Source organism: Photorhabdus khanii NC19 (assembly GCF_000517265.1).
Lineage (GTDB): Bacteria > Pseudomonadota > Gammaproteobacteria > Enterobacterales > Enterobacteriaceae > Photorhabdus > Photorhabdus khanii.
This window is the reverse complement of record NZ_AYSJ01000017.1, coordinates 57,672-288,357: the sequence shown is the minus strand read 5'-3', so window position 1 is coordinate 288,357 and position 230,686 is coordinate 57,672. Positions and strand designations below refer to the sequence as shown.

The 230,686-nt window shown below is 46.0% G+C and carries 115 protein-coding genes, 2 tRNA genes and 13 pseudogenes (1 of these 130 running past the window's edge); 37 read left to right on the top strand and 93 right to left on the bottom strand.

Annotated features, from left to right (window positions below; translation table 11 throughout):
• Positions 1-68: 68 nt before the first annotated feature.
• Positions 69-977 (top strand): uridine diphosphate-N-acetylglucosamine-binding protein YvcK, encoded by a 909-nt coding sequence (gene yvcK, locus PTE_RS22045; RefSeq protein ID WP_036850754.1) that lies wholly within the window; start codon positions 69-71, stop codon positions 975-977.
• Here yvcK and uvrB read toward each other — a convergent pair whose 3' ends face one another.
• Positions 978-2,987, bottom strand: a complete 2,010-nt coding sequence (gene uvrB, locus PTE_RS22040) for an excinuclease ABC subunit UvrB (RefSeq protein ID WP_036850752.1) — start codon at positions 2,985-2,987, stop codon at positions 978-980. It abuts the gene before it with no gap.
• Positions 2,988-3,525: 538 nt separating this feature from the next.
• Positions 3,526-3,723, bottom strand: a complete 198-nt coding sequence (locus PTE_RS25900) for a hypothetical protein (RefSeq protein ID WP_036850750.1) — start codon at positions 3,721-3,723, stop codon at positions 3,526-3,528.
• Between the two features lie 754 nt (positions 3,724-4,477).
• Here PTE_RS25900 and PTE_RS22030 point away from each other — a divergent pair.
• Positions 4,478-5,092 carry a helix-turn-helix domain-containing protein gene (locus PTE_RS22030; RefSeq protein WP_036850748.1) on the top strand — a complete coding sequence of 205 codons (615 nt, stop codon included), beginning with the start codon at positions 4,478-4,480 and terminating at the stop codon, positions 5,090-5,092.
• A complete protein-coding gene (locus PTE_RS22025) occupies positions 5,093-5,986 on the top strand; it encodes a queuosine precursor transporter (RefSeq protein ID WP_036850746.1) in 894 nt (297 codons plus the stop codon).
• A gap of 269 nt (positions 5,987-6,255) precedes the next feature.
• On the opposite strand, the gene PTE_RS22020 is transcribed toward PTE_RS22025, so the two are convergent.
• The 6 genes from PTE_RS22020 to bioB form a co-directional block, all read right to left on the bottom strand.
• Complete coding sequence (locus tag PTE_RS22020) at positions 6,256-7,176, bottom strand: nucleotidyl transferase AbiEii/AbiGii toxin family protein (protein ID WP_036850744.1); 921 nt, start codon at positions 7,174-7,176, stop codon at positions 6,256-6,258.
• Positions 7,169-7,702 carry a type IV toxin-antitoxin system AbiEi family antitoxin gene (abiEi, locus tag PTE_RS22015; RefSeq protein ID WP_036850743.1) on the bottom strand — a complete coding sequence of 178 codons (534 nt, stop codon included), beginning with the start codon at positions 7,700-7,702 and terminating at the stop codon, positions 7,169-7,171. The genes PTE_RS22020 and abiEi overlap by 8 nt, the downstream gene beginning before the upstream one ends.
• A gap of 565 nt (positions 7,703-8,267) precedes the next feature.
• Complete coding sequence (gene bioD, locus PTE_RS22010) at positions 8,268-8,948, bottom strand: dethiobiotin synthase (RefSeq protein ID WP_036850740.1); 681 nt, start codon at positions 8,946-8,948, stop codon at positions 8,268-8,270.
• A complete protein-coding gene (gene bioC / locus PTE_RS22005) occupies positions 8,941-9,708 on the bottom strand; it encodes a malonyl-ACP O-methyltransferase BioC (RefSeq protein ID WP_036850737.1) in 768 nt (255 codons plus the stop codon). Before bioC ends, bioD begins: the two co-directional genes overlap by 8 nt.
• Positions 9,692-10,843, bottom strand: coding sequence for an 8-amino-7-oxononanoate synthase (gene bioF, locus PTE_RS22000; protein ID WP_036850734.1), 1,152 nt, complete (start codon positions 10,841-10,843; stop codon positions 9,692-9,694). The genes bioC and bioF overlap by 17 nt, the downstream gene beginning before the upstream one ends.
• A complete protein-coding gene (gene bioB / locus PTE_RS21995; protein ID WP_036850731.1) occupies positions 10,843-11,880 on the bottom strand; it encodes a biotin synthase BioB in 1,038 nt (345 codons plus the stop codon). The genes bioF and bioB overlap by 1 nt, the downstream gene beginning before the upstream one ends.
• A 94-nt stretch (positions 11,881-11,974) precedes the next feature.
• Here bioB and bioA point away from each other — a divergent pair, with 94 nt between their 5' ends.
• Positions 11,975-13,246, top strand: coding sequence for an adenosylmethionine--8-amino-7-oxononanoate transaminase (bioA, locus tag PTE_RS21990; RefSeq protein WP_036850728.1), 1,272 nt, complete (start codon positions 11,975-11,977; stop codon positions 13,244-13,246).
• A gap of 288 nt (positions 13,247-13,534) precedes the next feature.
• Here the strand turns inward: bioA and PTE_RS27410 are convergent.
• The 4 genes and pseudogenes from PTE_RS27410 to pgl all read right to left on the bottom strand — a co-directional run.
• Positions 13,535-13,654: pseudogene (locus PTE_RS27410) on the bottom strand (DUF6392 family protein); the annotation flags it as partial.
• Between the two features lie 100 nt (positions 13,655-13,754).
• Positions 13,755-14,012: a colicin E3-like toxin immunity protein gene (locus PTE_RS21980; protein ID WP_036850725.1), complete on the bottom strand. Its 258-nt coding sequence runs from the start codon at positions 14,010-14,012 to the stop codon at positions 13,755-13,757.
• A gap of 8 nt (positions 14,013-14,020) precedes the next feature.
• Complete coding sequence (locus tag PTE_RS21975; protein ID WP_071993023.1) at positions 14,021-15,595, bottom strand: S-type pyocin domain-containing protein; 1,575 nt, start codon at positions 15,593-15,595, stop codon at positions 14,021-14,023.
• A 332-nt stretch (positions 15,596-15,927) separates the two neighbouring features.
• Positions 15,928-16,914, bottom strand: a complete 987-nt coding sequence (pgl, locus tag PTE_RS21970) for a 6-phosphogluconolactonase (RefSeq protein ID WP_036850722.1) — start codon at positions 16,912-16,914, stop codon at positions 15,928-15,930.
• A 104-nt stretch (positions 16,915-17,018) separates the two neighbouring features.
• On the opposite strand from pgl, the gene PTE_RS21965 reads away from it, so the two are divergent.
• The gene (locus PTE_RS21965) at positions 17,019-17,837 is read left to right on the top strand and encodes a pyridoxal phosphatase (RefSeq protein WP_036850720.1); all 819 of its coding nucleotides are present in this window, start codon (positions 17,019-17,021) and stop codon (positions 17,835-17,837) included.
• A 130-nt stretch (positions 17,838-17,967) separates the two neighbouring features.
• Here the strand turns inward: PTE_RS21965 and modC are convergent, their stop codons facing one another.
• From modC to PTE_RS21945, 4 genes are all read right to left on the bottom strand, one after another.
• The gene (gene modC / locus PTE_RS21960; protein ID WP_036850717.1) at positions 17,968-19,032 is read right to left on the bottom strand and encodes a molybdenum ABC transporter ATP-binding protein ModC; all 1,065 of its coding nucleotides are present in this window, start codon (positions 19,030-19,032) and stop codon (positions 17,968-17,970) included.
• Positions 19,026-19,664, bottom strand: a complete 639-nt coding sequence (gene modB, locus PTE_RS21955; protein WP_241826139.1) for a molybdate ABC transporter permease subunit — start codon at positions 19,662-19,664, stop codon at positions 19,026-19,028. The genes modC and modB overlap by 7 nt, the downstream gene beginning before the upstream one ends.
• Before the next feature lie 70 nt (positions 19,665-19,734).
• Positions 19,735-20,505: a molybdate ABC transporter substrate-binding protein gene (gene modA / locus PTE_RS21950; protein ID WP_036850714.1), complete on the bottom strand. Its 771-nt coding sequence runs from the start codon at positions 20,503-20,505 to the stop codon at positions 19,735-19,737.
• A 249-nt stretch (positions 20,506-20,754) separates the two neighbouring features.
• Positions 20,755-20,889: an AcrZ family multidrug efflux pump-associated protein gene (locus tag PTE_RS21945; protein ID WP_071993025.1), complete on the bottom strand. Its 135-nt coding sequence runs from the start codon at positions 20,887-20,889 to the stop codon at positions 20,755-20,757.
• A gap of 183 nt (positions 20,890-21,072) precedes the next feature.
• Between PTE_RS21945 and modE the strand changes: the two genes are divergently transcribed.
• From modE to gpmA, 6 genes are all read left to right on the top strand, one after another.
• Positions 21,073-21,864: a molybdenum-dependent transcriptional regulator gene (gene modE / locus PTE_RS21940; RefSeq protein ID WP_036851022.1), complete on the top strand. Its 792-nt coding sequence runs from the start codon at positions 21,073-21,075 to the stop codon at positions 21,862-21,864.
• Between the two features lie 187 nt (positions 21,865-22,051).
• Entirely contained in the window at positions 22,052-23,527 is a 1,476-nt protein-coding gene (gene modF / locus PTE_RS21935; RefSeq protein WP_036850711.1) for a molybdate ABC transporter ATP-binding protein ModF, read from the top strand.
• 430 nt (positions 23,528-23,957) lie between these two features.
• Positions 23,958-26,279, top strand: a complete 2,322-nt coding sequence (locus PTE_RS21930) for a hypothetical protein (protein ID WP_036850708.1) — start codon at positions 23,958-23,960, stop codon at positions 26,277-26,279.
• Positions 26,280-26,323: 44 nt separating this feature from the next.
• Positions 26,324-27,070: a hypothetical protein gene (locus PTE_RS21925; RefSeq protein WP_036850706.1), complete on the top strand. Its 747-nt coding sequence runs from the start codon at positions 26,324-26,326 to the stop codon at positions 27,068-27,070.
• Positions 27,071-27,413: 343 nt separating this feature from the next.
• The gene (locus tag PTE_RS21920; protein ID WP_036850703.1) at positions 27,414-28,241 is read left to right on the top strand and encodes a CPBP family intramembrane glutamic endopeptidase; all 828 of its coding nucleotides are present in this window, start codon (positions 27,414-27,416) and stop codon (positions 28,239-28,241) included.
• 160 nt (positions 28,242-28,401) lie between these two features.
• The gene (gene gpmA / locus PTE_RS21915) at positions 28,402-29,154 is read left to right on the top strand and encodes a 2,3-diphosphoglycerate-dependent phosphoglycerate mutase (RefSeq protein ID WP_036850700.1); all 753 of its coding nucleotides are present in this window, start codon (positions 28,402-28,404) and stop codon (positions 29,152-29,154) included.
• Between the two features lie 628 nt (positions 29,155-29,782).
• Here the strand turns inward: gpmA and aroG are convergent.
• From aroG to nadA, 3 genes are all read right to left on the bottom strand, one after another.
• On the bottom strand, positions 29,783-30,835 hold the full coding sequence (gene aroG / locus PTE_RS21910) for a 3-deoxy-7-phosphoheptulonate synthase AroG (RefSeq protein ID WP_036850696.1): 1,053 nt from the start codon (positions 30,833-30,835) through the stop codon (positions 29,783-29,785).
• 260 nt (positions 30,836-31,095) lie between these two features.
• On the bottom strand, positions 31,096-31,821 hold the full coding sequence (gene pnuC, locus PTE_RS21905; protein ID WP_036850692.1) for a nicotinamide riboside transporter PnuC: 726 nt from the start codon (positions 31,819-31,821) through the stop codon (positions 31,096-31,098).
• A gap of 54 nt (positions 31,822-31,875) precedes the next feature.
• On the bottom strand, positions 31,876-32,916 hold the full coding sequence (gene nadA / locus PTE_RS21900) for a quinolinate synthase NadA (RefSeq protein WP_036850690.1): 1,041 nt from the start codon (positions 32,914-32,916) through the stop codon (positions 31,876-31,878).
• Positions 32,917-33,137: 221 nt separating this feature from the next.
• Between nadA and PTE_RS21895 the strand changes: the two genes are divergently transcribed.
• Positions 33,138-33,989, top strand: a complete 852-nt coding sequence (locus tag PTE_RS21895; RefSeq protein ID WP_036850687.1) for an aminoglycoside 6-adenylyltransferase — start codon at positions 33,138-33,140, stop codon at positions 33,987-33,989.
• A 126-nt stretch (positions 33,990-34,115) separates the two neighbouring features.
• Here PTE_RS21895 and PTE_RS21885 read toward each other — a convergent pair.
• From PTE_RS21885 to tnpA, 11 genes are all read right to left on the bottom strand, one after another.
• Positions 34,116-34,191, bottom strand: a tRNA-Lys gene (locus PTE_RS21885).
• 35 nt (positions 34,192-34,226) lie between these two features.
• Positions 34,227-34,302: transfer RNA gene (locus PTE_RS21880), tRNA-Lys, on the bottom strand.
• A gap of 147 nt (positions 34,303-34,449) precedes the next feature.
• On the bottom strand, positions 34,450-35,217 hold the full coding sequence (cpoB, locus tag PTE_RS21875) for a cell division protein CpoB (protein ID WP_036850675.1): 768 nt from the start codon (positions 35,215-35,217) through the stop codon (positions 34,450-34,452).
• Positions 35,218-35,226: 9 nt separating this feature from the next.
• Complete coding sequence (pal, locus tag PTE_RS21870) at positions 35,227-35,727, bottom strand: peptidoglycan-associated lipoprotein Pal (RefSeq protein WP_036850672.1); 501 nt, start codon at positions 35,725-35,727, stop codon at positions 35,227-35,229.
• Between the two features lie 44 nt (positions 35,728-35,771).
• On the bottom strand, positions 35,772-37,064 hold the full coding sequence (tolB, locus tag PTE_RS21865) for a Tol-Pal system beta propeller repeat protein TolB (RefSeq protein WP_036850670.1): 1,293 nt from the start codon (positions 37,062-37,064) through the stop codon (positions 35,772-35,774).
• Positions 37,065-37,197: 133 nt separating this feature from the next.
• The gene (gene tolA, locus PTE_RS21860) at positions 37,198-38,265 is read right to left on the bottom strand and encodes a cell envelope integrity protein TolA (RefSeq protein ID WP_036850667.1); all 1,068 of its coding nucleotides are present in this window, start codon (positions 38,263-38,265) and stop codon (positions 37,198-37,200) included.
• A 45-nt stretch (positions 38,266-38,310) separates the two neighbouring features.
• Positions 38,311-38,736, bottom strand: coding sequence for a colicin uptake protein TolR (tolR, locus tag PTE_RS21855; protein WP_036850664.1), 426 nt, complete (start codon positions 38,734-38,736; stop codon positions 38,311-38,313).
• 14 nt (positions 38,737-38,750) lie between these two features.
• A complete protein-coding gene (gene tolQ / locus PTE_RS21850) occupies positions 38,751-39,446 on the bottom strand; it encodes a Tol-Pal system protein TolQ (protein WP_036850661.1) in 696 nt (231 codons plus the stop codon).
• Entirely contained in the window at positions 39,446-39,847 is a 402-nt protein-coding gene (gene ybgC, locus PTE_RS21845; protein ID WP_036850658.1) for a tol-pal system-associated acyl-CoA thioesterase, read from the bottom strand. Before ybgC ends, tolQ begins: the two co-directional genes overlap by 1 nt.
• A gap of 116 nt (positions 39,848-39,963) precedes the next feature.
• On the bottom strand, positions 39,964-40,086 hold the full coding sequence (locus PTE_RS24725) for a cyd operon YbgE family protein (protein ID WP_083335169.1): 123 nt from the start codon (positions 40,084-40,086) through the stop codon (positions 39,964-39,966).
• Between the two features lie 84 nt (positions 40,087-40,170).
• Positions 40,171-40,575, bottom strand: a complete 405-nt coding sequence (gene tnpA / locus PTE_RS21840) for an IS200/IS605 family transposase (protein WP_023045406.1) — start codon at positions 40,573-40,575, stop codon at positions 40,171-40,173.
• Positions 40,576-40,633: 58 nt separating this feature from the next.
• Here tnpA and PTE_RS21835 point away from each other — a divergent pair, with 58 nt between their 5' ends.
• Entirely contained in the window at positions 40,634-41,860 is a 1,227-nt protein-coding gene (locus PTE_RS21835) for an RNA-guided endonuclease InsQ/TnpB family protein (RefSeq protein ID WP_036851020.1), read from the top strand.
• A 49-nt stretch (positions 41,861-41,909) separates the two neighbouring features.
• Here PTE_RS21835 and PTE_RS21830 read toward each other — a convergent pair.
• The 4 genes and pseudogenes from PTE_RS21830 to cydA form a co-directional block, all read right to left on the bottom strand.
• Positions 41,910-42,068: pseudogene (locus PTE_RS21830) on the bottom strand (cyd operon YbgE family protein); the annotation flags it as partial.
• Positions 42,068-42,184 carry a cytochrome bd-I oxidase subunit CydX gene (gene cydX, locus PTE_RS24200; RefSeq protein WP_021325053.1) on the bottom strand — a complete coding sequence of 39 codons (117 nt, stop codon included), beginning with the start codon at positions 42,182-42,184 and terminating at the stop codon, positions 42,068-42,070. The gene cydX and the pseudogene PTE_RS21830, both read right to left, overlap by 1 nt.
• A 12-nt stretch (positions 42,185-42,196) precedes the next feature.
• Positions 42,197-43,336 carry a cytochrome d ubiquinol oxidase subunit II gene (cydB, locus tag PTE_RS21825; RefSeq protein ID WP_036850656.1) on the bottom strand — a complete coding sequence of 380 codons (1,140 nt, stop codon included), beginning with the start codon at positions 43,334-43,336 and terminating at the stop codon, positions 42,197-42,199.
• Positions 43,337-43,353: 17 nt separating this feature from the next.
• On the bottom strand, positions 43,354-44,922 hold the full coding sequence (gene cydA, locus PTE_RS21820; RefSeq protein WP_036850654.1) for a cytochrome ubiquinol oxidase subunit I: 1,569 nt from the start codon (positions 44,920-44,922) through the stop codon (positions 43,354-43,356).
• Positions 44,923-45,592: 670 nt separating this feature from the next.
• On the opposite strand from cydA, the pseudogene PTE_RS24195 reads away from it, so the two are divergent.
• From PTE_RS24195 to PTE_RS23015, 3 genes and pseudogenes are all read left to right on the top strand, one after another.
• Positions 45,593-45,709 (top strand): annotated as a pseudogene (locus tag PTE_RS24195) (tail fiber assembly protein); the annotation flags it as partial.
• A 552-nt stretch (positions 45,710-46,261) separates the two neighbouring features.
• Positions 46,262-47,560, top strand: a complete 1,299-nt coding sequence (locus tag PTE_RS21815) for a phage tail fiber protein (protein WP_036850652.1) — start codon at positions 46,262-46,264, stop codon at positions 47,558-47,560.
• A 670-nt stretch (positions 47,561-48,230) separates the two neighbouring features.
• On the top strand, positions 48,231-50,012 hold the full coding sequence (locus tag PTE_RS23015) for a Hint domain-containing protein (protein ID WP_051477515.1): 1,782 nt from the start codon (positions 48,231-48,233) through the stop codon (positions 50,010-50,012).
• A gap of 224 nt (positions 50,013-50,236) precedes the next feature.
• On the opposite strand, the pseudogene PTE_RS25375 reads toward PTE_RS23015, so the two are convergent.
• Positions 50,237-50,415: pseudogene (locus PTE_RS25375) on the bottom strand (transposase); the annotation flags it as partial.
• A gap of 428 nt (positions 50,416-50,843) precedes the next feature.
• On the opposite strand from PTE_RS25375, the gene PTE_RS23010 reads away from it, so the two are divergent.
• A complete protein-coding gene (locus tag PTE_RS23010; RefSeq protein ID WP_051477514.1) occupies positions 50,844-52,631 on the top strand; it encodes a Hint domain-containing protein in 1,788 nt (595 codons plus the stop codon).
• A 66-nt stretch (positions 52,632-52,697) separates the two neighbouring features.
• Here the strand turns inward: PTE_RS23010 and sucD are convergent, their stop codons facing one another.
• The 8 genes from sucD to sdhC form a co-directional block, all read right to left on the bottom strand.
• Positions 52,698-53,573, bottom strand: a complete 876-nt coding sequence (gene sucD, locus PTE_RS21800) for a succinate--CoA ligase subunit alpha (protein ID WP_036850650.1) — start codon at positions 53,571-53,573, stop codon at positions 52,698-52,700.
• Positions 53,573-54,739, bottom strand: coding sequence for an ADP-forming succinate--CoA ligase subunit beta (gene sucC, locus PTE_RS21795; protein WP_036850648.1), 1,167 nt, complete (start codon positions 54,737-54,739; stop codon positions 53,573-53,575). Before sucC ends, sucD begins: the two co-directional genes overlap by 1 nt.
• 152 nt (positions 54,740-54,891) lie before the next feature.
• On the bottom strand, positions 54,892-56,115 hold the full coding sequence (gene odhB, locus PTE_RS21790; RefSeq protein WP_036850646.1) for a 2-oxoglutarate dehydrogenase complex dihydrolipoyllysine-residue succinyltransferase: 1,224 nt from the start codon (positions 56,113-56,115) through the stop codon (positions 54,892-54,894).
• 13 nt (positions 56,116-56,128) lie between these two features.
• The gene (gene sucA, locus PTE_RS21785; protein ID WP_036850643.1) at positions 56,129-58,936 is read right to left on the bottom strand and encodes a 2-oxoglutarate dehydrogenase E1 component; all 2,808 of its coding nucleotides are present in this window, start codon (positions 58,934-58,936) and stop codon (positions 56,129-56,131) included.
• Between the two features lie 266 nt (positions 58,937-59,202).
• A complete protein-coding gene (locus PTE_RS21780; RefSeq protein ID WP_036850641.1) occupies positions 59,203-59,919 on the bottom strand; it encodes a succinate dehydrogenase iron-sulfur subunit in 717 nt (238 codons plus the stop codon).
• 36 nt (positions 59,920-59,955) lie between these two features.
• A complete protein-coding gene (gene sdhA, locus PTE_RS21775; protein ID WP_036850639.1) occupies positions 59,956-61,722 on the bottom strand; it encodes a succinate dehydrogenase flavoprotein subunit in 1,767 nt (588 codons plus the stop codon).
• The gene (gene sdhD / locus PTE_RS21770) at positions 61,723-62,070 is read right to left on the bottom strand and encodes a succinate dehydrogenase membrane anchor subunit (RefSeq protein WP_036850637.1); all 348 of its coding nucleotides are present in this window, start codon (positions 62,068-62,070) and stop codon (positions 61,723-61,725) included.
• Positions 62,064-62,453: a succinate dehydrogenase cytochrome b556 subunit gene (gene sdhC / locus PTE_RS21765; RefSeq protein ID WP_036780848.1), complete on the bottom strand. Its 390-nt coding sequence runs from the start codon at positions 62,451-62,453 to the stop codon at positions 62,064-62,066. The genes sdhD and sdhC overlap by 7 nt, the downstream gene beginning before the upstream one ends.
• Before the next feature lie 876 nt (positions 62,454-63,329).
• Between sdhC and PTE_RS21760 the strand changes: the two genes are divergently transcribed.
• Entirely contained in the window at positions 63,330-64,616 is a 1,287-nt protein-coding gene (locus PTE_RS21760) for a citrate synthase (protein ID WP_036850635.1), read from the top strand.
• 1,531 nt (positions 64,617-66,147) lie between these two features.
• Here PTE_RS21760 and PTE_RS21755 read toward each other — a convergent pair.
• The 3 genes from PTE_RS21755 to PTE_RS21745 form a co-directional block, all read right to left on the bottom strand.
• Positions 66,148-66,795, bottom strand: coding sequence for a POTRA domain-containing protein (locus tag PTE_RS21755; RefSeq protein WP_339366735.1), 648 nt, complete (start codon positions 66,793-66,795; stop codon positions 66,148-66,150).
• A 624-nt stretch (positions 66,796-67,419) separates the two neighbouring features.
• Positions 67,420-68,163, bottom strand: a complete 744-nt coding sequence (locus PTE_RS21750; protein ID WP_036850633.1) for a type 2 GTP cyclohydrolase I — start codon at positions 68,161-68,163, stop codon at positions 67,420-67,422.
• 182 nt (positions 68,164-68,345) lie between these two features.
• A complete protein-coding gene (locus PTE_RS21745) occupies positions 68,346-68,555 on the bottom strand; it encodes a YbfA family protein (RefSeq protein WP_036850631.1) in 210 nt (69 codons plus the stop codon).
• A 247-nt stretch (positions 68,556-68,802) separates the two neighbouring features.
• Between PTE_RS21745 and PTE_RS25370 the strand changes: the two are divergent.
• Positions 68,803-68,990, top strand: a pseudogene (locus tag PTE_RS25370) (hypothetical protein); the annotation flags it as partial.
• Between the two features lie 87 nt (positions 68,991-69,077).
• Here the strand turns inward: PTE_RS25370 and PTE_RS21740 are convergent.
• The 5 genes from PTE_RS21740 to PTE_RS21720 form a co-directional block, all read right to left on the bottom strand.
• Positions 69,078-75,398, bottom strand: coding sequence for a S8 family serine peptidase (locus tag PTE_RS21740; RefSeq protein ID WP_036850629.1), 6,321 nt, complete (start codon positions 75,396-75,398; stop codon positions 69,078-69,080).
• A gap of 48 nt (positions 75,399-75,446) precedes the next feature.
• Entirely contained in the window at positions 75,447-75,968 is a 522-nt protein-coding gene (locus tag PTE_RS21735; RefSeq protein WP_036850626.1) for a DUF5625 family protein, read from the bottom strand.
• A 58-nt stretch (positions 75,969-76,026) separates the two neighbouring features.
• Positions 76,027-76,554 (bottom strand): DUF5625 family protein, encoded by a 528-nt coding sequence (locus tag PTE_RS21730; RefSeq protein WP_036850624.1) that lies wholly within the window; start codon positions 76,552-76,554, stop codon positions 76,027-76,029.
• Between the two features lie 99 nt (positions 76,555-76,653).
• Complete coding sequence (locus tag PTE_RS21725; protein WP_036850621.1) at positions 76,654-78,069, bottom strand: HlyD family type I secretion periplasmic adaptor subunit; 1,416 nt, start codon at positions 78,067-78,069, stop codon at positions 76,654-76,656.
• 124 nt (positions 78,070-78,193) lie between these two features.
• Positions 78,194-80,329, bottom strand: coding sequence for a type I secretion system permease/ATPase (locus PTE_RS21720; protein WP_036850618.1), 2,136 nt, complete (start codon positions 80,327-80,329; stop codon positions 78,194-78,196).
• 1,048 nt (positions 80,330-81,377) lie between these two features.
• Here PTE_RS21720 and PTE_RS21715 point away from each other — a divergent pair.
• The 8 genes from PTE_RS21715 (at position 81,378) to kdpE (ending at position 90,611) form a co-directional block, all read left to right on the top strand.
• Positions 81,378-81,758, top strand: coding sequence for a hypothetical protein (locus PTE_RS21715; protein ID WP_036850616.1), 381 nt, complete (start codon positions 81,378-81,380; stop codon positions 81,756-81,758).
• 82 nt (positions 81,759-81,840) lie between these two features.
• Positions 81,841-82,578 (top strand): cyclase family protein, encoded by a 738-nt coding sequence (locus PTE_RS21710; protein ID WP_036850614.1) that lies wholly within the window; start codon positions 81,841-81,843, stop codon positions 82,576-82,578.
• A 146-nt stretch (positions 82,579-82,724) separates the two neighbouring features.
• Positions 82,725-82,814: a K(+)-transporting ATPase subunit F gene (kdpF, locus tag PTE_RS21705; protein ID WP_036850612.1), complete on the top strand. Its 90-nt coding sequence runs from the start codon at positions 82,725-82,727 to the stop codon at positions 82,812-82,814.
• Positions 82,815-84,521 carry a potassium-transporting ATPase subunit KdpA gene (kdpA, locus tag PTE_RS21700; RefSeq protein ID WP_036850610.1) on the top strand — a complete coding sequence of 569 codons (1,707 nt, stop codon included), beginning with the start codon at positions 82,815-82,817 and terminating at the stop codon, positions 84,519-84,521. It begins immediately after the preceding gene.
• 32 nt (positions 84,522-84,553) lie between these two features.
• Positions 84,554-86,620 (top strand): potassium-transporting ATPase subunit KdpB, encoded by a 2,067-nt coding sequence (kdpB, locus tag PTE_RS21695; protein WP_036850607.1) that lies wholly within the window; start codon positions 84,554-84,556, stop codon positions 86,618-86,620.
• Positions 86,621-86,631: 11 nt separating this feature from the next.
• On the top strand, positions 86,632-87,213 hold the full coding sequence (gene kdpC, locus PTE_RS21690; RefSeq protein ID WP_036850604.1) for a potassium-transporting ATPase subunit KdpC: 582 nt from the start codon (positions 86,632-86,634) through the stop codon (positions 87,211-87,213).
• A gap of 9 nt (positions 87,214-87,222) precedes the next feature.
• On the top strand, positions 87,223-89,949 hold the full coding sequence (gene kdpD / locus PTE_RS21685) for a two-component system sensor histidine kinase KdpD (protein ID WP_036850601.1): 2,727 nt from the start codon (positions 87,223-87,225) through the stop codon (positions 89,947-89,949).
• Complete coding sequence (gene kdpE / locus PTE_RS21680; RefSeq protein ID WP_036850598.1) at positions 89,925-90,611, top strand: two-component system response regulator KdpE; 687 nt, start codon at positions 89,925-89,927, stop codon at positions 90,609-90,611. Before kdpD ends, kdpE begins: the two co-directional genes overlap by 25 nt.
• Before the next feature lie 60 nt (positions 90,612-90,671).
• Here kdpE and PTE_RS21675 read toward each other — a convergent pair whose 3' ends face one another.
• From PTE_RS21675 to seqA, 8 genes are all read right to left on the bottom strand, one after another.
• On the bottom strand, positions 90,672-91,493 hold the full coding sequence (locus PTE_RS21675) for a Cof-type HAD-IIB family hydrolase (protein ID WP_036850595.1): 822 nt from the start codon (positions 91,491-91,493) through the stop codon (positions 90,672-90,674).
• Between the two features lie 33 nt (positions 91,494-91,526).
• Positions 91,527-92,201, bottom strand: a complete 675-nt coding sequence (locus PTE_RS21670; protein ID WP_036850592.1) for a formyl transferase — start codon at positions 92,199-92,201, stop codon at positions 91,527-91,529.
• Positions 92,198-94,054 carry an aminotransferase class I/II-fold pyridoxal phosphate-dependent enzyme gene (locus PTE_RS21665; protein ID WP_036850589.1) on the bottom strand — a complete coding sequence of 619 codons (1,857 nt, stop codon included), beginning with the start codon at positions 94,052-94,054 and terminating at the stop codon, positions 92,198-92,200. Before PTE_RS21665 ends, PTE_RS21670 begins: the two co-directional genes overlap by 4 nt.
• A 111-nt stretch (positions 94,055-94,165) precedes the next feature.
• Positions 94,166-95,362, bottom strand: coding sequence for a SidA/IucD/PvdA family monooxygenase (locus tag PTE_RS21660; protein ID WP_036850586.1), 1,197 nt, complete (start codon positions 95,360-95,362; stop codon positions 94,166-94,168).
• Positions 95,355-95,750, bottom strand: a complete 396-nt coding sequence (locus PTE_RS21655) for a ParB N-terminal domain-containing protein (protein ID WP_036850583.1) — start codon at positions 95,748-95,750, stop codon at positions 95,355-95,357. The genes PTE_RS21660 and PTE_RS21655 overlap by 8 nt, the downstream gene beginning before the upstream one ends.
• The gene (locus PTE_RS21650) at positions 95,716-96,948 is read right to left on the bottom strand and encodes an MFS transporter (RefSeq protein ID WP_036850579.1); all 1,233 of its coding nucleotides are present in this window, start codon (positions 96,946-96,948) and stop codon (positions 95,716-95,718) included. Before PTE_RS21650 ends, PTE_RS21655 begins: the two co-directional genes overlap by 35 nt.
• A 734-nt stretch (positions 96,949-97,682) precedes the next feature.
• On the bottom strand, positions 97,683-99,323 hold the full coding sequence (pgm, locus tag PTE_RS21645) for a phosphoglucomutase (alpha-D-glucose-1,6-bisphosphate-dependent) (protein ID WP_036850576.1): 1,641 nt from the start codon (positions 99,321-99,323) through the stop codon (positions 97,683-97,685).
• Between the two features lie 56 nt (positions 99,324-99,379).
• A complete protein-coding gene (seqA, locus tag PTE_RS21640; RefSeq protein ID WP_036850575.1) occupies positions 99,380-99,904 on the bottom strand; it encodes a replication initiation negative regulator SeqA in 525 nt (174 codons plus the stop codon).
• Positions 99,905-100,134: 230 nt separating this feature from the next.
• On the opposite strand from seqA, the gene PTE_RS27405 reads away from it, so the two are divergent.
• A complete protein-coding gene (locus PTE_RS27405) occupies positions 100,135-100,215 on the top strand; it encodes a DUF7706 family protein (RefSeq protein WP_422615344.1) in 81 nt (26 codons plus the stop codon).
• A 203-nt stretch (positions 100,216-100,418) separates the two neighbouring features.
• Here PTE_RS27405 and PTE_RS26740 read toward each other — a convergent pair.
• From PTE_RS26740 to PTE_RS21595, 10 genes and pseudogenes are all read right to left on the bottom strand, one after another.
• Positions 100,419-122,046: pseudogene (locus PTE_RS26740) on the bottom strand (non-ribosomal peptide synthase/polyketide synthase); the annotation flags it as partial.
• Between the two features lie 209 nt (positions 122,047-122,255).
• Complete coding sequence (locus PTE_RS26895; protein ID WP_051477513.1) at positions 122,256-122,741, bottom strand: condensation domain-containing protein; 486 nt, start codon at positions 122,739-122,741, stop codon at positions 122,256-122,258.
• Positions 122,742-122,763: 22 nt separating this feature from the next.
• Positions 122,764-126,578 (bottom strand): annotated as a pseudogene (locus PTE_RS27400) (amino acid adenylation domain-containing protein); the annotation flags it as partial.
• A gap of 135 nt (positions 126,579-126,713) precedes the next feature.
• Positions 126,714-136,643 (bottom strand): annotated as a pseudogene (locus tag PTE_RS25495) (amino acid adenylation domain-containing protein); the annotation flags it as partial.
• Between the two features lie 1,188 nt (positions 136,644-137,831).
• A pseudogene (locus tag PTE_RS21625) lies at positions 137,832-146,967 on the bottom strand (non-ribosomal peptide synthetase); the annotation flags it as partial.
• 1,673 nt (positions 146,968-148,640) lie between these two features.
• Positions 148,641-149,607 (bottom strand): annotated as a pseudogene (locus PTE_RS24140) (IS30 family transposase).
• A gap of 186 nt (positions 149,608-149,793) precedes the next feature.
• A pseudogene (locus tag PTE_RS21610) lies at positions 149,794-150,886 on the bottom strand (ISAs1 family transposase).
• Positions 150,887-151,096: 210 nt separating this feature from the next.
• A pseudogene (locus tag PTE_RS21605) lies at positions 151,097-151,417 on the bottom strand (IS1634 family transposase); the annotation flags it as partial.
• 135 nt (positions 151,418-151,552) lie between these two features.
• Positions 151,553-151,927, bottom strand: coding sequence for a LecA/PA-IL family lectin (locus PTE_RS21600; protein ID WP_036850572.1), 375 nt, complete (start codon positions 151,925-151,927; stop codon positions 151,553-151,555).
• Between the two features lie 911 nt (positions 151,928-152,838).
• Positions 152,839-168,432 (bottom strand): non-ribosomal peptide synthetase, encoded by a 15,594-nt coding sequence (locus PTE_RS21595; protein ID WP_036850570.1) that lies wholly within the window; start codon positions 168,430-168,432, stop codon positions 152,839-152,841.
• Between the two features lie 1,224 nt (positions 168,433-169,656).
• On the opposite strand from PTE_RS21595, the gene PTE_RS21590 reads away from it, so the two are divergent.
• Together PTE_RS21590 and PTE_RS21585 are read left to right on the top strand one after the other, a co-directional pair.
• Positions 169,657-169,950: a type II toxin-antitoxin system TacA family antitoxin gene (locus PTE_RS21590; RefSeq protein WP_036836775.1), complete on the top strand. Its 294-nt coding sequence runs from the start codon at positions 169,657-169,659 to the stop codon at positions 169,948-169,950.
• Positions 169,934-170,449, top strand: coding sequence for a GNAT family N-acetyltransferase (locus PTE_RS21585; RefSeq protein ID WP_036850568.1), 516 nt, complete (start codon positions 169,934-169,936; stop codon positions 170,447-170,449). Before PTE_RS21590 ends, PTE_RS21585 begins: the two co-directional genes overlap by 17 nt.
• Before the next feature lie 148 nt (positions 170,450-170,597).
• On the opposite strand, the gene PTE_RS25885 is transcribed toward PTE_RS21585, so the two are convergent.
• The 13 genes and pseudogenes from PTE_RS25885 to rtxH form a co-directional block, all read right to left on the bottom strand.
• Positions 170,598-170,738 carry a hypothetical protein gene (locus tag PTE_RS25885; protein ID WP_157890178.1) on the bottom strand — a complete coding sequence of 47 codons (141 nt, stop codon included), beginning with the start codon at positions 170,736-170,738 and terminating at the stop codon, positions 170,598-170,600.
• Between the two features lie 1,101 nt (positions 170,739-171,839).
• Complete coding sequence (locus tag PTE_RS21580; protein WP_036850565.1) at positions 171,840-172,301, bottom strand: RES family NAD+ phosphorylase; 462 nt, start codon at positions 172,299-172,301, stop codon at positions 171,840-171,842.
• Positions 172,298-172,744: a type II RES/Xre toxin-antitoxin system antitoxin gene (gene parS, locus PTE_RS21575; RefSeq protein WP_036850563.1), complete on the bottom strand. Its 447-nt coding sequence runs from the start codon at positions 172,742-172,744 to the stop codon at positions 172,298-172,300. The genes PTE_RS21580 and parS overlap by 4 nt, the downstream gene beginning before the upstream one ends.
• Before the next feature lie 1,074 nt (positions 172,745-173,818).
• On the bottom strand, positions 173,819-174,091 hold the full coding sequence (locus tag PTE_RS21565) for a PAAR domain-containing protein (RefSeq protein ID WP_036850560.1): 273 nt from the start codon (positions 174,089-174,091) through the stop codon (positions 173,819-173,821).
• 3 nt (positions 174,092-174,094) lie between these two features.
• Positions 174,095-175,127 (bottom strand): annotated as a pseudogene (locus PTE_RS21560) (type VI immunity family protein).
• Between the two features lie 36 nt (positions 175,128-175,163).
• Positions 175,164-176,309: a DUF3396 domain-containing protein gene (locus PTE_RS21555; RefSeq protein ID WP_036850558.1), complete on the bottom strand. Its 1,146-nt coding sequence runs from the start codon at positions 176,307-176,309 to the stop codon at positions 175,164-175,166.
• Between the two features lie 15 nt (positions 176,310-176,324).
• Positions 176,325-177,680, bottom strand: a complete 1,356-nt coding sequence (locus tag PTE_RS21550) for a VRR-NUC domain-containing protein (RefSeq protein ID WP_036850557.1) — start codon at positions 177,678-177,680, stop codon at positions 176,325-176,327.
• A 2-nt stretch (positions 177,681-177,682) separates the two neighbouring features.
• Positions 177,683-179,797: a type VI secretion system Vgr family protein gene (locus PTE_RS21545; protein WP_036850555.1), complete on the bottom strand. Its 2,115-nt coding sequence runs from the start codon at positions 179,795-179,797 to the stop codon at positions 177,683-177,685.
• A 1,282-nt stretch (positions 179,798-181,079) separates the two neighbouring features.
• A complete protein-coding gene (locus PTE_RS26730) occupies positions 181,080-185,237 on the bottom strand; it encodes an alpha/beta fold hydrolase (protein ID WP_245219085.1) in 4,158 nt (1,385 codons plus the stop codon).
• Positions 185,215-192,861 (bottom strand): MARTX multifunctional-autoprocessing repeats-in-toxin holotoxin RtxA, encoded by a 7,647-nt coding sequence (gene rtxA / locus PTE_RS26725; RefSeq protein ID WP_245219084.1) that lies wholly within the window; start codon positions 192,859-192,861, stop codon positions 185,215-185,217. The genes PTE_RS26730 and rtxA (PTE_RS26725) overlap by 23 nt, the downstream gene beginning before the upstream one ends.
• Positions 192,862-193,546: 685 nt before the next feature.
• Positions 193,547-205,552 carry an MARTX multifunctional-autoprocessing repeats-in-toxin holotoxin RtxA gene (gene rtxA, locus PTE_RS21525; RefSeq protein WP_036850550.1) on the bottom strand — a complete coding sequence of 4,002 codons (12,006 nt, stop codon included), beginning with the start codon at positions 205,550-205,552 and terminating at the stop codon, positions 193,547-193,549.
• Positions 205,553-205,581: 29 nt separating this feature from the next.
• Positions 205,582-206,043: an RTX toxin-activating lysine-acyltransferase RtxC gene (rtxC, locus tag PTE_RS21520; RefSeq protein WP_036850547.1), complete on the bottom strand. Its 462-nt coding sequence runs from the start codon at positions 206,041-206,043 to the stop codon at positions 205,582-205,584.
• A 21-nt stretch (positions 206,044-206,064) separates the two neighbouring features.
• Positions 206,065-206,415, bottom strand: a complete 351-nt coding sequence (gene rtxH / locus PTE_RS21515; RefSeq protein WP_036850544.1) for a protein RtxH — start codon at positions 206,413-206,415, stop codon at positions 206,065-206,067.
• 346 nt (positions 206,416-206,761) lie between these two features.
• On the opposite strand from rtxH, the gene PTE_RS21510 reads away from it, so the two are divergent.
• From PTE_RS21510 to fur, 7 genes are all read left to right on the top strand, one after another.
• Positions 206,762-208,867 (top strand): peptidase domain-containing ABC transporter, encoded by a 2,106-nt coding sequence (locus tag PTE_RS21510; RefSeq protein ID WP_036850541.1) that lies wholly within the window; start codon positions 206,762-206,764, stop codon positions 208,865-208,867.
• Positions 208,860-210,215 carry an HlyD family type I secretion periplasmic adaptor subunit gene (locus PTE_RS21505; protein WP_036850538.1) on the top strand — a complete coding sequence of 452 codons (1,356 nt, stop codon included), beginning with the start codon at positions 208,860-208,862 and terminating at the stop codon, positions 210,213-210,215. Before PTE_RS21510 ends, PTE_RS21505 begins: the two co-directional genes overlap by 8 nt.
• A 2-nt stretch (positions 210,216-210,217) precedes the next feature.
• Positions 210,218-212,362, top strand: coding sequence for a type I secretion system permease/ATPase (locus PTE_RS21500; RefSeq protein ID WP_051477508.1), 2,145 nt, complete (start codon positions 210,218-210,220; stop codon positions 212,360-212,362).
• A 185-nt stretch (positions 212,363-212,547) separates the two neighbouring features.
• On the top strand, positions 212,548-213,516 hold the full coding sequence (locus tag PTE_RS21495) for a GlxA family transcriptional regulator (RefSeq protein WP_036850535.1): 969 nt from the start codon (positions 212,548-212,550) through the stop codon (positions 213,514-213,516).
• Between the two features lie 139 nt (positions 213,517-213,655).
• A complete protein-coding gene (gene ybfE, locus PTE_RS21490) occupies positions 213,656-213,943 on the top strand; it encodes a LexA regulated protein (RefSeq protein ID WP_036851002.1) in 288 nt (95 codons plus the stop codon).
• Between the two features lie 172 nt (positions 213,944-214,115).
• A complete protein-coding gene (gene fldA / locus PTE_RS21485; protein ID WP_036850533.1) occupies positions 214,116-214,646 on the top strand; it encodes a flavodoxin FldA in 531 nt (176 codons plus the stop codon).
• A 368-nt stretch (positions 214,647-215,014) separates the two neighbouring features.
• Entirely contained in the window at positions 215,015-215,461 is a 447-nt protein-coding gene (gene fur / locus PTE_RS21480) for a ferric iron uptake transcriptional regulator (RefSeq protein ID WP_021326440.1), read from the top strand.
• Between the two features lie 72 nt (positions 215,462-215,533).
• Here the strand turns inward: fur and PTE_RS21475 are convergent, their stop codons facing one another.
• The 11 genes from PTE_RS21475 to PTE_RS21425 form a co-directional block, all read right to left on the bottom strand.
• Positions 215,534-218,209 (bottom strand): beta-N-acetylhexosaminidase, encoded by a 2,676-nt coding sequence (locus tag PTE_RS21475; protein ID WP_036850531.1) that lies wholly within the window; start codon positions 218,207-218,209, stop codon positions 215,534-215,536.
• 828 nt (positions 218,210-219,037) lie between these two features.
• Entirely contained in the window at positions 219,038-219,784 is a 747-nt protein-coding gene (locus PTE_RS21470) for an SDR family oxidoreductase (RefSeq protein ID WP_036850530.1), read from the bottom strand.
• A gap of 54 nt (positions 219,785-219,838) precedes the next feature.
• On the bottom strand, positions 219,839-220,288 hold the full coding sequence (locus PTE_RS21465) for a cupin domain-containing protein (RefSeq protein WP_036850528.1): 450 nt from the start codon (positions 220,286-220,288) through the stop codon (positions 219,839-219,841).
• Positions 220,289-220,364: 76 nt separating this feature from the next.
• Positions 220,365-222,089, bottom strand: coding sequence for an FAD-dependent oxidoreductase (locus PTE_RS21460; protein WP_036850525.1), 1,725 nt, complete (start codon positions 222,087-222,089; stop codon positions 220,365-220,367).
• A gap of 57 nt (positions 222,090-222,146) precedes the next feature.
• Positions 222,147-223,814, bottom strand: coding sequence for an FAD-dependent oxidoreductase (locus PTE_RS21455; RefSeq protein ID WP_152963602.1), 1,668 nt, complete (start codon positions 223,812-223,814; stop codon positions 222,147-222,149).
• A gap of 40 nt (positions 223,815-223,854) precedes the next feature.
• Complete coding sequence (locus tag PTE_RS21450; protein WP_051477507.1) at positions 223,855-224,550, bottom strand: methyltransferase domain-containing protein; 696 nt, start codon at positions 224,548-224,550, stop codon at positions 223,855-223,857.
• A gap of 27 nt (positions 224,551-224,577) precedes the next feature.
• Positions 224,578-226,284 (bottom strand): class I adenylate-forming enzyme family protein, encoded by a 1,707-nt coding sequence (locus PTE_RS21445; RefSeq protein ID WP_051477506.1) that lies wholly within the window; start codon positions 226,282-226,284, stop codon positions 224,578-224,580.
• A complete protein-coding gene (locus PTE_RS21440) occupies positions 226,259-227,017 on the bottom strand; it encodes an iron-containing redox enzyme family protein (RefSeq protein ID WP_051477505.1) in 759 nt (252 codons plus the stop codon). The genes PTE_RS21445 and PTE_RS21440 overlap by 26 nt, the downstream gene beginning before the upstream one ends.
• 55 nt (positions 227,018-227,072) lie before the next feature.
• Entirely contained in the window at positions 227,073-227,861 is a 789-nt protein-coding gene (locus PTE_RS21435; protein WP_036850522.1) for a class I fructose-bisphosphate aldolase, read from the bottom strand.
• Between the two features lie 9 nt (positions 227,862-227,870).
• Entirely contained in the window at positions 227,871-229,178 is a 1,308-nt protein-coding gene (locus PTE_RS21430; RefSeq protein WP_081738293.1) for a 3-dehydroquinate synthase II domain-containing protein, read from the bottom strand.
• Positions 229,179-229,604: 426 nt separating this feature from the next.
• Positions 229,605-230,686, bottom strand: partial view of an MFS transporter gene (locus PTE_RS21425; protein WP_036850519.1) — the 3' portion only. Its footprint extends 436 nt past the window's final position; the window shows 1,082 of its 1,518 coding nt (coding positions 437-1,518); its start codon lies off the right edge, out of view; the stop codon is at positions 229,605-229,607.

Below are 230,686 nucleotides of genomic sequence, written 5' to 3'. Positions count from 1 at the left end.
TCGTGTTTTATAATAAATTACGCTAAAATTACTCGGTCAATATAAGTTCAGTCAGCAACAGGAATTCTATGCGAAACCGCACATTAGCCGATTTAGATCGGGTAGTTGCCCTCGGTGGAGGCCATGGCCTTGGGCGCGTTATGTCCTCTCTTTCATCATTAGGCTCTCGCCTGACAGGTATTGTCACCACGACAGATAATGGCGGCTCAACCGGCAGGATCCGGCGCTCTGAAGGCGGTATTGCCTGGGGAGATACCCGCAATTGTTTAAATCAGCTCATTACCGAACCCAGCGTTGCATCAGCAATGTTTGAATACCGTTTCGGTGGTAATGGGGAACTGGCAGGTCATAACCTGGGTAATCTGATGCTTAAGGCGTTGGATCATCTGAGTGTCAGACCTCTTGAAGCGATTAATTTAATCCGCAGCCTGCTGAAAGTGAATTCTCATCTTATTCCCATGTCTGAACAGCCAGTTGACCTGATGGCAGTAGATGATCAAGGCAATACCATCTATGGCGAAGTCAATATTGATCAGTTGCATTGTATTCCACAGGAGTTGATGATTTACCCTCCAGCTACGGCGACAAAAGAGGCGCTGGATGCTATCACTCAGGCGGACCTGATTATTATCGGGCCTGGAAGCTTCTTTACCAGTCTGATGCCATTACTTTTACTTGAAGATTTAACTCAGGCACTGCGCCGCAGCAACGCCAGTATGATTTATATCGGTAATCTTGGGAAAGAATTAAGTACCGCAGCCGCTGGATTAACACTGAAAGATAAATTGGAAATAATGGAAAACAAAATTGGCTGCCGGATAATCAACGCGGTCATTGTTGGCCCCTGTACAGATATCAGCGAACTTAGCGACCGGATTATTACTCAACAAATACTGGAAGCACAGGATATTCCCTACCGCCACGACCGTGAATTACTGCATCAGGCGTTAGAAAATACCCTGCAAAACCTTGGTTAATTAAGAATTGGCAATAAATTGCTCACGCAATGCCTGAACCTGATCCCGAACACTCGCCGCTTGCTCGAATTCAAGATCCTGCGCATGCTGGTACATTTTCGCTTCCAGCCCGCGGATTTTGTTTTCCAGCTCTTTGGCGGATAGCTTGCTAAATTCTTCCGGCGCAACCACCACCTTACTTCTGCCCTTCCCTTTGCTACCCGCAGACTGACCAATTTGCAGAATATCACTGATCTTCTTATTCAGACCTGTTGGAACAATGCCGTGCTCTTGATTAAATACTTGTTGTTTCGCACGACGACGTTCCGTCTCACCAATCGCTTTCGCCATTGAATCGGTGATCTTATCGCCATAAAGAATCGCCTTGCCATGCAAGTTACGCGCTGCACGCCCAATAGTTTGAATTAATGAACGCTCAGAACGCAGGAAACCTTCTTTATCAGCATCAAGAATTGCCACCAGAGAAACCTCTGGCATGTCCAACCCTTCTCTCAACAAGTTAATACCCACTAATACATCAAACTCACCTAAACGAAGATCCCGAATAATTTCCACCCGTTCGACAGTATCAATATCTGAGTGCAAATAGCGAACCCGCTCACCGTGTTCTTCCAAATATTCAGTTAAATCCTCCGCCATTCGCTTGGTCAGCGTAGTGACCAGCACCCGCTCATTTTTCACCGCCCGAATACGGATTTCAGACAGTAAGTCATCAACTTGAGTGGTTACCGGGCGAACTTCTATTTCAGGATCAAGCAAACCGGTAGGACGCACCACCTGTTCCACAACATCCCCACCAGATTTTTCCAATTCATATTTACCCGGTGTGGCCGAAACATAAATTGTCTGTGGAGCCAGTGCTTCAAATTCTTCAAATCTCAGCGGACGGTTATCCAATGCGGAAGGCATACGGAAACCATATTCCACTAACGTTTCTTTACGAGAACGATCTCCTCGGTACATCCCACCGATTTGCGGGATTGTCACGTGTGATTCATCCACCACTAACAGTCCATCAGCAGAAAGATAATCAAACAGTGTCGGAGGTGGTTCTCCTTCTGCACGTCCGGAGAGGTAACGGGAGTAGTTTTCAATGCCGGAGCAATAACCCAATTCATTCATCATTTCCAAATCAAACTGGGTACGCTGAGTAATACGCTGTTCTTCCAACAACTTACCGTTTGCCAACAGTACCTTGCGCCGTTCCTCAAGCTCAACTTTAATCTCTTCCATTGCCTGAATAATACGCTCACGGGGAGTCACATAGTGAGTTTTCGGATAAACAGTATATCGTGGAACATGATATTCAATTTGTCCCGTCAGCGGATCAAACAGTGATAGCCGTTCCACCTCATCATCAAATAACTCAACACGCAAAGCATGCTCATCAGATTCAGCCGGGAAGATATCAATCACTTCACCGCGTACCCTGAATGTCCCCCGCTGAAATGCCTGATCATTACGCGTATATTGCAATTCAGCCAAACGCCGCAGAATAGAACGTTGATCGATAATCATCCCATTGGTCAGGTGGAGCATCATTTTCAGGTAACTGTCCGGATCACCCAAACCATAAATAGCCGATACAGATGCAACCACGATGACATCCCGCCGCTCCAGCAAAGCCTTCGTGGCGGATAAACGCATTTGTTCAATGTGCTCGTTTATTGAGGCATCTTTTTCGATAAAAGTATCGGAACTGGGAACATAAGCTTCAGGTTGGTAATAATCGTAATAAGAAACAAAGTACTCCACCGCATTCTCTGGAAAAAATTCCTTCATTTCACTGTAAAGTTGAGCTGCTAGTGTCTTGTTTGGCGCAAGTACCATTGTTGGCCGGTTTAAATTCGCTATCACATTAGCAATAGTGAATGTTTTACCTGACCCCGTTACGCCCAACAGAGTCTGGTGGGCAAGCCCGTCCTCCAGCCCTTCCTGCAATCGGTGAATAGCCTCTGGTTGATCACCACCCGGTTGGAAGTCAGAATGTAATTTGAACACCTTACTCATAGATATCTCACTTTCCTGGCATTAAGCCGCCTATAATACTGGATAAAAAACCAGCTTCAAGTCAGTTTTGTAAAAACCGGCTCAATTTAGGCTATTTCCCTATTAATTAAATATTGGTTGACATCAAAATAAATACTACGTTATCCCCAAAATCACCTTGATTTTTTCATTTTTTATATGATCGACTGAAAGGTGACAACACAGGGCGTCATCACCGGCCAGACAAGGCTTGATTTTAGTTATCTTATTGATATTAAAATAAATTAAAACAAAGACGAGAATAACATCAACCTTGACGAAAGCCGCGTATTTTCTTGCGTTACGCAACTTTTCTAAGCCTAATACACAAGGTTATCCACAGGAATAGTGGATAACTCTACAAACCCTATTAGCTGTACGAGGTTGCAGCATCATTCCACAAAAGAGGTATCCTCTACCAGTAAAAATTTTTACTGTTTTTTGACCAGCAACAAACCATACCGACTTCGCATCAGAATTTTTATTCAATAGGAAATAACCGGTAAACAGTTTTCCAGTATCACACCTGTTTACACCAGAAGAGATGGTGATAATTTTTCACCTGAGCAGAAATAAAGTAAATATTTCCATTTCGATAATGAGATTCATTACTGTTTTCAGCAACAGTAGACTCGATATCACCAATAACATTTTTGGCTATACTAATAAGTACTTGCCAGAAAAATAAAATCACCTTATTGATATGAGTAAAACTCATCTTTTAACTAGAATATAAAGTATATCCTTGATAAATAGATTAATTCACATCAGCATTCCCCTATTCGACAAGATAAGCCCCATTAGGGAGCTTTAAAAAAAACGATAGATACAAAAATATCAGATCTACACTGCCCTGACAAAATGTCCAATATTCTGCTGGCTATTTTCGATCGAAAGACCTACTTTGTACCTATCATCCACAATTTTAATCTATTGCTGTTCCCAAGCATTTTTTATATTGTCATTTCCCGGTGATTTAACTGTGTTACCATTTAATCAATTTACTAATTGAAGTCCTAATGTTTATTTCACTTCCTTATCTTACGGTGGTTCCCTAGTGCTAAAAGAAATAACCAGTTTTTAAACTCGAAGGTTGAAGTAGCTCTTCCCCGAGGGATTTATAATAGGAATAATATTTTGGTTGATGCTATCCAACTGCCAGAAAACACATCAACACAACTTAACATTATTGTAATGGAGCCCATAAAGTCAACATAAAAAGAAACATAAAGTTCATTTTTATGTAAACTTTATAATGCATCTCACTTAATACTATGATTTAACTTTTATTTTTAAAATATAAATGTAACTCCATGCGCATCTTCTGACACAAGATGTGCTAATATGAATAGTCATAAAAATAACATATTAAAGTAAAATCAATAAACTATTACAATGAGTGGCTTTCTCATACTGGACAATATTATTGAGTAATATATAGTTATGCAGTAATTTTCACATAAAGGATTTTTATGAAAACGTCTAATGCACAGCGAAAAACAAATATCATTAAGAATATAGAATATTTAATACGTACCCGTGGCGAAACCAAGAGTTCCTTTTCCAATCGAACAGGTTTAACCCGTACTACCATTTATAAAATTCTGGAAGGACAAGTTAATAACGTTCAACAATCTACCATCCTCCGGATCTCCGATTTTTTCGGTGTTTCCTGTGAAGAAATAGAAAATTATGACCTTGAACAACTAGAACGCCTCAATGAAACGCTTTCAACTGAAGGTAATAAAAACCCGTCAGCCATCCCCATCATTCCACAATCTGAATTTTTATCTGTTTCCGGGAAAAAAATAGGTCAGCTTGTTACTGAGTACCCGTTAACCTATTTCTTTGGCGATGAGTCAAATATGTTGGCAATTAAAGTCGAATCGGAAATAGGGGATACATTTATACCCGGTGAGGTGATCATCATAAAACGCCCTCCCGCGTTAGTCACTAACACCCCATTACTGTACTACTCTCAGGAAATCGGGTTCTTTATCCGGCAAGAGAAAGATGATGACAGCATAGACAGAAGATACCCCAAATACGCTCAATTTTTAGGCTATATCGTAGGAGAAAGGCTATAAATGACAGCAAACCAGAAATTTAAGTTATTGGGATTTACAAGGTACGGTAAATTATCAGCAAATATCATGGTACTCGCGACAGGCAAGACCATTACTATGGGGCTGAAAGAGCTGGTTGATAGTGATATTTCAGAAGATCTGAGCAGGCATGAACTCAGTACGCTATATCGGAAATTATACAGCCACAGCAACATTGTCACAGCTTATGAACTCGGGGATCGTCATGAGCGTTCATGGCAAGCATATTTACTCATCAGCGTCGCACTCAGTGTTATTTATATTTTCTCCACAATATGTGGCGTGAAGCCCATTCATGTCCCTATTATTAATATCGTCACTCCACCCGGCGTCTTTATTTACCCAATAACTTTCCTTCTGGTCGATATTTTAAACGAATTCTATGGGTTACGTCTGGCAAGAAGAACGATTATTATCTCCTTTGCAGCGAATTTACTGTTTGTTCTGGGGCTTTGGGCAACCGCATTGATGCCAGGTGTTCCCGGATGGGAGTTTGGTGTCACTTATAGTGGGATAATTAATAGTATCGTCTCGGTATTACTGGCATCATCTCTTGCTTATTTTATCTCTGAGAATATAAATTCGTATCTTCTTTGCAAAATAAAGTCTCTTACAAATTCAAAGTATCTTTTCCTCAGAGTAATAACAAGTACGGTCATCGCCTCGGCATTCGACAGTATAATATTCTGCTCAATTGCTTTTTATGGAGTTCTCGGTATCGATATCATAAAAGAAATGATTATTGCCCAATTTATCATTAAAGTCGTTTATTCTATTCTGGGTGTAGGCCCTATATATCTGGTAAGAAAGATATTCAGGAGTTATATAAACCAACCCACAGATGCCACGGTTAATAAAAAACTCGCTGAAGTATAAATAGAAGGTATACCTTAACACATAGATGAAATATTTACCTACATTGAGAATAACCCCAATTATGGAGAAATATACTGATATGGAGAGCCTATTTCCTTAGCGTTTGTCAAATCCACGATCAATGAAGTTGGCACAAGATGATGTTCCTATCCATGCCTCATGCTGATTTGCGTGATTGCGTGTTAGGTATGACGATTATCCTACAGGTGGATCAGGTGACGAAAAAAAGCCCGAATACGTCGGGCTAAGAATGTTTACAGGTTTAATCGTTACATTTTGAATGGAACGGTACGGGTCCCCAACGAGTACAACCCTTTTTGCACAGTTGTTAGCAATTCTTTTAGGATCGTTGTGAGATAGTGTAAAAAAGGATCCTGCCCGATAGTTCTGTTGTAAACGGGCGCGGGAATAAATCGTTTCATTTCGGTCTGGAAGTTACCGGAAGCAATAAGACTGTCGATAGAGTCCAATCGTGCCTGAACGAGTTTGTAAAAATCAGTAATACGATAATCTGATAGTTTGCTCTTGATCAGGTCTAAATCGGGCTCAACATCTTGCTGTTTCAGCCACACCAAATCCCACATATCGCGATGGCGAATGTGAGATGTTGTCACAGGGAACGAAATCAACTTATCCGCCATGATTTCAACCAATGTCTCGACCGATACGATGGTTTCGGAGTAGCCATCAGGCAGCACGGAGTAATTCCGCTTTAATGAACGCGCATCTCTTGTATATGCCGGAACGTTGGCGATCTCAATTTTGATGCGTTGCTTTGGTAAATCTCTTCTTTCCGGGGCTGTTGTGACGGAGATTTGCCATTTATCGATTTTCACATCGGCATACTCCGGCTCCTTTCGAAGCTCATTTGGTTCCTTCACCGTGACTTCAATCCCATAACGCGCCCCCAGGTAACTTTCCACGCTCTCCTTAATCCTGCTCATGTCCGCTGAACAAAAGTCACGGCCACCAGCAAAATCCAGATCTTCGCTGAATCGGTTGGAACTATAGCAGAGTCTTAATGATGTGCCGCCCTGAAAGGTAATATCCCTGAGCAAACCGTCTTTAGCGAGGCAAAACAGAATGTCATAGTGCAGCAGCTCTTTCTCCACTACAGGCCTGATGTTGGCAAGCCCATCTTGGGTAATGACCTCATCGACAAGGGCGTTAAAATTGACGTGCTCAGGCATGCGCAAATTCCTCCATTTGAACCAGATGCATGTTTCTTCCCACTCTTTTCAAGTCACGAAGAGCGGTTTCTTTTCTTGCGATGCGCAGTGGCCCCCGGTTTTCCAATGTTCCTTTCAGAATTTCGCTTGGCTCCCTGCTGGTGTGGGTGATCTCAATAACTCCCCACGGCGTTTCAAACTCTCCCGACCTACCAGTAGACATAATCGTCAGTCGGTCGATAGGAATTTGTGAAATCAGGCCATACTGAGACAACGCCGATTCCAGGCTGACGTAATTGTATTCGCCACGACGGATATTTATTGCAATTGTCTCCAGCGGATAAGACCCCAGACCATCCCGCGCATACGCATAAACACCTTTAGTGATACGGACTAGCAGTCCAGCATTGATGAGGCGATCAATAGATTTTTGCAATGTCCGAGGGAGGTCGTCAGCAAAGATAACTTCCAAATCCCGCAAAAGGAAAATACGTTTTCCCATTTTGCTGAACTTATCTAATGTGTTAATTGCTGTAATCCTATCCATTCCATTATCTCCACAGCTATACCCTTGATATGGTTTTTTTGTGTGTAGATGGCTATCATACCAATTACATATCTACACAAAAACCCCTTTTATGGTTTTTTTGTGTAAAGATAGTATAATAAGGGGGAACGCGGCAGGGTTATATGATGATTTGAAAACCCGATTTGAACATGGGTATCCGGGGATAAGATTATGTGAAGAAACGGATCACTATTTGACCGAGGCTATTGCAGCATAAGTGCTCCATAGATTTTATGCTCTCGTGACTGCTCGCTGCCGCTCTACTCTACTTCACGTCCGGTTGCATGAGAGCCTGTGGGTGAGATCCCCTCAGGCCACTTCAACCTGTTGGTTGGCGGTTGGCTATTTTGATTTTACTACCGGGAAGTTCCGACTGGCATTGAAGTATTGGCGGTGTTGCATCAGACGCAAGATCCACATAACCATCGATAATGAAGAGCATAAAACGTGGGGTACTTTATTTAATTCGCGATAAAATAAGCAATTAAACTTTTTAATCAAATGCTTGAGTGAGTTACCCATAGATTTATGCTCTCCGAATAATTCAATTAACCAGTAATTTAAAATCTATATATTCACCTGAATAATTAAGATATTCTTGCGTTAAATGAGGAATAGTCCCCAATAAAGGCGCAGGCAGCATGCGTTTTAATGTCGCCAGATATTCTTTCTGACGCTGGCTTGCAGGTTCAACTTCATTCGCTATCCAACCCGCGAAATATAATCCTGAACCTCTGATAGCCTCTGCGGTGAGTATCGCATGATTAATACAGCCAAGTTTCACACCCACGGTCAGAATAACCGGTAATTGCTCTTTAATCACCCAGTCAGCAAAAGTCGCCGATTCCGATAAAGGAGTATGCCAACCACCCGCGCCTTCGACTAAAACCCAGTCGGCTTTCTTTTCCAGATGATGCAGCCCCGCAGACATAATAGAAAAATCAATAGGTTGATTTAAATCAGCGCTAACAATATGCGGTGATGTCGCTTCAACAAATACCAGCGGATTCACTTCATCATATTGTAAAGGCAAAGAACTGTTTGCCAATAATGCCAGTGCATCCGCATTACGGACACCTTCCGGTGTTATTTCACTGCCGGAAGCGACGGGTTTATAACCTGCTGTTTTATATCCTGCTTTAGTCGCAGCCTGTAGCAAAGCACAACTGACAACTGTTTTACCTACTTCGGTATCTGTACCCGTTAAAAACCAGCGCTTAGTCACGATAAATCACTCCAAAAACAACCTGATAACTGAGAGGTAAATGTTTATCTTCCCGTGGGTAAGCCTGCTCCAAAGCAGTCAACCGTCCACGGGTCATCAGCCCCTGCTGTCGTCCACAATGAAGATGAGTCGCCCCAATCCCTTTCAGGGAACCCAATAGCGGCAATATATGCGGATATTGTTGGCGGTAAACCTGACTAATAAGACGATGCCGGAAATCCTGACAGGCATCCTTAATCATCGGCTGTGGCAGAAAATGATTAATATGCTGATAGTTATCAACTGCACTCCAGGCTTGCTGCAATTCATGTAATGAACCTTTGGCCAATGTGGAAAACAGAATCAATCCTCCAGGGCGGGTTACCCGATAAAGCTCGGTTAAAACACAAGATAAATTATCGCACCATTGAACAACCAAATTACTGAAACAGATATCAACACTGCTGTCAGCAAGCCCTAAATGCTCAATATCTCCTTGCAGGTAATAATCTGCTGCTTGTCTTTCACGGGCATGAGCTAACATCCCCGATGCCAAATCAAGCGCGATAACCTGCCTCCCTTGTTGCCGCCAGCGGTGACTAAAAAAACCGGTACCACAACCAGCATCCAAAACTAACCTGCCAGAATGTCCACTGGCTTGTTGCATGAGGAATTCGCCCGTTTGCTGCTGTAATTTTGCTACTACATCATAATTAGCAGCAGCACGCCCAAATGCTCCGGCAATAGCCTGCTTATCGACAGATTCAGCTACAGAACCCATATAACGCCTCCGTCAATATATTAATATCTTGCTGCGTATGGCTGGCCGTCAGAGTAATACGTAATCTGGCACTGCCTGGCAGTACTGTCGGAGGACGAATCGCTTTAACCCAAATTCCTTTTTGTTGCAAATATTGAGATAAAGACACACTCAACTCATTATCACTCACAATCAATGGCTGAATCGCCGTAACTGAACCTGTCAGGTTGAATGGCAGTTTCTGTGCCTGCTGGCGGAAGTCATCAATATTTTGCTGCAACCGTTGGCGCAGCTCATCACCAGATTGTATCTGCCGGACCGCTTCAGAAATCGCCATTGCCTGCGCCGGAGGCATAGAAGTGCTGTAAATAAGATGACGGGCGTACTGAATTAGATATTCTGCCGTCTGCTCATCGCAAAGTACCGCCGCACCACTCAACCCAAACGCTTTGCCAAAAGTGACAATTAAAATCTCCGGTTTTACTTTCTGCTGCCAACAACTTCCCCGGCCCTGTTCACCACAGACCCCAATACCATGTGCATCATCCACCATTAACCAACCACCCGAAACACGGGTTTGCTGATAAATATCGGCCAGCGGGGCGCAGTCACCATCCATACTGAACACCCCCTCGGTCATCACCAGTGTTTTCCCAACACAAGGTTTTGCCAGTAAATCCGCAAGTGATTCAGGTTGATTATGGAGGAAACGACGTAGTTGAGCAGGTGAATGCATAGCAGCTTCCATTAATGAAGCATGACTCAGCCGATCGGCAATAATCCGATCCATTTTCGTCATTAACGCTGCAATTACCCCCTGATTAGCAGAATATCCTGAAATAAAGAGCAACGCTTTTGGATAACCCAGCCAGTCAGCCAATTGTTGTTCCAACTGCCGATGAGCGTTTGTATAACCCGTAATATGGCCTGAACCCCCACTGCCAACACCATATTGTTCAGCCCCTTGCTGCCATGCGGAAATGACTGCCGGACTTGCGCTTAACCCCAGGTAATCATTACTGGAAAAATTAAGATATTTGCCTTCATTGGTATACAGGAAACGCCCATCTGATTTCTGATTAACCTGCCGCTGACGCCATAGAGAAGAGTCCCGACGCTCAGACAATTGCCGGGAAAGATACGCTGACCAGTCCATTATAATGCCGCATTATAAAATTGTTCGTTATCGGCATTGATGATGGCTTCTGCCAGGTGCTGTTGCTGCTGATTATCACCGAATGCTGTTTGAGTCTGTTGAGGGTTAATACCCAATTTACGGAACAGTTGTAAATCCTTATCTTCACCAGGATTAGGCGTAGTCAACAGCTTACAACCATAGAAAATAGAATTGGCACCCGCCATAAAACACATTGCCTGCGTCTGCTCATTCATCTGTTCACGACCTGCGGATAACCGGACATGAGAAGCTGGCATCATGATCCTGGCAACCGCGATCGTGCGGATAAAATCAAAAGCGTCTACATCTTCGTTATCAGCCAACGGAGTGCCTTTGACTTTTACCAGCATGTTAATGGGGACACTTTCCGGTGGTTTTGGCAGGTTTGCCAGTTGTACCAATAACGCAGCTCGATCACGGATTTCTTCACCCAAGCCGACGATACCACCAGAGCAAACTTTTATTCCCGCATCCCGCACCTTATCAAGCGTATCCAACCGGTCCTGATAGGTCCGGGTCGTAATGATGTTGCCATAAAACTCCGGTGAAGTATCAAGGTTGTGGTTGTAGTAATCTAATCCCGCTTCCGCCAACCGCTGCGCTTGTGAACCCTCGAGCATGCCAAGCGTCATGCAGGTTTCCATCCCTAATGCTTTGACTTCCTTAACCATTTTTTCCAGATAAGGCATATCCCGTTCATGAGGGTTTTTCCACGCGGCACCCATACAAAAACGTGTTGAACCTGCGTTTTTAGCCTTACGGGCAGAATCAATCACTTTCTCCACCTCCATCAACCGCTCTTTTTCAAGACCAGTTTTATAGCGGGAGCTTTGCGGGCAATATTTGCAATCTTCCGGACAAGCACCCGTTTTGATGGAAAGTAATGTACTGACCTGTACCTGCTGCGGGTCAAAATACATACGGTGAATCTGTTGTGCTTGAAATAATAATTCGAAAAAAGGTTTATCAAACAGTTCTTGCGCCTGCTTAATTGTCCATTGCTTACGTTCAGTCACAATGACATCTCCAGTGTGAAAAAAGTCTCGTCAGTTTAAATAATGTCGTTATACTGTCAACTTATTTTAAATAAATTAGTTTACATATAGCCTTATGACTTCTTCCGATATTGAATTTGATCTGCGCCATATCTGGCATCCTTATACCTCTATGACCAAACCACTTCCGGTTTATCCTGTTGTCAGTGCCTCTGGTGTGGAACTGGAACTTACTGATGGCCGTAAGCTGATAGATGGCATGTCTTCATGGTGGTCTGCCATTCATGGATATAATCATCCGATACTGAATCAGGCAGCTAAGACTCAGATTGATAAAATGTCCCATGTCATGTTTGGCGGAATTACACATCCATCCGCAATCGCACTTTGCCGGCAATTAGTGGACATTACGCCACCATCGCTTGAGTGCGTCTTTCTGGCTGATTCAGGTTCTGTTGCGGTGGAAGTGGCCCTGAAAATGGCGTTGCAATACTGGCAGGCAAAAGGTGAGAAACGTCAGCGTATTCTGACATTACGTCACGGTTATCACGGTGATACGTTCGGTGCTATGTCTGTCTGTGATCCCGACAATTCGATGCATAATCTCTACAAAGGTTATCTGCCACCACATCTGTTTGCCGAATCACCTGAATGTGGATTTGATTCTCTTTGGGATGAACGGGATATCATTTCATTCCGTACTTTGCTGGAGCAGCATTCCAGTGATATTGCCGCGGTTATTCTGGAACCGATTGTACAAGGTGCCGGAGGAATGCGGATTTATCATCCTGAATATCTGCGCCAGGTCAGAATGCTCTGTGAGCAGCATCAGATTCTGTTAATTGCCGATGAAATTGCCACCGGTTTTGGCCGCACAGGAAAATTGTTTGCTTGTGAACACGCTGAAATTGAACCGGATATTTTATGTGTGGGAAAAGCGCTGACTGGCGGCTACATGACGCTATCAGCAACACTGACAACCCGTAAAGTAGCCGAAACGATCAGCAATGGTGAAGCTGGCTGTTTTATGCACGGTCCAACGTTTATGGGAAACCCATTAGCGTGTGCCGTAGCAGAAGCCAGTTTGAAATTGTTGCTAGAAAGCTCTTGGCAACAGCGCATTAAATCGATTGAAAGCCAATTAAGCACTGAGTTGATGCCATTAAAATTACATGTAAAAGTGGCTGATGTTCGGGTATTAGGCGCCATTGGGGTGGTGGAGATGAAACAACCGGTGAATATGGCGGTGTTACAACACCATTTTGTTTCTGAAGGTGTCTGGATAAGGCCATTTGGTAAACTGATTTATCTGATGCCACCTTATATTATTCAACCAGAGCAGCTTTCATGTCTGACAGAGGCTGTTTTCAAGGCAATTAATTTGTAATTTACTGTTAGTGATTTTCTCCCGCCACCCATTCTGCGGATATGGCGGGAAAACGCTTTAATACCCATCTGTTCGGATAATATTTTTTTACGTGCGGGTTTCTTTTAAACTCTCTATTAATGGTTTATGATTTTCGATTAAATAAAATTAACTCTCCTTTTGAAAAGCTGTATTTATTAAGTTAAATCCGTTCTTGATATAAAAGCTTTAATAGGGTTAATGTAATTTCTTTTAAATTCTTCCCCTCGCGATAAAACGCTAGCCCTCATCTTTTACCATTTATAATTAAATAACCTCATCACCCGGAAAACCATTTGGTTTAGTTTTATAAAGAATTAATCCCTCATCAAAAATTTCTTGATAAGATTTACCCAGACTATTTATTAATACTTCTACATTGACCATCATTAAATTCATACTCAAAATATGCCGTACAGTGGAACAAAAACTCTGTCAAACACGGATAGTGGTTTGTTGCTCACTATCCCACCATCCGCTGAATCTCTGTTCACCACAAGTCTCGATAATCAAAAGAGATTTGATAATCATAAGCTGATAAATCAATTTGATGACAAAAGTGAGGCTGTAAAGCGCTCACCCATTTAAATTCCACATCAAAGCCGCCGTTATTTATATTATCTTCTGTTGATATTCCCAATCCACTAGCCATAACATCAGCATTATCTCCAAAATCCTTGGAATACTCACACCCTTCCCCTAATTCTGTTTGTTTATTAAACCACTCCAATCTTAATTTCAATCCCATTATATACCTCACAAATACTGTTTAATGTTTCGTCCTTTGACAGCAGATTTTAACTCTTTCCCAGTCTTATAATCTACAGAGCAAAGGTGTTCACCATCACTTACCCGGTAAACCTCCAATTCACCATGTTGAGAGTCCCATTCATAAATTCGGCGGCCTTTGCTATCGATCCATCTATCTCGTTTACCACCTCCGCTTTGTTTTGGAGTTTTTTTCTTAGCTGACCGTAACCCAGAAACCCCAGTAATTTCCTCTGTTTTTGGGGCTGGATGATAGTCGTGTCCATCTTGAGGCAATCCATTTCTAGGTTTACTCAAATACACATATACCGGAGGCATATTCGGGATCGGGAAGATCAGAATATAATCGCGGAAATCCTTTTCTTCCGGCATCGGCAATGATTCAATATCACTGCCCACTTTTTCAGGGATTGGTAACACGATGATTTGCGACGGAATAAACGACCGTTCTTCATTCCCGGTATGGGCTGGAACCTGAAACTCCTGTTCGTTCGGCGTCCATAATATCGTTGGCCGATTTTCTCCCGGCTCCCAGAATTCATAATTACCGGTGGTCCGATTCAGCCTCATCATACGAACCGGCACTTTATCCAGACCACTTTCCGGGCCGACGTGATACCCCTGAACCGTCATCCTGCCGCTTTTTTCATCTCTGATCCAGCGGAAACGCACACGCGTCGGGGCTTTGCCAAACTGTTCAGCAATTTCACTCAGGCGATAGCAGTTTAAGTAGTCCTCTTCGCCTTCATTCAGTCTCGGTGAATAAAACAATCCCATTAACCCGACCGTCAACGGATTTGGGGCCGCCAGCCAACGCCCGGAGCTGGCAGCACCACCGCCAATGTAACGCATCACCAGCGCTTCGCCATCCGCTGCCACGCTTCGGGTGGTGGCCGCCACTGCCGTAGCCGCCGCTTCAGCCTGCTCCTTTCCACCACGAAACCACCGCTTATACCACGGCAATTTTTTATCCTGCGGCTTATCCGGTTCAGATGGGTGTTTTTTGCCCTGAGGAGGCGGTTCAGGCTTTTGCGCCGCTACCGGAGCGGGAGATGACGGCACCTGATATATCCCCATTCTGCCAAAGTTATTCGCGGGTTCAGCTTCGGTTCCGGCATCCGTACAGCCTTTGCCTCGCTGGCAGGATTTGGTAAACACCGGTATCGGTGGTGGCGGGGACTGCGTCACTGGCGGTTCGGGTTGAGCGCTTCCCGCTTCCTTCACCGGTGAAGAGACATTCTGCGCCGCCATATTAGCAGGCGCGACAGCCCGGTCAGCAGACTCTTCCTGCTTCTCATAACTGTCCATCACGGAATTAATCAGCCTGGCCCGACAGGGGCAGGTGCTGACACTATCTAATGTGCCCGCCAATCGTCGTCCCATGCTAAACATGCTGGGTACACCCCCGGCAATCATGTAAGTACCGGAATGTTTACCACAGGTGACGTGATCCCCTTCACGCGCTGTTGCCCGCCCGTTAAATGTCATGGTCTGGTCACCGGTGATAATGACGCCACCACAGGTCGTTTTATCACCAACGAGCAGATAATAGCCTTTTGCCATTCTATTTACCTCTCCATGGTTTTACAGTACGAAGAGTAGGTCTAACTGAAATCGTCATCATGTTCTTACCACTTATAGGCTAATAGATGATCAATAGTGCAATGGATTTCACTTAGAAAGATATAGGAATATTCCGAAAGTTATAGTAGTTAGGCCGATTAATTCTGGTAACTCATCATGTTTTATAACATTTTGAATACAATTTTTCAGCACAGGTGGGCATCACAAATCTCAGTTTAAAGTGCTGACCAAAAGGCCGGCACTTTGTCATTAATCTGAGATGTATTTACATCTGTCTATTATCGCCGTAACACACAGCAATTTTCTCAAACTCAAAGAGCTAACACTGTCACCCACATAGGCGCTTTACCAACGGGATAACGCGCTAACTCAGTTAATTTACCGGTATATTTATCAATAGCAGAAACCAAGATATGGTCAGATTTCTGACCGGATGCAATCAGGTATTTTCCACTATGGTCAATAGCAAAACCACGCGGCTGAGTTTCGGTTTTATAGTGCCCTGCCAAAATCAAATTAAAACCATCTTGTGAAATAATAAAATGGCTAATCAAACTTGTAGTACGATCACAGGTATAAAGGTGACGACCATCCGGTGTAATATGAATATCCGCCGACCAACGAATACCGGCCAAATCTTCCGGCAATGAATCAATGGTCTGAATAATCCGGTATTTCTCCCATTTGTGATAAACATCCACGGTAGAATCCAGTTCATTAATACAGTAAATCACCTGCTGATTCGGATGGAATGCCATATGACGAGGGCCAGCACCCGTTGCGGTAACAATTTCTTCAGCGCGCTTTTCTGTCAGATAACCCTCTTCTGTCATCTCAAAAATACGGATGCGATCTTCTTTCAGACAAGGTACTAATAGCTGTTTATTATCCCAATCAATATTGGCTGAATGCGGTGCTTGCAAGCCTTCAATAATCTGAACAGGCGCGCCTGCAATACCTTGCTCGTCAATTGGGCTGATACTCAAATTGTTATAACTGTAGGAAACAGAGAACAGAAAACAGCCTTGCCTGTCAGTAGCGATATGTGTCGGGCTACCCGGTATTGGTGAAATTCCCTGCTGTACCAGCTTCCCATCAGAACCAATCTGGTAAGTGACAATACTGAATTGTGGCCGGATCCCAACATAAAGATGCTTGCGATCCGGGCTAACCACCATTGGCTGTACTTCTCCCGGAACATCAACTGTCTGAATTAATGATAACTCACCTTCATTATTCAGGTTCCAAACATGAATCTGACGACTGTTTGGACTCGCGGTATAAACCACCTGTTTCATCTTCACTCCTTTAATTATTCGTTAAGCTCACCGTACAATTGGTTTAATTTTATTCAGTTCCAATGTAATATCTTTTACATTATATATAGTTATGAGGCTAATCTATGTCATATCGCGTCATTGTTTTGGATCTGGACGGTACGTTACTGAGTCCTCAAAAGAATATCCTGCCGGAATCACTCGCTGTACTGAATGAAGCCCGTAAAGCCGGTGTTAAGGTGCTGATTGCAACTGGCCGCCATCATGTCGCTATCCACCCTTTTTATCAGGCTTTGCAACTCGATACGCCTGTCATCTGCTGTAATGGGACGTATCTGTATGATTATCATGAGAAGAAAATATTAGCCTCAGACCCACTGTCATCTCAGGAAGCGATAAAAGTTCTCGCCCACTTAAGCAACACCGATATTCAACGTCTGATGTATGTGGATGATGCCATGTTATATGAAGAACTGCATGACACAATTACCCGCACCATGAAATGGTCTGACACCTTACCTGAATCTCAACGCCCAACTATGCGGCATGTCAGTAGTTTTCAGCATGCTATTGGTGAAGTGCAGTCTATCTGGAAATTCGCTACCTGTTCCCCTGATTTAGTAAAGCTACGTGAAGTGACTGAACAGATCGAAAATGACATCGGTCTTGCCTGTGAATGGTCATGGTTTGATCAAGTGGATATTACCAAAAAAGGCAACAGTAAAGGCATGCGTTTGAAACAGTGGATTGAATCACAGGGAATGAGCATGCAGGATGTTATCGCCTTTGGTGACAACTTTAATGACCTGAGCATGCTGGAAACCGCCGGACTCGGTGTTGCTATGGGTAACAGCGTCGATGCTGTCAAAGAACGGGCCGATTTGGTGACGCTGGATAATACTCAACCAGGGATCGCCGAAATTATTCGCAAACATGTCCTTTAATTTCTTGCCTGATTAACGATATCCATAAATCACACTCGGGGGCAATCCCGCATGGGAGCCCCTTGTTATTCCAAACAATCTTCTTTCTTCCAACTGACAACCTGTTTATTCATTTATGAAAAATCAGATTCTACAATTGCCGATTAAGAGAAACGCTCTTTATTTGGGCATACAACCATTGCCCCTGTCGCAAATTCAGTTCATCCTTTGCCCACGGAGTAATTCTTGCCCATAAACAATGACCACTCAGCGTCAGTTTGACATCGACCTGCCCATCATCATCAAAAAATTCAACCACTTTCACAGCCAAAATATTGCGGATACTACTACCGCGAGGCGGTTCCAGTACTAGTGAAACATCTGAAGCATCTATTCTGATACGCAAATCAGTTCCCGGTTGAGCATCAATTTTAGGCAGCCATAAAGCCTGATCAGCGAACGCCACCGCTGTCATTTCATAACGATTATGATGTTCAACCATTGAAACGTTCAGAATGCTGCTGAGCGTCTCTTTTTGTAACCAGGGACGCAGTGCGCTGCTAGCCCAAACCTCGGCTAATTTCCCTGTCGCCCTGACTTTCCCGTTATCCATTACGATCACATTTTCAGCCAGGCGAAGGATTTCATCCAAATTATGGCTAACATACAAAATCGGGATTTTGACATTTTGAGAAAGCCTTTCAAGATAAGGCAAAAGTTCGCGTTTACGCGGGAGATCCAAAGATGCCAATGGCTCATCCATTAACAGCAATTCAGGTGCCGTCAATAAAGCGCGACCAATAGCAACCCGCTGTTTTTCACCACCGGACAGGGTAAGAGGAAAACGGGATAGCAGGTGCTCAATTCCCAACAAATGAATAATGCTGTCAAACTCCGGTTTCATCACCGAAGACATTCCGTATTGCAGATTGCCTTTTACCCGGTAATGAGGAAACAGCCGGGCATCCTGAAAGACATAACCTATACGGCGTTGCTCTGGTGGCAAGCAAGTCCCTTTTTCAATATCCACCAATACATGATCATTGAGAACAACCCGCCCTTTCTGTGGACGTAGCAAACCAGAAATAACATTTATCAGTGAAGTTTTTCCCGCACCTGAAAGGCCAAAAACAGCCGTAATTCCCTCAGAGGGTAACTGCGTGTCAACCTGTAAATGAAGATCACCAAGTTGTTGTTCAAAATCCAGCTCTAACATGTTGCTCCCAGACGTTTCCTTCCCCAACGGGTTAGCCATTCAGAAATCATCAATGACATCAAAGCAAGAATAATGGCAATAATACATAAACGAGCCGCGGCAGTTTCTGCTCCAGGCGTCTCAATCAGAGTATACATTGCCAAAGGTATTGTCCGCGTTTCACCCGGAATATTAGATACAAAGGTGATGGTTGCACCAAACTCCCCCAATGAACGGGCAAATGCCAGAATAATACCAACAATAATCCCAGGCAAAGAGAGCGGCAATGTAATCGTAAAAAAGACCCTGAACGGATTTGCCCCCAAGGTACGGGCAGCCTGTTCCAACCGCCGATCAACACCTTCCAACGCCAAACGTATCGCCCTGACCATCAGCGGAAAAGCAACAACCGCAGAAGCCAACGCAGCACCACGCCAACTGAATGCAATGCTGATGCCAAACCAGTCATATAGCCATTCACCAATAAATCCACGACGCCCCATACTGATCAACAGTAGATACCCCACTACCACTGGCGGTAACACCAATGGCAGATGAATAATACTGTCAAGTAATGATTTACCCGGAAACCGGAAACGAACCAGAATCCATGCCATCAAGATCCCAAACGGCAAGCTAATTAACACCGCCATACCTGAAATTTTCAGACTCAGGATGATGGCTTGCCATTCATATTCACTTAATATCTCCAAAAGCCTATTCCTAAAGTGGGCGAAAACCGTAACGTTTAAAAATTGCAGCGGCCTCAGGGGTTTTCAGATAGTCATAAAAACCAAGCACTGCGGGATTATTATGAGCTTTGATGATCGCCATAGGATATTCAATAGGCTTGTGGCTCTCTGCCGGGAAAATCCCCACAACTTTGACTTTATCACTGGCAACAGCATCTGAAGCATAAACAATCCCCAATGGAACTTCTGCACGTTCCACCAGCGCCATACCACTGCGCACATTACTGGTGCGAGCCAGCAGAGGATTAACCGTCTCCCATGCCCCCAAATATTGCAGCGATTGTTTAGCATAGATACCTACCGGAACATGATCTGGATCACCGACGGCAAGACGGCCATCAGCCAATAAAGATTTCCATTGGGTCTCTTTATTAATGTTAATTTTATTAAGTTTGCTCTCTTTCGGTGCAATCAGAACCAGTTGATTTCCTAAAATAGTAAAGCGAGTTTTATCAATAATCAGTTTCTTCCCAGCAATGTAATCCATCCACTGTTGGTCAGCGGAAATAAAAATATCTGCCGGAGCACCTTGTTCAATCTGGCGAGCCAAAGTAGAAGATGATGCATAGGAAGCCACCACGTCACCTTTCTTTTCTTGCTTATATTGTATCGAAATATCGTCAAGTGCATTGGTCAGTGAGGCAGCAGCGAATACGGTGACTTTCTCCGTAGCCCATGCTTGCCACGTCAAAGTAAAAGAAACAATAACTCCCGCTAACAGTTTAGCAAAACTCTTCTTCATTTGTTTTCCACCTGCGTAATTACCAATTAGTTCGCTGTATATAACAAGATATAGCGCTGAATGGAAGACTATCTCATTAATAATCGGCAAATTGTGAGCAACTTTTACTATCTGATTTCATTTGAAGCAAAATGCTGTAATAGAAAAATAAGATAAATAAAATAAACTGATTATGATTAATTAAGACAAATTACCCGGTGAATCACCGGGTAATCAGAATGGCATCTGGTGTACAAAGAAATATTAGTTCTACTTCTCAGAATGACCAATACGGGAAATGATATTAAACAATTCCCCAAGGCCATAAATTAAACCCAAGATTCCGACCATCACTACCGGTACCATGACCAGGGCAAAGGCCATACTTTTAATCAATTCAAACATGGTAGCCTCACATAGTGGCTCATTAAATGAGCCGGCAACATAACACATTTTTAACCATAGCGGGTAATAGCGCTATAATTAGTACCATTCTAGACAAAGACAAACAACTGTAACCGGCTAAACGTGCGTTTTTCCCGGTTATCCAACAAAAATTTACGATTTTATTTCCTGAAAAAAACAATTATGCAAGCCGAAATTCTATTAACACTGAAATTACAGCAACGGTTATTCGCAGACCCACGCCGAATCTTATTACTGAAACAGATTAAAGCAACGGGTTCTATCAGCCAGGGGGCAAAGCTGGCTGGCATCAGTTATAAAAGCGCCTGGGATGCCATCAATGAAATGAACCAGTTAGCAGATGAAACAATGGTGGATCGTGCTACTGGTGGTAAGGGCGGCGGCGGGACGAATCTTACCCGTTATGGTGAACGTTTGTTACAACTTTATGATTTGCTGTCACAAATTCAACAAAAAGCCTTTGATGTGCTGAAAGATGATCTCCTTCCCCTCGATAGCTTATTGGCTGCGATTTCCCGTTTTTCTCTGCAAACCAGCGCCCGTAATCAATTCTTTGGCACAATTACTGACCGTGACCATAATCAGGTGCAGCAACATGTCCGCATATTGCTGGCAGATGGTCAAACATCACTGAATGCAGCATTGACAGAGCAGAGTGCTGACCGTCTGGATCTGATAAAAGGTAAGGAGGTATTGGCTTTGATTAAAGCGCCCTGGATAACATTGACGAAAGAGCAACTTCCCGACAATCATTTTGACAATGCCCTGACAGGCCAGGTTAGTAAAATCGAAACTGGTGAAAAGAGCACAGAAGTTCTTATCGTTCTTGATGGTGGTGAAACCCTCTGTTCTACTCTGACTAATCAAAACGCGGATAAACTGAAACTACACCTTAAAGATAAAATCACTGCTCTTTTCAATGCTGATCAAGTGATTATTGCAACTCTTTGTTAAAAATTGACACTATTATCACTGAATCATTCGGAATATCCGGGGACATTATGAAGTTGTGTACCTCACATATCCCCTGATATCTGACATTAAATGTTATTTGAAAGTTAATTAAAAGTTAATATTGACATTCAGCGTCATTCCGCTTATTTGTGAGAAGATATTTGCGTTGCTTAAAAAGGAATAAAAGATGTCTGAATTGCAAATAACGCAAGGCTGTTTCCGTTTAAGTGATACTCAAACCTTGCAATTACCGTCACTAAAAATTTCCTCTGGTGAAAATTGGGCTTTTGTTGGTGCTAACGGTAGTGGAAAATCATCATTGGCCCGTGCGCTGTCAAATGAATTAGTACAGCTTTCCGGCGAGCAAAATTGCTCATTTCGCACATGTGCCTGCGTCTCTTTAGAACAATTACAAAAACTGACTGAGGAAGAATGGCAACGCAATAATACTGATATGCTGAGTGACGATGAGGATGACACCGGCCTCACTGCGGCAGAAATTATTCAACTTCATCATAAAGATAATGAGCTTTGTCTGGAACTGGCAAAACAGTTCGGTATTATGGATTTACTTTCCCGTCGTTTTAAATATCTTTCTACCGGCGAAACCCGAAAGACATTGCTTTGCCAGGCATTAATGGCTGCACCTGATTTACTGATCCTTGATGAACCTTTTGATGGCCTTGATGCATTTGCCCGTGGTCAACTCGCTGAATTACTGGAAACATTGTCAGCAAAAGGTATCGTTTTGGTGCTTATCCTTAACCGGTTTAGTGAAATCCCAGGTTTTGTTGATCAAATTGGTGTACTGGCAGATTGCCATCTGACATCTGCTGGCATAAAAGAAAAAGTGATGGCAGATCCACTGGTTGCTCAACTGGTGCACAGCGAAAAACTTAACGGTATCCATTTACCAGAAGCGGATGAATGTCGTCTTGATGATCAGCTACCTCCTGACCAACCTTTAATTATCTTGCGTAATGGTGTGGTTCAGTATAACGAACAACCCATTTTGCACGGGCTGGATTGGCAGGTAAACCCGGGTGAACACTGGCAGATTATTGGTCAAAACGGCGCTGGAAAATCAACCCTCCTGAATCTGATTACCGGAGATCATCCCCAAGGCTACAGTAATGAATTGATTCTGTTTGGTCACCAGCGCGGTAGTGGCGAAACGATTTGGGATATCAAACGCCATATTGGCTATATCAGTCACAGTATTCATCTGCAATACCGTGTCAGTACCAGTGTTCGTAATGTGATTCTGTCCGGCTTCTTCGATTCAATCGGTCTTTATCAGGCAGTATCCGATCGCCAGCAACAACTTGCCGATGAATGGCTGGCTTTGCTGGGATTATCTGCTCAGATTGCCAACGGCCCGTTTCACAGCCTTTCATGGGGACAACAACGGCTGGTTCTGATAGCTCGTGCGCTGGTTAAACATCCGGCTTTACTGATTCTTGATGAACCTCTGCAAGGGCTTGATCCACTCAACCGTCAGTTAATATTACGTTTTATTGATATCATGATTGCTGACGGTGATACTCAGCTGCTGTTTGTTTCTCATCATCAGGAAGATGCTCCGCAATGCATTACTCACCGGCTGATATTTATTCCTGACGGTGACATCTATCGTTATAAAACAGAAAGAATCAATCATTAAAGTATTAAAATGAGATTAATACTGAAACAAAAGCCAGCATTGCAAAGTGTGCCTATGTCAACCTCGTAGCAATACATATGCAAGCATGCTGGCTTTATCTGTTCGTAATAATTTAAAGTGTCAAGAAAGTTAATTAACATAAAAATACCCGCCGTTAATCTTTTCTCCGTAAAATAATTTAATTTTATAAATGACAGATTTAACTATAAAAATATTAATCTAATATAGCCAAAAATAATGACAACAATCCCTTAGTCATTTACCTTTAAATGAAGACTTTATTCACTTAACAATTCCATTACATGATTACAATCATTATATAGACATTCATCACATTATTTAGATAGATTATTTAGAGAATTGGATTAGACTATTATTAAAAGTAGAGTGAAAAAATGTTTCCATCAGACCAAAGGTGGATTCCCTACTTATGGGGATACGATTTGAGATTGAAGCCCATTTTGATTGGTGCAAAATATTTGATGGCGAAATGCGTAGCCCAATGCAATGCCAGCTTGCTTTATTCAACAGTTATTCTCTAATCTATATTGATATGACTGCGAAACAGGCAGGGGCTGACAATCTCAATATCTTTAAATTACTCAACCATGCTTTTCATCTTGATTTACCTGAGCAAGAAGCGCCGCTATTAATACAGGATGCGGGGTTTTTTACTTTCTCCAATCATGCCACCCCACCAGAAACAGAGAAACTGTGTAATATTTTTCCACAAATACCTTTGCCAACGTCGGTGACAGAAACGGAAACTCCTGTATCCCATAGTTGTACCTTCTGGCTAACCTTGCGTTTAAAAGGCAATTATCTGTTTAACAACTTAATTGAGGTTGGTGTTAAAAATGGCGATCTGCCACAGGCAGACATCTCGCTAAACGGTCGCTTAATTAAGGGAATATCCGCAGGTGAATCAATTAAAAAAAGCCTCTACACTGTCGTTCTTCCTGACTTCAAACTATTTAATATTTTTGGCTTCAACAATTTAATACTTAAATATCAGTTTGATAATTACGCAAAATATGAAATAGAAGGCATTATCACATTAGAGTTGTTCCAGAAAACGTATTATTTTGACGGGGCTTTAAGTGCAGATGAAAAACAAGTACAGGCATCTTTACAAATCTGTCATAAAAGCTCAGAAAGTACTATTGTTAAGCCCTTTGACAGAAGAATGACTGGCGTCACATTTGATGATTTATCTTTTGGTATTGATTACACCTTTGCCGTGCCAGAAAAGAAACAACCTAAAGTTGGATTATATTGGGTAAAGGGAACCATTAATTATGCAAAACTACTGGCATTAAGTGGATCTATTTATCTGCTAGATAATACCCCCATATTGGCCTCAGTGGCTATTAATAAAGATTTATCGATACATGATATATTTGAGGCATCATTTTCTAGTCCTACTTTCTCCTGGCCGAGTGATTTTATTGATATCGTTTTTCATCCGGGGAGCAACCTTTATTACCGGCGCGAAACAGATGGAGATATTAAACAAGAAAATACGCTTATTTCCTCTTTAGCCGAAAAATCTCTGTTATTAAATCAGGATATCACCCATTATCAGCCAGGATTTCACCTTCATGCCCTGTTTGACATTACACTGATTGAAACTTTGAAGCTCAAAGGGGATATGCAAATTACCAAAGAAGGTGTCAATGCAAAGATCCAGATACTTAATCCGATTTCATTATTTGTACTGCAAATTACCGGTTTTGAGCAGGATCCCGGTCCTACCCTGTTTTTCTCTACTGTAAAAGAAAATAAAGCACCAAATGGCAAAGTGTTATTCAATAACAAACAGAATCACAACAATAATTCATTTATTTTACCTATTGTGCCGGAACTAGCCGCTGGCGTTTATACCTGGTCAGTAGCCGCTACCAAGCAAGACTTTACCAGCTCAGAAAGTCAATTACAGCAGTATCGTCTACCAATGCCGGAATTGGACATCAATTTAGAAATAAAACCCCTTATTAAAAGAGATATTGATCTTATATTGAAGTGGAGTCTGGTAACAGACGCCAGTCACTATAACGTACAAATCGAGGGCAATGGACAAACCGAAAATCTCTCAATTGCCGCTCCACAGAGTTCAATGACTATTATCTTTGATAAGCTGAAACCTGCCGGGCAATATCATTTTTCATTAGCAACATTGAACAACCCCGATTATATTGCCAGCGAATTTTGTCAGGTTCAGCAATGGTTACGTCTGGATACCCCTCAACAAATTCAGGCTAATTATCAATCTGGTGGCATAGAGATTCAATGGCAATGCTGTCCTGATATTACTCACTATTTACTCAGCTTACAGGATCCAAACCGTGCATGGATACAACAAACCGTGCATTCCCCAACTGGACAAGCCCGTATCGCTTTACCGCCGATCCCAATTGCAGGAACGTATCAACTCTATCTGGCTAGTATGCCGGATACTACCGCAACATCATTCCAGATCCCAAGTATCTGGAGTGATGGAGTAGCAATACAGGTGGCGATAACACCAGAACAAATTGCACAGTCGGCATATCAACAGCAGATGAGTGGCAATGATTGCGGAAAACTGATAATTGAATCCTTTCCTGATCTCAAGATGAATATGCTAGCAACAGCGATGGCACAAGCAGGCTATATAGCAGTAGAAATTGGGCGAGGACTAAAGTCGGCCTACCCATCCATCAGCGCCAACGAAATGGCAGCTGTCCTGCTAGAAATTTATGGTAGACAGTAATTGTTTCATGAGCTTATTTAATCGACAGATAAAGGAATATTGCTATGCAATCCCAAAAGCAACAGCAAGTTTCAACACAGCAAGCGATCATAAACCCTATTCAGACCAACAGTGCTGATCCATTGTCTAGTTTAAAACAAATAAATAGCAATACTATTGTTGATGCTCTATCTGGAGTCTATCAGAAAGCACTCAATGCAACCGATATCGCCGTTATTTTACGTCTGCTTGAGTTTCCTATTAGCGAGATTGCCATTGCACTGCACAATCACTTCCCAACGCTTCGCCCGCTAGAAGTTGGTCAAATGTTGCTTGATCCTAAAGTGTATCCAGCTACCACTCGCTCAGAGTTAGTCTCAGCCTTGGGTGGCGCTGGCTTTCAAGCACAAGAAATTGAATTAGCGGCCAATATTTTGTGTCCGGTAACCCTGTCTGTACTTGCGAATAAGCCTTGGCAGAAGAGCGGTGTGACAGTCAATACAAGTCAGACAACCACAATTACCTATCTCAGCGGTACATGGTCTTTTAACCCGCAGTACAGCCGTTGCCAGGCAGAAGGAGATAGGGCTCATATTGCCCAACAAGACTACACGTTACCAGGCCAGCCAGTAGGTGCACTGGTAGGCCGTGTCGGTAGAACAGTTTTTTTGATTAGTCGTGAAGCCAGTGTCCCGAGTGGGTTATCTGGTGAATTACAGCTTTGTATCAATGATGACTTAGAAGGGCGTTATGGTGCCGGATTAACAGATAATGAAGGTGCGCTGGAGGTTAAAATCAGTACGCGAAAATAAGCTAATAATTTGTACTAGATTCAAACCCGATCTGACAGCCACTAGTTATTTATATAAGTGGCTGATCTGTCGAATATCTTAATGAAGTTTATTCTCCATACCCTATCTAATCAGATCTAATGGTACATGCCAGTAATAAACCTTACAATACAGGCTCTTGTTAGACGAATTTTGACCAAAAAATAATTGTCACCAATGGTTTTCTTCTCCGACCAGTGAAAAAAACATCGCAATTTAATCATCTTACGTTACTATTTTTTGACCATTTAATAATAGTTCTCATCAATCTTTGATTTGCTTCTCAGATATTATCTTTTAACTTATTGAAAACAACAGGGCATATATGATTTGGGGTTTACTTGCCACATCGCTGGCGTTATTAGCTATACACCGCACTACTGCACTTATCGTTCTACTGGTCGCCATTGTTACTGGATTTGTAACGCAAGTTATGATTTATCCAGCAATTGCCACTATTGCAATTATTTTCGTGTTAGGTGCACTACGTATCTATTTTCAGCAAAATAACATCATCAAAATAACAACTGAGCTGCTATTGCTCGCCTTTGGTATCGCGTTATTCCTGCATCTGATCCCAGGTTTTCATAACCTGAAATATCTCGATAACATTCAAGTTGGTCCTCATAGTGCGTCATTCTCAATGTATTTCAACTTCGATAAGGCACTTATCCCTTTCCTTCTGCTATGTTGCATGCCTGGATTATTTACAACAAAACCACTGGCAAAGGCTCGCCCTTATGCGTGGATAATCTTGACTGTTGCCATTCCGGTACTACTCGGTATAGCAACAGCCTTGGGAGGACTTGCCATTGAACTGCATATGCCACAATGGTTGCCGATGTTTATTTTGGCAAATATTTTCTTTGTTTCTCTGGCAGAAGAAGCGCTGTTTCGTGGCTATATCCAACAAAGGTTGAGTCAGTGGATTAACCCCTATTTTGCCCTGATCATCACTGCCTTGATGTTTGGTGGCTCGCACTTCGCTGGAGGCCTATTACTGGTGATTTTCGCTACACTCGCAGGATTAATATACGGTCTTGCATGGATGTGGAGTGGCCGGCTGTGGGTCGCTGTCGGGTTCCATTTCGTCCTTAATTTGGTTCATTTGCTGTTCTTTACTTATCCCATCAAGTTAGTAACAGCACTATAACGTGTCAAACTTGCACGGTATATTTTCAGTAATTTGCAAAAAATTAAGGTTTTCAGGCAAATAACGTGATGGAACCAGACTATTGATTGCCGTTCTGGTGTATAGGGCAATATAATGCTCGCAGTTATCATTACGTTTGGTTTTTTAAGGAGTTTAAGCTATGGCTGTAACTAAACTGGTTCTGGTAAGACATGGTGAAAGCGAGTGGAACAAAGAAAACCGTTTCACTGGCTGGACTGACGTCGCTCTCTCTGAAAAAGGTCGCGCCGAAGCTCAACAAGCAGGCCAGCTACTGAAAGAAGAAGGCTTTGTTTTTGATTTCGCCTACACCTCGGTTCTGAAACGTGCTATTCACACGCTGTGGAACATTTTGGATCAGGTTGATCAACAATGGTTACCTGTTGAGAAAAGCTGGAAACTGAATGAACGCCATTATGGTGCTCTGCAAGGTCTGGACAAATCAGAAACCGCAGCTAAATACGGTGATGATCAAGTTAAACTGTGGCGTCGTGGATTTGCTATCACCCCACCAGATTTAACTCAAGATGATGAACGTTTTCCAGGTCATGATCCACGTTACGCAAATTTGAAACCAGAAGAGCTACCCGTGACTGAAAGCCTGGCAACAACTATTGAGCGCGTGATCCCTTACTGGGAAGACGTTATCAAACCTCGTGTTGCTAAAGGAGAGAAAGTGATTATCGCTGCTCACGGTAACTCTTTGCGCGCTCTGGTTAAATATCTGGACAACATGAGCGAAGAATCCATCCTTGAACTGAACATTCCAACAGCAGTACCTTTGGTTTATGAATTCGACGAAAACATGAAACCCATTAAGCATTACTATCTGGGTAATGCTGATGAAATCGCAGCAAAAGCCGCTGCTGTAGCAAATCAGGGTAAAGCGAAATAATTCATTACCGACAAATTGCTGATATCGCACTTTTTCAGCAAATATAAAAAACTGGAATCATTAATTCCAGTCAGACCGCAAACAAACCTCGTTTAAAAAAATGGGGTTTGTTTGTTTCACGATGAAAAAACATAACAATCGAATACAACATCAAAATTGAAATTCATACATCCACCATTAATTATTTTTTTGATTAAAAAGGTATAATAAATCAATAGAGTTATCAAGCTAATTAGGGATAATAATGGATAGGCCAGAGACTAATCCAATATAAGGACCAATTGCAGCACCAACATTGACCAAATAATATCGATAGTATTGTATTGATTCTCTCTCTTATTGATAGTAAACCTTCACTAGAAGAAATAATTTTAATAAAAATAATAATAAATGAAATTATTTCTTAAGATTATTGACCACAGTTGTTTTTATCTCTGGAGAGCGAGCCTTTCATTGCAGGAAAAGCGAAAATAACACCTTATCGGGCGATTAAATTGGCTTAATGAGGAAAATGGATTGCATTATGATTCACAATGAAAGGAACAAACCCCGTTATTTTTGAACGGGGTTTATCAGCAGTCTGAAACCGGAATCATAAATTCCGGTTTTTCACATCCGAAAAATGTTATCAGCCACGACGTGCTTTCACCGCCAACGATAATTGACGTAACAAGATTTCAGTGTCAGCCCAACCAATACAAGCATCGGTAATACTTTTACCATATACCAAGGGTTGATCACTCTCCGGGTCCTGATTCCCTTCTTCCAAATGACTTTCCACCATAACACCAATAATCGCTTTTTCTCCGACAGCAATTTGCTCACTGACATCTGAACACACATCCATCTGCTTTTTAAATTGCTTGGAGCTATTGGCATGACTGAAATCAATCATAATTCTTGCCGGCAAACTTGCTTTTTCCAAGCTTTGCTTCACAGCAATAACATGTTCAGAGCTATAGTTTGGCTCTCTACCACCACGCAGGATAATATGGCAATCAGAATTTCCACTAGTATTCACAATCGCGGAATATCCCCACTTAGTGACAGAAAGGAAACTGTGCGGTGAACCTGCAGCATTAATAGCATCAATTGCAACTTTTATCCCGCCATCAGTGCCATTTTTAAAACCAACCGGACAAGAGAGGCCAGAAGCCAGCTCACGATGGACCTGCGATTCCGTTGTACGAGCGCCGATTGCTCCCCAACTCATCAAATCTGCCAAATACTGTGGAGAGATCATATCCAGATACTCACCCGCAGCTGGTAGCCCCATGTCATTAATATCCCGCAACAATTCACGAGCCAGACGTAAACCATCATTAATATCAAAGCTGTGATTCATATGAGGGTCATTAATTAGCCCTTTCCAACCAATAGTTGTACGTGGTTTTTCAAAATAAACCCGCATGACTATTTCCAGATCGTCTTTTAGTTCTTCACGCAACTTATTCAACCGTCCAGCATATTCCATTGCTGCTTTAGGATCGTGAATAGAACAGGGACCAATCACCACCAACAGGCGATCATCTTCACCAGTTAGAATCTGATGAATAGTTTTGCGAGCCTTACGTACTGTAAATGCAGCCTTTTCAGTTGCTGGAAATTTTTCAAGTAGTGCTACAGGAGGTAATAATTCTTTTATCTCTTTAATTCTTATATCGTCATTCTGATAATTCATAACCCTCTCTCATCCACATCTTTGTATATTTGTTTAAAACAATCTTGTGATTTTAATCTAACTGTTAGAAGACAAACTGTAAATATTCTTTGTAGATAATAAATAAATCAGTGTTTAACTAAAGACATAGAAAAATATAGTTAAACGTGATCTGAGCTGTTTTTTATAATTGAAATATCTTTAGAAATGAGAATTATCAGAGTAAATCCCTAAAAATATGCCAGAGATCGACAAATCAATTCTCTGGCATCATTAAAAAATTATTCGATGCGGGATAATGGCTGCGAATGATTTTTCTTAGCTACCTGAATCCACAAACGAGAACCATTAAGTGCAATGCCAAAGAGAATCACATACTGCAATGACATCGCCAAAACGCCTTGATGGAAATAGATAACAACGCTTATCACATTGATAACCATCCATACCAGCCAGTTTTCAACATATTTGCGAGTCATCAGAATCATTGCCACAATAGAGAGCACCGTCATTGTCGAATCCCAGAATGGGAATGCATCAGGCTCCAATACCGGCATCTGAACATTAAAATCAAACTTTTGCATCATCGTAACGGCAATCTGAGTCAAAGAGCCAAAAATCCGATCAATATTAAAAGTCATAATAACAATCAATAGCATAGAAATTACACTAATTACTACCGCCTTATTCAAGCTTAACCAGCGTATTTTAAGTTCAATCTGCTGCTGATCATTAACCCTGCTCCAGGCATACCAACCATAAATATTTGCAGCAAAAAAGAATAATTGCAGCAATAAACTGGCATAAAGTTGAATTTGGAAGAAAATCACAGCAAATAATGTGACATTAATCAGTCCAAACAAATAGTTAATTATTTTTTCCTGACTTGCAAACCAAATACATAGCAAACCAGCAATCGTACCTACTGCTTCAATCCACGATAAATCATAACCGCCTTTTCCCAGTGGGATATTTACTAATATATTGTTAATACTGAAAAAATCCATCTGTTATATCCTATTATTATCGACAACAAAGAATGACACCCATTATTTGTTTTCCTATTTTAACCGAGTTGCAAAATCAAGCATCCTGTTTAAAGGAATAAGCGCCTTTTCACGTAACTCTGCTTTAACAAATATTTCATGCTGAACCCCACCCCACTCCAATCCCTGAACGATAGCTTGTAAGCCATTCATCGCCATCCACGGGCAATGGGCACAACTACGGCAACTCGCACCTTCTCCAGCCGTAGGCGCTTCAAATAACTGCTTCCCTGGGCAGACTTGCTGCATTTTATAAAAGATGCCTTTATCTGTTGCGACAATCAGCTTCTGATGCGGCAAAGACTGCGCTGCTTTGATTAACTGACTAGTTGAGCCAACCACATCAGCCAGATCAATAACTGCTTGTGGTGATTCAGGGTGAACCAATATCGCAGCATCGGGATGCAGACCTTGCATTCTCATCAAAGCCTGAGTTTTAAATTCATCATGGACAATACAAGCACCTTGCCAACAAAGAATATCGGCTCCTGTCTGTTTACGGACATAATTTCCCAAATGGCGATCCGGTGCCCAAATTATCCTTTGCCCCTGGCTATCCAGATGATCGATCAGCTCAACAGCAATACTTGAAGTTACAACCCAATCAGCCCGTGCTTTAACTGCTGCTGATGTATTTGCATAAACCACGACGGTACGATCCGAATTATTATCACAAAACTCAGTAAATTCTTTTTCAGGGCAACCCAGATCCAGCGAACACTCAGCTTCCAACGTTGGCATTAAAACCCGCTTTTCCGGATTGAGAATTTTGGCGGTTTCTCCCATAAATCGCACTCCAGCGACTAATAGAGTAGAAGCTGGATGATTGCTGCCAAAACGGGCCATTTCCAATGAATCTGCCACACACCCTCCGGTCTCCTCAGCCAAAGCCTGGATCTCTGGATCGGTGTAATAATGTGCAACCATAACTGCATCCTGCTGTTTCAGGAGGTGTTTGATTTTTTCACGGCAATATTTCTTTTCATCCTTACTGAGAAAAGCAGGTTTCGGTGGGAATGGGTAAATGGTTGAATTAAAATCAATATACTCGCTCATTACTCTGATTCTCTGTTTAGTATATAGTTTAAAAAAGCGATAAAACCGGTTGATTATCAAAAAATTCACGCAACTTTGTTTTATATACTAAACAAAATAACCAATTTACATCAATTTGTCGCGGAGTATTTTACCTGTTATAAGTTATTACATTACCTGCTAATTTATGAGATTAAGCTTATCCATCAATCATTACTAAAGTGAAATAGGAACTTCATATAATGGAAGACCCGGTAATTCTTCTGGAAAAAATCCTGACTTTTGCCCATAACGATCCCCGTATTGATACAGTTATCCAAACAGGTTCCCGTGCCAGAAACACACGTGTAGATAAATTCTCAGATCTGGATATAGAACTGATTGGTTCAGGAACAGATGAATTAATAGGCAACGATTTATGGTTTAAGCAGTTGGGTGACGTTATGGTTGCATTGCATCTGGCTAATGAAAAAGAGGGTGAACCAGATTGGCCAACTTGTTTGGTCGTTTTTAGCGGTGGTCGTAAGGTGGATTTCACACTGGCAAGTGTTGAACGCCTGAAAGATATGAAACAAAGAGGCTTAGATGAACTCTATCAACGCGGCTATAAGATCCTCCTTGATAAGACGGGCCTTACAAACGGGCTTCCTGAAATCACTCACCAATTGACTAAATCGCATCTGCCATCATCAGCAGAATTTAATGAAAACCTGCGCGAGTTTTGGTTCGAGGCAACACAAGTGCCTATTTATATCGCTCGTGGTGATTTATGGCCAGCAAAAATGAGGGATAATGAGATGAAAGAATTACTGCTGGCAATGATGGAGTGGTACGCCTCGATAAAAAGTGATGGAAAAATGGATGTCTGGTACAACGGCCATCATTTACATGAATGGCTGCCTGAGAAGTTCAGCAAACGTATTCAAAGGATTTTTGGCAGTTATGGCAAAGAAGAAGCAATACGTGCATTGCTAGAAACCACAGAGCTTTATGCGGAAATTTCTGCTGAAGTCGCTGAAATGAAGATATTTGAGTTCGATAGTGAGTTACCCGGTAAGGTTAGGAAGCATATTATGCAAGTTATTGGGAGGTAAGTTTTGAGGTGGTAAGGAGTGTAGGATTTCCAAGTGCGCTTACGCGTTGTTGATTAAAAGTCAACTGCTCTACCGACTGAGCTAACGACACATCCAGGGGATCCGTTTTTGAATGAAGCTCTAAGATGGTGGGTCGTGCAGGATTCGAACCTGCGACCAATTGATTAAAAGTCAACTGCTCTACCGACTGAGCTAACGACCCATCTAGGGAATTCGTTTTTGAGTGAAGCTTCAAGATGGTGGGTCGTGCAGGATTCGAACCTGCGACCAATTGATTAAAAGTCAACTGCTCTACCAACTGAGCTAACGACCCATCTTGTGACTTCTCTCGGCAACGGCGGCATATATTACTGATTTTTCCGCGTAGCGCAATGATTATTTTTTCAAATTACGTTTAAATGCCTATTAAACACTCAAACAACCCCGAAAATGTATTAATACTATCTTCCGGGGTCGGTAATTACAACGCAGAAAGCTTTTTTTCAGCCAGTTTGGCCGCACTCGAACCAGGATACTGTTTCATAACCTGCTGATAAACAGATTTAGCTTTATCCTTCTGGCCCTTGTCCTGCATGATTAAACCAACTTTATACAACGATTCACCACTCTTTTGAGACTTAGGGTAATCTTTTACTACTGTCGCAAAATAATAAGCAGCGTCGTCTTTCTTACCCTTGTTATAGTGAAGCTGCCCTAACCAGTAATTCGCATTAGGCATATAACTCGATTTTGGATAAGACTTCACAAAGCTCTGAAAGGCAGTAATCGCTTTATCATATTCTTTGGTATTCACCGCCAAAGAAACGGCAGCGTCATAATCACCCTTCTCGCTACCCGTACTGGTAGCTGAAGACGCCTGATTACCACTATTACTTGCTGCTGAAGATGCTGTATTTTTAGCAGATTTACTATCCGCAGAACGGGTAGCGCCTTCCAGTTGCTGATAAATATCCTTCTGCCGCTCTATAACCTGATTAAGCTGATACTGATTCTCTTGAATCTGCCCACGGAGCATGTCGATATCACGTTGAGAATCAGCAAGTTGTTGCTGGAGCTGGGTCAACAGCTGACTGTGAGCGTTAGAAATACGCTCTAATTGGGTAAGGCGCTCATCGGTAGAACCCGAGCCGACATTACTGATTGGCGCTTGGGCAATAGCGGCCCAGGGAGCCGCTACGCCAACCAATAACGACAGACCCAAAAAATAACGTCTGAAGTTACTGTTCATGAATTACTCTTAGTATGCCAATACTGCACGACGGTTTTTAGCATATGCTGCTTCTTCGTGGCCCAGTACCGCTGGTTTCTCTTTACCGTAAGAGACGATAGAGATCTGCTCACCGGAAACACCTTTACCTTGCAGGTACATTTTCACTGCGTTAGCACGGCGTTCACCTAATGCGATGTTGTACTCAGGAGTACCACGTTCGTCAGCATGACCTTCTACAACAACTTTATAAGATGGGTTGCTACGCAAGAATGCTGCGTGAGCGTCTAACAGCTGAGAAAAATCTGAGCTGATGTCGTATTTATCGAAACCAAAATATACAATGTTGTTGTTTTGCAACTCTTGCATTTGCTGACGAGCTAATTCTTCTGCTGACAGACCCGCATTAGTTTCGTTAACAGTGCCTACACCAGTCTGATCGTTATCAGCATTCTTGTTAGAACTACACGCTGCTACGGCCATAACGGGTAAAGCTAACATCAGCCCTTTTAGCACTTTGTTCAGTTGCATCTCTTTTGATCCTTTTTATAGTTTGCCATACATATTATTATGCATCACAGATACGGCGACCAGGCAGGAAATTTTACCTGTCCATCAGTCGCCGGAAGACGCGCTTTGAAACGCCCGTCAGTCGAAACTAGCTGCAATACAGTCCCCAACCCTTGGGTGGAGCTATAAATCACCATAGTGCCGTTAGGTGCGATACTTGGCGTTTCATCCAGGAACGTATCCGTCAAAGTTTGAACGGTTCCCGTTGCCAGATCTTGTTTAGCAATGTGCTGCTTACCACTCTCTGAGCTGACCATCATCACAAAACTACCATCGGAACTAACATCAGCATCCTGGTTTTGTGTGCCTTCCCAAGTGAGGCGTTGCGGAGCACCGCCATTAATATTGACTTTGTATAACTGCGGACGACCACCCTGATCGGAGGTATAGACCAAAGTCTGGTTATCCGGCATCCAACTTGGCTCAGTATTGTTACTGCGGCCATCTGTAACCTGACGGATCTGAGCTGAACCCAAGTCCATCACGTAAAGATTCAAACTACCCGATTTGGACAGGGCAAACGCCAACTTACTGCCATCAGGGGAAAATGCAGGTGCTCCGTTATGACGCGGAAAAGAAGCAACCTGACGTACTTCACCGCTGGCTAAGGTCTGAATAACCAAGGCAGAACGGCCACTCTCAAAAGTCACATAAGCCAGTTTAGCGCCATCAGGAGACCATGCCGGTGACATCAATGGCTCTGGCGAACGGTGAACAGTGAACTGGTTGTAACCATCGTAATCGGATACACGCAGCTCATATGGATATTTGCCGCCATTCGTTTTCACAACATAAGCCAGGCGAGTACGGAATGCGCCTTTAATGCCAGTCAGCTTTTCAAACGCTTCATCACTGACGGTATGCGCCGCATAACGCAACCACTGCTTAGTCACTTTAAGCTGATTCTGGGCAAGAACGGTTCCCGGAGCGCCAGCAGTATCAACCAACTGATAAGAAATCAGGAAACTACCATCCGCACTGGGTTGAATCTGCCCGACAATAACCGCATCAATCCCCAGTGCCGACCACGCAGCAGGCGTCACCTCAGATGCAGTCGTCGGTTGCTGTGGCATACGGCTGACATCAATAGGATTAAATTTACCGCTGTTGCGAAGATCCGCCCCAACGATCGCACCTATCTCTTCAGGTGCATTACCCGCCCCAGTCCATTTAAATGGCACAACACCAATAGGACGTGCAGAATCGACACCTTGTGTGATTTCAATACGAACTTCTGCGTGAGCAACAGCGGCCCACAACATCAAAATGCCCAGCACTACTTTAAAAGCCTGCTTCATCATCTCTCCCTTATCGCAGATGGAATGCCGCAATAATTCGCAGAATATTAACAAACGTCAACAAACAAAACCAGATAGCTTAATAACATTGAATGGTTTTGTTTGTTATTAATAATCTCTATAAATAACAATCTTATTGAGGTTTGAAATCAATCGGAGCATTCTTAAACACTTCGTAAATCTCTTTACTTGGTGGTTTCGGAATTTTCGCTTGTTTAGCTGCGGCTACCGCAGCCTGACACAGTGCCTGATCCCCGCCTTCTGGTTTTATATCTATCAGCAAACCATCAGGAGCAAGCTTAATCCGTAATGTACACATACGCCCACGATACATACTTGGATCATAAAACTTATTCTGTATTGCTATCTGAATCTGCCCAAGATAGTTATTAATATCAGAATTTGAAGCACCACTTTTCTTACCACCACCTTTACCCGCAGCAGAAGCCCCCCCCTGCTTTGGCGCATTAGAAGTTAAACCACCGAGTAAATCATCAACTTCACTTGCCTGTTTGGCGACTTGTGCCGCCGCTTTTTTCTTGGCGTCAGCGTCAGCTTTTACCTTAGCTTTTGCATCTGCCTCAGCTTTGGCTTTAGCATCCGCTTCAACCCTGGCTTTTGCTTTAGCCTCAGCTTCCGCTTTGGCTTTCGCTTCTTCCGCGGCTTTTTGTTTAGCAGCAGCGGCTTCAGCTTCTTTTTTAGCTTCGGCTTCTGCTTTTTCCTGTGCCTCAGCCTGATCTTTAATCAGTTTTTCTTTTTCAGCCTTAGCCTTTGCCGCAGCTTCTTCTGCCTGTTTTTGCTCTTCACGGGCTTTGGCAGCTGCTTCCACCGCTTGCTTTTTTTGTTCTTCCGCAACCTGTTGCGCTTTAATCCGCTCTTCTTCTACCGCTTTCAGGCGCTCCTGTTCCTCAGCCTGTTTTTCTCTCAATTCGGCTGCTTGCTGCTCCGCTTTCTTGTTACGTAACTGTTCTGCACGTTTAGCGTCAGCTTGCTGCTGCTGGTGTTGATTGTACTGTTGTACTACCGCATTCGGATCGACCATAACAGCGTCAATAACAGAACCATCCTGTCCACCGCCACCCATTTCAGTTTTTTGCGTCAGGGAACCCCAAATAAGTAACCCTATCAAAATAATATGCAACACAACCGAAACGATAACGGCGCGATTTAGCTTATTGTTTTGCCCGTTTGTCTTTCCCACGCTCGATATCCAAAATCTTTAAATAACAGCAACTGCCGGCCAGACTCAGATAGGCTGAGTCATTAAACCAACGGATTTCACACCGGCCTGATGTAACATGTTCAGTGCTTTAATAATCTCATCATAAGGCACTTCTTTCGAACCACCGATCAAGAAAACGGTTTTCGGGTTCTCTTTTATTCGGGCCTGCGCTTCAGCAATAATCTGCGGCTCAGGTAATAATTCCAGTCGTTCATGGTTAACTACCATAGTGTATTGACCAACACCAGAAACTTCCACGATGACCGGCGGGTTATCGGAGCTGGAAACCGTTTTGGAATCTACTGCATCCGGCAAATCAACTTCTACGCTCTGAGTGATAATCGGTGCTGTCGCCATAAAAATAAGCAACAAAACCAGCAACACGTCCAGTAAGGGAACGATATTGATTTCGGATTTCAGCTCACGCTTGCGACTACGAGTGCGTGCCATAGCCTCTCCCCTTACTATTTGTTTTCAGCTTTATTTTCAGCAGCGAAAGCCTGACGGTGCAAAATAGCCAGAAACTCTTCCATAAAGTTATCGTAATTTTGCTCCAGCTTATTAACGCGCTGATTCAGACGGTTGTATGCCATAACAGCCGGAATAGCAGCAAACAGGCCAATCGCCGTTGCAATCAACGCTTCTGCAATACCTGGTGCTACCATCTGAAGAGTTGCCTGTTTTACCGCACCTAATGCGATAAATGCATGCATGATCCCCCAAACGGTACCAAACAAACCGATATACGGGCTAATTGAACCCACTGTACCCAAGAATGGAATATGGCTTTCCAGTGTTTCCAGTTCACGGTTCATAGATATACGCATTGCACGTGAAGCACCTGTTACCACCGCTTCCGGCACATGGTTGTTTGCATGGTGCAAACGGGCAAATTCTTTGAACCCGGAATAAAAGATTTGTTCCGTTCCACCCAGAGAATCCCGGCGAGACTGACTTTCCTTATACAAGCGTGATAATTCAATACCCGACCAAAATTTGTCTTCAAACGCTTCCGCTTCACGGGTCGCCGTATTGAGAATTTTGGTCCTTTGAATAATGATTGCCCATGAAGCAATGGAAAAGCAGATCAAAATAAGCATGATCAGCTGCACCAAAAGGCCTGCCTTCAGGAATAAATCAAGAATGTTCATGTCAGTCACTACTTAAACTCCGCGACAATAGACTTAGGAAGCGCAATCGGCTTCATTTGAGATGTATTCACGCAGGCAATTAAAACTTCTGCGCTGTTAAGAATTATTCCGTTAACATCAACAATGCGTTGAATAAATGTCAAAGATGCTCTACGAATATCCGTAATTTCGCTCTCCACCTCCAACATATCATCAAGCCGGGCTGGGGCTCGATAATCAACCACTATACGCCGAACAACAAATCCAATTTGTTCATCAAGTAAACGCTGCTGATGAATGCCATGCTGACGCAACATCTCTGTGCGGGCCCTTTCATAAAAGGCGACATAACGGGCGTTATAAACTACCCCACCAGCATCTGTATCTTCGTAATAAACACGGACGGGCCAACGGAACAACGTATTACTCACTTTCAATCCTAAGTAAGGCGAATTAACGCTGCCACTATACTCAAGACCATGCAGCTTTGGAATAATGTGCAAATAAAAAATTTATTGGCTAAAAATCCCATAACATACAGAATTAACTAATAGAAGAAGTGGTACAAGCCCCAAATCAAAATTAAGAACGCAGGCAGAGGAAAGAAAAAGATACGCCAGACGATATTTCTTGGGTGAAAACCCATCCCGAAAGTTACACCTGTGCACACAGCCCATCTTTACCTCCAAAGGGTATTCCCGCCGACATCAGGCGGGAGGGGAATTTGGACGGGCTTGAAAAGCCCGTAGGATCATCAGCCACGCTGATGTTGAATGTATTGTTTCACCACTTCCAGCGGTGCTCCACCGCATGAACCCGCAAAGTAGGAGCGAGACCAGAGAACGGCCTTTCCGTATGCTTCGCGTAAGTCCAGAAACTCATTACGTAAGCGACGGGAGGTTACCGCTTTCAGCGAGTTAACCAATACCGATAGCTGAACGGTCGGGGGATACTCAATCAGCATATGAACATGATCTAAATCGCCGTGACTCCCTTTAAGTTCTGCGCCGAAGTCACGGCAGATTTCACCTGCATACTGATGAAAGGCTGAATAGTGTCGCTCGCCAAGAATCTTTCTACGGTATTTGGTCACAAACACAAGATGTACATGCAAAAGAAAGGCGGCATGTCGTGAACGATTAATTTTGTATTTTTGCATTGAAGTTAGCCGAAGGCACAGTAAAATAGAGAGTAAACCTACTACACACTGAATGATAATGCTAATACTGAAAGCCTACAAGTTCAGACTAGAGCCAACTGAAGAACAGTTGCCGCGTTTGCGGCAGTTATGCGGGTGTGCTCGTTTTGTCTGGAATCACGGACTTCAGGTAACAAAACACATTCTGGATTCCGGCGGAAAACTTCCCTCCGCGTTTGAACTCAACCGAATGCTCACGGGGTGGAAAAAAACACCGGAATACGCCTTCTTACAGGAAGCTTACACCGATAACCTTCAACAAAAACTTAAAGACTTACAGGGGGCATGGAGGCGTAGCTTCGATAAAACACTGGCAGCGAAAGCGCCTGTATGGAAACGAAAAAATGACGGCAGGGATTCAATCCGGTTCGTCAATTTTGAAAAATATTGTCTCCTTGAAAATCGCAGAGTCAGGCTGCCTTCTGGGCTCGGATGGATAAAGTTCCGGCAATCGCAGGAGGTGAACGGCAAAATCAAAAATGCCACGATCAGCCAGTCAGTGGGTAAATGGTATGTGTCGTTTCAAGTCGAGATAGAAGCCTCTGAGCCACACCACGAATCAACAACAATGGTGGGTCTGGATGCCGGGATATCGAAACTGGCGACGCTCTCAGACGGGACGATATACGAACCGGTCAACAGTTTTAAAACCCGCCAGCGCAAGCTGGCGAAGCGCCAGAGACAGTTAAGCCGCAAAGTTAAGTTCAGCGCCAACTGGCAGAAACAGAAGCGAAAAATTCAGCGTCTGCACTCGCATATTGCCAATATTCGCCGCGACTACCTTCATAAGACCACCACGAAAATAAGCAAAAACCACGCGATGATCGTGATTGAAGATTTGAAGGTCAGTAACATGTCGAAGTCAGCGAAAGGCACGGCAGAACAGCCCGGAAGGAGCGTTCGGGCTAAATCAGGCTTAAATCGCGCGATACTGGATCAGGGCTGGTATGAAATGCGCCGTCAGCTAGAATATAAGCAGCGCTGGCGCGGCGGTCAGGTACTGGCAGTCCCTCCGGCATACACCAGCCAGCGGTGCGCATGTTGCGGTCATACAGCGAAAGAAAACCGCATATCACAAAGTCAATTCGAGTGCCTTGAATGCGGATATACGGAAAATGCCGATATCAACGGAGCTCGTAACATTTTAGCGGCAGGACATGCCGTGCTTGCCTGTGGAGGGAGGGTGCAATCAGGCCGCCCGTCGAAGCAGGAACCAGACGCAGAGCGATCAGCCGTCGCCCACTAACGGGAATCCCCTCTTGAGTCACGAAGTGCGAAAGTGGGGGAGGATGTCAAATGAGTAAAATGCCTTGCCATAAGTGCAATGAACTGGTGTTTGCCGCAAAACGGGCGGGATCCCAGAAGACACAAGAAGCAAGCACCAACGCCATAATAAGGATAAGGCCCCTTACAGGACCTTTATCCATCAGCCGATAGCATTTATCTATCAACATTATTTCTCACTATTTTCAGCGGTTTTTTCCGCTTCATTATGCTCAAGTGCTAAGGCAGCGATGATAGCGAAACTACACGCCAAGAGCGTTCCGAGAATCCAAGCAAAATACCACATGCTCTGTGCTCCTTAGTACAGTGAATGTTTGTTATTTTCAATAAAGCTTTTGTCCAAACGCCCAAACATTTTGTAGTAACACCAAATGGTGTATCCCAGAATGATTGGGACAAAAATCAGTGCAACCACAAACATGACGCGCAGTGTCAACAAACTTGAAGTCGCATCCCACATTGTCAGGCTGACATTTGGATTAGTGATTGATGGCATAACAAATGGGAACATCGTCACACCACAGGTCATAATGATGCAAGCAATGGTCAGTGAAGAGAACAGGAATGCCCATCCTGCCCGATTCATACCGGTCATCAATATCGTCAGCAGAGGAGAAACAACACCCAGTGCCGGTAACGCCCACAGCCACGGATAGTGATTAAAGTTGGTCATCCAGGCACCCGCCTGATGAGCAACTTCTTTATGCAATGGGTTAGACTGAGCCATTGTATCCAAGCCGCCAGTCACAACATAACCATCAATACCATAAATCAGCCATACACCTGCCAGCAGGAAAGCAACCATTGTTACCAGCGCACAGATATAAGTGGCGGCACGGGAACGCAGACGCAGTTCACCGGTAGTACGCATTTGCAGATAAGTTGCCCCCTGAGTCACAATCATCATCAGGCTGATCACACCCGCCAACAAACCGTATGGATTTAGCAATCCGAAGAACGAACCGCTATAGAACAGGCGTAGTTGGGAATCAACGTTGAATGGCACCCCTTGTAACAGATTACCGAATGCCACACCGATAACTAATGGCGGAACGAAACTACCGACAAATATCCCCCAATCCCACATGTTGCGCCACTTACGGCTTTCCAGTTTGGAACGGTAGTCAAAACCAACCGGACGGAAAAACAGCGCGGATAACACCAGGATCATGGCGACATAGAAGCCAGAAAACGCAGCGGCATAAACCGTCGGCCATGCTGCGAACAATGCGCCACCGGCGGTGATCAGCCAAACCTGATTACCATCCCAATGGGGTGCTATTGAGTTAATCATGATGCGGCGTTCAGTATCGTTTTTACCGATGATACGTAACAGGACACCCACGCCCATGTCAAAACCATCAGTTACCGCGAAACCGATTAGCAACACACCAATCAGCAGCCACCATATAAACCGTAGTACTTCATAATCAAACATAAGTGGACTCCCGTTTATTACTGAGCATTGTGCGCCGAAGTTGTTTTCTGTTCAAAGTGGTAGCGGCCAGTATTCAGACTGCTTGGACCACGACGGGCGAATTTGAACATCAAAAACATTTCTGCGATCAGAAACAAGGTGTAAAGACCACAAATCAGCGCCATTGAGAACAGGATATCGCTGGCTGCCAAATTGGAACTCGCCACCGCTGTTGGCAAAACTTCACCAATCGCCCACGGCTGACGACCATATTCGGCCACAAACCAGCCTGATTCTATGGCAATCCACGGCAATGGGATGCTGTACAATGCTGCGCGCAGTAACCATTTTTGTTCACCAATACGGCCACGGATAACGCTCCAAAACGCCAGACCAATCAACAGTAACATCAGGAAACCTGCTGCAACCATGATACGGAATGCAAAATAGAGCGGAGCAACGCGAGGAATGGAATCTTTCGCAGCGGCCTTGATTTGCTCTTCGCTGGCATCAGTCACTTTGCTGGTATAACGCTTCAACAACATGCCATAACCAAGGTCCTGCTTACTTTCATTGAATGCGCTACGAACAGTTGGATCCGTGTTACCTGCCCGCAACTCTTCCAACAATTGATAAGCTTTCATACCATTACGGATCCGCAGCTCATGCTGGTCCATCAGATCACGCAGACCAATAACCGGGGTATCGACAGAACGGGTGGCAATCAGGCCCATGAGATAAGGGATCTGAATGGCATATTTGTTTTCCATTTTATCCTGATCCGGGATACTTATCAGTGTAAAGGCTGCCGGAGGTGGCTGAGTTTCCCATTCAGCTTCAATTGCGGCCAGTTTAGTCTTCTGTACATCACCCATTTCGTAACCGGATTCGTCACCCAGCACAATAACAGACAACACAGCGGCAATCCCAAAACTTGAAGCAATCGCAAATGAACGTTTAGCGAATGGAATATCACGACCTTTAAGCAGGTAGTAAGAACTGACACCAAGAACGAAGATCGCCCCCGTCACATAACCTGCCGCAACAGTATGAACAAATTTCACCTGAGCAACCGGGTTCAGTACCAATTCGGCAAAACTCACCATTTCCATACGCATGGTTTCAAAGTTGAAATCAGAAGCAATCGGGTTTTGCATCCAACCATTAGCAACCAGAATCCAAAGTGCAGAGAAGTTAGAACCTAACGCAACCAGCCAAGTTACCGCCAAGTGCTGTTTTTTACTGAGACGATCCCAACCGAAGAAGAACAAACCGACGAATGTGGACTCCAGGAAGAACGCCATCAGACCTTCGATCGCCAGAGGCGCGCCGAAAATGTCACCGACGTAATGAGAGAAATATGACCAGTTAGTCCCGAACTGAAACTCCATGGTCAACCCTGTTGCGACACCCAGAGCAAAGTTAATACCAAATAACTTGCCCCAGAATTTTGTCATATCTTTATAAATTTGTTTACCGGAGAGCACATATACCGTTTCCATAATCGCCAGCAAAAACGCCATGCCAAGCGTTAGCGGAACGAACAGGAAATGATACATTGCAGTTAAGGCAAACTGTAATCGTGACAGTTCGACAATATCAAACATCTTGACTCCTTGCTCCTAGCAGGAAAGCACCGGCTTGCGGCAACCTGGCTTCGTACAAGAACCTATTCAGAGTTCTAAACCGGAAACCTTATAACTACCAGCAATAAATGCCTCTAAAATAACAACTCATTACCAAGTGAATTAAAAACCTAATTAGACTAATAGTATAGTACGCTTATATTCCCATACAATAAATACGTTTTACGTGATTCAGATTAGAATTCTGAATGTAGGTCAATAATTGCAGTTATTGTTTAATGGGAACTTATTGATCAGGATCAATTTAAGCAAATTAGAAAAATAATGCTATAGTAATAACTTGATTTTAATAATTTTTTTCTGGTCAGTGTTAACTGTATTGTCTATTATTTCATTTTGGTTGGCATATTGTTAATTATTTGTTTCTTTAGATAATTGTTGATTTCCATATTGCTGTGAAATGACTTTTAAAATTAACTTTTTATTTTCATCCTTAAGAAAATATTGTTATTAACGTTGCATTAGCAGTGAGATAGCCACCATTTGACTGTCATTCAGATAGCAATAATGGCACGCAGCTTGAAAACTAAACTTCCTCCTTGTGACAAACCTCACCAAACTTAGGATAATGACTTAGTACCCCGATTCTCGCAGACCGGCACTTCCAGGCTCGCACCAGTCACCACCACAATACGCTGTTGAAACTAAGATGCGGTCAGAAGCTGAAAAAGCGTTGTTGCTGGACTGGAAAAAGCATTTGGTATTACTGAGTCGAGCTAATGTTTCATTGTCACAAAACATTAAATAAGCTTTCATAATTATGCTTCACTTCCAACTAGCCCTTGTGCACCAAGACATACAGCCTTTTCATCTAAACGGCCCGTGAAAACAGTGAGATAGGTTATAGAACCAATATTGTTCAAGAAGAAAACAAAATGCATAGGTGTATCGGTATTATGGAAAGCTATTTAATTGGTCTAAATGGAATTTTTGAGAAACTGAAGGCTTGGTATATGTATACTCATTAAATGAATAATTATTTTTTCTGGTCATTTACTTCAAAATTAAATCTTTGTAAAATTTTATTTCATTAATGTTTTCACTGTAAATTGATTATTAAATAATGCGGATATTATTGAGGGTGTTTTATAATAAGAAATTAAGAGAGATAACAATAATTTTTACATGTTGAATTTCTTATTTTCACCAATTAACTAAAAATAGTTAATCCTTTAAGTTATAAGAACATTTAATTATTAATCAACTGAACTAGACTGTAATTGATATGAATTATTGAAGTATTTTTCAATAATTCAATATGTTGATTATAAAATAATGTTATTTTATATAAGGAGTGTTTATGAATCAAAAAAATGATTTTAAATCTTTTTCTTTCGGCAAGAATTCTAATGTGTTGAGCCAAGGAGATTATGAAATTAATAAAAATTTGCAAGATGGAATTCCAGCAGGTGATATTTCCCCTTACATTCACTTGTTAAATAAGGTATTACGTCAATCGTCAACCATATCATCGGTGGTGGCTGATTTTATTGCAACACAATCTGGTGAGGATGTTCTGGATGATGGAGATAGAGATAAACTCACCGTGCAGTTAAATAAAGCGTTAGAAAAAGTAACCACAGCAAAAATTCCCAATGCCTCATTAACACAAAAGGGAATTGTTCAACTAACAAATGAAATTGGCGATAATGACACGCTGGCAGTGACACAGAAACTTGCTCAGGAAATAATAAATTCATTACGTAAAAATATTAATGAAAAAGTACCCAATACCCGAAAAATAAATGGGAAAGTATTAACCGGGGATATTACTATTGATGCTGAGGATGTAAGAGCGATATCAACAGATAATGTAATACATTCAATGAAACACGGTGATCTGGACGGATTGGAAAATCTACATAATGGTTGTTCCGGGTTTAACCCCTCCGCGTTGTTCCTGACTCAATATGGGCTGCCACGTGGCAACGGTGGCGTTCAATTAAGAATTAGCAATATGAATGGTAAATCAAGCGAGGGGGAAGACGATGTATGGAGCCACAGGCTGATTTTTACCCATTTTGGCGATACATATCGTACAGATCATATAAATGAATATTATAAACTTACACGTAAATTTTGGGACAATCTTAATGCCAGACCAGATTTTAATGGATACCTAAAAATATCCTCTCCGATAATAGAAATCTATCCTGATGGCACATTTTCAACTAATGAAGAATCAGAGGGAGCAGAAGTAACAAAAGAAGGAACAGGCATATACCGCATATCAAATATTTCAGGCTATAACACTGATGGCGCCTGGGGTGTGCATGGCGGTATTTCTGTTCCCCAAAACAATAATAATCTTGAATTGATTTTCGTTGACGATCATATCCAACCTGATGGTTCTATTATCATTGAAACCTGCCATCGCCAACATTCGCATTTACCTGAGAAATTTCAGAACTGGCGGCTCAAATCTGTTGATGATAATGGCAAACAGGTATTCTACCAAGATGGGGAACCCTGTGATATTTCTGAACATTGTCGTTTAGATATTCGCATCCAAATGCCAGAAGATTCACTCTGGAACTTGAAACGAAAGAAGTTGCAGGAAGAAATAGAAAGTATCAGCGTTTCCGGCAATAAATTGTAGTAACACGGGGCCGTATGGCCCCGTATCTTACTTTTTTGAACTTCAAGATAAGTAGCTGAAGTTCTTTTCATGCCAGTCAGGAATGATATAACAATGTGATGCCCAGTTTATCTCAGGTTCCTGTGGATGGAAATGGAACTTTACCGATACGAAACAATATCATGGTCATTATTATACTCGGCTCCGTGATCTGTCGAAAGCACAAATACAGTATCTACTTGCAGCAGTGAAAAATATAAGGAAAGTGTCTTTATTAATAGCACTTTATTACCTGTATATCCACCGGGCATCGTCTTCTATGATGAATGAAATTAAAAAAGTCCTACAAGAAAAACAGTGGGGTTTGTTAACAATTTGACATGAGAAACTTGACAATTTTTTACAAAGAACTATTAATTATAATACCATCTTTATTTAGTATCCATTTAATCCTGTAATACCAAAATGTTACATATATATTCTTAAAACTATTTGTCTAACTAAGAGGAGTTATTATGCATCTTTATCCTTACTCATAACTTTCAATATGAAATTACAACATTAATTCACTATCAGTTTAAGATTCAGTGAATAGTGACACTCTAATATTATATTTATATACAGAGAATATCATATAAAATATGTGTAATTCATTATTTATAAACCATTTATTACTTCATGGAATAAAATTATGACTCTATATAACAGAATATTTATTTTTTTCATCATGATGTTTGCCCCTATAATATCCTGCTTTGCGGATACCGAAATTAAGTTATCTGACGAGCAAAGTCAGGTTCTATCTCAGCTATTAGAGAAGATTGAACCTAATAAACCGACACCAATCGATTTAACTCAACCGGAAAATGAAAAAGGATATATTGCATTATTATATTCCCATGGTATTACAAAACAGACACATCCTGATATTTTTAAAGATATCGAGCTTATGAAGAAGTTAACACGTGAGAGTGGAAAATCGCTTGAATTAGAAAACTCGCCTACAGAGCCAGAAAATTATTTTGGTATTCCCAGAATAGTATTCTCCGAAGATTCCAAATCAATTTCAGCTCAAGTTTTTAGTTCCATATATTTTCCTCCTGTTACTACTTTAAGCAACGATACCATTAAAACTGACGCTCAAGAGACATCGTCACAGAATGGCATCACAGTTTTTGGCACAGACAAAAAGGGGAGGTTCAAAACAACCCCCATACACGTACAGGGAAAGGCAATCGACACAGAAATACGGGACTTTTCAATAGGTACCGCGGAATATAATCTTACTGCCTTGAAGCAACTTGATTCTATTTATGCTGTTGCCCGTTTCCAAGGGAAAAAAAACGGGATACCTATCACTACTAGACCAATATTAATTAAGTCAAATACACTAACAGACTTAGAAAATCCTTTTAAACACCTTCAGCCTCACACAATGAAGAACCACGCACCGACTCATGTAAAGCATCCATTAAATCCATTAAGATCGGTAATCGTTTGCTTAAATAGAGCAAACCCTGAACCAGGAACTCCTAATGAATGCGATTATGGTCCAACATCACCCGGTAATCCAACAATAAAGCTGGAAATAATAGGTGATATCACATTCAATAACCCTATAGCGATTGATGAAAAAGGGAAGCCTACAGCGGTTCAGGGAGAAAAACCAGAGGTAAGTCTGACACTAATTGGTCTTAATACTGGGGGGGCATGTAAAGTAAGAGGAATAGATAAAGGCATATTTTGGGAACATACAAAAGTCAATAATGATCCTGCCAAAGGTAATAATACAAAGTTATCATGGGATTTTTCTGAAAACACAGGTTACGCTGATTTTGGACCAATATGCTGGAAAAATAACGAAAGCTATGTACTAGACCTACAGGCTACTATTATGACAATGCAAGGTGATAATGTATTGCCTGTCCAGTTCCAGTATACCAATGACCCCAAGGCTATTCAGGCAGCTAAAACTAAGAAGGACGCATCACAATTCATCTATCCACCCATTCAAATCCAATATGGTTGTATTGCTGAAGGCACATTAATAGATATGGCTAACGGCTCAAAATGGAAAGTTGAAAATATACGCCCAGGCGATAAAGTTTTAACAAAGCAAGGAGGCATCTTACAAGTAAAAAGCCGTATTGTAGGTCACGATACTGAATTTATTGATTTAACTTACAATAATGGTGAGCAAGTTTCACTGACGCCAACACATCCTGTCTCAACATTACGAGGAATAGTCAAAGCCGAGGACCTTAAGGCCGGTGATACAATACATACACTTGATGGCCAAATTACCCTTACCTCAGTTAAACAGAGAAAATCAGAACCATCAAACGTGTATAATTTTGTCTTAGAAAAGACAGATAGCCAAAGTGAATTATTACCTGAAGATGCTGTGCTTTCTGCCGGTGGCATTTTGGTTGGCGATAATAATCTGCAAAGAAAAGTGTCGATATCAAATTAATCTCTCAGATTAATGACAAAGTGCTGACTTTTTTAGTCAGCACTAATTTCTAAGTAACGCATTTGTATTATTTTTATGGTTGAGAATGAAATCCAGCCAACGAAAAACAGCCATTATGAAAAATGTTCTGACTCCATTTTCCCTTAGGTTAATTTGATCACCTACAGATACACTATTGTGTCCCTATTGCACCAAATAACCTTCTATATCCAGAGGTAAAAACCACAAAACGTCGCGACCCGTAACGCTCTCTTCTTGGTATTTCTGGCTATTACTGCTAACAGACACAGTATCTGTACTTTCAGCAAGCCTAGGAGACGAGCATAACGGTACCCATGATGCGGCTTCGCATCCGCAAGACTCTGTTCTATCGTCTCCTTTACCGGGCGTACTTCTTTTTGCCCTACAGCGTCAACCGGTTTTCTCTAAAATGAAAGCTAGAAGAATACGGCAATAACACTTAATAAAGTGAAATAAAGAGTCCCACGAGAAAAATAGTGATATTTGTTAACAATCTGACATGAGAAACTTGACAATCTTTTACAAAGAACTATTAATTATATAAACGATTATAGCGTCACCTTTAGTATCTATTCCTCCTATACTATAAAAATATTATATATGGCGGATTCGACTAATAAGTGTAATTTTTCAGAAAGGCGGTCAGTTGATATAGTAGGCATCTTTACTACTTATCTTACTCATAATTTCCAAATTAAATTAATAAATTATCAGTTTAAAACAATAATGCGCTAATATTATTTTGACTAAAAAATAAAGTATATGTAATTAATTCCTTACAAAACCTATATTATCTCACAGGATAAAATCATGACTCTATACAACAGAGCACTTGTTTTTTTCATCATGCTATTTCCCCCCATAATATCATGCTTTGCTGATACCCAAATTAAGTTATCTGCCGAAGAAAGCCAGGCTATATCTCAGCTTTTAAATAGTCTTGAACCTAATAAACCCACATTGATCGATTTAACTCAACCACAAAACGAGAAAGGATATATTGCATTATTAAAATCCCATCATATTACAGAACAGACACATCCTGATATTTTTGAAGATATCGAAACTATGAAAGTACACCAAAATGCATTACTTAAGAATGGACAACGACTTGAAATACAAGATTCGGTTACAAAGCCAAAAAATTATATTAGTCATCCTAGAATAGTATTTTCCGAAAATAACAAATCAATTTCAGCTACTGTTTTTGCTTCCCTATATTTTCCTGGTTCTAATATTTCAAACAGCAATACAATTGAAACTAACGCTGGAAAGGCAAAGTTACAGGGCGGCCTCTCAATTATTAGCTCTGACAACCAGGATGTTAAAACACTACATGTATCCGTACAAGAAAATACAAAGAATAATGGGGTAAGGAACTTTGTACTATCCACCCCCGAATATAATTTTGCTACCTCTGGACAACATGATAATACGTATCAAGCTATTTCCTTTTTCCAAGGGGAAATAAATGGAATACCACTCAATAACGCGCCAATAGTAGAGAAGTCACTGCCGCTGCAAGACCTTGAAAATTCTTTTAGCAACTTTTTTCCTCAAAGTATGGAAAACAAAGCGCCAACTTATGTAAATAATTCACCAGAGAAAGAGAAACCGATAATCGTTTGCTTAAATAGAGCAAACCCTGAACCAAGAGCTCCTAGTGAATGTGATTACGGTCCTACGTCGCCAGGTAAGCCAAATGATCAGTCAACAATCAAACTGGAAATAATAGGTAATGTTACATTTAAGCACCCTATCGCCATTGATAAAAATAGGAAACCTAAAGCAGCTCAAGGGATTTCACCAGCGATAGATCTGACACTGGTCGGTCTCGATACTGGCGGCGCATGTAAATTAGCAAGAGATATAAATGAAGATACATTTTGGAAACATAAAAAAGTCAATAATGATCGTCTCAAAGGCAATAATACAAATTTATCATGGGAATTTTCTAAAAACACAGGTTACGCTGATTTTGGACCAATATGCTGGAAAAATAACGAAAGATATATACTAGACCTACAAGCTACTATTGTAACAGAGCAAGGTGATAACGCATTTCCTGTCCTGTTTTCTTATACCAATAACCCCGGTAGTGTGGAGAGCGCGTCACAACTCCTTTATCCGCCCATTCAAATCCAATATGGTTGTATTGCTGAAGGCACATTAATAGATATGGCTGACGGCTCAAAATGGAAAGTTGAAAATATACGCCAAGGCGATAAAGTTTTAACAAAACAAGGAGGTATCTTACAAGTACAAAGCCGTATTGTAGGTCACGATACTGAGTTTATTGATTTAATTTACAATAATGGTGAACAGGTTTCACTGACCCCAACACATCCTGTCTCAACATTACGAGGAATAGTCAAAGCCGAAGACCTTAAGGCCGGTGATACAATACATACACGTGATGGTCAAACTACCCTTAGCTCAGTTAAACAGAGAAAATCGGAACCATCAAACGTGTATAATTTTGTCTTAGAAAAGACAGATAGCCAACATGAATTATTACCTGAAGATGCTGTGCTTTTTGCCGGTGGTATTTTGGTCGGTGATAATAACCTGCAAAGAAAAGTGTCGATATCAAATTAACCAGCTTTTTTAACGATCTGAGGCCACTTCACTGTGGCCTCATAGATAAGCATCTCTTATCAACTCTTACTTGCCAACGAGTAAATCCTTCACAGCATCACCAATGTCTGCCAAGCTACGAACAGTCTTCACACCAGCGGCTTCCAGAGCAGCAAATTTTTCGTCCGCCGTTCCTTTACCACCTGCGATAATGGCGCCAGCATGGCCCATACGCTTACCTTTCGGCGCAGTCACACCTGCGATGTAGCCAACAACAGGCTTAGTTACGTGCTCTTTAATATAAGCTGCCGCGTCTTCTTCCGCATTACCACCAATTTCACCAATCATTACGATGGCTTCTGTTTGCGGATCTTCCTGGAACAATTTCAGGATATCAATGAAGTTAGAACCTGGAATTGGGTCACCACCGATACCTACACAAGTAGATTGCCCTAAACCTGCATCAGTAGTCTGTTTTACTGCTTCATAAGTCAGTGTGCCTGAACGGGAAACGATACCGACTTTACCTGCCTGATGAATGTGGCCCGGCATAATACCGATCTTACATTCACCCGGCGTAATAACGCCCGGGCAGTTAGGGCCGATCATACGAACACCGGCTTCATCCAGTTTCACTTTAACCGCCAGCATATCCAGAGTCGGGATACCTTCAGTAATCGTGATAATCAGTTTGATGCCAGCGTCGATAGCTTCCAGAATGGAATCTTTACAGAATGGAGCGGGAACATAGATAACGGAGGCCGTTGCCCCGGTTGCCTCTACCGCTTCACGAACAGTATTGAAAACAGGTAATCCCAAGTGCTCAGTACCACCCTTACCCGGCGTGACACCACCCACCATCTGGGTGCCATAGGCAATCGCTTGTTCTGAATGGAAAGTCCCCTGACTACCAGTAAAACCCTGACAGATAACTTTGGTGTTTTTATCGATTAAAATAGACATTATTTGGCCTCCACTGCGGCTACTGCTTGCTTAGCTGCGTCTGTCAGGCTGGTGGCAGCAATGATATTCAAACCACTGTCAGCCAGTTTTTTCGCCCCCAACTCAGCATTGTTCCCTTCCAAACGAACAACAACCGGTACGTGAACACCCACTTCTTCCACCGCACCAATAATACCGTCAGCAATCAGGTCACAACGGACAATACCACCAAAGATGTTAACCAATACGGCTTTCACATTTTCATCTGACAGGATGATTTTAAACGCTTCTGTAACACGTTCTTTGGTTGCACCACCACCCACATCAAGGAAGTTCGCGGGTGCGCCACCATGCAATTTAACGATATCCATCGTACCCATTGCCAAACCTGCGCCATTTACCATGCAACCAATGTTGCCATCCAACGCGACATAGTTCAGTTCCCACTGTGCCGCCTGCGCTTCACGCGGATCTTCCTGAGATGGATCATGCATTTCACGCAGTTCAGCCTGACGGAACAGTGCGTTACCATCAGCGCCCAACTTACCATCCAGGCAAATCAGATCACCCTGAGTCGTGATAACCAACGGATTAATTTCAACCAGAGCCAGATCGCGCTCCAGGAACAGATTTGCCAATCCTAAGAAAATTTTAGTGAACTGGCTGATTTGTTTACCGGTTAATCCCAGTTTAAATGCCAGTTCACGCCCCTGATAAGGCATAGGGCCAACCAGTGGGTCGATAACCGCTTTATGAATGAGTTCCGGAGTTTCTTCCGCAACTTTTTCAATTTCAACACCACCTTCAGTAGAGGCCATGAACACTACACGACGCGTACCACGATCAACCACCGCACCGAGATACAACTCCTTCGCAATATCAGTTGCCCCTTCGACCAAAATCTGGTGAACAGGCTGCCCTTGCGCATCTGTTTGGTAAGTGACCAGACGTTTACCCAGCCATTGTTCAGCGAAAGCGCGAATCTCTTCTTTACTGTTAACCAATTTCACGCCGCCCGCTTTACCGCGACCGCCAGCGTGAACCTGACACTTAACCACCCAAGGGCCAGCACCAATTTTAGATGCCGCTTCTTCTGCTTCACGCGGTGTAGTGCAGGCATAACCAGCCGGAGCGGGTAAACCATACCGTGCAAAAAGCTGTTTTGCCTGATACTCGTGTAAATTCATGATGTTCTATCCATAATCTAATCTGAGAAGAGCAATTGTCTTCTTATTTTTTTGTTACTTTGGATATAGCCAGTCCAAAGACTGGCTGTGCATGTACATTTGTTTACTTCAGACCGGGCAGATATTAGCGCGTATCTGCCCTTATTATGTTGCTATACGTCCAGCAGCAAACGTGCAGGATCTTCCAGCATCTCTTTGATGGTCACCAGGAAGCCTACAGACTCGCGTCCATCGATCAGACGGTGGTCATAAGACAGTGCCAGATACATCATCGGAAGGATCTCTACCTGACCATTTACCGCCATCGGACGATCTTTAATGGCATGCATGCCAAGAATCGCGCTCTGTGGCGGGTTAATGATCGGAGTAGACATTAAAGAGCCGAATACACCACCATTGGTAATCGTGAAATTACCGCCTGTCAGCTCTTCGACGGTCAATTTACCGTCACGGCCTTTGATAGCCAGCTCTTTAATACGTTTTTCGAGTTCAGCCATGCTCAGTGCATCCGCATCACGCAGTACCGGCGTTACCAAGCCACGCGGTGTAGATACCGCAATACTGATATCGAAATAGTTGTGGTAAACCACATCAGTGCCATCAATAGAAGCATTCACTTCCGGATAGCGTTTCAGTGCTTCGACCACCGCTTTCACATAGAAAGACATAAAGCCCAGACGCACACCGTGGCGTTTTTCAAACGCTTCGCCGTACAGCTTGCGCATTTCCTGAATCGGCTTCATGTTAACTTCGTTAAACGTCGTCAACATCGCAGTGTTGTTTTTCGCTTCCAGCAAACGTTCAGCCACACGCTTACGCAGGCGAGTCATTGGAACACGTTTTTCGCTGCGGTGTGGCAACAACGAATCCTGAGTAGAAAGAGAAAGTGGAATAGCTGATGATTGACTATCCACCTTTTTGTTATCAGCCATGTGTTTTTCCACGTCTTCGCGGACAATACGCCCACCAACACCGCTACCTTTAATCGCTTTGGCATCAAGATCATGCTCTGCAATCAGACGGCGAACCGCCGGGCTAAGTGCGTCGTTGCTCTCTTCTTCTAACCCCGCAGTCTGGCGTTTAGCCGAAGTTGCTTCCGTTTTTTCTTTTACTTCTGTCGGTTTACCCGTGCTATCGCCCAAACGGATACGACCAAGAAGCTGACTGGACAGAACGGTTGCATCTTTCACTTCCAAAATGGCTTCTAAAACACCGGCTTCACTGGCAGGCACTTCCAGTACCACTTTATCCGTTTCGATTTCAACCAGCACTTCATCACGTTCAACACGGTCACCCTCTTTTTTGTGCCAGACTGCAACAGTGGCATCAGCAACAGACTCGGGCAAAACAGGAACCAGAATATCTACGCTACTCATTTTCTATCCTTATTTATTCAACGTTCAGTGCGTCATTAACCAGCTCTTGCTGCTGCTGCTGGTGAACTGACGTATATCCAACTGCCGGGGAAGCAGACGCAGGACGACCTGCATAACGTAAAGAAGCCCCGAATGGGATCACTTCACGGAAGTTATGCTGACTGCAATACCAGGCCCCTTGGTTTAATGGCTCTTCCTGGCACCAGACAAAATCGTGTACATGGGCATACTGCTCCAACGCTGATTGAACATCCTGATGAGGGAACGGATACAGTTGTTCAACACGCACGATAGCGACATCAGTTTGTTTGTTCTTACGGCGTTGCTCCAACAGGTCGTAATAAACTTTACCTGAACAGAGCACAACCCGTTTAACACCTTTAGGATCCAGCGCATCAGCTTCACCGATAACTGTCTGGAATTTACCGTTAGCCAGTTCATCCAGGCTGGAAACCGCTAATGGATGACGCAACAATGACTTCGGCGACATAACAATCAACGGACGGCGCATACCACGCAGAGCCTGACGACGAAGCATGTGATAAACCTGAGCCGGCGTTGACGGTACGCAAACCTGCATATTCTGTTCTGCACACAGTTGCAGATAGCGTTCCAAGCGAGCTGAAGAGTGTTCAGGCCCCTGCCCTTCATAACCATGCGGCAACAACATAACCAGACCACACATACGGCCCCATTTCTGCTCGCCGGAGCTGATGAACTGGTCAATAACAACCTGTGCTCCGTTAGCGAAATCACCAAACTGCGCTTCCCAGATTGTTAAAGCGCGGGGTTCCGTTGTCGCATAGCCATACTCAAAGGCCAGAACAGCTTCTTCAGACAGAACAGAATCCCATACATCAAACGCCCCCTGACCGTTATGAACGTTCGACAGAGGCACATAAACAGAACCATTAGCCTGATTATGAATCACAGCATGGCGATGGAAGAAAGTACCACGGCCCGCGTCCTCACCAGACAAACGCACCGGAACACCTTCATCAACTAAAGTTGCGTAGGCTAACGTTTCTGCCCCACCCCAATCGAACAATTTACCGCCGTTTGCCATCTCTGCGCGGTCATTATAAATTTTCGCTACGCGAGAGTGCATTTCCACTTCTTCCGGGATAGAGCTGATACGTCGGCCCAGATCCTGCAAACGCTTAATATCGACTTTATGCGGATATTCTTCATCCCAATCGTGATTAAGATAAGGCTCCCATGTAAATGAGTGCAGCCCCATTGAGCGCCACTCTTCAACGACACAGTCACCACGGTCAAGAGCATCACGATACAAATTAACCATCTCAGTCACATCATCGACTGATATCAACTGCTCAGCAACCAGCTTGTCAGAGTAGATTTTACGTGGCGTTGGGTGCTTTTTAATTTTCTGATACATCATTGGCTGAGTCGCACTTGGCTCATCAGCTTCGTTATGACCATGACGGCGGTAACATACCAGATCGAGCATCACGTCACGTTTAAAGGCATTACGGAAATCCAGAGCCAAGCGGGTAACGAATGCCACCGCTTCCGGATCGTCTGCGTTAACGTGGAAAATCGGCGTCTGTACCATTTTGATGATATCGGTACAGTATTGTGTTGAACGGGCATCTTTCGGGTTCGACGTGGTGAAACCAATCTGATTGTTGATAACAATACGAATCGTACCACCCACTTCATAACCACGGGCCTGAGACATGTTCAGGGTTTCCTGCACAACGCCCTGGCCGGTAACGGCGGCATCACCGTGGATAGTGATTGGCAAGACCATATTGCTGCGGCCTTCATCCAGACGATCACGGCGGGCGCGTACTGAACCAATAACCACAGGGCTGACAATCTCAAGGTGAGATGGGTTAAATGCCAATGCCAAATGAACCTTAGCGCCCTCGGTGGCAAAATCAGACGAGAAGCCCTGATGGTATTTCACGTCGCCGGTACCAAGATGCTCTTTATGCTTACCGGCAAACTCATCGAACAGATCCGTCGGTTTTTTACCTAAGATATTAACCAGAACGTTGAGGCGACCACGATGAGCCATCCCCATCACAACTTCCCGTGTATCGTGCTTACCCGCATGACGGATAAGATCCTTCAACATGGGGATCAGTGCGTCACCACCTTCAAGAGAGAAACGTTTCGCTCCCGGAAACTTAGCGCCCAGATAACGTTCCAAACCTTCAGCCGCCGTCAGTTCCGCCAGAAAACGCTGTTTTTCCTCTGCGCTGAACTGAGAGCTGACGGTAACAGATTCCAGACGCTGCTGAATCCAACGTTTTTCTTCCGTATTGGTGATGTGCATATATTCAGCACCAATAGAACCGCAATAAGTGCGTTTCAGGGCTTCATACAAATCAGCCAACTTCATCGTTTCTTTGCCGAGAGCAAAAGAACCGACATTAAATGTCTCGGCAAAATCGGCTTCCGTTAGATTATGGAAAGCAGGATCTAAATCAGGAACACTATCCTGTTTCCATAATCCCAACGGATCAAGATTCGCATTTTGATGTCCGCGGAAACGGAATGCGTTGATGAGCTGCAAAACCTTAACTTGTTTTGCATCCATTGCCGGATCACTGACAGAGGAGTGATAACGCGTAGTATCTTTCGCAAGGCGGCGGAAGTAATCACGCGTCTGCGAGTGGAGTTGTTCACCGCTTAATCCCGCATTCGGCAATTGTTGGAAAATTTCTTTCCAACTTGCATCAACGGAGTTTGGATCGGTTATATAGTCTTCATAGACTTGCTCTATGTAAGACTGGTTTGAACCAGCCAGGAAGCTTGAATCCAGCCAGTCCTTCATTGCGCCGTTCTGCATTGTGATCCCTTAAGCTTTAAAAGCTTTAGTTTTCGCCGTGGTTAACTATTACCGCTTAAATGCGGTGTCGATAAAAGGTTCATTTGGACGTGCTTTATGCATGTTCTCTTTTGGGTTTCGGAACCCTTCAAGGAACCTTTAAAAACCGTTACATGGTTTTTAAAGGTTCCTTACCTCAAAGCTTTTGTCATCATTAGCAGTTGGCAACTCATCATTCTCAATTCTTTGTGCCCTCCGCAGATAAAACTGCGCGGAGGGCAAGCCAATTACGCGCTATGTTTTAACAACATAGATTTAATATGGCCAATGGCTTTTGTTGGATTCAACCCTTTAGGGCACACACTGACACAATTCATGATGCTATGGCAGCGGAAAACACTGAAAGCATCATTCAGCTTATCTAACCGTGAATCGGTTTCAGTATCTCGACTGTCGATCAGGAAGCGATAGGCTGCCAGCAACCCCGCAGGTCCGATAAATTTGTCTGGATTCCACCAGAATGACGGGCAAGAAGTTGAACAACATGCACACAGAATACATTCGTACAGGCCATCCAGTTTTTCCCTTTGTGCAGGTGACTGTAAATGTTCACGCGCCGGCGGGTTTTTACCGTCATTCAGCAAATATGGGCGAATCTTCTCATATTGTGCATAGAATTGCCCCATATCTACAACCAGGTCACGGACAACCGGCAAACCTGGCAGCGGACGGATCACAATTTTCTTGCTGCCACGCCGCAAAGCCGAAACCGGTGTAATACAGGCCAGACCATTTTTACCATTCATGTTGAGGCCGTCAGAACCACAAACCCCTTCACGGCAAGAACGACGGAAAGAGAGTGTCGGGTCCTGCTCTTTAAGCTGGATTAATGCATCCAGCAACATCATGTCACGCCCATCTTTTGCTTCCAGCGTGTAATCCTGCATATGAGGCGCGCTGTCAACATCCGGGTTGTAACGATAAATCGAAAATTCAAGCTTCATAATCTATTCCTTCGCAACTGGATCATCAGCAACTCATTAGTAAGTACGCGCTTTCGGCGGGAATGCTTCACGCAGTTTTGGCTGCATGTTGACATCACGACGCGTCATGGTCTCAGTTTGCGGCAGATAGAGGGTATGGCATAACCAGTTCGCATCATCACGATCAGGATAGTCGAAACGGCTATGAGCACCACGGCTCTCAGTACGGAAGTTAGCGGAAACAGCCGTAGAAAACGCCGTTTCCATCAGGTTATCAAGTTCCAGACACTCAATTCTCTGGGTATTGAACTCTGAGGAAGTATCATCCAAACGCGCACTTTTCAGCCGTTCACGGATAACTTTCAGCTCTTCCAAGCCCTTCGCCATTGCATCACCCTCACGGAATACCGAGAAGTTATTCTGCATACACGCCTGCAAATCTTTACGAATTCCCACCGGATCTTCGCCAGTACGGGTGCTGTTCCAACGGTTCAGACGTTGCAGTGATTGCTCAATATCAGATTCACTGGCTTCGCGGCTGGTGCCCTGCTCCATCAGTGACTCTTTCAGATGTAAACCGGCAGAGCGGCCAAACACCACCAAATCCAGCAGAGAATTCCCCCCCAGACGGTTTGCACCGTGAACCGATACGCAGGCAATTTCACCAACAGCGAACAGGCCCGGAATAACCACATCTTCGCCTTTCTCGTTAACAGCCAGTGCCTGACCGGTCACTTTCGTTGGGATACCGCCCATCATATAGTGGCAGGTTGGAATAACCGGAATCGGCTCTTTTACCGGATCAACGTGAGCAAAAGTACGGGACAGCTCAAGAATGCCCGGCAGACGAGATTCCAGCACCTCTTTGCCCAAATGATCCAATTTCAGTTTAGCATGAGGCCCCCAGGGACCATCACAACCACGGCCTTCGCGAATTTCGATCATGATGGAACGGGCCACCACATCACGACCAGCCAGATCTTTAGCATTTGGCGCGTAACGCTCCATAAAGCGCTCGCCATCTTTATTCAACAAATAACCGCCTTCACCACGGCAACCTTCGGTTACCAGAACCCCAGCTCCCGCGATACCGGTCGGATGGAATTGCCACATTTCCATATCCTGCACAGGTACGCCGGCACGCAGCGCCATACCAACGCCGTCACCGGTATTAATGTGAGCGTTGGTTGTCGATTGATAAATACGACCTGCACCACCGGTTGCCAGAATTGTCGCCTTCGCTTTGAAATAAACAACTTCACCGCTTTCAATCGAGATAGCCGTACAACCCACAATGCTGCCATCCTGGTTTTTAACCAGATCCAACGAATACCATTCAGAAAAAATAGTGGTATGATTTTTTAAATTCTGCTGATACAGGGTGTGCAACAATGCATGACCGGTACGGTCTGCCGCTGCGGCTGTACGTGCGGCCTGTTCACCACCAAAGTTTTTTGACTGACCACCGAATGGACGCTGATAAACCCGGCCATCATCCAAACGGGAGAATGGCAATCCCATGTGTTCCAGTTCCAGAATGGCTTCCGGGCCAGTCTTACACATGTACTCAATCGCATCCTGGTCACCGATATAGTCGGAACCTTTTACCGTGTCATACATGTGCCACTCCCAGTTATCTTCATGGGAATTGCCCAGCGCAACGGTGATGCCCCCCTGCGCGGATACAGTATGAGAACGAGTTGGGAATACTTTGGAAATCAAAGCACAGGATAATCCCATTTGTGAAATTTGCAGCGCGGCGCGCATACCCGCACCACCCGCGCCAATAACGACCGCGTCAAACTCTCTTACTGGCAGTTTCATCTATACACCCCACACCACAATTGTTCCGTAAATCAAGTAAGCCATCAATACAACGATAATTGCAAATTGCAACACTAAGCGCAGTGCCAGTGGCTTTACATAGTCAGTCAGTACTTGCCACATACCAATCCAGGCGTGAGCCAGGATGGAAAACAGTGCCAGCACGGTGAAGACTTTAGTGATGGATGAGGAGAAGAAACCACTCCAGACTTCATAAGTGATATCCGACGTTGTTGCGACGAAGACCAACATATAGAGAACATATAAAACAATAATGATTGCGGACGCGCGCAATAATAACCAATCATGGATACCCGTGCGACCTAATGCAGAAGCGTTACTTACCATACCAGTACTCCAGCCAGAATCGACAGAATCACAGCAATCCCGATTGCCACTTTGGCAGAGAGACTACCGACCGCTAAGTTTTCTTCCAAGTAGCCGAAATCCATCAGCATATGACGGATACCACCACAGATATGGTAAGCCAGTGCGGTCAGAATGCCCCACACGATAAACTTGGCGAAAAATCCCGTCATAATATCGGCGGCTTGCTGAAACCCTTCTTGCGAGGAGAGAGACATCCCTAACAACCAGAGGAGAATTCCTACTGCTATGAAAGTAATGACGCCAGAGACACGGTGCAAGATCGAGGCTATTGCAGAGACTGGAAAGTGTATCGTCTGCAAATCAAGGTTGACAGGTCTTTGTTTTTTCACAATTTTGCCCACACAGCTCTTTTATTATTTTCCTTCCTCCGGACCTGGGCGGAAATCAGACAGCGATAAGAGGATACAAAGACACAACATTTAATCAAGATGAAAGATCCTTCATGTTAAAAAATGTCGTGGTTTAGTTACGCTGGGTGCTCCTACAGCAGGGTAATCCGGAGACCTAGCGGCAGTATATGTGCTTCACATTATTATTACAATTCCAACACAATATGATTAGCTACATTTCCACTGAACAGTGATTAAGATCACGATTCAAACATATTGCACAAAATTAATTATCTTGTTTGACAAACTTTAAACATTTATCTTACATATATGGTTGAAAATACTTTTGAGATTGATTTCCGATAAGAGGAAAGACTTCACTAAAAGCTAAAGTTATGTAACTGTGTAGTCCACACAAATCATAATTTTTTTTGTAGTCATGCATAAAACATAACACTCAAAAACTCGCTAACAATCTGAAAACCATTGTCGTCCGGGGTGAGATTTCAGCCTTAAATGTGATATTGGCCTGATTTCAAATTTTCTCCGGTGGTACAGTGCCAGGGAGCACAGTATAAGAACCTATTCCGTTGGCATCATTGGCGTAGGCCATTCTTACCAATAAATTGAGGGCACAGATCGCGGGCAGAAACCGGAATATGCACGCAGTCTGTAAAAAGCGATTCACTCATAAATCGCTCACCGGCGCGGGCCATCCCAAAGTGCATTCAAAAGTTATCGCTTTTGTCAGAGCACTCTCCAGGTCCGTTTTTGACCACCAAGAATGGTCAATAAAATAGCCTCATGCCTGATGAAATAGGTTCTATACTGTATCTTTCTGCCGTGGTTGTTAAGAGTTATAAAAATGAAAGCGCTAAGGAGACTGTAATGGCAGATAACAAAGCAACTCTAACCCCCCCAAATGGTACAGTTGCTATTGAATTGGACGTGCTAACACCGACCCTTGGGTCTCAAGTCATCGACGTTCGTACTCTTGGCTCCAAAGGTTTTTATACCTACGACCCTGGTTTTACTTCCACAGCATCTTGCGAATCCAAGATCACCTACATTGATGGTAATGAAGGCGTATTACTTCACCGTGGTTTCCCTATCGACCAGTTGGCGATAAAATCCACTTATCTGGAAGTTTGCTACATCCTGCTTTATGGCGAAACACCCACACAAGAACAGTTTGAGAAATTCAAAAAAACCATTACCCGCCATACCATGATCCATGAACAGATCCATCGTCTGTTCAACGGCTTCCGCCGTGATTCTCATCCAATGGCAGTACTGTGTGGCGTCACCGGTGCTCTGGCGGCTTTCTATCACGATGCCCTTGATGTGAACAACCCGCGTCATCGTGACATTACCGCGTACCGTCTGCTGTCCAAAATGCCGACAGTGGCGGCAATGTGCTACAAATATTCTATTGGTCAACCATTCGTTTATCCACGCAATGATCTCTCCTATGCCGGCAACTTCCTGCATATGATGTTCTCCACACCATGCGAAGAATATAAAGTGAACCCAGTGCTGGAACGTGCCATGGATCGCATCCTGATCCTGCATGCCGACCACGAACAGAACGCCTCTACCTCAACAGTACGTACCGCAGGTTCTTCCGGCGCTAACCCATTTGCCTGTATCGCCGCAGGTATCGCTTCCCTTTGGGGGCCTGCACATGGCGGCGCAAACGAAGCTTGTCTGCGTATGCTGGAAGAAATTCAGTCAGTTGAACATATTCCTGAATTTATTGAACGTGCTAAAGACAAAAACGACGCTTTCCGTCTGATGGGATTTGGTCATCGTGTTTACAAAAATTATGATCCTCGCGCAACAGTCATGCGTGAAACCTGCCATGAAGTGCTAGATGAACTCGGCCTGAATGACAGCCTGCTGGAAGTTGCGATGGAGCTTGAACGTATTGCTCTGCACGACCCGTACTTTATTGAGAAGAAACTGTATCCGAACGTGGATTTCTACTCAGGTATCATCTTGAAAGCCATGGGTATTCCATCCACCATGTTCACTGTTATTTTTGCCATTGCCCGTACCATCGGCTGGATAGCTCACTGGAACGAAATGCATGATGACGGTGTGAAAATCGCCCGCCCCCGTCAACTCTACACCGGCTACACTCAACGTGATTTCCAAAGCCAGTTGAAAAAATAATAACAAAATCCGATTACGATTAAGGGCAAAGCTCTAACTTGATAGTTAGAGCTTTGGGCTAGACACTCACTGAGTACCGACGAGATCCAGATCGCAGCCTGCTGAAATCCGCATTATCTGTAATATCTTTATATTGCTTTGATATTTACCTGCTTCAGTTTTCAAACGTGATTTGATTGTTTAGTGGTGTGTTTAAATAGAAAGTTTTTAACTTTTTAAAAAGAGATTTATTTTAGCATAATAAATGGCATGTAATTTAGTCAATATCATTTTGAAAATGATTAGGGTTATCAGAATAAAATCGTTTATTTGTTAAAATAGACTCGCCATCTGATTTTAGATTTTCACTTAACCTCATTCACCTGTATCTATTTAAATTATGCTTAAATAAATCGGTTAATTCATTTAATAACGTTTTATTACATCAACAATATTGAAAAGTCTGGCTAATTCATTTGCCAGAAAGGTTATAATGATTAAACGGGTATTTAAGCGTTAAATCACATTAATGGTATAAAAAGAGGCATGATTTAAATCAAACCGTAGAAAAGCAATGCTATTGGATGGGGTAAAATAGTATAAAACAAGTTTAAGTAAGCGTATTTGATGTATCACGATGTTGAATAGCAAATACCATATAATAATGCTAAAAGCAATCCAGTTCGTATTAGGTTAAATGATTTATTTTCGACTTTTATTATTCTGGTTTTTTATAAACGATTATTTAACTGGTTGATAAAAATTTTAATCTCCAGTTGAAAGCATTATTAAAATCAGGTGATGTTTTAAATATATTATCTTGTTGATCTATTTTATGTTTTTATTTGCCTTTTTTACGGGAAATATAAGCTTTAATAAAGCCAATTCTTTTCTCATTTTTTACTGATAGATTTATGATCAGCAGGTTTTAAACTGTTATTAAAAACCATTTTTTAATCTTTGCTTTTTAACTGGTATAATAAGGTTTTAATCGTTGTTTTTACTGCTTTTAACACTTGCTTTTTATTAAGTTTAATCATCAGGGTATATTGTGTTTTATGTTTAATCAATGTTGATTATAGATACTCTTTTATATTTTTTCGGACAATAATTTTTTCTCATTGATTTATTTTTAACTTTCTTTTAATGGTTAATAGGCTTCGATTAAATTTAATTAACGTCATTTTAAAAATCTGCAAAATCCGTCTTTTATATAAAAGCTTTAATATTTCTGTTTTCGTGCTTTTAAATGGTCATGGCAGGCCAGATTAATATTAAATAAGCGAAGAATAGCATTGTCAATGAATACATTAAACATGACAGGGAATAAGTTGTTTTTAGTCACTCAATACCTTTTAAAAATCTGGCATTAACGGACATCTGTTTTTTTACCCTTAGTTAACTCATCACCGAAAAAGCAGTTTTCTGATCGCCAAAAAAGGGAAAACAAATAAAAAGAGAAAGTGCACTATGTTTAAAAGATGACAAACATCCATCTCAGGCCATTAACGGCATCGGCTGTTTTGTTCTGTCTCTTAACCGAGAGATCTGATTAAGAGACAGCAGAATAGCCCGGTTGCTTTCCCGGCTGAATATCAATGGTTACCTGCTGGGAAGGCAGGCGGTTCAGGCGTTCCATACCTTGTTCAATATCCCGCAGATTAAGCGTCTTGCCGATCATGCCCGGAAAGGCCATTTTGAGTGAGCGGGGTGTTTCATCATCAAGGCTGATTGACTCAATTTTGCCTTCATTCACGGCGATAGTGAGGGTACTGGAGGATAAATCCTGCTCTTTGAGGCTGGCATGGGAAGTGACATAACCCCGTTCGATATAGGCATTCGATACTTTACGCATCAGCCCATTAATGTCCTGCAAAGTTAAACAATGAGATAAATAAGGGTGAATCAAGTTCTGTTTGACTGACCTTGACAGGCTTTCAGCACCTTTAAACTCAATTTGGTGGATGGTATGGCAAACAGATCCTTGTGCACCGGGTGTTGGCTCGGATGGTGGAGATAAAGTGATGTTGTTGCGCAGCGCTTCCCGTTGCTGTTGGGCTTGCTGCAACACGGCTTTTTGTTGTTGCGTGATGGTTTCTTGATCCGCCGGGCTGACAGGGATTGAAGCCTGTGCCAGTGCGGAAATTGCCAGCAGGGTAAGCCCTGTCAGGCTTCGGTGATAAATGGATAATTTTCTCATAGATAATAGTTAATAATTTGATAGTGACATTATTAAACTATTCTAATATTGTATTAATTACCCATCTGAATGGATAGCGCAAAATGCGATCAAGATCTGGTTGTTTAATCCTGACAATGGGGAATGAAATGTATTAAATACCAGAAAGTGGTAATTAAGGATGGAGATAATTTTGTACATCAACAGCAGTCCTTTAAATTTATTAATGGTATTACGTCCCTAGCCCGGCAGGTGTGTAGCATTCTGCTTATGTCTTTGGGGATGTTTTTAAATGGGTTGGTCAACAACCTGAAGCTTTAACTTGATAGTTAGAACTTTTATTTAATTGGGGAAATGACTTAGTGGGAATTGAGGTTATACCAGCACGACTGAAATCATCGTAAAAATTGATCTCGCCATCTTCCTTGTGTATGCTCGTTTTTCAAGAGCGGATACACGCTATCCTACTCTCTAAATTATCAAACGTAGCCACCGCTTGCGTGTGTAGCCGGATCATTAGGATCAAAATTCACAATTCTATAAAGCGGATAGAACAACGTTAATTATGAAAATATGAAAAGTTTGTCAAAAGCTTTGAAGCCCACTCTGGTGGGCTTCGTTTATTTCCGTGTCAGAAAAATTTGCTTAAGCCGGATTGGGAATATCAATAAAAGTCACATCCAGCCCATAATTATTAGCCAACCACTCCCCCAGTGCCTTAACACCATAACGCTCAGTGGCATGATGGCCTGCCGCATAAAAATGCAGCCCCATTTCGCGGGCGATATGCACAGTCTGCTCTGAAACTTCACCGGTAATAAAAGCATCAACACCAAATTCAGCCGCCGGTTGAATAAAGCTCTGCCCACCGCCGGTACACCAGGCAAGAGTGCGAATTTCTGCGGGTGCATTATCACCCACATGCAATGCCTTACGGCCCAGCGCCTGTTCAATGCGTGAAGCTAACTCAACCGGCGTTATTGGCTGATCAAACTCCCCATACGGCACGAATGGTTCAATCAGACCGACAACTTTCGCCCCCATCTTCTGGGCCAGTTGCGCGTTATTTCCCAACGATGGATGAGCATCCAGCGGTAAATGGTAGCCATACAAATTAATGTCATTGCAGAGCAACGTTTTCAGACGACGATGTTTCATGCCACGAATCACCGCGGGTTCATTTTTCCAAAAATAGCCATGATGAACGATAATCGCATCAGCCTGATGGCGAACCGCTTCATCCAATAACGCCTGACAAGCGGTGACACCGGTAACGATCCGCTGAATATGAGCACGCCCTTCAACTTGTAAACCGTTGGGCGCATAATCCTGAAACTCACCAACATTCAGCTCTTGGTTAATCACATTTTCCAGCTCAATATTATGCATCATATTCGTCCTGTATTTGGTTGTGTGGAAGTACCATACCCATCTGCACCAGCCATAGCAATTGAGCTTTGTGATTTTTCCGATTCCGGTATAAAGCAAAACGCCTTGCCAGAATAAACAGGCAAGGCGTTTAACTATTTAACTCTCTATCAACAGCGGAAAACCAGATTTTCCGCCAAACATCAGTTAGTTCTGACTTGAGCAACCAGCTCGGATTGCTCTAACCATACAGGCTTATCGCTGGTTTTTACCCATACACGGTACAAATAACTGTAAAAACGGGCACGATCACAACGAAACAACATAACTGGTAGCGCCAACACACCTACAGTTACAGCACCAATACGACGTAAAAGAATCTGGTGCCGAGGATATTTACGATATGCAGACATATTAGACCCTCCTAAAAAAGATCCTGCCGGACAGCAGAATCCCCAAAATAATCCATCTGTAAATTGTTTAAAATTTTACCGCACAAAATGAAAATTTACTACTTATCCGACCACTTTTAAGCAGTTATCATCACTCTATTTTCCATATCATGTAATTTTATTACATTAAATATGATAAAAATGTAATATTACAAGCAAACAACAACATTTAGTTAACAATTAATGAGAATGGAATTAATAATGGGATAACAAAAAGCTACTTACGTTACTGGTTCAGTGCGTCAGCGCTTTTATACAATAGCTGGAACATCAGTCAGGCAAACTGGCCGGCTGGATCTCAGAGAGTTACTTTGTCGAAAAAGTAACTTTGTGATGACATGTGCCTTAGTCAATAAGTTGTTTGGAGGTTCTTCTACATCACCCCTATTGGGATAGGCTCTTAGTTTCTATGATCCACAGGGCTGTTCCCCACTGGCCCTATTTATGAAAACCCGCGATAACCATCGCGGGTCTTGTTAGCGATCAGTGCCAGTTGGCTGCCAGCACAGGTTGCAGCCGCTGTTGCTCGACATCGCCGAGCATTGCGGTCGCAGGCGCTGGCGGCGCAAATGCAGCCATCGCCTGAACAAGGTGTTCGACATCACTGTCCATCAACCGATGACCGTCACCGGCCATGATGCTTTTTGGTCGTTCGGTGTGACTGGCATACCAATTATGCAGCGTTACCTCCTGCTTGCTGCCAATGACCGAAATTTGCAGATCCTGTCCTTCATGCTGGAACCACAGACGATCAGGGCTGATATCCTTTCCAAACACCAACCGCCCCACCTCACCTCTAAATTCCAAATCGTTATCCCCATGCCCGACTTCTACCGTCGACATAGTACCACTGGTCACAATATTGTTATTACCATCCCCTACTTTCACCTCCGACATAGTACCACTGGTCATGATATGGTTATTACCATCCCCGGCTTCCACTCGCGACATGGTACTACTGGTCACGATATGGTTATTACCATCCCCTACTTTCACCTGAGCTAAAGCTCCAGTGCCGGTGTCGGTAATAAGATTATTGCCATGTCCGACTGTTAGACTGCCGACATTGCCGACAATGACGTTGTTACCATTACCTAGCGTGATATAGGCTCCCTGTCCCGTCACATTCACTTTATTATCACCGTTGCCGGCAACCACTTTGCCACTTATAGCTTCCACATTGATAGTCTTGCTCTCGTCCCCCAAAGTAACCTTGCCAAAAGTTTTTTGGACCGTAATAGAATTAAGGTCAGTGGTCACCGGTGTAGGTTCCACTGCTGGCTCAATTTTCGGAACGTTAAGCGTTGGGTGCAGCTCAACAGGAGGAATGATAATTGGCTCCCGGTCAATAGGTGACATCCAGTCACGAAGGCGCCTTAGGTCATGAACGGGAAAGCTAATTGGCTCCAGCTTAACAGGGGGAAGTCTAATCATCTCCCGGTCAATATCAATAGAAGGAATTTTAATCGGTTCCCAGTCAATAAGCGGCTTCAGGTCGATAGAGGGAAGCGGTAAAGGCTTGTCAACACCAAGGGGGTCGATAATGGGTGTCAATGAGCCCGGTACAGTAACCGTCGGTTTATCGGGAGATTGCGTCACCACTGGCCCGACCGTTGGCACCAAATCCGGCGAAGGATCCGCAAAGAGGAAATCGGCAGCATCGACCTGCGAAGTATCCAAGGTATCGAGATACAGCAGCTTCACGTTTGAATCAGTACCGCTGGCCCCATTAAAGGTAACGTCAACGCCATGAATTTGTGACAGACCGTTGATCGTGCCACGATTACTCTTAGCGATGGTTAGTTGGCTGAAATCAGTGATTCCGGTTTGACGCAAATCAATTTTATCAATGCCGTGACGGAACCCACGTAATGCATTCTTGTAGTCCTTGACGCCCGGTTGGGCTGCCACCACAAAAACGTCTGACGCCGCACTGTCATGACTATAGATAGTCCCATTCAAGCTAAATTTCATCTGACCCTGAGCATCGCTAGTGAGCATAACACCCTTGCCGCCGCCCTTAAGGATCACGGTTCCCAAGCCTTCTTGTGGCTGGAGCGTTGAGGTGTCGCTACTCGTGTAAGCCATCGGGGCGATAAAGGTGTCCTGAAACTTGAAGTTCGCCGCACCGATCCCGGCTATTGTCTGATTTTTCAGAACAATACTTTGCCCCTTACCCAGATCGACCTTAACATCCGCCCCCTGCTGCGTCAGCAGTAGATCGGCAAATGTTTTTCCACCAAATCCGACCAGATCGATGATTTCGCCACGAGCGGCCTCGAAGTTGCTGATAACATCGCTGCCTGTCTCACGGCGGTGGATCACAAAGAAGTCCTTACCCGCACCGCCTGCCAGTGTGTTGTTTCCACGCCCGCCATCAAGCAATGCATCGGCATTACCAGCGACCAACGTATCGTTGCCATCACCAGTGATGATGTTCTGAATGCTCGACGGATCCTTTATCGTCAACGCTGTGCCGCCAATGCTGGCAACACCGGTCAGCAAGTTAACTGAGGTATCCCGCGAAACAGCCGCCGCATTGAGGGTATTACGCCCACCCGCCACGCCATTGACCGCGTCATCCAGCACCGCGCGGTTGGCCTGCCCGACCACCGATTGGATATATTCGTCGGTGTAAAAGTAAGTGTCATCTGGGGTGCTCTTGCTGCCGTACAAACGTAGCGACCAGGCATTTAACGTGACCGGCAAGCCGGAACTCGAATCGGTCACCTGTAGGGTCCAGTTGCCAACCGAACGTTCACCAAAATCATGGGTCGACATAAAGCTGTACTTGAACGTCCCCGACTGGCTGCTACCCAAATCGGTCGCACTTGCGCCCGGCATGCCGTCCGGAACCTTACCCTGACGATTGAGCAATATGCTCTGAGTGCCATCGGGAGAGATCAGTTTGAGCGTCAGATCGCCAAGACGGCCTACCTGGGCGTCAAAATCGATCTCGACATGCTCGACATTCAGACCAGCATTCATGGCGATGGACGACGTCAGCGTCTCACCCGCGGCCAAGGTTTTCCCCAGAAGGCCGCTGGATGCGCTATAGACGTACTCGTTGGCAGCGGTGCTTTGAGTCATCCAAGCCTCGGACAAGCGCACAGCGGCTCGCGCATCGACTTGACCAAAACCGTAATCGTTGCTGGTATGCATACCGCCGCCATTCCAGCTGTGGCTTTTATTGTCGCGCCATTCGGTGGATGGGTCGTTGATCTTGCGAGCGGATAAGGCAAGGATCTGCTGCACATCCCGATAGCCCAGGTTCGGGTTCGCCTCAAGCATCAGCGCAATAACACCGGAGACTATCGGAGCGGCAAAGCTGGTGCCTTGCATGCTGGTGTAGTCATTGCCGAAAGTTGAGCCACGTTCGGTTTTCAGCATATGGCTGGTAGACACAACATTACTGCCCGGTGCCGAAACCAGCAGGCTGGCTCCCGGGTTGGAGAACGGTGAGGAACCAATCTGCAAAGTTGACAAATCGCCCTGCGCGTTGATCGCACCGACTTCCACCGAAAAGCGGTTGTTATTGGTCAGCGATCCCTGGGCATTGCCACCTTCTGCACGATGGTTGCCGCCTGCCGCCACGATGACAGTACCCAATCCGCCACGACCATTGGCCGCCGCGTACTGCGCATTCATACTCAGCGACGCGGCAGTATTTATAGAGCCGTCCTGAAAGCTGCTGAGTGCGAAATCGTTGGTAAATCCCCAGCTATTGTTGGCAACGTCAAAACTGACCATATGCCCCAGTCCCGCCAGATCGGCACCGTCATTGGCCAGATAATAGCCACCCAACGTAGCATCATGGGCAACTCCTACGCCCCCTGCATTATTTTTCGCCGCGACCATCACACCCGCCACCATTGTCGCGTGGTTGGAGACCACGTTCGGCAAGGTGCCATTGGTTTGTTGAGTCTGCAACCAAGCTTTGTCGACATTCGCCGCAAGGTCGGGGTGATTGATATCAAATATTTCAGGCGCGGTGGCAAACTTACCGCCCGGCTCGAACTGACCAATTCGTACCCCCTTGCCGGTGTAGTCCTTCCAGACCGGCAGAATGTTGGCATCGCTCAGATACCATTGCTGAGCAGCCAATGGATCGAGAGGAACTTCCGGAGTCAGTAGCGTGACAGCAGCACGCATCGGCGCTGTCTGCCCGCTGTTCAGGTCTACTACTGATGCCGAAGGATTACCGGCTGCATCGGTTACGCCGTATTTGAAGCTAATCAGGCCCGTGTAATGTGGGTCTGGAGTGAACAAAACATCGCCTTGGTTTGTGAGGCTGACCGTGCCGCCTATCGCATCCCCAACATTGGCAATGCGCAAAGCTCCCTGACTGTTAAGATGTTGATCGTTGGTCAGCAGGCTCTCTGCGGAAATCAGATGAGGCTGAGTACGATCAAAAACCTTGCCGTCCTTGTCGTGGGTGAGGACATCCTCGACAGGCATAGCATTGGGTATTTGTAAATCAACAGCCGAAATATCCGAAAAATTGAGTTTTTGGATATTTTTCAGCGTCACCGTGCCGTCACGCCCAGCGACCTTGTCGGCCACTTCATACCCACTGTCGGTGCGGGTGATTCGATAATCGCCGTGGTTACCGTGTAGGCTGACTATGTTGACCCCGCCGTCCCCATCAATCGTTGCATTGCCGTGACCCACTTCGATAACGTCGTCACCCAAGCCGCCGAAAATCTTATCGCTGCCACCGCCTGCGTGAATGATACTGCCGCCTTCGGAGGCGTAAATTGCGTCACCCTGAGGACCGGCATAGATAACCGACTTACCAGTGCCACCAATGATGGTATTGTGCCCACTGCCGCCGACCAAGACGTCGTTACCCATTCCACCGACCAGAACCGAATCGCCGGAGCCTCCTTTGATAAAGACACCATTGGCTCCACCGCTTCTGATGACATCACTGCCGCTACCGCCTTGGGCGATAGTTAAACCGGCTTGAGCCATGTTCAGCTCCATACCTTTTTTGCCGACAATGATCGCCGTATTGTGCCCCCCATTGCCGTGAATGTTTTTCGTATCGTCAGAAGCGCTGATGACAAAAACGTCATCGCCGGCACCGCCAACATAGGTATTGCTCCCTGCACCCCCGACCAGCCAACTACCGGTTTTTGCCGCAATCAACGTATCATTGCCACTGCCACCATACAGATTGCTTACTCCCAGTTGCTCAGCATTTAGGGTTTCATCTGTGTTACTCTGACTGGCATAAGCCGTGGTAGTGATACCTTTGGTGGTGGAAGTCACTTTCGTGCCAACACCCTGAGTACTCAGGGTGTTGCTAACAGTATCACCAAGAAAATCGACGGCCAGCATTTCCTGAGTTTTACCATTGATAGTAAACGACCCACTGGCAACGACCTTATTCCCATCACGCACTTCTGTTTTGTCCAAAGCCCGGACGTTTATCTGGGTAATACCCAATTCCGCCAGTGTTTTGAGTTCGCCCGCATCGACTTTTGCATCGTGGGTGCTGTCGACCCAAACCCGCAACTGGCTCCAGATCGGATCACGTTCATCAATCACTCCATCCTTGTTGGCATCTTCACTGGCTAAGGCACCAAAACCATCCTTGAATTTTTTTTCGCCAGCGGCTCCGTTTATTCCGGCCTTACCACTGTAGTACTCGGAGAACATCTGACTGGCATTTTTTATCTGACCGCTACCATCGTCGATCACCAGTATTCCGGTATTGCTATCTGCCCAACCGCTACGCTTGAGCGTACCACTGTTGTCCATATCGAACAGTACGCCATCACCGATGTCGGTCATGTGCACACCATTGCCACTCAAATCCAATAACAGCGGGTCAACATAGGTGTTGAACGTCGTCATCGCCGATAAGCCGTTCAACGTCACGGCATTGCGCAGGCCAAAGTCCAGCTTGCTAGTGTCCCCGGGTTGGTAGAAAGGCTTGTAGAACTCCGACAAATAAGTGTTGGGCCGAACATTGGGGTCAAGCTGCATTTCACCGGGACGAATGCCACCGGTGGCAAGGCTAGCCATCTGTGTTGAAACAAAGTCGGTTTTGTCAAGAATGCCCGAAGAAGTGAAGATTTTATGGGTCGCTGAATTTTGAATATAACCGTTGGCAACATCCTGCTGCGCTTTGTTTTCACCCTGAATATGTTTCTGGGGCTGTGGAGAGGACTTGATATCAATATTAATCAAGTTTGTCGATGGTGGGGAGACGCTCTTATTCTCATCTGGGGTCAACCATAAAGTTTTAATAACATCTCTTGCCTCATGATATTCATAATACTTACCATCACGAACCAGATTGTTACGAATAATTTCAGCTCCATTATATTTTAACATATTACTCAAAGGAATAATGTTATTTACGGGAAACTGATTTCCTTGCATACCATGCGTATTGTATCCAATGGATGTTAATGAGAAAAACACGAAATCTACGCAACTGTTGCTGTTCACACTGTATTCTTTAACCCTAAATCTACCTATCTTTGGGTTACCTGAAAATTCACTTAACTTGTTGTATTGATCTTCCGTCAAGGCTATGGTGACTTCATAAGAGGTCTGTTGATAGGCAGCATTATCATGAGTCGTTACTTGCCCTTCACCCCACGGTTCACCATGCTTTGACTCAAATCCGTAACTTTTCTCATTTCCGTTCCCGTCATTTATTGAATACCACATATGACCGGCGGATGAAGAATGTACATCTCCAGCTTTATTCTTACCCTTATCTTCCTGATAAACATACTTAGCCCCCATCGGAGCAACTTTATAGGTTACAGTGTATTTCTTTTCCATACTTGTTATTTCCTCTATTTGTTATTTCTTTTTGTTTTTCTATAGAAATCAAATCTTCGGATCGTAATAGGTGAATTCGACAAAACTCTCAATTCCATTAAAAGCAGGGACATCCTCCAGGGTGGTAATCACAGCAGAATAACCCCCGGGGGGTAACTCAAGTGTTTTGATTTCTCGCGCAGCTGTATTTATAAATTTCTCTCCATAATAAAAGGCCCGCCCCCAACCGTATCCCCCTGCATTTATTTTTTCGTCAAAAAAAATCTGTCCGTTTCTAACCAAGCGAAGCGAAACGGGGGATTTAACCCCGCTCTCATAAATACTCCCGAACAACTTAAACCGCCTTTTCATTTCGTCATAATCATCTCCAGTATCAAACAGCAGGGCAAACTGATAATTTCCTTCCTTGCTGATCTCAAAATCAAATTTGACTGATTGACCAGACTTCGACACGTCAATCGGTTTGTATATATCAATGTATTTAGAACATGCCATTAATAAGGTGCAGCTCATAAAAATAATAATGTTTCGCCAATTTTTGAACCTTTCATGAGCCTGTAATACTTTCATCACGTCACTCCAAATTTTTATATTTTCTTTGTTTATACTGATACTATTTTAAATCTTCTTAAATCTTCGAATTAAAATACGCAAGCTCTACAAAACTCTGAATACCATTAAAAGCAGGCACATCTTCCAGTGTAGTAATTACCGCAGAATAACGTCCGGGGAGTAACTCCAGTATTTTAATATTGCGTACCGCGGTATTTATACTTCTCTCTTTATAATAGAAGGATTGCCCCCAACCGCGCCCCACTGCGTTTATTTTCTCGTCAAAAAAAACCTTGCCGTCTTTAACCAGACGAAGCGAAACGGGGGTTGTAACCCCGTCCTTATCAATACTCCCGAATAACTCAAATCGCCTTTCCATTTCAGCATAAGAACGCCCCTTCGCAAACAGCAGGGCAAACTGATAATCCCCGGCCTTGCGCTTACTGAGTTCAAAATTAATCTCGACGGATTGCCCAGAATGCGACACATCAATCGGTTTGCAGATATCAACGCGTTCAGAACAGGCCACCAACCAAGCACAACTCAAAACAATAATCATTTTGTGCCAGCTTTTAACTATTTCATGTACCTGTAATCTCTTCATCACGTCACTCCAAACAAAGTAAGACTGCGAAAAAACATCCCTGACTATTAACGGTAACTTATCTCAAAGGCGGAAAACGGTGAGTATGGCAAAGCGCGCTTACCTCTCTCTCAGACTTTCATCCATATGCTGCTGCAATGGGCTCAAGAAGTAATCGATCACCCGACGTTGATCGGTTTTTATTTCTGCCGTGATCGACATGCCCGGAGACAGCGCGACTCGCTGACCATTGACCAGCACGTGATCAGACTTCAAGCGAATACGGCTGCTATAGATGAGTCCATGCTTTTCGTCCTCGATGGCATCGTTCGACACATTGAGCACTTCGCCGTCAACAGTGCCGTACTTGGTGAAAGTGAAGGTTTCCACCTTGACGGTGACCGGTTGGCCGACGTGGACGAAACCTACATCCTTGTTTTCCAGCATAGCTTCCACTTCTACCTGTTGGTCTGCGGGGACGATGACCATCAGCGATTGAGCCGGTGTAACCACTCCACCGACGGTATGGATAGCGAGTTGTTGAACTGTGCCGGCCACTGGGGCTTTGAGGCTGGTCAGGGTTTCCTGGTAACGGGCCTTCGCCAGCTCCTGAACCCGGATCGCTGCTTTTTGATTGGCTTCCTGTTGCAGGTCGAGCATGGCGCGGCGATTTTGTGCAACAACAGCCTCACGCCGACGTCGCGCCTCGTCCTGGGCGGCGGTGTGCTGCAAGACACTGGCCAGCTGTACGCTTAACTGGCGTTGCAGATCCAGCCGCGTCTGCTCTTTTTCCAGATATTCATGCCGCGACACATACTGTTTCGTCAATAACCGTTGGTAATCCTCGGCCAATCGTGTAGCAATCGGTATCGTTTGTCGCAGGCTAGCCACCTGAGCCTGAGCAGACTGGATTTCGGCGCTGCGTTGGAGGATTTCTGCGTCCACCAACTCCAGGTTGCTGCGGTATTCCTGGTATTGTCCTTGAAGCCAGCGTTGGGTACTGAGCACCTGCTCAGGGTTGGCGTTGGCAATCGTCCCTACCAGTGACGCCGGCGGCTGTTGCTGATTGATCGCGTCAAGCATGGCGGCACTCCGCGCACTGTCGATACGAGCAGCCAGCAGCTCGCTCTGGATCCGGCTGACGTCGGCGCTTGCCGCCGTCGGGTCGAGTTCGACCAACAACTCGCCGACTTTCACCGCTTGACCGTCATTGACGTGGATCGCTCTGACTACCGCCGTTTCGCTGGATTGAATCAACTTGGTCTTGCCATTGGGAACAACCTTTCCCGGGGCGATAGCCACTACCTCGATTTTGCCGATGCAGGCCCAGAGCAACGCCAATACGGCGAAACCCATAATGCTCCAGATGAAAATTCTCGGTGCTGGGTGAACAGGTGTTTCCTGCAACTCCAAAGCCGTCGGTAAAAACTGCAATTCATGAGCGAGTCGCGGCGACACATCCATACTTTTACGTTGACACCAAGACTGACTCCACGCATGGCGATAGCGCTGCAATAAGGAAAGGGTGGCACTCATGCGAAGTTATTTTCCTTGAATCGGAGTATATTTATCTTGGTCACATCTACCTCTGACTGTGTTATTAACCATTGATTACGTTATTAGCCGTTTTCATCGTACTTTTCCGGGAAATGGAAGCCTTTCAGCCCTGCTGCATTCGATACAGTCGTGAATAATGGCCGTCCTGACGCACCAATAACTCGGCGTGGGTTCCCTGTTCGACGATCTGCCCGCGATCCATCACGAGGATGCGATGCGCATCGCGTACAGCGGACAACCGATGAGCGATAATGATGACCGTTCGCCCCTTGCAAATGCTTTGCATGTTCTGCTGCACAACCCGTTCAGACTCATAGTCCAGCGCACTGGTCGCCTCGTCGAAAATCAAAATGCGAGGATTGCCGATCAAAGCTCGGGCAATAGCCACCCGTTGCCGCTGACCACCCGAAAGTGACGTGCCGTGCTCACCCACCATGGTGTCGTAACCTTCAGGCAGTTCAAGGATGAATTCATGGGCTCCAGCCATGCTGGCGGCGTGCATGACCACTTCGAGCGGCGCACCCGGATCACTCAAGGCAATGTTTTCGCGAATGCTGCGGTTGAATAGCATATTGTCCTGCAACACCACGCCAATCTGCCGGCGCAGCGAGGACACATCAGCCAATGCCAGATCCATGCCATCGACCATGACCCGTCCGCGCTCCGGAACATAGAGCCGCTGCAACAAGCGGGTCAGGGTGCTCTTGCCAGAACCGGAGCGGCCCACCACACCAATGATTTCTCCCGCGCCAATGACCAGGTTAACTCCGCGCAGCACCTCAGAGCCATCGGTCCGATAACGAAAATGCACCTGATCAAACTCTATTCGCCCCTTGAGCGGCGGTACCGTGCTACGTGTAGCCTGAGACAATTCAGTACGGGAATTGAGGATGTCTCCCAGACGCTGCACCGAGACCCCGGTTTGCTGGAAGCTGGTCCACAATTGCGCCAGACGCATAATAGGGCCGCTGACACGGCCGGCCAGCATATTGAATGCGATCAGTTCCCCCACCGACAGCTGCCCGTCTATCACGAGGCGCGCACCGAGCCAGAGTGTGGCGACCGTCACTAACTTGCCAATAAGCGATACACTCTCATTGGCGAGGGTGGACAAGGCCTGTGTTTTGAAACTCGCGGCAATATAAGCCGCCATCTGGTTGTCCCACTTGCGGATGGCCTGCGGTTCAACCGCCATTGATTTTAGGGTATCAATGCCATTTACCGTTTCAACAAGGAATGCCTGGTTCTCGGCGTTGCGTGTGAAGCTATCCTGTAATCGCTTACGCAAGAGAGGGGTAACCAACGCCGATACCAGAGCATAGAGTGGCAAAGACAACAGGACAATGAGAGTCAGCCAGCCACTGTAAAAAAGCATTACCACGATGAATACCAAGGAAAAAAAGACATCGATCATCAACGTAATGGCGTTGCCAGTGAGGAAACTACGAATGTTTTCCAGTTCTCGTACACGAGCCACAGAATCACCGACGCGCCTGGCCTGGAAGTAAGCCAGCGGTAAATTGATTAAATGCCGAAACAGACCCGAACCCAACTCCACATCAATACGGCTGGTCGTATGGGAAAACACGTAACTACGAAGACCGCTCAGGGCCGACTCGAACAGCATGATACCCAGCAACCCCGCTGCGACAACATCCAGTGTGGTTAGGCCGTGGTGCACCAGTACTTTGTCCATGACCACCTGAAAGAACAACGGAGTCACCAAGGCAAACAGCTGCAAAGCAAAAGACCCCAACAAAACTTCACCCAACAACTTGCGGTATTTGACGATGGCCGGAATGAACCAAGTGAAATCAAAACGCGAGGATTCGCCGGACAGACCGTTACTGGAACGCACCAACACCAACTGCCCAGTCCAACGCTGCTCAAGCCCCTCGAAGCTGATAACTTCGGGGCGCGCCGAACGTGGATCCTGAATCAAAGCTTGTTCCTGATCCAGCTTAGCTAAAATAAAAAACTTCCCATCTCGGCCAATAGCAATAGCGGGCAATGGCGTGTGCTCAAGCCTGGCAAGTGTGGTACGCACAGCCTTGGCTTTCAGCCCCGACTTCCGTGCAGCCAGCAGCAGCTCATGCTGGGTAACACCTTGATTAGTGGTAGAAAATTCGTGTGAAAGTTGTTCAGTCGATATAGCCATGTTGTGAAACCGGGCCAACATGGCCAGACAAATCAGGCCGGTGTCCAGCTCTGGGGAAGAATGGGGTGACTCAGTACTCATTTTTTTTCCATAATTGCGTCCGTGCCTATCTTTGCAAACTGAAAACATTAAGCAATGTAGGGAATGATTGTTGCAGCTTGTTGTTAATTAATATTCATTCGCTAACAACAAGATAGTTGCACTATCAAACTTCTTCAGCAGCCGAGATAAGATGGCCGAGCGTAGCTGGTGATAAGACTCGATACAGTTCTGCGAGCAATGCACGTTCCGTTCTAACTGCGGGTCGCGCAGATGGCGCAGGATAGAGATGCGGCGCCCCCGTCGGTAAGATAAGAAAGCAGAATTGTAACCATCGACAAAAAACGTTGTGTGCACGAAATTTATTCCCGTATACATACGAAGAAACCGGCCTATCGCCAGTTTCTTCACCCCAACGGCCATTGAACTTGACACATGAGTAAGTCATTGAATTATTTATATAATACTAAATTTAGAAAGCCGTCAATTAAAAAAACTATATAAACGAAAAATAGTTTAAAATAATTTAAGTAACAATTGAAGCTAATTTGCCGGTAAGGGGCAGAAGAGTGTTCCAGGGAACGCGAGAAGTTAATACGCCCCGAAGCTGGGTATTACTTACCCTTAGTTAAGAGAAAGGAAAATAATGCCAATGAGAGCAAAAAAGAGAGCATCGATACCCCCCGTTCTGGTTAGTTTTACAGACGTGACACATTTTTTAAGTTTATTTGCGCCTTCGGTTAAAACATAGGGTTATTTTCTTAGCGTAGTTTTTCGTTCCATTGGACGTCGAACCTCATAACGTAGGAGTCAATTTTTTTACGCTCCTTGATCCTATTCCTGTCATCATCGGTTCCACCTTGCTCAGGAAATGGATTGAATTCAATAGATAATTCTTATTGAAAAAAATGCCTGCGGATAACGATACACGCAGTTAGAAATATCCGTTTAACGCTGGCGATAAACGCAGAAATTGCCCATATAAAAATTTTCATTGACAATTATTACATGGGTACGGAAGAATGATATAAGCTGTTGTACCAAGTTATTTTTCCAGAATGTCTATGGATTGACGATAACAGGAGGAGAGATGAGAATATTAACGCTCATATTATTAATTCTAGTAATAAACGTTTCAGGTTGTGCCCCCAAAAAACATCCTTTTTCTATTGACTATAAAACCAATAGTGAAACTTTTCATTTAACTCCATCATGTATAGAAGAAATTACCCCGAAAAAAGGGAGTGACTATTATTCCATATTCATTAAAGTAAGAAATGGCGATCATTGCAGCAAACCCTTTAATCTTTTTATTAAGAAAAACGTAGGGGAAAAAATATCTGTTTTCTTTAATAATAAACCAATATTGAAAAACACCAATATAATTACGCCAATACATGTCGAAAATGGCTTCTATCAGGCAATAGACTCAAATACAACATTTAAAGAAATAGTTAACTCTTTAAATTAATGAAAATCTATAGCTTTGTTTTTATTATAGAAAAAACCATGTCGGTAAAAAAACATCTACAATTATCAAAAATGAGGTTTTTATGTCAAATAACATCTTACAAGCACTCACTTTACTGAAATCGAAAAAATGGGTCGATTTAACGCATAGCTTCGATAAAGATTCTCCCCATTTTTTTATGTTTGAACCCGCCGAGTTTAAAACCCTGTTTGATTATAAAGATGGTTTTTTTGCTCAACAATTTTCTTTTCCCGGCCAATATGGGACTCACATTGATGCTCCCTGCCATTTTGTTCCTAATGCCCGTTGTCTTGATGAGCTGGAATTAAAAGAATTGGTTTTGCCTTTAATCGTACTTAATCAGTCAGAAAGAGCAAAACAGGATCCTAATTTTTCACTTTCTAAAGAAGACATTCTTAAATTTGAAGAAGAATATGGCATTATTGAGGCAGGTACTTTCGTTGCGCTCAGAACTGACTGGAGTAAACGCTGGTCATCTCAGCAAGCCATGGATAATAAAGATGATCGTGGCAATAACCAAATACCCGGATGGGGAATGGATGCCCTCAAATTTTTATTTGAGGAGCGTCATGTTAAAGCCATTGGGCATGAAACATTTGATACCGACTCCGCTAAAGATTTTAGAAAGAATAATGCGTTGTTGGGTGAAGATTATGTATTAAAACAAGATACTTATCAGATAGAACTTTTGGCTAATTTGGACCAAGTACCTGTACGGGGTGCAGTCATTTTCAACATTGTAGCCAAACCTAAAAAAGCATCTGGTTTTCCCGTTCGTTCGTTTGCCATACTTCCGTGACTGCTCCCCGGTGCCGTATCTCCTGAAAAAGGGAAATACGGTAGTCATTTTTACACTTTTTTTACACATCCATTCACTCTTTTATCAGCTTCTTTGCACTACCTTCCCTAACCTTTATCTATCCAAATTCTCAGGAGAGATAAGCAGTGAGCATATTTCTGATTTCCGGCGCGTTATTAGTAGCCCTGTTACTGGTCTATCTGATTTACGCGTTACTCCATGCGGAGGATTTTTAAATGGCATCATCCGCTTTTTTACTGATCGCAAGTTTCTTACTGATTTTGCTGCTGCTGGCAAAACCGCTTGGAAATATGATCGCCAATATGATCAACGGTGATATTCCGCTCTGGCTGACTAAAACAGAATCTGGCCTTTGGCGTTGCTGTGGTTTACACAAGCCTGGCGGCACAGTGAAAGAAATGAGCTGGCAACAATACGCATTAGCGATCATTATTTTTAATCTGACTGGATTATTACTGTTATTTACCCTGCTGGTCGCTCAACGAGTCCTTCCGCTAAATCCTGAACATTTTCCCGGGCTAAAATGGGACCTGGCGCTGAATACAGCGGTCAGCTTTATCACCAATACTGACTGGCAAGCCTACAGCGGGGAAAACACGTTAAGCTATTTTAGTCAGATGACGGGTTTAACCGTGCAAAACTTTCTTTCCGCCGCGACCGGTATCGCTGTGGCATTTGCGCTGATACGCGCATTTTCCCGTCATGGTGTAAAAACCGTGGGGAACGCCTGGGTTGATATCACCCGTATTACACTTTATCTGCTGCTACCGCTGTCTATGATTATCGCGCTGGTTTTTGTCAGTCAGGGAGTAATACAGAATTTCGAACCCTATCAATTAGCTCATACCATTGAAGACCAACAGCATGTGATCCCGATGGGGCCTGTCGCCTCACAGGAAGCCATTAAGTTATTGGGAACCAATGGCGGTGGATTCTTTGGCGCCAGTTCAGCTCATCCGTTTGAAAACCCAACCGCTATCAGCAATTTTATTCAAATATTATCTATCCTGCTGATCCCCTGTGCGCTCTGTTTTGCCTTTGGTCAGATCATTGGCGATAACCGTCAGGGACACGCTTTATTATGGGCGATGTGTATCATCTTTGTCGCTGCCACCGTGGGAGTGATGTATGCCGAACTCAAAGGCAATCCCCATTTCAGTCTGCTAGGTGCTGCCAGTAATATCAATCTGGAAGGCAAAGAGAATCGCTTCGGTATCCTTGCAACCTCAATTTATGCGGTAGTGACAACCGCGGCCTCCTGCGGGGCAGTCAATGCTATGCATGATTCCTTCACCGCACTTGGCGGCATGATCCCAATGTGGTTGATACAAATTGGCGAAGTCGTATTCGGCGGCGTGGGTTCCGGCCTATACGGTATGTTGCTGTTCGTTCTGCTGACAGTGTTTATTGGTGGTTTAATGATAGGCCGGGCACCTGAATATCTCGGCAAAAAAATCGAAGTATTCGAGATGAAAATGGTCGCACTGGCGATTCTGGTCACCCCGACACTGGTACTTTTAGGTACGGCACTTGTCATATCCACCACCAGTGGACGTGCCGGTATTCTGAACCCCGGTGCTCATGGTTTCAGTGAAGTGCTCTATGCCCTCTCCTCTGCCGCCAACAATAATGGCAGTGCTTTCGCGGGCCTCAATACCAACAGCGTGTTCTACAACCTACTGCTGGCAGTCACCCTATTTTTGGGCCGTTTTGGCGTGATCCTGCCGGTACTTGCCATTGCCGGCTCTCTGGTAGTGAAAAAACGCCAGCCTGTCAGCAACGGCACACTCCCCACCAATGGCCCGCTGTTTATCGGCTTATTAATCCTGACCATTATGTTAATTGGTGCATTGACGTTTATTTCGGCACTGATCCTTGGCCCGGTAATTGAACATTTACAAATCTGGCTGATGTCCCGGTAAGTGCCAACATGAGGAATAGAGAGAGGAACACCATGACAAACAAACAACAGACATTATTCGAACCCTCTTTGATTCGTAATGCTCTTATTGATTCAGTAAAAAAATGCCATCCGGCCGCACAATGGCGTAATCCGGTGATGTTTGTGGTCTATCTGGGCAGTGGGTTAACCACAATTCTATGGATTGCCATATTGACCGGTCAGTTTAAGGGAAACACACTGTTTACCGGCAACATCGCCTTATGGCTATGGTTTACCTTGCTGTTCGCTAACTTTGCCGAAGCACTGGCAGAAGGCAGAAGCAAAGCACAAGCCGCCAGCCTTAAAGGAGTAAGAAAAACCAGTTGGGCAACCAAACTTGCCTCAGCCAGCCATGACGCAACGCGGGAAAAGGTCCCGTCTGATAGCCTGCGTAAAGGCGATATCGTCATTATCGAAGCAAATGAAACCATTCCTTGTGATGGTGAAGTTATCGAAGGCGGCGCTTCCGTTGATGAAAGTGCCATCACCGGAGAATCTGCCCCAGTTATCCGCGAATCCGGCGGTGATTTTTCCTCTGTTACCGGCGGTACACGCGTGCTGTCTGATTGGCTGATAGTCGAATGTTCGGTTAATCCCGGTGAAACGTTTCTCGATCGCATGATTTCAATGGTAGAAAGCGCTAAACGGCGCAAAACCCCAAACGAGGTCGCTCTGACGATTCTGCTGACAGCTCTGACGATTATCTTCCTCCTTGTGTGTGTCACCCTATTGCCATTCTCAATATTCAGTGTGGAAACCAACCAATCTGGTCAACCCATCACCATCACGGTATTGATAGCCTTGTTGGTTTGTCTTATTCCGACCACCATTGGCGGTTTACTTTCTGCGATCGGTGTCGCAGGCATGAGCCGAATGCTGGCTGCGAATGTTATTGCCACCAGCGGCCGGGCCGTTGAAGCGGCGGGGGATGTGGATGTGCTGCTGCTGGATAAAACCGGCACTATCACTCTGGGAAATCGCCAGGCATCTCAGTTCCTGCCGGTTCCCGGCGTGACAGAACAACAGCTGGCAGATGCCGCCCAGCTCTCTTCTCTGGCCGATGAAACACCGGAAGGCCGCAGCATTGTCATTCTGGCAAAACAGCGCTTCAACCTGCGCGAACGTGATCTGCGCTCACTGAATGCCAGTTTTGTGCCTTTCTCTGCCATGACCAGAATGAGCGGCGTGAATGTGGAAAATCGTATGATCCGTAAAGGTGCCGTAGATGCCATCCGTCGTCATATTGAAGTTAATCACGGCAAGTTCCCTGAAACAGTCGAGATCCTGGTACAGACCGTCGCACGTAAAGGGGGAACACCGCTGGTTGTCGCAGAAAATCAGCGGGTACTGGGTGTTGTCGCGCTGAAAGATATCGTAAAAGGCGGCATCAAAGAGCGATTCAATGAAATGCGCCGAATGGGCATCAAAACCGTGATGATTACCGGCGATAACCGCCTGACTGCCGCTGCGATCGCGGCTGAAGCCGGCGTCGATGATTTTCTGGCGGAAGCCACACCCGAAGCCAAACTGGCGCTTATCCGCCAGTATCAATCCGAAGGCCGTCTGGTTGCCATGACCGGCGACGGTACTAATGATGCGCCCGCGCTTGCTCAGGCTGATGTTGCCGTTGCCATGAATTCAGGCACTCAGGCCGCCAAGGAAGCCGGCAATATGGTGGATCTGGACTCCAACCCAACCAAACTGATTGAAGTCGTTCGTATTGGTAAACAGATGTTGATGACACGAGGTTCTCTGACCACGTTCAGTATCGCCAATGATATCGCAAAATATTTCGCCATTATCCCGGCGGCATTTGCTGTCACCTATCCACAGTTAAATGTCTTGAATATCATGCATCTGCATTCGCCAACTTCGGCGGTTTTATCGACAGTTATCTTCAATGCACTGATTATTGTCTTCCTGATCCCATTAGCTCTAAAAGGCGTGAGCTACCGACCCATGAACGCATTGTCACTTTTGCGCCGCAATCTGTGGATTTATGGTCTGGGTGGTCTGATAGCGCCTTTCATCGGCATCAAACTGATAGACATGTTGCTGACTTTGCTGATATTTAAATAAAGGTGACGAAAATGATTTGGTTACGTTCTTCTGTTGTATTGTTGCTATTCCTGACTCTGATAACTGGAGTGGCTTACCCGTTGCTGGCAACAGGTTTGTCAGAACTGATGTTTCCTTACCAGTCCCAGGGTTCTATGGTGGAACAAGACGGCCAGATAGTGGGTTCTGAACTGATTGGTCAACCCTTCACTAAAGATATCTATTTTCAAGGACGCCCTTCCGCGACAATGGACTACCCTTATAACACGATGTTATCCGGTGGCAGTGATTTGGCGGTTTCTAACCCGGTATTGGATGATGAAATCAAGCGCAGAGTTGAACATTTGCGCCAATTTAACCGCCAGCCAAACCTGCCTGTACCGGTTGATCTGGTCACCGCGTCCGCTAGCGGCCTCGATCCTCACATTTCACCCGCAGCGGCTGATTTTCAGGTACAGAGAGTGGCTGACGCACGCCGTTTACCCGTTAAAGCGGTAAAACAATTAATCTGGAATAATACTGAAACCCCGCCATCGGAATTTCTCGGTGAACCGGTGATTAATGTGTTAAAACTCAATCTTGCCCTTGATAATTTGCAAAAGAAAAAACAGTAAGGCTGGAAGATGGATCAACACGAACCCCAACGTCCTGACCCTGATGAATTACTGACACTGGTTAATGAGAAACAGCGCGGTAAATTAAAAATATTTTTCGGTGCCTGTGCCGGCGTGGGAAAAACCTATGCCATGTTGCAGGAAGCACAAAGATTGCGTGCTCAAGGGCTGGATGTGATTATCGGTGTGGTAGAAACCCATGAGCGGCAGGGAACGGCCGCTTTAGTTGATGGTCTGCCACAACTGCCACTTAAACCGATCCACTACCGCAAGCGCAGAATCACCGTTTTTGATCTTGATGCCGCCATTGCCCGCCACCCGGCGATGATTCTGATGGATGAACTGGCATTCAGTAATCCTCACGGCAGCCGTCATCCCAAGCGCTGGCAGGATGTTGAAGAATTACTGCAAGCGGGAATCGATGTGCTGACGACCATTAACGTTCAGCATCTGGAAAGCCTTAATGATGTGGTGGGTGACATCACCGGCATCCAGGTCAGGGAGACCATCCCTGACCACATCTTTGATCAGGCAACTGAAATTGTTCTGGTTGATCTGCCACCTGATGATCTGCGCCAACGGCTCAATGAAGGTAAAGTCTATATTCCCAGCCAGGCAGAACGTGCTATTGAACATTTTTTCCGCAAAGGCAATCTGATTGCTCTGCGGGAACTGGCTTTGCGCCGTACCGCTGATCGCGTTGATGATCAAATGCGTGCTTTCCGCGACGCACAAGGGCATGAACCGGTCTGGCACACCCGTGATAATCTTCTGCTATGCATCGGCAACAGCTCAGGCAATGAAAAACTGGTCCGTACCGCCGCCCGGCTGGCTGCCCGGTTAGGCTGTATCTGGCATGCAATCTATGTTGAAACCCCAAAACTGCACCAATTGCCGGAAGGTAAACGGCGCACAATTTTAACCGCACTCAGATTAGCCCATGAATTGGGGGCGGAAACCGCAACCCTCGCCGATCCAAACAAAGAAAAAGCGGTATTACGTTATGCCAGAGAGCATAACCTCGGCAAAATTTTGATAGGCCGCCGCTGTGAATCCAAACATAAGCTGCTTAACTGGAAATGGCGCCTTGGTTTTGCTGATCGGTTAGGAAAACTGGGGCCAGATTTGGATTTAGTGATTGTCGCGCTGGAAGATCGCAGCCAATGGGATAAAGAACAAGACAGCCGTTCTGTCACTGAAAAATGGCGGATACAGATTCAGGGTTGCCTGATCGCAATCGCCCTCTGCACGCTAATCACCCTATTCTCCCGGACATTCTTGCTGACTCTCGATAAAGCCAATCTGGTTACGCTTTATCTGCTCGGCGTCGTCATCATTGCACTGTTTTATGGACGCCGACCATCAATATTCGCCGCTTTTATTAACGTCATCAGTTTCGATATCTTCTTTGTACAGCCTCACTGGTCGCTTGCCGTCACGGATATGCAGTACCTGCTGACTTTCACGGTCATGCTGATCGTGGGGGTCGTGGTCGGAAATCTGACAGCCGGCATGAGATATCAAGCACGAATTGCCCGTTACCGCGAACAGCGCACCCGCCATCTCTATGAAATGACCCGTGAACTCAGCCGGGCATTGAATGAAGAAGATATTGCCCGTACCAGCTACCATTTCCTTGCCAATGGTTTTCAGGCTAAAACTGGCCTGTTTTTACCGAACAATAATGGCGATTTACATCAACTCACCACCAACAATGGCGGTCATATGCTGATTGACGATGCCATTGCCAAATGGAGTTTTGATAAAAATCTGCCGGCGGGCGCAGGAACCGATACCCTACCGAGCGTACCTTACCAGTTACTGCCTATCGCAACACCGTCACAAACGTTCGCGGTGCTGGCGATTGAACCATCCTATTTGCGTCAACTGCTCATCCCGGAGCAACAGCGATTATTGCAAACATTTACCGGCCTGATTGCCAATGCGTTGGAAAGATTGCACCTCTCCCGCCGGGCAGAATCGGCGAAACTGGATGCAGAGCGGGAACAGTTACGTAACTCACTTCTGGCGGCACTCTCTCACGATTTACGCACCCCTCTGACAGTCCTTTTCGGTCAGGCAGAAATCCTGATGCTGGATTTATCTGCCGAAGGTTCCCCACATACCAAGCAGGTGAATCAAATCCGCCAGCAAATTCTCAGCACTTCCCGTCTGGTCAATAACTTGCTGGATATGGCGCGTATTCAATCGGGGGGCATTCAACTCAATCTGGAATGGCAATCATTGGAAGAGATCGTCGGCAGTACCTTGCGTTCACTGGAATATGCGCTTAATCGCCATCCGGTCACCGTTGCCCTGCCATCTGATTTACTCTTGCATTGTGATGCCAGCCTGCTGGAACGGGTATTTATCAATTTATTGGAAAACGCGATCAAATACACCGATGAACAGACCCCACTGGGCATTAAGGCGACAACAGAAAAAAATCAGGTTCATATTGAAGTCTGGGATACAGGTAAAGGTATTCCACCGGAGCAGGAACAGTTAATTTTCGATAAATTTTCCCGCGCCCGCAAAGAATCTGCCATTCCCGGAGTAGGCCTTGGGCTGGCAATCTGTCGCGCAATTATTGAAATTCACAATGGAAAGATTTGGGCTGCCAATAACGAAAAAGGTGGAGCGAGTTTTCACTTTGTTCTACCGTTAGAGAAGCCGCCTGAAATTGAAGAAATGACTGAGGAGATGTCACCATTACCAACAATAACACCATCTTAATCATCGAAGATGAAAAAGAGATCCGTCGCTTTGTCCGGCTGGCGCTGGAAGGGGAAGGCTGTCGCGTATTTGAAAGTGAGACGCTGAAACGAGGCTTGATTGAAGCAGGAACCCGTAAACCTGACTTGATTATTCTTGATTTGGGGCTGCCCGATGGTGACGGCATTAATTTGATCCGTGATCTGCGCCAATGGAGCACCATTCCCGTTATTGTTCTCTCTGCCCGTGATGCAGAAGCTGATAAAGTTGCCGCACTGGATGCCGGCGCTGATGATTATCTGAGTAAACCATTTGGCATCAGTGAATTGTTAGCAAGAGTACGGGTTGCCTTGCGCCACTTTGCCAGAACCCATCAGGAAGAATCTATCGTCTATTTTTCTGATGTGGTTGTCGATCTGGTTAACCGCCGGATAACCAAAAGTAATGAAGAGTTGCATCTGACGCCGATTGAGTTTCGTTTGCTGGGTGAATTATTGGCAAATAGCGGTAAAGTGCTGACACAACGCCAGTTACTCAATCAGGTCTGGGGGCCTAATTATGTTGAACATAACCATTACTTACGGATTTATATGGGGCATCTGCGACAAAAATTGGAAACTGACCCTACCAGACCAAAACATTTACTCACTGAAACCGGCATTGGTTATCGGTTTATGCTTTAATACCTGAAACACGAATCGAATCGCTTCATGTCTCAGGCAATTAACTGCTCTTGGCAAAGTTTAGGACAGATTATTCACCTGATAGACATGTTCAGATAAATAATGAGCGACAGACTCTTCACAACAAGAACCAATAACATCCGCATGAGGCAGCGCTTGTTTAACCCTATCCTGTGCCGTTCCCATGATGACCCCTTTAGCGGCGGTTGAAAGCATTTCCACATCATTCATACCATCGCCAAATGCAATAGTTTGATTGATTGGAACCCCAAGAAACCCAGCTAACTGAATTAACGCCTGTCCCTTAGAAACCCCACAGTCCATCACTTCCAGACACCAAGGAAACGAGAAAGCGACACTGACACTATCAGAAAACAGCTCAATTAAATGGCGTTCCAATTTAACCAACACGTCGTGATCTCTGCGCTTATGAATGAAAAAGATTTTTTCAACAGCATCACAAGGCATTTCATCAGCCGGTCTGATCGTTGGATTAAAATTATCATTCTGATTAAAATCACTGAAACTATGGTGTAATTCACTGGTTAACCATTGGGAACCACAATACATATTAATCACTAAATCGTGATCTGCCTGCGTTTCCTCAATTAATCTTTTTACTACATCACCCGGCAGATATTGTCTGATATCCAACTTTTTACAGGCACTTGTCAATCTGGCACCATTAGACGTAATCAGATGTACAGGTATATCAAAATCACCAATAATGGCGTTAACATCAGCATGATGTCTACCAGTGGCAAATACGATCTGTTTTCCCGTATTTGACAAATCAGTCAACACTTGGCGGGTAAATTTACCTACCGTATCCCCTTGAAGTAACAGAGTTCCATCAAGATCTGTAGCAATAAGATTATACATGAACTTCCCCGGTACATTAAAAGCAATTATTATCTACGCTTTATTCAGCAATTCAAGCGATGCTTTCTTGGTAAATGTCATCCTTTCTGCCAGATTATGATTATCTTTCTCATAATAAATACTAGCCTCTGAATCCATTTGCGGTCTTGGCGTTATTTTTTCCACCATTGGCATGGTATCAAGGAATAATTGTCTGGCATAGCTAACAGCCCGGGTATAAGTATCAATAACTTCTTCAAATTCTGGATAAATAGAAAATGAAACCTGATTCACAATTGGACCCGCATCAATACCTTCATTAATTTCATGGATCGTCACACCATGAGATGACTCACCATTTTTCAAAGCCCAATTTACTGGCCTGACGCCGCGATATTTAGGCAAATGGGACAAATGGATATTCAATATTCTTTTACAAGAATTAATGAATTTTAACGGCAATATCCGCTTATGAAATACGACAAAGCACAAATCGCAATTGAAATTACCACTTTCATAACCGGGTAAATTCTCAACTTTATTATCTTCAATAATAGAAATATTGTTTTCATGACAAAAATCTATTAATGTCTGCTCAGTACTGACAGGTTCGAATTTATCTGCCACAACATGCAATATTTGATAATCTTTATGATTCAAGAAATACTGACAAATGAAAATTGCCAATTCTCCTTTACCACAAATCACGACTGTTTTTGGATGACTCATTCGCAGACCTCGTTAACTTCCTTAATCGTACTAATATCACTAATATTAATCAGCCCCTGCATTACCATGCGTAATGAGCGGATTAAAATTTCATTATCGCTTTGTGTCCGGCAAGATACCCGGCAATATAGATCAGAATCGGCATTGCCTTTCCCGGAACACTCTTTTATATACACGCCATGAATCTCTAAAAGTAACTGTGATACCGTTTTTGCATCGGAAACATGGAATTTACAGTAAACAAAATTAGAATCCGTTTCATAGGCAGTAATACCTTCAATTGAATTCAATTCTTGCTGTAATTTTAACGTATCAATAATCACCTGTTCACAGCTTAATTTATAGCTCTCTCTATATTGCGGCAACCGCAATAAAAATTCTTCAGCAAAACCATTAATATTCCAAATAGGCAATACTGACCTCACTTTACCGAGTAATGCTTGATTCGCGGTTGCAATATATCCTATCCGAATACCACCAATACCAAAGGTTTTACTCATACTGCGAATAACAGATAAATTTTTATAGTTATCTAAATGCATTAACATTGTATCGTCACGCATTTTAGAGAAATCTAAGAAAGATTCATCAACAATCAGGTCTATATTTAATGTCAATAACTCGCCAGCCAAATATAACAAACTATTAATTGGCGTCAGTTTACCTGTCGGGTTATTTGGTGACTCAATCACCACCACACTTGGCTTTTCTTCTTTCGCCAACGTTAATAATTCATCAATATCTATCTCAAAATCTCTGCTCTCTTTGCTATAGCTAAATATTGTTCTGTCTTTACCAAAACAATTAGCATACTCATTAAATGATGGCACAGTGACTAATACTTTACCTGTATAAATTTCAGGTAGCCGTTTTATTATTTCAGCAGCACCATTTGAAATACATAATTTCGTTTTTTCTACGCCAAGAAATTCAGATAAGGCGTATTCAACTAAACGATTTCCACCAGGATAATTGAGTAATATCTCATCAAAATTATTCTTCATTTCATCTTTCAATTTTTTAGGTGGAAAGTTGAAATTATAAATTAATGCAAAATCAATAATAGGATAACGCCAATATCCACCATGCCTATTCTGCACAAGATCCAGCTTATTATTACTTGAAATGAAATCACAAATAGCAAGATCATAAGTATTATCGACTTCATACCATTGAGAATGATCAACAATACTTGCTTTAAATTCAGCTATATTATCCAATAAAGATTTTTTAAATATATCTTCATAATATAGCCCGGTTAACCCATTATTAACGTAATTTTCTAACTCTTTATTCACATATTCCGCAAAATTAGCGCTGCAAATATGATAAATATTTACTGTCTTATATTGCCCATCTTCAACCTGATAATCACTATCCTTGGTGGAATTTAATGCAATAATATTATCTTTATCTATTTTTGCATAAGTCCCTTCCATATTCCCACTAAGAGGAGAAACCAGGACATTCAGATCGCCTGCTTTTAACATCACCGTTTCCAGACATTTCTTGGTGAAGAATATATCACCTTCAAGGATCAGCGTATCTTGCTTAATCCAATTTCTGGCAAGATATAAAGAATAGAGATTGTTGGTCGATTCCCATTTTTCACTATTAACAAATTCAATATCCAGGTTATATGTCTTTTGTTTAATATGAGACATTAAAACATAACTTTTATAACCCACCACAATAATCACTTTCCTAATACCGACAGATTCGATATTTTTCAGCGCATTATCGATAAATGATGTTTGATTGGTTTCTACCAAAGGTTTTGGTTTATTTGATGTTCTGGTAGATAAACGGCTGCCTCTTCCTGCACAAAGCAGTATTACTGTTTTTTCATTCATAGTTTTGATAATTTATTTTAAATAGATGTTAGAAAGCTATCGGAATTCTTAAATAAGAATTAACCTAAAATACAGCTCGTTAATAATGTAAAATTGATATTGAGCTATCTATCAATTAAATACAGCGTCATATATCACATGCTGATATACCCAAACCCCGTCAATTCGTCCGTGGAAACTTGCCTCGCCACCAATTTCACCACCGGTTTTTACACCAGATCCCAGACCAAATGTATGAAAATTATTGAGCGTTTCACCCGACATTGATATAGGATTTAATTTTGCATTAGTCAGCAAACCATATTTATCACTTTTAAATTTAACATGAATATTATTTTTATCAACGATTTCAACAAGTTTGGAGTGATACCCAGTACAATGAATTAATAAATCGTCACAATTAATACGTTGAATAACCTCATCACTCGATATTTCTGAGATATTTAAAATAGAAATATTTTTATGTTTTCTTACTTTAAGCTCTTGTGCAAATACAAAAGAGTCATATCTCAGACCTGAATATCGATTAACCCGGCCACTTAAAGGGCAGATATCTTCCTGGACGAAATCATAGCCGTAAGATTCTGCACTGGCAGGTGAATCAAAAAACAGCTTGAAATCTTTATTAACCAGAACATTTATCTTACCAGTAAACTTTAATTGTTCTATCAGCCGAATCAAACAGGAAACAGAACTGTGTGACGAACCTAATATTGATATACTTTTTATATCACCTTTATTGATGATCTCATCATAAACACCTTTAATAAAATCACCTGAAGTCATATTATGACTATTATGTAATAATCTGGATTCGTTCGGGTTTCCACCTATATTAAACAGGACTTTTCGCGTTGATACAATATAGTCTTCATTATCTTTATGATAAGTTATATCATAGTCGCCATTTTCATTCTGCTTAATCTTTTTTACTTCCGCACCGGTCAATACACCAAACCGATCACCATATTTATTTTCCTGAATAAAGCGTGCAATTCTCTCCAAATATTGACCGACAACTCTCAATTCAACCGGTTTATCTTTATTGGCACTAAAATATTCCCACTCTGAGGTTGATCTTATATATTGACTCAACTCATCATCACCGCCGCCAAATTTCTCTAAAAATACACTACCTAAAGAGTTCGCAGTAATTTTATACTTCTTTAATGCACCAGAACCGACCATCTCTGTTTTTTCTAAAATCAGACAATGTTTTATAGCTTCATCTTTTAATAAATCTGGAATTAAAGAGATATTTGCAGGACCTGCACCACACATCACAACATCATAAAACTGCTTATTCATTGACAAACCCTAACATTTTTAACGCAATTTGCGTTTCAATAACATTCCCGGCAAACTCATGACGAGTCTGTTTATAACCCAATGGTTTCCCATCCAGACCCGCATTAATAACATCAACATGACTAATTGTTTTATTCTCATTACGTGAATAAACCAACAACTCTTTCTGATAATCAAATGCCAGACAAGGAATACAACTTAGCTTGAGTGTTTTGGCTAATTCGAGTCTATGATGACCATCAATCACCACATTCGTTGCTTCATCAATCCAGATAGGTTGAGTCCAAAAACCTTCAAGTTTAACTTTCTCTATTAACTGCTCAACACGAGCAGGACAATGTAATTCAGTTGGTCTAAGATTCGAGACTTCTTCTAATATTAATTTCATGTTTATCCCTTAGTTTAAACATACGGCAAAAAATTACCAACACCAACACACTTAATATCGCTAATAATTGAAATAACACGCCACCATTAAAGAACTGAATAACAGTACCACCCACTAATGGAGAGATACAAAAACCGATACTATAAAGTGATGCTGCGCCAAAATATGCACCACGTAAATCATTTGGCGCTAAACGATCGATAAAAACATTCACACATGGAAACAAAATAGTTTGACTGATACTCATGATAAAAGCAGCCAGATACCAAAATAAATAAACATCATAATACTTAAATGAAATAAAGAACATTAATTCAGCTAAAATGAGTAATACAGTGCCTATTTTTATTTTCGTTTCTAATGCCATTTGTTGCGTTAACATGGAAAACGGTAACTGCATAACTACAATAGTTAGCGCATGCAGCATAATAAGCGAAGCGATAAACTCAGCATATCCATTAAACCCTAATGAAGTAATCAACTGCGGCAGAGTTGAATCAAAATGACCAAAAATAAACATCATGAGAATATTATTGATGACCAACATTAAAAACACCCGATCATTCAATAAAATCTTTATCGTGCCTTTAAAATCATCATCATTAGTTAAGTTTATTTTTATTTTCTTACCAAATAAATAGACCGGGATCATAAAAATCACATAGGATACCGAAACAATCAAAAATGAGATAGAATTAATATCCAGGCTTAACTTTACCCCTAAATAAGGCCCGACTACAGCACCCGCATTCAGAAATAAATACCTTAAATACATGGCATTCTCTCTTACCTGCTTTTCTTCGATAATATCACCGATAACTGCTTTTATTGGGTTATTAACCAGCGCCCAGGAGATATTCGCTAATAACGTACCGATAATAAAACCAGACTGATGCTCAGATAACCATAATATCAAATATGCCAATGAAGATATAAGACATCCAATGATAATTATCCTGGCTCGGCCAACTTTATCAGAGAAGTAACCTGCATAAAAACTTAATATTGATGAAATCGCAATGGATAAAGAGAGAACTAATCCAATCATCGATGCAGTAAAATGGAACTTGGTATACAAGATAATAGATATAAAAGGCCATACCATCATTGATGTTGATCTTGTTACGAAAGTCCCCAAAAATAAACCCCATATACATGCCGGTATGGATGTATAACTACTAAGAGAAAAATTTTTCATTATTATGTTCTTATATTATTGATATCTTTTAAACCAAGCATTTAAAATATTTACGAAAGTCCATAAAACCCACTTGCCGCTACAAAAATCAAATGTAGAAGCAAGCATTAGGATGATCTGCACGATAAAGCAAATTCAACGATGTATAATTTATCTTTAATATATTATCAAAATAAATGTTAATTGCAAACAAAATATGACACTTTTGTTACACGTTAAACACAGAGCAAATGCTTGTGATGTTAATGAGCAACATAATGACATAAGTACTTTGCACTTTAACAGGCGAAAACACGGATAAAAAGGGTCCTTAATCTCAGATAAAAACCTTTTAGTTCAATCTTTATCTATTCAAATATTGATCAATTAACGAGAAAACTCAGCTTAATCTAACCAAAAAATAATCTGTAATATTATATTCAAAGTGAAATAGATAAATAAAATTGCATTTTAGTTTAATAGCTAAACTCTGGTGGGGATAATTATTATTTATAGATTTATATGAGGCCATCTGAGATAAAACTGGAAACCATTCCACAGCCCCAAAATATTCACTCACTAAAACTGAGATTAGTAATGAGTTTATTCTTTAGTTTCCTTAATGAGAGTAATGATATATTCAGACAGAGAGAATTGTCTTATCATCCAAACTCATTTTTATTTTATAGCGATTAAAAACAAAAATCCGCAATAACCTGTGACAGCTATTGCGGATTATTCAATCGAACCAAATATCAAACGGCGGCAAAAACCTGGTTAACAATATCCTGTGCTTCGCGTTCAATCTTCTCCCGATGTTCAGGGCCAAGGAAACTTTCACAGTAAATCTTATAGGCTTCCTCTGTTCCTGATGGACGGGCGGCAAACCAACCATTTTCTGTCATCACTTTCAGGCCGCCGATGGATGCGCCGTTACCGGCGGCTTTCGTCAACCGGGCAGTGATGGGATCACCGGCAAGCTTATCTGCTGTCACCATTTCTGGTGACAACTTGGCTAACAACGCCTTCTGCTGATGGCTTGCGGGTGCCTGAATGCGGCTGTAACTCGGTGTACCAAAACGGGCGGCTAACTTATCGTAACGCTGCTGTGGATTTTCCCCTGTCACGGCGGTTATTTCTGCTGCCAGCAAACAGAGGATAATCCCATCTTTATCCGTGGACCACGGCATACCATCGAAACGCAGGAAAGAAGCCCCTGCACTCTCCTCTCCGCCAAAGCCCAATTTGCCCTGATGCAAACCATCAACAAACCACTTAAAACCGACCGGCACTTCCACCAATTCACGGCCAAGATCGGCAACGACCCGATCAATCATGGCACTGGAAACCAGCGTTTTACCTACCGCAACGCTTTCCGACCATTGTGGACGATGACGGAACAAATAATCTATCGCGGTTGCCAGATAGTGGTTTGGATTCATCAAACCGGCTGGTGTGACAATACCGTGGCGGTCATAATCAGGATCGTTGGCAAAAGCCAGATCAAACTTATCTCGCATTGCCAGCAAACCTGCCATTGCCCAAGGAGATGAGCAATCCATGCGAATGACACCATCATGATCCAGATGCATAAAACGGAACGTCTGATCGACCTGATCATTAACTAACGTCAGATTCAGGTTGTAGTACTCACCGATACGCTGCCAAAACGCAATGCCGGAGCCACCCAACGGATCAATACCGATTTTCAAACCTGCCTTCTGGATAGCAGCCATATCAACCACATCACCCAGCGCAGCGACATATGGCTCGACTAAATCTTGCTGGTGCAGATATTCACTGCTCAATGCCTGAGCAAATGGCAGACTCTTAACGCTTTTCAGGCCTTCTTCAAGCAACTCGTTAGCACGACGTTCGATAATCGTGGTCAGATCCGTATCGGCGGGGCCGCCATCAGGTGGATTATATTTAATGCCGCCATCTTCCGGCGGATTATGGGATGGTGTAATCACGATCCCATCCGCCAGCGCCTTCCCCTGACGGTTATAACAGAGGATGGCATGAGAAATCGCCGGTGTTGGCGTAAATCCATTATTTTCCTGCACAATCACATGCACATTATTGGCGGTCAACACTTCCAACACAGAAATAAAAGCAGCTTCTGACAACGCATGAGTATCTTTACCCACATAACAAGGGCCATTTATTCCCCGCTGCTTACGGGCTTCCACAACTGCCTGAGCAATTGCCAGAATATGCGCTTCATTAAAACTACTGCGCTGAGAGCTGCCACGATGGCCGGATGTACCGAATTTAACCTTATGCACTGGGTTTTCCGGCTGAGGATGTAGGGTGTAATACTGTGAAGTCAGTTGCGCTACATTTATCAGATCACTTTGGCGGGCAAGCTGCCCCGCGCGCGGATGATTTGCCACTTTATCTCTCCTGGGTGGCTGCACTGCCTCGACTGTTGCAGCGCAGCTTTAGTCATTTAAATCGTGCCACACACCTTTTCAATAAGATTGGCTGAAAATTGCATATCCTGCATAATTTGCTCAACCATATTGCGCTTACGGTCAGTATTAGTGTTAGTAATGACCCAAAAAGGTGTGCCCGGAATATGACGAGGTTTGGTTTGTTTGCCATTGGCAAGCAACGTCTGTTGATCGCCGGCAAAATAAACACGGGTACGACCATGCATAGCATCGGTTGTCTGAGAAAAACTTTCACTGTTCAAGCTGTATAATGTGGATAAGATCAACATAAAGCGATCAACTGATTTTTTCTTCTCAGAATAGTCATCTGAAAGTAACAATTCACGTATTACACGAACAGAATCACGCGGACGGGATACTGATGTTTTCTCCACAGCGCTAAAAGGCTGGACGTTCTGTACTGGCTGCTCGGCGTTAAATTTCAACATCCGGCGTAAAATATCAGATGCACTTTCACCGATATGTTGTGTGTGGCTGGCAATATAGCGGTAAAGGTCTTCATCAACTTCTATCGTTTTCATTTCTATCCAGTACTGTTCTAAATAAAAAATTTAGCCGGATTATAAAGTATAAAAGGAGAAAACAAAATAGGCAAAATTTCAATAACTTAAAAGTGTTTCAGCGTGAAAAACGATATGACAAAGCAGGCGATTTTCATCTAAAACAAATCAATCAGTTACATGGATATTGTGGATATAAGCCTCATCATAACTCATGAAGATTAAGATATTACTGCCATTGTGCATTTGAAATTCTTTTAACCCACATTGAAGCGCTGGCCTTAGCGCAACTGGTTAAGCGGCTGAACTGGGCGGAGATACGGTCGCGGTAGGGGTAGCCGGTAACGGCTATTCCTACCGCGACCGTTTATTTCCAGAGTAATGATGTTGCACTTACTATGCGAATCCAAGAGCAAATAAATTATATGAACATTATCCACTCCCTTATTTTTAATATAAAAAATCCGGTATAAACAATATATACCGGATTATCATACCAACGTTAAATTATTCTATAATGGTTAATATCTCCGTATTACAACGTCCCCCGATCACAATGTATTGCCAATGCCTTATTCAGAGCCTGAGCTAAAGCCATTCTATGCTCCTTATCCTCCAACAAACTGAAATGATTACCTGAAATAGCCATCAACTGAAGTGAAGAGTCAGGCATGACCTGCGCCCAGCCTAATGACGGTTCTATATCTAACGACTCTGGCTTTTCATCCGTGACAAAAGACACAGAAGGAGAAGGCTCTCTCGCATAAAACTGATGCAGCGTTAACGCTAATGCTTGCGGTTCATACTCTCTGACTATTTGCGTATAACGCTCTATCTGCTCCCAACGTTTTGCGATTAAATCAGGCCGCAGACTGGCAGGGTATAGCGCCAATTCCTGTGCCGCTGCAATAAACTGCACCAAATTCAACTCATCAATTCGCCGGTACAACTCCGCAACCTCTTCTGTGCACTCCTCCCCTGACTGTCGTGCCAACTCAGCCAGGAACAGATGTTTAGGTTGTGCGGATTGCTCCCCGAAATAATGAGGAGCCGGCGTATCAATCAGCCCCAGGAAGTTCACCGTCTCACCGGCATGCAAAAGCTGCCGGGCAACAGCATAAGCCAATATACCGCCGGAAGAGTAACCACTTATCCGGTACGGGCCTGTCGGTTGAACCGCTTTCATCAAGCTGATCATTCTGACCGCCTGCTCTTCCACCGTCGACATCGGTTCTTCACTGATGGACGGCCAGGGCAGCGCATAAATCGGATAACCTGACCGGATAATTGGTCATTCGCATGGCGAGCAGTGAGTGGCCCCCCAGCGCGAAGAAGTTGTCATGCCGGCTGACCTGCTCAACCCCCAGCAATTCACGCCAAATAGTTGCCAGTGCAATTTCCGTTTCCCCTTGTGGCGCTTCATAAACCTGACAGGCAAACGCTTCATTATCCAGCGCCGGCAGCATTCGACGATCCAGCTTACCGTTCGGGGTCAACGGAAGTGCATCCAGCCGCACAAAGGCCGTTGGTACCATATAGTCAGGTAAAGTTGCACTCAAGTGGGTACGCAGGCTATTCGCCAGCCCCTCATCCGCTTGCACCACAACATAAGCGACCAGACGCTTATCCTGCGCTTCTCCCAACGCGAACACCACTGATTCACGTACCGCCGGGTGCTCTATCAGCCGGGCTTCAATTTCCCCCGGTTCAATGCGGAAACCGCGGACTTTAACCTGCTGGTCGTTGCGGCCCAGGAATTCCAAGTTACCATCCGGCAGGTAGCGAGCTAAATCCCCGGTACGGTACATACGAGCACCCGGTTGATCACTAAACGGATCAATCAGGAAACGTTCAGCTGTCAATTCTGGCCGATTCAGGTAGCCACGGGCGACAGCGATTCCACCAATGTAAAGTTCACCAGTGACACCCATTGGGACAGGTTCCCCGTGGGTATTGAGAATATAAATTTGGGTATTGGATATTGGGCGGCCAATCGGTACGTTATCGGCAAAACAGCTCGGATGGTTGATATCAAACACGGTACAACCCACGACGGTTTCGGTTGGGCCGTACTCGTTGATGATGCGTGATCCAGGCGATAATGTTTGCCAAAGTGCAATAGTGGAACTGGGCAGTGTCTCTCCACCCACAATAAAGCAGTGAGAGGGGCATTTTCGTCCCACGGTTTTCAATTTCTGCCCCATTGCCGAAAGATGACCAGGAGTAATTTTAACCAAAGCACCCGATTCCATTGACAACAATGCGGGAAGCAATTCAACCAGCTCCTGCCCGTCACGGAGCAAATGGATCTTGCCACCACACAGTAAAGGCAGGTAAAGACTGGTGACCGTGGCATCAAAGGCTATCGATGACGAAACGATACTATTGAATTGCTTTTCAGTTAGGTAATCACTCCGCGCCCATAGCAGGTAGTTGCAGACACCACGATGTTCCAACATCACGCCTTTCGGTGTCCCTGTCGAACCCGAGGTATAAATGACATACGCCAGATGTCGTGAAGTTAGTGCAGGTATTTGCGGGTTGTAGTCCCGCTGGTTGAGCAATGCATTTGGGTCAAGTACGGTTAATTCTGCCAGTGCCTTCTCACCCAACGCAGCACGTCCAGCTTTATCCGCCAGCAAAATAACCGGAGCGGCATCAGTCAGAATATGGGCCAGACGCTCCCCGGTATAAACCGGATCCAGCGGCACATAGGCTCCACCGGCTTTTAGTATTGCCAATATCCCCACCACCATTGCCGGTGAACGTGACACACAAATCGCCACTCGCTGATCCGGCTCTACGCCCAGCGCAATTAGCTGATGGGCCAACCGGTTAGCACGGGCATTTAATTCCGCATAACTGAGGGTTTGATCTTCATGCACTAATGCTGTGGCATTCGGGGTTTTCTCCACTTGTTGTTCAAACAACTGATGGATACATAACGCATCAGGATACGCGGTTTCCGTCGCGTTCCAGGTTTTTAACAACAATGTACGCTCCGATTCTGGCAGAGTTTCCAACTGCCGTACCGGCGTTTCAGGCGCTTGTTCAAGCGCCTCCACCAAACTCTCCAGCGCCTGTTGCATATAACCGCATATCCGATCCGCATCAAACGGCTGGACAACTTGAGCAGTTAATCCCAAGGATTCACCACAATCCTCCACCGACAACACTAACGGATAATTGGTTCGCTCCTGCGCATCAAGGAATTCAATCCCGCTGATCAGTTCATCCAGCATTGTTGACAATGCATTATGTCGATAATTCAACAAGCTGCTAAAGAGGGGGATCTCCCCCTGCACATTACTGCAACGCTGGGCCAGCGCCAGTGAAGCATGTTCATGTTCCAATAGACCGGCGAGTCGGGTATGGGCAGCCTGCACGCTGTCCCGTACCGGGGTATCATTGATATCCAGCCGCAGCGGCAAGGTATTGATAAACAGCCCCATGCCACTATCAGCCCCTTCTCCCGCCGCCATGCGTCCAAACAGCACAGTGCCAAACACCACTTTCTCCTGATCGCTGGTATGCGACAATACTTGGGCCCAGGCCAGATGACACAACGCTGCCAAACTGACCCCCAAACGCCGGGCCTGACCACGCAGACGATCATTCAGCTCAGGCACCAACATCCGGTGGGATTCCATCACCTGTGAACCATCACTATGCACCTCCGTCAATCCGAACGGCAGCGTAGGTTCATCCACCGCCGCCAGCATATCGGTAAAGAAGCGGGTGTGTTCTTCCTGACTGACCCCCAACCGGGCCTCAGCCACCAAATTACGGAAAGAAACTGGGGAAGGCAGGCTGTCCTCCTGTTCGGTAAGATACGCCTGAACCTCACGGTTCATCACGTCCAGCGTAGTATGGTCACCAATCAGGTGATGCAGCAATTGCAGGACAATCCAGCGGCCATCGGCTTCTTGCGCCACCACAAACCGCAGCAATGGTGCCTGATTCAGGTCAAGACGATAATAACTAGGATTAAAACGTTGAGCCAGTTGTTCACAAATCGGCCCATCAGCCGGATCCAGAGTCAATTCAATGACCGATAAAGGCACCTGACGCCAGACGACCTGAGTCGGCACAGACAATTCTTGCCAGATAAAAGCGGTACGCAAAATATCGTGACGATCAACCACCTGTTGCACTGCCGCCAGATAACGGTCCAGCAGAGTCCGTTCAGTAAAGGCCATCTGGCTGACCACCAGATACGGATCCCCTTCGTTTGCCAGTAAGTGGTGGAACAAAATACCGTCCTGCAATGGTGACAAGGCATAGATATCCTGAATATTGGTCACCCCGCCCGGTACCTGTCTGACGATGCGGTCAATGTCAGCCTGAGTCAGATCGATCAGCGGCAACATCTCTGGGGTGAGTGTCGTCGTCGCTGATGTAATGACGTTAGGCGGTACGATTACAGCCTGATGCTGTCCCAATGTTTGGGCTAAATCTGACAGCATTGGAGACTGGAACAGATCACGCGCCGTCAGGGTCAACCCCTGGTGACGCAGGCGTTCAATCATGCTCACCGCGAGCAGTGAATGGCCGCCCAGGGCAAAGAAATTATCATACCGGCTGACCTGTTCAATCCCCAATAATTCACGCCAAATCGCCGCCAAGGTCATTTCCATTGTTCCTTGTGGTGCCTGGTAAACCTGACGGACCACGTTTTCATTGTCCGGGGCCGGTAGTGCACGACGATCCAGCTTACCGTTCGGGGTCAATGGAAACTCCTCCAGCCGCACAAAGGCTGACGGCACCATATAATCAGGCAAAATTTTACTCAGGTGAACACGCAAACTATTCACCAGCCCGTCATCCTCAGGTGCCACCACATAGGCTACCAGTCGTTTATCCGCCCCATCACCTAACGCCAACACAGCCGCCTCACGCACCACGGGGTGATCTACCAGATGCGTCTCAATTTCCCCCGGTTCAATGCGGAAACCCCGGATTTTGACCTGTTGATCGTTGCGGCCCAGAAACTCCAGATTGCCGTCCGGCAGATAACGCGCCAAATCCCCGGTACGGTACATGCGTGCATCCGGATTATCACTAAACGGATCCACCAGGAAACGTTCAGCAGTTAACTCAGAACGATTGAAATAACCTAGGGCTACCCCATCCCCCCCGACATAAATTTCTCCGACCACCCCCAACGGTACTGGCTGACCATACGCATCCAGCAGATAAACACGGGTATTAGCGATTGGCCGGCCAATGGGAACCCGGATCGCTCCCTGCGCTAACTCCTTGATAGGATATATCGTGGTAAAGGTGGTTCCCTCACTCGGACCATAAGCCTGCAATAATTGTTGTGGCGGGCGACTATCCAGAACTTGGGCAATCACATGTAAATCGGGAATATCTCCCCCGAAAATCAGGATCTTAATCTGCGGAAGAATTGGGGATAACTCTACCGCCAGCCGGTTAAACAACCCGATAGTCAGCCACAGAACCGTGATGCGGTGAGCCTGTAAAACCCGTATTAACTCCGGCGGTGTCAATAACGTAGCGCGGTCGATAACCACTAGCGCACCGCCATTGAGCAATGGTGCCCAGACTTCAAACGTGCTGGCATCGAAAGCCGGGTTAGCCGTAAAGGCAACCTGATCATCCGGTCCAATTTCAGCATAGCCATTATTGATGACCAGCCGGACCACCGCACGATGAGACACTACCGCCCCTTTTGGCATTCCAGTCGAGCCGGAGGTATACATGATATACGCTGATTCGGTACTAAAACGCGGTAAGTCAAGGTTGAAACACTCTTCCTCTCTACTCGTATTCTCCTCATCAGAGAAACGAAGCAGCGGAACAGCCAGGTCAGCCGGAATATCAGCCTGTGTATCGGTGAGCAACAACCTGGCGGAACAATCACTTATCAGCCAGTTTTTCCGCTCATCCGGCACACTGGGATCAATCGGCACGTAAACGGCACCCGCTTTGAGAATCGCCAATTGGGCCACCACCAGCTCTATCGATCGCTCGAACAAGATCACAACATGATCACCAAGACCAATCCCTTGTCCGATCAGCTGACGAGCCAACCCGTTAGCACGAGCATTCAATTCCGTATAGCTCAGGGTTTTATCTCCTGTCATTAGTGCTGTCGCCTCTGGAGTCTTCTCCACCTGTTGTTCAAACAACTGATGGATGCATAACTGGTCAGGGTAAACTGTTTCTGTCGCGTTCCAGGTTTCCAATAACAACCTGCGCTCCGCCTGAGCCAGGATATCCATTTCCCCGATCCGCTGTTGAGCATGAGCGACCATCTCTTGTAGCACCGCGTGGAGTCGATCCCACCTGCCGCTCTATCGTCGAGTGATCAAACAGGGCGGTGGCATAACTCAACGCACCGACAATCCGCCCCTTCTCTTCTGACAGATTCAGTTCAAGATCAAATTTGACAATATCAATATCAGAGACCTGATCGACCGGTGATACGGCCAGCCCCGGTAATTGCCAGGCCGTGTTCTCATTGTTCTGCCAGGCAAACATGACCTGGAACAACGGCGTATGCGCCAGTCGGCGCGGCGGCTGCACGATTTCCACCACCTGCTCAAACGGTAAATCCTGGTGCTCCTGTGCCGCTAAAGCGGTCTGCCGCACACGCGCCAGCAACTCCGTCACCGTCAGCTCACCCGATAAATCAACACGCAACGCCAGCGTATTGACAAAGAACCCGATCAGCGACTCCACTTCCTGACGACTGCGGCCTGCACTCGGTGTGCCTATCACCACATCGTCCTGACCTGACAGGCGCGACAGGACCACCGCCCAGGCTGACAACAGCGTCATAAATAACGTGACACGGGTGCTTGCTCACTCAGCCGTTTAAGCGCCGTCGTTAATGCCGGATCCAGGTTAACCGGCACGGCATGCCCGGTAAACGACTGCTCCGACGGACGGGGCCGGTCAGTAGGTAAATCCAGCAGAACCGGGGCGTCAGCCAATATCGCATGCCAATAGTCGGATTGCCGTTGGGTCCGTTCCGCCAGCAACCACTGACGCTGCCAGGCAGCGTAATCCGGGTATTGAATCGCCAGCGGGGGCAGCGGATCCGGTTGCCCGGCCAGAAACGCCGTATAGAGTGCGCTCAGTTCACGTATCAACACATCGACAGACCAGCCATCGGAAACAATGTGATGCTGCGTCAGCAGGAACCAATATTCATCATCGGTGAGCCGGATAAGACCGGCGCGGATCAGCGGGCCACGCTCAAGGTTAAATGATGCGCGCGCTTCCTCGCTGCACAGGCGTTCAAGAACCCTCTCCGCATCCGGGAGCCCACGCAGGTCATGTTGAGATAGCCGCAAGCCGCTATCCGGTGCCAACAGCTGCACTTGTGGCTGCCCCTCAATAGAGACAAAGACAGAGCGTAACGCTTCATGACGGGCAAACAAGGTATCCAGCGCCTTTTGCCAGGCCATGATATCCAGCTGACCACGTAAGCGCAGGGCCATCGGGATATGATAAGTCTCGCTGACCCCCTCAAGCTGTGCCAGGAACCACAGGCGCTGTTGAGCAAATGACAGCGGCAACTCACCCTCACGGGATATCGGCATGATGGCCGGCAGAACAGGGGCCGGTTGACCAGACCGGGCCTGCATGACCTCGGCAAAAGCCCTTAACGTAGGGGATTTAAACAGGGTTGCCAGCGACAGTTCGACACCGAACGCCGCGACACGGTTCATCACCCGTACCGCCAGCAACGAATGGCCGCCCAGGGCAAAGAAATTGTCATGCCGGCTGATTTGCTCAATCCCCAGGATTTCACACCAAATCGCCGCCAGCGCGATTTCTGTTTCGCCCTGCGGCGCGGCGTAAACCTGACGGACAACCGCTTCATTGTCCGCTGCCGGCAACGCCTGACGATCCAGCTTGCCGTTCGGGGTTAACGGGAAGGCATCCAGCCGCACAAAGGCCGACGGCACCATATAATCCGGTAAAATGGCACTCAGATAAGTATGCAGGCTATTGACCAGCCCCTCATCCGCGGGTGCCACCACATAAGCCACCAGCCGTTTCTCCTGCCCTTCACCCTGCGCCAATACCGCCGACTCACTCACCGCCGGGTGTTCCACCAGCCGGGCTTCTATTTCTCCCGGTTCAATGCGGAAACCCCGGATCTTAACCTGCTGGTCATTACGGCCCAGGAACGCCAGGTTGCCGTCCGGCAGGTAGCGGGCCAGATCGCCGGTGCGGTACATACGGGCACCCGGATTATCACTGAACGGATCGATAAGGAAACGGTCCGCTGTCAAGTCTGGGCGATTGAGGTAGCCACGCGCCACTCCCGCGCCCCCGATATAAATTTCCCCCACCACACCCAGCGGCACCGGCTGACCATACCCGTCCAGCAAGTAAAGGCCGGTGTTGGCTATCGGGCGCCCGATACTTTCAATTACCCGGTCACCCCGCGGTATCGATATCCAGGCAGAATAGGTTGTCGTTTCGGAAGGTCCATAGAGATTACATAACCGTTGCACCGGCGTTTCTGCGAAAATCTGTTCAATCAGAGCACTTTTAAGCGGCTCACCCGCCAGATTGACGGTATGGACCGACGCCATCAGCGCCTGAGCCTGCAACAACGGTTTCATTGCCGACGGGACTGAGTTAATCAAACTCACCGGCCGGGGATGTCGCATCAATGACAGGACATCCTCGACCAGATGGATCGCCGCACCACAGGATAACGGCATAAAACATTCGAAAATGGACAGGTCGAAATTCATCGACGTTGAGAACAGTATCTCCCGGAATTCTTCCGCGCCAAAAGCCTGCTGGGCCCAGTGCAGGAAGTTCACCGTATTCCGGTGCTCAATCATCACCCCTTTTGGCACCCCTGTGGAGCCGGAGGTGTAAATCACATACGCCAGGTGCCGGGCAGTCAGCGCAGGGACCTGTGGATTACTATCCGGTTGATCAAGCAAGGTATTCGGGTCGAGCACAGTTAGCGCAGACAACGCTTCCTCGCCCAACACAGTACGACCGGCTTCATCCGCCAGCACCATAGCCGGGGCAGCATCGGTCAAAATATGGGCCAGACGCGCGCCAGGATAAGCCGGATCCAGCGGCACATAAGCCCCACCCGCTTTCATTACCGCCAACAAGCCCACCACCATTGCCGGTGAGCGTGAGACACAAATCGCCACCCGCTGATCCGGTTCTACCCCCAGAGCAATCAGCTGATGGGCCAGCCGGTTGGCACAGGCATTTAATTCGACATAACTGAGAGTTTGCTCTTCATACACTAACGCTATAGCGTCAGGGTTTTTCTCCACCTGTTGCTCAAACAACTGATGAATACATAACTGATCAGGGTAAACTGTTTCTGTCGCGTTCCAGGTTTTTAACAACAACATCCGCTCCGCTTCCGGCAGGATGTTCAGGGCTCGTACCGGTGTATCCGGGGCTTGCTCAAGCGCCTCCACCAGACTTTCCAATGCCTGCTGCATATAACCGCACAGGCTTGCTGGATCAAACGGCTGCACTACCTGAGCGGTCAGCCCCAAGGAGCCACCAAAGTCCTCCACTGACAGCATTAACGGATAGTTGGTCCGCTCTTGTGCGCCCAGAAATTCAATACTGCTTATGATGTCATCCGATGTTGCCGGCAAGGTATTGTGCCGATAATTCAACAGGCTATTAAAGAGTGGAATATCACCCCTCACCCCGCTGCAACGCTGGGCCAGCGCCAGTGACGCGTGCTCATGTTCCAATAGTCCGGCCAGTCGGGTATGGGCAGCCTGCACGCTATCCCGTACCGAAGTTTCATCGATATCCAGCCGCAGCGGCAAGGTATTGATAAACAACCCCATACTGTTGTCTGCCCCTTCCCCCGCCTGCATACGCCCAAACAGCACGGTGCCAAACACCACTTTCTGTTGATCGCTGGTACGCGACAATACCTGGGCCCAGGCCAGATGACACAACGCCGCCAAACTGACGCTCAGATGTCTCGCCTGATGACGCAAACGGTTATTTAGCCCGGCTGGCAACATCCGGTGGGATTCCTCCACCTGCGAGCCATCACGATGCACTTCCGTCAAACCAAACGGCAAGGTGGGTTCATCTACCGTCGCTAACATGTCGGTAAAGAAACAGGTGTGTTCTTCCTGACTGACACCCAACTCGGCCTGCGCCACCAGATTACGGAACGGTGTCGGCGCAGGCAGGCTATCCTCCTGCCCCGTCAGATACGCCTGTACTTCACGGTGCATCACTTCCATCGTTTCATGATCGCCAATCAGGTGATGCTGCAATTCCAATACAATCCAACGGCCATCAGTTTCCTGAGCAATAACAAAACGCAATAGTGGTGCCTGATTCAGGTCAAGACGATGCCGACGCGGATCAAAACGCCGGGTTAACTGGTCACTGACCGGGCCGTCGGCCGGGTTCAGTGTCAGTTCCGTTACCGACAATTGGGCCTGACGCCAGACCACCTGTGCCGGCACTGACAATTCTTGCCAGATAAAAGCAGTACGTAGAATATCGTGCCGATCAACTACCCGCTGAACCGCCGTCAAATAACGATCCAACAGATCCCGGTCAGCAAAGGCCATCTGCCCCATCAACAGATACGGATCCCCTTCGTTTGCCAATAAGTGGTGGAACAAAATACCGTCCTGTAACGGTGACAGTGCATAGATATCCTGGATATTGCCCATCCCGCCCGGCACCTGCCTGACGATGCGGTCAATGTCAGCCTGAGTCAGATCGATCAGCGGCAACATCGCCGGCGTCAGTACCGTCGTATCCAGTGTAATATGGTTGTCAGGCACCTGAATTTCATCATGCTGAACCAAGGACTGTGCCAAAATACAGAGTGTTGGATACTGGAATAGCGTTTTTACCGATACACTCAGGCCGATACGCCGCAATCGATCGATCATGCGCACAGCAAGCAGTGAATGTCCCCCCAAGGCAAAGAAGCTGTCATACCGACTTATCTGCTCAACCCCTAGCAACTCACACCAGACTGCCGCCAGCATCGTTTCCATCTTCCCTTGCGGGGCTTCATAGACCTGACGGGCAAATGCTTCCTCCCCCGGTGCCGGCAACGCCCGGCGATCCAGTTTGCCATTCGGGGTCTGCGGGAAGGTATCCAGCCGCACAAAGGCCGCCGGGATCATATAGTCAGGTAAAACGACGCTCAGGTGTTCACGCAAACGGGCTGCCAACCCCGCCTGCGCTTCCGCTATCACATAGGCAACCAGTCGTTTTCCTTGCCCATCATCCAGCACCAGCACTGCCGCCTCTTGCACTGCCGAGTGTTCCATCAACCGGGTTTCAATTTCCCCCAACTCAACACGGAAGCCCCGAATTTTCACCTGCTGGTCGTTACGGCCCAGGAATTCCAAGTCACCGTCCGGCAGATAGCGGGCCAAATCCCCGGTACGATACATCCGCGCACCGAATACTGGACTAAAGGGATCCGGTATGAAACGTTCAGCGCTCAATTCCGGCTGGTTAAGATAACCCCGTGCTACACCCACTCCGCCAATATACATTTCGCCAATACAGCCTAATGGTACTGGCTGACCGTATCTGTCCAACAGATAAACACAGGTATTTTTAAGTGGTCGGCCTATAGAACTATCATCTGCCGGGGATAAGATATCCTGACAGGTCGCCGTCACGGTATTTTCTGTCGGGCCATAGGCGTTCAACAGCCGGGGCCGGTGGATTTCCCGTGCAAACCAGTCCTGAATGGCGCTCTTTTTCACCGCATCACCACCAATGATAATTAACCGGAGACAATCCGGTAGCGGTAATGCACTGTTGTCTCTGACAATCAGTTCGGACCAAAATAATGCAGGCAGAGACATCACCGTGATACGGTTCTGCCAGGCCAAGGCAATAAATTCCGACATAGAGGCCAGCCAGCGGTCATCACGCATAACCAACGTAGCGCCATTACATAATGTCAAGAAACATTCTTCCACTGAAACGTCAAAAGCAAAGGAAGCAAATTGCAACATCCGATCTTGCGCCGTGACCGCGTAGGTTTCATTAAAGCCCAAGTGACGCTGATACACCGCCTGATGTTCCACCATCACCCCTTTCGGTTGCCCAGTTGAGCCAGAGGTATAGATGACGTAAACCAAGTGCTGTGGCGTCAACGCAGGGACCTGCGGGTTACGGTCCGACTGGTCTGGCAAGGTATTCGGGTCAAGTACCGTTAACCCGCCCAACACCTTATCACCCAATGCTACTCGTCCGGCCGCATCAGCCAACGCCACTGACGGAGTAGTATCATTCAGGATATACGCCAACCGCTCCAACGGATAGGTTGGATCCAACGGCACATAGGCCCCACCAGATTTCATCACTGCCAGCAATGCCACCACCATTGCCGGGGAACGTGACACACAAATCGCCACCCGCTGATCCGGCTCGACCCCCAGAGCAATCAATTGATGAGCCAGCCGGTTGGCGCGGGCATTTAATTCAGCATAACTGAGGATCTGCTCTTCATACACTAACGCCGTGGCCTGCGGGGTTCTTTCCACCTGTTGTTCAAACAACTGATGGAGACATAACGCCTCAGGATAAGGGGTTTCCGTCGCATTCCAAGTTTCCAGCAACAGCTTGCGCTCCGCCGGTGCCAGGATATCTATCTCCCCGATCCGCTGTTGAGCATGAGCGACCATAGCTTGCAGCACCGTGTGCAGATATCCCACCTGTCGCTCCATTGTCGATTGATCAAACAGAGCGGTGGCATAACTCAACGCACCGACAATCCGGCCCTCCTCTTCTGACAAGCCTAGTTCAAGATCAAACTTGATAATATCAACAGCTTGATCGACCGGTGACACAGCCAGCCCCGGTAGTTGCCAGGCCGTGCTCTCATTGTTCTGCCAGGCAAACATGACCTGGAACAGCGGGGTATGCGCCAGTCGGCGCGGTGGCTGCACGATTTCCACTACCCGCTCAAATGGTAAATCCTGATGTTCCTGTGCCGCTAGAGCGGTCTGCCGTACACGCGCCAATAATTCAGTCACCGTCAGATCACCCGAAACATCCATGCGTAACGCCAGCGTATTGACAAAGCATCCGATCAGCGGCTCCACTTCCTGACGACTGCGGCCTGCACTCGGTGTGCCTATCACCACATCGTCCTGACCTGACAGGCGCGACAGGACCACCGTCCAGGCTGACAACAGCGTCATAAATAACGTGACACCGTGCTGCTCACTCAGCCGTTTAAGCGCCGTCGTTAATGCCGTATCCAAGTTAACCAGCACGGCATTCCCGGCAAACGACTGCTCAGACGGACGAGGCCGATCAGTAGGCAAATCCAGCAAGACCGGCGCGTCAGCCAGCAGAGTACGCCAATAGTCAGATTGAATCTGAACACGTTCCGCTGACAGCCACTGACGCTGCCAGGCAGCATAATCCGGGTATTGAATCGCCAGCGGTGGCAATGGATCCGGTTGCCCGGCCAAAAACGCCGTATAGAGTGCGCTCAGTTCACCTATCAGCACATCGACAGACCAACCATCGGAAATAATGTGATGCTGGGTGAGCAGGAACCCGTATTCGTCATCGGTAAGCCGGATAAGACTGGCGCGGATCAGCGGGCCACGGTCAAGGTCAAATGATGCGCAGGCTTCCTCGGCACACAGGCACTCAAGAACCCCCTGCGCATCCGGGAACCCGCGCAGGTCATGTTGAGATAACAGCAGGCCGCCATCCGGTGCCAACAACCGCACTTGTGGCTGACCCTCAATAGAGACAAAGACAGAACGTAACGCTTCATGGCGAGCAAACAAAGCGTTAAGTGCTTGCTGCCAGGCGACAATATCTAGTGAACCACGCAAACTCAACGCGATCGGGATATGATAAGTCTCACTGACGCCATCAAGTTGAGCAAGGAACCACAGGCGCTGTTGAGCGAATGACAACGGCAATTCACCCTCGCGGGATATCGGCAGGATAGCGGACAATGCTCTGTCTTGCTTATCAAGCCGGGTAGTGATGATCTCCTCAGCAAAGGCAGCCAAAGACGGGGATTTGAACAGCTTGGTCAGCGGCAATTCAACATCGAAAGCGGCCATCCGATTCATCACCCGTATCGCCAACAGTGAATGCCCCCCCAGGGCAAAGAAATTATCATGTCGGCTAATCTGTTCAATCCCCAGGATTTCACACCAAATCGCCGCCAGGGCGATTTCCGTTTCTCCCTGCGGAGCCTCGTAAACCTGACGGGCAAACGCCTCTTCGTCCGGTGCCGGCAGCGCACGACGATCCAACTTACCGTTCGGAGTTAACGGGAAGGCATCCAGCCGCACAAAGGCCGACGGCACCATGTAGTCAGGCAACTGAACGCTCAGATGCTCACGCAGGCGATTAGCCAGCCCCTCATCCGCTGACGCCACCACATAGGCCACCAGCCGTTTATCCTGCCCTTCACCCTGCGCCAATACCACCGATTCACTCACCGCCGGGTGTTCCGCCAACCGGACCTCAATTTCACCCAGCTCAATACGGAATCCGCGGATTTTAACCTGTTCGTCGTTACGGCCCAGGAATTCCAGATCACCGTCCGGCAGATAACGGGCCAAATCCCCGGTACGATACATCCGCGCACCCGCTATCGGGCTAAAGGGATCCGGTATAAAACGCTCCGCGCTCAGTTCCGGTCGGTTAAGATAACCGCGCGCTACCCCGACGCCACCAATATACATTTCACCCGCACAGCCTAATGGCACCGGTTGACCATATTGGTCCAGCAGGTAGATGCGGGCATTTTTAGCCGGCCGGCCAATAGAATGCGCATCGGCTGGGGATAATACGTCCTTATAGGTCACCGTCACGACATTTTCAGTCGGACCATAACCGTTCAACAGCCGGGGCCGGTGGCCTTCCTGCCTGAACCAATCCTGAATGGCGTTCTTTTTGACCGCCTCACCACCAATGATGATGAGCCGGAGACAATCCGGCAGCGGTAACCCCGTATCTCTGGCCGCCAGTTCAGACCAGAACAGGGTCGGTAGTGACACCACCGTAATACGATATTGCTGGGTTAAAGCAATAAATTCCGGCATCGAAGCCAGCCAGCTGTCATCGCGAAGAACCAGCGTAGCGCCATTGCATAATGACGAGAAAAAATCTTCCACTGAAACATCAAACGCAAAAGCGGCAAATTGCAACAGCCGGTCTTGTGCCGTGACAGCATAGGTGTCATTAAAACCCAGATACCGTTGATAAATCGCCTGATGCTCTACCATCACCCCTTTCGGCTGCCCGGTTGAGCCGGAGGTATAGATGACATAAGCCAGATGCTGTGGCGTCAACGCCGGGACCTGCGGGTTGCTGTCCGGCTGGTCTGGCCGGGTATTCAGGTCAAGCACTGTCAGCCCTGCCAGCGCGGCTTCACCCAACGCCATCCTACCGGCCGCATCAGCCAAGACCACTGCTGGGGCGGTATCATTCAGGATATACGCCAGACGTTCCCCTGGATAGGTTAAATCCAGCGGCACATAAGCCCCACCGGCTTTCAGTACCGCCAGCAAAGCCACCACCATCGCCGGAGAGCGTTCCACGCAAATCGCCACCCGCTGGTCCGGTGTGACACCCTGCGCAATCAATTGATGGGCCAGGCGGTTGGCGCAGGCATTTAATTCGGCATAACTGAGGGTCTGTTCTTGATACGCCAGTGCCGTCGCCTCCGGAGCCCGCTTCACCTGTTGCTCAAACAACTGGTGAATACATAACGCGTCAGGATACGCGGTTTCCGTGGCATTCCAGGTTTCCAGCAACAGCGAGCGTTCCGTTTCCGGCAAGATATTCAACGCCCGTACCGACGTTTCCGGTGCCTGCTCAAGCGCCTCCACCAGACTCTCCAGCGCCTGCTGCATATAACCGCATATTCTGTCCGGATCAAACGGCTGCACCGCATTAGCCGTCAGTCCCAAAGTGGATCCCCCGTCCTCCACCGACAACCCAAAGGGATAGTTAGTGCTCTCCTGCCCGCCCAGGAATTCAATCCCGTCCATCGTTTCATTCAGCGGATCCTGTTGATCATTATGCCGATAGTTCAGCAGGGCACTAAAGAGAGGCGTACCACTGGCAACCCCACTGCAACGCTGGGCCAGCGCCAGTGACGCATGCTCATGCGCCAGCAACCCAGCCAGCCGTAAATGAGCCGCCCGCACGCTGTCCCGTACCGGGGTCTCATCGATATCCAGGCGTAACGGCAGGGTATTGATAAACAGCCCCATCCCATTGTCAGCCCCTTCTCCCGCCGCCATGCGCCCAAACAGCACAGTACCAAACACCACGTTCTCCTGACCACTGGTATGGGATAACACCTGTGCCCAGGCCAGATGACACAGCGCCGCCAGACTGACACCCAAATGCCGGGCCTGATAGCGAAGACGGTCATTTAACCCGGTAGTCAGCATCCGGTAGGATTCCCTCTCCTGAGATCCATCATGGTGCACGTTCGCCAGCCCAAACGGCAATGTCGGCTCATCCACCTCCGCCAACATGTTAGTAAAGAAGCGGGTATGTTCCTCCTGACTGATACCCAACCGGGCCTGCGCCACCAGATTGCGGAACGGCACCGGCGCAGGCAGGCCGTCTTCCTGACCCGTAAGATACGCTTGTACTTCGCGATTCATCACATCCAGCGTGGTATGGTCACCAATCAGGTGATGCAGCAATTCCAGTAAAAACCAGCGGCCATCGGTCTCCTGAACCACGACAAAACGCAGCAGCGGTGCCTGCCCCAAATCAATACGATAATGACGGGGATTAAAACGTTGAACCAGTTGATCACCCACCGGCCCATCAGCCGGGTCCAACGTCAATTCAGTGACCGACAACGGTGCCTGACGCCAGACTACCTGAGCTGGCACTGACAATCCTTGCCAGATAAAGGCCGTACGCAGAATATCGTGCCGATCAACCATCTGTTGTACCGCGGCCAAATAACGGTCCAGCAGAGGCCGGTCAGCAAAAGCCATCTGGCTGATCACCAGATACGGATCCCCTTCATTTGCCAATAAGTGGTGGAACAAAATGCCATCCTGCAATGGCGACAGAGCATAGATATCCTGAAGATTAGCCATCCCACCCGGTACTTGCCCGACGATACGGTCAATGTCAGCCTGAGTCAGATCGATCAACGGCAACATCACCGGGGTAAGTGTCGTCGTCGCTGACGTAATGACATTCGGTGGCACCACCACAGCCCGGTGCTGCCTCAACGTTCGAGCCAGTTCAGACAACACCGGCGACTGGAACAGGTCACGCACCGCCAGTGTCAACCCCAGGTTACGTAAGCGTTCAATCATCCGTACCGCGAGCAGTGAATGACCACCCAGAGCAAAAAAGCTGTCATGCCGGCTGACCTGTTCAACCCCCAGTAATTCACGCCAAATAACCGACAGGGCAATTTCTGTTTCGCCTTGCGGCGGCGCGTAAACCTGACGGGCAACGGCTTCACCATCCGGCACCGGTAGCGCACGACGATCCAGCTTACCGTTCGGGGTCAATGGCAACGCATCCAGACGCACAAAGGCGGACGGCACCATATAGTCAGGTAAAGTTGCACTCAGGTGGGTACGCAGGCTATTCGCCAGCCCCTCATCCACGGGTGCCACCACATAAGCGACCAGACGCTTATCCTGCGCTTCTCCCAACGCCAACACCACCGATTCACGTACCGACGGGTGTTCTATCAGCCGGGCTTCAATTTCCCCCGGTTCAATGCGGAAACCGCGGATTTTCACCTGCTGGTCATTACGGCCCAGGAATTCCAGATTACCGTCCGGCAGGTAACGCGCCAAATCCCCGGTCCGGTATATGCGCGCATCCGGGTTGTCACTGAACGGATCGACCAGGAAACGTTCCACCGTCAATTCTGGCCGGTTCAGATAACCCCGCGCAACACCCGCACCACCAACATATAATTCACCGATTGTCCCCAACGGCACTGGCTGGCCGTATTTATCCAACAGATAGAGCGTTAAATCCGGGATACGCGTACCAATAGGGCTGGTTATCTGCGCCACATCATGAGAACTCAGTTCCCGATAAGTCACATGAACCGTCGTCTCCGTGATACCGTACATATTCACCAACCGGGGCGACGTCTCTTCACGCAGGAGATACCACGGCCGCAACATACCGGGATCAAAAGCTTCTCCCCCAAAGATGATATAACGCAGCTGGTCCGGTAATGGGTTATCGACATAACTGGCAATAAAGGCTTTGAAAGCACTCGGCGTCTGATTCAACACGGTGATACCGTGCTGACACACAAATTGATGCAGCTCCTGAGGTGAACGGACTATCGCGTGTGGCACCAGAACCAGTTTTGCGCCGTAGCGTAAAGCCCCCCACAATTCCCATACCGAGAAATCAAAGGCGATGGAATGCAACAGGCACCAAATATCCTGCCGGTTAAAGTGATACCAGGATTCAGTCGCCTCAAACAAACGCAGGATATTACGATGCTCGACCATCACCCCCTTCGGCATCCCCGTCGAACCCGAGGTGTAAATCACATACGCCAGGTGCCGGGACGTCAGCTCAGGGACCTGCGGGTTAACATCCGGCTGATCCGGCAGGGTATTATTCGGGTCGAGCACGGTCAGCGTAGCCAGCGTTTGCTCGTTCAGCGCATCACGTCCGGGGTTATCCGCCAGCAAAATAGCCGGAGCCGCATCCGTCAGAATATGGGCCAGACGCTCACCAGTATAGACCGGATCCAACGGCACATACGCGCCACCGGCTTTCAGCACCGCCAGTACCGCCACCACCATTGCCGGTGAACGTGACACACAAATCGCCACCCGCTGCTCGGGTACTACACCCAATGCAATCAGTTGGTGGGCCAGCCGGTTGGCACGGGCATTTAATTCGGCATAACTGAAGAGCTGATCTTCATACACTAACGCGGGCGCATCAGGGGCTTGCGCCACCTGCTGTTCAAACAATTGATGAATGCATGACTGGTCAGGAGAAGCAGTTTCCGTCACGTTCCAGGTTTTTAACAACAACGTACGCTCCGCTTCCGGCAAAATCTCCAACTGTCGTACCGGCGTTTTCGGAGCTTGTTCCAGTACCTCCACCAAGCTCTCCAGTGCCTGTTGCATATAGTCGCACAGGTTTTTCGGATCAAACGGTTGTACTACCTGAACCGTCAGCCCCAGAGATTCACCACAATCCTCCACCGACAGCACTAACGGATAGTTGGTCCGCTCCTGTGCACCAATAAACTCAATGCCGCTTATCAGCTCATCTGACGGTGCCGACAGGGCATTATGCCGATAATTCAGCAAGCTGCTAAAGAGGGGGATCTCCCCCTGTACACCACTGCAACGCTGGGCCAGCGCCAATGAAGCATGTTCATGTTCCAATAGTCCGGCCAGTCGAGTATGGGCAGCCTGCACACTGTCTCGTACCGGGGTATCATCCATATCCAGCCGCAGCGGCAACGTATTGATAAACAATCCCATACTGCTGTCTGTTCCTTCCCCGGCCTGCATACGCCCAAACAGTACGGTACCGAACACCACTTGCTCCTGCCCACTGGTACGCGACAACACTTGGGCCCAGGCCAGATGACACAATGCCGCCAAACTGACGCCCAGATGTCGCGCCTGATGACGCAAACGGTTATTTAGCCCGGCTGACAACATCCGGTGAGATTCCGCCACCTGCGAGCCATCACGATGCACTTCCGTCAAACCAAACGGCAATGTCGGTTCATCTACCGCCGCCAACATGTCAGTAAAGAAACGGGTGTGTTCTTCCTGACTGACACCCAGCCGGCCCTGCGCCACCAGATGGCGGAACGGCACCGGCTCAGACAGGCTATCCTGCTGTCCGTCCAGACAAGCTTGTACTTCACGGTTCATTACGTCCAGAGTGGTATGGTCGCCAATCAGGTGATGCAGCAATTGCAGGACAATCCAACGACCATCCATTTCCTGTGCCACCACAAACCGCAACAACGGTGCCTGATTCAGGTCAATACGATAATGACGGGGATCAAAACGTTGCGTTAATTGATCGCAAACCGGCCTGTCAGTCGGATCCAGGGTCAGCTCCATCACTGACAACGTGGCTTGACGCCAAACCACCTGAGCCGGCACAGATAATCCTTGCCAGATAAAAGCGGTCCGCAAGATATCATGACGATCAATCACCTGTTGCACTGCCGCTAAGTAACGGTCTAGCAAGGATCGGTCAGCAAAAGCCATCTGACTGACCACCAGATACGGATCCCCTTCGTTTGCCAGTAAGTGGTGGAACAAAATACCGTCCTGCAATGGCGACAGGGCATAGATATCTTGAATATGGGTCATCCCGCCTGGCACCTGCCTGACGATGCGGTCAATGTCAGCCTGAGTCAGATCGATCAGTGGCAACATTTCCGGGGTGAGTGTCGTCGTCGCTGACGTAATGACATTCGGTGGCACCACCACAGCCCGGTGCTGCCCCAACGTTTGAGCCAGGTCTGATAACACCGGAGACTGAAACAGGTTACGCACTGCCAGCGTCAACCCCAAGTGACGCAAACGTTCAATCATCCGTACCGCAAGCAGAGAATGACCACCCAACGCGAAGAAATTATCATGTCGGCTAACCTGCTCAACGCCCAGCAACTCACACCAAATCGCTGCTAATGTGATTTCCGTATCCCCTTGTGGCGCTTCATAAACCTGACGAGCAAACGCTTCATTATCCGGTGCCGGTAGCGCCCGGCGATCCAGCTTACCGTTCGGGGTCAACGGAAGTGCATCCAGCCGCACAAAGGCCGTTGGTACCATATAGTCAGGTAAAGTTGTACTCAGGTGGGTACGCAGACTATTCGCCAGCCCCTCATCCACGGGTGCCACCACATAAGCGACCAGACGCTTATCCTGCTCATCCCCTAACGCCAACACGGCAGATTCACGCACCGCTGGGTGCTCTGCCAACCGGGCTTCAATTTCCCCCGGTTCAATACGGAAACCCCGGATCTTAACCTGCTGGTCGTTACGGCCGACAAACACTAAATCCCCTTCCGGCAGATAACGGGCCAAATCCCCGGTACGGTACATGCGCGCATCCGGTTTATCACTGAACGGGTCAACCAGGAAACGTTCCGCCGTCAGCTCAGGGCGATTCAGATAACCCCGCGCCACACCTGCGCCGCCAATATACAATTCACCGATTGTCCCCAACGGCACTGGCTGGCCGTATTTATCCAACAGATAGAGCGTTAAATCCGGGATACGCGTACCAATAGGGCTGGTTATCTGCGCCACATCATGAGAACTCAGTTCCCGATAAGTCACATGAACCGTCGTCTCCGTGATACCGTACATATTCACCAACCGGGGCGACGTCTCTCCATGCAGGTGATACCACGGCCGCAACATCCCCGGATCGAGGGCTTCTCCCCCAAAGATGATATAACGCAACTGGTCCGGTAATGGGTTGTCGACATAACTGGCAATAAAGGCTTTGAAAGCACTCGGCGTCTGATTCAACACGGTGATACCGTGCTGACACACAAATTGATGCAGCTCCTGAGGTGAACGGGCGATCGCGTGTGGCACCAGAACCAGTTTTGCGCCGTAGCGTAACGCCCCCCACAATTCCCATACCGAGAAATCAAAGGCGATGGAATGCAACAGGCACCAAATATCCTGCCGGTTAAAGTGATACCAGGATTCAGTCGCCTCAAACAAACGCAGGATATTACGATGCTCGACCATCACCCCCTTCGGCGTCCCCGTCGATCCAGAGGTGTAAATCACATACGCCAGGTGCCGGGCAGTTAGCGCCGGTACCTGCGGGTTACTATCCGGCTGTTCAAGCAGGGTATTCGGGTCAAGCACAGTCAGCGCAGCCAACGTTTTCTCATCCAGCGCAGCACGTCCGGCCTTATCTGCCAGCAAAATAGCCGGAGCCGCATCGGTCAGAATATGAGTCAGACGCTCCCCAGTATAGACCGGATCCAGTGGCACATAGGCACCACCGGCTTTCAGCACTGCCAGTACCGCCACCACCATTGCCGGCGAACGTGAGACGCAAATCGCCACTCGCTGCTCCGGCACCACACCCAGTGCAATCAACTGATGGGCCAGCCGGTTAGCGCGGGCATTTAATTCGGCATAGCTGAAGGTTTGCTCTTCATACACTAATGCTATCGCATCCGGATTTTTCTCCACCTGTTGTTCAAACAACTGATGGATGCATAACTGGTCAGGGTAAACTGTTTCTGTCGCGTTCCAGGTTTCCAATAACAACCTGCGCTCCGCCAGCGCCAGGATATCAATTTCCCCGATCCGCTGTTGAGCATGAGCGACCATCTCTTGCAACACCGCGTGCAGATATCCCACCTGCCGCTTTATCGTCGAGTGATCAAACAGGGCAGTGGCATAACTCNCACGCACCGACATCCGCCCTTCTCTTCTGACAGATTCAGTTCAAGATCAAATTTGACAATATCAATATCAGAGACCTGATCGACCGGTGATACGGCCAGCCCCGGTAATTGCCAGGCCGTGTTCTCATTGTTCTGCCAGGCAAACATGACCTGGAACAACGGCGTATGCGCCAGTCGGCGCGGCGGCTGCACGATTTCCACCACCTGCTCAAACGGTAAATCCTGGTGCTCCTGTGCCGTCAAAGCGGTCTGCCGCACACGCGCCAGCAACTCCGTCACCGTCAGCTCACCCGATAAATCAACACGCAACGCCAGCGTATTGACAAAGAACCCGATCAGCGACTCCACTTCCTGACGACTGCGGCCTGCACTCGGTGTGCCTATCACCACATCGTCCTGACCTGACAGGCGCGACAGGACCACCGCCCAGGCTGACAACAGCGTCATAAATAAGGTGACACCGTGCTGTTCACTCAGCCGTTAAGCGCCGTCGTAATGCCGGATCCAGGTTAACCGGCACGGCATGCCCAACAAATGACTGCTCCTGCGGACGGGGCCGGTCAGTAGGTAAATCCAGCAGAACCGGGGCGTCAGCCAATATCGCACGCCAATAGTCGGATTGCCGTTGGGTCCGTTCCGCCAGCAACCACTGACGCTGCCAGGCGGCGTAATCCGGGTATTGAATCGCCAATGGCGGCAACGGATCAGATTGCCCGTCCATAAACGCCGTGTAGAGCGTGTTCAATTCCTGTACCAGCACATTGGCAGACCAGCCATCGGAAATAATGTGATGTTGGGTCAGCAAAAATTGATATTCGTCATCGGTAATCCGGATAAGACAGGCGCGGATAAGCGGGCCGCTGTCAAGATCAAATGACGCATGGGCTTCCTCCACGCTCAGACGCTCAAGAACAACATCAGCATCTGGTATCCCGCGTAGGTCATATTGAGATAACAGTAAGCCACTATCCGGCTCCAACAGACGTACTTGTGGCTGACCATCCACAGAAACAAAGACAGAACGTAACGCTTCATGACGGGCAAATAAGGTATCCAGCGCCTTTTGCCAGGCCATGATATCCAGTTGACCACGTAAGCGCAGGGCCATCGGGATATGATAAGTCTCGCTGACCCCCTCAAGCTGTGCCAGGAACCACAGGCGCTGTTGAGCAAATGACAGCGGCAACTCACCCTCACGGGCTATCGGCACGATGGCCGGCAGAACAGGGGCCGGTTGACCAGACCGGGCCTGCATGACCTCGGCAAAAGCCTTTAACGTAGGGGATTTAAACAGAGTTGCCAGCAACAGTTCGACACCGAACGCCGCGACACGGTTCATCACCCGTACCGCCAGCAACGAATGGCCGCCCAGGGCAAAGAAATTGTCATGCCGGCTGATTTGCTCAATCCCCAGGATTTCACACCAAATCGCCGCCAGCGCGATTTCTGTTTCGCCCTGCGGCGCGGCGTAAACCTGACGGGCAACCGCTTCATTGTCCGCTGCCGGCAACGCCTGACGATCCAGCTTGCCGTTCGGGGTTAACGGGAAGGCATCCAGCCGTACAAAGGCCGACGGCACCATATAATCCGGTAAAATGGCACTCAGATAAGTATGCAGGCTATTGACCAGCCCCTCATCCGCGGGTGCCACCACATAAGCCACCAGCCGTTTCTCCTGCCCTTCACCTTGCACCAATACCGCCGACTCACTCACCGCCGGGTGTTCCACCAGCCGGGCTTCTATTTCCCCCGGTTCAATGCGGAAACCCCGGATCTTAACCTGCTGGTCATTACGGCCCAGGAACGCCAGGTTGCCGTCCGGCAGGTAGCGGGCCAGATCGCCGGTGCGGTACATACGGGCATCCGGCACACCACTAAACGGATCGATAAGGAAACGGTCCGCTGTCAAGTCTGGGCGATTGAGGTAGCCACGCGCCACTCCCGCGCCCCCGATATAAATTTCCCCCACCACGCCCAGCGGCACCGGCTGACCATACCCGTCCAGCAAGTAAAGGCCGGTGTTGGCTATCGGACGCCCGATACTTTCAATTACCCGGTCACCCCGCAGTATCGATATCCAGGCAGAATAGGTTGTCGTTTCGGAAGGTCCATAGAGATTACATAACCGTTGCACCGGCGTTTCTGCGAAAATCTGTTCAATCAGGGCACTTTTAAGCGGCTCACCCGCCAGATTGACGGTATGGACCGACGCCATCAGCGCCTGAGCCTGCAACAACGGTTTCATTGCCGACGGGACTGAGTTAATCAAACTCACCGGCCGGGGATGCCGCATCAATGACAGGACATCCTCGACCAGATGGATCGCCGCACCACAGGATAACGGCATAAAACATTCGAAAATGGACAGGTCGAAATTCATCGACGTTGAGAACAGTGTCTCCCGGATTTCTTCCGCGCCAAAAGCCTGCTGGGCCCAGTGCAGGAAGTTCACCGTATTCCGGTGCTCAATCATCACCCCTTTTGGCACCCCTGTGGAGCCGGAGGTGTAAATCACATACGCCAGGTGCCGGGCAGTCAGCGCAGGGACCTGTGGATTACTATCCGGTTGATCAAGCAAGGTATTCGGGTCAAGCACGGTCAGCGCAGCCAGGGTTTCCTCACCCAATCCGGCACGACCGGCTTCATCCGCCAGCACCATAGCCGGGGCAGCATCGGTCAAAATATGGGCCAGACGCGCGCCAGGATAAGCCGGATCTAACGGCACATACGCTCCGCCCGCTTTCATTACCGCCAGCAATCCCACCACCATTGCCGGTGAACGTGCCACACAAATCGCCACCCGCTGGTCGGGTACAACCCCTAGTGCGATAAGTTGATGGGCCAGCCGGTTGGCGCAGGCATTTAATTCGACATAACTGAGAGTTTGCTCTTCATACACTAACGCTATAGCGTCAGGGTTTTTCTCTACCTGTTGCTCAAACAACTGATGAATACATAACGCGTCAGGATAAGGGGTTTCCGTCGCGTTCCTGGTTTCCAGCAACAACCTGCGCTCCGACGGTGCCAGAATATCAATCTTCCCGATCCGCTGTTGAGCATGAGCGACCATCTCTTGTAGCACCGCGTGCAGATATCCCACCTGCCGCTCTATCGTCGAGTGATCAAACAGGGCAGTGGCATAACTCAACGCACCGACAATCCGCCCCTTCTCTTCTGACAGATTCAGTTCAAGATCAAATTTGACAATATCAATATCAGAGACCTGATCGACCGGTGATACGGCCAGCCCCGGTAATTGCCAGGCCGTGTTCTCATTGTTCTGCCAGGCAAACATGACCTGGAACAACGGCGTATGCGCCAGTCGGCGCGGCGGCTGCACGATTTCCACCACCTGCTCAAACGGTAAATCCTGGTGCTCCTGTGCCGCTAAAGCGGTCTGCCGCACACGCGCCAGCAACTCCGTCACCGTCAGCTCACCNGATAAATCAACACGCAACGCCAGCGTATTGACAAAGAACCCGATCAGCGATTCCACTTCCTGACGACTGCGGCCTGCACTCGGTGTGCCTATCACCACATCGTCCTGACCTGACAGGCGCGACAGGACCACCGCCCAGGCTGACAACAGCGTCATAAATAAGGTGACACCGTGCTGTTCACTCAGCCGTTTAAGCGCCGTCGTTAATGCCGGATCCAGGTTAATCGGCACGGTATGCCCGGTAATGACTGCTCCGACGGACGGGGCCGGTCAGTGGGTAAATCCAGCAGAACCGGTGCATCAGCCAACAGAGTACGCCAATAGTCAGATTGAACCTGAACACGTTCCGCTGACAACCACTGACGCTGCCAGGCGGCGTAATCCGGGTATTGAATCGCCAGCGGGGGCAGCGGATCCGGTTGCCCGGCCAGAAACGCCGTATAAAGTGCGCTCAGTTCACGTATCAACACATCGACAGACCAGCCATCGGAAACAATGTGATGCTGAATGAGCAGGAACCGATATTCGTCATCGGTGAGCCGGATAAGACTGGCGCGGATCAGCGGGCCACGGTCAAGGTTAAATGACGCACGAACTTCCTCGGTACACAGACGCTCAAGAACCCCCTCCTCATCCGGGAGCCCACGCAGGTCATGTTGAGATAGCCGCAAGCCGCTATCCGGTGCCAACAGCTGCACTTGTGGCTGCCCCTCAATAGAGACAAAGACAGAGCGTAACGCTTCATGACGGGCAAACAAGGTATCCAGTGCCTTTTGCCAGGCCATGATATCCAGTTGACCACGTAAGCGCAGGGCCATCGAGATATGATAAGTCTCGCTGACCCCCTCAAGCTGTGCCAGAAACCACAGGCGCTGTTGAGCAAATGACAGCGGCAATTCACCCTCACGGGCTATCGGCATGATGGCCGGCAGAATAGGGTCAGGTTGACCAGACCGGGCCTGCATGACCTCGGCAAAAGCCGCCAAAGTAGGGAATTTAAACAAGGTCGCCAGCGACAGTTCGACACCGAACGCCGCGACACGGTTCATCACCCGTACCGCCAGCAACGAATGGCCGCCCAGGGCAAAGAAATTGTCATGCCGGCTGATTTGCTCAATCCCCAGGATTTCACGCCAAATCGCGGCCAGAGTGATTTCTGTTTCGCCCTGCGGCGCGGCGTAAACCTGACGGGCAACCGCTTCATTGTCCGCTGCCGGCAACGCCTGACGATCCAGCTTACCGTTCGGGGTTAACGGGAAGGCATCCAGCCGCACAAAGGCCGACGGCACCATGTAGTCAGGCAACTGAACGCTCAGATGCTCACGCAGGCTATTAATCAATCCCTCATCTGCGGGTGCCACCACATAAGCAACCAGCCGTTTCTCCTGCCCTTCCCCCTGTGCCAATACCACCGATTCACTCACCGCAGGGTGTTCCACCAGCCGGGCCTCAATTTCCCCCGGTTCAATGCGGAAACCCCGGATCTTAACCTGCTGGTCATTACGGCCCAGGAACGCCAGGTTGCCGTCCGGCAGGTAGCGGGCCAGATCGCCGGTGCGGTACATGCGCGCACCCGGATTATCACTGAACGGATCGATAAGGAAACGGTCCGCCGTCAGGTCAGGGCGATTGAAATAGCCCCGCGCCACACCCGCCCCGCCGATATAAATTTCCCCCACCACGCCCAGCGGCACCGGCTGACCATACCCGTCCAGCAAATACAAGCCGGTGTTGGCTATCGGACGCCCGATACTTTCAATAATCCGGTCACCCCGCTGTATCGGCAACCAGGTAGAATAGGTTGTCGTTTCAGAAGGCCCATAGAGATTACATAACCGCTGTACCCGCGTTTCTTCAAAAATCTGTTCAATTAAGGCACTTTTAAGCGGTTCACCCGCCAGATTGACGGTATGAACCGACGCCATCAGCGCCTGAGCCTGCAATAACGGTTTCATCGCCGACGGGACTGAGTTAATCAAGGTCACCGGTCGGGGATGCCGCATCAATGACAGGACATCCTCGACCAGATGAATCGCCGCACCATAAGACAACGGCATAAAACATTCAAAAATGGACAGGTCGAAATTCATCGACGTCGAGAAAAACATCTCCCGGACCTCTTCCGCGTCAAAAGCCTGCTGGGCCCAGTGCAGGAAGTTCACTGTATTCCGGTGCTCAATCATCACCCCTTTTGGCACCCCTGTGGAGCCGGAGGTGTAAATCACATACGCCAGGTGCCGGGCAGTCAGCGCAGGGACCTGTGGATTACTATCCGGTTGATCAAGCAAGGTATTCGGGTCGAGCACAGTCAGCGCAGACAACGCTTCCTCGTCCAACACAGTACGACCGGCTTCATCCGCCAGCACCATAGCCGGGGCAGCATCAGTCAGAATATGGGCCAGACGCCCACCAGGATAAGCCGGGTCCAGCGGTACATAAGCCCCACCCGCTTTCATTACCGCCAACAATCCCACCACCATTGCCGGGGAACGTGACGCACAAATCGCCACCCGCTGATCTGGCTCGACACCCAGTGCAATCAGCTGATGGGCCAGCTGGTTGGCACGGGCATTTAATTCGGCATAACTGAGAGTTTGCTCTTCATACACTAACGCGGGCGCGTCCGGGGTTTTCTCCACCTGTTGTTCAAACAACTGATGAATGCATAACTGGTCAGGGTAAACTGTTTCTGTCGCGTTCCAGGTTTTTAACAACAACATACGCTCTGCTTCCGGCAGAATTTCCAACTGCCGTACCGGCGTTTCCGGGGCCTGTTCCAGTACCGCTACCAGGCTCTCCAGTGCCTGTTGCATATAGCCGCCTATCCTTTCCGGATCAAACGGCTGCACTACCTGAACCGTCAGTCCCAAGGCTTCACCAAAATCTTCTACTGACAGCATTAACGGATAGTTGGTCCGCTCTTGTGCGCCCAGAAATTCAATACCGCTTATGATGTCATTCGATGTTGCCGGCAAGGTATTGTGCCGATAATTCAACAGGCTATTAAAGAGTGGCAGCTCACCCTGCACCCCGCTGCAACGCTGGGCCAGCGCCAGTGACGCGTGTTCATGTTCCAATAGTCCGGCCAGTCGGGTATGGGCAGCCTGCACGCTGTCCTGTACCGGGGTATCATCAATATCCAGCCGCAGCGGCAAGGTATTGATAAACAGCCCCATGCCACTGTCAGCGCCTTCTCCCGCCGCCATACGCCCAAACAACACGGTGCCAAACACCACTTTCTGTTGATTGCTGGTACGCGACAATACCTGGGCCCAGGCCAGATGACACAACGCCGCCAGACTGACACCCAAACGCCGGGCCTGACTGCGCAGACGGCCATTCAGCTCAGGTGCCAACATCCGGTGGGATTCCATCACCTGTGAACCATCACTATGCACCTCCGTCAATCCGAACGGCAGGGTTGGCTCATCTACCGCCGCTAACATGTCGGTAAAGAAACGGGTATGCGCTTCCTGACTCTCCCCCAGCCGGACCTGAGCCACCAAATTGCGGAACGGTGTCGGCGCAGGCAGGCTATCCTCCTGCCCCGTCAGATACACCTGGACTTCGCGGTGCATCACTTCCATCGTTTCATGGTCGCCAATCAGGTGATGCAGCAATTGCAGGACAATCCAGCGGCCATCAGTCTCCTGCGACACCACAAAGCGCAATAACGGCGCTTCCCCCAAGTCGAGACGATGATGACGCGGATCAAAACGTCGGGTTAACTGATCACTGATTGAACCGTCAGCCGGATTTAATGTCAGTTCAGTCACCGACAATTGAGCCTGACGCCAGACCACCTGCGCCGGCACTGACAATCCTTGCCAGATAAAAGCCGTACGTAAGATATCGTGCCGATCAACCACCCGTTGAACCGCTGCCAGATAACGATCTAACAGAGACCGGTCAGCAAAAGCCATCTGCCCCATCAACAGATACGGATCACCTTCATTTGCCAACAGATGATGAAATAAAATGCCATCCTGCAACGGCGACAACGCATAAATATCCTGAATATTGACGATCCCACCCGGTACCTGAGCGACGATGTGGTCAATGTCAGGCTGAGTCAAGTCAATCAGCGGCAACATCGCCGGCGTCAGCGCCTTGGTTGCCGGGGTTATGACGTTAGGCGGTACTATCACAGCCTGGTGCTGTCCCAGTGACCGGGCCAGTTCAAACAACACCGGAAACTGGAACAGATCACGCGCCGTCAGTGTCAATCCCAGGTGACGCAGGCGTTCAATCATACGTATAGCGAGTAATGAATGGCCGCCCAGGGCAAAGAAGCTGTCATACCGGCTTATCTGCGCAATCCCCAGTAACTCACACCAAATCGCCGCCAGAGCGATTTCTGTTTCACCTTGCGGTGCCGCGTAAACCTGGCGGTCAACGACTTCATTGTCCGGTGCCGGTAGCGCACGACGATCCAACTTACCGTTCGGGGTCAATGGAAACGCATCCAGACACACAAAGGCCGACGGCACCATATAATCAGGCAAAACGGTACTCAGGTGGGCACGCAGGCTATTCATCAGCCCCTCATCCGTTGGTTCCACCACATAGGCCACCAGCCGTTTATCCGCCCCTTCCCCCCGTACCAACACCGCAACCTCACGCACCGCTGGATGCTCTGCCAACCGGGCTTCAATTTCCCCCAGTTCAATGCGGAAACCGCGAATTTTCACCTGCTGATCGTTGCGGCCCAGGAACTCCAGATTGCCGTCCGGCAGATAACGCGCCAAATCCCCGGTGCGGTACATGCGTGCATCCGGGTTATCACTGAACGGATCAACCAGAAAACGTTCAGCCGTCAATTCAGGATGATTAAGATAACCACAAGCAACCCCATCGCCCCCCACATAAATCTCCCCAGTCCCCCCCAACGGCACTGGCTGACCATGCGTATCCAACAGATAAACCCGCGAGTTGGCTACCGGTCGGCCAATAGGGATGCGGATCGCTCCCTGTGCTAATGCCGTGATACGGTATGTCGTCGTAAAGGTAGTGCCTTCACTCGGCCCATAGCCATTCAATAACTGTTGTGGCGGACTCGTGCTCAATACCTGCCCGATAACATGGGGATCAAGGGCATCTCCGCCAACAATCAGCAGCCTTATCTGCGGAAGAACCGGCGACAGCTCCGCCGCCAGCTGGTTAAACAATCCGACACTCAGCCACAGCACAGTCATTCGCTGAACCTGTAGAACGTGTACAAACTCCAGCGGAGTCAGCAAAGTGACACGATCGACCACCACTAACGCACCGCCATTAAGCAACGGTGCCCAGACTTCAAACGTGCTGGCATCGAAAGCCGGATTAGCCGCAAAAGCCACCCGGTCATCCGGTCCAATTTCGGCATAGCCATTATTGATGACCAGCCGGACCACCGCACGATGAGGCACCAGGACCCCTTTGGGTGTACCGGTAGAACCGGAGGTATACATGATATATGCCAATCCGTCACTGGAACACGGTAAATCAGGGTTTAAGCGATCTTTCTCTCTACTCGTATCTGTCTCATCAAAGAGACGCAACAGCGGAACCGTCAGGTTAGCCGGAATATCCGCCCGTGTATCGGTGAGCAGCAACCTGGCTGAAGAATCCCTCATTAGCCAGTTTTTCCGCTCATCCGGCATACTGGGATCAATCGGCACGTAAACGGCACCAGCTTTAAGAATAGCTAATTGGGCCACCACCAGTTCCATCGACCGCTCTAACAGGAGCGCAACATGATCACCAGGACAAACCCCTTGTTCGATCAGCTGATGAGTCAACTGGTTAGCACAGGCATTCAATTCCGTATAGCTAAGGGTCTTCTCTCCCGCGATCAGTGCCGTCGCTTCTGGGGTTTTCTCCACTTGCTGTTCAAACAACTGATGAATACACAACGCATCAGGATATACAGTTTCCGTGGCATTCCAGGTTTTTAACAGTAATGTACGCTCCGCTTCCGGCAAGATTTCCAATGCCCAAACAGGCATTTCCGGGGTTTGCTCAAGCGCCTCCACCAGACTTTCCAGTGCCTGCTGCATATAACCGCACAGGTTTTTCGGATCAAACGGTTGCACGACCTGAGCCGTCAGCCCCAGGGATCCGCCAAAATCTTCCACCGACAGCACAAACGGGTAGTTGGTCCGCTCTTGTATGCCAAGAAATTCAATACCGTTGATAAGTTCAGCTGACGTTGCCGACAAAGTATTGTGCCGATAATTCAACAGGCTACTAAAGAGTGGCAACTCACCCTTCACCCCACTGCAACGCTGGGCCAGCGCCAGTGACGCGTGCTCATGGGCTAATAATCCGGCGAGTCGGGTATGGGCGGCATGAACGCTGTCCCGTACCGAAGTCTCATCGATATCCAATTGCAACGGCAAGGTATTAATAAACAGCCCCATACCATTGTCGGCGCTGTCCCCTGCCTGCATACGCCCAAACAACACCGTGCCGAACACCACTTTCTCCTGCCCGCTGGCACGCGATAACACCTGCGCCCAAGCCAGATGACACAGGGCCGCCAGACTGACCCCCAAATGCCGGGCCTGACTGCGCAGACGATCATTCAGCTCAGGCGCCAACATCCGGTGAAATTCCGTCACCTGTGAGCCGTCGCGGTGCACCTCTGTCAGCCCGAATGGCAGCGTCGGTTCATCCACCGCCACCAGCATCTCGGTAAAGAAACGGGTATGCGCTTCCTGGCTCACCCCCAGCCGAGCCTGTGCCACCAAATTACGGAAAGGAACCGGGTCAGGCAGGTTATCCTCCTGACCGATAAGATACGTCTGAACTTCACGGTGCATCACTTCCATCGTTTCATGGTCACCAATCAGATGATGCAGAAGTTGCAGGGCAATCCAACGGCCATCAGTCTCCTGCGCCACCACAAAGCGCAATAACGGAGCCTCCCCTAGGTCAAGACGATGATGACGCGGATCAAAGCACCGGGTTAACTGGTCACTGACCGAGCCGTCAGCTGGGTTCAATGTCAGTTCCGTCACCGACAATTGGGCCTGACGCCAGACTACCTGCACCGGCACTGACAATTCTTGCCAGATAAAGACGGTACGTAAGATATCGTGCCGATCAACCGTTCGTTGAACCGCTTCCAGATAACGATCTAATAGAGACCGGTCAGCAAAGGCCATCTGACCTGTCAACAGATACGGATCACCTTCGTTTGCCAGTAAGTGGTGGAACAAAATACCGTCCTGCAACGGCGACAAGGCATAGATATCCTGAATATTGGTCACCCCACCCGGCACCCGCCCAACGATGCAGTCAATGTCAATCTGAGTCAGATCGATCAGCGGCAACATCTCCGGCGTCAGTGCCGTGGTTGCCGGTGTTATGACGTTAGGCGGCACTATCACCGCCTGGTGCTGTCCCAGTGACTGAGCCAGTTCAAATAGCACCGGAAACTGGAACAGATCACGCGCCGTCAGGGTCAATCCCAGGTGACGCAAACGTTCAACCACCCGTATCGCGATCAGCGAATGACCACCCAAGGTAAAAAAGCTGTCATACCGGCTGACCTGTTCAATCCCCAGTAATTCACGCCAAATCGCCGCCAATGCGATTTCCGTTTCCCCTTGTGGTGCTTCATAAACCTGACGGGCAAAGGCTTCATTATCCGGTGCCGGCAATGCTCGACGATCCAATTTACCGTTAGGCGTTAATGGAAACACATCCAGCCGCACAAAGGCTGACGGCACCATATAATCAGGCAGAATGGCACTCAGGTGGGCCCGCAGACTGTTCACCAGCTTCTCATCTGCGGGTGCCACCACATAGGCCACCAGCCGTTTATCCGCCCCTTCCCCTTGAACCAACACCGCAGCCTCACGTACCGCAGAGTACTCTGCCAACCGGGCCTCAATTTCCCCCGGTTCAATGCGGAAACCACGGATTTTAACCTGCTGATCATTACGGCCAAGAAACTCCAGATTGCCGTCCGGCAGATAACGTGCCAAATCCCCGGTGCGGTACATGCGAGCATCCGGGTTATCACTAAACGGATCGACAAGGAAATATTCTGCGGTTAATTCAGGACGATTAAGATAACCACAGGCAACCCCATCTCCCCCGACATAAATCTCTCCGGTCCCCCCCAACGGCACTGGCTGACCATATGCATCCAACAGATAAACTCGCGTGTTGGCTACCGGTCGGCCAATAGGGATACGGGCCGCTCCCTGCGCCAATGCATTGATTCGGTATGTCGCCGTAAAGGTAGTGCCTTCACTCGGCCCATAGCCATTTAATAGCTGTTGTGGCGGACTCGTGCTCAATACCTGCCTAATGACATGGGGATCAAGGGCATCTCCCCCGACAATCAGAAGCTTTATTTGCGGAAGAACCAGCGACAGCTCCGCCGCCAGCTGGTTAAACAATCCAACACTCAGCCACAGAACAGTCATTCGGTGAACCTGTAAAGCCTGTACAAACGTTTGCGGTGTCAGCAAAGTGACGTGCTCGACAACCACTAACGCGCCACCATTGAGCAATGGTGTCCAGACTTCAAACGTACTGGCATCGAAAGCCGGATTAGCGGCAAAGGCCACCCGGTCATCCGGTCCAATTTCAGCATACCCGTTGTTGATGACCAGCCGGACCACCGCACGATGAGGCACCAGAACCCCTTTAGGCGTACCGGTAGAACCGGAGGTATACATGATATACGCCAATTCTGTGCTGGAACGCGGCAAATCAGGGTTGAGGCGATCTTCCTCTCTATTCGTGTCTGTCTCATCAAAGAGACGCAACAGCGGAACAGCCAGGTTAGCCGGAATATCATCCCGTGTATCAGTGAGCAACAACCTGGCTGAACAATCGCTCATCAACCAGTTTTTCCGTTCATCCGGCACATTGGGATCAATCGGCACGTAAACGGCACCCGCTTTGAGAATAGCCAATTGAGCCACCACCAGTTCCATTGATCGCTCTAACAGAAACGCAACATGATCACCGGGACCAACCCCTTGTTGGATCAGCTGACGAGCCAACCGGTTAGCCCGCGTATTCAATCCCGTATAGCTGAAGGTCTTATCTCCCGCTATCAGTGCCGTCGCTTCTGGTGTTTTCTCCACCTGTTGTTCAAACAACTGATGAATACACAACGTATCAGGATACACAGTTTCTGTGGCGTTCCACGTTTCCAGTAACAGCGTACGTTCAGCCTCCGGCAACAAATTAAGCTGCCAGATGGGAATTTCATCACCGCTCCTTTTCGACAATGCCAGCACCGATAAATGCTCACTCATCCGCAAAATCACTTCCGGACTCAGGCGATTTTCATCATAGATCCAGCGAAAACCGCCCTGTGCATTCATCTGAAGCGTTAGCAATTCGCCGGATACTTCCTGATCACACGGTCTGTCATCCTGTATCACAGAGACGGCGATCTGCCACGGCCAGTTGGTTCTTAATGCCGGGATAGCCCGCAGTAAAGGAGAACGGGTGAAGAGGTCACGGCTAAATGTCCGGTGCTGTGCCAATCGGGCAAGTTCATCATCAACCCAGCCAGCTACTGCACTCCAGGGCTTATCAAACGCCACTTCAATGGTCATGGGGACCACCGGTGCCAAAACATCTGCCGACTTACCTTTGACCTCATCCACGCACCAACCGATTTGGAATTCAGCCTGTTGAGTCAGACGCGCAAGATAGATAACCAATACCTGCAACAGTGCCTGTAATGGCTCCTCTTCATCGTTTTTTGGCAGTGGAGGCTGCCAGGGACTCATTACCCATTGGGGTTCTGTCTGTTCCCCCATCATTTCAAAAGGTAACTGGATTGGCTGCAAAGAGGCAAGGCGCTCATACCAAAATGATTCACTAGGTGCGAGGGCTTGAAGGGTATTTTTTATATTTTGAGCCTGCTGTGAGGAAAGCAGAGGCAGCGGTTTACCCGGACTGAGTTCCGATATATCGGCAAGCTCCCTGGCAGACAGCAAGTGACCTTCAAGGGTGGCGAACCCGCCGATACGAACATCCTCACTGCCGGTCGTCACCTGCCAGGCATCCTCCTCCACCTTAATCAGTGTACCGGGTACCCCCTCAGAACACGTGTTCAACCGTTGAAGCCAGGAAATTTGCACCGTGCCCTGTTCGAGTAACAGTTTAGGGCAACCCAATGGATTTACGTAATTCTCGCCAAAATCTAATGCTCGCACCAAAGCTGACAGTGCCTCTCCCGATTGTTTCCAATACAAATACCCCCCTCCATCGGGGCGACGTGACTGAGCATAGAAGCTCCGTTGCGTGAGATCCTGCGGATAATTCACCAATGTGCCGTGACCCAAATCTTTCAAAAGTTCAATAAACCCTTTCTGAGCCGCCTGATAACATTTCAGATTCAACGAGAAAGCGTTATCGTGTTCCTCAATCAATACCGGCCATTGCACGGCAATATCGCCGGTATCCACACCACCTTCAATACAGTGCCAGGAAATAGCATAATGCGTCTCCTGGGCTAACAACGCCCAGGAAGTTGCATGATTGCCCGCATAACGTGGCAAAGGACTATCATGATAATTAAAAGCGCCGCCGCGAATCTGCCCAATTAGCGACACCGGCAAGATGATTGGGTTGACGATGGAGAAAAGCCAATCGACAGGATGTAACGTGATGTGTTCTTGTAATGCATCAACCGAGTTCACACAAACAATCCCTTGTCGAGCAGCCCATGTTTGTAAAACCGTATCAGTAGATAGCACCGCTTGTATGATATGCCCGGCTGCCTGAATTTGCTCGGCGCAGAACACCGCAAGGGTCGTCCCCCCCACCACGACGCACGTTCGTGATAGAATCGATGTATCATTTATATTATGAGTTATATTTTCACATGACATCTGAGAGAGAGTTTCGGCTTTAAGAACATTTCCCTCTGTAGTAACGTTACCTTTCATCTATTACCTCAACGAATCTGTTAGAAATTTGAGAATTGTCATTCCTGACAACCATCACCAATATTTCTTTCTTACTTCTTGCCCCCAAGAAATAAAAACGGACATATCTGACATTAATTCAAGACACACAGATGCTGTGACATCACCTGATTAATAACCGCCAATTAGCAACCCTTTGATGCTAACTTACCTGACAGCGGAACAAATAAGCCAACTCATTGTGCAAATAAAATACCACATTCTTATTTCTATGAAAAAATTACAAATTACAATTAATTTAATAATATATTATTTTATAATAATAAAATAACGTTAGCAGCATAACAATTAACGCGATCAAATATTGATTGCAACCGAACGTATTCCAATCAAATCGTTCTTTAATGCGATTTTTAGGACATCTAGCGATATTTACCAACACGTAATACAAGCTGGGACAGAGTTTAATATTATTCAATTTTCATATACCTGCCAAAATATACATTTAGACTTTTCTACATCAATTTTTCACGCTTATTGCCTATTCCATAGGGCTATTTTATTTTCCATTCTTTATAATAAAGAACGAACCTGGGCAACATTCAGACAAAAAATAGCTTTCGAACGTACTGTAGTTCTATGCCAAGGACAGACGAATCGAGTCGTTCTCACGTATTATATGTACATGCCGGTTTCTGCACACTGTCCATATTAACCCTTTATTCACAATAACGGCCATTACTCCCAATTAGGTAGCCTTTTAATTATCTCGAGTTATTTACAATAAACCCAATATGACTCAAAACGAGATCATGAAATGAAAGATAATTAAATCAGCCTATATTACCACCAAAAAGACATTTCCGTGATGGCTTTGTCGATTATCTTCTCACGGTTATTTATGACAAGAAAGCTTTGCAACAATAACTCTGCAACTAAATATATAATTTTGAGACCAAGGCAATTAACAAAAAATAAAACCAACAGTAGAACCAGATTCAGATCACACAATATAAAATAGCCCTAATAGAAAAATCCAAAAAAAATAACTCCCGTGGAAATTATCGCGTTTCTTTTTCTACTTTAATAGAGAAACAATCCGGTATAAACAATGTATACCGGCTTATGATACCAACTTTAAATTATTCTATAATGGTTAATATCTCCGTATTACAACCTCCCCCCCTCACAATGGTTGCCTGGCCTTATTCAGAGGCTGAGCTGAACCATTCTATGCTCCTTATCCTCCNACAAACTGAAATGATTACCTGAAATAGCCATCAACTGAAGTGAAGAGTCAGGCATGACCTGCGCCCAGCCTAATGACGGTTCTATATCTAACGACTCTGGCTTTTCATCCGTGACAAAAGACACAGAAGGAGAAGGCTCTCTCGCATAAAACTGATGCAGCGTTAACGCTAATGCTTGCGGTTCATACTCTCTGACTATTTGCGTATAACGCTCTATCTGCTCCCAACGTTTTGCGATTAAATCAGGCCGCAGACTGGCAGGGTATAGCGCCAATTCCTGTGCCGCTGCAATAAACTGCACCAAATTCAACTCATCAATTCGCCGGTACAACTCCGCAACCTCTTCTGTGCACTCCTCCCCTGACTGTCGTGCCAACTCAGCCAGGAACAGATGTTTAGGTTGTGCGGATTGCTCCCCGAAATAATGAGGAGCCGGCGTATCAATCAGCCCCAGGAAGTTCACCGTCTCACCGGCATGCAAAAGCTGCCGGGCAACAGCATAAGCCAATATACCGCCGGAAGAGTAACCACTTATCCGGTACGGGCCTGTCGGTTGAACCGCTTTCATCAAGCTGATCATTCTGACCGCCTGCTCTTCCACCGTCGACATCGGTTCTTCACTGATGGACGGCCAGGGCAGCGCATAAATCGGATAACCTGACCGGATATGTTGAGCCAGCCCGAAGACATAGGAGTAATCCCCCATGCCACTGGGAACAAAGAACAGTGGCAGACCTGTTCCGGCAGGTCGCACTGATATGGCAGCACATTGCGGCTGANNCNGCNNATTCTGGAGGTNTATTTTCGCCGCCAATTCGGCCAGCACCGGAAATGGAACAAGGCATTCAATGTCAAATCAAACCCCGGCCTACGGCAAGATTGGTCATTCGCATGGCGAGCAGTGAATGGCCCCCCAGCGCGAAGAAGTTGTCATGCCGGCTGACCTGCTCAACCCCCAGCAATTCACACCAAATCGCCGCCAATACAGTTTCTGTTTCTCCTTGTGGCGCTGCGTAAGCCTGACGGACAAACGCCTCTTCGTCCGGTGCGGGTAATGCCTGACGGTCCAGTTTGCCGTTTGGCGTCAACGGAAAGGCATCCAAACGCACAAAAGCCGACGGCACCATATAGTCAGGTAAAATTGCACTCAAGTGTTCACGCAAACGGGCTGCCAACCCATCACTCTTTTTTGCCTTTTCCGCCACAACATAAGCGACCAGATGCTTGTCCTGCCCATCTTCCCGCACCAGTACTGCCGCCTCTTGTACCGCCGGGTGTTCCACCAGCCGGGTTTCAATCTCCCCTAGTTCAATACGGAAGCCGCGGATTTTCACCTGATGATCATTACGGCCGAGGAATTCCAGATTACCGTCCGGCAGATAGCGGGCCAAATCCCCAGTGCGATACATCCGCGCACCAGATACCGGACTAAAAGGATCCGGTATAAAACGTTCTGCGCTCAATTCCGGTTGGTTAAGATAACCGCGCGCTACACCGACGCCACCAATATACATTTCGCCAATGCAGCCTAATGGCACCGGGTGACCGTCTCTGTCCAACAGGTAGACGCAGGTATTTTTAACCGGCCGGCCAATAGAGCTATCATCCACAGGTGATAACACCGTCTTACAGGTCGCAGTCACGGTATTTTCCGTCGGGCCATAAGCGTTCAATAACCGGGGTCGATGGGTTTCTCGCGTAAACCAGTCCTGAATAGCGCTCTTTTTAACCTCCTCACCACCAATGATGATGAGCCGAATGCAATCCGGCAGCGGTGATGGATTGTCTCTGGCAATCAGTTCGGACCAAAATAACGCAGGCAGAGATATCACCGTAATATGGTTTTGCCAAGCTAAAGCAATAAACTCCTGTGCAGAGGCCAGCCAGCTATCATCACGCATCACCAGCGTGGCACCATTGCATAATGACGAGAAAAGTTCTTCCACTGAAACATCAAAAGCAAAAGAGGCGAATTGCAGCACCCGGTCTTGCACCGTGACCGCATAGAGATCATTAAAACCCAGATGACGTTGATACACCGACTGATGTTCCACCATCACCCCTTTCGGCTGCCCAGTAGAACCAGAGGTATAGATGACATAAATCAGATGCTGTGGCGTCAACGCAGGAACCTGCGGGTTGCTGTCCGGCTGGTCAGGCAAGGTATTTGGATCAAGTACCGTCAGACCAGCCAGCGCTTCTTCTCCCAGCGCTACCCGTCCGGCTTCATCAGCCAATACCACTGCCGGGGCCGTATCATTCAGGATATACGCCAGACGCTCTTCCGGATAGGTTGGGTCCAGCGGCACATAGGCACCACCGGCTTTCAACACCGCCAGCAACGCCACTACTATCGCCGGGGAGCGGGCCACGCAAATCGCCACTCGCTGGTCCGGTATGACACCCAGCGCAATCAGTTGATGGGCCAGGCGGTTGGCGCGGGCATTTAATTCAGCATAACTGAGGATCTGCTCCTGATACACCAGTGCCGTCGCCTGCGGGGTTTTCTCCACCTGTTGCTCAAACAACTGATGAATGCATAACGCGTCAGGATACGCGGTTTCTGTGGCGTTCCAGGTTTCCAGCAACAACGTGCGTTCCGTTTCCGGTAGGATGTTCAGTGACCGTACCGGCGTTTCCGGCGCTTGTTCAAGCGCCTCGATCAAACTTTCCAACGCCTGCTGCATATAACCGCATATCCGATCCGGATCAAACGGTTGCACCACCAGAGCAGTCAGCCCCAAAGTGGAGCCATCGTCCTCCATCGACAGTCCTAATGGGTAGTTAGTCCGCTCCTGTGTGTCCAGGAATTCAATCCCGTCCATCGTTTCATCCGGAGTCACCGGCTGATAATTATGTCGATAGTTGAACAAGGTACTAAAGAGTGATGTGCCACTGGCAACCCCACTGCACCGCTGGGCCAGCGCCAGTGAAGCATGCTCATGCCCCAATAATCCGGCCAGCCGGCGATGAGCTGCCTGTACACTGTCCCGTACCGAGGTATCATCGATATCCAGGCGTAACGGCAGGGTATTGATAAACAATCCCATACCATTATCGGCACCTTCACCTGCCTGCATCCGCCCAAACAGGACGGTACCGAACACCACTTTCTCCTGCCCGCTGGTATGCGACAACACCTGCGCCCAAGCCAGATGACACAACGCCGCCAAACTGATGCCCAAACGCCGGGCCTGACTACGCAGGCGGTCATTTAACCCAGTAGTCAACATCCGATGGGCTTCCGTCATCTGAGATCCATCACGATATACCTCTGTCAGCCCGAACGGCAATGTTGGCTCATCCACCTGCGCCAACATGTCGGTAAAGAAGCGGGTATGCTCTGCCTGACTCACTCCCAACCGAGCCTCTGCCACCAGATTGCGGAACGGCACCGGGTCAGGCAGAGGGTCCTCCTGCCCGGAGAAACAGGCCTGAACCTCACGGTTCATCACTTCCATCGTTTCATGGTCGCCAATCAAGTGATGCTGTAATTCCAGTAAAAACCAGCGACCATCAGTTTCCTGGGCGATAACAAAACGCAGGAGCGGAGCCTGACTCAGGTCGAGACGATGGTGACCTGGATCAAAACGCCGGGTTAACTGGTCAATGACCGGGCCGTCAGCCGGGTCTAATGTCAGTTCAGTTACCGGCAAGGTCGCCTGACGCCAAACCACCTGAGCCGGCGCTGATAATCCTTCCCAGATGAAAGCAGTACGCAAGATATCATGGCGATCAATCGCCTGCTGCACCGCCGCCAGATAACGGTCCAGCAGAGCGCGGTTAGCAAAGACCACCGGATAGAGCAGCAAGTACGGGTCGCCTTCCTTTTCCAACAGATGGTGGAACAGAATACCGTCCTGTAACGGCGACAGCGCATAGATATCCTGAATATTCGCCATCCCGCCCGGCACCTGCCCAACAATGCGATCAATCTCAGACTGAGTCAGATCAATCAGCGGCAACATCGCTGGAGTCAGTTTCGTCGTCGCTGGCGTAATGATATTAGGCGGTACCCTTATGGCCTGATGCCGCCCCAACATTTGGGCCAATTCTGACAGCACCGGCGACTGAAACAGATCACGCGCCACTAATGTCAACCCCTGGCGACGCAGGCGTTCAATCATCCGCACAGCGAGCAGTGAATGGCCGCCCAACGCAAAGAAGCTGTCATGCCGGCTTATCTGCTCAATGCCCAGTAACTCACACCAGATAGCCGCCAGAGCGATCTCAACCTCCCCTTGCGGAGCCTCGTAAACCTGACGGGCAAAATCATCCTCCCCCGGTGCCGGTAATGCCCGGCGATCCAACTTACCATTCGGGGTCTGCGGGAAGGACTCCAGACGCACAAAGACCGCCGGTACCATATAGTCAGGTAACATTGCACTTAAGTGCTCGCGCAAATGGGCTGCCAATCCCTCCTTCTCCTCCGCTGCCACATAGGCCACCAGCCGTTTATTCTGCCCGTCATCCAGCGCCAGCACTGCCGCCTCTTGCACCTCTGGGTACTCCACCAACCGGGTTTCAATTTCCCCCAGCTCAACACGAAAACCGCGGATTTTAACCTGTTGGTCGTTGCGGCCCAGGAATTCCAAGTCACCGTCCGGCAGGTAACGGGCCAAATCCCCGGTCCGGTACATGCGTGCATCCGGTTTATCGTTAAACGGATCCATAAGGAAACGCTCAGCGGTCAAGTCAGGGCGATTGAGATAACCCCGCGCCACACCCACACCGCCAATATACATTTCGCCAACACAGCCTAAGGGTACCGGTTGGTTATATTGGTCCAATAGGTAAATGCAGGAATTTTTAGCTGGCCGGCCGATAGAACGGTCATCCTCTGGGGATAACACTTCCTTATAAGTCACCGTCACGGTATTTTCCGTCGGGCCATAACCATTCAATAGCCGGGGCCGGTGGGTTTCATGGGAAAACCAGTCCTGAATAGCGCTTTTTTTGACCGCCTCACCGCCAATGATGATGAGCCGGAGGCAATCCGGCAACGGTAACCCCGTATCTCTGGCCGCCAGTTCAGACCAGAATAAAGTCGGCAGAGAAATAATCGTAATACGATATTGCCGAGTTAAGGCAATAAATTCCGGCATCGAAGCCAGCCAACTGTCATCGCGAAGAACCAACGTAGCGCCATTACATAATGACGAGAAAAAATCTTCCACTGAAACATCAAACGCAAAAGCGGCAAATTGCAACACCCGGTCTTGCGCCGTGACGGCATAGGTCTCATTAAAGCCCAGATACCGTTGATAAATCGCCTGATGCTCTACCATCACCCCTTTCGGCTGCCCGGTTGAACCGGAGGTGTAAATCACATACGCCAGATGCTGAGGCGTCAACGCAGGGACCCACGGGTTGCTGTCCGGCTGGTCTGGCAGAATATTCGGGTCAAGTACCGTCAACCCAGCCAGCGCGGCTTCACCCAACGCCGCCCAGCCGGTCGCATCAGCCAACACCACTGACGGCGCCGTATCATTCAGGATATATACCAGACGTTCCCCCGGGTAGGTTGAATCCAACGGCACATAGGCACCACCGGCTTTCAGCACGGCTAACAATGCCACCACCATCGCCGGAGAACGTGCCACGCAAATTGCCACCGGCTGGTCAGGTGTAACACCCAGTGCAATCAGTTGATGGGCCAGACGGTTGGCACAAACATTTAATTCAGCATAACTGAGCGTCTGCTCTTGATACACCAGTGCTGTCGCCTGCGGGGTTTGCTCTGCCTGTTGTTCAAACAATTGATGAATACACAACACGTCAGGATAGAAAGGTTCCGTGGTGTTCCAGGTTTCCAGTAACAGCGTACGTTCCGTTTCCGGCAGGATGTTCAGAGCCCGTACCGGTGTCTCTGGGGCCTGCTCAAGTGTCTCCACCAAACTCTCCAGCGCCTGCTGCACATAACTGCATATCCTTTCCGGATCGAATGGTTGCACCACATTAGCAGTCAGTCCCAGGGATTCACCAAAATCCTCCACCGACAACGCAAACGGATAGTTAGTCTGCTCATATTCACCCAAGAATTCAATCCCGGCCATCGTTTCATCCAGTGGATCCGGCTGATAATTATGCCGGTAGTTCAACAAGGCACTAAAGAGAGGCACACCACTGGCAACCCCGCTGCACTGCTGGGCCAGCGCCAGTGAAGCATGTTCATGTTCCAGCAATCCGGCCAGTTGCAGATGCACCGCCCGCACACTGTCCCGTACCGGGGTATCATCGATATCCAACCGCAACGGCAGGGTATTGATAAACAGCCCCATACCACTGTCAGCCCCTTCCCCCACCGCCATACGCCCAAACAGCACGGTACCGAACACCACTTTCTCCTGCCCGCTGGTACGCGACAATACCTGCGCCCAGGCCAGATGACACAACGCTGCCAGACTGACACCCAATCGCCGGGCCAGACTGCGCAGACGGTCATTCAACTCAGCCGTCAACATCCGATGGGAACCCACCTCCTGAGATCCATCAAGATGCACATCCGCCAACCCAAACGGTAACGTCGGCTCATCCACCTCCGCCAACATGTCGGTAAAGAAACGGGTATGCGCTTCCTGACTCACCCCCAGCCGGGCCTCCGCTACCAGATTGCGGAATGGAACCGGGTCAGGCAGACGATCCCCCTGTCCGGAAAAATGCGCCTGCACTTCACGGTTCATCACTTCCATTGTTTCGTGGTCGCCGATCAAGTGATGCAGCAACTCCAATAAGAACCAGCGGCCATCGGTTTCCTGGGCGACAACAAAACGCAATAGCGGGGCCTGACTCAGGTCAAAACGGTGCTGACTTGGGTCAAAACGCTGGGTTAACTGGTCAATGACCGGGCCGTCAGCCGGGTCCAGCGTCAGTTCAGTTACTGACAACTGCGCCCGGCACCAGACCACCTGCGCCGGCTCTGACAATCCTTCCCAGAGAAAAGAAGTGCGCAGGATGTCATGGCGATCAACCGCCTGTTGCACCGCGTCCAGATAGCGGTCCAGCAGATCACGGTTAGCAAAGGCCACCGGATAGAGCAATAAGTATGGATCGCCTTCCTTTGTCAACAAATGATGGAACAAGATACCGTCCTGCAATGGCGACAACCCATAAATATCCTGAATATTTTCCATCCCGCCCGGCACCTGCCCGACAATATGATCAATATCAGTCTGAGTCAGATCAATCAGCGGCAACATCTCCGGCGTGAGTGTCGTCGTCGCTGGCGTAATGACATTAGCAGGTATCATCATGGCCTGGTGCTGCCCCAACGTTTGAGCCAGTTTTGCCAGCACCGGCGATTGGAACAGATCACGTGCTGCCAGTGTCAACCCCTGGTGACGCAGACGTTCAATCATCTGCACGCCAAGCAGTGAATGGCCACCCAACGCAAAGAAGCTATCATGCCGGCTTATCTGCTCAATGCCCAATAACTCACGCCAAAGGGCGGCAAGGGTGATCTCTGCCTCCCCTTGTGGTGCTTCGTAAATCTGACGGGCAAAATCATCCTCCCCCGGTGCCGGTAATGCCCGGCGATCCAACTTACCACTCGGGGTCTGCGGGAAGGACTCCAGACGCACAAAAGCTGCCGGGACCATATAGTCAGGCAAAACGGCACTCAAATGTTCACGCAAACTGACAGCCAATCCCTCATGTGCTTGCGCAGCCACATAGGCGACCAGACGTTTTTCCTGCCCGCCATCCAGCGCCAGCACCACTGCCTCTTGCACTGCCGGGTGTTCCATCAAGCGGGTTTCAATCTCCCCCGGTTCAATCCGGAAGCCACGGATTTTAACCTGCTCGTCGTTACGGCCCAGAAATTCCAGATCACCGTTCGGCAGGTAACGGGCCAAATCCCCGGAGCGATACATCCGCGCACCCGCTACCGGACTAAAGGGATCCGGTATAAAACGTTCCGCGCTCAATTCCGGCCGGTTAAGATAACCCCGAGCCACCCCAACGCCGCCAATATACATTTCACCAATGCAGCCTAATGGGACGGGTTGACCATATCTGTCCAGCAGGTAGACGCAGGTATTCTTAACCGGCCGGCCGATAGAATTATCATCTGCCTGGGATAATATTTCTTTACAAGTCGCCGTCACGGTATTTTCCGTCGGACCATAAGCGTTCAAGAGTTGGGGCCGGTGGCCTTCCTGCCTAAACCAATCCTGAATAGCGCTCTTTTTAACCGCCTCACCGCCAATGATGACGAGCCTGAGGCAATCCGGCAGCGATAATTCATGGCCTCTGGCAATCAGTTCTGACCAGAACAACGCAGGCAGAGACATCACCGTGATACGGCTTTGCCGGGCTAAGGCAATAAATTCCGGCACCGAAGCCAGCCAGCTATCATCCCGCATCACCAGCGTGGCACCGTTGCATAATGACGAGAATAATTCTTCTATTGAAACATCAAAAGCGAAAGAGGCAAATTGCAACACCCGGTCTTGCGCCGTGACAGCAAAGAGATCATTAAAACCCAGATGACGCTGATACATCGCCTGATGCTCTACCATCACGCCTTTCGGTTGCCCGGTTGAGCCAGAGGTGTAGATGACGTAAGCCAGATGCTGAGGTGTCAACGCCGGGACCTGCGGATTACTGTCCGGCTGATCCGGCAAAATATTTGGATCAAGTACCGTCAATTCCGCCAGCGCCTTTTCACCCAGCGCCGCCCGGCCAATCGCATCAGCCAATACCACTGCCGGGGCAGTATCATTCAGAATATACGCCAGACGTTCCCCCGGATAGGTTGGGTCCAGCGGCACATAAGCGCCACCTGCTTTCAGTACCGCCAATAATCCCACCACCATCGTCGGGGAACGTGCCACGCAAATCGCTACCCGTTGGTCTGGTGTTACACCTAACATAATCAGTTGATGAGCTAACCGGTTGGCATGAGCATTCAGCTCCGCATAACTGAGGGGTTGTTCTTGATACACCAGCGCCGTCGCCTGCGGGGTTTGCTCTGCCTGTTGTTCAAACAACTGATGAATACATAACGGGTCAGGATACGGGGTTTCCGTGGCGTTCCAAGTTTCCAGCAACAATGTCCGTTCAGCCTCCGGCAGTAAATTCAGTTGCCAAACAGGAATTTCATCACCCACCCTTTTCGATGATATCAACACCTGTAAGTGCTCACCCATTCGCTGAACCACTTCCCGGCTCAGACGGTTTACATCGTATACCCAGCGAAAACCGCCTTGCGCATTCACCTGGAGGGTCAGCAATTCGCCAGGTGCCTCCTGATCGCTGTCTCTGTCATCCTGTATCACAGAGACAGCTATCTGCCACGGCCGGCGGGTTGCCAACGCCGGGATAGCCCGCAATGAAGGAACACGGGCGAGGAGATCACGACTAAATGTCCGGTGCCGCGCCAACAGGGTAAGCTCGTCATCAACCCAGTCAGCTATCGCCCCCCACGGCTTATCAAACGCCACCTCAATGGTCATGGGCACCACCGGCGCCAGATCTGCTGATTGACCTTTTACCTCATCCACGCACCAACCGATTTGAAATTCAGTCTGCTGAGTTAAGCGAGCAAGATAGATAGCGAATGCTTGTAACAGTGTCCGCAATGAGTCCTCTTCCCCATTTTTTGGCAACAGAGACTGCCAAAGACTCATTGCCCATCTGGGTTCCGCTTGTTCTCCTGCGGTTTCGAAAGGTAATTGGAATGGTTGCAAATCAGTAAGACGCTCATACCAGAATAATTCACTGGATGTGAGGGTCTGGAGGATATTTTTTGTATTTTGAGTCTGTGGTGACGCATAATTTGAGTCGATTATGTTTTCTGACATCTGAGAAAGGAATTCAGATTTAAGAACATTTCCCACTTTAGCAATGTTATCTTTCATCTATCATATACCTCAACGAATCTGTTAGATTTTTGAAAACTGTCATTTCTGACAGTCATCACCCATGTTTTTGCCCCCAAGAAATAGAAGCCGATACTTCTGACATTAATTCAAAACAATCAGATCGGTATGCCATAGCCCGGCTAATAACCCTATAATCAGCAATTCTTCGACGCTAATTTCCCTGATAAAGGAATAAATAATTCATCTTATAAGTCAGAATAAGACATCCCATTTTCGCCCCTGTTTTTAGATAAATTCGATTCATTTTATGCAATTTTTATTGTCTAACGCTGAATCCCATAATTTTAAATGGAACCATCAACTACATTAATTATGCATAAGTGCCAAATCAATGTTATATGTTATCCATTTCCCATTAATACCAAATTAAAATAATTTCGAAAAAACATTAAGTGCTCACAAAAAAATATGAAAATTAATTAAATACTATCAATAAGTTAACCAAATAACCGCCTAAAAAAAGCTCCTGAGATCTAATAAGGAACGTATATTTCAATCGAAATTAGACTTATTAACATTTATAATAAAATTATTCAAAAATATAACATCAGATTAAAATAATTTATAACACATTATTTTTCAATAGTAAAAAATGCCGATAACGTAAATACCAAAAAATAGGGAATAAAAAATTAAAAATAACTTGATTACATATTGCCTTGTAATAATCAGATCATGATAAAATATAAATTCCATTATATCACATACCGCAGCAAAACAATTGTAAATTTAAATAACTTCATTGTTGATTATTTTATAACAATAAAAAATGTGATTTATATGATATTCGTATATATTTAATATCGCGTAGTATAAATAATCGATTCATTTAACATTTATTAATTAAAAAATACCGGTAGATTCACATAATAAGTGCAACATCGTTAATCTGGAAGTAAACATGTTCGTATTCCCTTAAATAATTCATTCGGTGTTTTCCCACCCCGTGTTTTCCGGGGGCGATTATTTAATCGGTTTACCACAAAATTTATTTCCTGATCAGAGATTTCATTAAAATCGGTTCCCTTTGGAAAGTATTGTCTGATTAACCCATTGATATTCTCATTGATCCCTCTTTCCCAAGGCGAATAAGGGTGAGCAAAGTAAATTTGGGTTTCTAATTTTTCACTGATGATTTCATGATCTGCGAACTCCAGACCGTTATCGAACGTGATGGTCTTAACCTTTTGTTTTAACGGAAATAATACTTTCACTGCCGCTTTCGCGACTTCTGAAGCNNGCNTGCTATCAGTTTACGATAATTGTATACAGCGTCTTGCGGTCAACCAATGTTAATAAGACACTTTTTTTTCCTTTCCCTATTATCGTATCTCCTTCCCAGTCGCCAATACGTTCTTTTTTATCAACAATTTCCGGGCGTTCATCAATACTGACCCGATTTTTAATTTTGCCTCTTCTTTCATAGCTACCATAACGTTTACGATAGGGTTTTCTGGCAATTCGCAGATGTTGCCATAAATCACCCCCCTCTATTTTATCTTTATAAATCAGTCTATAAATTGTCTCATGATGCAAAGATATCCCTTTATGTTGCTTTAAATAATCAGCCACCTGTTCAGGACTTAAGTCTTTCCAAATTAACCGTTTTATCCATTTTTTTACTTCCGGCGTTATTTTCACGGCTTTCTTAGCAAAATGACGACGAGCCAATACCTTCAAATGAGCCTGTTCAGGGCAGTATGTCTGGACTTCTTGATTTCTCTTCAATTCTCTGCTGATGGTCGACGGGCTTCGCTTAAGTGACTCAGCAATGAAACGCTGTGAAAAACCCGCTTTTTTTAAACTGGAAATCTGATATCTTTCTGTCTCGGTCAGTTGTGTATAGGCCATAGTGCATTTTCCTGTGGCGGGAAAGGTGCCTACTATAGCAACTGACCGCCTTTCTGAAAAATTGCACTTATTAGTCGAATCCGCCACCTAAAAATATATAAACGATTATATTAACCTATTTTTCACACTTATTAACACTCATTACCCCAATGAAGATACAGGGCGGGATTCCACTTTGTATTTAATTTAATCAAAGATAAGTTGACTACGGAATTCCTCTGACCAAATGGCTCTTCGACGTTTAGCCGCCTGACTGTCTTTTATACTGGTATTCTGTTTAATCACGCTTAATGCAATTCGGTTAAAAAGCGCCATTTGTGCAGCCCCATCAGGCTCTTTGAGTGAGATAGCATCTTCTCGAAAAGTGACATCTAATACCCAATGCAGCTCGTTTTCTACCGACCAGTGCCTTCTTATTGCCTTAGCCACGATTTCCGCCTCCAACGGTAGCGAGCTGACATACCAGCGTGAATCACGATGGGGAGGCTGGCCTTTTACGCTTCGTTCACTGACGACTTCAATAACACTTTGTATTGAAGGCCATTGCCGCCGAAGGACCTCCGGCAATACGGCACGAATTTGCATGACATGCCGAAATTCTGTCCGTCCATGACCGCTATTTTTCTGCGTAAATTCAACAAGCTCATCACTCTCATAATGCGAAGCAAAATACGATTTGACCCATTCATAGGGGTCTTTTGATTGCCTTTGAGACCCACAATAAAATCACCGCCGCGCTGAGTAATTAACGCAAGGGTTCTTCTGGCAATGCAAGCTCCNTANNGNCANTCGCGCCATCAAGCGCCAGTAATTCAATCAATTGTCTGGCAACCGGACCTTCCTGACCTTTGCTTTCGGCTGCCTGATGGTATAGGGCTACACCGGATTCAACATCATAAGCACTGACCACATGCAGGGCTTCAAATAATGTCCCCTTACAGGTTCCTCTCAGGGTTTTTCCATCAATGGCGATAAGACTTTTTCCTGCCCTGACCCGACGCTGGTTGATCCAGGCATAAAAGGCTTCAACCAGTGCATCTTGCTCTATCATTTTGATAATATTAGCAATACAGTGACGACGAGGAATACCGTGAGTAAAATGCGTGTATTGTTTAAGCCACTTGCTCTGTAACTCACCAAATTCCTGAATCGATTTCCAGCCAGAAGCGCCGCATAATACAGCGGAGAAGGCTAAAAAAATCACATCCATTAATTCATGTTTTTTATTGATGTCAGAACGAGGGTCTTCTATCTTGCTGATAAAATTAAAAATACTCATTATTAGGATCGCTTTTTTATGGAAGAGAGAGATCTTAACGTTTTAATGAGAGAAATGCCTATAAAAAGTCATATTCTGATTTTTATTTAACTAAAATAACCTTATTAAAAATGTGAGATCTCACCCTGATGAAGATAAGATATTATTGAATCAAGATAAGTTAAATACATTAATATCAATAAATATGTTGCTATTATTTCCGCACCCCATTCAGGAATAAAAAGACTCATATAATTGGCCCAATATTTCAACAATGCATTGTGGTATGGCTGCATTCCCGTCACCATCCGGTGTTCTTGAAATTCAAAGGTGTTAATCCCTTCGAAAGTTAAAAACACCCAACGTGCTGTGGGAGACTGAGTCTGCTGGTTTTTTCAGATATAGGGTGGATGTCAGGAACTCCGGGCTTTTCAGGAACCGGAAGCCCCACTCAACCTTTTGTTGGGCTTTGTAAGTGGAAAGTAATGCTTCCATATCAAGCACATCATTATCCATTTCGTTGGTGACCAAAATAAACATCCCCATGTTGAGTGGCCGGAGGTGCCGAAATAAGTAAAGGGAATTGTGGGATGCCATTTGCCAAGTGAAATAATATGATTTTTCACCTGGCATTATATTAATGAGAATGTTTATTACTTTCATTGGTAATACGTATTCACTCGATTTTTATTTTCTTTCCTCCAGAGGGGAATATCGAGACTCTATTATGACATCGACAAGAAATTTACCTGAATTGTCACCGTAATAACCTGGTGCGTCATTGAATAAAAGTATTAATTCTCCATCTACGGGAATAGTTTTATGAAGTACTCCATTGCCTATGTCGTAGATTTTATCGCCGATTTTAGCACTGAGCGCGTCGAGTGAATTTAGCTGATGAGTAGGTATAGAACCCTGAGGTGCGGCCCATTGATTGTCTCCATAGCCGAACTTTACCCAACCTTTGGCAATAACAGAGATTATATCTCCTTGTTTGAGAATAAGTCCTGTGGGTTGACCGCTTGCAGCATTAGCTGGGACACTTCCTGACCAATCATACATAGTATTACCCTCGAAATTATGTTTTATGAGAATAGTTTTTCCAAAGATGTTTGCATATTTGGCTGAAAGAGAATTTATCTTTTTATGACTGGGGGAGCAATGAAAAACATCAGATATTGTGAACTATGTTAGTAAAAATGATTTTTAGAACAACGGTTAAAACCAGAGGTTAAAAAATGGATTTTAATAACGGTTTAAAACCTGTTCATCATAAATCTTGCGGTAAAAGATGATAAAAATAATTGGTTTTATTAATACTTATATACCCGACCCGGTAAAATAAGATAAATAAGAATATTGAACAGGTTAATCAGACAATTAAAAATCAACCGAGTTTAATAACGTTTTCAACCGGTGAATAAACTTCTTCACAAGCCAGTTAAATAATCGTCAATGAAAAATTTTAATAACAAAATCCGTAAAAAAATGATTTAAATGAATACGAACTGAATTATTTACAGCATAAGTGTATTGTATTTTTATACAAAATCGCGATACATTAAATACACCAACTTAAACTTGTTCACACCTATTTTATACCTTGAATGCGATTTAACGCTAAAATAAATACAACTCATTACTTTCAAGCTATTTTCGCAATCTATCAATGCTTAAATACCCATTTAATCATTATAACCTTTCAGGTTAATTAATCCGCCAGACTTTTCACTATTGTTGATGTAATAAGGCGTTATTAAATAAATTTACCGATTTATTTAAATGTAATTTAAATAAACATGGTTAATCTATCAAGAACACCCGCCACGCTTCTTATCGGTTTAACGATAAGAAGCGTGGCGAGTTCTTTACCTTAATTTTACTTGGGAAGAGATGTCCGGCCATTATAAACACCTTTAACCGGACAACATTACCGTCAATAACCGCTTTTTATTCTTGCAATATCACTGACATTACACCACCTCCGCTTCACAATTCATTGCCAACGCCATACTTAAAGTTTTAGCCAAAATGGTTTTATTTTCACTGTCTTCCATCAGGCTAAAATGGTCGCCGGGTACAGATGTTAGCTGGAGCGAAGAATCAGGCACGACCTGCTTCCAGCCTAACGACGGTTCCATACTCAAGGAGGGTAATGTGGCTTCCGTAACAAAAGGGATCTGCGGATAAGATTCCATCGCATAGAACTGGTGGAGCGTTATCGCCAAAGCTTGTGGTTCATATTCTTTGACCATTTGCACATAATTCCCCATCTGTTCCCAACGTTTTGCGATCAAATCAGGACGCAGATTGGCCGGGTATAGTTCCAGTTCCTGCGCCGCGGCAATAAATTGCACCAAATTCAGTTTATCGATTCTCTGATGCAATACTGCAATCTCCTCTGCATGTTCCCCGCCTGACTGTTTTGCCAGTTCAGCCAGAAACTGGAGTTTTGGTTGAATGACCTGCTGCTTGAAGCAGTGAGGGGCAGGCGTATCAATCAAACCCAGGAAATCAACGGTCTCACCGGCATTCAAAAGTTGCTGGGCAATGGCATAAGCCAGTACTCCACCAGAAGAGTAACCGTAGATCCGGTATCGGCCTTCCGGTTGAACCGCCTTCATAAAGGTGATCATTTTGGCGGCCAACGCTTCAATAGTTGATACCTGTTCCTCATTGATGGACGGCCAGGGTAATGCATAAATCGGATAGTCTGACTGAATATGTTGAGCCAGCCCGAAAACATAGGAGTAATCATCCATGCCGCTGGGCACAAAGAATAGCGGCGGTTCCATTCCGGATGGCCGCACAGGTATCGCACTGCTTTGCGGCTGAGACAATGGATCTAATGTGATCTTTGATACCAGTTCAGCCAGCACAGGGAATTGGAATAGGTTATTCAATGTACACATCAAACCACGACCAGCGGCAAGGTTGATCATCCGCATAGCAAGCAGCGAATGTCCCCCCAACGCAAAGAAATTGTCATACCGGCTTATCTGCTCAACCTCCAGCAATTCACGCCAGATAGCAGCCAATGCGCTCTCAACCTCCCCTTTCGGCGCTTCATAGGCTTGATGAGCAAAGGCATTCTGATCAGGCTCCGGCAGTGCCCGGCGATCCAGCTTACCATTAGGGGTCAGCGGGAATGCGTCCAGACGTACAAACGCCGCCGGTACCATGTAGTCAGGCAACAGTGCTCTCAGATGGCTATACAAACAGGTAGCCAATCCATCATTCGCTGGTGCCACGACATAAGCCACCAGACGTTTATCCTGCCCGTCCCCCAGAGCCAGTACGATAGCCTCACGCACAGCAGGGTACTCCACCAGCCGGGCTTCGATCTCACCCGGTTCAATACGGAATCCGCGGATTTTAACTTGCTGGTCGTTACGGCCAATAAATACCAGATTGCCATCCGGCAAGTAGCGGGCCAAGTCCCCGGTTTGGTACATCCGAGCATCCTGTGACTGACTAAACGGATCAGCCAGGAAACGTTCAGTGGTCAGGTCAGAGCGATTGAGATAGCCACGCGCAACACCGTCACCACCAAGATACAATTCCCCTACCGCTCCCAATGGGACCGGCTGGCCGCAAGCATCCAGCAGATAAACATTGGTGTTGGCCGTCGGACGGCCGATGGGAATTAATGCATCTGTATAATCTGCCGGACAACGCCAGGTAGTAGCACATACCGTGATTTCTGTCGGGCCGTAAGCATTGAACAGCGTGGCCCGGCCACGCAGTGCCTGAAGCAATGCCGCGCTGGGCGCTTCACCGCCCAATATTAATGTTGGTCTTATGGTTATTTCCGGTAAATCAGCCCCATCCCGCAGCAGAGCCGGTGTCAGGCAAGCGTGAGTCACCGCCTGTTCTTCCAGATAATGCCAAAGGCGCAGCGGATCCTGACGAACCGTGTCGGCAGGAATATCCAGGGTGGCACCACCACACAATGCCATCATGATTTCCCAGACGCTGGCATCGAAACCAAATGAAGCGAATTGCAACATCCGGCTATGGGAATGAATGTCAAACTGGCTGATTTTATCCCGGATAAGGTTGACCAACCCACGATGTTCAACCATCACCCCTTTCGGCATACCGGTCGAACCGGAAGTATAAATTACATAGGCCAGATGCCGTGAAGTTAACGCAGGAACCTGTGGGTTGTTGTCCGGCTGGTCAGGCAGGGTATTCGGGTCAAGTACGGTTAATTTCGCAAGTGCTTCTTCACCCAATGCGGCACGTCCGGTATTATCCGCCAGTACCACCGACGGAGCGGCATCATTTAGCATATAAGCCAGACGATCACCCGGATAGGCCGGATCCAGCGGCACATAGGCACCACCCGCTTTCAGTACTGCTAATAACCCTGCAATCCTTGATGGCGAACGCTTCACACAAATCGCCACCGGTTGATCAGGCTGCACACCCAGTTCAATTAATTGATGAGCCAGCCGGTTGGCACAGGCGTTCAGTTCCGCATAACTGAGGGCTTGCTCTTCATAGATCAACGCCGTGGCATCAGGATTTTTTCCCACTTGTTGTTCAAACAGTTGATGAATGCACAGTGAGTCAGGATACGCGGTTTCCGTCGCGTTCCAGGTTTTCAGCAGCAAATTCCTCTCGGTTTCAGGCAGGATTTCCAGCATCCGCACCGGCGTTTCCGGGGCCTGTTCAAGTGCCGCGACCAAACTTTCCAGCGCCTGTTGCATATAACCACATACCCGCTCAGGGTCAAATGGCTGGACAATTTGCGCGGTTAAACCCAGCGCTTCACCAAAATCTTCCACTGACAGCGTAAACGGATAGTTAGTCCGCTCCTGTGCGCCAAGGAATTCAACACCGTCCATGATTTCATTCGAAGCCGTCGGCAATGCGTTGTGCCGGTAATTCAGCAAGGTACTGAACAGTGGTGTTCCGCCTTGCACTCCACTGCAACGTTGAGCCAACGCCAGTGACGCATGTTCATGTGTCAGCAATCCCGCCAACCTACGGTGTGCCGCCTGTACACTGTCTTGTACCGGAGTATTATCCATATCCAGCCGTAGCGGTAAGGTATTGATAAACAGTCCCATGCCATTGTCTGCACCTTCACCGGCAGCCATACGCCCAAACAATACCGTGCCAAATACTACTTGCTTCTGACCGCTGGTACGCGACAACACCTGCGCCCAGGCCAGATGACACAAAGCGGCCAGGCTCACGCCCAGACGCCGGGCCTGTCCGCGTAAGCGGTCATTCAACTCCGCAGTTAACATCCGGTGCGATTCTGTCATTTGCGCGCCATCATGACGTACCTCTGTCAATCCGAACGGCAACGTAGGTTCATCCACCTCAGCCAGCATGTCGGTAAAGAAACGAATATGCTGCTCCTGACTCACCCCTAACCGAGCCTGCGCCACCAGATTGCGGAAAGGTGCCGGCGCAGGCAGGTTGCTTTCCTGTCCATCAAGATAGGCCTGAACTTCGTTGCTCATCACATCCAGCGCGGTATGGTCACCAATCAGATGATGCATCAGTTGCAGGACAATCCAGCGGCCATCTATCTCCGGTGCCACGACAAAGCGCAGCAACGGTGCCTGTCCCAAATCAATACGATGCCGGCGTGGATCAAAATGTTGAGCTAATTGGTCACTGACTGGCCCATCAGCTGGATCCAGTGTCAGTTCAGTCACCGGCAATTGCACTTGACGGCAAACCACCTGAGCAGGAACAGATAATCCTTCCCAGATAAAAGCGGTACGCAGGATGTCATGGCGGTCAATCACCTGTTGAACCGCAGCCAGATAACGGTCCAACAGAGGCCGATCAGCAAAAGCCATCTGACCAGCCAGCAAATATGGGTCGCCTTCGTTTGCCAATAGATGGTGGAACAGAATGCCGTCCTGTAACGGCGACAACGCATAGATATCCTGAATATTGGTAATCCCGCCCGGCACTTGTTCGACGATGTGATCAATCTCAGGCTGAGTGAGATTAATCAGCGGTAACATTTCCGGTGTCAACGCCGTCGTTGCCGGTGTAATGACGTTGGCAGGCACATCTTCGCCCTGATTCAGTTTCAAGGTTTGAGCAAGTTCAGACAGTACAGGGGATTGGAACAAGTCACGTACTGCCAGCGTTAAACCCAGGTTACGCAAACGTTCAACCATGCGCACCGCGAGCAATGAATGGCCTCCCAATGCAAAGAAGCTGTCGTACCGGCTTATCTGATCAACGCCCAGTAAGTCATGCCAAATAGCGGCGAGTGCGGTTTCCGTTTTCCCTTGTGGTGCCGCGTAAATCTGGCGCGCAAAGGCTTCCTCCCCCGGCACCGGTAACGCCCGGCGATCCAGTTTGCCGTTAGGGGTCAGCGGAAATGCGTCCAGACGTACAAACGCCGCCGGTACCATGTAGTCAGGCAATGACGCGCTCAGATGTTCACGCAGACAGTTAACCAGCTCGTCCTCCGCTTCTGCCACCACATAGGCAATCAGACGTTTGTCCTGCCCATCACCCAGTGCCAATACCAGCGCTTCGCGTACTGCGGAATGTTCTGTCAGCCGAACTTCAATTTCTCCCGGTTCAATCCGGAAACCGCGGATTTTAATCTGCTGGTCGTTGCGACCAACAAATACCAGATTGCCGTCCGGCAGGTAGCGAACCAAATCCCCGGTCCGATACATCCGTGCGTTGGCTGCGTCACTAAACGGATCAGCAAGGAAACGTTCGCCGGTCAGTTCAGGACGATTGAGATAGCCACGCGCCACACCGACGCCACCAATATATAGCTCACCCACCGCTCCCAAAGGCACCGGCTGACCATGAGCATCCAGCGGATAAACACGGGTATTGGCCGTCGGACGACCAATAGGAATGAATCCATCCCGATAATCTAACGGGCAACACCAGACGGTGGCACAAACAGTTATTTCTGTCGGGCCATAGGCATTGAACACCGTTGCCCGGCCATTCAGTGCCTGAAGTAAGGCTACACTGGGAGCCTCTCCACCCAGTATTAATGTTGGTTTGATGGTTATCGCCGGCAAATCAGTGCCATCCCGCAGCAAAGCGGGCGTCAAACAAGCGTGCGTCACCGATTGCTCTTCCAGATAATGCCAGAGACGGCGTGGGTCCTGACGAACAGCATCATCAGGAATAGCCAGGCTGGCACCACTGCCTAATGTCATCATAATTTCCCAGACACTGGCATCGAAACCAAATGAAGCGAATTGCAACATCCGGCTATGGGAATGAATGGCGAATTGGGCGATTTTATCCCGGATAAGGTTAACCAGCCCGCAATGTTCAACCATCACCCCTTTCGGCGTACCGGTCGAGCCGGAGGTGTAAATCACATAAGCCAGATGACGGGAGGTCAATGCAGCAATTTGTGGGTTGTTGTCCGGCTGATCAGGCAATGAATTCGGATCAAGAACAATTTGTTGGGCAAGCATTTGCTCATTTAATGCTGAACGTCCGGTATTATCTGCCAACAAAATAACCGGTGCCGCATCGGTCAAAATATGAATCAGACGTTCACCCGGATAAGCCGGATCCAGCGGCACGTAGGCACCACCGGCTTTCAATATTGCCAACAGCCCCACTATCCGCGCCGGTGAACTTGCCACGCAAATCGCCACCCGGTGATCCGGCGCGACACCCAGCGCGATCAGCTGATGCGCCAGCCGGTTGGCACGGGTATTCAATTCCGCATAGCTAAAGGATTGGTTTTCATATATTAACGCGGTAGAGTCCGGGGCATTCTCCACCTGTTGTTCAAACAGTTGATGAATGCACAGTGGGTCAGGATAGGTTGTTTCGGTCGCATTCCAGGTTTTCAGCAACAATGTGCGCTCGGTTTCCGGCAGGATTTGCAACGTCTGTACCGGCGTTTCCGGCGTCTGTTCAAGTGCTATCACCAGACTTTCCAGCGCCTGCTGCATATAACCACATATCCTTTCCGGATCAAATGGCTGCACTACCTGAGCAGTCAGCCCCAAATCGGAACCACCATCCTCTACCGACAACACAAACGGGTAGTTGGTCCGCTCCTGTGCGCCAAGGAATTCAATACCGCTGATGATTTCATCCGGCGTGACCGGATGGGTATTATGCCGATAATTCAACAACGCATTGAACAGCGGTGTCCCACTGGCTACCCCACTGCAACGTTGAGCCAGCGCCAGTGATGCATGTTCATGCGCTAATAATCCCGCCAATCGGGTATGGGCGGTCTGTACACTCTCCCGCACCGGGGTTTCATCCATATCCAACCGTAATGGCAGGGTATTAATAAACAGCCCCATACCATTATCGGCACCTTCACCAGCCTGCATACGCCCAAACAACACCGTGCCAAACACCACTTGCTTCTGACCACTGGTACCCGATAACACCTGCGCCCAGGCCAAATGACACAGCGCCGCCACACTGACGCCCAAACGCCGAGCCTGATTACGCAGACGACTATTCAGTGCAGGCGTCAGCATCCGGTGCGATTCCGTCACCTGCGAGCCGTCATGGTGTACTTCCGTCAAGCCGAACGGCAGCGTCGGCTCATCCACTGTCGCCAGCATATCGGTAAAGAAACGGGTATGTTCTGACTGGCCGGTGCCCAACCGGGCCTGCGCCACCAGATGACGGAAAGGTGTCGAAGCCAGCAAGCTGTCTCCCCGTCCGGTAAGATATGCCTGCACTTCGCTGTTCATCACTTCCAGCGTGGTATGGTCGCCAATCAGGTGATGCAGTAGTTGCAGCAGGATCCAGCGGCCATCAGTATCCCGAGCAATTGCAAAGCGCAACAACGGAGCCTGACTCAAGTCAATACGATACTGGCGCGGATCAAAGCGTTGGGCCAGTTGATCACGGTTCGATCCGTCAGCCGGATTGAGTGTCAATTCTGTGATGGATAAGGCAACCTGACGGCAAACCACCTGAGCCGGCGCTGATAGCCCCTCCCAGATAAAAGCAGTACGCAGAATATCATGGCGGTCAACCACCTGTTGAACTGCGGCCAGATAACGATCCAGCAAAGACCGATCCGCAAAAGCCTGTTGGGTTATCAGCAGATAAGGATCGCCTTCGTTTGCCAGTAAATGGTGGAATAAAATGCCATCCTGTAGCGGTGACAAGGCATAGATATCCTGAATGTTGGCAATCCCGCCCGGAACTTGTTCAACTATGCGGTCAATCTCAGGCTGAGTCAGATCAATCAACGGCAGCATTTCTGGCGTCAGTACAAGAGTATCCGGTGTAATACGGTTGTCAGGTACCGGGATTTCACAATGTTGCGCCAGAGACTGGGCCAAAACACTGAGTGTCGGATGCTCGAATAGCGTTTGGACCGATACGCCCAATCCCATACGCCGCAAACGTTCAATCATCCGCACAGCCAGCAGCGAGTGACCACCTAGCGCAAAGAAGCTGTCGTGCCGACCAACCTGCTCAACTGCCAGTAATTCACGCCAGATAGTGGCGAGCGCACTCTCAATTTCCCCTTGCGGCGCTTCGTAAATTTGACGGGCAAAGGCATGCTGATCCGGTGCCGGCAGTGCCCGGCGATCTAACTTACCATTCGGCGTCAACGGGAAGGTATCCAGACGCACAAAAGCCGCCGGTACCATATAGTCAGGTAAAATATCATTCAGATGTTCACGCAGACTGGCGGCCAGTCCGCTATCCGCTTCTGCCATTACATTATTTGCCACTACATAGGCCACTAAACGCTTATCCTGACCGTCACCCAGCGCCAGTACCAACGCTTCGCTCACCGCCGGATGTTCGGTCAGATGCGCCTCGATTTCCCCCGGCTCAATACGGAAACCACGGATTTTAACCTGCTGGTCATTACGACCGGCAAACACCAGATTGCCGTCCGGCAGGTAACGGGCTAAATCCCCAGTGCGATACATCCGAGCATCAACGTCATCACTAAATGGATCAGTAAGGAAACGTTCGGCGGTCAGTTCAGGGCGATTGAGATAACCACGCGCCACACCGACACCGCCAATATATAACTCACCTACCGCTCCCAATGGTACTGGTTGACCATGTTTGTCCAGCAGATAAAAACGCTTATTGGCCGTCGGACTGCCGATAGGAATTAATCCCCCGGTATAGTCTGACGGGCAATTCCAGATGGTGGCACAAACAGTGATTTCCGTCGGGCCATAAGCGTTGAACAAATCTGCCCGGCCGCACAATGTCTGAAACAGGGCGGTAGCCGGCGCTTCTCCTGCGAATATTAATGTGGGCTTTATGGTTATCACCGGTAAATCGGCACCATCGTGGAACATGGCCGGTGTCAGGCAGGCGTGCGTTACCCGCCGTTCTTCCAGGTAATGCCAGAGACGGTGCGGGTCTTGCCGAATTGTTTCAGTCGGAATAACCAACATAGCCCCACTGCTCAACGCCATCATAATTTCCCAGACGCTGGCATCAAAACCAAATGAGGCAAATTGCAACATCCGGCTGGTTATACCAACATCAAACTGGACAATTTGTTCCAGCGTCAGGTTAACCACACTCTGATGTTCGATCATCACCCCTTTCGGTCTGCCAGTGGAGCCGGAAGTGTAGATGACATACGCCAGATGCCGTGAGGTGAGATCAGAGACCTGCGGGTTGCAGTCCGGTTGATCCGGCAGGGTATTTGGATCGAGCACGGTTAGCGTCGCCAATGTTTCTTCACCCAATGCTGCCCGTCCAATATTATCCGCCAACAAAATCGTTGGCGCAGCATCAGTGAGCAGATAAGCCAGACGTTCACCCGGATAAGCCGGATCTAATGGCACATAAGCCCCGCCTGCTTTCAACACCGCCAGCAATCCCACTATTCTTTCCAGTGATCGTGTCACACAAATGGCTACCGGTTGATCCGGTATTACACCTAATGCAATAAGCTGATGCGCCAACCGGTTGGCGCGGGCATTCAGTTCGGCATAACTAAGCGTCTGATTTTCATAATTTACCGCTATGGCGTCCGGGGTCTTCTCCACCTGTTGTTCAACCAACTGATGAACACACAACTGTTCAGGATACGGCACTGCGGTGGCATTCCAGGTTTCCAGCAATAATGTCTGCTCAGTGGATGACAATATATCGACGGTCGTGACTGATTGCTGAGGATGGTTCACCATCGCCCGCAATAGGGCCTGCAAATAGCCGACCTGTCTTTCAATCGTTTCAGGGTCAAACAGGGCAGAAGAATAATTCAGTTCCCCAACAACCTCACCCGCCTTTTCCGTCAATTCCAGTTGCAGATCGAATGTAGCAATATCGTATCCCTGTACGACTGGCATCACCGCTAATCCCGGCAGTTGCCACGCTTCGATGTCGCTCTCCTGCCAGGCGAACATCACCTGAAATAGCGGGGTATGTTCCGGTCTGCGGAGCGGTTGTACAATCTCAACCACCTGTTCGAAAGGCAGATCCTGATGTTCCTGTGCGCCCAGTGTTGTCTGTCGCACCCGCTGGAGCAGCGTGACCATATCCGGTGTACCGGACAAATCAATACGCAACGCCAGGGTATTGACAAAAAAGCCGATCAGCGGCTCGATTTCCCGCCGGTTGCGGTTGGCGCTCGGTATGCCGATCACCAGATCATCCTGCCCGGACAGGCGTGACAATAATGCCGCCCAGGCGGTCAGCAATGTCATAAACAATGTGGTGCCGTGCTGTTGTCCCAGCTGTTTCAGGGCCTGTACCAACGTGGCATCAATCTGCACCGGTATCCGGCCGCCGGTAAATGATTGCCGGGATGGTCGGGGCCGATCTGTCGGCAATTCCAGCAATACCGGAGCATCGGCCAGCGTGCGGTGCCAGTACTCACTTTGCACCCGCAACCCTTCACCAGAGAACACCTTACGCTGCCAGACAGCATAATCAGGATATTGAATCGCCAATGGGGGCAAGGGATCAGGCTGTTCATTTAAGCAGGCAGAATAAAGTACGCCCAGTTCTGATTTCAAGATCTCTACAGACCAACCATCGGACACAATGTGATGCTGAGTCAGCAAGAAGACGTAATCCTCGTCGGCTCGTTGTATCAGCGCGCAACGGATTAGGGGACCACGGGCAAGATCAAACGGCGTTTCCGCCTCCTGTACGCACAGAAGCTTAAGTTGCTCATCGACTTCAAGCGCGTTACGCAGATCGTATTGTTTCACCGGCAGACCAAACTCCGCCGGTAACAGTTCAACCTGAGGCTGACCGTCAACCATGATAAAGACTGAACGCAGCGCTTCGTGGCGGGCAAACAGACAATTCAGCGCCTGTTGCCAGGCGGTAATATCAAGCTGACCACGCAAGTACAGTGCCAGCGGAATATGATAGGTATCACTGACGCCATCAAACTGCGCCAGAAACCACAGACGCTGTTGAGCGAATGACAGCGGTAAAGCACTCTCACGGGAGACGGGAACAATTTCAGATAATCTCCCCCCTTCCACATTGCGCTGGGCACATATCCTCTCCGCAAAGGCCGCAAGTGACGGTGACGTAAATAAGGCAACCAGCGGCAGTTCAACACCGAAAGCAGCGATACGATTCATGACCCGTACCGCCAACAGTGAATGCCCCCCCAACGCAAAGAAGTTGTCATGCCGGCTGATCTGCTCAATGCCTAATAATTCACGCCAGATAGCCGCCAGTGCAGTTTCTGTCTCCCCTTGTGGTGCTTCGTAAACCTGACGGGCAAAGGCATCTTCACCCGGAGCCGGTAATGCCTGACGATCCAGCTTGCCATTCGGGGTCAGCGGGAAGGCGTCCAGACGCACAAAAGTCGCCGGCACCATACAATCAGGCAAAATAGCACTCAGATGTTCACGCAAACGGGCAGCTAATCCGTTATCTTCTTCCGCCACGACATAAGCGACCAGACGTTTGTCCTGCCCGTCACCCAGCGCCAGCACCCACGCCTCACGTACCGCAGGATATTCTGTTAACCGAGCTTCGATTTCACCCGGTTCAATCCGGAATCCACGGATTTTAACCTGCTGGTCATTACGGCCAACAAACACCAGATTGCCATCTGGCAAATAACGGGCCAAATCCCCGCTGCGATACATTCTCGCATCAGTTGCATCACTAAATGGGTCAGCCAGGAAACGTTCATCAGTCAGGTCAGGGAGATTGAGATAGCCGCGTGTCACACCAGCGCCACCAATATACAGCTCCCCCACCGCCCCCAATGGCACCGGCTGCCCGTAGTCATCCAGCAGATAAATCCGGGTATTCGCCGTCGGACGCCCAATAGGTGCCAACGCATCGGTATAGTTTGATGGACAACGCCAGTGGGTGGCACACACGGTAATTTCTGTCGGGCCATAGGCATTGAACAGCGTGGCCTGACGGCTCAATGTCTGGAGTAGCGCCGGGCTGGGCGCTTCACCGCCCAGTATCACCGTCAGCTTTATCGTCAGCGCCGGTAAATCAGCGCCATCCCGCAGCAGAGCCGGAGTCAAACAAGCGTGCGTCACCGCTTGCTCTTCCAGATAATGCCAGAGGCGATGCGGATCCTGACGAACCGTGTCGGCCGGAATAGCCAGACTCGCGCCACCGGTCAGCGCCATCATGGTTTCCCAGACACTGGCATCGAAACCAAATGAAGCGAACTGCAACACCCGGTTACCGGAATGAATACCAAACTGGACAATTTTATCCCGAATAAGATTGACCAACCCACGATGTTCAACCATCACCCCTTTGGGCACGCCGGTAGAACCGGAGGTATAAATCATATAAGCCAGATGACGGGAAGTCAGCGCCGATAATTGCGGGTTGCTGTCCGGTTGATCAGGCAAGGTATTCGGATCAAGCAGAGTCAGCCCAGCAATCGCCTCCTCGCCCAACGCTACCCGTCCGGTTTCATCAGCCAATATTATTGAGGGGGCCGCATCATTCAGAATATGCGCCAGACGTTCCCCCGGATAAACCGGGTCCAGCGGCACATAAGCGCCACCGGCTTTCAGCACCGCCAACAACCCTACCACCCGTGCCGGTGAGCTTGCCATGCAGATCGCCACTCGCTGATCTGGCCCTATTCCCAGTGTAATCAGTTGATGGGCCAGCCGGTTGGCATTGGCATTCAATTCGGCATAATTCAGGAGCTGTCCTTCATACACCAACGCGGTGGCATCAGGCGTTGTTTCTACCTGTTGTTCAATCAACTGATGAATGCATAACTGCTCAGGATACAGTGTTTCGGTCGCGTTCCAGGTTTCCAGCAATAACGCGCGTTCCGTTTCAGGCAGAATGTTCAGTGCTCGTACCGGCGTTTCCGGCGCTCGCTCCAGCGCTTCTGCCAGACTTGCCAGCGCCTGTTGCATATAACCGCATACCCGGTCCGGTTCAAACGGCGCTACCACCTGAGCAGTCAGCCCCAGAGTCGTGCCACCATCCTCCACCGATAACACAAATGGATAGTTGGTCTGCTCCTGTTCGCCCAGGAATTCGATACCCGGTACAGCCTCATGAGAGATCAGCGGCTGCTCATTATGCCGGTAGTTCAACAGAGCACTAAACAGTGGTGTGCCGCCCGCTACCCCACTGCAACGCTGGGCCAGTGCCAGTGACGCATGTTCATAATCCAGTAATCCGGCCAGCCGGGACTGTGCCAGCCGTACACTGTCGTGTACCGGCGTGTCATCCATATCCAACCGCAACGGTAAGGTATTGATAAACAGCCCCATACCGCTGTCAGCCCCTTCCCCCACCGCCATGCGCCCAAACAGCACGGTGCCGAACACCACTTTCTTCTGCCCGCTGGTCCGTGACAGTACCTGCGCCCAGGCCAGATGACACAATGTTGCCACACTGACACCCAGGCGTTTCGCCTGCTGACGAAGGCGATCATTTAGCTCCAGCGATAACATCCGGTACGATTGTGTGACCTGCGAACCATTACGATGCACCTCGGTCAGACCAAACGGCAACGTCGGCTCATCCACGTCAGCCAGCATGTTGGTAAAAAAGCGGGTATGCTCTGCCTGATTGATATCCAGCCGGGCCTGCGCCACCAGATTGCGGAAAGGCAGCGGTACCGGCAAGCTGCCGCCCTGTCCGGCAAGACAAACCTGTACTTCGTGGTGCATCACTTCCATTGTCGTATGGTCGCCAATCAGGTGATGCTGCAATTGCAGCACATGCCAGCGGCCATCGGTTTCCTGCGCCACCACAAAGCGCAACAATGGGGCCTGACTCAGATCAAAACGATACTGACGCGGATCAAAACAGTGAGCCAATTGCTCACCCACTGGCCCGTCAGCCGGGTCCAGGGTCAGCTCAGTGACCGATAAAGGCGCCTGACGCCAGACCACCTGCGCCGGTGCAGATAATCCCTGCCAGATAAACGCGGTCCGCAGGATATCATGGCGATCAACCACCTGTTGCACTGCCGCCAGATAGCGATCCAGCAGCGCCCGGTCAGCAAAAATCATCGGATAGGCCAGCAGATAGGGGTCACCTTGCTTCGCCAGCAGATGATGGAACAAGATACCGTCCTGCAACGGCGACAGGGCATAGATATCCTGAATATTGGTGATCCCGCCCGGCATCTGTTCAACAATGTGGTCAATCTCAGGCTGGGTCAGAGCAATCAGTGGCAACATCTCTGGCGTCAACGCCGTGGTCGTTAATGTGATGATATTGGGCGGCACCACTACAGCCTGATGTTGCTCCAATGTCTGGGCCAGTTCTGACAGCACCGGATACTGGAACAGGTTACGGGCGGCCAGTGTCAATCCCAAACTGCGCAGACGTTCAATCATCCGTACGCCGAGCAAAGAATGACCGCCCAGCGCAAAGAAGCTGTCATGCCGACTAATCCGCTCAATACCCAGTAATTCGCGCCAAAGGGTGGCCAGAGCAATCTCCATCTCTCCTAGCGGCGCTGCATAAACCTGACGGGCGAAGGCGTCCTCTCCCGGTGCCGGCAACGCCCGGCGATCCAGTTTACCATTCGGTGTCAATGGGAATTCATCCAGACGCACAAAGGCTACCGGTACCATATAATCCGGCAACCGCGTACTCAGGTGTTCACGCAGGCGAGCGGCCAATCCATCATTTTCTTGAGTCAACACATAGGCAACCAGTTGTTTGTCCTGCCCCTCCCCTAACGCCAGCACCACGGCTTCACGTATCACCGGATATTCCACCAGCCGGGCCTCAATTTCCCCCGGTTCGATCCGGAAACCGCGGATTTTCACCTGCTGGTCGTTACGGCCCAGGAATTCCAGATTGCCGTCCGGCAGATAACGGGCCAAATCCCCGGTTCGGTACATACGCGCATTCGGTTTACCGCTAAATGGGTCTGTGAGAAAGCGTTCAGCGGTCAGTTCAGGGCGATTAAGATAACCGCAGGCCACTCCGTCACCCCCGACATAAATCTCACCGGCCATCCCCAATGGTACCGGCTGACCGTCAGTATCCAGCAAATAAATCCGGGTGTTAGCAATGGGGCGACCAATAGGAATAGAAGTCGTCCCCGACGTTAACGAGTCAACAGGGTAGATAGTAGTAAACGTAGTTCCCTCACTCGGGCCGTAGGCATTCAACAACTGTTTTGGCGGGCTCTTACGCAGCACTTGAGCAATGACATGCGGATCGAGGACATCTCCCCCAACCAGCAGCATTTTAAGTTGAGGCAACACCGGGGACAGCTCTGCCACCAGCCGGTTAAACAGCCCGACACTCATCCACAGGATCGTAATGTGATGCACCTGTAACGCCTGGACAAAATCCCGCGGCGTCAGCAACGTAGTATGATCAATAACCACCAGCGCAGCACCGTTAAGCAACGGCGCCCAAACTTCGAAGGTGCTGGCATCGAAAGCTGGGTTAGCGGCGAAGGCAATCCGGTCATTAGGTTCGATTTCAGCGTAGCCATTATTGATAACCAACCGGACGACAGCCCGGTGAGGCACGATAACCCCTTTTGGTGTCCCTGTCGAACCGGAGGTATACATGATATACGCCGGCCCAGTACTGGAACCCAATAAATCGGGATTGCAACTATCATCTTCCCGGATCGGTTCTGTCTCGGGGGTAAGACGGAGTCGCGGCACAACCAAGTCAGCCGGGATTTCCGTCTGCATATCAGTAAGCAGTAATTTGGCGGCACAATCGTTTATCAGCCAGTTTTTCCGTTCATCCGGTACGTTAGGATCAACAGGGACATAAACCGCACCAACCTTAAGGATAGCCAATTGAACCACTACCAATTCAACCGAGCGTTCTAACAGAATCGCTACATGGTCATCCGGACAAATCCCCTGCTCATTCAGTTGACAAGCCAGCCGGTTAGCCCGGGCGTTCAGTTCCGCGTAGCTCAGGATCTGCTCCCCGGCGATTAACGCTGCGGCAGCCGGAGTTTTTTCTGCCTGTTGTTCAAACAACTGATGAATACATAAATGGTCAGGATACGGGGTTTCTGTGGCGTTCCAGGTTTCCAGCAACAGGGTACGTTCAGCCTCAGATAACCCATTAAACTTTCGGACAAATATGTCGTCACCAACCTTTTCTGACGACTCCCGCACTAACCCCGCGTTAAGTGGACTTCCCTTTCTGGCAATTCTCTCTTTCATCTGCTTACTACCTCAACAAATCTATTAGATATTTGAAAACTGTTATTCCCAACAACCATCACAAATGTTTTTCTTTTACTTTTCGGAAAAATAACAACGAGCACATCAAGCATCAAAAGATACTCCAGCAATACTTTCTCTCAGCTGTTGAATGTAATATCCCGGTTAACATCCGAATAATTAACAATTTTGCGACGATAATTTTCCTGACAACGGAATAAATGGTTCATCAGATTAACCGAAATAAGGCATTCCATTTTTTCCTGTTTTTTAGATAAGCGCCTTTGATTTACGTCAATTTTTTATTGGCCGATGCTGAACTTCATAACTAAATAAAAATGGACCTATTGAATATATCTACTGGCATGAGCGCTAAGTCCTTGCTGTATTTTTTCCATTTAGCATTAATATCAGACTGAAATTATTTCAGATAAAATTAAATATTTATAAATATCAATAACCTCCAACAACTAAGGAACAAGAAAAATTTAATAAAAATATTATTTATCATTACGTTATAATAAAACCATGTATATTTAACCATATAAAACATAAACTGACTTAACTACATATTATTTTATAATAATCAAATTACACAACTAATGTAAACGCTAATTACACTTAACACCGGAATGAAACAATTTCAAATAAATACTAATTTTTGTATATATTCCTTTGTAATAATAGAAAAACATTATGAATATAAAAATCAATTGAATTTAATACCTAAAACAAACAATATCAAAATAAAAAATAACATAAATAATTACTTATCCAAATATATATTTGATTTCCATTGATAGCAGAATGAGTGACATGAAATTCCAGCTTCCAGCCAATATCTATAAATAGTCAGTACTTTAGCCTGATAAAGATTAATATAAAAAACAAGCTGACTATAATATTAGGAATATATATCCATTAATTCTGTCAGTTCAATATAATTTCCTTAAAAATTATTCGATATGTAAAACCGATGTTACCATTAATGTCAAATTTATTTGTGATACTGTTTGCTTACAGGCTGTACCCTGAATCAACAACATTGAACTTAAAAAAGCTCACGTGATTATAGATGTATGCCGAAAAGGCACACATATTGATGTTAATTACTGATATGCCATAATGGCACCTGATCGCAATAACAGCGATCTTTACCAAAGAAGGTGAAGCACACCGCTTCCATTCTTTCTATCTATCAGACCTGAAAACTTAGGTGAAATAATGACTTCTCATGCAGAACGTAAAGAAGCCCGTTTGGTTGCACGAATCTCTACAGAGATTCAAGAAATCATACAAAGGGCAGCTGATTACTCCGGTACAACCATTTCACAATTCCTTATCGAATCAGCGATGGAGAAAGCACGTAATGTGATTGAACGGACCGAAACATTACACCTCTCAATGGCAGGGGCTGATGCATTGTTTGCCGCTTTGGAAAATCCGCCAAAAGCAAATAATAAGTTGCTCAAAGCAGCGAAGCACTACAAGGAAACGGTGAATGTCAATAATCATTGAAGAGGTAACTCAGCAACATAACCGCAAAACTTTTGATTGCGACGTAGCTGAATTAAATCAGTTTCTACAACAACAAACCCGGCAGAAAACCGTAAAGCACATATCAAAAACTTATGTGGCCTGCCGGGATTCTGTGCCTGCGACAATCATGGGTTATCACACCCTCACCGGATATTCTGTGACAACGCCACCTGCTCACAAAGATTACAAAAACTATCCCCACCCACTCAGTGCTGTAAAACTAGCCCGTCTTGCGGTGGATCATTCACAACAAGGACAAGGTTTAGGTGATCGGTTATTGATTGATGCTATATATCGAACAGCATTGGTTGCACAACAAATTTCGGCCATTGGGCTATTTGTCGATCCTATGTCTCCACAAGTCGTTCCCTTTTATCAACAGTATGATTTTTTACCAGCTGATCCCAGCGATCATTCTCACCTTGAAATATGGCTTCCAATTCAAACCTGTATAGAGATTGCCAACACCTTACCGTAAACTGAACTGCCCTAAAGTTCAGCACTTCATCATCAGCAAAGGTAGCTGGAGGATAACCTGCTACTCAAGTGTAGGTTATCCGTTTTGAGGCGGTGTCCTATCCATTTTCCCCCTAATCTTAAACGTTCGCTTCACTCTCAATGAGAGTTTAGGGGGAAAATTCCGCAGTTTTGTTAAATTGATATTCGGGTTTTCTCGTTTTTCCTGTATTTGATTTTTCAGATTTAAAACCAGAGAGGGTAATAGATATATCAATAGTATTAAAATAAAATCCCATTTCTTTAATCATTTTTAATACTGCTTAAATGCTATTTTTTCACTATGCGTTTAATCCTGTTAAATATTTTAATCTAATCCCATGTTTTGTTATTTGGTTAACTCTGTCATATTATCAATCAGTTTAAAACCCGTTTTTCATGATGTTTTCTCTTCCTGTGTCAGTATAATATCAAATTTTTTACTCGCTTTAAAAAACATTAATCACTGCTTTTTACCTTTGATGATTAAAGTTTTTACCTGTTTTTTCTGATTGAAACAGAATGCTGGATAAAAGAAATGGCACTTTTTCAACAATCTTAGGTGTATGCCATAATCATTCAAAAGCACGAATATAGAAAGATTAAAGCTTTTATATCAAGGGCGATTTAACTTAGTAAATACAACTTTTAAAAAAAAGAGTTAATGGCTTTTAATCAAAAATCATTAACCATTAAAAGCGAGTTGAAAAGAAATCCACTTGTAAAAGAATATTACCCGAACAAATGGGGATTAAAGCGTTTTCTCGCCGGTTATTTTAGGAAGAAAACTGTAAAAAATAACGTAATAAAAAAGGGATAAAACGGTGAATCCGGCAGGATTTAAACCCTGAAAAAGAGGCGGATTATCTGAGAAAACAGCAAGGGTATTTTTATCTCAGGTTATTTACTGGCTGATTTATGGAGAAAAAATAAAAAGGATGAACCGATGAAAACCACTCAGGATTGCCAGTAAATCTTATTGTAAACGATATAATAGTGATGAAAAAAGGAAAAAACCGAAAACAGAGTCAGTAAAGATAAAAAGCGGGTATGATTAGCTTTCGTTAAAGGTAAAACGCGATAACCGATGATGATTAAACTTAGTAAAAAGCAGGCATTAAAAACGGTAAAAACAACGATGAAAACGTTATACCGATTAAAACCATAAATTAAAACAATTGTTTTTAATAACCGTTTAAAACCTGCCCTGATTTTGTCGGTATTTCAATTAAGGGCCTGAGAATTTGATATTTATGACCGTACCTTTAATCGGCAGGCTCCTGTCGGGCAACCACAATTAACCCGGTGTCCCGCTAGTGCGACAGGTATTCCCTGTATAAGTTCGCTTTATGCGCAATGAGAATTGATTATTCCTACAGTGCCAGTCGCGAATCGAATGTGAAATCGATTCCCTTTACTGACGCCAGTGCATCATTAAACGCCGGGTGATGTGGATTGATTATCGCGTTATTTTCATTGGGAATGATGCATGATGGGATGATGAGAGCGAGACTTTCGTTGACGTTTATCCATCCTGTACCGATTTCCATCGTGGACACTGAGGCAGGGTCGCGCTTCCAGTCTTCGGGGAGGTATTTGTGTTCGAGATAGTCCACATGCTCGTCAGGGATCGTGATGGAAAAAAGACTGTAATTATCAAATAATTTTTCTTTTCTAGTGTGAACCAACATCTCCAGTGCAGCAAGAGCAATACTGGTGGACACGTAGATGGCGGAGTAACCCTTGTAATTCCAACGCCCGCCGTAAAGCTTAGCACCATTTCCTGACCATGCGTCATTAGCATAAATAGATTTAGTTAACCTGTAAAAAATCATGAAAATATCCCGTGCTCAAGACGGCCGATGAGGTCCAGCACGTCAATGGCTCCGCTTTCTGTAGCGATAAGAGAAACAGGAGCAACATACCCCAACCCTTTAACGGGATTATTAAGCCACTCGTAAGCCGCTTGCTTGTCACCATCAAAGAGACATACCGCCGCATCGAATACCCGGATGAAGCGAGCAATACGTTCACTTTCATTAGCGTTCAACGTGCATCCAGCACTCCTGCGCCGGGCAATGTTGCGCTCGTTAATACCGGCGATCCGCAGGATGTCCGATTTGGACATCTCAGACCACTCATGAAGGTTGTCGATTACATTGAGCGGCAGCCCATTTTGCAGAAACCTGGTCAGATCAAGACCACGCTCCGCAGGCAAACCGACAAAACGCCATAACGCGTTAGTCGCTGCTTTTTCGATAGGAATATAGTTTCTCATGAAAACCTCTACTGTCATTTGTCATGTATAACTATAGTCAAATGACAGTATCGTGTAAAATTTTTAGCCGAAATCGCCGTAAGCCTGTGACCAATAGGCTGTTGATAAAATTCGGCTTAGAATCCCATGTCTGGCCTTCCGTTTTCTTCATTTATGCCGATCTGCTGCGTCTGTATGAATATTTTTCTATAAACAGAGGAGGTCATGCCCGTATTTTTAACAAAGGTCTTACGCATTACACGAAAAATATAAAAAAAATTGCAATTGTAATTTTATTAACCAATTACGCCCGGCGAGTCCCTGCTGCTGGGCAAGTTTTATACCTTGTGGCAATTACACAGAATAATGTACAGACTCGGCGGGAATTTCACTTTGCTTATCCTGCCGTATTTAATTCATTTATCAGCGATTCTATACTCCATTTATTTTATATTTACCAACCAGTCATAATCATTTAAAATCGTAAATAAAGAGGCATTAAGGCTTTAATATCAAAGGCGGATTTAACTTAATAAAATCTTTCAGCAGGAAAGTTAATGGCATTTAATCGAAAATCATTAACCATTAAAAATGAGTTGAAAAGAAATCCGCATGGAGAAGAATATTACCCGAATAAACGGGGATTAAAACGCTTTCTCGCCGGTTATTTTAGGAAAAAAACTGTAAAAATAACGTAATAAAAAAGGGATAAAACGGTGAATCCGGCAGGATTTAAGCTCTGAAAAAGCGGCAGATTATCCGAAAAAACAGCAAGGGTATTTTTATCTCATTAGGTTATTTGTTTGCTGATTTATGAAGATAAAATAAAGAGGTGACTTATTAAAACTGCTTAAGATTGCTGGTAAGATAGCGTCAATAAAGATAAAAAGTTGATATGATTAACGTTGGTTAAACGTAAAATACGATAGCCTTTGATGATTAAAATTAATAAAAAACAGGCGTTAAAAGGGGTAAAAAAACTGTTAAAACTCTGTACCGATTAAAACCATAAGTTAAAACAGTGACTTTTAATAACCGTTTAAAGCCTGCTCTGGTTTTGTGGGTATTTCAATTAAGGGCCTGAGAATGTGATATTTATGACCGTACCTTTAATCGACAGGCTCCAGTCGGGCAACCACAATTAACTCGGTGTCCCTCCAGTGCAACAGGTATTCCCTGTATATTGAACAAGTTGGAACCTTCCGCAATAGCGCCTGTTTGTTTACAGGCGGGACAAAATACTGGATCACCTTTACAAGCAACCGACAGTTGTTGGTTGACTAAACCGGAACCATTTAAAACATCGCCTCCGGTTGTGGTGGTATCACCTTTAAGGATAATTTTTTTTCCTTCCACTACACTTCTCATTATTTACTCCGTTATATTTTCCGCTTCGCGTATTAAATGCCAGATCGTTGTGCCTGATTCCGCGCCCTGAACATCAAAAGCCATCGTGCCCTGAGCAAAGAAATATTGCTTGTCCGGGATGCTGTCGGTTCGCCAGAATCCGCTGACAAGAGCCGGATAGCCTCCCTTCAAAGGGGTCACATGCAGAGGTCCACGGTCATAACGGGCATACCAGGCCAGTGTGGACGCTGTAGTAAAATGACCAGCACCATAAAAATGCAGAGAATGCCCTTCACGGGGGATCACCCGTATCGACCACATCGGTGTAGCGGGCCAGCATTGCACGTATCCAGTATTCCCCACCCAGTCGATTTACAAATCGTTTGGACAGCAGGGTGATCCAGTTAATACTACGGATGGAATGTTCATACTGTAATTTGGCTGTATGAACCGCAGAATTAACCTGCAATGCAGGGTAACGCTGGGCCAGTTGGTACTCTAAGGGAAAGTAGTCATAGAAGTCGTTGGGTAAGACCAGATAGTAACCACAGTCCCCACTGTCCGGTTCGAGTTGTTCACACAGAAAATCCAGCCAGGCCATAAATCGGGTCATGCCCTCTGGTTCTTTTAGATAATCCCAAGGCAGTGTCAGGCTTAGGTAAGAACTGCCGTTATCACCGCTTATTTCCCGGGAATCCAAGTAACGCATCAGATAATGAGGTGCCTCATCTTCATTTTTGGCATCACTGACCACCCAACCAGAAAACTGGTTTTTTTTCTGATTAAGAATACCCTCTTCCACCTTGGCAATATTTTCCGGTGAATATTTTTTTAACCCTTTCAGCTCATGACGGTGAAAACGTAGATGAGTACCAAACTCTTCGCGAAAGCGGCGATAACAGGCCAGAATGCGTTGCTTTTTCTCCAGCGTGTAACCCTGTTTAAAAAACAGGGTAATTGAGATACCCAGACGGGAGACGGTCAGCCCATCACTATTGGTAAAAGTAAAATCGACCCGTTGTGATTTTAGCCGGGAAAAATAATCTGAAGTTGCCATATTCTCTCCGTTCATGATGAGGCAGTGGATAATCTGTTATTCCCACATATTTTTCCCTTCCCGTATCAAGTGCCAGATCGTTGTGCCTGATTCCGCGCCCTGAACATCAAAAGCCATCGTGCCCTGAGCAAAGAAATATTGCTTGCCCGGGATGTTGTCGGTTCGCCAGAATCCGCTGACAAGAGCCGGATAGCCTCCCTTCAAAGGGGTCACATGCAGAGGTCCACGGTCATAACGGGCATACCAGGCCAGTGTGGACGCTGTAGTAAAATGACCAGCACCATAAAAATGCAGAGAATGCCCTTCACGGGGGATCACCCGTATCGGGCGTATCAGCTGGTTAATGGCAAAATAACTCTCCGGAACACTGCCCGGCAGCGGGGTCAGATCGGGGTATTTACCGGCTCGGATCATCAGACCATCGCGGTAAGAGCTAATGACCACATCGGTGTAGCGGGCCAGCATTGCACGTATCCAGTATTCCCCACCCAGTCGATTTACAAATCGTTTGGACAGCAGGGTGATCCAATTAATACTACGGATGGAATGTTCATACTGTAATACCGCAGTATGAACCGCAGAATTGACTTGTAAGGCAGGGTAACGTTGCGCTAGCTGGTACTCCAGGGGAAAATAGTCATGGTAATCTCTGGGCAGGACCAGGGAGTAGCCACAGTCTCCACTGTCAGGTTCGAGCTGTTCACACAGAAAGTCCAGCCATGCCATAAAACGAACCATGCCGTCTTGCTCTTTCAGATAATCCCAGGGCAGTGTCAGACTCAGGTAAGAGCTACTGTCATCACCATCAATTTCTCGGGAGTCTAGGTAACGCATCAGATAATGAGGGGCTTCATAAATATTTTTAGCGTCACTGACTACCCAGCTAGAGGGCTGATTTTTTTTCTGATTAAGAATACCCTCTTCCACCTTGGCAATATTTTCCGGTGAATATTTTCTTAACCCTTTCAGCTCATGAGCATGAAAACGCAGGTGAGTGCCAAACTCTTCGCGAAAGCGGCGATAACAGGCCAGAATGCGTTGCTTTTTCTCCAGCGTGTAACCCTGTTTAAAAAACAGGGTAATCGAGAGCCCCAGGCGGGAAACAGTCAGTCCATCGCCATTGATAAAAAGAAAAGAGGTCAGTTGTGATCTCAGTTGGGCAAAGTAATCTACAGTTTCCATCATTTTCTCCGTGAATTATGAGGCGGTAGCCAATTTCACACTCGTCAATATTGCCAGGACGGCAGCTAACGCTACGGCGCTGACTTCAGCGGCGGCAGCTAAAATGTCCAACAGTACTATCAGCGCGGCAGCGACGACAAGGGTGATGAGGATAACCACAGCAACTTCGGCAATAATCACAACCACTTCCAGCATCTCTTCACCCACCTTTTTCAATATTTGCAGCCAGCTCATGTTTTTTAGCTCTTCCAGGGTGATATCTGAGCCCTGTTGCACAGTTTGCCACCGGGCTTTTATCTCACTCTCAGTCCAGGTCACGATTTTCCCCGTTTGTTCACTGACCCAGGAAAAAGCGTAACTGGCCTGATGGGTTATCGGGTCGATTATCTCTTTACACACCCACTTGCCGGTTTCACTGAACCAGACCCCAAACTGAGCAAGGAGTTCACGGGTACTGTCGCGGATGTAATCTAACCCCTGCTCTGTCAGGCCAGCCACTTCCTGTCCAAGAATAACCCAGTCTTCATAGCTGGGTAAGAAAGACCACGGAGAGGTACTGACAAGCGGGGGATTTTTTGTCAGGGGTTGTGGAATGGTTCCCGGCACGCCCTCTTCGGGAGGAGCGGGTAAGGCATCATCAGGAGGCGAACCGGGCGGCAGGGGGACCAGCGGTATCGGATTTTTATAATGTTGGGAACCGGGTTGATAATGTTTTCGCCACGCTTCATCATACTGTTTTTGCTCCTCGGTGCGGTTATCACTAACACGCATCACTCCAAAGCGGTCTTCGGTCGCAATCTGGATATAATCTCGTTCCTGATTGTCAGAGAGCCCATCCCCCGGAAATTTCACCTCAATCAACATTTTCAGATTATCAGGGTGCACAGAACCATCAAAGTAGGTGGCATTTCTGCCCGGCCAGCGGAGAGCCTCCTCTTTAACCAGAATAATATCGGGGCGCCGAATACCCACAACCCCAAATTTCTCCATCTCGTCGGCAGAAGGCCGGGCAAACGGATTACTGGATTGCGGTAAATTATCACCATAACGCTGCTTAGAGACTTGACTGGTCGCCAGCATGGGCAGAGGGACATCTTTCTGCCCTCGGATAGCAAACACCACTTCTGCTTTATAGGGCCATAAAAAGTCATGTTTAAGCTCTTCAACCTTAATCAACCCACTCATAATGATTTGATTAAGAAAGCGAATGGCACCTTGCTTAGTGACAATCATTGCAGGCAGACGCAGGGCATATTCGGCTTTTCTCGCCAGATAACAGGGGTCTTCATCGGAAGGAAAGATCCCGATTTCCATCGTGCAGTTAATTGAAGTGACAGCCGGGCACATCTTGCCGCTGTTGGATATTGCCATACTTATTTCTCCATAAATTCCATAACATGCTCTACCGGAGAGTTATCACCGGCTTGGTATAAAGTTTTCTTCGGTTTCGGTGGGGATCCCGGTGAACTCAGTTGCAGATTTTCTTCAACCTTACTCTGTACAGTCACAGTTCTGCCCAGCGCGTCAGTTTTACCGGAAAGGATCTGCCCATCGGCGGTGGTGATGGTGTAGAGGGTATTCACCAGCGGCTTACCGCTCTGCTCACTCAGCAGGGTATAGCGGGCAGCGTAGTCAAACAGCGCATCGGCGGATTTTCTACCGATGGTATGGTCAGACATGGTGATGCTGACCCCTTCGATACGGATATTCCCCATCGGGTCAATGACTATCTGCCCGCCTGCGTTTCCAATGGTGATTTGTCCGCTTTCAGAGCGTAGCTTGATATGTTTACCCACGGTAATTTGCTGATTATCGGTGATGTTCAATTGATGGCTTTTACCAATGGAAACGGCTTGCTGGCCTTTAATGGTCACCGTTTGATTTTGACCGACTTCAAGCGTCTGGAAGCCTTGTACGGCTTCATCATCATCGTTTTTAATGATGATGGTGCGGTTATGTTCAACTGCTGTTTTCTGGTCATGGGTTATCTGTGTGGTTTTATCCCTAAGAACCCGAGTATTCATATCCCGTTGAGCGTGAATAAACACTTCCTCGCTGCCGTTTGCGTCATCAAAGCGCAGCTCATTAAATCCCTGTCCTCTGTGAGTCTGGGTTTTGAAGGTAGTCCGGGTTTTCTCCGCCGGTAAATCAAGCGGCGGACGATTGAGGCCGTTGTAGGTGCAGCCCGTCACAATCGGGCGGTCGATATCGCCATTGAGATAGCTGACTATCACCTCCTGCCCGACGCGGGGTATCGCCATAAAACCGTAACCGCTGCCGTTCCAGCCCTGGGCGACCCGTACCCAGCAGGAAGCGAGGTCGTCCGCTTCATCGTAACGGTTCCAGTGGAAGTGGATGCGTATCTCGCCGTGTTTGTTAACATAAATCTCTTCGCTTCCCGCCCCGACTACCGTAGCGACTTCATCACCGTCCGCCAGTGGCTTGTAACGGTAAGGTGGCCGCCAATCCTGTCGCCCTGGAATAAAGGCAACATCGTTTGTCAGTGTTGTTCCTTCACCCCCGTCGTTTGACGCAATAGGCTGCCGCCCATGATGAGTGACAGACAGCACCTGCCAGCGGTCATTCATCGCTTCTATTGGATGGGATTGCAGCGTAAAAATTTTGCCCGGATGAAGCCGGATACAGTTAGTTTGGGCCGTGCCGACTTTGCTGTAGTTTTGTAACTGCTCTAACCGCAGTTGGGTAAACGGTTTTCCTTCCGCATCCCACTGAAAACGCCCGTAGCTTTCAAACACCGAATCGTACCCGCGATTGTCAGCTGTCTTCCGGTGTTCGAGCGAATATTTGGGGTTAAGAAAGTTATAGTCTTTCTGGACAGTGCCATTCGGGCACAGGTATTCGCCATAGCTCCACTGGTATGCAGTGGTATCGGTCTCGTCCGTTTCAGGATGCGTATTGTAAGTAAGATCGATATCCGCCTGCATGCCCAGGTGGCAATCACAGAACAACATCTGTTTTTCTTCAAACCAGAAGATAATGCCTTCTTCCGCCGCCAGCCGGCACCAAAAGTCATAGTCTGATTCACGTTTTTGCGTGGTGTATTCCCGGTCAGCATGGCGTTTATAGAGCGTATCGCGGACAAATAAAATACGATGTTCTTTAAGCAATTGCGCCAGGATTTTCGGTACAGACTGACGATGGAAGATACGGCTATCCTGATTAAGCGTCATCAGCCACATTGTGGGGCGGATAGTGAAGGTATAAAAAGTTTGACGGCCATCAGTATTACCCTGTTCGACACCGGCTATCAAACCATTAATGGTACGTTCAGTAACGCCATTACGGATAATAGTCAGTGATGCACTGTTCCCCAGTTGGTCATTCAAGGGAATATCATCACGCGGACTCACTACGGTTAATGTCAGGTTATAAAGCTGTGACAGCTCTTCCTGCAAGGTAAATTGTGTCACCTGAAAGGTTGTTTGGGACAGTGCGCCAATTTGGCAGGTGAAAACTAATCCATCCATATTTGAAACCTTACATAATTGAACCATCATTCTGAAACGGGGTAATGACGACAGCGGCCATTAAGCGAATAATCACGTTCTGTTTTTTTAATCGCGCAGCAAAACGCTTCTTCATATTACCGAGCCGGTGTTTCAATCTGATGGCGCTGAATACAAAGACAGTGCCAGCCTATTCCGTAGTAAAAAATGCAAGCGGAAAACACAAGTCACTTAATACGTGGCGTTTGGGAGAACAATAAACAACTTCCCGTTGAGTCGAGTGGGAATGAATAACAGAACATTTCGCCCTTTGTATTTTATGACCATAAGATCACGATATTTATCATATTAACATGATAAAAATGTGATGCGCATCACATAAAATAGCTAATTAATCGCTATCAATGCATGGAATTAATAAAAATCTTCGTAAGTTTTTGCCTAATACGGGGGAAATCTAAAACCCCAGAAGCGTTAAGAATATCAATCAGGTGTATTTGGGCTGACAATATATGCTTTGCGTGTTTCTATTTGAATTCAGTGACCGTCTTGACGTAATCTGCGTAGATTTTATTAACACTTTATTTAGTTATTCACAATAGATGATTTCTGTAATTTCAGCTCTTAGACTGACTGGCTCAATAACGGAAAAAGCCGTATTCATTACTTCCTCACTGGGTCATCAATATCAATTCTTTGTTAATTACCCAGTGAAGAAAAATAGACAACCCATTACAAAAGACAATTATTCATTCTATTTTGGAAGAAACATTTAGCAATATTATCTTTCACATCATCACCAGTTGCCGCTAATACTGTTAGTTCCACCAGTTCCGGCGCTCTTTGAACAATAACACCGTTTTTTTAGATACAAAACAGCATCAACTCGACCAATATCCACAACACCATGCAGTCCACCGTATCGATCAATTAACTCCTCTCTGATATAGCAAATCTCATCAAGAGAAATATGGAAAATCATCAGTCGCTCAATTCCCTAAGTTCAGCATCAAATTCGTCAAATATTGCCGTTACGTCCTGCTTTAATTTATTGGCCGCAAACTCACGATATTCAGCCTCCGAAATGAGTACCGCCTTACCAAATGACTTATGGCGAATGATCACTGGCTCACCGGCAAAAATAAACTGAATGCACTCAATGCAGACACGACAGTGACCAAGAACGGGAAATTCAATAGCATACTCAATAACAACTTATTTCTGTTGTTTCAACAAGATGATTGTTCCTTAAGTATGCTATTTACTTTTACAACAACTTTTTACTTACTTATTAGCAAATCAATCAGGCAAATTTTCCTTTTCCCATTGTGGTATCTGTCCACGCCGTTGTAATAGCCGCTTTCGCTTTACTGTCCAGGTTTTCAATAAAACCATTATCACCGACTGTCGGGGAAAAACTGCTCATGGCCTGGATCAAGGAATCAACCGCGTTGTCTGAAAGCGCAGTAAATTCACGCTCTCCTGATCCGTCTTTACGCCCCATCTGAGTCACCAATTTGGCACGATTGCCATTAAAGTAATCATTAAAGGTGACGGAACCCACTGACTCAAATATGCCCTGCTCAGTTCCATCCTGAGTATGACGATTCACTGATAACACCAAATCATATCCACTGCGCTGGAACCACAAGCTTTGCCAGTCAACATCGTTAAAGACAATCATATCTTCTGCGCTGATATCATTAATCTGACTCTCTATCACCTTACTACTGACCACAAAGCTGTCTACGCCCGCGCCCCCCAGGAAACTGTTTTGATACCCCCCCAGTACCAGCAAATCCAACCCCGTACCACCATCAAACTGGCTGAATTTCGAAATGGCGGACGCTATCAGGTGATCATCACCTTCTCCACCATTAATCACTGCATGGTAGCCCATCAGCTTAATCACATCGTTACCTGCGTTGCCATCAATGCGGTTGCCATTACCAAACACTCTGGCAAAGTCATTACCCTCAGCCAATTCAACCCGGTTGTTATTGCCGATGGTCACGGCGTAATCCTGATCTTCCCCAGTATCCACCCGGTTGTAGTTACCGGAAGTCACAACGTAGTCCCGGCCTTTACCAGCATCAATAAAGCCGCCTTCGCCAAAGACAAATGTCTGGTCATTACCCTCACCCATAAAGACATGGTTAATGCGTCCGGCCACCACCGCGGTGTCGTCACCATCACCACCAAACATCCAGTTTTCACGTCCCATCAGGACGCCCAGATCATTGCCTTCGCCCCCCGTAAAGATGTTGGATGTACCAATTGAGTAATAAACGTCATCACCGCGGCCCCCCCAGAAGTTGTTGTTGTCTCCCAGATAAGCACCAAGATCTTTACCGTCACCGCCCCAGTTGAAGTTATAGTTCCCCAACGATACATGGATATCGCTATCCCCTTGCAAATGACCGCTATTACGCAGGAAATCAAATGTTTTCTGTTCCATATTGAGCAGATCTGCTGTCAGATTCTTTTTCAAGTTGGTGACTAACGATTTCATCTCTTCTTGTTTATGTTTACTGAATATTGTCGCAAACAAGTTAGGCAGGTTCAGCGAATTAAAGCCAAATGCACGCTCTGATTGGTCATCAACCTGTGTCTTCCCTCCGTTAATGACAATCGGCGATCTTTTTTCCTGATGTTCATCAGGCGCTTTCTTTTTCAGCCCATGACTCACAAAAAATAATTCCACACTGTCCGCATTCATATTGGCATGTTGTTTTAAACCATCACTTAATTTATCCGGATCAGTGAAGACCCGTAGTTGATCACCACTAAACTTCCCAATCACTTCCAGCATTTCCTGCAACATCGCCTTGCCATCAACACGCTTGCTGGTACGGGAAACAATCCGCCCCTCCGCAGTGTAATCCACACCAAAGATATCCGCTAAGGTGGTATCCGCATTGACACTTGCTAATCGGCCAAGCAGTTTGTTCCTAAGCTGGCGCGGTAAGTCCCGGAGATTATAGGTAAATGTTGTCCGCGCCATACCGGTTGTCGAGTATTGTTGCGTCATTAAACCAAACAGTGAGCCCAGGTTGGTATCCAGAATCGATTGTATATGGTCACCGAACATAAAGTTCCAGCTACCCGTTGTGACCTGAATATCCGCCCCCTGACCACCAACCGCAAAATTGAAGGCCAGCTTTTCATTAGCTTGACGGAATTTATCTGCACGGCTCATTTTGCCGGTATCAATATTGTTGCCGTGACGGCTTAACCATTGGTTGTATTTCTTGTTCAGTACAGCTTCCGTGTCACTTTTTAAGCCACGGCTACTGCGTTCATGTTGCGAATCCAAATCAACCAACGTTTCGTAGTCCACACTGCTGGTTTGATCCAGACCAGACATATCGCGCACAAATTTCTTTGCGCCAGACAGCGTCCACTGCCGATTCTGCGCCGCCAACCAATTCCGCTCTTCACCAGAATGAGCAATGGCTTTCAATACACCAGTAATACGGGCAGCACCATCAAATGGATTAACTAACGGTGGCGTTGGGATTGATTTATCCATCATCACTATCAGGTCATTACTGCGGCCCTGATTGAAGCTGATGTTGCGGTTACCGATAAACATCTGCGCCCCTTCAAACGCTTGATAGCCCCCGATATTGACGCTGTGCTTACTGTTACCATCACCGATGTGAACCATCACATTGTTGTCACCAAAGGCCAGTGATTTAAAACCACCGATCCCGACTTTGACACCCACATTTGAGGTTCCCCAGTTGATCACAGTAAATTCACCATCACCCACGTTCACCTGAATATTACCAGAGTAACTTAGCGGTCTATCTGACTGAGGGTTTGAGCTGACTTCAATCCTGTTTTTGTGCTTCCCCAGTGCAGTGAAAACATTAACATTATCCGCAATTGTCCCTCTACTCACGGCATCAGCGTCCTTGTACCCTACCCTGGAGAGGTTAATATCACTTTCAGCAATGCCACGACGCACTTTTTCTGTGCTGGTCGCCAGTTCACCCTGTTCATTCCAGCGCAATACCAGTTTGTTATCGTCCAGTTTGTTAACCCACTGATTATTTTTATCGCGGGTAAATTTACGGCCTGTCGCGTCAACCGCAACTTCACTGCGACGCGCAGAAACCTCACTGCGAATACCTTGTTCATTTAAGGCAGCAATAAAACGATAGGCAAAACCATCCCGTTTATCATCACTAATCAGTGAGCAACCTACTATACTAATTCGTTCAGGTTCACCCGCCTGGCGAAAGTTTTGTCTGAACTGTTTTAGTTTTATCGCCAGTTCGTCGGCACTGTAGCCACTCAGACGGGTGTTATTTTGAGCTGATTCTTCCCGGCCATGACCGACAATCTGCCAGCGCAATTTGCCTGATAATCTGGTCGGGTCGCCATAAACGACATGATACTTGCCGTCGGAATCAAGTTTAACAACGACGCTGGACTTCGGGTGTTTACCCGCCAGATTGATCACGGCTTTCGCGACAATCGGGTCATTTTCCATTTGAATAATGATATGACCATCAAAACGACTCCCACGGGCTTCACTCTTTTGCGCAAGGTTCTCTATCACATCATGATGTTTATTTTGAACACCAGAGAAAGTCGATACGATTCTGTCTGCATATTGACTCATCAAAGCACTGCTTTCTTCATGACCATAGAAAGTTTGTTCACCCGATACGTGGTAACCGGAAGAGGTCAGCCTCGCACGTAACTTTTCCCCCTCATGGCCCAACACTTGATTGTCAGTCAACAACATGATTGGTGTATTGATCGGCAGACCTTTAAGGTTTTTTTCTACTGAAAACTGCCCATTCATCACTTTTGCCAATGCCCTAGTCATGCCGCCAGGGTTTGGTGTTTCATGCGCGGTTATGGCTTCGTCCATACTCAACATCGGCCTGTCGAGTAACAAACCGGACACGGCTTGATTATTTTGCGCTGCATCGCGGGCAAGATCAGCCGCGACCGATCCACCAATAGAATAGCCATGAATGATGATGTCACCCGGATCAATACCGCGATCTTTCACCAAATACCGGAACATCGTCCGGGCATCTTGATAGAACCCGTTCTCACTCGGCCCACCATCACTGCCACCATAGCCACGCATATTGATGGCAAGCATATCCATGCCTTGTCTTTGATAATGACTTTGGATAGCGCTGGCTTGCTCCTCAGCGGATAAACCTGAACCATGAATAAAAAGCACCACTTTTTTCGTTGCCGTTGTTGAAGGACTACCAGGTTTTACGTCACCCAAATGATAATATCCGGTTAAACGCCCCTGCCCGCCTTTTAGGGTGATTTTGCTTGATTTGCCATTATCAACAGCCGCCTTCAAGCCCGTCCGAGTCTCATCACTGATATGACGGCGATCTTCTTTAAGACCATAAAGTTCGTCGTTAAAGAACCGAGTTATTGGATTTACAGATTCTTTATCCGTGGTTGCGTATCTCATTCCTGATTACCACTGACTCTGAAACGTTATTTTTGCCAGATAACGCTTGTAACGTTTCCACAGGAGAACCACCCTGTTTTTTCTCCAAATCACATTGCCGATAGAGGTGCTGAGTTTTCTCAAAAGCACTATCTAATGCCTGACTTATCCATAGCCTCCCTTTATCTCCGGCGATATCCATCAGGTCCATATAACTGGCTGTGTAGTTTTGCAGTACCTGCCTGCGTTCATCACCCGTCGCCTGTAACGCTTTGTAAACGACCAGACTTTCATTAACTGAATGACCGCCATCAAACACCAGGAACACCAGTGTATTCAGATATCCCTGATCCACCGGGAAAGTCGGATCTTGACTGGCGATATATTTATTGAGATGAACCATGATATTGGTTGAACCAGAAGCCCCCGTCACTACGGAATGTCCTTGCGCCAACGCGTTACGTTCAAGCTCTGTTTCATGTCCGGGCGTCAGAATTCTGCCTGCTGCAACCTTTCTGCCAGACAGAAAGTCTTCGTACCGATCACCCGATGGCTGGTAAGGCAACGCAGTACCGTAATCATTGGTTTTCTGCTCCGTTATCTTCACCTTGTGTGTTACACCAGCCCATTTAGCTAACTGACTGCTGGTCGAACGAGTCTTGTAGATTTCTTCCCGATAGAAAATGTCCCCTTCCGCTTTCCATTGAGATGAACTCAACCCCATGCCATCCACGTTCGACATTTTTACCGCCAGAAACGGTATTTTGATCATTTCAAAGCCGTTATCCACCTTGGTCATCATGGTTTTAAAGTTATCAAAGGTCGGTTGTTGCAGGAATGTAGTCAATTCAGGCACCCGGCTGAACCAAGGGCGAATATCCTTTTGAATGACATTGGCAAAGGCTTGCATTCTGATAGCAATATCACGCACGGGCGCAACAGAAGTATCCCGCATCCATTGTTCAAACTCCTGCACCAGGAATTGACCTGTCCTCCTGGCTGCCGCTATCGCATCCGGTGACACGGTTTTCACCAACTCATGGGCCAACTCTGAATCAAAACGGCGGCCAAATAAGTTATCAATATATTGAGTGGTTGCCTTTTTTCTGTGGGCATCAATCTGTAATGAGCACACCAAAGCATGTAACTCTGGGTATGCCTGTAACTGGGGGGCGGCGTCATTAAATAACCTGATGGTTTTTTTGGATGTCACCTGCCCGGTGAGCCAGAGTTTCCTGGCCCGTTCAACCAAAGGCGTTGCTTCCGGGATATCTGCTTCTTCCAATCGGCTCATGAAAGCAATGAGGCTTTCACTTTCGGTTCTGGGTGCTTCCCGTTCTGCGGCTGAATTCTTTCGGGTCAACGGTGTTATTTGCCATTCAATAAGGCGATCAATATCGTCTTGTGTTACGCCGCCTTTCAGGCCCACAACGCGTCCGATTCCATCAAGTATTATCTGCGGATTAAGTTGTTCAGCATGTTGAGGTGCCACCGTAATCCCAAGGATCCCAACTGATTCAGCTCTCTGGGCTTGCAAGTGCTCAATCATCCGGCCTATCTTACAGCGTACTAAATCCACTTGACTGCTATGCAGGGCAAATGCCTCTGGGTTACGCTGTTGCCAATGAGCAAGTACCTGTTCAAACTGCAATACATGCTCTTCATTAAAATGGGGCATCATTTTTTTGTTGAAAATCTCACGTACTGCGATCTGTGCCAGACTAAGCGGCCTTCTCCGGTCTGATGTTTGATCATCGGGATTGATAAACAGCTTGTTTCCTTCTTTCAATAAATCAAATTTTAGCTTGTCAAATATAACCGAATTATGCTGTTCCCCCTGCGGGTCATTCCCCAACGATTGCAAATTAACACCTGAAATTCGCAAGGATCTTCTGACAAGCTCACCCGAGCTGTTTAAGGTTGGAGCCACCAAGTGGTCAGATTGTGTGTTAGCAAACGTTGATGTATCCAAAACGCCTGTATTTGCTGCGCGAACGCCTACATTTATTTGTAGACGATTGATCGCTTGTTTAGCGCCAGTCAGTACGTGTAGCTTTTCTTCTGTTAAACTTTTGTAGAATTTGGGTTTAACTTCCGGCATAGATTCAGGATCGATATGGCTACCCGTTTCCCCTGCCCCTGCTGATTCGTAGGCTTTGCCAGATAAACCACTACCACCAACACCTGTACGAGCAGGTTTGGAATCGTTCTGCCTGGCCTGTTTGGCATCTGCTTGTGCTTGAACAACTTTACTTTCAGCCGCCGCAGTATCACGCGTCCCCCGATTTTTCGCGTTCTGATATGCAATATTAGCGTCAATTCCAGCTTTTCCGGCCCGCTGTTGCTGCGATAACGCCTCTTCTTTTCTTAATTCTGCTTTTTTCTTGGCGTCCGTAATATCTTGTTTCGCATTGGCACAATGCTGTTCACTTTTTGCTACACCTGTTTCTGACTTCGCAACCGATTTTTCTATTTGTTTTTGGTTATCAGTAACATACTGTTGAATAGTTGTTAATCTTCTCTGTGCAATAAATTTGGTGTAATTCAATTCACCTTGAACACTGTCCAAATATCCGCTAGCAAATTGATTGCGCCACGGGTCACCTGATTCACCATTGTAGTTCGCATAATCACCAAGCGCCTTCAGCCCTTGAGCCATAGAAATCAGTTCGTCAGTCTCCGCCTGTGCTTCTGCTTTTATCGCATCACGCTGCGTCAGCCCACTTCGGTTAAGCGCTTCCTGATCCGTTAATTCCAATTGGGATTGCGATTTCGCAATAGCGGCCAGTTGCTTATCTTTTTCCTGCTCCAGCAGTTGACGATCTTTTTCGGCTTTTTCTTTATCGTTTAACGCATTTTGCGCCGCTTTATCCTGTTTCGCCTGTTCGGTAACAACATCGGTTTGTTGTGAGTGTTTAAATTTCGCAACGACATTGTCTAAGATATAGCCTAATCCATCATCCTGGCCTGTACCCTTAAATTCAATTCGGTTAGTACCCGCTTTTGCCATTAAATCGAGTTTTTGGGTATGCCATATAGCTCGTTCCCCAGAAGCTGAGAATACAGGCTGACCATTCCATAGCACCGTTATTCCATTGTCACTAAGATCACGATTCGTTATATTTGAACGATTCGCAAAATCAAAACTCAGTGAAATCACTTCACCTTCAGACAGGTTTTGCAATTCCTGCGAAATAATGGTGTTTTTATCAACATCAAGCTCACTGACTCGTTCACCATAATCGGCATTATCAAGACCATAAGTACTCGCTGAACCGTATGCCTCAATACCATTGGTTGACTGCCAACCCAAACCACCTTGCTCAAAGTTACCATTAACGATCAGGTTTTCATTCTGGCTTGGCACCGATCTTGTTTTTTGACTCAAGGCGCTTTCTATTGAATCAATATCAGGCCTTTCTACTGCGGTTATAGAACCACTGAGACAACGGCTTAAATCTGAATCTACCGGCGAAATTTCATCCATCTGAAAACCATCGATAGCAGAAACTTCCACTAAGTTAATGGCACCTCTGCCTTTATGTGCCCCAGACGTGTTAGCTTCATCCCCCTGAACCAGATAGTTGATCGCCTGACTGCCTCCCACACCTAACGCAGTCTGTTTGATATTCTCAAAGAGGGAAGCGAGTTTGTTGCTTTCTGCAACAGAAAAACTGTAAAAATCACCGTTACCAATCTTAATCGCCACATTATTGCGGGCATAACAGGCGTTGATACCCAGACCATCACCAATATGAAGATTAGCGTTGCCTTTACCTTTCATGACCGCCACATTAAGACCGTTTCCGACTTTGGTGTTAGCGTTATATTCACCCCACACCACGTTAACTGAAACACCGTCACCCACTTTGGTATTCACATTCAGGTCGCCATGCGTGGCAGTCACATTTAAACCATTCCCCACCGTGGTCGTGATATTGGCTTCGCCTTTCGCAGCAGTCACCTGTATACCATCACCCACTTTGGTGACGACATTTCCTTTACTCCACAACGCATTAAAACTGTCACCCTGACCAATCTGAGTTACTATGTTTGCATCGGCTTTAGCCAGCACCACATTACGTCCATCGCCAACCCGGGTGATAACGTTAGCTTTACCCCAGGCTCCCGTGTAGTCATCACCGTTACCGATATGGGTGATAATATTGGCATCACCCTGAACGACCGTGACTTCCTGCTTATCCCCCACTTTAGCAATGATGTTCGCTTTACCTTTCGCAAAGTTGTAACGATCACCATCACCCACCTGAGTCAGGATATTGGCTTCACCCCAAACGGCGTTCACCCCAGTTCCGTTCCCCACTTTAGTGATGATATTGGCTTTACCTTTGGCGAAACCCACGGTTGTACCATCACCAATGTGCGTCATGACATTACCCACATCGGAAATAAGTAAGCCAACCGTCCTACCTTCTCCCACTTTGGTCAGCATATTGCCTTTGCCAAGCAGTACAGCCGCGGTTGTCGAGTTGCCGACATGAGTGATGACGTTAGCTTTCGCCGCAGCGACAACCCCCATAAAATCATCACCCACTTTGGTGACAATATTGGCCTCTCCCAGCGCCAAAACACCGGTTAATCCATTGCCGGCATGAGTCATGATATTAGCCCGGCCAAACATTGCCGCCAGCGTTGTACCATCACCGACCTTAGTCATGACATTCAGCTCACCAGCAAACAAGCCAATACTGGTGCCATCACCCACATGAGAGTAAATATTGGCTTTACCCACCATCAAGGCAGCCGTCAGATCATCACCAACTTTTGTCAACACATTAGCACCACCGATCATGGCAACAAAGGTATTGCCATCACCCACATGGGTAAAGATATTAGCCTTACCAATCATCGCTGACAGAGCCATGCCATTACCCACTTTGGTGGCGATATTGCCTTTTGCCAGCATCAAGGCAACGCTCATACCATCACCAATATGGGTAAACACATTGCCGGCAGCTATCATCAGTGCTAACGCGTTGCCATCACCCACTTTAGTAAAGATGTTTGCGACGCCACCTATCAACGCCCATGCGTCACCGTTGCCAATATGAGTAAAAATGTTCCCCGCACCAAGCATAGCCGCAATCGCAGTACCATCCCCAACTTTAGTGAAGATGTTGCCGGCGGCTCCCATGACACCCAATGTCTGATCGTCACCGACATGGGTAAACACGTTACCCACCCCAAGCATAGTACCGGTGGTATTGCCGTCGCCTACTTTGGTCAAGATATTGGCGCCCCCCAGCATAACCCCCGTCGTGTTGCCGTCACCAATGTGAGTCAGTACGTTTGTACCGCCACTCATTACCGCCAGTGTATTACCCGACCCTTTTTTGGTGAGGATATTGGCTCCACCCAGTGCTATCGCCGTGGTGTCTGATGTTTCAATTTCATCACTGAGATGAGTGATAATGTTAGCGCCGCCGAGCATACCGGCAACCAGATCACCAGCACCGAGTTTAGTCAGCACGTTAGCGCCACCCAAAAATACCGAGGAGATATCGCCTTTTCCTGCTTGGGTGATGACGTTAAAACCGCCCGCCCCTGACCAGTTCGCATTGCCATGACCTATTTGGGTATGAGTGTTATATCCCCCCAACATCAGTATTCGGCTGTCACCATTGCCTTTGTGGATCGAGATATTGCCATAAGCCAGAAGATGAGCCAGATATCGCCCATCACCAACCCGAACAAGAACATTTACCGCACCGCCAGCATAAACATCCATTTCTCCCCGCTGGCTTTGATGAACAAAGACATTTGCCAAACCTGCCCCACGAAATGTCAGATCGCCCTCTTCACCGCTTTTCACAATAACATTGGCGGCGCCAGCACCTTCAAAATGCGTATTACCGAATTTCGATCTGTGCAAAATAACGTTAGCCGCCCCCGCACCGCTGAAATTAACATCACCGTGCGTCACGCTGGAGGTAATAACATTTCCACCACCCGCACCGCTAAAATAAATATCACCAGAGCTATCACCACTGGTTATTGATGATTTGGTAACATCTTGCTCAGAATAAACTTCAAGACGAGCTAAACGATCAGGAGTACTGTGATCAACATTTAAATCATAGTGAAGATGACTTAATGTATAACCCGCTCCGATTGATCTATAGCCATGAGGATAGGAAAATATTTCATTCGCTAAATGACCAGTATGGTCACCCTTTTTATACCAAGCTTTTGCAATATATTTCAGTTTCCCTGTTTCATAATCATTTGCCAGTTTAATTTCAACCACTTTGGTATAGGGTTGCAAAAAGGCGGCATACACATAAGTATTCGGCAGAGTGTTTGATTTAACCGCGGATACATCAATTTTAGAATCATCCGAAGAGATTGCGTATCCTCCCATTTTGGCATCACCCAGTGTGACATTTTCCGCTTTAATATTGGTATCGTCAGAATAAATCTCCCATTTATTTGGCAATAGATCTTCCTCAATGCCATATATTGTGGTTGTTTGTCGATGTACAAGATTGATATTAGCAAGACTAATAGCGCCTTCATTTTCAATCGGCACAAATCCATTGCTTACGGAAATATTTTCCGCAGCGAGATTCTTAAGATGATCTCCTGTTTTATACCAGGCGGTCGCGTAATAACGGAGCTTACCAGTTTCAGGATTATTCTGAAGCCGCACGGTAATAACTTTGGTATTAACATCATTGGCAAATGCAAACAGATAAGTGTCAGGCTCTATAGTGGATTTAATCGCATTAACTTGCTGAGGCTGCTCAATCCAACGTCCCTCCATTGTTGCCGATGTCATGACAATATCTTTGGCTTGAGCAAACTCTATTTCATTTTCCGCCCCCGTCCGGGTAATTTTATTATAAGCCCCTGCACCAGAGAAATTAATATTACTATGGGCAATATCGGAATAGAGTTTGTTATAGCCACCGGCGCCTTCAAACGTGATATCACCGCGAGTCTGTTCATACACATCTTCACTGTGGCGTATACGCTCAATGCGGTTTGATGCTCCTGCGCCACGTAAGATAATGTTGCCTTCTCTGCCTTTCCGCACGATATGATTATCCGCGCCAGCACCATGGAAAGTGATATCACCACTTTCCATCCGCGAGTTGATACTGTTTGCCGCACCCGCGCCATTAAATGTCACATCACCCTGAGTCCCCTGATAACGGTTAAACCAGGTACGATCAATATCATTAGCTGCCCCTGCTCCGATAAAATACAAATTGCCCCGGTCAGTTTCATGCCATAACTCATTATATCCACCAGCCCCCTTAAAACTGGTGTCACCAGACAAACCTTTACGAACCAGTTTGTTATAGCCAGCAGCCCCCGAATAATATAAATCCCCCGTTTCACCATTATGATCAATGAAAGCAGCACCCGACGCACCGGCAAATGACAGACCACCATTTCCCGTTTTACAAATACCTGCATAACCTGATGCGCCTTTTACCGAAAGTTCACCCTCTGTATGGTATACATCAACCTTAAATGAACCAACGGTAACATTGTCATCCCCGCTATAAGCATAAACTTCACCCCCAACGCCAATCGCAGTAATATCATTACCATCATTATCGTCGTAGTATTTTCCCGTAAAGAAGTACTCTGTACTTCTATTTGATGATTTCCCCATAAATAATCCTTTAATTTATCGTTTAGGTTAAGCAGAAAACCACCGCACTTAATGGATGAGCGGTTATTTTTAATATTCAAACTCTCATGAAATAGTACAAACTTTACAAATTTTTAACAGTAAGAAATTAAATAAAGAGAAAAAACCACTATTAAAATTAACATTAGAGATTGTTTACACGAATTTATCAGACATGCTTTTTCCAAAAGTAATTTATTAATAAAGCGCGTATAATAAGGAAAACACTAAGTTCAGATAGGTTTCAAACTGACGCATCTATAAACATTTTCAAATAAATCCATCGAATAGAATAAATAAAAAACCCAAAAAGATATTTAACGCAGATGTTTTTTTCCACAAGAACATGGAAAATACAGATAAGATAATAAAGTCACTTCTAAACTAAGATACAACTTTTCATTAATTACGATCAATTATTTCATTCCATTCCCATGAAAATATTGAGGATTATAACCATTAAAACAATATAAGTAAATGAGATAATATCATCATACTTTTTTAGTCAAAAAACAATAATAACGAATAGAATTAATTAATAAAAATAACGATTGGTCAGTGAGCAATCTACAATATAATCGGCATTCGTATTCAGCAGTAAAATAATGGCTTACCGATTCTGTGAGCCATTCTTATTACTCATTTTACTTTTATTATCGAAAATTAATTACGCAAATTTCGCCTTGCCAATAGTGGTATCTGTCCACGCCGTTGTAATAGCAATTTTGGCTTTACTGTCCAAATTCTCAATAAAACCATTATCACCCACGGTAGGTGTAAAACTACTCATTGCCTGGATCAAGGAATCAACCGCGTTATCTGAAAGCGCAGTAAATTCACGCTCTCCCGATGCGTTCTTATCACTCATCTGAGCCACCAATTTGGCACGATTGCCATTAAAGTAATTATTAAGGGTGACTGAACCTACTGATTCAAATATGCCCTGAGCAGTTTTATCTTGCGTATGACGGTTCACTGATAACACCAAATCGTATCCGCTGCGTTGGAACCACAAGTTTTGCCAGTGAATATCGTTAAAAACGATCATATCTTCTGCATTGATATCATTAACCCGATTATCAATCACATCTCCGCTGACGACAAAACTGTCTACGCCTGTACCGCCTTTGAATTCGTTCTGATAACCACCCAATACCAGCAGATCCTGACCATCACCGCCATCAAACTGGCTGAACTTCGAAATGGTTTCCGCTATCAGATGGTCATCGCCTTCTCCACCATTGATAACCGTATGGTAGCCCATCAGCTTAATGCTATCGTTGCCTGAATTACCGTCGATCCGATTGTCATTACCAAACACTCTGGCAAAATCATTCCCTTCACCCAACTCAACCCGGTTGTTATTGCCGATGGTCACGGCATAATCCTGATCTTCCCCAGTATCCACCCGGTTGTAGTTGCCGGAAATCACAACGTAGTCCCGGCCTTTACCAGTATCAATAAAGCCACCTTCGCCAAAGACAAATGTCTGGTCATTCCCCTCACCCATAAAGACGTGGTTAATGCGTCCGGCCACCACCGCGGTGTCGTCACCATCACCACCAAACATCCAGTTTTCACGTCCCATCAGGACACCCAAATCATTACCTTCACCGCCCGTAAAGATGTTAGATGTGCCAATTGAGTAATAAACGTCATCACCGCGGCCTCCCCAGAAGTTGTTGTTGTCTCCCAGATAAGCGCCAAGATCTTTACCGTCACCGCCCCAGTTGAAGTTGTAGTTACCTAATGATATGTGGATATCACCATCCCCTTGCAGATGACCACTATTACGCAGGAAATCGAATGTTTTCTCCTGCATATTGAGCAAATCAGCCGTCAGATTCTCTTTTAGATTGGTCACTAGCGACTTCATCTCTTCTTGCTTGTCTTTGCTAAATATCGTCGCAAACACGTTAGGCAGATTCAGTGAATTAAAGCCAAATGCACGCTCTGGTTTGGTGTTGCCAGTAGCCAAAATGCCGGTTTGATCATTTTCAGTATTAGCTACCGAAACCTGACCTTCTTGACTTTCATCAACAGTTTTCTCTTTCAAACCATGACCTTCCGCAAATGATCTGATCCCATCCTTACCCATGTTGAGATGAGATTTCAGACTGTCGAGCAGTTTATCAGGATCAGTGAAGGCTTGCAGTTGTTCACCACTGAATTTCCCAATGACTTCAATCATCTCTTTCAGAATAGCCACGCCATCCACAGGCTCGCCTGTGCGGGAAACAATCCGGCCATCCGCGGTGTAATCCACACCAAAGATATCGGCTAAAGTGGTATCTGCTCCCACTCCCGCTAATCGACCAAGTAGTTTGTTTTTAAGCTGACGAGGCAGATCCTGCGGATTATAGGTAAAAGGTGTCTGTGCCAAACCCGTCGTTGAGTATTGTTGCGTCATTAAGCCAAACAACGAACCCAGATTAATATCCAGAATCGACTGAATATTGTCACCGAACACAAAGTTCCAGTTCCCGGTCGTAACCTGAATATCTGCCCCTTTACCACCTACCGCAAAGTTAAAAGCCAGTTTCTCATTGGCCTGACGCAATTTATCCGCACGGCTCATTTTACCCATATCGGCGCTATTACCATGACGACTTAGCCACTGGTTAAATTTCTTATTCAGGGCCGCTTCAGTATCACTTTTCAGGCCACGGCTGCTACGTTCATACTGAGAATCCAGCTCAACCAGTGTCTTATAATCCACACTGCTGGTTTGATCTAAGCCAGACATATCCCGAACAAATTTCTTTGCGCCGGCGATTGTCCATTGCTGATCTTGTGCCGCTAGCCAATCCTGCTCTTCACCAGAATAAGCAATGTCTTGTAATACGCCAGAAATACGTGCCGCACCATCAAATGGATTAACCAATGGTGGCGTTGGGAGGGATTTATCCATCATCACAATTAGGTCATTACTGCGTCCTTGGTTAAAACTGACGTTACGATTACCAATAAACATTTGCGCTCCCTCAAGCGCCTGATAACCCGCAATATCGACGCTGTGTTTACTATCACCATTGCCGATGTGCACCATCACATTATTATCCCCGAAGGCCAATGATTTAAAGCCACCCGTCCCTACTTTGATACCAATGTTCGATGTTCCCCAATTGAGCGCAGTAAATTCACCCTTCCCCACATCCACCTGAATATTACCAGAGTAACTTAGCGGGTTATTCGATATATGATTTGAGTCAACTTCAATTTTATTTTTGCGCTCCTCTGGTGCCGCGAAAATATCTGCATTATCCACAATCGCACCTTTAGCTGGCGTATCTACATCCGCTATACCGACACGAGAGAGATTGATGTCGCTTTCAGCAATACTGCGACGCACCCGCTCTGAATGCGTTTCAAGTTCGCCTCGTTCATTCCAATTCAATACGATTTTGTTATCAATCAGGCTGTTAACCCATTGATTATTTTCATTTCGCGTAAATTTACGGCCAGTGACATCAACGGCAACTTCACTACGACGAGCTGAAACCGCCGTGTGGATATCTTGCTCTTTTAACGCAATGATAAAGTGGCGGGCAAAACCATCTCGTTTGTCATCCTCAATTAGCGAACAGCCCACGAGGCTAATGTGGTCTGGTTTACCCGCCTGACTAAAGTTCTGGGTGAATTGTTTTAGTTTTATTGCCAGCTCATCCGCACGGTAGCCACTCAGACGAGTGTTATTCTGCTCTGATTCGCTACGACCATGCCCCACAAGCTGCCAACGTAATTTGCCTGATAATTTAGCCGGATCACCATAAATAACTCGGTATTGTCCATCAGAATCAAGCTGAACAACCACACTAGAATCCGGGTGTTTACCCGCCAGATTTGCCGCTGCTTTAGTTGCTACAGGGTCATCCTCCATCTGGAAAATGATCTGACCATCAAAACGAGTCTCGCGGCCATCGGTTTGTGGTGTCACCGCCACTGTTTGCCAGAGATTAACAGGTTTGTGAACTAACTCTGCCGCTGATGTTGCTTGCAAGCTATTAAGCAAAGGATCTCGCACCCCATCCTTGGTAATAAGTTTATTCAGTAATGGAGTGCCATCACTCTCCATGACGACCGTTTCCAATGCCTTATTTTTGCCCGATAAAGCGGCTAACTCTTCCACGGGAGAGTGGCTTTGTTTTTTCGCTATTACTTCAAGCTGAGCTTCTTGAAGCACCTGAGCATAATTAAACAACTCAGTTGGCGTCCAGGTACCAAACTTTGGCAGCCACTTATGACCGACAAGTTTCTCTGCCCCCCCTGCTTTTAATACTCTGGCAATGATGCTTGAACAGTTATTCGTCAGCAATTGATAATGTTCATTAGGATCGCTGCTGATTTTATTCCATTCCGCCTGCATTGCCGCCACATCCAGACCTTCAAGGTTAATGCGGAATACGCGCCCTTGATCGGCTTCGCTGATTTTAAAGTCCCGAATATTCTTCAACTCTCGATCTTTAAATTCACGAATGACATTAGCAACACGTTTTTCTGCCAGTTGAGGGTCTTGTACATTTTTATCGGCTTGATATCGCAGTTCTTCCGCAAAAAGTCTGCCAACATCTGCCATCTCATATTGGCGATCATTCCACATTTCAACAAATGGCTGGTATATCTGCTCAGAAATACCGGCTGATTGCAGCAACGCAGGATTTTCCAATGCCATCATAGCAAAGCCTTCAGTAACATCTTTGAAGGTGATATCTACCCCTTGTGCGAATTGCAGCTTTTCAATGAAACGTTGTAATTTACGATCACCATCTTCCAGACCAAACTTATCATGCTCTTCGAAGGCGACATCTGCTTCAAGCGTTCTATGGTTCAACGAAGGCCACCAACTGACATAATTTTTCTCATTGATAGCGCCTGCATCGTCCGCATTAATATGCGCTCGTCCCTGACCAATTTGCATGGCGACGTGCCCTAACTGGCTATGATCGCTTGGTTTCCAAACAAACAGTGTGGCACTTATTGGAGATAAATGCTGTTCAATCGCCTGATGGATCTTTCTTAAACCAGAGACATCAATACCTTTACCATCGTTCGATAAATCGCTGGCTTTCAGATTCGAGAAGACGGCATCTGAAACATCTTGACCATATTCTTTAATAACCGCTGCTTTGACTTGCTCAACCGCTTTATCAAAATTTTCCGCTTTCTGGTTAATATGAGTATTTGCCTTACCCCGAGTGACAAAATCGCCATTTTCATCAACATAAAAGTGTTTTGAATCCTTAAGATTGGCACTGCCAAGCTTATCATACAGACTACTGAAATCGCCTTGTTCTGGGATTCTCACAGTGGATTCAGCAAGCACCATCGACTCTTCAAAGCGCGTGTCAATTTGAGACAACAAGTCCTTCATTGCGGGTACACGACCTGAGTCAGGATGACCTAAGAGATAACCTTCAACCTGTTGGCGCAAATCGGATAATTTTCCAATCACATCCAATTCATCGTCTTTTCTTCCTTGTCGGGCATTCTGATAACTCTCTAATGCATCAATTACTTTTTGGTAACTGTCACCACGAGTTTTACCTGCAACAGATGCGACTGCCTGGAACTCACTCACCGACATCAATTTTGGCACGGGTTTCCAGATGCCATTCACTTTCTCAGTAAGAATTCGGGTGTGTCCTTGATGATGAGATATAATCCGATCTTCAATGAAATATAACTCATCAGGTAACTGTGCATAATTGTCATAATTAGCCAGAATAAAACGTTCAACTGCTTTAAGCAGATTATTACTGGTCGTATTTTTTACAATAATTCGCTTAAATTCATTGCCATTACCTGGCCACGCACGCACCTCAAATCCTTCATCACTCTTTTGCACTAATAAGTTACGTTCTGTACGTAATCCATAAAACGGCAATGCCTGATTTAGCATAGTGTCGATAGCACTGAGCTTAATGTCGAGCTCAACAACGGTATCGGCTTTATAACCACCGGGGTTAACCGCCAGCCGTTTTTTCTGCTCTTCAATAGTCAACGCATCAAAGCGCGTCTGCACAGTAATACCCGGTTTGGTTAAGTTGCGGCCAATAGATTCTATAGGCCGCCCTGCATATTCACTTGCCGGCTTATCTAGCAATCGAATTTCACCCACTAATCCTTCACGTTGCAATTTACGCAATACAGGTAATTCAACATTCCAGAAATAGTTACCAAGACGTAAGCCGCCTTCAGAGATCAGATAAACATCACCACGTGATCCTGCGGCATAGATGGAACTCCAGAAACCGGTGTTGCTATATGCAGCAGCATTAATTGCCGATCTTAACGCTTTATGTTCATTATTTTCAGGATCGGCAAGGTACATAATTCCCCAGCGCATGAGTTGTTTATTAAGTTGAATCGCAAAGGCGTTTCCTTGCACATCAACATCGTAAACAATTTTTTTACCATCCGGTTGTGCTGCCTCAAGAACATCTCTATGTCTTCTAAAACTCTTCCCGGACCAGAATGAAACAATACTCTTATCATCGCGGACAGGTTCAAAGCTATAGCCATAGCGATCCAGTTTTGCAATAAACTCAACGCGTTTATCCCAGTCATAATCCAGCGTCGCGTCAACAAACAGTTTCGCTAAAGATGCAGCTTCATCCTCCGGTACTTTCTCCGATACTTTGTTTTTGGTGTTAGTGTTGGCATTCCGAATATACTTTTCAACAAAAGTCACCATCCGCTGCCTGGTTTTATCGGAAATATCTGCACTAACGCGCTTAAATCCAGGAACAGGAATATATTCGTCCCGCGTATCAACATTACCATTATCAAGCCAACGGTAAATGTGGGCGATTTTTTGTGCCCGACTTAGTACGGAAGAATCGATCGCCCTCTTTTTACTTCCACCTAATCCTTCCAGATTAATACCCGAAATTATCGGCGCTTTTCTGATGAGTTCACGCGTCTGATGTGAAGGCGGTACCACAATGCGGTCAGATTGTGTTTCAACAGACTGCGGAGTAAGCGAAACACCGGTATTTTTTGCACGCCTTCCCGCGTTGATCTGCAACCGATTTACGGCTTGTTTAGCACTCGCCAATGCTTGCAGTTCTTCTTCGGTCAGTCCTTGATAATATCTGTTTCTCGCTTCTGGCATCGATTCAGGATCAATATGGCTGCCGGTTTCTCCTGCGCCTGTTGACTCGTAGGCTTTTTCTCCTGATAAGCCGCTGCCACTTGCTCTAATGCGATCAGGCCTGGAATCGCTCAGTTTTGCCCCTTTAGCATCAGCTTGGGCCTGAGCCGCTTTACTTTCCGCCGCCACGGTATCACGCTTACCACGACTTTCAGCATCCTGATAGGCTATCTTAGCGTTATCCTTCGCCTTTTCTGCCTGCTGCTGCTGTGAAAGTGCTTCTTCTTTTCTCTGATCTGCTTTGAGTTGCGCATCTACACCATCAAGAATTGCCTTATCACGATTTTGTTTACCTTTTTCCACACCAGCTTCTGATAGCACAACGGCATCTTTTACTTTTTGCTGTGTACCAATCGTATCCCAATGTATATCTGCCAGCCGTTTTTCTAATGTTGGCTTGATGTCATCTAGCTGTTTCTGGACGTCCTCAGAGATTCCACCCGCATAGTCAAGATAATGGCTATCTAACTCACGACTATCATCAGTCTCATCTTTAAGTTCTTTAAATCTGTCAGCAATTACATTCAGCTCTTCAGTCACCGCTTGAGCTTCTTCTTTTATCGCCCCACTCTGTGCTTGCCCATTCTGGTTAAGCGCTTCTTGATCCGTTGCTGCCAATTGAGATTTCGATTTTTCAATCGCAGCCAGTTGCTTATCTTTTTCTTCTTCTAAGAGCCGGCGATCTTTTTCAGCTTTTTCTTTATCGCTTAACGCATTTTTGGCCGCTTGGTCTTGCCTGGCATGTTCAGTCACACTGTTGGTTGGCAATGTACCTATAGATTTTGCAACAACGTTATCCAAGATATAGCCTAACCCATCATCCCGGCCCGTCCCTTTAAATTCGATTCGATTAGTGCCTTCTTGTGCCGTTAATTGCAGTGTCTTATTTTGCCATGCAGCTTCGCCACCAGACGTTGAGAAGATACTTTCGCCGTTCCAGAGCACCGCCATACCCTCTTCTGGAGAAAGACCTGAACGTTTTGCAAAGTCAAAGTTCAGTGAAACAACTTCACCTTCAGACAGATTTTGCAATTCCTGCGAAAGCGTGGTGTTAACATTCACATCAAGTTCACTGACTCGCTTTCCATGACCGGTATTATCAAGCCCGTAGCTACTTGCCGCATTATAGGCTTCAACACCATGAGTTGACTGCCAACCTTGATTACCTTGTTCAAAGTCACCATTGACGATCAGATTTTCGTTCCTCTCTGATACCAATCGATTTTTTCGATTCAACGAGCCTGCTAAGGCGCTTTCTATTGAGTCAATATCAGGCATTTCTACCGCTGTCACAGAACTACTCAGGCGATTGCTTAAATCCGAACCAACTTGATCAATTTCCTCCATCTTAAAACCATCAATGGCAGAAACTTCCACTAAGTTAATTGCACCTCTGCCTTTATGGGTTCCCGATGTGTTAGCTTCATCCCCCTGAACCAGGTAGTTGATCGCCTGACTGCCACCCACACCGAGTACAGTCTGTTTGATATTGTTGAAAAAAGAGTCGAGTTTGTTGCTTTCAGTATTACTCGATGCCACAGCCAAGCTGTAAAAATCGCCGTCACCAATCTTAATTGCCACATTATTACGCGCATAAGAGGCATTAACGTATAAGCCATGACCAACCTGAATATTGGCATTACCTTGGCCTTTCATTGCCGCAACATTAAGACCATTGCCAACTTTGGTATTAATATTGTACTTACCCCAAGCCACGTTAACCGAGACACCATCACCCACCTGGGTGTTAATGTTAGCGTCACCATAAGCAGCAGTTACACTTAAGCCATTTCCTACTGTCGTCGTTACATTAGCTTTACCTTTTGCCGCCGTCACCTGCATACCATCACCTACTTTGGTGACGATATTGCCTTCGCTCCACAAGGCATTAAAACTCTCTCCCTTGCCTACCTGAGTGACAATGTTGGCCTTACCTTTGGCAAGTACCACATTACGCCCGTCACCGATTTTAGTGATAACATTGGCTTCGCCCCAAGCGCCGGTGTAATCATCACCGTTACCGACATGGGTGATCATGTTGGCATCACCTTGAACCACGGTGACTTCTTGCCCATCACCCACTTTGGTAATGATGTTCGCTTTACCTTTCGCGAAGTTGTAACGGTCGCCATTTCCCACTTGGGTTAGGATATTCGCCTCACCCCAAGCCGCATTCACCCCGGTGCCATCTCCAATTTTGGTAATAAGATTGGCTTTACCTTTGGCAAAACCCACCGTCGTGCCATCTCCAACATGTGTCATCACGTTACCCACATCGGAAATAAGCAGGCCGACTGTGGTACCGTCTCCCTCTTTGGTCAGAATATTGCCTTTGCCAAACAGGATACCTGCGGTTGTCGCGTTGCCGATATGCGTAATGACGTTCGCTTTCGCCACCGCAACAACTCCCATGAAATCATCACCCACTTTGGTAACAATATTGGCTTCACCCAATGCTAATACGCCAGTTAAGCCATTGCCGACATGAGTCATGATATTGGCTTTACCAAACATGGCCGCCAGCGTTTTACCCTCACCGACTTTGGTCATCACGTTCAGTTCACCGGCAAATAAGCCAATACTGGTGCCATTACCCACATGCGAGTAGATATTAGCTTTACCTACCATTACAGCGGCGGTCAGGTTATTACCGACTTTTGTTAGCACATTGGCACCACCAATCATGGCAGCAAAGGTATTGCCATCCCCTACATGGGTAAAAATATTGGCTTTGCCGATCATCGCCGCCAGGGTCATGCCATTACCCACTTTAGTTGCTATATTGCCTTTTGCCAGCATCAGGGCAACACTGGTGCCATCCCCAATATGAGTAAACACATTACCTGCGGCTACCATCAATGCCAGCCCATTACCGTCACCCACTTTAGTAAAGACGTTTACTGCGCCGCCCATTAACGCCCAGGCATCCCCTTTGCCGACATGGGTAAACAGGTTGCCTGCGCCAATCATGGCCGCAATCGATGTACCATCCCCAACTTTAGTGAAGATATTTCCTGCCGCTGCCATCACGCCCAATGTCAAACCGTCACCAACATGGGTTAACACGTTGCCCATGCCGAACATGATGCCGGTCGTGTCACCATGTCCGACTTTGGTCAGAATATTGGCACCACCCAACATCACGCCCGTTGTGTTACCGTCACCAATATGCGTGAGGACGTTTGCACCACCGCCCATGACAGCCTGTGCATTACCTTTCCCTTTTTTGGTGAGAATATTGGCGCCACCCAACACAATTGCGGTGGTATTTGAGGTTTCAGTTTCATCACTGATATGCGTGATAATGTTAGCGCCCCCGAACATACCCGAAACCAGATCTCCGGTACCAAGCTTAGTTAGTACATTGGCGCCACCTAAAAGTACTGAGGAGATAGCCCCTTTTCCTGCTTGGGTGATAACGTTAAAGCCACCAGCCCCGAACCAGTTCGCGCTGCCATCACCTATTTGGGTATGCGTGTTGTATCCGCCCAACATTAGCACCCGGCTGTCACCGTTGCCTTTGTGGATTGAGATATTGCCATAGGCCAGAAGATGAGCCAGGTATCGTCCATCCCCGACCCGCACGAGAACATTTACGGCACCACCCGCGTAAACCTCCATTTTCCCGCTCTGACCTTGGTGAACGAGGACATTGGCTAAACCCGCACCACGGAATGTCAGATCGCCCTTTTCACCACTTTTTACAATGACATTGGCTGCACCCGCACCATCAAAATTCGTATCACCGAATTTTGAGCCATGCAAAATGACGTTTGCCACCCCTGCGCCTTTAAAATTAACATTTCCCTGCGTGACATTAGATTTAATAACGTTTCCACCACCCGCGCCGTTAAAATTAATGTAACCACTGCTTGTGAATGACTCTACCAAGTCTTTCTGACTATATTCTTCGCTATGGACTAATCGATGGGAAATACGGCGCACTGTATTGGCGCTATATTGAAGCTGGCTTAACGTGTAGCCGTGGCCAATAGAGGTATATCCATTATCATAGGAAAACTGTTCATTGGCCAAATTACCCGTATGATCGCCTGTTTTGTACCATGTTGTTGCTTTGTATTTCAGTTGCCCGGTATCAAAATCATTTTTCAACTGAACTTCAACCACTTTGGTATATGGCCCCATCACTTTGGCATACACATAAGTATTGGATCGACGGTTCGATTTGACTGCAAAAACATCAACTTTGCTACCATCAGAAGAGATCGCATATCCCCCCATTTTGGCATCACCTAACGAGATATCCTCTACTTTAACCACGATGCCACCCGCATAGGTTACCCACTGATCTATCAATAGGTTTTCCTCAACAGCATGAATCTTGACGGGTTGCTGATGCTCAAAGAGCAAACTGGAGAGACGGTAAGCGCCATTAGTGTTTACAGCGGTAAATCCATTGCCTGACGAAATATCTTTCGCCGCAAGATTTTCAAGGTGATTGCCTGCTTTATACCAAGAAGTAGCGTGATAACCGAGCCTACCGGTTGTGGGATTATTTTGCAGCCGAACTTTACTGATCTTAGTGTACATTTTGTCAGCAAACGCAAAAAGATAGGTATCCGGTTCGATAGTTGATTTAATTCCTGTGACTTGCCTAGATTCCTGGATCCAGCTTCCTCCCATCGTTGCCGTCGTCAATACTATCTCTTCAGATTTAGCAAATTCCAGTGTCTCACCATAGAAATCGCTATTCGTGCCTACTCTGGTGATTTCATTGTAAGCACCGGCACCGGAGAGATTAATATTGCCATGTGCGACATCAGAATAGAGTTTGTTATAACCCCCTACACCCTCAAAAGTAATATCACCACGCGTCTGTTCATACCCATCTCTATTTTGGCGTATACGCTCAATTCGATTCGATGCCCCAGCACCACGTAAAATAATGTTACCTTCTTTACCTTTAAGTACGATGTGATTATCAGCACCGGCCCCGTTGAATGTAATGTTACCGCTTTCTACTCGTGAGCTAATGCTGTTTGCAGCGCCTGCGCCATTAAAAGTCACATTTCCCCGTGATCCTTGATAACGGTCAAACCAGGTGCGGTCAATGTGATTAACAGCCCCCGCGCCGGCAAAATATAAATCTCCTCGGTTAGTTTCATGCCATAACTTATTGTATCCTCCGGCTCCTTTAAAATTTGTATCGCCAGACAAACCTTTACGAACCAGTTTGTTATAGCCAGCAGCGCCCGAATAATTTAAATTTCCCGTATCACCTGTATGATTAATAAAAGCCGCACCGGCTGCCCCCGCAAACGACAGACCGCCATTTCCCGTTTTACTAATGCCGGTGTAGCCTGAAGCTCCCTTTACTGAAAGGTCACCATCTGTATGGTATACATCGACTTTAAATGAACCAACAGTAACATCATCATTTCCGCCATAAGCATAAACTTCACCACCAACACCAATAGCAGTAATATCATTACCATCATTATCGTCGTAGTATTTCCCCGTAAAGAAGTACTCTGTACTTCTATTAGATGATTTCCCCATTAGAAAGCCTTTAAATAATAATATAAAAATTAAACAAAGAACCACTGCACCTGACGAACACAGCGGTTGTTTTGCACATCAAGTTTCCCGCGGACAGTACAAGCTTTCTGGCCTTTCCACGGTAAAAAAACACGACGGCGTAAATCCCTGGCAACTTCGCGGCCGTGTCCAAAAGGCGCAATCATTTCGGGAAAAAAGATATGTGAACCTGAGCGCCAGTCCGTGTGGGTAATCTCTCTTTTTCCCGAAAGAAGCTCATCTCGATTTTGCTCAGATAAAAAAGCCCAATTACAAAAAGCAATTGGGTGCCCTTGTTCATTTGCATAATAGCAAAACTGATTCAGTTCAAACGCAGGCAAGATACGCTGTTGCCACTCGGACACCAGGTATCTCCGATGCAAAGGAGAATACTGACTCAGCAGTAACACTCCTCCGATCATTGCCTGAATTTCTGCGGTATTCAGTTTCGCTGGTTGATGTACAATCGCCATACGTTACTCAACCGCCAAGGGTTATTTTTCGTTTTTAGATGTGCGTTTCTTCGCATTAGCAGGTTCTTCCGCTATAACTTCTGATGCAGCTTGCTCTTCAGTCAATTGCGGAGCAGGCAGAAACCCGGCGGCAACCAGTTTGTCAAATTCCGCTGCCATACGCGGATCTTCCAACATATTTTTAACCATCGAAACCATATACATAAATCCCGATGCCGGCATATGAATAACCTGTTTTAATTCAAGTTCATTATCATTCTCCGCCATTATTCCGTTCGCCATCCGATTTGGTTCCTGACCAACAAAATAAAGAGAGAAAATACCTTTGTTATAATTGACGCTAGAGATAGTTTGTACGAATTTTTCAGACATATTTTATTCACCAAAAAACAAACAATTCATTAAAAAGAATGCTAAATACATATAACAACAAAAGCACTAAACTCAAAGAAATCTTGAGCTTATATAACGACAAATGCTGCTAAATGAGTGAGTCAAATGAAATAATATAGTGCAAAAATTCAAAGACAATATTCATATCCAAAAAAGTCTCTTTACCCCCCACACATAGTCCTATTTACCCACACTATTACCGACAACAAATATAAGATAATTAAGTGACATCAAATTACAACATAACAAACAGGTAACATAATAATCTGTTTCTATTAATATTTTATGCAAATATTACTTATACAAACTCTAAAGATATTTATTCATGAATGAGATTGAGAAATTAACCCTATCATCGTTAAAATTAATATTGATGATCTGTAATGGAAAAAACAATATCAGTGATATTGATAAATTAAAATACTCTGATTGTTACCACTCTTATATAAGGGCTATCGAGAAAAAATTTAACTTATCTCTTGCAAATAAACACTCTGCAAGAAAGAAATATCATGACATATCATTACCCGCAATCTTGTTTGATAATAATGGCCTACCTTTTATTTTAGCCAAATCGAATAAAGATAATTCACTCATTCAGAAAGTGAATAAAGAAACACCAGAAGTATGGTCAGCAGAAAAACTGATGGCAGAGTGGAGTGGAAAATGGATTAAAGTAAAACAAAAGCAAACTAAATTTGATATTAGTTGGTTTATTCCAGAATTTCTGGCACAAAAGAAAAACCTGGGTGAAGTATTGCTATTTTCTTTTGTGCTACAAATCCTTGCTCTCATTTCACCGTTAGTCATTCAGGTGGTTATGGATAAGGTCTTAATCCATCAGGCGTTATCAACCCTTGATGTATTAGTCTTTGGCTTAATTATCGCCGGTATAATAGAGGTGGTTTTACGTGGATTACGTGAGTACCAATACGCTCACACCGCAAACCGTATCGATATCAAACTGGGGTTAAAGCTGGTACGGCATCTGTTTGGGCTACCTCTACTCTTTTTTAAATCCCGTCAGGTAGGCGCGATTGTCACACGGGTTCGTGAACTGGATACCGTCAGGGAGTTTCTGACCGGTTCAATGTTCACTTTATCCGTCGATGTGCTGTTTATGTTTGTTTTCATCTATGTGATGAGTCTGTTATCCAGCACGCTTACCTGGGTTTTTATCGCAACCATCCCTTTTTATGCCATTCTGGCGTGGTGGCTGACTCCCCGCATGGAGAAGGCCGTTGAAGAACAGTTTACTCATGCAGCGATAAATACTTCTTTTCTAACTGAAACCGTTTCCGGTTCTGAAACCCTTAAAAGTCTGGCGGTAGAACCGAGATTCATTCGCCGCTGGGATAGCCAGACTGAGAAGATGGTCAATACCAGTTATGCAGTACAGCAATTGAGTAATCGCTCAAACCATATTGTCATGCTACTGCAAAAAGTTACCAATGCCGCGATTCTCTGGTTGGGTGCCTCAGAAGTTTTATCACTGCAAATGACCATTGGTCAATTGATCGCCTTCAATATGATGGTCAACCACACGTCCCAGCCATTAGCCAGGCTGGTGGAACTGTGGGGACAATTCATCAGAACACGGGTAGCCGTAGATAAATTAGGCGATATGTTGAATCTACCCACCGAGCAACAATCCGGCCAGCAACAGGTAACGCTGCATGGTTCAGTTTCGTTTAACAACATTGTCTTTCGCTATCAACCTGACATTCCACCAACCATTAAAGGACTGACGCTTGATATAAGAGCCGGAGAAACCATTGGTATTGTAGGTACGTCCGGTTCTGGGAAAAGCACGCTGGCACGTTTATTACTCCGCCTTTATACCCCGGAAACCGGTGCGATCACCTTAGATGGCATTCCATTGCAAAATATAGGCATTGAAACACTCAGGCAGCAAGTCGGTGTGGTTTTGCAAGAAAATTTCTTATTTAACAAAACAGTATATGAAAATATCGCCCAGTCAAAACCCGATGCCGGCCTGGAGTCCGTGATTAAAGTCGCCAAATTGGCCGGGGCGCATGAATTCATTCTCAGGCTGCCAATGGGATATGACACAACCATCGCAGAAGGTGGACAATCCTTATCCGGTGGTCAGCGTCAGCGGCTTGCCATCGCCCGGACTCTCCTGGCTGATCCCAAAATTCTCATCCTTGATGAAGCAACCAGTGCACTTGATGATGAGTCACAATCTCTCATTCAATCAAATATGGCCGAAATTGCCCAAAGCAGAACGGTGATCACTATCGCCCACCGGCTTTCAACCGTGCGTCATTGTGATCGCATCATTGTGCTTAATCAGGGGGAAATTATTGAACAAGGCTCTCACGATCAGCTGCTTAACCATGACAAGCAGTACCGGAAACTCTGGCAGTTACAACAGGAATTAAAACAGGAGGGGCTTTGCCATGATTAAGGCGTTTAAAGATAAACTGAAATCACGGTTGCGCTGTCGCCCACCACACTATGATTTTCTACCAACACATTTAGCGTTGTCACAACGCCCACCTTCACCTTTTGCCCGCTACACTGCGATAACGCTCAGTGTCGGTATCATCATAGCCTTACTCTGGGCCTATCTGAGTAAGTTAGATGTTCAGGCAACCGCTACCGGTCGTCTGATTGTCTCTGGCCGCTCTCAGATAATTCAGGCATATGAACAGAGCCGGGTAACCGCTATCCATGTTCAGAATGGGCAGCAGGTGGAGAAAGACGCCCCTCTTCTGACACTCGATACTCTCGGCGTTAACCAAGATATCACCCGGTTATTCAAGCAGATCGAATATCAAGCCCACGAAAAAATTCGTTATCAGGCTTTGACAGAACAACAGGAACCAACAGAACAGGCACTGTTTCAATCATTACCGGCATCCCAGCAAGCACAAGTGATTGAAAACTATTCCCGTGAGAAAAGAGAATACGAAGCGATTGTAACCAATCTGAAAGCAGAGATGAACGTGAATCTCTCTTCCCAACAATCACGAAAAAGCGATATTAATGCGCTCACTAAGCTCCGGCAAAATATCAGCCAGCGTTTAAAAGCACGTCAGACCTTAAGTCAAAAACAAGTGATCAGTAAAGTTGAATATCTTGAACAGGAAAAAGAGTTTCTGGAAACAGAGCGCCTGATTGCCCAACAAAATGCGGAGCTTAATGTTCTGCAATCGCAATATATTAGCCTGGAAGAGCGTTTAAACAGTCTGAAAACACAAAAAGAGCGCGAATGGTTTGATAAAAGAAAACAGGCCGAAGTTCAATTGGTCGTTTTAGAGCAAGAACTTGCAAAAGCTCAGGTACGGGAGCAGCTTGAAGTCATTCGCTCCCCCGTCACAGGCACCGTTCAACAACTCAGTGTACATACGTTAGGTGCGGTACTTCAACCGGCACAAAACTTGATGGTGATCGTTCCTGATGACAATGTGCAGCTAGCGGAAGTGCAAATTTTAAACAAAGACGCCGGATTTGTTTATTCGGGGCAACAAGTCACCATTAAAGTCGATGCCTTCCCATACACACGTTACGGCACTATCGACGGTGAACTGTTAAGTATATCCAGAGACTCAACCACGGATGAACAATTAGGACTCGTCTTTCCTGCTCAAATTAGTCTCAAACGCAATAGTATTGTCATAGACAATACCCATATCGAAATTACCCCGGGTATGTCCATTGTTGCCGAAATCAAAACTGATCAGCGGCGCGTTATCGATTATCTCCTGAGTCCTATCAGAGAGTATCAATCTGAAGCATTGAGGGAGAAATAATCGTGAACGTATTACCATCTTCTACCATTGATTCCAGTCGCTACATTCATAATCAGGCACTGAATTGCATCGTCTATGTGGGGAAACAATTTCATAAATCAGCCTCTGTCGATCAACTTCAACACAGCCTGGGTTTTGATTCTTTATATCTGAGTGATTTACAACTGCGTGAAGCCGCCAACGCTATCGGGCTGCACAGTAAAATGGCGTGCTTAACTGCCAATACAGCACCGACACTGCCCTTACCGGCATTGATCGAACTGGAACAACAGTGGTGGGTACTTATCGAAGTCGACAATAACAATATTACCGTTCTCGATCCTACGACTAAACAAACGCGGTCACTCGCTTTACCGACTGATGATAAAGAAAGTGCCTATAAAATTCTTTTAATCGCAGATCAGCAATTAACTAAGAAGCATGTCAAATTCGGCTTGAACTGGTTTTATCCCTCAATTTTCCGGCAAAAAAGTCAGATAAGAGATCTGTTTTTGTTTGCCATCGTTCTTCAGCTATTTGCGCTGGTCAGCCCAATACTGTTTGAAAACATTATCGACAAAGTTTTAGTAGGTCGAAGTTTATCCAGCCTGCATGTATTAGGCATAGCTATGCTCGCTATCGCCCTTGCAGAGCCTTTGTATAGCTTTATGCGCAATACTGTATTTGGGCACATGGCAAGCCAGATAAATTCTGAGCTTTCCGGGCGACTGTATCGTCATCTGACAGGATTGCCGCTGCAATATTTTAAACAACGGCAAACAGGGCAGATCATTGCCAGAGTCAGAGAGATGTCTCAAATCCGCCAGTTTCTGACAGGTTCTACCCTGATGCTGCTATTGGATTTAATCTTCGTCATCATGTTCATTGGCATCATGTTTTACTATGCCTGGATACTAACCTGGATTGTTATTGGGTCGCTTTTCGTTTATTTCGTATTCTGGATTATCGCAGGGCCGATTATTCGCCGCAAAGTAGAAGCAGAATATGAAACTGATGCGAATGCAACAAGCTTTCTGACCGAAGCCGTCACAGGAATTGAAACCATCAAAACCACCGCGACTGAAAACCGTTTCTTACATCAGTGGCAACGTATTCTCAGCCAGCAGCTGACTAAAAGCTTCTCGGCACAGAAAAGCGGTTTAATCGCAGGACAGGGAATCGATTTTGTCCAGAAATTTACCGCAGCGATCCTCCTATGGTGGGGAGTGACAGAGGTCTTACGCGGTGAACTGACGCCGGGGCAACTTATCGCCTTCAATATGCTAGCCGGACACGTCACGCAGCCTATCCTCCGGCTCGCACAAGTTTGGCAGGATTTTCAGCATACGTTAATCGCCTTGAAACGTGTGGGGGATATTCTTGATGAACCAATGGAGAACAGTAAACAGGGATTGGCTTCTGTACCTGAGCTGGAAGGCCAGATTGAATTCAAAAATATTCGCTTCCGCTACCATGACGACACGCCGGAAATTCTGGCAAACCTGTCGTTATCAATAAAATCGGGTCAATTTATTGGCATAACCGGACCATCAGGTTCAGGTAAAAGTACGCTCACCCGTTTGCTACAAAGGCTATATGTACCTCAACATGGGCAAGTTCTGATTGATGGCATGGATCTAGCCATTGCCGATCCCGTCTCCTTACGCCGCAATATGAGTGTTGTACTCCAGGAAAGTATCCTGTTTTCCGGCAGCATCACCGATAACATTCGGCTGTGTAAACCCAATGCAACAGATGAAGAAGTCTATCGCGCTGCTGAGTTATCCGGTGCCATTGAATTTATTCAATCCTTCCCTCACGGTTTTGCACATCCGGTTGGGGAAAAAGGGGCAAATCTCTCAGGCGGTCAAAGGCAGAGAATCGCATTAGCAAGAGCGCTCTTGGTCAACCCAACGATTCTGATCCTTGATGAAGCTACCTCAGCATTGGACTATGAATCCGAAGCGGCAATCATGGCAAATATGGATGAAATATGCCGTAACAGAACAGTTATCAGCATTGCTCACAGGCTCAATACAATTCGCCACGCGGATAAAATCTGTATGTTAGATCAGGGGCAAATTGTCGAATTTGGCTCACATGACCAATTGCTCCAGCAAGGCGGCTTATACGCTCACTTGTGGTATCAACAAGTTGGCGAAAACTAAATGTCCCCGCTTAACTCTATAACAAGAATTGAATAAATTTTGACTTAAATTGTATCTAACCTTACTTATTTGTTCAGAAAAATAACTAAATGTAATTAAATTATTTATAATTGTTATTGTAAGTTATTAATATGTTAGATAATAAAATATCTTTATACATCTTAATTTTTAAGTTGGAGAATTTTATGGACAGGAATCCAGTTTCTTTAAGCGCTTTAGCATTTTCAGGAGGACCTCTGACTTCTATTACCGGCCCAATAGAAATTTTAACCATTGCCGCTCATTTAGCCGGAGCGCCGGAGCCAGAAATCAATATTGTCACACAGGATAATCAGGATGCGATCGGACTGGGCGGTGTTCGGCTAAAACCCAATAAACTCATAGGAGAAATTAAACAAACGGATATTGTCCTGGTGGGTTCAGTTGGAGTCCCTTATTACGATTTCGATCTTTGTACCCAAGAAACCTTAGATTGGCTCCAGATGATGGGAGAAAGAAATATTCCTATCATCGCCATTTGTTCAGGTTCTTTTGTACTGGCTAAAGCTAATTTACTCAATAACCGCAAAGCCACCACACACTGGCTATTTACCAAATTATTCAAGGACATGTTTCCACAAGTACAGTTACATTCAGAAATAAAAGTCACCAGCGATAACAATATTTTTTGTACTTCCGGCACCTATGAATACCATGATGTGATGATGCATATTATTGAACAGATATATGGTCAAAATACCCGAGAAACTTGTAGCCAACTTATATTTGGTGACATAGAAGGCGTCCCCCCACATACTCTGGCAAGTTTTGTACCATACCGCCAACACTCAGATACATTAATCCACAAACTACAGGATTGGATGCATTCAGCCCCATCAGATATATTATCGGTCGGCGATCTGGCAAATAAAATTCATTTGTGTGAAAGGCAGATGAAGCGACGCTTTAAAACAGCGACCGGCCAGACACCCATTCAATATATCCAGCAAATCCGGTTATCCCTGGCAAAATACTGCTTAGAAAAATCGAATAAGACCATAGAAGAAATCAGCCATGAAGTTGGCTATGAAGATACCCGCTATTTCAGAGAGTTATTTAAGAAATCGAATGGGTTAACACCAATCGAGTACCGCAGAAAATACCAGTACCGCTAAAGTCGGAACGCAATGGACATCCTTTACGAATAAACAGTGACACGGCTTTTTATCTTTGTCAGACAGTAGCGATACACGGGAAGCTGGGGTATCATGGCGTGCTATATTTTATGGTATACGCCCTTTAGTAGTTGAATTTATGGCAAAAGAACAAATGGATCGCACCACTCTGGATTTGTTCGCAAATGAACGCAGACCGGGGCGCCCAAAAACCAACCCACTTTCCAGGGATGAACAGCTCAGAGTCAATAAACGTAACCAGCTTCGCCGTGATAAGGTGCGTGGTCTGCGTCGTGTGGAATTGAAAATAAATGCTGACGCAGTCGATGCGCTGAACTTTCTTGCACAACAACGCAATATCAGCCGCAGTGAACTCATTGAGCAAATTTTGCTGGCCCAGTTAGCAGAAAGCGACATCACTGATTGATAGCATTGAAAGTACCAAATCACACAAATTTGACAGAATTGTCCTTGCTGTTTGGTCAGAATAGGATTTTGTTTTTTTATTAATACAATCAGAATTTTTCTGCTGATTTTGACATTTTATACGTATATCTCAAACAGAAATATACAAATAAAACAAGAGGTTATATCATTTTATGGCAATTATAGGTATATTCTTTGGCAGCGATACCGGCAACACAGAAAATATTGCCAAAAAAATCCAGAAAATTCTGGGTTCCGACATTGCAGAAGTCCATGATATTGCCAAGAGCAGTAAAGAAGATATCGAACAGTTCGATATTCTGCTGCTCGGCATCCCTACCTGGTACTACGGAGAAGCTCAGTGTGACTGGGATGATTTCTTCCCTACTTTGGAAGAGATCGATTTTGACGGGAAGCTGGTTGCCCTTTTCGGTTGCGGCGATCAGGAAGATTACGCGGAATATTTCTGTGATGCGATGGGCACTATCCGTGACATTATTGAACCTCATGGAGCAATTATTGTTGGTCACTGGCCAACAGCAGGTTATCACTTTGAAGAATCGAAAGGTCTGGCTGATGATGACCATTTCATCGGGCTGGCTATTGATGAAGATCGCCAACCAGAATTAACCGAAGAACGGGTTAATTCCTGGACTAAACAGATCTACGAAGAGATGAGTCTATCGGAAATTATTGCCGGATAGGAATTTACCTCAATAGACGTATATTGGTGCAGGCCATTTCTTATCAATAGTGAATACGCGGTAGGTGAGTAGCCATTTGCTTTGCTCACCCTGTGGGATCGCGTTCAAAAGCTATCGCTTTTGTCAACACACTGCTCATATCCGCTCTTTTATTATGAAGAATGGCAAAAAAATAACCTAGACCTTATAAATAGTAAGGTTATTCCTGCGTTTTACAAATGATTATTCTGGCAAAATGTGTAATGATAGTTAAGGTTAACGTGGTTTTCATTTTCACTAGCCATGCCTATAATCATAATCTGATAACTAACTGGTACTTTTTGAAGTATCGCTAAGTTCACTTTACTGAGTTACAGGACTGAATCCGCATGACCGACAACAATAAGGCATTAAAAGATGCTGGACTTAAAGTTACACTTCCTCGATTAAAAATACTGGAAGTGTTACAGGATCCTGAATACCACCACGTCAGTGCGGAAGATCTCTACAAGAAACTGATTGATAACGGTGAAGAGATTGGCCTCGCTACTGTCTACCGCGTGTTGAATCAGTTTGATGACGCCGGCATTGTCACCCGTCATAATTTTGAAGGTGGCAAATCGGTTTTTGAACTCACTCAACAGCACCACCACGACCATTTAATCTGTCTAGACTGCGGTAAAGTCATTGAATTCAGTGACAAACAGATCGAAAAACGCCAGAAGAATATCGCTGAACGTTATGGGATTAAACTCTCAAACCACAGTCTTTATTTATATGGTCATTGCTCCGCAGGTAATTGCCGCGAAGACAGTAGTGCACATGACGAGAAGTAATTCATTCCTGAGCCGATAATTTTTTATCTATAGAAAGGAACCCATCAGGGTTCCTTTCTTAATAAGACAAAATCATGCCTTTACATTATCGATCCGGCTGTAACGTTGACCATCCGGGCTAACAGAGCGGATCAACACATTTCCTTTTACCTTCGGGCGCTTGTGATTGTCATAAATCTTCCAGCTATTACCGCCATCAGTTGAGTACTGAATAATCAGCCCCGGCAAAGCAATATTAGCCTTCAGAACACCGCGTTTTACCTTAGCTCCAGGTACCGGTAAACGGTAAGCAATCCCTGCCCTATCCAGTTTGACAAGTTCACGTTGCCCTATCAGGTTAGCGAACCGTGTCCAATCACGATGAAGTGCATCAATATCAACTTTATGCGTTTCCCCTCCTTTATACTCCTGGCCTGGAACATAATCCTGTTCCCAACCAGCCCGGTGCCATGCCCGTTCTGCCAGCGGTAATAAGCGAGGATAAATCATATATTCCATCTGCTCATCAGTACGGACGGTTTCACTCCATGCTTGCCCTGACAGCCCATAAGCGCCCGGCCACGGTTTATCACTTTTCGCACGGAATGCATTGCCATCACGGTCAACGGATGTTTCAGCGTTTTGCGGCATATTATTTGGCGCAAAACTAAAGATCTTGGCTTCGTCATTAAAACGGGTTGCCCAATAATATCCACGTTCCTGCGGATGAACTTCATATGGCATATCCAAATAAACATAATCCGGATTGGATATAACCACTTCATAGCCCTTGTTCGCCCAATCATTGACTGAATCAAAGCCACCCCAGTAGAGAGTATCCCAGAAATTCACACCAACGCGTTTGGTCGCAAAATCTTTAGCGCTGTCAGCATGTTTCAGTCCATCCTGCCACGCCTGCATCTTCTCAATACCATTAGCATTCACAATTTTGCTCACTTCAATTGCGAAGTAACTGGCAAGATGCTCAATATCTTTCACCACGCCCTGCTCTACCAACTTCTGGCAAGCCTGAGACTTAGCCCACGGCTTATCTTCTATACTTTTATCAATAATGCCTTTACCCGGTACTATAGGGCCATTTTTATCCTGGAACCCTTCTCCCAAACGAATATTCTTCGCTTCATCACCACCAAAATGCCAGGTCTCCAATGGCAAGCCAGCCTCTTTATGCATAGCGGCAATTTCACCAATGACTTTCTCAACAAATCGTTTTGAAGAGTCCATACACGGGTTCAAATAACTGCGACGATCATAGAGCTGAACAGAGGTTGCTCTGGTGGTATCAGCTGGATCCAACAAGCGATATAAATTCGCGCCTTTCACATTACCCTGATCCATCAACTTCTTATAACGGGCTTCCATAGAAACTACTGCGGCACGAGCATGAGCCGGCATATCAATTTCAGGAATAACGTCAATATAGCGGGCTTTGGCATATTTCAGAATGTCGATGTAGTCCTGACGGCTGAAGAATCCACTGCCCATATTGTTGTTATCAGGGCCAGATCCCAGTTGCGGCAACAAACATTTGGTTTCACTCAAATCATGGCAACGCTGGCTACCAACTTCCGTCAGTTCGGGTAATCCAGGAATTTCCAAACGCCAACCTTCATCATCGCTCAGGTGGAAATGGAATTTATTCAGCTTGTAACTTGCCATTTGGTCAAGCAAGCGCAGGACTGCCTGTTTACTGTGGAAATTACGCCCTACATCCAAGATAGTTCCACGATACTCAAAACGTGGAGCATCTTTTACCGCCAGAGTCGCAATCTTTCCGCTACCATCGACAGGAATCAATGACAGTAGAGACTGAAGACCGTAAAACACACCAGATTGGTCAAAAGCAACAATTTGAGCACCATTCTGGGTAACATTCAGGCGGTAAGCCCCTTTAACCTGCCACTCACCAGTAAAATCTGAAGAGACAATCTGAGTCGCAACCAGATAGCCACTATTCTCTAATTTAATGCCTTGATCGGTAAAACGTTTTCTGACAAGAATAACCGCCTCGTCATTCAAACCGCCAAATTCCAGTCTTACACCCCCAGATAAATCAGCATCCTCTGAATAAATCTGCACTTCTTTTGGTGTCGGGATTATTTGCCCACGTAATTTTTCTGACTCGACTTTTTTAACCTGCAAATTCTTTGCATAACGATTTTCAGGCGTCATCAGAATATTGTTATCCGTTGTTGTACGTTTCCATTGATCACCAGTGAAAGCAGATAAAAATTGGCTTAGATCTTCTGTATCCGTATTCACAAGGACTTTAGGTTTCGCATCGCCTGACGTTGCATACCAACGCGGCAAAAAGTCAGTGCTGTAAATCTGCCAGTACTCTCCGGTAATAGGCAGTTTTACCTGTTGATTCGCTTTAATACCGATGAATTTCTCAGTTGGTTCCAATTTATGTAAATCACCCGTGATACGCGTGATTTTGAACTGCTCATTATCTACACTCAGAACCTGGCGGATACTGTGGAAATAAATCGCCCAGTCAGATGAGTCAATGGCCTGATTACCATTGGTTAAAGTAATATCGACCCGATTACAAGTGGCCCAATCCGCCCCCGATACCGCACAATTAACACCATGATCACCGGCCTGATTATCAACAACCTTATAATTAACTTTCAATTGACTCAGTGAATCAACCAATTGCTGCGCTGTATTATTGGCAAAGGCAGAACCCATAAGACCAACAGTTGCCGTTAGCGCCGCCAGTGTGCGCAATTTAAATTTCTTCATTGTCGCCTCTTTCAAACACAAATGTTATGTAAGGTAAGCCACTGCCCAGAAATATAAAAACAGCGGCAACGAGCCATTAGAAGACAATAAATGGCATGATGATGTTGAATTTAATCTCTTTCTCATCCCGGAAAAATTCCAGGCAGATCCTTAAAAACGCACACTCTGGTCATAGATTGGATTAGTGCTGATTTTTGTACTATGTGTAACCATAAAATTAATTACTTTTTAATTAAAATAAATCACGACCAAAAATGTAAATCTATCCGTAAAATAAAAATTTCAATTGAAAAATAAAATTAAAATCACCTAATCAACATATATACAGATTATTTTTCACCTTACAAATTATCAATGGTAAAAAAGGGATTTTTTACAAAACATGACAAAGGACACATTACAAGAAAAATACAGTAATAGTTATACAGTATATTGATATTAAAATAAAAAATAATAAAACCATAAAAACTTAACAATATAAGATACACATTAAAAAATAGATTTATTAATATAAATATTTTTCAACTAAAATAGATGCAAAATTATTTATCAATGATAGTATTTGAAAGACTATCCTGATAATCATAATTATTGCCGGCTATTCTTGTGAATGAACGGTGAGCCCAAGCAGCACGCAAAACCTGAGCGTACACGTAGTACGTGAGGAACCCATATAGGAAAAGTATTATAAAATATAACAAATTAAGCCAAAATCCCGATCATAATAGTTCATAAACAAATCACCGGGATATTGCCAATAGGCTTTCTACCCCGGTTGGATAATTATCTGTTTTTAAATACAATCGACAAAACCCATATCACATTTATCTAAACATTAATCATACCGCCATCAACAGTAATATCAGTTCCCAACAAAAATCTCGATTCATCTGAAGCAAGGAAAACAGCCGCATCGGCAACATCGGCCGGGGTTCCCAGATGCCCAACCGGGATCATGGCTCTGGCCTCCTGATAGACACGTTGAGTATTGTCTAAACCTAGTTTGTCAAATGCCGGTGTCATTATTGGACCTGGACTAATACTATTAACCCGAATCTGACGATCTAAAAATTCCGCCGCCAAAGCACGCCCCAAAGCCAATAAAGCGCCTTTACTCGCAGAATAAACCGCACTTGTACCACTTTTACCAATATGACCGCTGACCGAACCGCATAAAATGACGGAAGATGGATTGGCAAGAAGAGGAAGCATAGATTGCAAGAGGAAAAATGGCCCCTTCAAATTAATAGAGATAAGACGGTCAAAACTTTCCTCACTTTCTTCTTCTAATTTATGACTCGTCACAATTCCAGCATTAAGAAAAAGAGCGTCAATTCGTGGCCAACGCGCTTTAATTGTATCCCTTAAGATGGTTTGTGCTGCAAAAGATCCTGCGTCACTGGGTATAACCCAAACATCCTTGCCAAAGAATCTCTGCGCAAAATTTAATGTCTCCGGGTTGTTTCCAGTAATTGCAACATGAGCCCCTTCAGCATGAAATTTTTTTGCCGTTTCAAAACCAATACCGGTAGTTCCTCCGGTAATTAATGTATATTTCCCCGATAATCTAAACATAATAGTGCCATTCCTCTTAAAAAATAGCCTTAATTGATGTATATCCTGCTAAATTCAAAGTTCCTCACGAACTGCCAGCCCCAGGTTTTGCAACATCGGTGCATTCTCACATGCAATATAGAATGCTTCATCAGTGGTACTGCTATTTGTATGTTGATGCCATGCCCATACAGGCACATATATTGCATCACCTGCTTTCCATGAAACATGTTGTTCACCAATGAGTGAATACCCCTCACCATTGACGATATATATTATGGTTTCATAACTATGCCTGTGTTTACGCGTGGATTGCCCAGGTTGTAATCCCCCCAGAGTCATACTGAGAACTTTACTGGGTAAATTAACCATAGCGACCTTATGGCACCTTTCATTTGAGAAATTCACATCTTGACTTATTTCAGAATTCAATACGTTTTCATGAATTAATTGAGTCGGCTTATCTTCAATTAACTCTCCTGGAACTCTACCGAAATCGCCAGATGAAAAGAAAGTTTTTTTCATTATAATCACCTCTAATATCACGCCTTATTTTATAATTTGCATTCTTTAACTGTTTTAAAATGGCATTCAAGATATTTTATCTTAAAAGTATTTTAATCATCGTTTCTGCCAAAAGTTTTTCATGTTCTTTATTATCCTGACAATACCATGCTATATGCCCATCCGGTCTGACAAGAATACAAGAGGTTTCATCGAAATGACAGCGACCATAAAAGTCACCATAAATATCGTCAACATCCTCACCAGGACCAATAATATAAGCATTGATTTTACAAACATGTTCTTCGTTATACTTTTCTACTGCGGTGATCCATTTTTTTCCACTTATCCCGGTAAATAATGAATATTGTCCATGACCAACCAAATTAATTGAAGATATAATTTTTCCTTTTTGGCTTAACCAAACATGTGGAATTCGAGCACCAGGTATAAATGTCGAGTGATACATGAAATGCAGATCGTCACTTTTTTTCCCTTCGTCAGCAATATCTCCTCGCAAAATAGCTACCGATTCATAAAATTGGTTTAATTCAACTCCATGACCATTAAGCTCATAATTCTTTAATCTGAGTGCCTTATAAAATCGATCTCTTCTCGCTATACCAATATCATCATCAAAGGAAAGAAATTCTGCGGTAGATATTGCCGGCTTATCCAGCCCTAATGAAAGACTCAGTTCTTGACTTTCACTTATGCTCTTTATTGCCCTGGCAACGACGGCTTTACCTATCGGAACTCGCTCTTGACTATAAGTTTCTAACAAAGCAGGCCCTGCATATTGTTTAAGAACATAGGCAAGTTTCCAACATAAATTATAAGAATCTTGAATAGATGTATTTGATCCCAGACCATTATTGGGCGGATGACGATGAACCGCATCGCCAACACAAAATATTCGCTGATTAGAATACGCTTCAGCATACATATTATTTACTGTCCAGGTCGATATTGATTTAATATTGATATCCACATCATAATTACCGATGAGCTTCTTAAGAATATTGACCGCATCGTTCTCTGTAATAACCGGTGGAGGTTGAGCTATATCGTAATTCCACACCCCCAACCACTCTTTCCACGGGCGTACCATTCTTAATGCCCCAACACCAATTCCGCCAGAAATAGCCTCGTTATTAAAAATGAGAAATAATGCGCCAGGCCGATGAGAAACTAAAGCAGATAAATCAGCGTCAAAGAAAATATTGATACAACCCGCAAGATCTAACTCTCCTCTCATAGGCAATTTTGCGTCAGAACAAACTTTGCTTTTGGCACCGTCAGCCCCGATGAGATATTTAGCACGAATTTGATATTCGCGTTTTTCTAAACGATCAAAAACAGTCACTGTCACACCATGCTTATCTTGTATCGCTTTTATGTATTCTGACGAAAATTTTACGTGTGATCCGTTTTTAACCGCACGACCAATCAATATTGGCTCAAGATAAGTTTGTGGTATATCACAGATACTAAACGGGCTAGCTATTGTATAATCACTTAAACGTTCTGGGTGCGCTCCCCATGACTTTATTCTGGCAATTTCTTTCCCTGCCAACGTATCGCAAAATATACTATTACCCATCACATCATTTAATACAGAACTCGCCATTAACTCATCACCAACACCAAACTCCGATAATATTTCTATTGTTCGCTGATTGGTTATATGCGCGCGAGGTGTATTCGCCAGCCATCGATGTTTCGTGATGACCAGTGTATTAATTCCGTAGGTACTCAGAAACAGGGCCGCTGCTGAGCCAGAAGGGCCGCTACCTACGATAAGAACATCCGTCTCAATCATAATATTGTGTTCCGTCTTTAATTAGCATTAGTTACCCTATTTCTGGGAAATCTTCGCTTACTGACCCATAATTCTATCCAGTATCGAACCTGCGTTGTCAGGCACCTTATCGCCTTTCCAGGCAATATATTGATCAGGTCGTACTAAAAGGAGCCTTGCCTGATATAATTGCCAGGCGTCGTAACCAGGAAGATCAATAACCTTTATCGGAATTTTACGTTGATATGCCTGATCTAATAGTTCGGATACATCTGGAAGATGCTCTCCTACTCGAAGCAAACTAAATCCAGTGCCTAAAATATCAAACAGGGATATTCTTGCTCCTGGAACAGGCGTTATCCACAAGTGCGGCAATCGTCCTCCCGGCACATTACTCGGTTGATAATTCAGAAAGTCATCATCCGGTATTGGAGCACTGTTAATGATATGAGAAGAATTGTCGTATCGGGCACCCAATTCAACACCGATCGAACTAAATTGACTGCGAAATACCTTAAGCTCGTCACCTAATTTTTGGCGAGCCAAATCACCAGCAGAGTCTGCATCTTCCAGATTTTCAGGTATAGATAACGCAGATACTCGCTGAGTCAAAAAACGGGCGGCAGATGTATTTCTAACTGCAACTGGACGACGCTCGCTTTCATAAGAATCCATTAACTTATCGCCAGCCCAGCCATTTATAGATGCGGCAATTTTCCAGGCTAAATTACTCGTATCGTCGATTCCTGTATTCATTCCGAAACCACCGGTAGGAGCAAATAAATGCGCTGAGTCACCTGCCAAATATATCCGACCGTCAGAAAACCGTTCTGCGACAAGAGCAACTCCACCTTTCCATAGCGAGTTACCAAGGACTGATACCTCCATATCTGTACCTATCCCTGCCTGCGCTATGCGAATTAATTCCGCATCATCAATAGTCTGTCCAAGTTTACTCTGAGTCACAAATAAAAAATCATCTTTACCATCCAAACTGATAAATAACATTCTCAGCATAGGTGAGATAATATTGTACATCCAGGCCGCTTTATCTTGTAATAGTCCCCGGTAAATACCAGGAACACGGATATAACTGGAAATCATTCCGCCAGTCAGAAAACCTGTCTTCGCTTCAACCGTTCCTTCATATGCAATCCCCAGTTTGGAGCGAACAAAACTTTGTCCACCGTCACATCCGATCATATAGGTTGCATGCCAAACTTCATCAAAATGTTTTCCCTCAATATGCTCCGCATAAAGTTTTACTTCATCTTTATATTGGACAAAATCTCTAACACGCCAGCCATATCTTATTGTGATATTTGGACGACTGCTTGCATGTTGTAGCAAAAACTTTTCAACATAGGTTTGATTTACACGTAGTATCGGCTCTGGAACGGGGTCTGTCGCAGCAGCATTTTGGGTCCTGGACATTTTTTCCATTTCCGACGGCATATCGATGCGTGCCAGTTCCCATGCATTAAGCTTGGTAAAATAGGCTATATCCAGAGGAAACTCTTTCGGCAATCCTAAATCCCGAATAGACTGAGATATACCCAAACGACGATAATGTTCCATAGTGCGGGCACTATGGGTATTGCCTTTAGGGTGTAACCGAGTCAATTCATCCAAATTAAAAATAACGGAACGAATACCATATAAATCCAGAAATAAAGCCAACATCAGGCCAACTGGTCCACCACCAACAATGGCAACTTGCGATACAGAAATATTTTCTGAAGTCAAAATATACTCTCCTTAATAATAACTTATAAAAATAAATATTTTAGATTAAAGATACCAGTTGGAAAATTTTGTATATCTGTGAATTTTCGCCCTTTCCTCTTTCTTCATATAAAACAAGATAGTTATAATCATATTCCATAAGTAATTCACTAAACGCCGCCTCATTTCCCTGGCTGCTAAACCCAATGAGTAGCTTTCCCTGTGGATTAATATATTTTTTTGCCTCCATAAGGAAACGTTTATGTGTTATATACCCTGGATCATAAAATGCGTGATAAATTTTCTCCTGAAAAGAGTAATTTTCAGGAACAAATAGAAAGTTAGAATTCCAAAAAATGACATCAAAACTTTCTCCCTCTTCTAATGTGTCAAATAAATCGCCATGTCTTACAGAAACGAAATTATTTACATTATGACGCATTACATTAAACAAGGTATTTTCCACTGCTTCCCCACTAATGTCAGAAGCAACAACCGGATAACATCCCTCCAATGCCGCTGTGACAGCGGTCACTCCTGCACCACAACCTAATTCCAAAAAAGAGGTATTTTGAGTATAGGGAATATTCTTAGTGAATATACCAGTGGACTGAAAATGAGTGGGTGGGAACACATTTTTATGAATGTTAAATAACCGTCCCATACATTCAAACTCAGAGACATCGGAAGATTCAGCAAGGATCAATTTTTGTTTTATAGCTTCGACAACAGGACCTTCATGAGAAACTTTGCTCACAATACTTCACCTTCTTTATAATAAATTCTAATTAGCCGATATGTAGTTAACGATTTTTAAAATTCCATTGGGGAGTTGTTTATTTCTTTCATATTCCTCAAGAGTTTTAGGGAGAATATCCTTTAATCTACGCTTCAAAACTTTACCTGTTGCGCCGGTGGGGATTTGATCGAAGCTATTAACAACGATAATCGCATATTCTCTAATATAGTATTTCCTTCCAATTTTTTCCAACATTAGCTGAATAACTTGTTCTACAATAATATTTACATCCGAAGTTAATTTCTCATTTAATAAAATTAATATGACTAATTTCGTTTCTCTATTCTTGGCATGAGATAAATCCAATCCAATAATTATTGCATCATAGATACTTTCGATCGTCTGTATCGCTTCTTCAAGTTGAAGTGTATACAAAGAACCACCAGGGGTATGAATAACATCAACCACCCGATCAATTTGATAAAAAACACCGTCTTTGCAATATCCGACATCTCCGGTCAGAAAATATCCATTGCGCCAGGCATCAGAGGTCTTTTGACTCTGTTTCCAGTAGCCAGAAGTGATCGTTGGTGAACATACCGCGAGTAATCCAACACTCCCTGCCGGCATTTCATCACCAGAATCCATATCAAGTATTTTGGCTGTCACTATATCCACAGGACGCCCAATAGCACGGGGAGGCGCAATATGATCAAGTGTAGAGACACTTCGCAACAAAGCCATGCCAAGCTCCGAACTGCCAAACGCATCGATATAACGTGCATCAGGAGAACTCATCAGCAAACGGCGAATGTGACTATGATGCGCGGCATCCCCCATGCTAAACCATCGCCGTATTGATGGAAATTCACCATACGATACCCCGCGTTCCAGCAAAGAAACGTAACTTTTGGGAAAAGCAACAACCGTTGTAGGAGAAAAATCCCTTATCGCTTGCCGTACAGATTCACCATCCTGGCTACTGAGTACATAAGTTGGGATGCCATGCAATACAGCCGTTTCAAGGTGGCTAATCGCAGCGGAGTGTGACTGCGGCAAAACGGTCAGCAAACGCTCATCGGGTGATTCGACAAAACGCCCAAGTCTTGCGCGTTTTCCCATAAAGAATTGACGATGTTCAAATTTTACCGCTTTAGGTATTCCTGTCGTACCAGAGGTATGGCTCAACATTAGCAATGTTGTATCCATCGGAATAGACGGCCACCAAGAAGGTAAATCGTATTTAATCCCGGTATTAAAATTTGCAACATTCAGAATTGCACATATATTTCCTGAATTCCGTAAATTCTTGATCAGTGAATTATGACTAAAAGAAAACTCATCTGTTACCAGTTTATTAAAACCATTCTCTTTGATGTAAGGGATACCAATATCCGGTGGTATCGCCGGATTAATTAAAGCGATTGTCGCACCAATACTTGTAACCGCGAGGTAATGCAAAAATGGCCCCATTCCATCTTCTATACAAACAGCGACAACATCTCCGGTTTCAATTCCATTAGCCAAGTACCAACCCGCAAGATCACATCTAATACTTGCCAGGGTATTTAAACTAAATTGTTGAATATTGCGTTCATCGGCAATGGTTATGGGTTTATCTGTAAAAATAAAATCCACCGCCGGGGTATTACTTAGCGCTAAACAGCGGTCAAGAAAATTACCACTGCCTAACATGTCATCATTACGCAAAATGTCTATATCACGCTCAGATAATAGTGTCGTTATATTCATTAAGATTTACCCTGGTATTACTTTGATATAGCTCATTTAGCATTGCCATGCGAAAACGCACCATCTCTTCACCAACAGCAATAACATCTGCCCTTCGGTGAGGATTTTCTTCAATCATTCGATCAATAATTTTCCTCATCACTATTGCATGATCTTCGTCCTCCTCAACATGGATTTTGAAAAAATATAATGCGTCATCAGAAGCCTTTATTGATCGCAATGCATCTAAGATGGGACCATAAACCAAAGGTACAATTGCCTCAGCACCTAAACACAACGCCGCCAGCCCTCTTAGGGAATCATCACTCCGGCAGTGGCGAAACATCGCGTCAATCAGTTGCTGAGTACTTTTAAGAATTGCGTCACTTTTAGGAACAGCATTGATAGCCGCCATCGCCTTTTTATATAACTCTGCATGAGATATCTTTGCAGCATCAGTTCCTGTTAGCTCTTCCAGCAAATTATGAGAAAGTGACACAAAATCTTTTTGATCCGCTAAACCTCCCATTAATGAACACAAATATCGGGTAAAATATTGTGAATAATAATGGTGCTGAATCATAAACTTTCTTAGTAAGCTTTGGTTGGCCTGCCCAGAACGACAAGCCACCAGAAATATATTCGAATTAAGTTCTTCCAATAACTCTTTAGAAAAAATATCTTCCCACAACGGTGATAAGAAATAACCGGTTTCTTGTTTAGGCTCGTTTTGAGTGTTGATAGCGAGTTCCATAATAAACCCTTTTAGTAACATTCAACTGATGAGATCTATGATATACAGGCTCTTATCAAGCCAAAGATATTAGCTCTGCGTTTATGCACTCATATAAATTTTTCAGCAGAGATTGCGGATTTAGATTTTGAAAAACATTTCTGCCAACACATAATCCGCTAGCCCCAGCTGAAATAGCAACTTTTGTATTATCGATCAATATGTTGTCAGCAGTTTTTTCTCCTCCAGCAAAGAAAATTTTAATATCAGAACCATGAAGGGATACAATTTCTATAATGGATGTTTCCGAGTCAGGAAATCCTATTTTTATTGCATCAGATCCAAGCTCAGTGACAATTCTGATTAAATGGTGAAGTCTTTCCATTTTTATTTCAGGTGATTCGAAAATAACTTTATCATATAACATTGTCAGTACCGGAAGCCCGGCTTCATGTGCTATATCAGTCACCATTCCTAATATCGATAAATTATGCTCAAAATTTTTTCCCGTAAAATTTATCTGTATAGAAACAGCGTCCGCGCCAAGCTGAAGAGCAGCCTCTATACTCGCCACCAATATTTTGGTGTCCGGCGATGCTGATATAATCGGCATACCATTAATATGGAGAATAACACCAATTGATGGGCGCAAAGCGCCACGTAAAATTAACTTCTCTAATACCCCTTTATGTGCCAAAATAGCGCTAACATAGTTATTATTAATCCACGGCTCAACTGCATATATATTCTGTAAACCAGGGATCGGCCCCATCGTTAATCCATGATCAATTGGCACGATCAAGCCTTTATTTGAATTGGGAAATAACAATCTACTTTCTCTTAATTTTCTTCCAATATACCCCATGATCGTCACCTATTTCTCGATGATTGATTCGTTAATTTTTATACCAACATGACGACCAGGCTCTGTGATATATCCGAGTACCTTATCTCCAAGTTTAAGTTCAGAGATATTCAAAGGTTTCGCCTCACTAGAGAAAATGCGCACATGCCAATCATCTTGCATCAAAACATTGACTCGTTTGTTCCCCGCAAACTCTGCTTCAATTAACCGAAGCGGTCTCTGCTCGATTTTTACACGACCAACAGTAATATGTCGTACTTCTCCCTTCGAATTAACCGCCATTACCGATGAGCCAGCTTTTAATTCACTCATATAATCTGTCCGGTTACCGAAGTTATATACATAGGAATGTATCGCTCCAGCGTTAATACGAAATGGCCTCAATTCCATATACGGCAGAAAAAATACTTCTGGACAGCACAATAGAGCGCCTTGTGAGGTACTGCCTACCAGCATGCCTTCATCCTCACTGAATAATGTGGATGCATCAATGCAAGCTCGATACCCCATACCTACAGGACGGCTTTCTGTAATTATTCCTACTTGTAGTTGCAGTGATTCTTTTCTGTTATATGATAAACGATCGATAAAGTCGCTCATGACATCATGTGTATTGGGTGAAAATATAACGCCTTCAGCGCCATATTCCATAACACCATAAGATACAATTGCATCATCGACATCGTTGGGATCTCTGATTTCTTTTAACAAAATAGTCCCGGTAGATTGTAATGATGCAATGACCAATTCGAGGGGAATATTGGTTGGGTCACGAAAAAGAATCCAGAGAAAGTTGAATTCTATGCCTTCATTGATTGTCTTAAGTAAACTTTCTTGATCATCAACATAGCTTTCATAGCAAGTAGCAATAGACTCTTCTTTAAGTTTTCTCAAAGTGAGAATATCATTAGAACAGATACATTTATTTGAATTTGTCTCTAAAGATTTGAATAGAGTGAAATGTTCGCTTTCCCGGAATTTAATCAGCTCTTCAGATGTTTTAACCCTCAAAATTATTTGCATTCTTTTGGGTATTGCATCAATGAAAGTTGAGAAATTATTTGGATATAAAATTATACCACTATAAAAAGAATTTATTACCCTGATGAAAATGCTGTCATCTGGCCTTTGTTCTGACAGCTTTTCTGTATCAAACCAAATCACCGGACCATTTAAAGCTTCACGTTTAGAACTTTTATTTTTACTTGGATTGTTTAATCTTACATATGTTCTCTTGGCAACTATTTCGGCTGTTTCAAAATTGTCGGATGGGATAGTAACTGCTTCCTTTTGCACGCTAATTATATTTTTGTTCATATTCATAATCCCCTAAAAAATAAAGAATAGTTTTTCAATTGGTAATTTTTATTAATTAATATCAAGTTATTATTATCATATCCTCTTTTTTTCCGCATCTATAAAATATCCAGCCTGTAATTTTTTATTTCATAGCTTCAAGAATCAGTATAGTGATATTTCACAGAATACATTGTTTATTATTTTTCTAAAATGAATAAATGTGTAAAAAAACCACATCCTGCTCATAAATACAATAGATAATGGTAACATTTCTCCTGATAATGAAATAAAATTCCACTAATTAACAGATAATCAATAGTTATGTAATTAATGTCAGCTCTTCGAGTTTCATTACCAATCCATTTTCCTGCTACTGAAGAACTGTGATCTATATTATTAATATAACTAGTGAATAGAAAAGCCATTACTTTGAATCTATTATTTTTATTTACTTTCGCTGTGGGATTTTACTTTCCCCAACAAAATAAACACTAAGATTGCGGTAATGGCTGCCGCGACTGCAAGCGCAATAAGTTGATATCGAAATGCTTCTTCATATACTTTATAAAGCAATGATTTATCTAATGAAGGGTGAATCGCAACAGCGTTATGTAAATCGCTCATTGCAAGCCGCGTAGATATTTCAGATAGAATATCGGTTGGAACACTACCCTGTGTATTTAAACCCGAAGCTATATGAGCAGAAAGAACCGCGCCTACCACCGCCAATGCAATACCGTCTCCCGCCAGGCGGACAGCATTGAAAATACCTGTCGCCATTCCTGCCCGCTCTTTAGGTACCACGCTCACAGCCAAACCATCCATCAACCCCCAAGGCAGACCAATCCCGATCCCAATAACTAACATTGGCCATAATCTTTCGGCTGTTGTATCACCAGAAATTCCATAACCTAACCAAAATAATCCAATAGCCGCGATGATAAGCCCCAGTCCTGAAAGTACACCGACATTAATCCAGCGAGCCAATTGACCAGCAATAAAGGGGACTATTAGCAAAGGTGCGGATAATGCAATCATCATCTGACCAGCTTCTAATGCGCTGTACCCTTCTACGCCAATAAAACGGGCCGGCAGTATGACAAGCAATACAACATAAGCATACGCCGGCGCAATTGCGAGAAGCTGTACCCCAACGAAGCGGGCGTTTGCGAATAAAGAAAGGTCTAACATGGGTTTTGAACGTTGCCGCTCAATAACAATAAATACGATGAAAACAATAACGGCACATATTAGTGTCGTCAGCACTATACTGTTTCCCCATCCTTTTTCAGGCGCCAGAATGATCCCATAAGTGAAAACAGCTAAAGACAAAGTAAATGTTATCGCTCCGGGCCAATCTAGCCCCTCAGCGTCGGGATCACGAGTTTCCCGGGCATAAATACTGACCAGTATACTTGCTGCCAATGCAACCAGAGAGGGCAGCCAAAAAACCCACGGCCACCCTAATGTGTCAATAAGCAGCCCCGCCAGAAAAGGTCCAAAAGCAGCGCCAGCCCCGAATGTTG

Excerpts from the sequence above, each read along its gene's own strand:
- PTE_RS26730 (WP_245219085.1), bottom strand. The coding sequence starts at position 185,237 with ATGAGATACGCAACCACGGATAAAGAATCTGTAAATCCAATAACTCGG.
- PTE_RS21745 (WP_036850631.1), bottom strand. The coding sequence starts at position 68,555 with ATGTCTGCATATCGTAAATATCCTCGGCACCAGATTCTTTTACGTCGT.
- PTE_RS21445 (WP_051477506.1), bottom strand. The coding sequence starts at position 226,284 with ATGAATATAACGACACTATTATCTGAGCGTGATATAGACATTTTGCGT.
- PTE_RS21930 (WP_036850708.1), top strand. The coding sequence starts at position 23,958 with ATGGGGATACGATTTGAGATTGAAGCCCATTTTGATTGGTGCAAAATA.
- PTE_RS21710 (WP_036850614.1), top strand. The coding sequence starts at position 81,841 with ATGTCAAATAACATCTTACAAGCACTCACTTTACTGAAATCGAAAAAA.
- fldA (WP_036850533.1), top strand. The coding sequence starts at position 214,116 with ATGGCAATTATAGGTATATTCTTTGGCAGCGATACCGGCAACACAGAA.
- rtxA (WP_245219084.1), bottom strand. The coding sequence starts at position 192,861 with ATGGGGAAATCATCAAATAGAAGTACAGAGTACTTCTTTACGGGAAAA.
- fur (WP_021326440.1), top strand. The coding sequence starts at position 215,015 with ATGACCGACAACAATAAGGCATTAAAAGATGCTGGACTTAAAGTTACA.
- cydB (WP_036850656.1), bottom strand. The coding sequence starts at position 43,336 with ATGTTTGATTATGAAGTACTACGGTTTATATGGTGGCTGCTGATTGGT.
- PTE_RS22025 (WP_036850746.1), top strand. The coding sequence starts at position 5,093 with ATGACAGCAAACCAGAAATTTAAGTTATTGGGATTTACAAGGTACGGT.
- PTE_RS25900 (WP_036850750.1), bottom strand. The coding sequence starts at position 3,723 with ATGAGTTTTACTCATATCAATAAGGTGATTTTATTTTTCTGGCAAGTA.
- PTE_RS21550 (WP_036850557.1), bottom strand. The coding sequence starts at position 177,680 with ATGGCAATATCCAACAGCGGCAAGATGTGCCCGGCTGTCACTTCAATT.
- bioA (WP_036850728.1), top strand. The coding sequence starts at position 11,975 with ATGACTTCTTCCGATATTGAATTTGATCTGCGCCATATCTGGCATCCT.
- kdpD (WP_036850601.1), top strand. The coding sequence starts at position 87,223 with ATGGATCAACACGAACCCCAACGTCCTGACCCTGATGAATTACTGACA.
- PTE_RS21655 (WP_036850583.1), bottom strand. The coding sequence starts at position 95,750 with ATGAAATTAATATTAGAAGAAGTCTCGAATCTTAGACCAACTGAATTA.
- rtxH (WP_036850544.1), bottom strand. The coding sequence starts at position 206,415 with ATGTCTGAAAAATTCGTACAAACTATCTCTAGCGTCAATTATAACAAA.
- PTE_RS23015 (WP_051477515.1), top strand. The coding sequence starts at position 48,231 with ATGACTCTATATAACAGAATATTTATTTTTTTCATCATGATGTTTGCC.
- rtxA (WP_036850550.1), bottom strand. The coding sequence starts at position 205,552 with ATGGGGAAATCATCTAATAGAAGTACAGAGTACTTCTTTACGGGGAAA.
- kdpA (WP_036850610.1), top strand. The coding sequence starts at position 82,815 with ATGGCATCATCCGCTTTTTTACTGATCGCAAGTTTCTTACTGATTTTG.
- uvrB (WP_036850752.1), bottom strand. The coding sequence starts at position 2,987 with ATGAGTAAGGTGTTCAAATTACATTCTGACTTCCAACCGGGTGGTGAT.
- modF (WP_036850711.1), top strand. The coding sequence starts at position 22,052 with ATGTCTGAATTGCAAATAACGCAAGGCTGTTTCCGTTTAAGTGATACT.
- PTE_RS21815 (WP_036850652.1), top strand. The coding sequence starts at position 46,262 with ATGAATCAAAAAAATGATTTTAAATCTTTTTCTTTCGGCAAGAATTCT.
- cydX (WP_021325053.1), bottom strand. The coding sequence starts at position 42,184 with ATGTGGTATTTTGCTTGGATTCTCGGAACGCTCTTGGCGTGTAGTTTC.
- odhB (WP_036850646.1), bottom strand. The coding sequence starts at position 56,115 with ATGAGTAGCGTAGATATTCTGGTTCCTGTTTTGCCCGAGTCTGTTGCT.
- pnuC (WP_036850692.1), bottom strand. The coding sequence starts at position 31,821 with ATGGATTTTTTCAGTATTAACAATATATTAGTAAATATCCCACTGGGA.
- rtxC (WP_036850547.1), bottom strand. The coding sequence starts at position 206,043 with ATGGCGATTGTACATCAACCAGCGAAACTGAATACCGCAGAAATTCAG.
- yvcK (WP_036850754.1), top strand. The coding sequence starts at position 69 with ATGCGAAACCGCACATTAGCCGATTTAGATCGGGTAGTTGCCCTCGGT.
- modA (WP_036850714.1), bottom strand. The coding sequence starts at position 20,505 with ATGAAGAAGAGTTTTGCTAAACTGTTAGCGGGAGTTATTGTTTCTTTT.
- tnpA (WP_023045406.1), bottom strand. The coding sequence starts at position 40,575 with ATGCAAAAATACAAAATTAATCGTTCACGACATGCCGCCTTTCTTTTG.
- PTE_RS21675 (WP_036850595.1), bottom strand. The coding sequence starts at position 91,493 with ATGTATAATCTTATTGCTACAGATCTTGATGGAACTCTGTTACTTCAA.
- PTE_RS21590 (WP_036836775.1), top strand. The coding sequence starts at position 169,657 with ATGACTTCTCATGCAGAACGTAAAGAAGCCCGTTTGGTTGCACGAATC.
- PTE_RS21430 (WP_081738293.1), bottom strand. The coding sequence starts at position 229,178 with ATGAACAAAAATATAATTAGCGTGCAAAAGGAAGCAGTTACTATCCCA.
- PTE_RS21510 (WP_036850541.1), top strand. The coding sequence starts at position 206,762 with ATGAATGAGATTGAGAAATTAACCCTATCATCGTTAAAATTAATATTG.
- PTE_RS25885 (WP_157890178.1), bottom strand. The coding sequence starts at position 170,738 with ATGATTAAAGAAATGGGATTTTATTTTAATACTATTGATATATCTATT.
- sucD (WP_036850650.1), bottom strand. The coding sequence starts at position 53,573 with ATGTCTATTTTAATCGATAAAAACACCAAAGTTATCTGTCAGGGTTTT.
- PTE_RS21835 (WP_036851020.1), top strand. The coding sequence starts at position 40,634 with ATGCTAATACTGAAAGCCTACAAGTTCAGACTAGAGCCAACTGAAGAA.
- bioF (WP_036850734.1), bottom strand. The coding sequence starts at position 10,843 with ATGGACTGGTCAGCGTATCTTTCCCGGCAATTGTCTGAGCGTCGGGAC.
- modC (WP_036850717.1), bottom strand. The coding sequence starts at position 19,032 with ATGTTAGAGCTGGATTTTGAACAACAACTTGGTGATCTTCATTTACAG.
- PTE_RS21760 (WP_036850635.1), top strand. The coding sequence starts at position 63,330 with ATGGCAGATAACAAAGCAACTCTAACCCCCCCAAATGGTACAGTTGCT.
- pal (WP_036850672.1), bottom strand. The coding sequence starts at position 35,727 with ATGCAACTGAACAAAGTGCTAAAAGGGCTGATGTTAGCTTTACCCGTT.
- PTE_RS21965 (WP_036850720.1), top strand. The coding sequence starts at position 17,019 with ATGTCATATCGCGTCATTGTTTTGGATCTGGACGGTACGTTACTGAGT.
- modE (WP_036851022.1), top strand. The coding sequence starts at position 21,073 with ATGCAAGCCGAAATTCTATTAACACTGAAATTACAGCAACGGTTATTC.
- tolB (WP_036850670.1), bottom strand. The coding sequence starts at position 37,064 with ATGAAGCAGGCTTTTAAAGTAGTGCTGGGCATTTTGATGTTGTGGGCC.
- sdhA (WP_036850639.1), bottom strand. The coding sequence starts at position 61,722 with ATGAAACTGCCAGTAAGAGAGTTTGACGCGGTCGTTATTGGCGCGGGT.
- PTE_RS21435 (WP_036850522.1), bottom strand. The coding sequence starts at position 227,861 with ATGGGGTATATTGGAAGAAAATTAAGAGAAAGTAGATTGTTATTTCCC.
- PTE_RS21565 (WP_036850560.1), bottom strand. The coding sequence starts at position 174,091 with ATGAGAAGTGTAGTGGAAGGAAAAAAAATTATCCTTAAAGGTGATACC.
- parS (WP_036850563.1), bottom strand. The coding sequence starts at position 172,744 with ATGAGAAACTATATTCCTATCGAAAAAGCAGCGACTAACGCGTTATGG.
- gpmA (WP_036850700.1), top strand. The coding sequence starts at position 28,402 with ATGGCTGTAACTAAACTGGTTCTGGTAAGACATGGTGAAAGCGAGTGG.
- PTE_RS21600 (WP_036850572.1), bottom strand. The coding sequence starts at position 151,927 with ATGTATGATTGGTCAGGAAGTGTCCCAGCTAATGCTGCAAGCGGTCAA.
- nadA (WP_036850690.1), bottom strand. The coding sequence starts at position 32,916 with ATGAGCGAGTATATTGATTTTAATTCAACCATTTACCCATTCCCACCG.
- PTE_RS21580 (WP_036850565.1), bottom strand. The coding sequence starts at position 172,301 with ATGATTTTTTACAGGTTAACTAAATCTATTTATGCTAATGACGCATGG.
- tolR (WP_036850664.1), bottom strand. The coding sequence starts at position 38,736 with ATGGCACGCACTCGTAGTCGCAAGCGTGAGCTGAAATCCGAAATCAAT.
- PTE_RS21495 (WP_036850535.1), top strand. The coding sequence starts at position 212,548 with ATGGACAGGAATCCAGTTTCTTTAAGCGCTTTAGCATTTTCAGGAGGA.
- modB (WP_241826139.1), bottom strand. The coding sequence starts at position 19,664 with ATGGCGGTGTTAATTAGCTTGCCGTTTGGGATCTTGATGGCATGGATT.
- abiEi (WP_036850743.1), bottom strand. The coding sequence starts at position 7,702 with ATGGATAGGATTACAGCAATTAACACATTAGATAAGTTCAGCAAAATG.
- PTE_RS21460 (WP_036850525.1), bottom strand. The coding sequence starts at position 222,089 with ATGATTGAGACGGATGTTCTTATCGTAGGTAGCGGCCCTTCTGGCTCA.
- bioC (WP_036850737.1), bottom strand. The coding sequence starts at position 9,708 with ATGGGTTCTGTAGCTGAATCTGTCGATAAGCAGGCTATTGCCGGAGCA.
- PTE_RS21660 (WP_036850586.1), bottom strand. The coding sequence starts at position 95,362 with ATGAATAAGCAGTTTTATGATGTTGTGATGTGTGGTGCAGGTCCTGCA.
- PTE_RS21715 (WP_036850616.1), top strand. The coding sequence starts at position 81,378 with ATGAGAATATTAACGCTCATATTATTAATTCTAGTAATAAACGTTTCA.
- cpoB (WP_036850675.1), bottom strand. The coding sequence starts at position 35,217 with ATGAACAGTAACTTCAGACGTTATTTTTTGGGTCTGTCGTTATTGGTT.
- PTE_RS21895 (WP_036850687.1), top strand. The coding sequence starts at position 33,138 with ATGGAAGACCCGGTAATTCTTCTGGAAAAAATCCTGACTTTTGCCCAT.
- PTE_RS21750 (WP_036850633.1), bottom strand. The coding sequence starts at position 68,163 with ATGCATAATATTGAGCTGGAAAATGTGATTAACCAAGAGCTGAATGTT.
- PTE_RS21475 (WP_036850531.1), bottom strand. The coding sequence starts at position 218,209 with ATGAAGAAATTTAAATTGCGCACACTGGCGGCGCTAACGGCAACTGTT.
- PTE_RS21920 (WP_036850703.1), top strand. The coding sequence starts at position 27,414 with ATGATTTGGGGTTTACTTGCCACATCGCTGGCGTTATTAGCTATACAC.
- PTE_RS21595 (WP_036850570.1), bottom strand. The coding sequence starts at position 168,432 with ATGAAAGAGAGAATTGCCAGAAAGGGAAGTCCACTTAACGCGGGGTTA.
- PTE_RS22030 (WP_036850748.1), top strand. The coding sequence starts at position 4,478 with ATGAAAACGTCTAATGCACAGCGAAAAACAAATATCATTAAGAATATA.
- PTE_RS21440 (WP_051477505.1), bottom strand. The coding sequence starts at position 227,017 with ATGGAACTCGCTATCAACACTCAAAACGAGCCTAAACAAGAAACCGGT.
- pgl (WP_036850722.1), bottom strand. The coding sequence starts at position 16,914 with ATGAAACAGGTGGTTTATACCGCGAGTCCAAACAGTCGTCAGATTCAT.
- PTE_RS23010 (WP_051477514.1), top strand. The coding sequence starts at position 50,844 with ATGACTCTATACAACAGAGCACTTGTTTTTTTCATCATGCTATTTCCC.
- cydA (WP_036850654.1), bottom strand. The coding sequence starts at position 44,922 with ATGTTTGATATTGTCGAACTGTCACGATTACAGTTTGCCTTAACTGCA.
- PTE_RS21670 (WP_036850592.1), bottom strand. The coding sequence starts at position 92,201 with ATGAGTCATCCAAAAACAGTCGTGATTTGTGGTAAAGGAGAATTGGCA.
- PTE_RS21720 (WP_036850618.1), bottom strand. The coding sequence starts at position 80,329 with ATGAGTACTGAGTCACCCCATTCTTCCCCAGAGCTGGACACCGGCCTG.
- PTE_RS21975 (WP_071993023.1), bottom strand. The coding sequence starts at position 15,595 with ATGGCAAAAGGCTATTATCTGCTCGTTGGTGATAAAACGACCTGTGGT.
- PTE_RS21755 (WP_339366735.1), bottom strand. The coding sequence starts at position 66,795 with ATGAGAAAATTATCCATTTATCACCGAAGCCTGACAGGGCTTACCCTG.
- PTE_RS21665 (WP_036850589.1), bottom strand. The coding sequence starts at position 94,054 with ATGAATGAAAAAACAGTAATACTGCTTTGTGCAGGAAGAGGCAGCCGT.
- PTE_RS21725 (WP_036850621.1), bottom strand. The coding sequence starts at position 78,069 with ATGAGTGCCACCCTTTCCTTATTGCAGCGCTATCGCCATGCGTGGAGT.
- PTE_RS22020 (WP_036850744.1), bottom strand. The coding sequence starts at position 7,176 with ATGCCTGAGCACGTCAATTTTAACGCCCTTGTCGATGAGGTCATTACC.
- PTE_RS21945 (WP_071993025.1), bottom strand. The coding sequence starts at position 20,889 with ATGTTTGAATTGATTAAAAGTATGGCCTTTGCCCTGGTCATGGTACCG.
- sucA (WP_036850643.1), bottom strand. The coding sequence starts at position 58,936 with ATGCAGAACGGCGCAATGAAGGACTGGCTGGATTCAAGCTTCCTGGCT.
- aroG (WP_036850696.1), bottom strand. The coding sequence starts at position 30,835 with ATGAATTATCAGAATGACGATATAAGAATTAAAGAGATAAAAGAATTA.
- kdpC (WP_036850604.1), top strand. The coding sequence starts at position 86,632 with ATGATTTGGTTACGTTCTTCTGTTGTATTGTTGCTATTCCTGACTCTG.
- PTE_RS21470 (WP_036850530.1), bottom strand. The coding sequence starts at position 219,784 with ATGTTTAGATTATCGGGGAAATATACATTAATTACCGGAGGAACTACC.
- sucC (WP_036850648.1), bottom strand. The coding sequence starts at position 54,739 with ATGAATTTACACGAGTATCAGGCAAAACAGCTTTTTGCACGGTATGGT.
- PTE_RS21465 (WP_036850528.1), bottom strand. The coding sequence starts at position 220,288 with ATGAAAAAAACTTTCTTTTCATCTGGCGATTTCGGTAGAGTTCCAGGA.
- PTE_RS21730 (WP_036850624.1), bottom strand. The coding sequence starts at position 76,554 with ATGAAGAGATTACAGGTACATGAAATAGTTAAAAGCTGGCACAAAATG.
- PTE_RS21555 (WP_036850558.1), bottom strand. The coding sequence starts at position 176,309 with ATGGAAACTGTAGATTACTTTGCCCAACTGAGATCACAACTGACCTCT.
- PTE_RS21585 (WP_036850568.1), top strand. The coding sequence starts at position 169,934 with ATGTCAATAATCATTGAAGAGGTAACTCAGCAACATAACCGCAAAACT.
- PTE_RS21980 (WP_036850725.1), bottom strand. The coding sequence starts at position 14,012 with ATGGGATTGAAATTAAGATTGGAGTGGTTTAATAAACAAACAGAATTA.
- seqA (WP_036850575.1), bottom strand. The coding sequence starts at position 99,904 with ATGAAAACGATAGAAGTTGATGAAGACCTTTACCGCTATATTGCCAGC.
- PTE_RS21545 (WP_036850555.1), bottom strand. The coding sequence starts at position 179,797 with ATGGATGGATTAGTTTTCACCTGCCAAATTGGCGCACTGTCCCAAACA.
- sdhD (WP_036850637.1), bottom strand. The coding sequence starts at position 62,070 with ATGGTAAGTAACGCTTCTGCATTAGGTCGCACGGGTATCCATGATTGG.
- PTE_RS21650 (WP_036850579.1), bottom strand. The coding sequence starts at position 96,948 with ATGAAAAATTTTTCTCTTAGTAGTTATACATCCATACCGGCATGTATA.
- PTE_RS21735 (WP_036850626.1), bottom strand. The coding sequence starts at position 75,968 with ATGAAAGTATTACAGGCTCATGAAAGGTTCAAAAATTGGCGAAACATT.
- ybfE (WP_036851002.1), top strand. The coding sequence starts at position 213,656 with ATGGCAAAAGAACAAATGGATCGCACCACTCTGGATTTGTTCGCAAAT.
- PTE_RS21925 (WP_036850706.1), top strand. The coding sequence starts at position 26,324 with ATGCAATCCCAAAAGCAACAGCAAGTTTCAACACAGCAAGCGATCATA.
- PTE_RS21780 (WP_036850641.1), bottom strand. The coding sequence starts at position 59,919 with ATGAAGCTTGAATTTTCGATTTATCGTTACAACCCGGATGTTGACAGC.
- PTE_RS21505 (WP_036850538.1), top strand. The coding sequence starts at position 208,860 with ATGATTAAGGCGTTTAAAGATAAACTGAAATCACGGTTGCGCTGTCGC.
- PTE_RS21740 (WP_036850629.1), bottom strand. The coding sequence starts at position 75,398 with ATGGAAAAGAAATACACTGTAACCTATAAAGTTGCTCCGATGGGGGCT.
- kdpB (WP_036850607.1), top strand. The coding sequence starts at position 84,554 with ATGACAAACAAACAACAGACATTATTCGAACCCTCTTTGATTCGTAAT.